General features: G+C 38.4%; 193 protein-coding genes, 2 tRNA genes, 1 other RNA gene, 3 pseudogenes, 4 riboswitches and 1 other annotated feature. Of the genes and pseudogenes, 59 read left to right on the top strand and 140 right to left on the bottom strand.

The window, feature by feature from the left end:
• Positions 1-18: 18 nt before the first annotated feature.
• Positions 19-303: a glycerol-3-phosphate acyltransferase gene (locus JOC49_RS03635; protein WP_204662433.1), complete on the bottom strand. Its 285-nt coding sequence runs from the start codon at positions 301-303 to the stop codon at positions 19-21.
• A 155-nt stretch (positions 304-458) separates the two neighbouring features.
• On the opposite strand from JOC49_RS03635, the pseudogene JOC49_RS03630 reads away from it, so the two are divergent.
• Positions 459-641, top strand: a pseudogene (locus JOC49_RS03630) (Rdx family protein); the annotation flags it as partial.
• Between the two features lie 45 nt (positions 642-686).
• On the opposite strand, the gene JOC49_RS03625 reads toward JOC49_RS03630, so the two are convergent.
• Positions 687-1202, bottom strand: coding sequence for a cob(I)yrinic acid a,c-diamide adenosyltransferase (locus JOC49_RS03625; protein WP_204662429.1), 516 nt, complete (start codon positions 1200-1202; stop codon positions 687-689).
• A gap of 246 nt (positions 1203-1448) precedes the next feature.
• On the opposite strand from JOC49_RS03625, the gene JOC49_RS03620 reads away from it, so the two are divergent.
• From JOC49_RS03620 to JOC49_RS03600, 5 genes are all read left to right on the top strand, one after another.
• Positions 1449-2303, top strand: coding sequence for an FAD binding domain-containing protein (locus JOC49_RS03620; protein ID WP_204662427.1), 855 nt, complete (start codon positions 1449-1451; stop codon positions 2301-2303).
• 1 nt (position 2304) lies between these two features.
• Positions 2305-2835: a (2Fe-2S)-binding protein gene (locus tag JOC49_RS03615; RefSeq protein ID WP_204662425.1), complete on the top strand. Its 531-nt coding sequence runs from the start codon at positions 2305-2307 to the stop codon at positions 2833-2835.
• Positions 2835-5207: a xanthine dehydrogenase family protein molybdopterin-binding subunit gene (locus JOC49_RS03610; RefSeq protein WP_204662423.1), complete on the top strand. Its 2373-nt coding sequence runs from the start codon at positions 2835-2837 to the stop codon at positions 5205-5207. Before JOC49_RS03615 ends, JOC49_RS03610 begins: the two co-directional genes overlap by 1 nt.
• A gap of 70 nt (positions 5208-5277) precedes the next feature.
• On the top strand, positions 5278-5892 hold the full coding sequence (locus JOC49_RS03605; RefSeq protein ID WP_204662421.1) for a nucleotidyltransferase family protein: 615 nt from the start codon (positions 5278-5280) through the stop codon (positions 5890-5892).
• On the top strand, positions 5892-7475 hold the full coding sequence (locus JOC49_RS03600) for an amidohydrolase (RefSeq protein ID WP_204662418.1): 1584 nt from the start codon (positions 5892-5894) through the stop codon (positions 7473-7475). Before JOC49_RS03605 ends, JOC49_RS03600 begins: the two co-directional genes overlap by 1 nt.
• 9 nt (positions 7476-7484) lie before the next feature.
• Here JOC49_RS03600 and JOC49_RS03595 read toward each other — a convergent pair whose 3' ends face one another.
• Positions 7485-8021 carry a chromate transporter gene (locus JOC49_RS03595; protein WP_204662415.1) on the bottom strand — a complete coding sequence of 179 codons (537 nt, stop codon included), beginning with the start codon at positions 8019-8021 and terminating at the stop codon, positions 7485-7487.
• Entirely contained in the window at positions 8018-8563 is a 546-nt protein-coding gene (locus JOC49_RS03590) for a chromate transporter (RefSeq protein WP_204662413.1), read from the bottom strand. The genes JOC49_RS03595 and JOC49_RS03590 overlap by 4 nt, the downstream gene beginning before the upstream one ends.
• A gap of 120 nt (positions 8564-8683) precedes the next feature.
• On the opposite strand from JOC49_RS03590, the gene JOC49_RS03585 reads away from it, so the two are divergent.
• Positions 8684-8989 carry a hypothetical protein gene (locus JOC49_RS03585; protein ID WP_204662410.1) on the top strand — a complete coding sequence of 102 codons (306 nt, stop codon included), beginning with the start codon at positions 8684-8686 and terminating at the stop codon, positions 8987-8989.
• 51 nt (positions 8990-9040) lie between these two features.
• Here the strand turns inward: JOC49_RS03585 and JOC49_RS03580 are convergent, their stop codons facing one another.
• The 4 genes from JOC49_RS03580 to JOC49_RS03565 all read right to left on the bottom strand — a co-directional run bounded on the left by JOC49_RS03580 (position 9041) and on the right by JOC49_RS03565 (position 11390).
• Positions 9041-9475, bottom strand: a complete 435-nt coding sequence (locus tag JOC49_RS03580) for a hypothetical protein (protein WP_204662407.1) — start codon at positions 9473-9475, stop codon at positions 9041-9043.
• An 84-nt stretch (positions 9476-9559) separates the two neighbouring features.
• Entirely contained in the window at positions 9560-10180 is a 621-nt protein-coding gene (locus JOC49_RS03575) for a 4Fe-4S binding protein (protein ID WP_204662404.1), read from the bottom strand.
• Positions 10177-10911 (bottom strand): permease, encoded by a 735-nt coding sequence (locus tag JOC49_RS03570; protein WP_204662402.1) that lies wholly within the window; start codon positions 10909-10911, stop codon positions 10177-10179. The genes JOC49_RS03575 and JOC49_RS03570 overlap by 4 nt, the downstream gene beginning before the upstream one ends.
• Positions 10908-11390 carry a permease gene (locus JOC49_RS03565; protein WP_204662400.1) on the bottom strand — a complete coding sequence of 161 codons (483 nt, stop codon included), beginning with the start codon at positions 11388-11390 and terminating at the stop codon, positions 10908-10910. The genes JOC49_RS03570 and JOC49_RS03565 overlap by 4 nt, the downstream gene beginning before the upstream one ends.
• Before the next feature lie 99 nt (positions 11391-11489).
• Here JOC49_RS03565 and JOC49_RS03560 point away from each other — a divergent pair, with 99 nt between their 5' ends.
• From JOC49_RS03560 to JOC49_RS03550, 3 genes are all read left to right on the top strand, one after another.
• A complete protein-coding gene (locus JOC49_RS03560; RefSeq protein ID WP_204662398.1) occupies positions 11490-12158 on the top strand; it encodes a Crp/Fnr family transcriptional regulator in 669 nt (222 codons plus the stop codon).
• Between the two features lie 19 nt (positions 12159-12177).
• Complete coding sequence (locus JOC49_RS03555) at positions 12178-13482, top strand: hemolysin family protein (protein ID WP_204662396.1); 1305 nt, start codon at positions 12178-12180, stop codon at positions 13480-13482.
• Positions 13483-13560: 78 nt separating this feature from the next.
• On the top strand, positions 13561-14910 hold the full coding sequence (locus JOC49_RS03550) for an FAD-dependent oxidoreductase (protein ID WP_204662394.1): 1350 nt from the start codon (positions 13561-13563) through the stop codon (positions 14908-14910).
• 63 nt (positions 14911-14973) lie between these two features.
• On the opposite strand, the gene JOC49_RS03545 is transcribed toward JOC49_RS03550, so the two are convergent.
• Both JOC49_RS03545 and JOC49_RS03540 read right to left on the bottom strand, forming a co-directional pair.
• Positions 14974-15477 carry a flavin reductase family protein gene (locus tag JOC49_RS03545; RefSeq protein WP_204662392.1) on the bottom strand — a complete coding sequence of 168 codons (504 nt, stop codon included), beginning with the start codon at positions 15475-15477 and terminating at the stop codon, positions 14974-14976.
• A 10-nt stretch (positions 15478-15487) separates the two neighbouring features.
• Entirely contained in the window at positions 15488-15997 is a 510-nt protein-coding gene (locus JOC49_RS03540) for a phosphatidylglycerophosphatase A family protein (protein ID WP_243423568.1), read from the bottom strand.
• Between the two features lie 66 nt (positions 15998-16063).
• On the opposite strand from JOC49_RS03540, the gene JOC49_RS03535 reads away from it, so the two are divergent.
• Positions 16064-17173, top strand: coding sequence for an HD-GYP domain-containing protein (locus JOC49_RS03535; RefSeq protein ID WP_204662389.1), 1110 nt, complete (start codon positions 16064-16066; stop codon positions 17171-17173).
• Positions 17174-17211: 38 nt separating this feature from the next.
• Here JOC49_RS03535 and JOC49_RS03530 read toward each other — a convergent pair whose 3' ends face one another.
• The 3 genes from JOC49_RS03530 to JOC49_RS03520 form a co-directional block, all read right to left on the bottom strand.
• A complete protein-coding gene (locus JOC49_RS03530) occupies positions 17212-17748 on the bottom strand; it encodes a permease (protein ID WP_204662387.1) in 537 nt (178 codons plus the stop codon).
• On the bottom strand, positions 17745-18230 hold the full coding sequence (locus JOC49_RS03525; protein WP_204662385.1) for a permease: 486 nt from the start codon (positions 18228-18230) through the stop codon (positions 17745-17747). The genes JOC49_RS03530 and JOC49_RS03525 overlap by 4 nt, the downstream gene beginning before the upstream one ends.
• A gap of 94 nt (positions 18231-18324) precedes the next feature.
• The gene (locus JOC49_RS03520; RefSeq protein WP_204662384.1) at positions 18325-20964 is read right to left on the bottom strand and encodes a translation factor GTPase family protein; all 2640 of its coding nucleotides are present in this window, start codon (positions 20962-20964) and stop codon (positions 18325-18327) included.
• Between the two features lie 92 nt (positions 20965-21056).
• Between JOC49_RS03520 and JOC49_RS03515 the strand changes: the two genes are divergently transcribed.
• Both JOC49_RS03515 and JOC49_RS03510 read left to right on the top strand, forming a co-directional pair.
• Positions 21057-21581 (top strand): ATP--cob(I)alamin adenosyltransferase, encoded by a 525-nt coding sequence (locus tag JOC49_RS03515; protein ID WP_204662382.1) that lies wholly within the window; start codon positions 21057-21059, stop codon positions 21579-21581.
• Between the two features lie 54 nt (positions 21582-21635).
• A tRNA-Leu gene (locus JOC49_RS03510) sits at positions 21636-21722 on the top strand.
• A gap of 45 nt (positions 21723-21767) precedes the next feature.
• Here JOC49_RS03510 and JOC49_RS03505 read toward each other — a convergent pair.
• From JOC49_RS03505 to JOC49_RS03485, 5 genes are all read right to left on the bottom strand, one after another.
• Positions 21768-22865, bottom strand: a complete 1098-nt coding sequence (locus JOC49_RS03505) for a DHHW family protein (RefSeq protein WP_204662380.1) — start codon at positions 22863-22865, stop codon at positions 21768-21770.
• Between the two features lie 8 nt (positions 22866-22873).
• Positions 22874-24157: an MBOAT family O-acyltransferase gene (locus JOC49_RS03500; RefSeq protein ID WP_341534648.1), complete on the bottom strand. Its 1284-nt coding sequence runs from the start codon at positions 24155-24157 to the stop codon at positions 22874-22876.
• A gap of 114 nt (positions 24158-24271) precedes the next feature.
• Positions 24272-24745, bottom strand: a complete 474-nt coding sequence (locus JOC49_RS03495) for a hypothetical protein (RefSeq protein WP_204662375.1) — start codon at positions 24743-24745, stop codon at positions 24272-24274.
• Positions 24746-24827: 82 nt separating this feature from the next.
• A complete protein-coding gene (locus JOC49_RS03490) occupies positions 24828-25826 on the bottom strand; it encodes an inorganic phosphate transporter (protein ID WP_204662373.1) in 999 nt (332 codons plus the stop codon).
• Positions 25827-25837: 11 nt separating this feature from the next.
• Entirely contained in the window at positions 25838-26491 is a 654-nt protein-coding gene (locus tag JOC49_RS03485; protein ID WP_204662370.1) for a DUF47 domain-containing protein, read from the bottom strand.
• 155 nt (positions 26492-26646) lie between these two features.
• Between JOC49_RS03485 and JOC49_RS03480 the strand changes: the two genes are divergently transcribed.
• A complete protein-coding gene (locus JOC49_RS03480) occupies positions 26647-27978 on the top strand; it encodes a YjiH family protein (protein ID WP_204662367.1) in 1332 nt (443 codons plus the stop codon).
• Here JOC49_RS03480 and JOC49_RS03475 read toward each other — a convergent pair.
• Positions 27921-29597 carry a SulP family inorganic anion transporter gene (locus tag JOC49_RS03475; RefSeq protein WP_204662455.1) on the bottom strand — a complete coding sequence of 559 codons (1677 nt, stop codon included), beginning with the start codon at positions 29595-29597 and terminating at the stop codon, positions 27921-27923. The genes JOC49_RS03480 and JOC49_RS03475 overlap by 58 nt on opposite strands.
• Before the next feature lie 152 nt (positions 29598-29749).
• Between JOC49_RS03475 and JOC49_RS03470 the strand changes: the two genes are divergently transcribed.
• The 5 genes from JOC49_RS03470 to JOC49_RS03455 are packed head-to-tail and all read left to right on the top strand — an operon-like array spanning position 29750 to position 32114.
• Complete coding sequence (locus JOC49_RS03470; protein WP_204662365.1) at positions 29750-30670, top strand: LytS/YhcK type 5TM receptor domain-containing protein; 921 nt, start codon at positions 29750-29752, stop codon at positions 30668-30670.
• Complete coding sequence (locus tag JOC49_RS13490; protein ID WP_423875175.1) at positions 30598-31005, top strand: sensor histidine kinase; 408 nt, start codon at positions 30598-30600, stop codon at positions 31003-31005. The genes JOC49_RS03470 and JOC49_RS13490 overlap by 73 nt, the downstream gene beginning before the upstream one ends.
• Positions 31002-31409 (top strand): LytR/AlgR family response regulator transcription factor, encoded by a 408-nt coding sequence (locus JOC49_RS03465; protein WP_204662363.1) that lies wholly within the window; start codon positions 31002-31004, stop codon positions 31407-31409. Before JOC49_RS13490 ends, JOC49_RS03465 begins: the two co-directional genes overlap by 4 nt.
• A gap of 22 nt (positions 31410-31431) precedes the next feature.
• Positions 31432-31641 carry a hypothetical protein gene (locus JOC49_RS03460; protein ID WP_204662361.1) on the top strand — a complete coding sequence of 70 codons (210 nt, stop codon included), beginning with the start codon at positions 31432-31434 and terminating at the stop codon, positions 31639-31641.
• Positions 31642-31646: 5 nt separating this feature from the next.
• Positions 31647-32114, top strand: a complete 468-nt coding sequence (locus JOC49_RS03455) for a methyl-accepting chemotaxis protein (protein ID WP_204662453.1) — start codon at positions 31647-31649, stop codon at positions 32112-32114.
• A 38-nt stretch (positions 32115-32152) separates the two neighbouring features.
• Here JOC49_RS03455 and JOC49_RS03450 read toward each other — a convergent pair whose 3' ends face one another.
• On the bottom strand, positions 32153-35119 hold the full coding sequence (locus JOC49_RS03450) for a ligand-binding sensor domain-containing protein (RefSeq protein WP_204662359.1): 2967 nt from the start codon (positions 35117-35119) through the stop codon (positions 32153-32155).
• A 354-nt stretch (positions 35120-35473) separates the two neighbouring features.
• Between JOC49_RS03450 and JOC49_RS03445 the strand changes: the two genes are divergently transcribed.
• Entirely contained in the window at positions 35474-35905 is a 432-nt protein-coding gene (locus tag JOC49_RS03445; protein ID WP_204662351.1) for a zinc ribbon domain-containing protein, read from the top strand.
• A gap of 50 nt (positions 35906-35955) precedes the next feature.
• Here the strand turns inward: JOC49_RS03445 and JOC49_RS03440 are convergent, their stop codons facing one another.
• The 4 genes from JOC49_RS03440 to JOC49_RS03425 all read right to left on the bottom strand — a co-directional run bounded on the left by JOC49_RS03440 (position 35956) and on the right by JOC49_RS03425 (position 39924).
• Positions 35956-36615 (bottom strand): peroxiredoxin, encoded by a 660-nt coding sequence (locus JOC49_RS03440; RefSeq protein ID WP_204662349.1) that lies wholly within the window; start codon positions 36613-36615, stop codon positions 35956-35958.
• A gap of 138 nt (positions 36616-36753) precedes the next feature.
• Positions 36754-37680 carry a radical SAM protein gene (locus tag JOC49_RS03435; protein ID WP_243423567.1) on the bottom strand — a complete coding sequence of 309 codons (927 nt, stop codon included), beginning with the start codon at positions 37678-37680 and terminating at the stop codon, positions 36754-36756.
• A gap of 1 nt (position 37681) precedes the next feature.
• On the bottom strand, positions 37682-38797 hold the full coding sequence (locus JOC49_RS03430) for an NADH-dependent flavin oxidoreductase (RefSeq protein ID WP_204662344.1): 1116 nt from the start codon (positions 38795-38797) through the stop codon (positions 37682-37684).
• Between the two features lie 23 nt (positions 38798-38820).
• Positions 38821-39924 (bottom strand): aspartate-alanine antiporter-like transporter, encoded by a 1104-nt coding sequence (locus tag JOC49_RS03425; protein WP_204662341.1) that lies wholly within the window; start codon positions 39922-39924, stop codon positions 38821-38823.
• A gap of 123 nt (positions 39925-40047) precedes the next feature.
• On the opposite strand from JOC49_RS03425, the gene JOC49_RS03420 reads away from it, so the two are divergent.
• Together JOC49_RS03420 and JOC49_RS03415 are read left to right on the top strand one after the other, a co-directional pair.
• Entirely contained in the window at positions 40048-40530 is a 483-nt protein-coding gene (locus JOC49_RS03420; protein ID WP_204662339.1) for a DUF2975 domain-containing protein, read from the top strand.
• Between the two features lie 10 nt (positions 40531-40540).
• Positions 40541-40774, top strand: coding sequence for a helix-turn-helix domain-containing protein (locus JOC49_RS03415; RefSeq protein WP_204662337.1), 234 nt, complete (start codon positions 40541-40543; stop codon positions 40772-40774).
• A gap of 34 nt (positions 40775-40808) precedes the next feature.
• On the opposite strand, the gene JOC49_RS03410 is transcribed toward JOC49_RS03415, so the two are convergent.
• Positions 40809-42038 carry a serpin family protein gene (locus JOC49_RS03410; protein ID WP_204662335.1) on the bottom strand — a complete coding sequence of 410 codons (1230 nt, stop codon included), beginning with the start codon at positions 42036-42038 and terminating at the stop codon, positions 40809-40811.
• Between the two features lie 121 nt (positions 42039-42159).
• On the opposite strand from JOC49_RS03410, the gene JOC49_RS03405 reads away from it, so the two are divergent.
• Positions 42160-43968, top strand: a complete 1809-nt coding sequence (locus JOC49_RS03405; protein WP_204662333.1) for a glycoside hydrolase family 26 protein — start codon at positions 42160-42162, stop codon at positions 43966-43968.
• 97 nt (positions 43969-44065) lie between these two features.
• Here the strand turns inward: JOC49_RS03405 and JOC49_RS03400 are convergent, their stop codons facing one another.
• Positions 44066-44368 (bottom strand): hypothetical protein, encoded by a 303-nt coding sequence (locus JOC49_RS03400; protein WP_204662331.1) that lies wholly within the window; start codon positions 44366-44368, stop codon positions 44066-44068.
• A gap of 421 nt (positions 44369-44789) precedes the next feature.
• On the opposite strand from JOC49_RS03400, the gene JOC49_RS03395 reads away from it, so the two are divergent.
• Positions 44790-45995: an MFS transporter gene (locus JOC49_RS03395; RefSeq protein ID WP_204662329.1), complete on the top strand. Its 1206-nt coding sequence runs from the start codon at positions 44790-44792 to the stop codon at positions 45993-45995.
• A gap of 112 nt (positions 45996-46107) precedes the next feature.
• On the top strand, positions 46108-46350 hold the full coding sequence (locus tag JOC49_RS03390; protein WP_204662327.1) for a hypothetical protein: 243 nt from the start codon (positions 46108-46110) through the stop codon (positions 46348-46350).
• A gap of 72 nt (positions 46351-46422) precedes the next feature.
• On the opposite strand, the gene JOC49_RS03385 is transcribed toward JOC49_RS03390, so the two are convergent.
• The 6 genes from JOC49_RS03385 to JOC49_RS13425 are packed head-to-tail and all read right to left on the bottom strand — an operon-like array spanning position 46423 to position 52730.
• Entirely contained in the window at positions 46423-46995 is a 573-nt protein-coding gene (locus JOC49_RS03385; protein WP_204662324.1) for a hypothetical protein, read from the bottom strand.
• Positions 46996-47000: 5 nt separating this feature from the next.
• Positions 47001-48083: an SGNH/GDSL hydrolase family protein gene (locus tag JOC49_RS03380; protein WP_204662321.1), complete on the bottom strand. Its 1083-nt coding sequence runs from the start codon at positions 48081-48083 to the stop codon at positions 47001-47003.
• An 8-nt stretch (positions 48084-48091) separates the two neighbouring features.
• Positions 48092-49684 carry an MBOAT family O-acyltransferase gene (locus tag JOC49_RS03375; protein ID WP_204662319.1) on the bottom strand — a complete coding sequence of 531 codons (1593 nt, stop codon included), beginning with the start codon at positions 49682-49684 and terminating at the stop codon, positions 48092-48094.
• Between the two features lie 23 nt (positions 49685-49707).
• Complete coding sequence (locus JOC49_RS03370; protein ID WP_204662316.1) at positions 49708-49938, bottom strand: acyl carrier protein; 231 nt, start codon at positions 49936-49938, stop codon at positions 49708-49710.
• 2 nt (positions 49939-49940) lie between these two features.
• Entirely contained in the window at positions 49941-51458 is a 1518-nt protein-coding gene (locus JOC49_RS03365) for an amino acid adenylation domain-containing protein (protein ID WP_204662313.1), read from the bottom strand.
• Positions 51459-51488: 30 nt separating this feature from the next.
• Positions 51489-52730 carry a transglutaminase domain-containing protein gene (locus JOC49_RS13425; RefSeq protein WP_204662311.1) on the bottom strand — a complete coding sequence of 414 codons (1242 nt, stop codon included), beginning with the start codon at positions 52728-52730 and terminating at the stop codon, positions 51489-51491.
• Between the two features lie 191 nt (positions 52731-52921).
• Here JOC49_RS13425 and JOC49_RS03355 point away from each other — a divergent pair, with 191 nt between their 5' ends.
• A complete protein-coding gene (locus tag JOC49_RS03355; protein WP_204662308.1) occupies positions 52922-53869 on the top strand; it encodes an efflux RND transporter periplasmic adaptor subunit in 948 nt (315 codons plus the stop codon).
• Positions 53870-53902: 33 nt separating this feature from the next.
• On the opposite strand, the gene JOC49_RS03350 is transcribed toward JOC49_RS03355, so the two are convergent.
• Both JOC49_RS03350 and JOC49_RS03345 read right to left on the bottom strand, forming a co-directional pair.
• The gene (locus tag JOC49_RS03350) at positions 53903-54151 is read right to left on the bottom strand and encodes a (2Fe-2S)-binding protein (RefSeq protein ID WP_204662305.1); all 249 of its coding nucleotides are present in this window, start codon (positions 54149-54151) and stop codon (positions 53903-53905) included.
• Between the two features lie 71 nt (positions 54152-54222).
• Positions 54223-55257 carry an IS1595 family transposase gene (locus JOC49_RS03345; protein WP_204662302.1) on the bottom strand — a complete coding sequence of 345 codons (1035 nt, stop codon included), beginning with the start codon at positions 55255-55257 and terminating at the stop codon, positions 54223-54225.
• Between JOC49_RS03345 and JOC49_RS03340 the strand changes: the two genes are divergently transcribed.
• From JOC49_RS03340 to JOC49_RS03325, 4 genes are read left to right on the top strand one after another with little or no spacing between them, the layout of a single operon-like run.
• A complete protein-coding gene (locus JOC49_RS03340) occupies positions 55251-56036 on the top strand; it encodes an efflux RND transporter periplasmic adaptor subunit (protein ID WP_204662299.1) in 786 nt (261 codons plus the stop codon). The genes JOC49_RS03345 and JOC49_RS03340 overlap by 7 nt on opposite strands.
• Positions 56033-56737 carry an ABC transporter ATP-binding protein gene (locus tag JOC49_RS03335; RefSeq protein ID WP_204662296.1) on the top strand — a complete coding sequence of 235 codons (705 nt, stop codon included), beginning with the start codon at positions 56033-56035 and terminating at the stop codon, positions 56735-56737. Before JOC49_RS03340 ends, JOC49_RS03335 begins: the two co-directional genes overlap by 4 nt.
• On the top strand, positions 56734-57930 hold the full coding sequence (locus tag JOC49_RS03330; RefSeq protein WP_204662294.1) for an ABC transporter permease: 1197 nt from the start codon (positions 56734-56736) through the stop codon (positions 57928-57930). The genes JOC49_RS03335 and JOC49_RS03330 overlap by 4 nt, the downstream gene beginning before the upstream one ends.
• A 19-nt stretch (positions 57931-57949) precedes the next feature.
• Entirely contained in the window at positions 57950-58102 is a 153-nt protein-coding gene (locus JOC49_RS03325; protein ID WP_204662291.1) for a hypothetical protein, read from the top strand.
• Between the two features lie 251 nt (positions 58103-58353).
• Here the strand turns inward: JOC49_RS03325 and JOC49_RS03315 are convergent, their stop codons facing one another.
• Positions 58354-59325: an aromatic acid exporter family protein gene (locus JOC49_RS03315; RefSeq protein WP_204662288.1), complete on the bottom strand. Its 972-nt coding sequence runs from the start codon at positions 59323-59325 to the stop codon at positions 58354-58356.
• A 70-nt stretch (positions 59326-59395) separates the two neighbouring features.
• On the opposite strand from JOC49_RS03315, the gene JOC49_RS03310 reads away from it, so the two are divergent.
• Positions 59396-60097, top strand: coding sequence for a DUF4097 family beta strand repeat-containing protein (locus JOC49_RS03310; RefSeq protein WP_204662285.1), 702 nt, complete (start codon positions 59396-59398; stop codon positions 60095-60097).
• Here JOC49_RS03310 and JOC49_RS03305 read toward each other — a convergent pair.
• The 3 genes from JOC49_RS03305 to JOC49_RS03295 form a co-directional block, all read right to left on the bottom strand.
• On the bottom strand, positions 60094-60927 hold the full coding sequence (locus JOC49_RS03305) for a metallophosphoesterase (RefSeq protein ID WP_204662282.1): 834 nt from the start codon (positions 60925-60927) through the stop codon (positions 60094-60096). The genes JOC49_RS03310 and JOC49_RS03305 overlap by 4 nt on opposite strands.
• 113 nt (positions 60928-61040) lie before the next feature.
• On the bottom strand, positions 61041-62774 hold the full coding sequence (locus JOC49_RS03300) for a methyl-accepting chemotaxis protein (protein ID WP_204662279.1): 1734 nt from the start codon (positions 62772-62774) through the stop codon (positions 61041-61043).
• A 12-nt stretch (positions 62775-62786) separates the two neighbouring features.
• The gene (locus JOC49_RS03295) at positions 62787-63374 is read right to left on the bottom strand and encodes a hypothetical protein (RefSeq protein ID WP_204662277.1); all 588 of its coding nucleotides are present in this window, start codon (positions 63372-63374) and stop codon (positions 62787-62789) included.
• A 115-nt stretch (positions 63375-63489) separates the two neighbouring features.
• On the opposite strand from JOC49_RS03295, the gene JOC49_RS03290 reads away from it, so the two are divergent.
• Positions 63490-64587: a DEAD/DEAH box helicase gene (locus JOC49_RS03290; RefSeq protein WP_204662275.1), complete on the top strand. Its 1098-nt coding sequence runs from the start codon at positions 63490-63492 to the stop codon at positions 64585-64587.
• A 27-nt stretch (positions 64588-64614) separates the two neighbouring features.
• Here JOC49_RS03290 and JOC49_RS03285 read toward each other — a convergent pair whose 3' ends face one another.
• Positions 64615-65010, bottom strand: a complete 396-nt coding sequence (locus JOC49_RS03285; protein ID WP_204662273.1) for a DUF2177 family protein — start codon at positions 65008-65010, stop codon at positions 64615-64617.
• Positions 65011-65398: 388 nt separating this feature from the next.
• Here JOC49_RS03285 and JOC49_RS03280 point away from each other — a divergent pair, with 388 nt between their 5' ends.
• Both JOC49_RS03280 and JOC49_RS03275 read left to right on the top strand, forming a co-directional pair.
• Complete coding sequence (locus tag JOC49_RS03280) at positions 65399-66508, top strand: hypothetical protein (protein WP_204662271.1); 1110 nt, start codon at positions 65399-65401, stop codon at positions 66506-66508.
• 31 nt (positions 66509-66539) lie between these two features.
• Complete coding sequence (locus JOC49_RS03275) at positions 66540-68549, top strand: prolyl oligopeptidase family serine peptidase (RefSeq protein ID WP_204662269.1); 2010 nt, start codon at positions 66540-66542, stop codon at positions 68547-68549.
• Between the two features lie 30 nt (positions 68550-68579).
• Here the strand turns inward: JOC49_RS03275 and JOC49_RS03270 are convergent, their stop codons facing one another.
• The 3 genes from JOC49_RS03270 to JOC49_RS03260 form a co-directional block, all read right to left on the bottom strand.
• The gene (locus JOC49_RS03270) at positions 68580-69245 is read right to left on the bottom strand and encodes a class I SAM-dependent methyltransferase (RefSeq protein ID WP_204662267.1); all 666 of its coding nucleotides are present in this window, start codon (positions 69243-69245) and stop codon (positions 68580-68582) included.
• A 74-nt stretch (positions 69246-69319) separates the two neighbouring features.
• Complete coding sequence (locus JOC49_RS03265; protein ID WP_204662264.1) at positions 69320-69796, bottom strand: hypothetical protein; 477 nt, start codon at positions 69794-69796, stop codon at positions 69320-69322.
• Positions 69762-71825 carry a ribonucleoside triphosphate reductase gene (locus tag JOC49_RS03260; protein WP_204662262.1) on the bottom strand — a complete coding sequence of 688 codons (2064 nt, stop codon included), beginning with the start codon at positions 71823-71825 and terminating at the stop codon, positions 69762-69764. The genes JOC49_RS03265 and JOC49_RS03260 overlap by 35 nt, the downstream gene beginning before the upstream one ends.
• Positions 71826-71930: 105 nt before the next feature.
• Positions 71931-72099, bottom strand: a riboswitch (cobalamin riboswitch).
• Positions 72100-72203: 104 nt separating this feature from the next.
• Between JOC49_RS03260 and ppk2 the strand changes: the two genes are divergently transcribed.
• Both ppk2 and JOC49_RS03250 read left to right on the top strand, forming a co-directional pair.
• Entirely contained in the window at positions 72204-73013 is an 810-nt protein-coding gene (gene ppk2 / locus JOC49_RS03255; protein WP_204662259.1) for a polyphosphate kinase 2, read from the top strand.
• A gap of 43 nt (positions 73014-73056) precedes the next feature.
• Positions 73057-73908, top strand: a complete 852-nt coding sequence (locus tag JOC49_RS03250; RefSeq protein ID WP_204662256.1) for a DUF4438 domain-containing protein — start codon at positions 73057-73059, stop codon at positions 73906-73908.
• 60 nt (positions 73909-73968) lie between these two features.
• Here JOC49_RS03250 and JOC49_RS03245 read toward each other — a convergent pair whose 3' ends face one another.
• The 3 genes from JOC49_RS03245 to JOC49_RS03235 form a co-directional block, all read right to left on the bottom strand.
• Entirely contained in the window at positions 73969-74721 is a 753-nt protein-coding gene (locus JOC49_RS03245) for a hypothetical protein (RefSeq protein WP_204662253.1), read from the bottom strand.
• Between the two features lie 113 nt (positions 74722-74834).
• Positions 74835-76829, bottom strand: a complete 1995-nt coding sequence (locus JOC49_RS03240) for a 5'-nucleotidase C-terminal domain-containing protein (RefSeq protein WP_204662250.1) — start codon at positions 76827-76829, stop codon at positions 74835-74837.
• A 115-nt stretch (positions 76830-76944) separates the two neighbouring features.
• On the bottom strand, positions 76945-78234 hold the full coding sequence (locus tag JOC49_RS03235; protein WP_204662247.1) for an MFS transporter: 1290 nt from the start codon (positions 78232-78234) through the stop codon (positions 76945-76947).
• Between the two features lie 123 nt (positions 78235-78357).
• Here JOC49_RS03235 and JOC49_RS03230 point away from each other — a divergent pair, with 123 nt between their 5' ends.
• The 4 genes from JOC49_RS03230 (at position 78358) to JOC49_RS03215 (ending at position 85106) form a co-directional block, all read left to right on the top strand.
• Positions 78358-80502, top strand: coding sequence for a type IA DNA topoisomerase (locus JOC49_RS03230; RefSeq protein WP_204662243.1), 2145 nt, complete (start codon positions 78358-78360; stop codon positions 80500-80502).
• A 356-nt stretch (positions 80503-80858) separates the two neighbouring features.
• Entirely contained in the window at positions 80859-81878 is a 1020-nt protein-coding gene (locus JOC49_RS03225) for a hypothetical protein (protein ID WP_204662240.1), read from the top strand.
• Positions 81865-82953 carry a radical SAM protein gene (locus tag JOC49_RS03220; protein WP_204662237.1) on the top strand — a complete coding sequence of 363 codons (1089 nt, stop codon included), beginning with the start codon at positions 81865-81867 and terminating at the stop codon, positions 82951-82953. The genes JOC49_RS03225 and JOC49_RS03220 overlap by 14 nt, the downstream gene beginning before the upstream one ends.
• The gene (locus tag JOC49_RS03215) at positions 82953-85106 is read left to right on the top strand and encodes a hypothetical protein (protein ID WP_204662234.1); all 2154 of its coding nucleotides are present in this window, start codon (positions 82953-82955) and stop codon (positions 85104-85106) included. Before JOC49_RS03220 ends, JOC49_RS03215 begins: the two co-directional genes overlap by 1 nt.
• A 57-nt stretch (positions 85107-85163) precedes the next feature.
• Here JOC49_RS03215 and JOC49_RS03210 read toward each other — a convergent pair whose 3' ends face one another.
• The 8 genes and pseudogenes from JOC49_RS03210 to JOC49_RS03180 form a co-directional block, all read right to left on the bottom strand.
• Entirely contained in the window at positions 85164-85484 is a 321-nt protein-coding gene (locus JOC49_RS03210; protein ID WP_204662231.1) for a putative heavy metal-binding protein, read from the bottom strand.
• A gap of 88 nt (positions 85485-85572) precedes the next feature.
• Positions 85573-86154: a carboxymuconolactone decarboxylase family protein gene (locus tag JOC49_RS03205; protein ID WP_204662228.1), complete on the bottom strand. Its 582-nt coding sequence runs from the start codon at positions 86152-86154 to the stop codon at positions 85573-85575.
• 22 nt (positions 86155-86176) lie between these two features.
• Entirely contained in the window at positions 86177-87103 is a 927-nt protein-coding gene (locus JOC49_RS03200) for a MerR family transcriptional regulator (protein WP_204662225.1), read from the bottom strand.
• 62 nt (positions 87104-87165) lie between these two features.
• Positions 87166-88158 carry a DUF2254 family protein gene (locus JOC49_RS03195; protein WP_204662213.1) on the bottom strand — a complete coding sequence of 331 codons (993 nt, stop codon included), beginning with the start codon at positions 88156-88158 and terminating at the stop codon, positions 87166-87168.
• Positions 88151-88441 (bottom strand): annotated as a pseudogene (locus JOC49_RS13485) (IS3 family transposase); the annotation flags it as partial. The gene JOC49_RS03195 and the pseudogene JOC49_RS13485, both read right to left, overlap by 8 nt.
• Positions 88442-88552: 111 nt before the next feature.
• Positions 88553-89436, bottom strand: a pseudogene (locus tag JOC49_RS03190) (IS3 family transposase); the annotation flags it as partial.
• Between the two features lie 40 nt (positions 89437-89476).
• Positions 89477-89986, bottom strand: coding sequence for a hypothetical protein (locus tag JOC49_RS03185; protein ID WP_204662211.1), 510 nt, complete (start codon positions 89984-89986; stop codon positions 89477-89479).
• Between the two features lie 276 nt (positions 89987-90262).
• Positions 90263-91852 (bottom strand): PucR family transcriptional regulator, encoded by a 1590-nt coding sequence (locus JOC49_RS03180; protein WP_243423576.1) that lies wholly within the window; start codon positions 91850-91852, stop codon positions 90263-90265.
• 302 nt (positions 91853-92154) lie between these two features.
• On the opposite strand from JOC49_RS03180, the gene JOC49_RS03175 reads away from it, so the two are divergent.
• Both JOC49_RS03175 and JOC49_RS03170 read left to right on the top strand, forming a co-directional pair.
• Positions 92155-94098 carry an NAD(P)/FAD-dependent oxidoreductase gene (locus JOC49_RS03175; protein WP_204662207.1) on the top strand — a complete coding sequence of 648 codons (1944 nt, stop codon included), beginning with the start codon at positions 92155-92157 and terminating at the stop codon, positions 94096-94098.
• 17 nt (positions 94099-94115) lie between these two features.
• Positions 94116-94970 (top strand): SDR family NAD(P)-dependent oxidoreductase, encoded by an 855-nt coding sequence (locus JOC49_RS03170; RefSeq protein ID WP_204662205.1) that lies wholly within the window; start codon positions 94116-94118, stop codon positions 94968-94970.
• 282 nt (positions 94971-95252) lie between these two features.
• Here the strand turns inward: JOC49_RS03170 and ltrA are convergent, their stop codons facing one another.
• The 14 genes from ltrA to hcp form a co-directional block, all read right to left on the bottom strand.
• Positions 95253-96425 (bottom strand): group II intron reverse transcriptase/maturase, encoded by a 1173-nt coding sequence (gene ltrA, locus JOC49_RS03165; RefSeq protein WP_204662202.1) that lies wholly within the window; start codon positions 96423-96425, stop codon positions 95253-95255.
• 371 nt (positions 96426-96796) lie between these two features.
• Positions 96797-98836, bottom strand: coding sequence for an alpha/beta hydrolase family protein (locus tag JOC49_RS03160; protein ID WP_204662199.1), 2040 nt, complete (start codon positions 98834-98836; stop codon positions 96797-96799).
• 66 nt (positions 98837-98902) lie between these two features.
• The gene (dhaL, locus tag JOC49_RS13200; RefSeq protein WP_243423565.1) at positions 98903-99505 is read right to left on the bottom strand and encodes a dihydroxyacetone kinase subunit DhaL; all 603 of its coding nucleotides are present in this window, start codon (positions 99503-99505) and stop codon (positions 98903-98905) included.
• A gap of 61 nt (positions 99506-99566) precedes the next feature.
• Positions 99567-100559, bottom strand: a complete 993-nt coding sequence (gene dhaK, locus JOC49_RS13195; protein ID WP_243423564.1) for a dihydroxyacetone kinase subunit DhaK — start codon at positions 100557-100559, stop codon at positions 99567-99569.
• Between the two features lies 1 nt (position 100560).
• Entirely contained in the window at positions 100561-101643 is a 1083-nt protein-coding gene (locus tag JOC49_RS03150; protein ID WP_204662196.1) for a glycerol dehydrogenase, read from the bottom strand.
• Between the two features lie 167 nt (positions 101644-101810).
• Positions 101811-102797, bottom strand: a complete 987-nt coding sequence (locus tag JOC49_RS03145) for a PocR ligand-binding domain-containing protein (protein WP_204662193.1) — start codon at positions 102795-102797, stop codon at positions 101811-101813.
• Positions 102798-102815: 18 nt separating this feature from the next.
• Positions 102816-104180, bottom strand: a complete 1365-nt coding sequence (locus JOC49_RS03140; protein ID WP_204662190.1) for a sensor histidine kinase — start codon at positions 104178-104180, stop codon at positions 102816-102818.
• Between the two features lie 167 nt (positions 104181-104347).
• Entirely contained in the window at positions 104348-105052 is a 705-nt protein-coding gene (locus JOC49_RS03135) for an EAL and HDOD domain-containing protein (protein ID WP_204662187.1), read from the bottom strand.
• Entirely contained in the window at positions 104992-105561 is a 570-nt protein-coding gene (locus JOC49_RS03130) for a YuxH family protein (RefSeq protein ID WP_204662184.1), read from the bottom strand. The genes JOC49_RS03135 and JOC49_RS03130 overlap by 61 nt, the downstream gene beginning before the upstream one ends.
• A gap of 38 nt (positions 105562-105599) precedes the next feature.
• Positions 105600-107246 (bottom strand): methyl-accepting chemotaxis protein, encoded by a 1647-nt coding sequence (locus JOC49_RS03125; RefSeq protein WP_204662182.1) that lies wholly within the window; start codon positions 107244-107246, stop codon positions 105600-105602.
• Complete coding sequence (locus JOC49_RS03120) at positions 107243-107854, bottom strand: TetR/AcrR family transcriptional regulator (protein ID WP_204662180.1); 612 nt, start codon at positions 107852-107854, stop codon at positions 107243-107245. The genes JOC49_RS03125 and JOC49_RS03120 overlap by 4 nt, the downstream gene beginning before the upstream one ends.
• On the bottom strand, positions 107844-109049 hold the full coding sequence (locus tag JOC49_RS03115) for a GGDEF domain-containing protein (protein WP_204662178.1): 1206 nt from the start codon (positions 109047-109049) through the stop codon (positions 107844-107846). Before JOC49_RS03115 ends, JOC49_RS03120 begins: the two co-directional genes overlap by 11 nt.
• Positions 109050-109157: 108 nt before the next feature.
• On the bottom strand, positions 109158-110357 hold the full coding sequence (locus JOC49_RS03110) for a diguanylate cyclase domain-containing protein (protein WP_204662176.1): 1200 nt from the start codon (positions 110355-110357) through the stop codon (positions 109158-109160).
• A 55-nt stretch (positions 110358-110412) separates the two neighbouring features.
• Positions 110413-112038 (bottom strand): hydroxylamine reductase, encoded by a 1626-nt coding sequence (hcp, locus tag JOC49_RS03105; protein ID WP_204662164.1) that lies wholly within the window; start codon positions 112036-112038, stop codon positions 110413-110415.
• A gap of 226 nt (positions 112039-112264) precedes the next feature.
• Between hcp and JOC49_RS03100 the strand changes: the two genes are divergently transcribed.
• The gene (locus tag JOC49_RS03100; RefSeq protein WP_204662162.1) at positions 112265-112834 is read left to right on the top strand and encodes a hypothetical protein; all 570 of its coding nucleotides are present in this window, start codon (positions 112265-112267) and stop codon (positions 112832-112834) included.
• Here the strand turns inward: JOC49_RS03100 and ssrA are convergent.
• The 38 genes from ssrA to JOC49_RS02910 form a co-directional block, all read right to left on the bottom strand.
• Positions 112795-113155, bottom strand: a transfer-messenger RNA (tmRNA) gene (gene ssrA / locus JOC49_RS03095). The two genes, JOC49_RS03100 and ssrA, sit on opposite strands and share 40 nt — an antisense overlap.
• Before the next feature lie 8 nt (positions 113156-113163).
• Entirely contained in the window at positions 113164-113625 is a 462-nt protein-coding gene (gene smpB / locus JOC49_RS03090; protein WP_204662159.1) for an SsrA-binding protein SmpB, read from the bottom strand.
• 92 nt (positions 113626-113717) lie between these two features.
• On the bottom strand, positions 113718-114542 hold the full coding sequence (locus JOC49_RS03085; RefSeq protein WP_204662156.1) for a Cof-type HAD-IIB family hydrolase: 825 nt from the start codon (positions 114540-114542) through the stop codon (positions 113718-113720).
• Positions 114543-114567: 25 nt separating this feature from the next.
• Complete coding sequence (gene rnr / locus JOC49_RS03080) at positions 114568-116682, bottom strand: ribonuclease R (protein WP_204662154.1); 2115 nt, start codon at positions 116680-116682, stop codon at positions 114568-114570.
• 102 nt (positions 116683-116784) lie between these two features.
• Positions 116785-118767 carry a sodium-translocating pyrophosphatase gene (locus JOC49_RS03075; RefSeq protein ID WP_204662150.1) on the bottom strand — a complete coding sequence of 661 codons (1983 nt, stop codon included), beginning with the start codon at positions 118765-118767 and terminating at the stop codon, positions 116785-116787.
• Between the two features lie 83 nt (positions 118768-118850).
• Positions 118851-119081 (bottom strand): preprotein translocase subunit SecG, encoded by a 231-nt coding sequence (gene secG / locus JOC49_RS03070; RefSeq protein ID WP_204662147.1) that lies wholly within the window; start codon positions 119079-119081, stop codon positions 118851-118853.
• A 202-nt stretch (positions 119082-119283) separates the two neighbouring features.
• The gene (gene eno, locus JOC49_RS03065) at positions 119284-120573 is read right to left on the bottom strand and encodes a phosphopyruvate hydratase (protein ID WP_204662144.1); all 1290 of its coding nucleotides are present in this window, start codon (positions 120571-120573) and stop codon (positions 119284-119286) included.
• A gap of 20 nt (positions 120574-120593) precedes the next feature.
• The gene (gene gpmI / locus JOC49_RS03060) at positions 120594-122117 is read right to left on the bottom strand and encodes a 2,3-bisphosphoglycerate-independent phosphoglycerate mutase (RefSeq protein ID WP_204662141.1); all 1524 of its coding nucleotides are present in this window, start codon (positions 122115-122117) and stop codon (positions 120594-120596) included.
• Between the two features lie 12 nt (positions 122118-122129).
• Entirely contained in the window at positions 122130-122876 is a 747-nt protein-coding gene (gene tpiA, locus JOC49_RS03055; RefSeq protein ID WP_204662138.1) for a triose-phosphate isomerase, read from the bottom strand.
• An 8-nt stretch (positions 122877-122884) separates the two neighbouring features.
• Positions 122885-124075, bottom strand: a complete 1191-nt coding sequence (locus JOC49_RS03050; protein WP_204662135.1) for a phosphoglycerate kinase — start codon at positions 124073-124075, stop codon at positions 122885-122887.
• Positions 124076-124173: 98 nt separating this feature from the next.
• The gene (gene gap, locus JOC49_RS03045; RefSeq protein WP_204662132.1) at positions 124174-125232 is read right to left on the bottom strand and encodes a type I glyceraldehyde-3-phosphate dehydrogenase; all 1059 of its coding nucleotides are present in this window, start codon (positions 125230-125232) and stop codon (positions 124174-124176) included.
• 15 nt (positions 125233-125247) lie between these two features.
• Positions 125248-126306, bottom strand: coding sequence for a sugar-binding domain-containing protein (locus JOC49_RS03040; protein WP_204662129.1), 1059 nt, complete (start codon positions 126304-126306; stop codon positions 125248-125250).
• 158 nt (positions 126307-126464) lie between these two features.
• On the bottom strand, positions 126465-127883 hold the full coding sequence (gene rpoN / locus JOC49_RS03035; protein WP_204662126.1) for an RNA polymerase factor sigma-54: 1419 nt from the start codon (positions 127881-127883) through the stop codon (positions 126465-126467).
• Between the two features lie 134 nt (positions 127884-128017).
• Positions 128018-128983, bottom strand: coding sequence for an ABC transporter permease (locus JOC49_RS03030; protein ID WP_204662123.1), 966 nt, complete (start codon positions 128981-128983; stop codon positions 128018-128020).
• Positions 128983-130158 carry an ABC transporter permease gene (locus JOC49_RS03025; protein WP_204662120.1) on the bottom strand — a complete coding sequence of 392 codons (1176 nt, stop codon included), beginning with the start codon at positions 130156-130158 and terminating at the stop codon, positions 128983-128985. The genes JOC49_RS03030 and JOC49_RS03025 overlap by 1 nt, the downstream gene beginning before the upstream one ends.
• Positions 130148-131695: an ABC transporter ATP-binding protein gene (locus JOC49_RS03020; RefSeq protein ID WP_341534647.1), complete on the bottom strand. Its 1548-nt coding sequence runs from the start codon at positions 131693-131695 to the stop codon at positions 130148-130150. The genes JOC49_RS03025 and JOC49_RS03020 overlap by 11 nt, the downstream gene beginning before the upstream one ends.
• 188 nt (positions 131696-131883) lie before the next feature.
• A complete protein-coding gene (locus JOC49_RS03015; RefSeq protein ID WP_204662117.1) occupies positions 131884-133023 on the bottom strand; it encodes a BMP family lipoprotein in 1140 nt (379 codons plus the stop codon).
• 378 nt (positions 133024-133401) lie between these two features.
• Positions 133402-133716 carry a thioredoxin family protein gene (locus JOC49_RS03010; protein ID WP_204662115.1) on the bottom strand — a complete coding sequence of 105 codons (315 nt, stop codon included), beginning with the start codon at positions 133714-133716 and terminating at the stop codon, positions 133402-133404.
• 11 nt (positions 133717-133727) lie between these two features.
• Entirely contained in the window at positions 133728-134675 is a 948-nt protein-coding gene (gene trxB / locus JOC49_RS03005; RefSeq protein WP_204662113.1) for a thioredoxin-disulfide reductase, read from the bottom strand.
• A gap of 17 nt (positions 134676-134692) precedes the next feature.
• Complete coding sequence (locus JOC49_RS03000) at positions 134693-136348, bottom strand: Na/Pi cotransporter family protein (protein WP_204662111.1); 1656 nt, start codon at positions 136346-136348, stop codon at positions 134693-134695.
• Between the two features lie 80 nt (positions 136349-136428).
• Positions 136429-136896 (bottom strand): tRNA (uridine(34)/cytosine(34)/5-carboxymethylaminomethyluridine(34)-2'-O)-methyltransferase TrmL, encoded by a 468-nt coding sequence (gene trmL / locus JOC49_RS02995; RefSeq protein WP_204662109.1) that lies wholly within the window; start codon positions 136894-136896, stop codon positions 136429-136431.
• A gap of 10 nt (positions 136897-136906) precedes the next feature.
• The gene (locus tag JOC49_RS13190; RefSeq protein WP_204662107.1) at positions 136907-137368 is read right to left on the bottom strand and encodes a chemotaxis protein CheX; all 462 of its coding nucleotides are present in this window, start codon (positions 137366-137368) and stop codon (positions 136907-136909) included.
• A gap of 114 nt (positions 137369-137482) precedes the next feature.
• The gene (gene cobC / locus JOC49_RS02985; protein ID WP_204662105.1) at positions 137483-138079 is read right to left on the bottom strand and encodes an alpha-ribazole phosphatase; all 597 of its coding nucleotides are present in this window, start codon (positions 138077-138079) and stop codon (positions 137483-137485) included.
• Positions 138076-138768 carry a DUF2225 domain-containing protein gene (locus JOC49_RS02980; RefSeq protein ID WP_204662103.1) on the bottom strand — a complete coding sequence of 231 codons (693 nt, stop codon included), beginning with the start codon at positions 138766-138768 and terminating at the stop codon, positions 138076-138078. Before JOC49_RS02980 ends, cobC begins: the two co-directional genes overlap by 4 nt.
• Before the next feature lie 9 nt (positions 138769-138777).
• The gene (locus JOC49_RS02975; RefSeq protein ID WP_204662101.1) at positions 138778-140775 is read right to left on the bottom strand and encodes a cell division FtsA domain-containing protein; all 1998 of its coding nucleotides are present in this window, start codon (positions 140773-140775) and stop codon (positions 138778-138780) included.
• Complete coding sequence (gene nth, locus JOC49_RS02970; RefSeq protein ID WP_204662098.1) at positions 140772-141419, bottom strand: endonuclease III; 648 nt, start codon at positions 141417-141419, stop codon at positions 140772-140774. Before nth ends, JOC49_RS02975 begins: the two co-directional genes overlap by 4 nt.
• A gap of 85 nt (positions 141420-141504) precedes the next feature.
• Positions 141505-142248 carry a folate family ECF transporter S component gene (locus JOC49_RS02965; RefSeq protein WP_204662095.1) on the bottom strand — a complete coding sequence of 248 codons (744 nt, stop codon included), beginning with the start codon at positions 142246-142248 and terminating at the stop codon, positions 141505-141507.
• Positions 142249-142311: 63 nt separating this feature from the next.
• Positions 142312-142405, bottom strand: a riboswitch (THF riboswitch).
• A 16-nt stretch (positions 142406-142421) separates the two neighbouring features.
• The gene (gene pepF, locus JOC49_RS02960) at positions 142422-144200 is read right to left on the bottom strand and encodes an oligoendopeptidase F (protein ID WP_204662092.1); all 1779 of its coding nucleotides are present in this window, start codon (positions 144198-144200) and stop codon (positions 142422-142424) included.
• Positions 144201-144217: 17 nt separating this feature from the next.
• Entirely contained in the window at positions 144218-144565 is a 348-nt protein-coding gene (locus JOC49_RS02955) for a PilZ domain-containing protein (RefSeq protein ID WP_204662089.1), read from the bottom strand.
• 19 nt (positions 144566-144584) lie between these two features.
• The gene (locus tag JOC49_RS02950) at positions 144585-146231 is read right to left on the bottom strand and encodes a glutamine--tRNA ligase/YqeY domain fusion protein (protein ID WP_204662086.1); all 1647 of its coding nucleotides are present in this window, start codon (positions 146229-146231) and stop codon (positions 144585-144587) included.
• Positions 146232-146250: 19 nt separating this feature from the next.
• Positions 146251-147402, bottom strand: a complete 1152-nt coding sequence (locus JOC49_RS02945) for an aminotransferase class V-fold PLP-dependent enzyme (RefSeq protein WP_204662083.1) — start codon at positions 147400-147402, stop codon at positions 146251-146253.
• Between the two features lie 78 nt (positions 147403-147480).
• On the bottom strand, positions 147481-148131 hold the full coding sequence (phoU, locus tag JOC49_RS02940; RefSeq protein ID WP_204662082.1) for a phosphate signaling complex protein PhoU: 651 nt from the start codon (positions 148129-148131) through the stop codon (positions 147481-147483).
• A gap of 21 nt (positions 148132-148152) precedes the next feature.
• The gene (pstB, locus tag JOC49_RS02935; RefSeq protein WP_204662080.1) at positions 148153-148926 is read right to left on the bottom strand and encodes a phosphate ABC transporter ATP-binding protein PstB; all 774 of its coding nucleotides are present in this window, start codon (positions 148924-148926) and stop codon (positions 148153-148155) included.
• The gene (pstA, locus tag JOC49_RS02930; protein ID WP_204662078.1) at positions 148926-149816 is read right to left on the bottom strand and encodes a phosphate ABC transporter permease PstA; all 891 of its coding nucleotides are present in this window, start codon (positions 149814-149816) and stop codon (positions 148926-148928) included. Before pstA ends, pstB begins: the two co-directional genes overlap by 1 nt.
• Positions 149816-150667 carry a phosphate ABC transporter permease subunit PstC gene (gene pstC, locus JOC49_RS02925; RefSeq protein ID WP_204662446.1) on the bottom strand — a complete coding sequence of 284 codons (852 nt, stop codon included), beginning with the start codon at positions 150665-150667 and terminating at the stop codon, positions 149816-149818. The genes pstA and pstC overlap by 1 nt, the downstream gene beginning before the upstream one ends.
• A 152-nt stretch (positions 150668-150819) precedes the next feature.
• A complete protein-coding gene (locus JOC49_RS02920) occupies positions 150820-151812 on the bottom strand; it encodes a PstS family phosphate ABC transporter substrate-binding protein (RefSeq protein WP_204662076.1) in 993 nt (330 codons plus the stop codon).
• 159 nt (positions 151813-151971) lie between these two features.
• Entirely contained in the window at positions 151972-153717 is a 1746-nt protein-coding gene (locus tag JOC49_RS02915) for a HAMP domain-containing sensor histidine kinase (RefSeq protein ID WP_204662074.1), read from the bottom strand.
• 25 nt (positions 153718-153742) lie between these two features.
• The gene (locus tag JOC49_RS02910; protein WP_204662072.1) at positions 153743-154456 is read right to left on the bottom strand and encodes a response regulator transcription factor; all 714 of its coding nucleotides are present in this window, start codon (positions 154454-154456) and stop codon (positions 153743-153745) included.
• Positions 154457-154585: 129 nt separating this feature from the next.
• Between JOC49_RS02910 and JOC49_RS02905 the strand changes: the two genes are divergently transcribed.
• Positions 154586-155953: an MATE family efflux transporter gene (locus JOC49_RS02905; protein ID WP_204662070.1), complete on the top strand. Its 1368-nt coding sequence runs from the start codon at positions 154586-154588 to the stop codon at positions 155951-155953.
• Positions 155954-155956: 3 nt separating this feature from the next.
• On the opposite strand, the gene JOC49_RS02900 is transcribed toward JOC49_RS02905, so the two are convergent.
• The gene (locus tag JOC49_RS02900) at positions 155957-156697 is read right to left on the bottom strand and encodes an acyl-[acyl-carrier-protein] thioesterase (RefSeq protein WP_204662067.1); all 741 of its coding nucleotides are present in this window, start codon (positions 156695-156697) and stop codon (positions 155957-155959) included.
• Positions 156698-156700: 3 nt separating this feature from the next.
• Positions 156701-158089, bottom strand: a complete 1389-nt coding sequence (gene pdxR / locus JOC49_RS02895; RefSeq protein WP_204662064.1) for a MocR-like pyridoxine biosynthesis transcription factor PdxR — start codon at positions 158087-158089, stop codon at positions 156701-156703.
• A 104-nt stretch (positions 158090-158193) separates the two neighbouring features.
• Here pdxR and JOC49_RS02890 point away from each other — a divergent pair, with 104 nt between their 5' ends.
• On the top strand, positions 158194-158943 hold the full coding sequence (locus JOC49_RS02890; protein ID WP_204662061.1) for an ECF transporter S component: 750 nt from the start codon (positions 158194-158196) through the stop codon (positions 158941-158943).
• 73 nt (positions 158944-159016) lie between these two features.
• On the opposite strand, the gene JOC49_RS02885 is transcribed toward JOC49_RS02890, so the two are convergent.
• The gene (locus JOC49_RS02885) at positions 159017-160201 is read right to left on the bottom strand and encodes a pyridoxal phosphate-dependent aminotransferase (protein ID WP_204662058.1); all 1185 of its coding nucleotides are present in this window, start codon (positions 160199-160201) and stop codon (positions 159017-159019) included.
• 171 nt (positions 160202-160372) lie between these two features.
• On the opposite strand from JOC49_RS02885, the gene JOC49_RS02880 reads away from it, so the two are divergent.
• Positions 160373-161104: a glycerophosphodiester phosphodiesterase gene (locus JOC49_RS02880; protein ID WP_204662056.1), complete on the top strand. Its 732-nt coding sequence runs from the start codon at positions 160373-160375 to the stop codon at positions 161102-161104.
• Here the strand turns inward: JOC49_RS02880 and JOC49_RS02875 are convergent.
• Both JOC49_RS02875 and JOC49_RS02870 read right to left on the bottom strand, forming a co-directional pair.
• Positions 161094-161615 (bottom strand): hypothetical protein, encoded by a 522-nt coding sequence (locus JOC49_RS02875; RefSeq protein ID WP_204662053.1) that lies wholly within the window; start codon positions 161613-161615, stop codon positions 161094-161096. The genes JOC49_RS02880 and JOC49_RS02875 overlap by 11 nt on opposite strands.
• A 91-nt stretch (positions 161616-161706) precedes the next feature.
• Positions 161707-162750 (bottom strand): branched-chain amino acid aminotransferase, encoded by a 1044-nt coding sequence (locus JOC49_RS02870; protein WP_279381184.1) that lies wholly within the window; start codon positions 162748-162750, stop codon positions 161707-161709.
• Positions 162751-162961: 211 nt separating this feature from the next.
• On the opposite strand from JOC49_RS02870, the gene JOC49_RS02865 reads away from it, so the two are divergent.
• Positions 162962-164041 carry an NAD(P)H-dependent flavin oxidoreductase gene (locus JOC49_RS02865; protein ID WP_204662047.1) on the top strand — a complete coding sequence of 360 codons (1080 nt, stop codon included), beginning with the start codon at positions 162962-162964 and terminating at the stop codon, positions 164039-164041.
• Here the strand turns inward: JOC49_RS02865 and JOC49_RS02860 are convergent.
• From JOC49_RS02860 to ndk, 6 genes are all read right to left on the bottom strand, one after another.
• Positions 164025-165131 carry a sugar ABC transporter substrate-binding protein gene (locus JOC49_RS02860; RefSeq protein WP_204662044.1) on the bottom strand — a complete coding sequence of 369 codons (1107 nt, stop codon included), beginning with the start codon at positions 165129-165131 and terminating at the stop codon, positions 164025-164027. The two genes, JOC49_RS02865 and JOC49_RS02860, sit on opposite strands and share 17 nt — an antisense overlap.
• Before the next feature lie 140 nt (positions 165132-165271).
• A complete protein-coding gene (locus tag JOC49_RS02855; protein ID WP_204662041.1) occupies positions 165272-165808 on the bottom strand; it encodes an NUDIX hydrolase in 537 nt (178 codons plus the stop codon).
• A gap of 63 nt (positions 165809-165871) precedes the next feature.
• Positions 165872-167053, bottom strand: coding sequence for an aminotransferase-like domain-containing protein (locus tag JOC49_RS02850; protein ID WP_204662038.1), 1182 nt, complete (start codon positions 167051-167053; stop codon positions 165872-165874).
• A gap of 96 nt (positions 167054-167149) precedes the next feature.
• A complete protein-coding gene (locus JOC49_RS02845; protein ID WP_204662035.1) occupies positions 167150-167824 on the bottom strand; it encodes a potassium channel family protein in 675 nt (224 codons plus the stop codon).
• Positions 167821-169290, bottom strand: coding sequence for a potassium transporter TrkG (locus JOC49_RS02840; protein ID WP_204662032.1), 1470 nt, complete (start codon positions 169288-169290; stop codon positions 167821-167823). Before JOC49_RS02840 ends, JOC49_RS02845 begins: the two co-directional genes overlap by 4 nt.
• The gene (gene ndk / locus JOC49_RS02835; protein WP_341534646.1) at positions 169287-169718 is read right to left on the bottom strand and encodes a nucleoside-diphosphate kinase; all 432 of its coding nucleotides are present in this window, start codon (positions 169716-169718) and stop codon (positions 169287-169289) included. The genes JOC49_RS02840 and ndk overlap by 4 nt, the downstream gene beginning before the upstream one ends.
• Positions 169719-169878: 160 nt before the next feature.
• On the opposite strand from ndk, the gene JOC49_RS02830 reads away from it, so the two are divergent.
• Positions 169879-170415: a biotin transporter BioY gene (locus JOC49_RS02830; protein ID WP_204662029.1), complete on the top strand. Its 537-nt coding sequence runs from the start codon at positions 169879-169881 to the stop codon at positions 170413-170415.
• Positions 170416-170460: 45 nt separating this feature from the next.
• Here the strand turns inward: JOC49_RS02830 and JOC49_RS02825 are convergent, their stop codons facing one another.
• The gene (locus JOC49_RS02825) at positions 170461-171327 is read right to left on the bottom strand and encodes a hypothetical protein (RefSeq protein ID WP_204662026.1); all 867 of its coding nucleotides are present in this window, start codon (positions 171325-171327) and stop codon (positions 170461-170463) included.
• Positions 171328-171469: 142 nt separating this feature from the next.
• Between JOC49_RS02825 and JOC49_RS02820 the strand changes: the two genes are divergently transcribed.
• Genes JOC49_RS02820 through JOC49_RS02810 form a run of 3 tightly spaced genes read left to right on the top strand, consistent with a single transcriptional unit; the run spans position 171470 to position 173811 of the window.
• On the top strand, positions 171470-172009 hold the full coding sequence (locus tag JOC49_RS02820) for a cob(I)yrinic acid a,c-diamide adenosyltransferase (protein ID WP_243423561.1): 540 nt from the start codon (positions 171470-171472) through the stop codon (positions 172007-172009).
• 9 nt (positions 172010-172018) lie between these two features.
• Positions 172019-172903: an ADP-ribosylglycohydrolase family protein gene (locus tag JOC49_RS02815; RefSeq protein ID WP_204662023.1), complete on the top strand. Its 885-nt coding sequence runs from the start codon at positions 172019-172021 to the stop codon at positions 172901-172903.
• Between the two features lie 23 nt (positions 172904-172926).
• A complete protein-coding gene (locus JOC49_RS02810; protein ID WP_204662438.1) occupies positions 172927-173811 on the top strand; it encodes a metallophosphoesterase family protein in 885 nt (294 codons plus the stop codon).
• On the opposite strand, the gene JOC49_RS02805 is transcribed toward JOC49_RS02810, so the two are convergent.
• On the bottom strand, positions 173808-174857 hold the full coding sequence (locus JOC49_RS02805; RefSeq protein ID WP_204662021.1) for a DUF418 domain-containing protein: 1050 nt from the start codon (positions 174855-174857) through the stop codon (positions 173808-173810). The genes JOC49_RS02810 and JOC49_RS02805 overlap by 4 nt on opposite strands.
• Before the next feature lie 34 nt (positions 174858-174891).
• Between JOC49_RS02805 and JOC49_RS02800 the strand changes: the two genes are divergently transcribed.
• Complete coding sequence (locus JOC49_RS02800) at positions 174892-175080, top strand: DUF4250 domain-containing protein (protein WP_204662018.1); 189 nt, start codon at positions 174892-174894, stop codon at positions 175078-175080.
• 61 nt (positions 175081-175141) lie between these two features.
• Here JOC49_RS02800 and JOC49_RS02795 read toward each other — a convergent pair whose 3' ends face one another.
• The 10 genes from JOC49_RS02795 to JOC49_RS02750 form a co-directional block, all read right to left on the bottom strand.
• Positions 175142-175753 carry a superoxide dismutase gene (locus JOC49_RS02795; RefSeq protein ID WP_204662015.1) on the bottom strand — a complete coding sequence of 204 codons (612 nt, stop codon included), beginning with the start codon at positions 175751-175753 and terminating at the stop codon, positions 175142-175144.
• A 121-nt stretch (positions 175754-175874) separates the two neighbouring features.
• The gene (locus tag JOC49_RS02790) at positions 175875-176396 is read right to left on the bottom strand and encodes a hypothetical protein (RefSeq protein WP_204662012.1); all 522 of its coding nucleotides are present in this window, start codon (positions 176394-176396) and stop codon (positions 175875-175877) included.
• Positions 176397-176406: 10 nt separating this feature from the next.
• Positions 176407-177264, bottom strand: a complete 858-nt coding sequence (gene zupT / locus JOC49_RS02785; RefSeq protein WP_204662009.1) for a zinc transporter ZupT — start codon at positions 177262-177264, stop codon at positions 176407-176409.
• On the bottom strand, positions 177261-178433 hold the full coding sequence (locus tag JOC49_RS02780) for a YibE/F family protein (RefSeq protein WP_204662006.1): 1173 nt from the start codon (positions 178431-178433) through the stop codon (positions 177261-177263). Before JOC49_RS02780 ends, zupT begins: the two co-directional genes overlap by 4 nt.
• 117 nt (positions 178434-178550) lie before the next feature.
• Positions 178551-179063 carry a ferritin-like domain-containing protein gene (locus tag JOC49_RS02775; protein ID WP_204662003.1) on the bottom strand — a complete coding sequence of 171 codons (513 nt, stop codon included), beginning with the start codon at positions 179061-179063 and terminating at the stop codon, positions 178551-178553.
• A gap of 101 nt (positions 179064-179164) precedes the next feature.
• Positions 179165-182191 carry an efflux RND transporter permease subunit gene (locus tag JOC49_RS02770; protein WP_204662001.1) on the bottom strand — a complete coding sequence of 1009 codons (3027 nt, stop codon included), beginning with the start codon at positions 182189-182191 and terminating at the stop codon, positions 179165-179167.
• Positions 182184-183053, bottom strand: a complete 870-nt coding sequence (locus tag JOC49_RS02765) for an efflux RND transporter periplasmic adaptor subunit (protein ID WP_204661998.1) — start codon at positions 183051-183053, stop codon at positions 182184-182186. The genes JOC49_RS02770 and JOC49_RS02765 overlap by 8 nt, the downstream gene beginning before the upstream one ends.
• Positions 183054-183184: 131 nt before the next feature.
• Positions 183185-183394, bottom strand: a complete 210-nt coding sequence (locus JOC49_RS02760) for a heavy-metal-associated domain-containing protein (protein WP_204661996.1) — start codon at positions 183392-183394, stop codon at positions 183185-183187.
• Between the two features lie 23 nt (positions 183395-183417).
• The gene (gene leuS, locus JOC49_RS02755) at positions 183418-185826 is read right to left on the bottom strand and encodes a leucine--tRNA ligase (RefSeq protein WP_204661994.1); all 2409 of its coding nucleotides are present in this window, start codon (positions 185824-185826) and stop codon (positions 183418-183420) included.
• Positions 185827-185870: 44 nt separating this feature from the next.
• Positions 185871-186069, bottom strand: a binding site (T-box leader).
• Between the two features lie 18 nt (positions 186070-186087).
• Positions 186088-186597: a YkuS family protein gene (locus JOC49_RS02750; protein WP_204661992.1), complete on the bottom strand. Its 510-nt coding sequence runs from the start codon at positions 186595-186597 to the stop codon at positions 186088-186090.
• A gap of 136 nt (positions 186598-186733) precedes the next feature.
• Between JOC49_RS02750 and JOC49_RS02745 the strand changes: the two genes are divergently transcribed.
• Together JOC49_RS02745 and JOC49_RS02740 are read left to right on the top strand one after the other, a co-directional pair.
• Entirely contained in the window at positions 186734-187339 is a 606-nt protein-coding gene (locus tag JOC49_RS02745; protein ID WP_204661991.1) for a flavin reductase family protein, read from the top strand.
• Complete coding sequence (locus tag JOC49_RS02740; RefSeq protein WP_204661989.1) at positions 187332-188804, top strand: SpoIIE family protein phosphatase; 1473 nt, start codon at positions 187332-187334, stop codon at positions 188802-188804. Before JOC49_RS02745 ends, JOC49_RS02740 begins: the two co-directional genes overlap by 8 nt.
• Here JOC49_RS02740 and JOC49_RS02735 read toward each other — a convergent pair.
• From JOC49_RS02735 to JOC49_RS02720, 4 genes are all read right to left on the bottom strand, one after another.
• Positions 188759-189910 carry a ribose-phosphate pyrophosphokinase gene (locus JOC49_RS02735; RefSeq protein WP_204661987.1) on the bottom strand — a complete coding sequence of 384 codons (1152 nt, stop codon included), beginning with the start codon at positions 189908-189910 and terminating at the stop codon, positions 188759-188761. The two genes, JOC49_RS02740 and JOC49_RS02735, sit on opposite strands and share 46 nt — an antisense overlap.
• Positions 189911-190010: 100 nt before the next feature.
• A tRNA-Val gene (locus tag JOC49_RS02730) sits at positions 190011-190086 on the bottom strand.
• Positions 190087-190139: 53 nt separating this feature from the next.
• Positions 190140-190457, bottom strand: a complete 318-nt coding sequence (locus JOC49_RS02725) for a DUF192 domain-containing protein (RefSeq protein ID WP_204661985.1) — start codon at positions 190455-190457, stop codon at positions 190140-190142.
• Positions 190458-190465: 8 nt separating this feature from the next.
• A complete protein-coding gene (locus tag JOC49_RS02720) occupies positions 190466-190687 on the bottom strand; it encodes a type II secretion system F family protein (protein WP_423875172.1) in 222 nt (73 codons plus the stop codon).
• 257 nt (positions 190688-190944) lie between these two features.
• On the opposite strand from JOC49_RS02720, the gene JOC49_RS02715 reads away from it, so the two are divergent.
• On the top strand, positions 190945-191631 hold the full coding sequence (locus tag JOC49_RS02715) for a GTP pyrophosphokinase (protein ID WP_204661979.1): 687 nt from the start codon (positions 190945-190947) through the stop codon (positions 191629-191631).
• 8 nt (positions 191632-191639) lie between these two features.
• Complete coding sequence (gene ade / locus JOC49_RS02710) at positions 191640-193364, top strand: adenine deaminase (RefSeq protein WP_204662435.1); 1725 nt, start codon at positions 191640-191642, stop codon at positions 193362-193364.
• On the opposite strand, the gene JOC49_RS02705 is transcribed toward ade, so the two are convergent.
• Positions 193361-194512 (bottom strand): glycosyltransferase, encoded by a 1152-nt coding sequence (locus JOC49_RS02705; RefSeq protein ID WP_204661978.1) that lies wholly within the window; start codon positions 194510-194512, stop codon positions 193361-193363. The genes ade and JOC49_RS02705 overlap by 4 nt on opposite strands.
• 90 nt (positions 194513-194602) lie before the next feature.
• Positions 194603-194703: riboswitch (cyclic di-GMP riboswitch) on the top strand.
• An 8-nt stretch (positions 194704-194711) separates the two neighbouring features.
• Positions 194712-194843: riboswitch (cyclic di-GMP riboswitch) on the top strand.
• A gap of 87 nt (positions 194844-194930) precedes the next feature.
• Here JOC49_RS02705 and JOC49_RS02700 point away from each other — a divergent pair.
• Positions 194931-195359, top strand: coding sequence for a YtxH domain-containing protein (locus JOC49_RS02700; protein ID WP_204661977.1), 429 nt, complete (start codon positions 194931-194933; stop codon positions 195357-195359).
• A gap of 43 nt (positions 195360-195402) precedes the next feature.
• On the opposite strand, the gene JOC49_RS02695 is transcribed toward JOC49_RS02700, so the two are convergent.
• The 7 genes from JOC49_RS02695 to JOC49_RS02665 all read right to left on the bottom strand — a co-directional run bounded on the left by JOC49_RS02695 (position 195403) and on the right by JOC49_RS02665 (position 201161).
• Positions 195403-195969, bottom strand: coding sequence for a tRNA (mnm(5)s(2)U34)-methyltransferase (locus JOC49_RS02695; protein WP_204661976.1), 567 nt, complete (start codon positions 195967-195969; stop codon positions 195403-195405).
• A gap of 9 nt (positions 195970-195978) precedes the next feature.
• Positions 195979-196122: a FeoB-associated Cys-rich membrane protein gene (locus JOC49_RS02690; protein WP_204661975.1), complete on the bottom strand. Its 144-nt coding sequence runs from the start codon at positions 196120-196122 to the stop codon at positions 195979-195981.
• A 9-nt stretch (positions 196123-196131) separates the two neighbouring features.
• On the bottom strand, positions 196132-198075 hold the full coding sequence (feoB, locus tag JOC49_RS02685) for a ferrous iron transporter B (protein WP_204661974.1): 1944 nt from the start codon (positions 198073-198075) through the stop codon (positions 196132-196134).
• An 81-nt stretch (positions 198076-198156) separates the two neighbouring features.
• Positions 198157-198375, bottom strand: a complete 219-nt coding sequence (locus tag JOC49_RS02680; RefSeq protein WP_204661973.1) for a FeoA family protein — start codon at positions 198373-198375, stop codon at positions 198157-198159.
• A gap of 93 nt (positions 198376-198468) precedes the next feature.
• Entirely contained in the window at positions 198469-199860 is a 1392-nt protein-coding gene (locus tag JOC49_RS02675; protein WP_204661970.1) for a flotillin family protein, read from the bottom strand.
• Positions 199850-200422: a hypothetical protein gene (locus JOC49_RS02670; RefSeq protein WP_204661967.1), complete on the bottom strand. Its 573-nt coding sequence runs from the start codon at positions 200420-200422 to the stop codon at positions 199850-199852. Before JOC49_RS02670 ends, JOC49_RS02675 begins: the two co-directional genes overlap by 11 nt.
• 61 nt (positions 200423-200483) lie before the next feature.
• Complete coding sequence (locus JOC49_RS02665) at positions 200484-201161, bottom strand: CPBP family intramembrane glutamic endopeptidase (protein ID WP_204661965.1); 678 nt, start codon at positions 201159-201161, stop codon at positions 200484-200486.
• A 64-nt stretch (positions 201162-201225) separates the two neighbouring features.
• Here JOC49_RS02665 and msrB point away from each other — a divergent pair, with 64 nt between their 5' ends.
• Together msrB and JOC49_RS02655 are read left to right on the top strand one after the other, a co-directional pair.
• Entirely contained in the window at positions 201226-201672 is a 447-nt protein-coding gene (gene msrB, locus JOC49_RS02660; protein ID WP_204661963.1) for a peptide-methionine (R)-S-oxide reductase MsrB, read from the top strand.
• A 235-nt stretch (positions 201673-201907) separates the two neighbouring features.
• Positions 201908-202370 (top strand): transposase (locus tag JOC49_RS02655; protein WP_204661961.1); only part of this gene is annotated, 463 nt, incomplete at its 3' end.

The raw sequence follows: 202370 nt of genomic DNA, 5'->3' as shown, positions 1-202370 counted from the left end.
GGTCAAAAACAAGCCGATTCATCCCCCACCTGCACTCTCACTCCGTGAGCAAGGTGGCTTAGAGGCGGGGGACTTCTCGGCTATTTTAGTTAAAACAATCGATAAAACACCTTTTAAAATATCAATTAGGGCAACGGCAACACCAAATTTAATCCCCAAAGATTGAGTGGCATTTGATGCCCCAGAATTTCCGTGTCCTAAAGTCCGAATGTCAACTTTTCTAAACAGTTTACCCAAAATAAAGGCAGGCTGAATACTGCCAATCAAATACCCAATCCCAATTGCCCAAAAAACATTTTCCATAATAAGCGCTCACTTTCTTAAGTCTATGGATTATTTTACCATTTATTTTATGTCAATTAAATGCTAAAATTATAATATCAATTGAAATTATGGAGGGAAGCATGAATTCAAAAATTACAATCACATATTGTGACTCGTGAGGTTTCAGAGGGAGAGCTTCTAGTTTGGAAGTTAGAATCAAAGCTACTTTTGAAAACGCTGAAGTTGAGTTGGTAAAAAGTTCAGGTGGCATTTTTACAGTTGCCTACGATGGTGCCGAGATATTTAACAACTTCAAGGAAAACGTCCGTCATCCGGATGAGCTCGACATTCTTGAAAGGCTAAAAAAAGTCTTGTAAAACACGAATCCAGATTTGGACACCCCAAATCTGGATTCGTATCTTTCAACAATCAATACCTTTGCGGGATAAAACACCCTGTTCATAATAATGCTTAACGGCTTGCATTTCGGTGACCAAATCTGCAACATCCAAAATTGACTGCGGTGCATACCGCCCAGTTAATACCACCTCAACACTAGGATGTCTTTTTTCTAAAACCGATAAAACACGACTTTCATCAATTAATTTATAGAGAAGCGCAATAAAAATTTCATCAAGTATAACCACGTCATAAGTGCCAGTTTCCAAGAGGTCTGCCACACGTTTTAGCCCCTCTTCAGCCGCGACCTTATCATCGGGTCCTGGAGGTGTTTCAATAAAGCACCCTTGTCCCAACTGTTCTATGGATAAACCTTCAAAATAATTTTCAAGGCCTGTTTCACTGTATTTCATATCTTTTACAAATTGACCGATATAAACAGTTTTTCCAGCACATAATGCGCGAACTGCAAGCCCAAATGCCGCTGTTGTTTTTCCCTTTCCATTTCCAGTGTATACGTGTATAAATCCTTTTTCCATAAGGCAATCCCCTTCCGTGCGTTTTCTAAATCTATTCTATCCAAATTATTGTGTATTGCCAAGTTATCAGAGAATTCGGAAAGATTAACAAATCAAAAACTACATTTTTGTGAACACATACCAAACAAAATGGGTATCGCATTAATAAAGATAGGTATAAACTATAATAAAAGGGTTAATCATTAAATTGAAAGTAAAATAGGTAACTTGTTGTTAAAAAGTTACAACACATTTAGGAGGTTGGTTATGCTAAGTAAATTCGATTACCAAAGGCCCAAATCCTTACAAGAAGCGTTGACATTTTTAGGGGAGTACCCAGAAACAAAGCTTCTTGCTGGCGGTACGGACCTCATGGTTGTTCTGCGTCGAAACATGCAGATTGTGGACCATGTTTTGGACATCAAGGAAATTCCTGAAACAAAAAGATTTGAGTACAAGCCGGGAGAAGGCTTGTTTATTGGTGCATCCGTCACTGTAAATCAAATTTCAGAATCTGAGCCTGTTAAAGAACGATACATGGCATTAAAACAAGCTGCTGATTCATTGGCTTCTTACCAATTGAGAAACAGAGCTACTTTGGTAGGGAACATTTGCAACGCATCACCGGGTGCGGACCTCGCTTCCCCACTTTTGGTATTTGATGCAGTTGTACACATTGCAACACCACAAGGAAATAAGGAAGTTCCAATTCAATCTTTCTTTACTGGGGTCAAACGCACTGTTTTAAATCCTGGTGAAATTGTAATTGGGGTCCAATTGGCAGACTCTGAAACAGAAGATCACAGTGTTTTTCTGAAACAAGCTAGAATTAAAGGTCATGACCTTGGTATTGCAGGTATAACACTCAGGATGACACCAAGCCATAAAGTCAGTGTTGCAATGTCTGCCGTTGCTCCAACACCAATTAGATTGGTTGATTTGGAAAAACAAATAAGCGAAAAATCACTGGATGATACGCTTCCAGAATGGTTAGAATCTGAAATCAAGAATCATATTAAACCGATTTCTGATATTCGTTCATCCGCAGATTACAGATTGCATATTTCTGGTGTTTTAGCAAAAAAAGGCATGAAAAAGTTACTTGAGATGGGAGGCAAATAATATGTGTAATCATAATGGCGACAGCTGTTTTACCTATAAAGACTCAGGACTTACTAAAATCGAACTCAATTGCGTTATCAACGGCGATAAAGTATGCGAATTGGTGGATCCTACAATGACACTGCTTAACTTTTTACACAATCAAATGAAGCTTTTTGGCGTTAAAGAAGGTTGTGGCGAAGGTGAGTGTGGTGCTTGTACAATTATGATGAATGGAAAAGCAGTAAACTCTTGTATGATCCTTGCCGTTGAGGCCGAAGGTGCTGATATTGTCACTGTAGAAGGGCTTGCTAAAGATGGTGAGTTGTCTACACTTCAAAAAGAATTTGTGGAATTTGATGCCCTACAATGTGGCTTCTGTACACCAGGCATGTTAATGTCTTCAAGAGCCTTATTAGATCAAAATCCTAATCCAACTGTTGAAGAAGTTAAAGAGGCAATCGCAGGAAACTTCTGCCGATGTACAGGCTATTTCCCAATTGTAGATGCGATTTTGTCCGCTGCCAAGAAGGAAAAGGAGGAATCCAAATAATGCGTGATCAAGAATTAAAACACATCGGAAAACCTTATAACCGTAAAGATGGCCAAGAGAAAGTCACTGGGCAAGCAGTTTATGTTCACGATATGGAACTTCCCGGCATGCTCCACGCCAAATGTGTCCATTCACCCCATGCCCATGCTAAGATCGTGTCAATTGATACATCTGAAGCAGAAAAAGTGCCTGGTGTAAAAGCAATTGTTACTGGTAAGGATGCACCTTATCGTGTAGGCCTTTACATGGTTGATAAAAATTTAATCGCAACAGACAAAGTACGCTATCAAGGTGAAATTGTTGCAGCTGTTGCAGCTGTAGATGAAACAACTGCTGAAAGAGCTGTATCTTTGATTAAAGTTGACTATGAGCCTCTACCAATTATTCACAATGTCGATGAAGCACTTGAAGGCAATATATTGGTTCATGAAGACCTTCATACCTATGAACATATGGCTGGCGTCTTTTTCCCGCAAAAGGGGACAAATATCGCCAGTTGGAACCGCACCCTAAAAGGTGATGTAAAAAAAGGATTTGAAGAAGCTGATTTTGTTTTGGAAGATGAATTCTCTGTTCCCGCTGTAGCCCATGTTCCAATGGAAACTCACGTTACGATAGCAAAAGCTGATCCCTATTCAGATAAAGTTGAAATTTGGAGTTCGGGACAATCTCCATTTGCGATTCGCCAACTTTTGGCAAAATCTCTAGGGATCAATAAGAGTGACGTTCACGTAACTGTCCCTTATATTGGTGGCGGTTTTGGCGGGAAAGCCGGAATCCATTTGGAGCCATTTGTAACCATTCTATCTAGAGCTGCAAAAGGCAGACCAGTTAAACTAAAAGCAACACGTGAAGAAGAATTCAACCTTTTGCCAACCCGTGCTGGGATGCGTACACGCGTTAAAACAGGGGTTAAGAAAGATGGCAGTATCACTGCAATGGAAATATATCACGATTGGGATAGTGGCGCTTATGCAGATTATGGTGTAAACGTTGGTAAAACAGCTGTTTATTCAGGCGCTGGTCCGTATCATGTTCCAAATATTGAACTGCATTCTAGAACCATTTACACCAACAAAGTTTTCAGTACAGCCTACCGAGGGTTTGGCCATTTGGAAACCCACTGGGGCATTGAAAGACATATGGAACGTATCGCAACAGAACTCGGTATGGATCCATTTGATTTTAGGATGAAAAACGCTCTAAAACCTGGGGACACAACAATTAGTGGTGAACTTGTATACAAAACTACTGGAAGTCCTACAGCCTGTCTAGAAGCTGTTGCTAAAGAAATTGGCTGGACAGGACGAAAAACTGAAGCTGAACGAGCTGAAGAGCTTAAAACAGGTAAAATTCGAGGAAAGGGTCTTGCCCTACTCCAAAAGGCACCTGCAATGCCAAGTTACACGTCAACTGCTGCAATTATGCAAATGAACGAAGATGGCCATGTAAAAGTAATGATCGGTGCAATTGACATGGGACAAGGGGCCAATACAGTTATGGCACAAATCGCTGCTGAAGAACTTAAAATTCCTATGGATGATGTAGAAGTAGTATGGAACGTTGATACAGATAAACACCCATATGACTGGAATACAGTTGCTTCAAAATATACTTTTATGGGCGGTAATGCCGTTCGCAAAGCGGCAAAGAACATGATTCAGCAAATGAAAGAAGTTGCTGCTCAAGTTTTAAGATGTCACCCTGATGAACTCGAACACGACAATGGTGTAATTTACCACGTACACCACACACACCGTCAGATTCCATTTAAAAAATTGGCTATGGGTTATATGTATGAAAATGGAAACGGAATTGGTGGACCAGTTATTGCCCATGGCATCTACATGGCAAGTGGTTTGACAAATCCTGATCCTGAAACAGGTCAGGGCCGCCCTGGTTTGGTATGGACATTTGGTGCACATGGTGTGGACCTTGAAGTCGATGTTGAAACAGGTGAAGTACACGTATTAAAAATTGCTTCAGCCTTTGACATCGGTAAAGTGATCAACAAAAAACTTGTTGATGGACAGGTTTTAGGTGGCGTTATTCAAGGCCTCGGTTCAGCTCTTATTGAGGGCTACAAGTTCAGCCCTGACGCCAAACTCCTCAATCCATCCTTTACAGACAATAAAATACCAACTGCAAAAGATATTCCAGATCAAATTGTACCAATTTATATTGAAGATCCAGAAACAGCACAAGTAGATGGACCTTATGGTGCAAGAGGAATTGGTGAACACCCAATGATATCTGTTCCATCTGCAATTGGAAATGCACTTTACGATGCCCTAGAAATAGATTTCTATAGATTGCCACTCAACCCTGAAAGTGTTGCCCTGGCAATTGCAAACGCATCGAAAAAACAATAATTGACACCCCCTATAAAAAATGGTACGTTTCAATAGAAACGTACCATTTTACATTTTAAAGGAGATTTAAATGTCAAATAAAAGATATGCAGCCATTATTATTGCTGCTGGTTTTGCATCACGAATGGGGTCTTTTAAACCATTACTTCCTATCGGTTCTAAAAATGCCATTGACCACGCCATCGCTGCTTTCAGCGATTTGGAAATTGATCCTATTATTGTCGTTACAGGTCACAATTCTGACACCTTAACAGATTATCTAACAAACAAACCCGTAACCTGTATTCACAACTCAAATTTTGCAAAAGGAATGTTCACATCCATACAAGCAGGAGTAGAAGCACTTCCAAAAAATATATCAGGTTTTTTTATCCACCTTGCAGACATTCCGCTTGTAAAGCAAGATACCATAACACTTCTAAAAGCGGCTTTTGAACAAAATACATGCAAAATTGTCTATCCTTCCATAAATTATAAAAAAGGCCATCCTCCACTTCTTTCAAAAAAATTAATCGACCCTATTTTAAACCATAATGGCGATGGCGGTTTAAAAAAACTACTTTCATTGTTTAATGATGATGCCATTTACGTAACTGTCGATGACCCTGGAATTCTAATGGATATGGATACCCCTGAAGCTTATAAAAACATTCAAGAATACTATAAAAAACATGGAGGATTCTAATGGCACTTTTACTTACCAATGGGAAAATTTATGTAGATCGCAACGTCTTTACAGATAGCCTTTTAATCAAAGATGACACAATAATTGCTATTGGAGATGCTGCAAAACAAGAAAAGTCTAACAGTATACTCTATGACTTAAAAGGTAAAACCGTCATCCCAGGTTTTAACGACTGTCATTTGCATTTGGCTTCTGTGGGTGAATTCTTATCTGCATGTTCTCTAACCCAAGCAAAATCCATTAAACATCTGATACAAATCGGGAAGGATTATTTAAAAACACATAAAATGACTGCTCTTTATGGTATGGGCTGGAACCAAGATTATTTTACAGATGACCACACAAGGCTCCCAAACAGATGGGATCTTGATCAAATTTCAACAGAAATTCCAATTGTTTTTGCAAGAACATGTGGCCATTTGGCCGTTGGAAATTCCAAAGCTCTAGAGATTTTAAAGGTTACCCCCGATACCCATATAGAAGGTGGTGAGGTTTTAACAGACGAAGCTGGTATGCCAAATGGTATTTTTACAGAAAATGCTGTGAAATTCATATACACAGCCATTCCACCAAAATCAGATGCTGATTGGGAGCACAATTTAACAGCCGGTATAGAGCATGCCCTTAAAAATGGCATCACTTCAGTCCAATCTTGTGACGTGCTTAGAAATGACATTGACGCTGTGTTTAAAGCTTTACACCAACTGAATTCAAAAAATTCATTAAAAATAAGATATCACCATCAATTTAATTTCCAGAACATGCACGATTTTGACCGGTATTTAAAAACTGAATTTAACAATCCCAATTATGACACAAAAAAACTTTCTAAAGGAACTCTAAAACTCTTTAAAGATGGTTCGCTCGGTGCCCGTACAGCACATTTAAATGCACCTTATGCGGATGCACCAGAAACAAATGGCACACAGGCCTTAAGCGATGAAGCCCTTAATGAGCTTTGCAAGTGCGCTGCTGAAAACGGTATTCAAGTCATTACCCACGCTATTGGGGATGGCGCCATTGACAGCGTTATTAAAGCCTATGAGAAGACCTTTGATGGTGGTCAAAACACATTAAGGCATGGAATTGTCCATTGTCAAATTACATCAAAGTCCCAACTCAAAAAAATAGCGGCCCACAAAATTCCTGTATTGGTTCAACCGATTTTTATCGATTATGATGTCCAAATTGTTAAGCAAAGAGTGGGTCCCCACCTTGCTGCCACTTCTTACGCCTTTAATACGCTAACCCAACTGGGGACACCAATTGGATTTTCAACGGATGCACCAGTTGAAGACTTAAATCCTTTTAATAATTTATATTGTGCCATCACAAGAAAACCACTTACATGTAACAAGGGACCTTTAAATCCCAATGAAGCTATGGATATCTTCGATGCCATTGATGCCTATACAGTTGGAAGTGCCTATATAGAATTCAAGGAACACTTTAAGGGCCGATTGAAACCAAACTTTCTCGCCGATCTAATTGTATTAGATCAAGATTTGTTTACCATAAGCAAAGAAGATATTCCAAAAATAAAAGTCCTTAAAACCATGATCGGTGGCCAATGGGTTTTGTGATCCACCTCATCATGCAAAATTTAAAAGCACACCTACGCCTGCAGACAATGCAACATAGGCTATGGGGTGTTTTTTATATCGCCGAATTAGATAGAAAACAAGTAAAAAGTATATGACTTTCAAACCATTAAAAGCTTCAAAATTTAAAACTGCCGTCCGAATAATATCATAAGCTGCAATGGCGATTAATGCAGTGACAGCTGGTCTGAGCCCCATGAAAACATGCGCCATCAATTGACTTTCTCGAACGCGAGCCAAATAACTTGCCACAATTGTAACAATAATAATTGAAGGCATAATCATGCCCAAGGTTGCAACAATGCCACCGGGTAAGCCTGCAATAGTAAAACCTGCATATGTTGCCATGTTAATACCAATTGGGCCCGGTGTAGACTCTGAGATGGCAATCATATCCGTTATAAAGGCTATTGGATACCAGTCTGTAGACAGAGACAGATGCCTTAAAAAAGGAATTGCGGCCATTCCGCCTCCTACAGCAAATAAACCAATTTTAAAAAATTCAAAAAAAAGTTTTAAAATAATCATTTCGAATCTCCTTTGGTAAATTTTGCTGAAAGCAGTCCTACCAATGATGCAAATGCAATAAAAACAACTGGTGAAATTGTTGTAAAAATCATCGCTAAAAAAATAATTCCAAAAATCATCAAGCCCAATCTATTTACAACTGCTTTTTTCCATAGTTTAATAACAGCATCCAAAATCAAAGCGGATACGCCAATGGATATACCAGCAAATGCATTTCTCACTATGGGTTGATCTTCAATATTTTTCAAAAAAGTGGCAATTAAAGTAATTATAATCAGACAAGGTGCTACAATTCCAAGTGCTGCAAAAACCCCACCCAAAACTCCTTTTTTCTCTTTCCCTATAAATATGGCGACATTAACAGCAATAATTCCTGGTAGTCCTTGGCTAATTGCATAGTAATCCACAATTTTTTCTTGTGATAACCACCCACGTTTTTCTACAATTTCTCGCTCCAGTATAGGGAGCATTGCATAGCCGCCACCAAAGGTCACTGCACTCATTTTAAAAAATATCCAAAAAATAGAAATATAGTTTCTCATATACCCACCCTTTTGTCTTGTTCTTTATAGTATATCACAGGAAACCACACCATCATTTGACAAATTGTTACAATAATTTTAAAATAAAGTATAAGATTACTTTTAAAAAGGAGGTCCAATATGCGCATTAAATCTAAAGATGAAGTCATTAACACGTACAAAGCCAGATATCCTGAGTTAGATTCTTATTTTGTCAATCAATTAAGCGATGAGTACGATAAATACTACACTCAAATCAAAGATTTGGAAAATCCCGAGTTGATTAAGGGTGTTTTTCACAAAGCTATGGAACGCAACGAAATGAAATACAAAGAAAATGCTTACATTAAAGGGGTCGAACGCTCTTTAAACAACCAATACATGTCCATACTTGCTGCGTATGGCCTTATTGTATTCTTTAGGGATAATATGATTGAATGGGAATAAAAAAAAGCTTTAAATTCCATAACTGGAATTTAAAGCTTTTAATTTTTGTCCTTAACGTCTACCGCCTCGTTGCATCATGCCTTGACCATTCTGCATCCCTTGTCCGCGGGCTTCGCCTTTGTTACCTTGTCCAAAATTAAGTTTTTCTCTTAAAACGTGTTGCTGTGTGCCATCACAATTTTCAAGTGCCAACAAAATTGCATCAGCATCTTCTTGAGACAACTCACCCTCTGCTACTAATTCTTCAACAACTTCAACTTTTGCAGTATAAATTGACGCTTTAAAGTCTTCATAGAATCCAGCTGCTTCAGCGAGTTCTCCAAATGTTTGACCACTTTCCAGTTTTACCGCATATGCTTCCTCAGTGGTAATTTCTGCATATCTGGCATAAATATCTGCCGATCCAAAAGGGGAAGCTGCATAGGACATACCCATTGCACCTATTGCAGTAATACCAACCAATACTAAAGATAACATTTTTTTCATAACAGTCACTCCTTTAATCGTTTTTTATTTTTGTGTTGCTATGAGACTATATTACTCCAGAAATGTGGCAAGAATATGGTCAATTTATTTTTTGTAGGCAATTGCATTTACTGGACAAACCCCTGCGCAGTTATCCGTACATTGATGGCAAATTGACGGATCTACACTTGCCTTTCGTGTATTTGTATTTACTTGAATTGCCCCAGAAGGGCATACTTTTTCACATTTATGGCATCCAATACATGCATTATAATCTACCTGTGTGGTATACACCGGGCTATGACCTGTTGCTTTTAAAAGCGCACCATATGGACACACATGATTATGAAAAACTTCTTGCTTATAGCGTAGGGTCAATCCTATGGAAATCACAATCAAGACAATCAACACAGGCATATCAAATTTTAAGATGCGCTTGGATAAAATCATAGACACACCCATCAAAACAAGAACGCCCCATGGAATCCACTTATGACTTAAAAATTTAGGAGTCCCACCCCGCTGCCACCCAAATCTTTGTGAAACCTTCTCAGCCCACTGCATTGTTGTGTTCATAGGGCAAATATATCCACAGTAAAAACGGCCATATACTTTTCCAATTAAAAGAGAAAGCACAAATATGCCCAACCACAGCACCATTTTTCCACTCATTATAATCAAAGTAAATAGACCTAAAAAAGCCAGTTGAATCCAAAATCGTTTCATCTTATTCCCCCTTGATTGTAAGCAATCGCTTGAGTTGGACATTTTTTAACTGTGGCTAAAATTATCTCATGATGCGCTGGCAACACAGTGTCAAGGATTACGATTGCTTTTTTATCGCTGATTTCATAAATGTTAGGCGCCATGTTCACACAAATGCCACAGCCAACACAAAAATCAGAATTTATACTTAATTTATCGCTTTCCAACTGAGTCCCGATTGCATCAAGTGACGACCTGCTTACAAGTCTATTCATCACAGCGCCCATAACAAATATAAAGATTACGGTTAAAACCCACCGAGCTGCCATAAAGTCAACCCCTAGAAACTTGGCTTCATTTGCCAGCATAGGGACTTTAACAACTGCCCATGAACTGATAACAATCACCACATTTGCAACAGATGCACCTTTGGATAATAGCATTTTACTTATAGGAAATGCCGCATATATTGGCCCTGCAGATATACTACCAAGAACAAGTGCAAGAATATTACCCATAAAACCCGACTTTTCGCCAAACCTTTTAATAATCATTTCTTTTGGAATCAACGCTTCAATAACAACTGTCAGTAAAAATATCACTGGAAGAACTTGAAACATTTCAACTAAATAGTACACACTATTCCCAAATGCTTGTGTCGCTTTTTCAGGCATGGTAACAAGTAAGGCTAAATAGGTTACACCCACTGCAAACATGAGTTTGTTTTTCCGAATCATTTGAAGTGGCTTCATAATATCACCTCCATTGCTGCAGCAATCACAAGTGCTGCGCCAAAACTTAGCGCATTTCGCATTAGTGTAAATTTAAGTCCAAACGCCTTTTTTTCAAGCGGAAAAGTGACAATTCCAACCATTGTAAGTGTGGTTAAAAAAGCAACTGCTGGCACAATGCTCGCACCAATATCAATAAATGATCCCACTAATGGAAACGCTACAAAAGCGGGAATCAAAGTTATACTACCTGCTAATGCTGCAATTATTACGGCCATTAGGGTATTCTCTGATCCCAATACTGATTTAATGGATTCAGGTGGGATAAACGTCAGCACAATTCCTATTAAAAAAATAATTGCGACAATTTCACCAATCATACTGCCCATCATCATTTTTGACTTCTTCATCGCGTCTACAGTTTTTTGTTTGCTTTTAACAAGAGACACTATAAAAAGCACAATTGAAACAAGCCAAAAACCTATTGTAAAAATATCCATTCATTTTTCTCCTTTCAAATTGTCTATGCCTAGTATATAATAAGCGTAAGAAAATAAGAGTTACATATGTAACTCTTTTTTTAAAAAGGAGGGTTTCTTATGACTCTAATAAACTCATCTGCTTATTATACGCTCTTAGCACCTCTTTCTAACACAGAACTACAGGAAGCAATTCGCACTAAAAAAGTTAAAGTAAAAAATTACGTGCGCAATCAAATGATTTACCTAGAGGGAGATGCCTGTAAAACTGCAGATATAATCCTTAACGGGAAAGTAGCCGTTGAGCGTATTGACGAAAATGGAAATTTATTAACCATAGCGGAATTTCTTCCCGACGATTTGCTGGGAGGCAATCTGATTTTCTCCAAAAATCCTTATTATCCAATGACAGTCACTGCAAAATCTAAAACCACACTCCTCGAAATCAATCAAAACTACTTATTTGAACTGTGTCACCAAAATCCCGAATTTTTGCGAACTTTTCTACAATATATATCAGACCATGCCCTACTCCTTGGCGATAAAATCAAGCATCACATCAATCGGTCTATTCGAGAAGGACTTATAACCTATATAGCAGGTGCAATGCGTCTTCAAAATTCCACCCAGATTAGACTGGATATGACAAAGAAAGAGCTCGCAGAGCGAATGGGGGTTCAAAGAACATCCTTATCACGGGAACTTCAAAAAATGAAACAAGAAAATCTAATTGAGTATGATTCAAAAATAATTAGAGTAAAAAACAAAGATTATTTTCTAAAACCATAACTTCTGAAAGGAGATTACAATGGCAAATAGCTCTATTCTAACACAATTGATATTAATCGTATTTTTAACAGCCGTTAATGCATTCTTTGCAGCTTCTGAAATTGCAATCGTTTCTGTTGATCCCAAAAAACTCAAACGACAATCTGAGGCGGGTGACACAAAAGCGCTACAACTTCTCGAACTCACTGAAAAACCTTCAAAATTTTTGTCAACCATTCAAGTGGGCATTACATTTGCAGGATTCTTTTCTTCTGCCTCTGCAGCAGTGGGTATTTCAGATGTTTTAGGAGATACTTTAAGCCAGCTTGGCGTTCCTTTTGCGTCTAAAATCGCCTTCATTGGTGTAACCCTCTTACTCAGTTATTTTGTTCTTATATTTGGTGAACTGGTTCCCAAAAGAATTGCGCTTCAAGACGCCAACCGTTTTGCGCGTCTAGCCGTTTCACCGATTACTTGGATTGCAAAAATTATGAATCCCTTTGTGATTCTATTATCTCTTTCAACAAATTTCATAATCCGAATTTTAGGGTTCAAGACAGATCGGGTTGAAGCAAATATAACACTTGAAGAAATCAAATCCTTACTTGAAGTTGGTGAAGAACAAGGTGTCATCGAATCTATTGAAAAAAACATGATGACCAGTATTATGACCTTTGATAATAAACTTGCAGATGATATTATGACTGCCAGACCAGATGTTTTCATGCTTGAAATTCAGACACCTTACACAAAGGCTGTAGATGGATTACTAAATCATCCATTTTCGCGCATCCCAGTCTATCAAGATAACCGTGACAACATCATTGGTATCCTTTATTTGCGCGATTTGTGCGCACACGCCCTTAAAAACAACAATGCACCCACTTCATTGGCCCACCTCATTAGAGCGCCTTACCGGGTTCCTGAGCGGATAAACATTAATGATCTTTTTATTGACATGCAAGCCAAGCGACAACACATGGCATTACTTATTGACCAGCACGGTGGCTTTTCAGGTATTGTTACGCTAGAAGATTTATTAGAGGAAATTGTTGGCCAAATAGACGACGAATTTGATTTAAATACGCCAATGATTGAAGCCATTGATAAAAACAGTTTTTTGGCTTCAGGGAAAACATCTATCAAAGAATTAAATCAAGCATTACACACAAACTTTGATGAGTTTTCAGAATCATATGACACGCTTAGTGGCTTATTGATTCATACAGTTGGTCATTTGCCAAATTCAAAAAAAATTGATGTTATAATCGATTCATATCGATACGAAGCAATTGATACAAGTGATCAGCGAATTATTAAAGTCAAGATTCATAGAAGCATTTGATTGTTGACATATGCCCACACTAGGTTATAATTATAACTGTAAATAACATATGTTATATTATAATTTAAGGAGTATTTTATGAAAAAAGTTGATGTATTGGTGATTGGCGGAAGTGCGGCAGGATTAGTGGCGGCTATGACATCCAAGTCCAACAATCCAAAAAAAGAAGTTATGGTTGTGCGTCGAGAGGAAAAGGTCATGATTCCATGTGGCATTCCATATATTTTTGGAACACTTGGAACAACAGAAGACAACATTTTGCCAGACGCAGGTTTACACGCTCTAGGTGTTGAAATTAAAATCGATACTGTTGTTCAAGTAGACACTGACAACAAGACCTGTAAAACTGAAGATGGTACGGAGATTCAGTATGAAAAATTGATTTTCGCAACAGGGTCTCAACCTATTGTACCAGGATGGCTTAAAGGAGCAGATCTTGAAAATGTTTACACCATTCCAAAAAATAAAGTCTATTTAGATGGTGTGCTAAAATCTCTAGATCAGTTTGAAAACATTATTGTTGTTGGCGCTGGTTTTATTGGCGTTGAGACATCAGATGAATTAAACAAACTCGGAAAAAATGTGACATTAATCGAAATTCAAGACAGAATTTTAGGCATGGCATTTGATGCAGATATTGCTTCAGATGCTGAAGAAAAGCTTAAAGCACGTGGTGTAAATGTACGCACAGGTATTGGTATTCAAGAAATCATTGGTAATGGTAAAGTAGACAGTGTAAAATTGTCGGATGGTTCCACTATGAAAGCTGAAGCTGTAGTCCTTTCAATGGGTTATAGACCCAATACAGAACTTGCAGAAAAAACAGGACTTGCCATGAATGAAAAGGGCTTTATAGCTGTAGATGAATATATGCGTACTTCCATTTCAGATATTTTTGCAGCAGGCGACTGTGCCAGCAAGCGAGATTTTGCAACTGGCAAATTATCAACAACTATGTTGGCGTCAACAGCATGTGCTGAAGCGCGTGTTGCTGGTTTGAATCTAGACCATTTATCCACATATAGATCATTTAAAGGCACAATTGGTATTTACAGTACAAATCTCGGGGAATCTTCATATGGTGTAGCAGGCCTCACTGAAGAAGGTGCACGCCGTGAAGGTTTCCATATTTGTACAGGTACCTTTTCAGGGATTGACAGACATCCTGGCAAACTCAATCGTGCGCACAAACAATTGGTTAAACTTATAGTTTCTAAAGACAGTGGCCGAATTCTTGGCGGAGAGGCCATTGGTGGCGACAGTGTTGGTGAACTGATTAATGTTATTGGATTCATTGTTCAAGCTGGATTCACGTTGACAGATCTTCTTGTCTCACAAATCGGAACACAACCTATGCTAACAGCATCACCAGCTGCATATCCACTTATTAAAGCAGCAGAAGTTGTTTTAAGAGAAATGAAAAAATAAATTAGAAAAACCTGTTCTTCAAAGACACAAATTGTGTCTTTCTGAAGAACAGGTTTTTTTACGTTAATCTGTATAGTAAGCATCCAATATTTCCCCATAAACCATAACGTGAAAGTCATGTTGCGGGTAGGACTTTTCATGAATATCATCTGCCAAAGTGCCTGGTTCCATTAATTGCTTATAAATTATCCGACACTCTACATGAAGATTACACTCCCCTATGATTGGCGTCTCCACAGATTTTGCAGGTTTTGCTGTAAGTCCAAGCGCTTCGAACTTATTCACATCTCTTCCAGACTCAGTCCCGCAAAATTTAAGTGCCGCTTTAAGGTCTTTCTCTACAGGAACACTCACTGTAAATGAATCAGATTTATCTATCAAGTTATATGTGTACCTCTGCAAACGTACAGGAACCATTAAAACTGGCTTGTTCCAAATATAGCCAATTGTGCCCCAGCCAATGGTCATTGTATTAAGAGTCTTGCCATTCTTAACGGTTAGAAATGCACCTTTTACCAATTGTGTTAAATAGTCTTTCGACAACTCTTGAAAAGATACTGATCGCATAAAGCCTCCTTTATATGCCACTATGAGCCAATCTGCTAGCCGCTGCCGCAGCAATTGCAGCAACCAAATCATCTAAAAATGTATTACAAACCTCACCTTTCTTTGAATCTAACTCTTTAATAATACCAATTTTCTCCTTATCTAAAAACCCAAAATTGGTAAAGCCAATTGAGCCATAAACATTTACTATAGATAAGGGTAAAATTTCATCAATCCCGTATAAGCCTTCATCTGCTTCAACAATACTTTGTAAAGGTTCAGGAAGCATCTTTTTTTCTGCCATTTCGTCTATGGCAATACCCGTCATAATCGCATGGATAATTTCACGTTTACTTAAAACAGCATCAATGTGTTCCAAGCAGATTTCTTCCGTAATGTTAGGTTGATATTCTTTTTGCAGATAGACCACAATTTTAGCAATATCAATTAATTCAACGCCTCTTCGCTGGAGCATTTCAATGGTCATTGTTTTTAATTCATCCATATTATATTTGTGATGGTATTTATTTACACTTTTCATAAATTTTCCTCCTTGAAACATCTTTTATCCTATTATATCATAAGATAAAGCATGAAAGGAGGTCCTATGCGTTTTACACCCCTTGATTATCTTAAAGAAAATTCGCTTTTAGCGCAAAATCTCACCAACATAAAAAATCAGATTCTACTTCGGAAAAACGCCAAATTAAGTTCAAAAAACGTCGAGCGCATTAGAGCCTTGGGCTTTAAATCACTTTATACAAAAACCCCTGAAGAAGAGGCTCTTTTAGAAGAAGATGTAAAAGATATTATCGATCCAATTGTCCGAAAAAAAGCAATTCATGATATTAAAAAATGTATTCAGTCGTTTGAAGATCAAATTTCCAAACAAAAAAAAGAACTCATCTATGGCAAAGCAGGACAAGAATTGGTCGAAATCATGGGGACCGTTTCCAGTACACTTGTAGACGAGATTCTTAACTCCGCTGATTTGAAAATTTCCATTATGGACCTTAAGTCCGAAAGTGATTATGACTACGAACATGCAGTCAATACAGCTGTTTTATCCATTATGACGGCTGTAAAAAAAGGGATGAATGTAATTGATATTCAAAATATAGCCAAAGCAGCCCTACTCGCAAACATAGGCTATAAAGATATTTCAAGCGATGTTTACCACCATGATGGCCCATTAACGGATTCTCAACGCTATACAATTCAAAAGCACCCTGAGTATTCTCATGCACTTTTGTCCAAAAATACAAACTTAAATGCCCATGTGAGAACTGCTATACTCCAGCATCATGAGCGTATGGACGGCTCTGGTTATCCAAACAACCTCACTTCAGATGACATCCATGACTACGCAAAAATAATTATGATTGCAGATGTATACGATGCCATGACTTCAGACCGAATACACCGAAGTGCATTTTTACACAATGAGGTCTTAGAATATATTATGGGGAATGCAGGTAGTCTTTTTGATTTTGATTATGCCAACATCTTCATAAGATGTATTGTCCCATATCCCGCAGGAACTTATGTTCAATTATCCGATCACTCAAAAGCCATTGTACTAAAAAACAATCCGTCTCATCCGCTTCGTCCTGTGATAAGACGCTTTAATGGCACCACAGTAGATATGACTGAAAAAGGCTTGATTGATTTACTGGAAAAGCGTAATCTTACAATAGAAAAAATTATATATGATTAAGCTTGCAGAATTATGTCAATATTTTCTGCAAGCTATTTTTATTCTAAAATATCGGGAAGCTTGTATTGAGATTTTTCTAAATAATGCCCTAACACTATTGCACCACCAATTATAAAAGGTAAAGATCCAAGAAGCCGTATTAGTGTAAATTTAAGACCTAGCATACTCGCTTCCATTATCGTCATAGGAATCATAAATAAGGAAGATGCTGTTATGTAAGTCAAAATCGAACTGTATTTAGCGCCCTTATGGTGTAAAGCATTGGCCAAGGGAAAAGCAACAAAGGTTCCACCTACAGTGGTAGAGGCCAATAAAATTGACCAGATAAACCGCATAGGATTGTTTGTATTCCCCAAATGTTTTTCTACTTTATCGCGCTTAGCCCATACATCAAAAAGTCCAATCAAAGCAAAAGCTGGAGGTAAAATCAAAACCATGTCTTTAGCAAATACTAGAAAATTATCCCAAATCCTAATGCCCAGGTCGTAACCTGTCACTAATGAAACAACCGAAAAAATAAGAAAGCTAATGAAAACAATAAGATTTATTGTTTTTTTATACTTTTTTAGTTTCATAACAAATGGACCTCCCTATAGAAAATTCCCATTAAAAGCGCAATTCCTGCAGCAACACCAAAGCTCATAATGTTTCTTAAAACAGTAGCTTTCTTTCCGAAATATTTTTTTTCAAGTGGATAAGTGACAACACCAACTAACATTAAAGATGTCACAAATCCAGCAACAACCATATATGAGACACCCTTTGCAATCAGTATTTTAGCCAAGGGGTAAGCTATAAACCCTGGCATCATCGTTATTGATCCAAGCAGCAAACTAGACATTAAGCCTAAAAAAATATTTTCCTGTCCCAAATACTTAATTATATAATCTTCAGATATTAGCAGTACTATAGAAATTAAAATTAAGAGTTTTAAATATTCAGGTAAGGATTTCGAAAATTTTTTCCATCCTTTTTTTAGACCTTCAACAGTCTTTTTAGAATCGACAACATAAGATATTCCAATTGCCAATCCTGCAACAGCATACAATCCAATCATACGAACCTCCATTCCTTAACCCATATACCCCGGGGTAGTATATCTACACAATACACACTCACTCCTTTCATGTCAATAAAAAAAGACCCTTATCTTAAGAGTCTTTTTTGTCCAATATCTTTGCCACACTGGGGTTAATAATCTTTTCAGTTTGCAATTGATTTTCTTTTCTGAGGGAATTTATGGTTTTATTCACCTCTTCCATATACTGATCAAGTTTTTCCTTAAGTTCTCGTGCAGATAATAGCCTGCTTCCAGCGCCTCTAATAATCATTTGTTGCAAGCCGTCTGAAGTTGCCACAGTAATTTCATAAATATTTTTATTCGTGTGTGCAAATTTTTCTATATATTGATCAGCCGTTTGAGCTTCACCGGTAAAGACAACGCGTATGTTTTTATAGTGTTCTATTTCAGCATGTCTTTTTTCAACCTTGTAGGCATCAAAAACAACCATTATTTTGACATCACCTGCAGATTGGTAATGATCCAAAAGCTCTAAAAGTTTCACCCGAGCAGCTTCGAAATTATCTTTAGCAAGCACATTCAATTCATCCCATGTAAAAATAATATTGTAACCATCAACAAGGAGATACCCTTCTTTTTTCGTGATAGATTTTTCATGCCATTGACCATCAAACACATGTCCTGTTTGATAAATTCTCTGGCTGTGTCTTTTCCGCCACATAGATTTGCGCCCTTGATTTGCACCAGTTGCACAATTTAAAATTTCATCTATTTCTTCAAGACTTAAATCCGAGTTCGTGAACTGTGACTGTGTCTCTTTGTCATTGATGCTTTCTTTTTTCTGCTTTAGCCATGGCTCTAAATGCATATGCGCCTTAACCGCATCCCACGACACCAAATACCCCGATCCTTTGGTACAAAAAACAGAACCTGTGGGATTTTCAGTGTCAAGTTCTGGATCATACCCGATCTGCTCAATTATTTCTTCCTGATTATGGCATATGCCGTAACCGGAATAGTTGAGTGTTAAGCGCCCTTTTCCTCTACTATATGCCCTAACCTCTTGATGATAATTCCTCAAAGTCGAAACGGGTGCACGCCCCTGTATGCGAACCATTCCACCTACTGAACTCACAATTTCAGACGTTCCTTTCTTAGTTTCAATGTCTGTCATTGCCTTGCCCACCATTTCTTCTGGAATTTCTAAATCTAAAGCATAAAAAGGTTCCAGCAAAATAGAATGGGCTTCCATAAGCCCTTGTCTAACTGCGCGATAAGTAGCTTCTCTAAAATCACCACCCTCAGTGTGTTTGTTGTGACCACGTCCGCTCACAAGGCGAATTTTCATATCTGTTATCTCAGATCCTGTCAAAACACCCTTATGTGGCTTTTCTTCTAAATGTGTCAATATCAAATTTTGCCAATTGCTAGGCAGATCATCTTCTTTAGCAATAGAATCAAATACAAGGCCACTACCAGGTTCACCTGGCGCCAACAGAAGATGTACTTCAGCATAATGTCTCAAAGGTTCAAAATGTCCAACACCCTCCACAGTGTTACCAATTGTCTCTTTATAAAGTATTTTCCCTGTGTCAAAGTCAACTTCTAAATCAAATTTTTCCAAGATAATCCGCTTTAGTACTTCTGTTTGAACATCTCCCATTAATTTGATTTGTATTTCCTGTAAGGCTTCATGCCAAATAATTCCCAACTCTGGAAATTCTTCTTCCAGTTGCTTTAATAATGGAAGTACCATCCTTGAGGATTCACCATTTGGAAATATAACTTGGTACTGAAGAACCGGTTCTAGTACCCCAGCGTCTGAATTTGTTTCAAACCCAACACCTTCCCCAGCGACAGCTTCATCCAAGCCGGTTACAGCACATACGGTTCCTGCCGGTACGTAAGACCGTGTTTCATATTTTACACCAGAATAAATCCGAATTTGATTAATTTTAGCCTGCCATCTGTCATGAACGAGTTCATCCTTAACCTGTAGGATATGTCCTGTTATTTTCATGTGTGCCAAGCGTTGCCCGTTTTCATCTCTTGTAATTTTAAAAATACGTCCCCCAAATGTATCAGGGTAAAGAGGTGGCAACATAAATTGATTAATTCCCTTCATAAAGAAATCTATTCCATCTAGTTTTAAAGCAGAACCCCAGAAAATTGGAAAAACAGCACGTTCTTGGATGCCTTTAGAAATATGGTTTAAATCAATTGTGCCTGTATCCAAATATTGATTTAAATACGCTTCGTTTATTAGTGCTATGTCATCAAAAAAGTCTTTTTTATCAGTGGGCATGAAGGAAACGCAATTTTCGGAAAATTTATTTTTAAGTTGAGTCACAACAAGGTCAATGGAACCACTTAGCTGATCTGTTTTGTTGATAAAGATAAATGTTGGGATATCATATGCTTCTAATAGTCGCCATAGTGTAAGCGTGTGGCCTTGTATCCCTTCTGGCGCACTCACAAGAAGGACTGCATAGTCCATTACCATGAGCGTACGTTCCATTTCTGCAGAAAAATCCACATGTCCAGGTGTATCCAGAATTGTATATTCTTGAGTATCAATTTTGAAAATTGCTTGTTTGGAAAAAATGGTGATTCCCCGTTCTTTTTCCATATCGTCTGTATCCAAGTAAGCTTTCCCATGGTCAACTCTACCAGGATTTTCAATCACACCAGCCTTATAAAGTAAAGATTCAGTTAACGTTGTTTTCCCAGCATCTACATGTGCCAATATGCCCAAGTTTATATTTGTCATGCCTACCACCTTCTATAATTCATTTTATTCTATCATGTTCTTATTTGAAACCCTATGGTAAAATAAAATAAAAAATGTCATTGGAGGTTTTTATGCAAACAATTTATCGCAGCAAACATGAAGCTTATCCTTTTTTAAGTGATCCTGCGGATGATTTACGTTGTGATTTTGAAATTATGACGGATGAACTGGCCAGTATGATTGGCTTACTTAGAAGCACAATTAAGGATGAAAAAATCCGGAAAGACCTTATTGTTATTTGCGAACTTGTCTACCACCTAAATCCATCTCTTAGGACTTTTGTCTCTGTAACTGACGATGAATATCTTTGGCTAGAAAACCTCACTGAAACTTTGCAAGATGAAGTCAAAGAAAGATTTGAAAAATTTGTATTGACTCAAGGGGGGCACACGGCTTGTCAAGCACACGTGATTAGAACGAAGTTCAAAGCATTGGTTAGGCTGCTTTACAGACACGCATTTATGGGCCATGACGTGCCAGAGCGCTTATTTGACTTTTCGAACTTATTGTCTGGGTATTTTTTCCTATTGGCATTAAAACTCAATGCTTTGGACCAGATAGAAGAAATCGAATATATTAGCAGAAACTATAAATAATCTTCAAAAAAATATTGCCAATCCAAAAAACTTGTGGTATTCTAATATAGCTGAGCCGAAGTGGTGGAATTGGCAGACGCGCCGGACTCAAAATCCGGAGAGGTAACACTCGTGCGGGTTCGACTCCCGCCTTCGGCACCAAAAAGAAACGCCTTTTGACATCTGTCAGAAGGCGTTTCTTTATTTTTACCGTAACATTATACTCTGGTTTAACACAAGCGTTGAATATAGAAACAACACATCCTGATTTTCAAATTCAATATAGTGGTCCAGCATATCAGATGAGACATACCTGAGATCAACTAAAGTAATTTTATCATAACCCGCCAAAAACAAAGGCGCAATAGAAGAACCAAATGAATCTCTAAAAAGAATTAGCGAGCATCCGGTCTCTGATTGATTCCGTTCTATCACCTGAATCGCTGCTGGCCCACCCATAAAAAAAGAATATGGATCCATATCAAGATTGGCATTTGGCGTGTAAACTGTCGTTTTTAGATCTGTATCCAGCGTATAAAGAGAGCTGTCTATAACGCATTGTGATACAAGATAATCCATAGAATCCACAAGCGTATGACCTGGAATTTGAGACCCATAGGCACCTATAAATTCTGGTCCTTTTTCCAACTCATATTTAGAGTAATCCCATTCGAATGCCATAGCTTCAGAAAATTCAGCAAGCACTGTATTAAGATGATTCTGATTCCAATGCGGGTCTGTTTGATAGTAATCATCCAAGGTCAACACATTGAACAAGTCAATATAAAGAGCTTCTTCTACCTGTGATTTCATAATAGATACCATTTGATTGTAATCCATACTTGGGTAACCGTTGTCTTCGGCCAAATAATAATTTTTATCTGGCACAATACTGAAATATACGGGCAAATCCTTTAAATAGCGGTCAATTATACCATTAATCTTCTCTGCGCCAATTTCAACTTGTTTTTCGTTCAATGGATAGGTCAATTTAGATAAATGGTGGTCAACTTGATAATAATCATCTATTTCTTGGCGATTGAAAAGCAAGGTGCCCATATGCCATTTTAAGGTCCTAAAATGTCCCCTTAAGGGAAATGTATCCGCTAGATGAATTTCTAAATCCGACATGAACGCCGTATTTAAAATGCGCTCCAAATTCAGGTCTGGAAATGCCATCAACTTTCGCCTTTCAACATAAGATATTTCAGGCGGATTTGTGAAAACTTGCATTACAGTTCCAACTAAAACGAATAACGTCGTCATCCACACAATCCCCTTGTTTTTTACCTGCTTTTGTTTCATACACACTCCTAAAACCTAAAATAGAGAAATGGGTTAAATGAACTGTCTACCAAGTAGGCTGTCACGCCCCACAATAAAATTACAAGTCCAACTGGATCTGTAAACTGTCGAATACGATCTACCCCTTTAAAATTTTGCATTGATTCCAGCGTCAACTTCGGTAACGGTGTTGCGCCAAGAACGCCAAACAAAATTAAGTTGCTATAATTCTTTAATTGAAAGAGGGTTTCAGATGTTACAAATGGCACATCAGATAATCCGAACATTGTTTTAAGATCCAGCCACAACTGGTCCATGGATAAGCTGTTGAAAATTACAAAACTTACCACAACGACACCAATCACATAAATGTGTCCAATTTTTGAAGTGGTTTTTGAGATGTTTAACCACTTTTCAACCGCCAAAATTATCCCGAAATATAGGCCCCAAATGATAAAGTTCCAATCTGCACCATGCCACAACCCAGTTAGTCCCCATACAATCAAGAGATTTCGAAGCCACTTCAAATGAGAAACGCGATTGCCTCCCAAAGGAATGTAAACGTAATCTCTAAACCACTGTCCTAAAGTCATATGCCATCTTCGCCAAAAATCCGTAATGGATTTAGCGCATAAGGGATACTTAAAATTCTCTGGAAATTCAAATCCCAACAGCCTCCCAAGACCAATCGCCATATCCGAATATCCGGAGAAATCAAAATAGATTTGCAAGGTAAACGTTACCGCATAAGCCCATGTAAAAAGAACGCTATTTGATTCTGTAGCCCTAAAGGCAACCGTAAATTCACCAAGCTGATTGGCCAACAAAACCTTTTTAGATAAGCCAATAATGAACCGCTGAATTCCAGAACTCAAAGATTCCAGGTTGATATGACGGTTAATTAACTGCGTTTCTAAAGTCGCATATCTAACAATGGGACCAGCAACCAACTGTGGAAATAAAGTTACATAAGTGGCAAATGGTAAAAATTTACGAGACGCCTTTACCGATCCACGATACACATCAATGGTATAACTCATCGTCTGAAAAGTAAAAAAACTAATGCCTATAGGTAGGGATAATTCCAGACTATTGAAGTCTCTTCCAAACAAGACATTAACTGACTCTATAAAAAAATCAGCATACTTGAAAAAAAACAGCATTGCCAGGTTAATTGTTATTGAACTGATTAGGGCAATTTTAGCACGTCCAGTTCCTCTATACCTTTCTATGTAGGCACTGTGACTATAATCAGAAACTGCAGAAAATATTAAGAGGCCGGTATAGACAGGTTCTCCATAAAAATAAAACAATAGACTACCCGTTAAAAGTACCCCGTTACGTAACGAACGGGGCACACTAAAATATAAAATCATTAAAATGGGTAGGAAGTAATTTATAAATACAAGACTTGAAAATACCATTGTTTATTCCAAAGCCTCAAAATTTGCAACAACTGCATCAACAACTTCTTCAGAACTCATAACCAAAAGTATGAGGTTTCCTCTCACAACCACTTCAATCTTTTGAGCCTCAACACAAATCCATTTTCTAGGATCTGCTTTTTCTTCAATTTCAGCTTTAAGTGCTTCCACATCAGAATCTTCAGGCACTCTTGCTAAAACAACAGAATGTGCAACAGCATTAATCATTGCATCAGCTGAAACCGCTTCGGTCCCTTCTACATAGTCTGCAAACATAAACCACGAAAAATTTTCTTCTGTTAAAGGCGTGTTCATCGTAGCAGTTTCAATACCTGCATCTTCTGTTATTTCAGTAATTATTTCATCAACACTTAAATCTGATCCAGGGTTTTCAACTGCATTCCCAGTTTCTGAGGCACATGCCATCATGCTCAATCCAATTGCCAATACAGCACTCAATGTTACTAATTTCTTCATATCTATCTCCTTCAAATTTAATTTACATAAGTAAGACGGCGGTGTTTCAAAAAAAGTTCCCCCAGATAAAATTAAAATCTCTTCACATTTGTGAAGAGATCCATAATAAAATCCAAGTAACACCAATAGATACTGTCGGCGTTAAAACCCAACCAAGTACAATTTTATAGAGCACTTGATAATTCAAGTTTCGACCACCTTTCGCAAAACCGATACCCATAATTGCGCCCACCACAGCCTGAGACTGTGAAACAGGTACTAAAGGAATTTGAGGTAGATTTAACGTACTGAGAATCCCATTAAGTCCTTCTGAAGAAAAGACAAAGAGAACCAGTGCAGAAGAAAGGACCACAATAAACGCCCCTACTGGAGAAAGTTTAAAAACTGACTTTCCAACTGTAAGCATCACGCGTTTAGAATAGGTCATAACCCCTATTGCTATGGCAACACCTCCTATAAAAAATAAGGCCTGTTGATTAAGACCAAAAGGTGCCGTTTTAACAAAAACACCCACCACATTGGCGATATTATTAGCGCCTAAAGTGTATGCACCAAAAGCACCTACCAAAACAAGTCCCATGCGCGTACGCTTATCTCTTTGGATTAAATTAAGTCTACTACGGTCAAGCTTAACTCTAAACCCCCAATAAAGTGTCGCAGAAAATAAGGCCGCTAAAAGAGGGGTTACAATCCAAGTGCCTGCAATTTTAATTAAAATATCAATATTGGTTTCATTCCCTACAAATATATTAAACCCAATAATACCGCCTACTATAGACTGTGATGTTGAGACTGGAAGACCCCGCTTTGACATAAAAGTCACAGTTCCTGCAGCTGCACCTGAAATAATGAATGCCATTTGTATGGAATGAATATTTCCTAGAGATTCCAAGGTTTTTGATGCGCCGGCCCCACTGAAAGTTGCACCTAATATAACAAAAATACTGCATAAAACAGCTGCTGTTCTAAATCGAATCATCTTCGTCCCAACAGCGGTTCCAAATATATTGGCAGCATCATTTCCGCCCAACGACCATCCCATAAAAAGTCCAGAAATTACTAAAATACCACTTAAATCCATGTTTCCTCCATTTATATGGTGCGCTTAAATTTCAAAACAGCGAGCAGATCCGCTATGCGTTCACACTCGTCAGAGAGTGACGCAATTTTATGGGCCAAGTCCCGAAGATGCATTTTGTCACAGAGTCCAAAATCCAGTATATCTAGTGCAAATATGCGCTGTTTTAAAACGTACTCCATTTGATCTACTTCTGACTCAAATGCTCTCACTGTATGAATGTAACCATCAATCTCTGTTGGATTTTCAAAAAAAGCCCTGATGCCACCTAGCAAGTGATGCACAGTTTGACTCGAAGTATCCGCTACGCGCATAAAATCAGGTTTCAGCATCTCAAGAACTTGAAATTTTTCCACATTCAAGTCCAAAAGAACTGACTTTGAAATATCACTAATTTCGTCCAACGCCGTCATCAATTCAAGGATATCCGCACTTAAGTCAGGCATTAAATTATACTTATATAAAGTCTGCACCAAAGCTCTTAAAAGACCATCCGCTTCTTTTTCAAGATTGATAATTTCGCCAAGTTTGTTCTCAAAACCTTCGTATTCATCCTCTAAAAAAGCGGAAAGGCCCTGCTGAAAAACAAGAGCAGATCCCTTTAAAGTTTCCAAATATAAATTGATTTCCTGTTCCAATTCCTTATTCCGATCTTTAAATACTTTCATATATCACACATCCTTTTTTTTATTTTAACACAAATATTTAAATTTTACATTTTGTATAAATATAGATTTTATTGCATATTAATTATTGATGCTTGTGTTTCTTTGTGGTAAACTTTCAAAAGTGTTAAAAAATCAAATTAGAGGAGACCGTTTATATGAAGTACTTTAAGCCCTTATTTTTATCCACACTTGGATTTCTTTTCTTTCTATTCCCCTTTGACATAATGGGTGAAAATCGTATTGCAATCGCACATATTCTATCCTTCATTACAAAAAATTACCTCGATGAATTTCTTATATTCACCGAGGTTATCTCTTGGATCGTATTAACCATGACACTAATATTTATTTTCTTTACTTCTCGCATCACCACCTTAAACAAAGTTTTTAAAGCAAGTCCTCTTAATGTTATCTTACGTCTAACTGGCTCTTTTCTTTATTTAATGGTGATCCATGAATGGTTTGGTGATTATAAGTGGTCTAAACTTCTAATTGACCCAAACACTGGTGGTGTTATGGCTGGTGAAGGAGGCCTATTAACAACTTTATATGTGACTTTTTTTGTAGGTTTAATGGCCATGCCGCTTCTCACACATTTTGGAGCCGTTGAATTCATTGGCAGTCTATTTGGAAAATCAATGAAAAAAATCTTTAAAGTTCCGGGATATGCAGCTGTTGATGCAATTGCTTCTTTTGTTGGTGACGGTACCATAGGCATCCTTGTTACAGACCAACAATACAAACGCGGCTATTATACACAAAAAGAAGCTTATATTATTGCAACAAACTTTTCTATAGTGGGAATCGCTTTTGCAACAGCCGTTGCTGAAGAACTTGGGATTTCCCATATATTTCCACAATTTTATGCCAGTATCGCCATCATTACCATAATTATCGCGGCCATTACGGCCAGATGCCCACTTAAAAAATTTAAAAACACATATTATCAAGGTGTTCAAACACACCTAGATCAGGATTCTATGCCCAAAAGCAGTGTCAAAAAAGCCATTGACGTAGCCGTTCAAGCAGCCTCAAAGGCATCTCTTAAAACAGCATTAAAGGCATCCTTATTAAATGTTACAAATACTTATGTTGGCTTTCTTCCCGTAATTATGACAGTTGGCACCTTAGGTCTTGTCCTTGCAGAAAACACCCCTTTATTTGAAATTTTAAGCTTCCCGTTTCAATATCTATATACATGGATGGGGTTTGCAAGCGCTTCGGTTTCAAGCATGGCACCCGCGTCTATTGCTGGTCTGGCTGACATGTATCTCCCTGCGCTTTTTATGGTTGACGTTGCATCTGAACAGGCTCGATTTTTCATTGGTACCTTGTCATTTACACAACTTGTTTTTTTGTCGGAAACGGGAATGATTTTAGTCAAAACAAGTATTGGCATCACCCTATGGGATGTCATAAAAATCTTCTTCTATAGGACCCTACTATCAATTCCGCTTTTATGGGCCTTAACACTTTTATTTGCATAGTCAACAGCTTCAACAGCACTGGTGAAAAAATGATCTTCACCAATTACGTCTATGAGACCTGCTTTTTCAAGCACTTTATAAGGCTGGTCTTGGATGCCGGATATGATGAGTTTTGTTTTTTGACGTTGGCAAATTTCTATCATACGCTTAAATCCATGGAGGGCAGTTGCATCCATTATTGGGACATGACGCATTCTAATTACCAGAATATCAGTTTTTTCACCCAATTCACCAAGTGCAGAAATAAATTTATCTGCTGCGCCAAAGAAAAATGGTCCATTAATTTCATATACTTTTATCAAGTCCACAGAATCGAAACGGTGTACTTCAACAGGAACGCCATCTTTTTCCTCCGAAGCGTCAAAATCTTCTATGTTAACTTGAGTCGCTTCACTCATACGCTTCATAAATAGAAATGCAGCGAGAACCATACCCACTTCAATTGCAACAACCAAATCAACTAGGACTGTTAAAAAGAAGGTGATCAGTAAGACCAAAACATCACTTTTCGGCGATTTTAATAATGATTTAAACTCTCGCCATTCACTCATATTATAGGCAACTACAATTAAAATTGCAGCCAGTGCAGTTAAAGGAATCATTTTAGCAAGTGGCATGAAAACCACTAAAATTAACAACAAAGCAATCGAATGAACAATCCCCGCCACAGGTGTTCGTCCTCCATTTTTAACATTAGCAACAGTTCTTGCAATGGCTCCAGTTGCGGGTATTCCCCCGAAAAGTCCGGACATGATGTTGGCGACGCCTTGACCTACAAGTTCCATATTAGATCTGTGTTTCCCACCAATCATACCATCTGAAACAACTGCGGACAGCAATGATTCGATAGAGCCAAGTATGGCGATTGTAAATGCTGCTGGCAGTAACATTTGAATATAAACTAGGTCAAATTCAGGAACAGTCAGTTTAGGTAGTGCAGAGGAAATCTCTCCAAATTTTGATCCAATAGTTGCAATGTCCAAATTTAAAATTTTAACAAGAGCTGAAGTTACAATCAAAGCAATTAAGGCGCCTGGAATTTTACGATTAACTTTCGGCCATAGTAAAATGATGCCAAGTGCCAATCCCCCAACGGCCAATGTCATTGGATCAAAGGTTCCAATGCCTTTTAAATAAACTGCCCACTTTTCTATAAACGCTGCTGGGACCTCTCCTATTTTAAGACCCAAAAAATCTTTTATTTGTGAGGAAAAAATCACCAAGGCAATCCCACTTGTAAAACCAGTTGTTATAGGATGCGGAATATATTTAATAACTGCCCCTAATTTAAGAAACCCCATTAAGACCATGATGATTCCTGCCATTATAGTGGCAATCGTAAGTCCAGCAACACCAAATTCAGCCACTATTCCATATACAATAACCATAAAGGCCCCTGTTGGACCGCCAATTTGAACGCGACTTCCACCGAGTAAAGAAACAAAAAATCCAGCTATAATTGCAGTGTATAAGCCTTTTTCAGGTGTTACCCCTGATGAAATTGCAAGTGCAATGGAAAGTGGCAATGCAATGATGGCTACAATAAGACCTGCCGTTAAATCCTTAAAAAATTGATCTTTGGAATAGGCTTTCAGTGTTGAAATAATCTTTGGTTGCATTTTAGACACAAAATTCCTTCTTTCTTTAGGTATTTCAAACATTCTCATAATACGCCCATTAAATGGATTTTGCAAGTCATAGTTCTTTTAATCTATTCACAGCACATGCTCAACGTGAAAAAATAACATATATTTATTTGGAGGCGTCACTTATGACAGATTTACTATGGGGTTTAACCACAAAAGTATCTTTAATATTTTTGGTCATTTATATCTTTTCTGGAACTAAAATGTTTTTAAGGCTGCTCCACAATCGAAAATTTACCCTTAGAGACCAAGATATAATCGCCATTGTGTTCGGATTCATGGGAATACTTGGCACTTATTCTGGAATTCCATATATGGGCGCTATTGTAAATAACCGCGTTATTGGCGTTGTTGTTGGGGGACTCATAGGCGGGCCTCTTGTGGGTGGTTTATCTGGTTTAATCGCAGGTGGACACAGATTCTTAATAGATCTTGGCGGATTTACAGCCTTGTCCTGCGGAATCTCAACCACTGTTGAGGGGATTATTGCAGGCCTGTTATCGATCTACTTTATGCGAAGCAAAAATAAAATAGCCTTTGGATTTGGTGTTGGCCTACTAACGGAAACGGTGCAAATGGTTCTCATTTTATTAATTGCAAGACCTTTTTCTGAAGCTCTCATTTTGGTTCAAACGATTGCCTTGCCAATGATTTTAACCAACTCAGCAGGTATTGCTCTTATGATTGTTATCTATCAAAATATGCTTAAAAATACCGACATGCAAGGTGCCTTTCGATCAGAACAAGCCCTCAGAATTGCTAGGGATATAGTCAAATATTTTAAAAGAGGGCTCTCCCCTGAAAGCAGTAGCGAGGTTGTGAAGATCATTAAGGATATTTCCAATGTAGACGGTGTTGCCATAACAGATAAAGATCGTATTTTAGCCTATACCGGTAAAGACATACTTGGATACGAAAGCGGGGATTTAATTCATTCAGAAGTTACAAAAAAGCGCTTCAAACAGGAACTGTCATTTCTACAATACTTGAAAAAGCACGGTTCGGCAATCGCCTTGAAATTGAATTTACCATCCCAGAAGACTTAAGTTTAAAAGTACCACCGCTGATTCTTCAGCCTTTAATTGAAAACGCAATTAAACATGGCATCTTTAAAGATAAAAAAAGTGGCAAAGTCCACCTTAACATCCACTCCTCATCTGACCACTATCATTTTAGAGTCTCCGATGATGGCGTTGGCATTGACCCTAAAATTATTGAAAGCATTTATTCAGCCGAGGATACATCACAACACATTGGCCTTCAAACAACCCATAAAAGACTTGTGGCAACTTATAAAAACAATCCTGGGCTGGATTTTAATTCTAGTCCAGGTCAAGGAACATCTGTTACTTTCAAAATACCGAAAGGAGCACACATATGACTGTTGTAATCGTCGATGATGAAAAGCTGGCCATTGAAGAACTTGTTTTCCAATTGTCACTTTGTGAAGACGTTCATATTCTCGCAACTTTTATGGATCCCGATATTGCTGAAGAATTCATTTTAAACAATCACGTGGATTTGGTGTTTTTGGACATTCAAATGCCTGGAAACAATGGTATTAAATTTGTAACCGCCCATACTGAATATGCTGTACATTCCTATGAAATCAATGCGACGGACTATCTTCTTAAACCCATTAGCAACACAAGACTTATGAAAGCACTTGACAAAGTCCATCAACGTAAAAAACAGATGCTGGCAGACCAGAACATAAAGCCCTTTTCACGACTATTATTGAGCAACTCGCGTTTAAATACGAGTTGCTTTTTTAATTTTTTGTAAAATAACATTAAGGGGGTGCGCTATGTATAAATCTCAATTGATGACAGGCTACAAGCGGTATTTTGATTTGGTGGAGGCCGTTGAAAAAAACGGATTTAAGTTTGATTTTTGCGCTAAATTCAACAGTCGAAATGCCAAGTATCTAGGCATCAAAAAATTAGAGTACTATGCTTTCAGTAATTTTGAAGAAGTTTATTACAAACATTTTGAAGATTTTAACCAAAACGCTTAAGTGACATAAACGATACTGTCGCTTTAACCAATAAAAACGTTCAAGAAAATTTGCATCAAATTTTAGAAGATTCTCATCTAATAGAAGACGCTAGTTTCTTAATCTCCGAAGTTTCAAAACGAACCAATTTATTATCTTTAAATGCTTCAATTGAGGCGGCACGGGCTGGTGAGTATGGTAAAGGGTTCTCAGTTGTCGCTGAAGAAATCAACACTTCACTTGATGATGTAAAAACCAACATCCACGAATCTCGACGTGTAAGCGAAAAAATTGACGAGAGTCGATTGGCTGTCTATCAAAAAATTAAAGTTTTGGCCGCGAAAAGTGAAGACAATCATCTGCAAACAAAAAAAGCAACAGATGCCATAGAGGCTCAAAACAGAGCAGTTCTTTCTACATCAATTGCCTCTCAAACACTAAATACACAGTCTGAAAAGCTGATGAAGCATTTAATTACACTTCAGCAATTGTAAAAAAATTGCCTGCATCCATTTACGGTGCAGGCAGTTTTTTATGATTTTATTAGAATTTGATTTTTCCCATTTCGCTTAGCTTCATATAAAGCATCATCTGCGGTGGAAATAAGCAACTCTAGACTCATTTCATAATCTGGAATTATTGTATACCCTCCTATACAGACTTTTGAGGTCATTTCATAGTTCTCGCCTTGATGCTCAATTTTAAGGTCTCCTACATTTCGTCTAATTGTATGAGCAACTGACTCTGTACCTTTTAAATCAGTATCGTACAAAACAACAGCAAATTCATCCCCACCAAATCGTGCACAAAAATCAGTGGTTCTCACTAAACTCTTTTCTATTTCATTTGCAAAAGCAATTAAATACTTATCTCCAAAAACATGGCCATATGCATCATTAATTTCTTTGAAATCATCCACATCAATCATTAGGACTGAAATAGACAAACGGCTCCGCTTAGCTATATTAAACTGTTCGCCTAAAACTGTGTTAAAATATCGCCTATTGTAGATGCCCGTCAAACCATCTTTTATGGAAACCTCTTCTAAATCTTTTACCGCAACTTCTAATTTATCATTTAAAAGGTTCAGTTCTGAATTCTTTTCTGTAATCAAATGATTTTCTCGAATTTTCACAAAACTAAAAATAATAAAAATAAGGATTAGTCCATAAACACCATATGCAAAAGTCGTTTGATGCCATGGTTTTAAAATAACAAATGACACTCGAACTGGATCTGTGTATAGGCCTTGAATTGTTTTAGCCCTAACTTCGAAAATATAGTCACCTGGGCTTAAGTTGGAATAAGAGACGTAATTCCGCTGACCACTTGTAACCCACTCTGCATCTACGCCAATCAGTCTATAATGATACTGTGTATGGGATAAATACTCATAATCAATGGCATTGAACTCAAAACTCATAAAGTTTGATTCTGAATCAAATGTATAGGTGAGATCATTGTAAATAACCAAATGGTCTGAAACAGGCTTTTGCATCACCCTAAAATCGGTTATATAAACCGGTGGCAAGGGTCTATTCAACAGCTTTGACACAGGCGGAAAGTGGGTTACGCCATGTGTTCCCACAAAGAAAAGGCTGCCATCGGAGTCTTTAAATCCATCCCCTGAAAACGTGTATCCACCAATACCATCTGAAGCAGTGAGATTCACAATATGGTCTGTATCCGGATCTAAAACCGATATTCCATTATGGGTTGCAATCCATATCAAGCCTTCATTAGATTCCTCTATGCTAATCACGGTATTGTCCGACAAGCCTTCTGATTCAGTATATGTTGTAAAGATATTTTGATCCTGTAAATATTTTGATAAACCGCCGCCCACCATACCAACCCAAATTTCACCACTCTCAGTTTCCAGAAGCGTTCGAATGGTATTATTGGGTAGACTTGTTGTGTCGCCATCTTTCTTAAGATAGGCCAACATTTCTTTTTCTTCTTTTAAATAGACATCAAGCCCATTATTGGTTCCAATCCATAAATTGCCTTTCTGATCACACACAATATCATATACAAGATTGTCCGATATGGCTAAAGGTGTACTTTTAACATGAAAATGATTGATCAACTGGTAGTCTGCATCAAATTCATATATACCATCTAAATAAGTGCCCACCCATAAATGATTGTCACGGTCTACCTCTAAGGCATAAGTAATGGTGTTTTCAGGCAATATAGGCAACCTCTCAAAACCATCAACAGCCTCACGATACTGCTCAACACCTGCACCAGAAGCGATTAGAAGACGACCTTGATACTCAATAATATCCATCACTTGATTGTTCCCCATTTTTAGGGTTGTCTCATTTTCTGCTTTGTACTTGACCATCTTATCTAATGTGTTCTCATATCGGTTTAACCCTTGATTGTAAACAGCAATCCACAATCTGTCCTGTGAATCTCGATAGATTGTATTTATTTTCCCTTCATCCAAAGAATCGGGATCAGTCATATCATGTGAAAATGCCAAATAATTTTGGCCTTGAGGATTCGCGAAGTAAGCGCCACTCCCATTAGTCCCAACCCATAAAATTCCAGTAGCATCTTCCGTTAAAGCGTATATAATTGGATGCCCTATCCCATCGTCCGTGTCAGTTGTCGTGTAATTGTGGATTTTCGGTCCACGCTTTGCAAATAATCCTCCACCCCAAGTACCGACCCATAAGGTGCCATCTTCTGTTTTTTCAACCGCATAGACACGATTGTCTAAAAACTCTGTGTGAGAAAGGCGGTTAAATGACATATCTAATTCTAGAATCCCGCCATCCCAAAGCCCAAGGGTCAACACACCAGGCTCAAATTCTCGTACCACCATCACATAAGGTGATGGATAATCTATTGCAACTGATTCTAAAGTATCCTGTTCTAAATTATAGGTGCACAAGCCTTCATAGGTCCCGACCAAAAGTCTATCCTGAGAATCCAAGAACAAACTTCTAACCACTTTTCCTTTAACTGAATATTGAACAAATGAACCACTTGCTTGATCCAATCGATTCAATCCATCCAATGTTCCAACCCAAATGCGGTCATCTTTATCTTTTGCTATGGCAACTGCAACATTATTGGAAAGATTACTCTCTTCTACTGAATAATTGGTAAAGGTGTTGGTATTTAAGTCTAGCATGGAAACACCTTGATAAGTTCCAAGCCACAAATGGTGTTTCTCTTCATCATAAAACATGGTTTGAATCAAATTATGGATTAAACCATCCGATTCAAAAGGGTTGTTTCTGTAGGCAGCGGTGTCTTTGCCGTTATACCGAAACAAGCCACCTTGAGTTGCAAACCAAATAAAGCCTTGCTTATCTTGTATAACACTTGAAACAGACAAATTCAAAAGGCCCTGATCTCTTCCTATATTTTCAAATCTCACACGGTCAAACGGCACTTCATCTGCCTCTCCAAAGGCAGAATGCGCAATGCCACTGAATAAGACTATAATTCCCAAAAGTAATACAGCTGTTTTTTTAATCATGCTGATCTCCAATCACTTTAAAGTGTTTACGACATTTATTTAATATTTTACATCATTTGTTTCATTTTAGGAAGTATTTGGTATCATTAAACCATAATATTCTCATGGACATAGGTGACATTAGCCATGAGGTTCAGCAGTCTATTACTGTTGATGCTATTTTCAACTTTATTTCCCAATAGCGTTATAAATCTTAGTCTCTAATTCTAAAATCCGACTTTTTTCTTTTTGAGGCAATTTGGTCATAAGTTGATTTCTTTGATATCGACCCTCTGCTTGCTTGTCTCTTTTCTCTTTTATAGATAGTATGCCACAGATTATTTGTGATAAAATAAACAAAAGGAGGTCTCACACATGTCAAAAAAACAAATTTCATCAGAACGCAAAACACTCTATATGGCTGGCGTAATACTAACAGGAATTGGTATGCTCCTATTCCTCTCCACCTTTTTAGTATTTCTTAACCCGAATTCTTTCTTCAACACCGGCAATCCGTTTGGTTTTATGATTCGACCTTTTGTAGGCATTCTCATGATCGCTGGTGGTAATTTTATGCGCATCCTTGCAGCGAGGGGCACTGCAGGATCTGGACTGGTCCTTGATCCTGAAAAGGCAAGAGAAGATTTACGTCCATGGACGTCAATGGCCGGCAGTATGGTACAAGATGCTTTGGATGAAACAACGCTCAACACTAAAAAGGAAAGCATTAAAATCAGATGTCAAAATTGCACGACTCTAAATGATGAAGATTCAAAATTTTGTAAATCTTGTGGAAAATCACTATAAATAAAGGCCCATATTGACATCTGATTAGATGCCAATATGGGCCTAATTTTTTAAAGTGATTTATGACATAACCACCAATCTTTACATATAATTTTACCTGCTTTTGCATCTGCCAAACGCTCTGCTTTCATAGCTTCAGTTGATGCTGGCGGAACAATTACATCTGATCCAAGCCAAGAATTATTTGGATAGTTTTCAGGCATCGCAACACCATGTTTGTCTGCAACTTGAAGGGCATTTAGAGCTCTTAGCACTTCATCCACACTTCTACCAATTTCTTGTGGGTAGTACATCATAAGTCTTAAGTTGCCTTTAGGGTCTACAATAAATACCGCTCTCACTGTATTTGTACCTTTCCCAGGATGGAGCATACCAAGTGTTGTCGCTACTTGTCCAAGTTCATCTGCAATAACTGGAAATGGAATTGTTGTATCGGTATTCTCATTAATCCAGTCTACCCATTTTATATGTGAAAACACTTGATCCACAGAAAGGCCAATTAGTTCAGCATTTAATTTTTTAAAGTCATCATTTCGCTTTGCAAATGAAATAAATTCTGTTGTACAAACCGGTGTAAAATCTCCTGGATGACTAAAAAGTACAAACCATTTGCCTTTCAAATCTTCAGGGAGTTTAAGTGTACCATGTGTTGTTTTTACTTCCATTGACGGAAAAGCATCTCCAAGTAAAGGTAGTTTTGAGTGTTCCATAATTTTGCCTCCTAATAATATGTTTTTATTTTTAAGTTGTAATGAGTACAAAATGATAATAACACTCGTGTATTTTTCTGTCAAGTGTTTTCAAAAAAAAATTACAGCCCAAATTTGATGGACTGTAATCTAAATAACTTATACTTTGATCTGATACGTATCATACCCTCTATAACTCTTTATTTTTACATCTTTAGACGCTTTAAGGTCTTTTATGACTTTGTAGGCTTCTTTACAATTTCGATGGTCCAGAAAACTTTGAATTTCGTATTGATTCATAGGATGCCTTTTAATAATACTCTTTATGGCCAATAAATCGTCTTCAATGTTGCTTGAGAACCCTTCTGATACCAGGAAATCAATAGATAGACCTCCAAGTTTTTGGCTAATTTCCTCTATTCTTTCCATTGATACCGCTACGGCAGTTTCTTCACAAGGCGGTCTAACGGGTGTGTTAATATAAAGTCTATTATACTGTATTTTTCCCAATTGTTTCTTAAAAGCTTCAAGTGCTTCGTCTGTATCGTTCATCCCTTTTACAAACATAATTTCAATCCACAACTCACCCTTAAATTGTTTAGAAAACTCACTTAAGCCCTCTAAAACACGATGATACTTCAGGTCACCATGTGGTCTATTAATTTGTTTGAACAGGGTTTCATCTGGTGCGTCAAATGAAGGAAGGACAATATCAGCTTCCATTAGGGCTTCTTTTACTGAGTCCTCATAAAGAAGTGCCCCATTTGTGATTACGGCAACAGGTTTATCTGTTCTTGACTTGATGCCTCGAATCAACTGGTCTAATCCTAAATATAGGGTTGGTTCGCCTTCTCCAACAATTGTAACCACATCAAAATGAATGTCTTTACTCAAAACGTAATCAAACTCATTTAAAATCTCTTGCACCTTAAAGAACATCTTTCGCGTATTGGTCATTGGATTGGTTCTGCCCAATTGACAATAAACGCATGCATAATTACATGTTTTTTTAGGAATGGGACTAACGCCCAGAGAAATTCCAAGTCGTCTTGAGGGCACTGGACCGTATATAAAATCAGGTTGCATTTCAATCATCTCCTTTTTTTGGAAACCACTCTGGAATACTTAAGATTTTTTCATGGAGCCCTTTGGGGATAGACTGCGCCTCATGATGATTATCCGTATAATATCTTTCGGCCATTTGTCCTTGACCCCACTTTTCAATCGTCTTTGAATCTATAATCAGTTGCCGACCTAAAGCAACCAAGTCGGCCCCTAATTCAAGGGTTTCAAATGCGTTTTCAAGGCTATATACACTGCCTACGCCTATAAATGGTTTTCTCCCCTGAATCACTGAAGCAATTTTCTTTAGAACCGGAACATCCTCAGATTGGTTTCTAATGGATGTCTGGTCGAACTGGCCTAAAGAAATATGCAAATAGTCAAGTTTTGTTTTACAAAGCGCATCAACCAATTTTTCAGTTTCATCAATTGAAATACCCGGTTCGGAATTTTCTTCTGGGGAAAAACGATAGCCAATTATAAAATCATCTGAATCAATTTCTTCACGAGCCTCTATACATGCATTAACCACAGCCATCGGAAATTTAAGCCGATTTTCTAATGAACCGCCCCATTTGTCTTGTCGCCTATTTGAATGTGGTGAAAAAAATTGCTGAATTAAGTAGGTGTTGGCCCCATGAATTTCAATTCCGTCAAATCCTGCTTTAAAAGCCCGTTTTACAATGTTTTTAAATTCTGAAAAGGTATTTTCAATCTCAGCTTGTGTCATTGCCTTTGGTGTGTTGTTAGCCTCCCGTTTTGCCGGTACATCTGAAGCACTCCTGGTTAAACCATCTGGCATATCACTTGGATTACCTTTCCGTCCTGCATGAAATACCTGAAGTATAGCTTTTGCACCACCCGACTTAATGGCTTCAGAAAGAGATTTCAATGACGGGATCATCGCGTCTGTTCCCCCATAAAATTGTCTATCAAAACCTTTCCCATAAGTTTCCATAAATGTGGTTGCCGTTATGACCATCCCAACACCGTGGCTTCTTTCCAGATAATATGTCAGTTCTGCTTCTGATATACTGCCATCCAAGTTGCCACTCCATGTGGTCATTGGTGCCATTACAAACCTGTTTCTAAGGGTCACGTGTGTATTCAATTGATAAGGTGCAAACAATTCTTTTCTCATATAAATCCTTTCTTTTTAACGTGTTAATTCAGCAAAAATTGCGTCATTAAAATCATATTAATTAGAGCAAATGGATAAGCGGCCCCATACCCTGCTGCCACTTGACTGCTTTCAAATGAATCAATTGCCGCTGCCAATCCTGGCGTGCTGGTCATACCACCACAAAGGCTTCCAATTAAAATGGGGACCGGGAGTTTTAGTAAATATTTACCCACCAAATACCCCATTATAATACTTGCCAAACCTGTTACAATTCCTATACCCAAAAGTTTTAACCCTACAGTTCCAACAGCTTCTATTGCGTGATAGCCATATTTCAACCCAACAATTGCCAAAAATCCATTGAGCCCTAAATCACGAATCACTTTTAATACCGAATCAGAAAAAATAAAGCGTTCATTTAAGCCGCCTAAAATTAGTGCACTCAATAACGTTCCACCTGTTATCCCCAGTGTAAATGAGTTCCCAGCTGGCAAAGGCACTGTTATGCCACCAATCATTAAGCCCAATAAAATTACAAAAATATAGAGTAAGATATTAAATGACGGGCTCTTCTTTTCTAGCTCGACGGAGTGATAAGCCTTACTGATGACGGAATTCATCTCAAAATCAGAACGTCTAGCAATAATTTGAACAAACAAGACGACCATTAGGACGCCTGGAACGTATGCAATTGCATACCCAAGTCCAATTGCTGCATCCAAGTTTTTCCCGCTTTGACCACCAATTTCAAGAGCTGCAGCCAATCCTGGAGAACTTGTGAGCGCACCTACATATGACCCTATGATTTCGCCTTCCATGCCCATTGAAAAATATAAAAAGATATAAGTGGTTAATGCACCTGCACCTGTTATAATAAATGCTTGTACTATGAATTTTAGACCATAGGTTCGAATGATGGGTTTTATACTTCGCGAAGCCATTAATCCCACAGCGCTTATAAAAGCAATGAGGCTCAAATCAAACAAATCATTTGAAATCGTCACTGTTTGTTGCCCGAGCATTCCCAATAAATAACTAAGGCTAAGACCAACAAATAAAACCGCCGAATTTCCCAGTTTAATGCCTTTAAATGTAATTTTTCCAAGACATATACCAATAATAATTGACAGTGCAATCAGTTCCATTTTACCCCCTTGAAATGTACTCATCTCATTTTAGCACTTTAAGCATAATTTTCAAATTCTATTTATTGATAATCGATAAATGATATGATACTATGTAACTACTAAATTGAAACGAGGTTCACTATGCAAACTAAAACGATTCTTTTTCTCAGGTTTGTCCTTCTAATCTTAGGTACACTGGTCTCTATTTTAGCAGTTTTGGGAATACCAAGTCTTGCACGTGAAATCCTTAATTATCATCCTGAATATTCCCTTCAAATATATGGTGTTCTTTTAATTCTATACAGCACCTCTGTTCCTTTTTACTACGCACTCATCCAATCAAATAAACTACTCACCTATATTCAAGACCGTATAGCCTTTTCGTCCTTATCTGTAATTGCACTTAAAAAAATAAAAATTTCGGCTTATGGGATTAGTCTTCTCTATCTTATTATGCTTCCGTTTTTCTATATATTAGGGGCTTTTGATGATGCCCCTGGAATTATCCTTGTTGGGATTGTAATGATTTTTTCGCCACTTGTTATTGGTTTTTTTGCTGCAATTTTACAATCCTTGTTAGAAGAAGCCATTAACTACAAATCCGAAAATGAGTTAACCATTTAAAGGAGGGCTTATGCCAATTATCGTTAATCTGGATGTCATGCTCGCCAAACGTAAAATGAGTGTCACTGAGCTAACTGAAAAAGTGGGCATTACCATGTCCAATCTCTCCATACTAAAAAATGGCAAAGCCAAAGCCATTCGTTTTTCAACTTTGGAAGCCATTTGCAAAGCCCTGGAGTGTCAACCAGGGGATATACTGGAATATGAAATTACCAAATCGGCAATGGGGACGGAGGAAAAATGACTTTTCCTCCGTCCCCATTGCCGATTTGGTAAGTTTAGGGTTTATACACGATTCCCATGAACATAGGAACGCCTGAAACATTTTCTTCAATTACATAAATAAAAGGTTTATTCATATGAAAGTTAATCGGTTGTTCCTCAAATTCAGCACTCGTCGCTTCAATTTCAACAACTGTTGCCGCTGCAGCTTCTGTACCTTTTTCATCATTGATGATTTTAGTATGTTGAAAAATATTCCCTATATAAACATTTTCGTCCCTCAAATCAATCATAGACTGAAACTCAGCACCATAAGGATCAAATGCTTGGACCATTCCCATTTCCTTTAAAACCTCAGTCAATGCGTTTTTTACTTCATACTCAAACTTTGGCATGGACACATTCAAATCTTCTAATTTGTATGGAACTAAGTTTAAATCAACCGCTGCTAGTGCAGATTCTACATCCGTCTTGGGCAGAATTACCCGCATGGTTAAACCATTGGTATATGGAAATTCTGCAATCTGTGCCCACTCCGTTTCTGCATAATTAAGATTTTCTCGCATGTGCATCATTTCAACATCGATTTGACGCCCATCAAACAGCGTAAACAGACTTTCTTTAGTAGCGTTTGCTTCAAAAGGGTATTCCCATTCACCCTTTAAATAAATTGTATTTATTAGAAAAGCAATGTCTCGGGCATCAATTTCACCAAGCGTATCTTTCAGCATGCCCTTTGTTTCTCTTTCAATCCACTGATTAATAGCCTCAAGTGTTGCAACATCGTTAAAATTAGCAACATGAACTTCTGCATCAAAATTTGCCTTTAACTGATCAACAAAATCAATCTTAGGCTCAATACCCTCCTTAATCCATAGGCTATTGCCAACTTCAAGAGATTCGACCTCTTCAAAAATTGATGAAAGCGTATTATAATACTGATTCACCATAGCTGAATCGGATCTGTGAAGAATATTCAGAATTTCTTCTTGCGTTACACCTGAAGCACCATTTTGTAGCATAGCAAGTGCAATGGATAAGCTTACAGGGGAAATAAGCACGTTTTCTTGTTGATCCAATAGTTTCAGCACTTCTAATCCTAGAATCCAATTTGCTGTCTTATCCGCTTTATAATGTTCAAAAAATTCTGCCTCAACTTGACTGCTATTTTTAAAAACCGATTGAGACACTACTTGTGTTTGACTCAAATTGACATCTGTCCCCTTGCATGCAGTTAAAATCAGACTCAAACTCAAAAAAATGACTATCCTTTTCTTTAATTGCATATCATGTCACCTCTCTTTAATTCTATGACGTAATTTACCTGAAAAAGTTCCAATTTGTAATTCCATTGATTCTATTGTAAACTAATTAAGATTGTAATATAAAACTCTTACGGAGGCACATATGAAAAAAATCATAGCACTATTATTAATCAGTGTTCTCGTTGGCACAAGTATGGGATCAATTGTTCATGCTGAAGAAAAAATTCCTTCAGCATTTTGGACCCTAATTAAAACTGAGGACGCATTACGTTCAGGCGATAATCTCCATGCACAAATTGAAAATTGGGAAGCAATCATCGCCCTATTTGACGATTGGTCTGATGACAACTCTCAAAAACTCGGTATTGTCACCCCACGTTATCTGTTTATTGCTGAAGCATACGAAGAATTGCTGGATTATGACAGTGCAGTTGAAACCCTTAAACGTTATATTTATTATGCTACAATTCTAGAAGAAAAAGGTGAATGGGACCAATTTGCACGATTGGGAGCAGAGGCCAAAATCATAAATCTATCTGTAGATTTAGATTTATATATGGAACGTCCTGTAAATGATACAGACCCCTATTATGGCGCCAAGGGCGAACCCACACACGGTGTTTACTTCGGTGCTACTTATGATCGAGATCCTCGCATATTGGGTTATGATCGTACAAAAATCGCATCACATTTTCCCAAAAAAGACAGTCATCACTTAATTTATTTAGAATTTGGAACTGAAATAACCGATTTTAACCACTATTTTGAACACGCAAAAGCTTCTAATACTGGTATCATGCTCGCATGGAATGCTTATGAAGTTTACGATGATATGTCAGTTCATAAAGATTATATCCAAAGAACTGCTGCCTATATTAAAAGCCTTGACCTACCTGTTTTTGTCCGGTATGCCGGTGAGTTCAATATAGCTGAAGGTTTTGAAGATGCAAAAGGCTTTGTCGAAAACTTCAAATACCTTGCAACAGAAATCAGAAAACAAGCCCCAAATGCCATCATCGTTTGGTCTCCAAATGAAATTTCAGATTCTACAAGAGATTTAATGGATTATTATCCAGGCGATGCTTATGTTGATTGGGTTGGAATGAGTTCCTATACCTTCTATTATCATGGCACAAAGACAGATTGGGGCTCATTGCAAGAGTCCATTGACAATCAATATTTTACAGGTTCTAAAGCCAATCCACTTAGTAAGGTAAGGTCTATTATAGAATTGTTTGGCGATCGAAAGCCCATCATGCTTTCAGAAAATGGGATTGCCCATTACTCAAAAATGGCTGATGAAGATTTTACAAACTGGGCGAAAGTTCAATTAAGGCGTGCTTACGACTATATTCCGCTCAAATACCCACAGGTTAAAGCTATGTTTTACTTTAATACAGACGATAATGTAACTAAGAATAACTCTTATGCACTCTATGAAAACGAAACTATAAATGAACTTTATAACTCAATTGTATCAAACAATCAATTCTTGAGCCAACATGGCGCAACATCAGAATCCATATTTGGAAAACTTGCATCTAACGTTACAATTCATTTGCCCGAACAAGAAACTTATGCTTTTAAAACTTACACGATTCTCCCCGATTCACTAGAAGCGAAAGTCATTTATACACTTAATGGAAATCAAATTGCTGAGCGTAACGAAATTCCCTATACCTATACACTAAATTCTGAAAAACTTAAAATCGGAGAAAATACCCTCACAATTGATGCCTACAATTCAGACGGTCAAAAAATAAAGTCCAAATCTTATACTTTAGAATACACTGCAGATCGTCCATCAGATTGGGCACTTGAAAGTATCTACTTGGCCAAATCAAATGGCATTTTATCAGGGACTGGAAATGGAAAAGTCAGCCCTCAAGATACAGCAACTGTTGAGCAAGCACTCATGATACTAAACCGTATTTTAGAAAGTCAGCTTTAGATGCTCGGTTAAAAACATTACAAAAAATAATATGCACCTCTTATAGTAGGCAGTCAAAATAAAAACTGTTTACTATCAAGAGGCGCATATTTTTATGTCATACGTATTGATCCACTTTCATGCCTTTCCCAATAAATCGTCTTATCTCATTTATGGCAGCAATTGTATTTTCACTTTGATTTTGCTTAGCCCGTTCGAGCCGCTCAAAGAAAAGACCTTCTACTTTTTTAGATTGAATATGGTCCCGACTTGTAGCCTCAGCAACTGCATTTTGAATCTCAGACTGTTGAGCCGCTTTTTCTTTTTCGATAATACGGTCTAAAATTGTTGTTTTAGAAGGCATATTGTGATAAGCCTTCCACATATTTGCCAAACTGGCATCCGGATTAAATTGATTCATAAAATCCCTCCAACACTCTATGCCCCATCATAAATGCTTTTAATTACATCAATATGTTTCAAGAACAAACTGACCAAATAAGGATCAAAATGACTTCCCGATGAATTCTTAATAATTTCCACCGATTCATCAAACCCAAATGACAACGCCTATAAATAAAACAACCCCAACCAATACGGCTTTAACCAATTTCCTAAGTTTCATTCTTGCCCCCGTCATTTAAAACAAAAACCAAGTGATTCGCTCTACACTTGGTCCATCTACTATTCATAACTGCCTTACTCCAAATGAAGTAGTGAAATTTAATTGATATAATTATACAATAACTATTTTAAAAATTCAAACGAATTAAAAGGGATTTTCAGAATTATAACGAATACTATTCTTATCAAAATACATTTATGAGAATGGAGATTACACCATGAAACTCGATGTAAAAAAAACATTTCTACTTGGCCTTGGATTCTTTTCGGTCTCGTTAGTTTGGCCACTTTACAACGTCTATGTTCCCATATTTCTCAGGGACTTTTTAGACAGTCAGTTCCAAATCAATGCCATCATGACACTGGATAATATTCTTGCAGTGTTTATGATTCCCGTCATTGCCACTTTAAGTGACAGCACGCAAACACGGTTTGGCAGGCGGATGCCCTATTTGATGGTTGGTATCCCTGTATCCGCACTTATGTTTATTTTGCTCCCAAATTATACTGGCTTTTGGAACCTAATACTTATTATTACAATATTAAACTTTGCAATGGCAATTTTTAGAGCACCTACTGTTGCCCTTATGCCCGACATCACGCCCCCGCCACTTAGGAGTAAGGCAAATGGTATTATAAATTTCATGGGTGGTCTTGCGTCGGTATTTGTCTTAATGGGCGGGTCTTTTTTATATAGAGCCAACAGGAACTACCCATTTTTATTTACCGCCCTACTCATGGGAATTGCACTCTTTCTACTGCTTAAATACATCAAAGAGCCTGCTATAGGTGAGATATCCAAAGAAGACCGCATCAGCTTAAAAGACTCTGTTAAATCAATTGTTGAAAACCATGACAAGTCCATTGCCTATATCTTATTTGCAATTTTCTTCTGGTTTGTTGGCTATCAGGGACTAGAGGCAACATTTAGCAATTATTGTGTTCAATTTCTTGGCCTTGATGTCTCAGATGCCTCTTTTATCTTAAGTTTCTTTGCACTTGCATTTTTGGCATCTGCCATACCTGCTGGGTTTATAGGCACAAAACTCGGCAAAAAAAGAACAATCCTAATTGGACTTATTGGAGACACAAGTGTTTTCGTCCTTTTAGCCACTATTGGAACACTCTTTCCTTTTAATAAACTCATTATGATTGCCTTGATGCTAATTGGTGGATTTTTTTGGTCACTTATTAATATAAACTCCTATCCTATGGTTGTGGAACGTACAACGGAAGAATATATTGGAACCTACACAGGACTTTACTATTTTGCCTCATCACTTGCAGCAATCTCTGGCCCTCTTATTGTTGGTGCATTTGTTGACCTAATTGGTTTTGGAAGTGCTTTTATCATTACTGCTTTAGCCTACTTTACGGCTTTCCTGTTTATAACAAGAACAAAGCATTATCAAGCAGAAGGCTAATATAGGACAAATGTCCTGCAACCTCCCAGATATTCGATTCATTTTACAAAAACTCACTTGCTTTTAAGATGTTGTATTTGTATAATGAACAAGGACTTACAGGAGGTTAACTATGGAGAAAATAAATCGTAAAAAAATATATGATTTTGCCTATGAAATCAAGACAAATTCCAATCCCAATTCCATTATTAACTATAAAGATTTGGGTGAAGATGACCTTCTAGAATTGCTTTATAAAAGTTTCGCTGGTAATGAGATGGCAACACTACTTTTAGCAGAACACGTCATTGATTATGAAACACACTCAAATGAAATTCAGTTACCCTATGAAAAACTCAGACTTCTATTTACGTAAAAACAAAAAGCGTTATTGCAAAATGGACTTATTGTCTTCACATTTTGCAATAACGCTTTTCTTTAAATTGATTTATTCACCAACAACGGCATTGTATTCAATACTAATAACTTGACCTGCATCATCTAAAACAATAGACAAAACTGTAATCTCATCCTCATATACCATCAACTTATCATTCCCTAAATCTGGTTCCCCATAGATCTCAAGCACGCGGTCACGATTTTCAAAAAGTCGAAGGCCTTCTTGTGTCTTCACGGTATCATCATATAAGACAACACTTAAGACGTATTCATCCCCATCCCGCTCATAGGTCACAACTTCATACGACCCATAACCATACATTCGATCGAGTCCTTGAAAAGCACAACTCTCCGCTTCAAAATAAGATGTCTCTTTGCCGAGTGCCTCTAAAACAGGTGCAGCGCTTTCATGCATTTGAATAACAGTACCATCAATTTCAAAAACATATGTTTCAGGGGCGAGTTCTGTCACAGACTCTGTCTCCGTTGTTTCTTCAGTTTCAGTCGCTTCCTGTGTTGTCTCCTGAATTGGGTCATTTGTAGGTGTTTCAGATTCAGAACACCCAACTAAAGCCCATGTAAAAACTAGGATTACGCCTAATATCACCGTTATTTTTTTCATAACACTTACTCCTCTTCATCCTCTTCCCGTGGATTTCCCCACGATACTAAATGGCCATAACGCTCTATTTCTGCTACTTGACTGTCAATCATCTCCTGATAAAAGGCAACTTTTTCTGACCAAACACCTTTAACTTCAAGATTGTTTCTATGGTCTTCAAGTTCAAACGCTTCAACCAATATATTTCCAAAATACCGAGACAGTTTTTCGGCCCCTGCTAAATTCATATGCAAGCCCCCATCATAGGTATCCGTTTGAAAATCAATGCCAATCTCATCAGCACGTTCCAACAAATTAACATACATTAAACCCTGTTTGTCTGCATATTCTGTTATAAAGTCATCCCATTCATCATACCAAACCGGGTAAATTGTTGGTGCTTTTATAAGCACAAGCTCTACATCGTTTTCTTTAGCAAGTGCAACCATCCCGTCTAAATACGACATGGCATTTTCTCCAAATGAATAGTCCGGCAAAGGCCTCTTTCGTGGGATTGATGTTACAGGATTTACATCAACTCTCATGTAATAACCATTATGAAACAAATCCGGTTTGTCAATAAGGTAGTTGAAATCATCCTGTGTCAATTCATTCCATCTCGTGTGGTATCTTAAAAATGGAAAAATATATTCAACAAGGGACTCCTCTTCCAACATCGAAGCCTGAATAGCCCTTATTTTTGTCATTGACAACTTCATGCCGTCAAGCGTCATCCTATTGTAGGCTTCCCGTTGGGGTTCATTGTACTTTAACGACAAGACATTAAAAACAATTACATCTGGCTTTTCATATTTTAATGTTTCTTCCATAAGATAGTAAGAATGCCAAATAAGCTGCTGTGCACTGCCTCTAATAAAACTTTTAATGCCATATTCTTTCCATAATGTTACTGGCGAAAAATTACCATAGACTTCACAATCGCCAATAAAAATCACATCATGGTTCTTGGGCTCGTCATAATAGGTTTCAATCATGCCCCCTTCAACAATTCCAGAAGCATATTTAGGCATAAATAGATTTTGCAGGAACACCAGAGAAACAAGAAGAAATATGATACCAAGACTATTCCATATATACTTTCTACGCATAATCACTCCTAAAACTGATTGTAAATAAATTGACTTGAGTCATAATTAATACCATAAGCACCAAACACAAGCAATGCCAAAATCAAGGCATAATGTACAGCATATTGGAAAACTGGCGACTTTTGAGAAAGCCAATCCCGAACGCTCCCGCGTGTTTGAATGGTACTAACCAAAACTAAAACAATCAAACAAACAAATAAAATCACATAGTCACCAAGACTAAGTCCAAAACCCATTAAGTCTCGATTCCAAAGGTCTGAAATATCGAATCTTGTAAACATCGTTCCAAACATTTTAAATGTAAGCGGCACATTTCGATAGGTATCAAACATTCGAATTGAACTCATCAACAGAATCGTTCGAATAATCTGGAATAGTTTAAAATACCATAAGTGCTGAACATTGAATTTGCCATGAAACCACTCATAAAAAGGCTTCATTTCTAAAGATAGAATTATAACAATACCATTCATCAAGCCCCAGACAATAAAATTCCAACTGGAGCCATGCCACAAACCTGTGGTAAACCACACAATTAGCGTTGCCAGATAAACTGGAATTCGCTTTCCTATTGCATCTCCAAATTTTTGCCTTGAGAACTTCGACAATTTGAGCATGGGTTTACTGACAGAAATAGGATAGAACAAATAGTCTTTAAACCAAGTTCCCATGGTAATATGCCAGCGGCGCCAGTATTCTGCTATGTTTTTTGAAAAATACGGCTGCTGGAAGTTTTCCTTTAGTTGAACGCCAAAAACTTGAGCAATACCTATAGTAATATCAATACCACCTGTAAAATCTGCATACAATTGATACGCATACAAGAGCATTCCAATAAACACAAAAACACCATCATACACTTCTGGTGCTTGCACAATAGTGGTTACAGCAACCAACAAACGATCTGCAATAACAACTTTTTTGAAATACCCCCAAAGAATTCTCTGGAAACCCCTTTTTACAGTGTTTTGATCATATGAATGTTCTTGATACAGCGTCTTAGACATATCATCATATCGACTGATAGGTCCCTGAATCAATTGGGGAAAAAACGAAACAAATAGGGCGAATTTAGGGAGATGATTTTGCGCCTCATATTTTCCCCTGTAAACATCAATGAGGTAACCCATACTTTGAAACGTATAAAAAGAGATCCCCATTGGCAAAGCAATATTCCAAAAAGACAGTTGAAAAGATTGACCTGTCGCTTCAAACATATAATTCAAGTTGGCAATTGCAAAATTTGTATATTTTGCAACTGCAAGAATACCAAAATTCAAAAGCATTGTTCCAATAAGCCACTTTTTTTGAACTGTTTTGATTTTTGCCTTGTAAGTCTTTTTTTCTTCGCTCGTTAACGTCTCTTTATTAATTTTAATGTATTTTTTTTGTTCTACAGTCAATCGCCCAATGTATTTGGCTGCATAAAAAGTTGTGACAGTTGTTGCTAAAATATAGAGCATATACTTTGGACTGGCCAAAGTATAAAACACATAACTGCCAAGCAAGAGTAAAATCCATTGAAACCGTTTTGGAATTAAATAATACAGCACAAACAGTACAGCTAGAAATCCAATAAACCCATAAGATGTAAAAAGCATATATTTCCTCTTTCAATAAAAGACTAATTATCTTCTAAAAGTTCTTCTATAAGTTCGTAAAGGGCTTTTGCGGAATTGAAACGCTCAGGTACAATCTCCTCAGCCGGAATTTGAACATCAAAAACAGAATCAATTTCTGTTATTAGGGTTATAATGTCAAAAGAATCCAAGATTTGATCGTCAATTAAAGTGGTTGTGTTTTCAAAATCAACATCCGGATGTAAGCCTTTTAAAATTTCTATCAACTCTTTCATATTTATACCTCTCCATTTTCAATTAATGATTTTAAGTAAACCCGATCAATTTTTCCATTAGCCGTAAGTGGCATCTTTGCAATTGGATGAATTCGAGTTGGCACCATATACCGAGGAAGGGCCGCTTTTAAATGCTTAAGCACTTCTTTAGACTCCGTTGTTCCATCGTAAAACAAATTGATTTTTTCAGTCTTCTTATCATAAATGCAACACGCACTGTGAATCCCTTCAATCCGGTTGGCATTCATTTCAATTTCACCGAGTTCTATTCTGTGGCCCATGTGTTTAATTTGATGGTCTTTTCTAGAAACAAAATACAGGTTACCATCTGGATCTTTACGCCCAATATCACCCGTTTTATAAATCGTTTCCAAAAAATGTGGGTTTAAAGGATTTTGAACAAATACAGTATTGGTTTTGTCAAACGCACCATAATACCCCATAGTGACAGATGTGCCCCTAATACATATTTCTCCAATTTCACCGGGTTCCGCCAACTGGTTGTCCTCAGTAATGAGCATCACATCCGTATTTTTAAACGCCTTACCAATTGGAATAATCTCATCCTCTTCAAAAAAACGATCTGCTTCATAAAAAGTAGACATTCCCGTTGCTTCAGTTGGTCCATATAAATTGATAAACCGAGCTTCCGGCAGCGTTTTTTTCCATAAATTAAACTGTTTTACTGGAAAAACTTCACTCCCAAAAGCAACTGTCTTCAAATGTTCAGGAATCACCTTATCAAAAGCCTTTAAGCTTGAAATTATTGTCAATGCCGATACCACCCAGCAAACCGTATTGATTTTATGAAGGTTCATAAACTCAATCAACTTAACTGGGAACATAAACAACTGCTTTGGAATAATATAGGCCGTTGCCGTGTGCTTAAGCGTTGGGAAAAGTTCTTTTAAACAGGCATCTAAATACAATGGCGTTTGATTCCCAAAAACTGTATCTTCACTTACATTTAGAATTTCAGACAGTTGATCGATATAATCAATAACAGAACGGTGACAGGCGACAACCCCTTTAGGAACACCTGTAGAGCCTGATGTAAATACCACATATATTGGGTCAATGTCAATGACTCTCTTTCGAACAGCTTCTATTGCGTGAAGGTTAACTTCAGTGGAAACAATGTCATCATATAAGTAAATTGTCCCCTCAAAATTCATTTGTTCCGCCACTTCAGCCGTTTTACGATCACAGATCATTGCTTTTGGCTTAACGGTTTCAATAATAAGCGACATTCGAATTGAAGGCATTTCCTCATCAATGGGCACATAATAACTTCCAGCATAAATTGTCCCATAATAAGCTGTAATTGTTTCAGGAGACCGTTTCATAAAGATTAAAACAGGCTCATTTATGTGTCTTCTGTCAATTAGAAAAGTTCCAATTGCCAAACTTCTCTGGGAAACGTCCTTAAATGTTAAATGAACAGTCCCATCAGAGTATGCCAATTTATTAGGCGCTTTTTGGACAGCGTTTTCTAAGTACTCCAGTACATTAGTTTGCATAATGCCTCCTAACTTTAGTTGTAAAAATTTCTATTCCAGCGGTTCAGTTGCAACTTCTGGCAAACCCGTTGGATCATAAACATAAAATGATGGGACTCTGTTTGCTAGAAGTTCAGTATAGGCTTCAACATCTGGCTGTGTTCTCATAAATCCACTAAATTCATAACCTCTAGAACGGACAGTCGGATCAAAATGATACCACTGGCCTTCGTATTCCACCAATAGCCAATAGTGTCGCGTCGGTGCAGGAACACGTTTAATCGGTATAAACTCATATCCCAAGCGCGAAATTAGAGCTCTAGAAACAGCATAATAATTGAAACAATCACCAGTTCCATATGCAAATCCTTGATAAGCGCCTTTGAGCCAACTTGATTTATCTGAATAGCCAACATATTTCACATTTTTGTTCGTCCAGTTGTAAGCTGCTCTCAATTTTTCAAGTTTTGACATGTCATCGGTTATAATCTTTGCCAAAACTGCATCTGCTTTTTCATCCACCATTTCTTGGGTTATGTTACCAAGCGGTTTTTGCTCGATAATAACACTTGCAGTTTCGCTTGTTTCATTGCCCGCTCGATCCACCGCAGTATATACGACTGTATAAGTTCCTATTTTCTTTAAATCAACATCAGAACTGTCAACTTCAAAATCAATGGTTTCATCATGGTTGTCTGTAACTGTGATGTCTTTTCTGTAAGCGATATTGTCACCCAAATATATACGGATATTCTTAACACCTTCAATAACAGGGGGTTCAGTGTCCTCAAAAATAGTGAGTACACTTGTCAGTTCAGTGGTATTGCCACTCGTATCTGTAAGAACAACAATTACCTCCTGTTCACCTGCTTGTTCCAAATTCGGTGCATTTTTAAACGCTGCAACAACATCCGTCAAATCGTCGGAAGCCACTAAAAAATCTTCCAAATTGACAGACCCTTCACCCAACCAAATTTCAAAATCTTTTGTTTCACCAGTTGGCGGTGTGGTATCAATAACTATTATCGAGGACTCGTATGTTCTGCGTCCCACTTTCAGACTCACAAAATTTGTTTTTAGAGTATTGGTATCAATTTCACTTAAATCCGTTTGGTATTCAGCATTTTCAACAGCTTCAACAAAAAAAACATTTGCTTCAGGTAATGGATCACCAAGTTCAACGACAACTTCTGGAATCACAGTTAATTTGGGCTCCCAAGTAATTCCAATCAATAAAATAGAGAGCAGTAAAAGCACTCCCATCAACAGCATCACTTTTTTCTTATTTTTCACACGATTTCTCCTATACATTTTAAGATATACGCCATTTTATCATAGAATCTATAAGGAATGCAATAGAACTCTACCCCTTCTCTATGGTACATAAATTTTCAATGCTGTTCACATTACATTCACAATATTTAAGTAGGATAATAAAGATAGAACAAAAGTCCTAGACCACAGTATAAAGGAGCAACCCTCAAATGAAATTCTTACAAAAAAACAAAATCTTTAAAAGCGTTCTATATGTATCCCTTGCTGGCATCCTATTATTTTTTGGAATCCCTTTCGTGCGCGATACCTTTGGACCATCGAACACGGTTGAAGAAGAACCCTATAAAATGATACCGGTTGCAGAAAGGGATATTACGGTAACACTTACAGGAGCAGGCACTTTAAATCCTGCAAATTCTTATGTTGTAACGTCTGTCGTGACCGGAGATATCATAAGTGCACCTTTTGAAGAAGGCGATTCTATCCAGAAAGATGGGCTGCTCTATGAAGTTGACAGCTCCAGTGTGGATACATCCATTGAAACTGCTAAAATCAATCTTGAAGAAGCCCAAAAAAATTATACGCGCAAATTAGAAAACTTAGAGGATCTAACTGTTAAAACTGAAATAGACGGCTCAGTGATAGAAATTGCGGTTGAAATTGGAGACACCGTACAGCCCGGTCAAGTTCTTGCCACGCAAAGAAATAGCAAGACAATGCTTTTAACAATCCCCTTTGGGAATCAAGATGTAAATGGCATAGAACTCGGTGATTCTGCCCTTGTTATTCTTTCAAATACATTTGAAGAGTTAGATGGAACTGTGGTTGAAATTAGCCCCGTTCATGAGGTTGATTCTAAAGGCAGATCAACAAAAAACATTGTCATCGAAGTAGATAATCCAGGTGGCATAACCCCCTTAAACTCTGCAACTGCAATTGTAAACACTTATGCAGGATTTGACGAAGGGCGTTTTGCCTATAAAGATGACGCTACTATAACCGCTTTAATCTCAGGTACGGTAAAAAATATAAACGCTAAAGAAGGGGATTGGCTCTCAAAAGATCAGATTATATTTGACCTTGAAAGCACTCTAATAAAAGATGACATAGAGATTGCTAAGGCTCTGTTAGATTTTAGTGTTGTTATTACTATTTAAAAATGCACCTCCGTTTAAGAAGTGCATTTTACTCTACTTAGAGTGCTTATTAAATACATATACTATATCTGAATAGCAACATTTGCCCTTTGGGTTATTTACTGCACAGTTACTATTTTTCATAGCACCAGTCATCTCTATAACTTCATTAACATCTTTTGCACCATCATTAATGGCATCTATGATATTCTGCTCATTTACATGATTGCAATAGCAAACATATTCTCCAATTATGACTTCAGATTCGTCAGTAGAGCAACAAGAACATTTAACTTCATCCATTTTCACACCTCCATAAACAGTTTTCTATAGTATAACATTATGATTGTACAATCACAATTACAGGTCATAAATTATGAGAATACTATTCCCCTCATACGATATTGATTGATACAAATGTCGGTTTTAAAAGTATTGCTGTTGACAAGCAGTTGCCTTGCTTTTGCAATTTCTTTCTCATCTATAAAAGTCTGCAACCATTTGAACCAATGTAAATAGTTTGGTAGATATTTAGTTGCTACGCCATTAAATCTATCAATCCATTTTTTGAACTTACTATGCAAACTATTGACATGTGAAATATGATAAACACCGTTCTTGTGCTTACCACTGGCTATCCTGATGTGTTCTGCTACATTACCTTTTGCAAAGGTTATATAACTTTTATGAGAATCGGTGCAAATCAATGCATTAGGGTCTAATCTACCTTTGTACAGACGCTCTAAATCAGCAGTCTTGATTCTGCCTTTATTGGTCATCTCGAAGATGATATTTCCCTCTCTATCGATAGCCGTTGCCATACATACCTGTTCGTTACTGATTCCTCTTTTCTTAATCTGCTTACCACGCTTACGAGATTTTCTTGGCATAATGAATCCACTTTTTTTATGATTGCCTTTGAAAGATTCTGGTAAAAACGTTTCATCCATTTCAACAATACCAGAAACCTCACCAACGCCCTGAAAATTACGCACAGCATCAAGAAGTCTATGTCTCATATAAAATGATGTCTTAACACTTACCTCGCAGATTTTAGCGGATTTTCGAATAGATAATCCCATCACCATACATTTGGCGTAATCAATCCATTGTTCAAGACTTACATGTGAATTTGCGAGAGGAGTCATGGTTCTATCATTAAATGTCCTTTCACAATCTTTGCATCTAAATCTTTGAACATCGTTCTTTTTCCCATGCTTTATTACATTCATACTGCCACAATGCAAACAAGCAACCCCTTTAGAAAAGCGTTGCTCTCGACTATCGTTATATAATGAACCCGTCATGGTTCTAAGTGATATGATTTCTCCAATAGTATTAAACAGTTCTTCAATTTGACTATCTGTTAATGCTTTAATGTCCCTGAAAATTGAGTGAATTGATGGCATACAAGACTCCTTTACGAATATATGTTCTTCTTAATTATAGAACAAACGTTCGCATAAGTCAAATAACAACACTAAAATCTAACAGAGCCATTGCTAAAAATAACCTTAGACGCTCTGAATTGTCTTTAGATACGCAATATGAGACACTTGAAAACTACAAGATTACATCCCCAATTTCAGGTACTGTTATAGAAAAAAATTATAAAGCTGGAGACCAATTAGATGGTGGTCGGACTCTCGCAACTATTTTTGATTTGAGTTATTTAACCATGACCCTGTATATTGATGAACTTGACATAAAAAACATTGCAGTTGGACAAACCGTTAATATCACTGCAGAGGCTGTTGAAGACAAACTATTCACTGGTATTGTCACAAAAGTAAATATAAATGGCATCACCAGCGGTGGCACAACCACATATCCAGTAACCGTCCAAATTGATGAGATAGACAACCTTTTGCCTGGTATGAATGTGGACGCGGAAATCATTATCGAGTCCAAAAATAAGGTTCGGGCAATCCCCACAGAAGCACTTCTAAGAGGCAATAGAGTCCTTGTGAAAAATACATCTGGTACATCTGATCCAAATGCACCTGAAGGCTACACGTATTTAGAGGTAGTCACTGGCGTATCAGATCTTAACTATATTGAAATAATTGAAGGGCTAAATCTTGAAGATGAAGTTGCAGTGGAAAAACGCGTTGCAAAAGATTCATTTGAATTTGGAAGACCGCCACAAGAAGGCAACCCATTTGAGGGGGAGGTCAATCAACCATGAAACCCCTCATAGAATTTGAAAACCTAAGTAAAATCTATCAAATGGGCGATACTGAAGTTCGTGCTGTAGACAACATGTCTATAAAAATTATGCCTGGTGAATTTCTCGCCATAGTTGGCCAGTCCGGTTCTGGAAAATCTACCTGCATGAATATCATCGGTTGTCTTGATGTCCCAACTTCTGGGAAATACCATTTGGATGGGCAGGATGTTAGCCTGTTAAATGATAATGAACTGGCAGAAATCCGCAATAAAATGGTTGGTTTTATTTTTCAGCAGTACAACCTACTCCCTAAACTCTCTGTTCTTGGGAATGTTGAATTGCCTTTACTTTATGGTGGCCTAAGCACACATGACCGCAGAATACGCGCCACTGAGGTGATTAAAAAAGTGGGTTTGGGCGATAAAATTGGAAATTTACCCAGTCAGTTGTCTGGGGGGCAGCAGCAACGGGTTTCCGTTGCACGCGCGCTTGCCGGCAACCCTTCTGTCCTCCTCGCTGATGAACCAACTGGGGCCTTAGATTCCAAAACTGGAAAAGAAGTATTGGATTTATTAACTAAATTACATTCTGAAGGCAACACTGTTGTTCTCATTACACATGACAACGAGATTGCTTCAAAAGCCCAACGTATTATCAGGCTTGAGGACGGACATGTTGTTTATAGTGGGCCACCCATTCAGGAGGTGACTGCCAAATGAATTTAATGCGCTCTTTTCAGATGGCTATCAGCAATATATGGGCACGCAAGATCCGCTCTCTACTCACAATGCTCGGTATCATTATAGGTGTTGTCGCTGTAATTGTAATTGTTGGACTTGGAAATGGTCTTGAAAATTATATGATTGACAGCTTTCAAAGCATGGGCACAGACCAACTGACTGTAAATGTCCTTGGACGTGGATCTACGAGAACCGTTACGGTAGATGAAATGTATAAATTAGCAGCAGATAATCCCGACTATTTTACCTTTGTTTCGCCGCAGGTAAATATGGGCGGGGCTGTAAAAATTGGCAATGAAACCTCAGATTATACGTCTGTAACTGGGACTGGTGAGGATTATCTGGTCATGAATAAAATGACCCTAGAATCAGGCCGATATTTAAGTTATGTTGATATTGACCGGCGCAACAAAGTTGCCGTTGTGGGTGCTTATATTAACAAGACGTGGTTCGGTGGCGAAGCACTTGGCCAAACCCTTCGTATCAACGGACAACTTTATGAAATTATTGGTGTTTTAGCGCCTGAAACAGATGAAATTGAGGAAGGTGGCTCAGACGATACCCTCTTTATCCCCTATACAGTAGCGGCAAAAACAATGGGCCTGAAAGACATCACCACTTATTCTTTTGGTCTTGTGGACGAGGAAACTGTAAAAATTGCCAAACAAATTATTGATGACAAATTGTTTGCTGTATTCGGAGATCAAGATGCCTATAGGATCATTAGCCTTACGGAACTGTTAAGTATTATGAGTTCCATGGTAGATATTATGATTACCATTTTAGCGGCAATTGCGGCTATTTCACTGGTCGTTGGCGGTATCGGAATCATGAACATCATGTTGGTCTCTGTTTCTGAGAGAACACGAGAAATTGGGATTCGGAAAGCACTCGGTGCAAAAAGACACCACATTCTTCAGCAATTTGTAATTGAAGCTGCGACAACCAGTGCTATTGGTGGCCTAATTGGAATTGCACTTGGCTATGGTCTTTCAAACTTGGCTTCAAAAATTATTGTGATTGCTCTAAATGAAGAAATTGCTGTCGCCGCATCCACTGAATCTGCATTAGGTGCATTTGCCATTTCAGCTTTTATCGGCATTTTATTTGGGTATTTGCCTGCACGCAAAGCAGCTCGACTCAATCCAATTGATGCGCTTAGATATGAATAGATAAAAAGAGGAGTAACCGATGAAAAAACACATTTCTGTTCTACTTACTATTGGACTTTTACTGTTAAGTTTTCCAAGTTATGCCCAGCCCATTGCTTCTGATGTCCCTTTTAACGTTGTTAAAGATACTGGGGAAGAGGCGTTGCATCCAAAGCACTTGAAGCTTTTTTAGAGTTAGAATCAACACGTCCCCTCTATGGTCGCGTCGCATTTGACAATTATAAGTGCTTACGCGTAATGGAAAAAGCAGGTTTTAGTAAAATCGATTCCAAACTGACCTATTCTAATGCACGCAAAAAAGAGATAGAAGAAATTATTCTAGAATTAACGTAATGCATGTGAAAATTTATACTGAAAAAAGGGATTGGACTTAAAATTTGATGTTTGTCAAATTTATTCCAATCCCTTTTTATTATGGCACGCCTATTTCTTTTCATGCGTTTCAATAAACCGCATTTTTACAGAAATCAAATCATCCAAAGCGTATAGATATTGGTGAAGCGCAATTCTATTCTGAAGCTGATTATATGACGTTGGCAATTCAGCTTCATAAGTAAAATGATTTTTGATTTGATCTAAAGCCTCAACTTGAGATAAACAAGAATTTAAAATTTTTGTGTTGTTGATAAATTGATCTGTAAAGCCTTTTAATAACATGACTTCAGTATGCTTCAAAAAATTCTGTTTGATAAATTTCTGCATCCGTTTAACAGTGTAATATTGGCTTATGCGCATGCTGAAGTACTCTACATAATAGTTGTTCTCCTGCAGATAATAATTGTTAAGATACTGATAAGACCGCTCTTTTGATTTCATGAGAACTTTATAAAGTTTATCAAGATCCGCTTGAACTTGGTCGGCTGTACACGCATTGACAAGACACTTGCCCATATTGTCAAAAATATTTTGAAAGAGATCTTCTACCTCCTTCTGATAGCCCTTAAGCTCAGCTTCAATATCAATAACAAAAGCATTCATAGCAAGTGCAATCATGATTCCAAGCGACATTAGGCCAAGTTCATTCAAAAGAATTGAAAAAGAAATTTCTTCTAAAGCATAAATGTGCATGACCAAAACGACGTTCAATACAATAGCGGTTTTAGAATCAAATCGATACATTAGAAAGGTAAAAGCAAAAATAAAAACTGTAAAAACTGGTAAAGAGAATCCAAAGATTGAGAACATTAGACTTGAAAGCAAAAGCGCTACAACTGCTGCCATCAAACGCTTACCAGCCAACTTTAGTGACTGCCTTTTAGACGATAGCATACTCACAATGATAATGGTTGCCACCGATGAATAGAATTCTAATTCTAAAGCGCTTGCAATAATAACACCTACCGCTACACCTATACTGATTTTTAAACTTTTAACCATAATCTCTTTTCTGTCCATGTCTTTTTCCAGTCCTTTCTTACACAACTGTGATATAATATTGAAATACAATAAAAAATGAGGTGATTAAATGTATAACATTGATATTGAATTGGCATTTTCCGATTTAGAAATTGTAACGTCGACTGTTCAAGAAATTAATGTCCATATTAAAAAGTCGAGAAATGGTGATCTGATTCCATTGCCACCTTCCATTGACATTCAAGAAGATGAAACCGGATTAATCATTAAAGAATCATTTGGTGACAACGGCTTCACCCTTAAAGAATTCGGGAAATTCCTGACTGGAGAAAACAGAAGTGTTTATCTATACATAGAAATTCCACAAGATTTTGTTATTGAGCACGCTTTAATCGTCCTAAAAACAGGTGATTTACGGCTTAATGGGATTACGTGTAATACTGTAGAAATCAAAGCCCTTGCTGGTGATGTTAAGGGAAAAGATGTTGTAATAGAAAGCATTCAGGCCACGCTCGCTGCTGGTGACATTAAACTTTTTGGCGAAATTGAAGAAATTCATTTGGATTTAAAAGCTGGCGATATTAAACTCAGTCCTTCTGTCAATGTTGAGAGCATTAATATAAATTCAGCAGTTGGCGATGTCAAACTTGAGCTTCCAAATGTATCTGATTATGCAGTCTTTTCGTCATTGTCTCTGGGAGAGCTCAAATTTAAACGATTTGAAAGTCCTGTTACATTGAATCCAGAATCTGAGAAAAAAATATTTGTAAAATCCAAAGTAGGTGATTTCAAAATATATAAGTCTTTTTAAGGGTTTAATTCAACCAAAACAATCTCGGGTCTGTTAAAAAGTCTAATTGGAATAATGCTATTTCCTAGACCTCTACTGACAATCATTTTTGCTTGTCCACTTTGATACAGGCCACTTGAATATTTTGGGAAAATGCCCTGATCAGGTGCAATAAACCCACCTACCAGCGGCAACCTAAATTGACCGCCATGTGCATGTCCCGAAAATGTCAGATTTATATTATAGTGCGCATACAATTCAAAACATTCAGGCCGATGTGACAACAAAATCTGATACACTGATGGTTCAGTCAGTGCTTTCAGATTTTTTTCCATTTTTGTATAATTTGTTCCATCCAAATAAGTCGATGTTAAGAAGTCAGGATCTGAAAGGCCAATTATTCGGATTTCTTCATCTGCTTTTTTTAGAGCAAGTGCTTTGTCGTCTAATATATGAACGCCAGCTTGACTAAGCGCACTCACAATTTCATCATAATTCCCTGACCATGCTTCATGATTTCCTGAAACATAATAGATGGGCACAAAATCAGCTATCTTTTCAACAAACTCCATGGCTAGGGCCAAATCATATTTTCTTCGATCGATCAAATCCCCTGTAATCACTACTATATCCGGCGATAAGGCATTGACCGCTTTAACCAGTCGTTCTTGTTGATTTCCAAATCCTTTGTTATGAAGGTCTGAAATCTGTACAATTCTAAAAGTGTTGAAAGCTGAAGGTATTGTTTCATCCCGAACCTCAATTTTTGTTATCTCCAAAGCATTATTTTGATACAGTATAAACCCTGTTAATGCAAATAATCCAATCAAAATATAAATTGTTTTTTTCATTTTATGCCCTCATTTGTACGTCGTATATTTATTATATCTCATGATGGTATTTCTTCAACTTGTTCGTTAACAAAGCGCATCTCAAAATTACAATCTGAGATGCGCTTTTCTAATTATATTTTAAATTTAGATATAACAACCTCGAGACCGTGAACAACCTCTACTAAGCCTTTCATTTGCTGGTCAATTTCTGTAATTCCTGCCAACTGTTGTTGAGCTGATGCCGATACTTCTTCAGTTGCGGCAGATGTTTCCTCTGTTGATGCCGAAATCCCCATAACGGAACTTAACATATCTTCCCGAATATTTGCGATACGCGTTATCTCACGATTTAAAAGTTCAATACTTTTACTGAGATTTTCAACTGAGTGAGATATATTTTCAAACTGAGCCACTGTTTGGTTCACAACTTGATTCTGATCCCCTACAACAGATGTGACTTGTTGCATTTTGTCCACCGATTGCTTTGAATATAAATCAATTTCTGAAACTATTCCTTTAATTTCCGAAACCGAATGTGCCGATTCTTCTGCAAGTTTTCGGATTTCTTCAGCTACAACTGAAAAACCTCGCCCAGCTTCTCCTGCTCTTGCCGCTTCAATTGAAGCATTTAGTGCCAACAAATTCGTTTGCTCTGCTATCGAATTAATCACATCCGTAAATGTGCTGATTTTATCATTTGACAACTTAACTTGATCAATTACTTCTGAAATCTCATGAACAACCTTAAGTGAGTTTTCTGACGAGCGTCCAAGTGCTTCCATAGAAGAAATGCCCTTTTTATTTTCATCTTCTGTTTTTGAAACCGAGTGGTTCATTACGTCTGATAACTCTGTTAACTTCTGAATGCTTCCTGATAAATTATTCATTTTATCTGAAACTTTTTCTGCACCTTCTGCCTCTTCAGAGACTGCTTCTGCTATTTCTTGAATTGTAAGAACAACTTCATTTATCGCATTTGTAGATTCATCTACTACTTTAGACAATCTCTCTGCAGTTTGTGCCACAGACTCGGTTGTACTACTTGAATTTTTTATCATACCCTTTAAATTCTCTAGCATTAAATTATAACTTTCACTTAGAGATTTTGTTTCATCTTTTGTTTTTACATGAATTTCACTTCCAGTGAGATCTCCACTGGCGACGCGCTCTAAAGCAGAATCTACGAATCGAATATTCTTTGATAAAGCACTTGCAAAAAAATACATCGCAATTGTTCCAATTATAATTGTTACTGAAATAACCAGCAACAGTATTCTAAACATTTCTGATGCTTGGGCATTAAATTCAGACTCATAAGCCCCTGCCGATACAATCCATCCCCAAATTTCATCATAACTTTGATAAGATATTTTCATCTCAGTCTCATCAGAGTTTGGCAATGTCCAGATATATTCAAAATACCCACCACCAGATTTTGCAATTTTAATCTGTTCTTGAACCAACTTGATGCCTTTTCCAGACTTGTCTTCAACATCCCAAACATCAACCCCTTCAAGAGACGGATGCATAACTTCAACACCATCTTCAGAGTAAATGACAAAATAACCTGTTCCTCCAAGATAGATTGTGTCATTTATTGGACGCGTGCCATCATCATTTTTGGGACCTAATAAAAGAGTCTTGATATTCTCTTGGGCTTCTTCAACTGATATTCCACCACTCTCTACAGCTTGTTGCTGTAACTTGATCATGTACTGAACCTGTTCCACAGCATTTTTCAGAAGAATCTCTCCACTTTCTGTAAATTCATCTTTAGCTTTATTATAGCTCAATATGCTTATAATTAGCATAGGAACTAAAAGCAATACAATACCAGCACTTAATAATTTCTTTTTAATCGTCATTTTACACTCCCTCTATATCCATTCTCCAAAAAATCTTAGCCATAAATTTGAACACATAAAAACATTAATCAAGTAAAACAATGTGATGATTACCATATACACTGGAATTTGCCATAAATCCACCATGAATGAAACTGCATATATGGCTGTTGATAAAATAAAATAATACAATGAATACGCTCTTGATTGTCCTTTAGCCGCGTTTTTAAATATTATTTTCCGTTCTTTCATACGCTTCTTTTTTAAGTGGCCTAATCCGGATTGCCAATCCTTTTCCCAGTTAAGCCCCTTAATCTGTGGTTCTATAATATGCTTGATATAAGTCCCCACTCGTGAAATTGATTTTGTAAAATTCAGTGTCATTATCAATGCAATTAGGACCATAACTAAAGAATACGCAATTAATCCAAAGGAAAAGTTATTATAAGTTTCTAGAGCTGTACTTTCAAGTCCTAATACAAAAGCCATTGCGGTTCCAATACCTGCTATTGTGAACCCCAGTGTGTTCATTCGATTTTCTTTATCGGATATGATTTCATCCCTTAATGCCTGATATTCTACCAATATAGCTTCCTGTTCCATCATATTACATTCAGACATTCTGCCCCCTCCATTCTTATTTTAAAATCACAGTTTATTATAACGAACTGGCTGCAATTGTACAACATTTCATTTCATGATATAATGCCTTGTTAAATAACAAAAAGGAGTCTTTATGACATTTTATAAACTTGGTATAAAAAACGATTTGGTTTACACTCTTGATGAACAAGGCATCGACCGCCCCACGCCAATTCAGAGGATGGCAATTCCAGAAATTCTCAAAAAAATTGATTTGCTTGCAGAAGCCCAAACCGGGACAGGCAAAACACTTGCATTTTTGTTGCCTATTATTCAACAAATTGATGTAAATACGCCAAATGTCCAAGCTTTGGTCCTTGTACCAACTCGGGAATTGGCCATACAGATTACTCAGGTTGCGCGATCTATTTCCATCTATCAAGAAATTGGCATTCTCGCCGCTTACGGTGGACAAGATGTAAAAGCTCAACTGCATAAGCTTCAAGGTCAAACGCATCTGATAATAGCCACGCCTGGACGATTACTAGATCATATCCGAAGAGAATCCATATCCCTAAATTCTATAGAGTTTATGGTTGTAGATGAAGCGGATCAAATGTTTCACATAGGGTTTAAAAAAGAAGTTGAAGCTATTTTTTCATATCTTCCCTCTAAACATCAAACCCTTTGTTTTACAGCAACAATGAGCAAAAATGTGCTTTTATTTTCAAAAAAGCACCTTGTTAATCCGCTTTCTATTCAAGCACCTAAACAAAAAATAACACTGGATGAAATTGATCATTGGGTAATAAAAACGTCTGGCAGAAAGAAATTCGATACATTTACCACCCTGCTGACAACTGAAAAACCGGGGCAATCCATTATTTTCTGTCGTAGCCGCAAGGGTACACAATCTCTATGTGATGAAATGAAAGCGTATGGTTATAGTGTGGATGCCCTTCATGGCGATTTGACTCAAGCCAAAAGAGAGTCCGTTATGACTCAATTTAAAGATGGCAAAATTCAGTATTTAGTTGCAACAGATGTAGCTGCTAGAGGCATTGATGTAACGGGTCTTACCCATGTGTTTAATTATAACTTGCCGGATGATCCTGAAAATTATGTACACCGTATTGGACGTACTGGAAGGGCTGGCGAAAAAGGAAAGGCCATTACAATTCTTACTGAAAAAGATTTTAGCCGTTTAGAAGCTATTGAATCGTTTATTCAACAAAAAATTACACGTCTGTAAAGGGCTTTAACTTTACAGACGTGTCTTTTATTTACCAAGCCCATTAATAATCAAATAACTCACTGCTGAGGTTACTGTTGCAAGCGTCGTACCCCAAATCAAGTCGATAATTGTTATGGTAATTGGCCAATTCTTCAGTGTTGCAAGATTGGTTAAGTCGTACGTTGCATACGTTATCAATCCAAATAGTGCCCCACTAACAATCACGTCTTTTATGGAATCAGCTGGTGTTATTACAAAGTAAATAAGTCCAATGATAAAAAGAATATAAAAGATAATTGCTGCCGACCAATTGACTTTTTCGGCCATAATATATCCCAAATATTTCGCGTAAAGATTCTTGGCAATCAGCCCTAGCCATATTAAATCCACCACCATAAATACAAAAAAAGTAATCCCAAAATTACGTATATGAATACCCATAACGCCTCCTTCATTTTTTCGTTTGGGGACGGAGGAAAAACGGACCCATACTTCCATTTTCCATGAAACACACCCCCATTTTAATCGATTTGTCTTTATGTTTACCCATTTAAGCACGGTAATACACACTCATTCAATTAGGGACAGGTCAGGGGTCCATTTTTCCTCCGTCCCCAAACGAAAAATTTTAACCCAATTCCAATATTCATATGTCATACTCATTTTATACTAATGAAAGCAGGTTTATTAAATGTATGAACGATACGATAAACTATTAAATGAATATCTTAATACTTGGGACCATTACACACCCTCTCCTATACCTTCAGTTTTTAAAATCAGACCCTTTTACTCAACAAAGCAAGCCATTCGCTACTTCCGCCTTAAAATGAAATTAAAACAAGTTTGCGAAATGGTCCGCAAAGATAAAAAAATTACACCTGAAACACACACACATCTTATGACGCTTGTTTCACTGTGGCTTAACATAAATGCAAAAGTCATTAATCAATCTGTTATTGGAGATTACATAAAAACAACTGAGACTTTCATCACGCGTGTTCAAACAAGATGGGAAGATATTGATGAAGAATCCATATTCCAAGCACTTCGAAATGTTTGGATTATGAATGCTATCCAAATGATGGCTGGACAACCTTTTGAACTTACTGATGCTATGTTTGCATATAGTATGCTTTATCCTTTGACAGACAATCTTATGGATACCTTAGACATAAGCATGCATGAAAAAAGAGTATTTGTAGAAAAATTAGGGCAACGATTGCGTGGTGAACAAATATATTCTAACAATAGACATGAATCTGATGTTTTTGAGATGGTTTCATTAATCGAATTTCAGTACCCACGTTTAAAATATCCAGAAATCTATGAAAGTTTGCTCCAGATTCACAAAGCACAGGTCGACAGTCTTGAACAGCAAAACAGCAGTTTATCAATGGACACTCTAAAATATTTAACTTTCAACAAGGGGGCTGCCTCCGTTGTGGCGGATGGCTATCTTGTTTTAGGGACACTTTCGAATGAACAACTAGACTTTCTAATTGGATATGGCATCGTCCTTCAACTGGCAGATGACCTACAGGATATGAAAATCGATGCTTCTGTTAATCATTCTACACTCTTTTCAACTCAAAATTCATTAACTTCAAAAACAGATACCCTCAAAAAACTGATATATTTTTCATCCTTGACATTAGAAAAAATAGTGACTCAAAATGTAAAGTTTTCCACTGATTTAAAATCACTTTTGAGTAGTAGTATGACCCTCCTAATTGGGGATGCTGTTCATGAGCAAAAAGAATTTTTTTCAAAAAATATCTTAAAATATATTGAATCCATGCAAGTTGTGAGCTTAACACAGCACGCTAACTTGAAAAAAATTGGCAAACAATATTTTCATTCAGGGACAGGTCAGGGGTCCATTTTTCCTCCGTCCCCAAAGAAGGATTTTTTAATTTTATATAGAAACAATAATTAGAGACATGAATTAAAATAAATGGAGGACAATTATGTATACTTACCCAAGTACTCGGAAAGAAGATGTTAAAGAAATTCATTTTGGTCAGCAGGTGGAAGATCCATATAGATGGATGGAAGACGACTCTGACCCTGATTTAAAAGACTGGATAAAAGCACAAAACGCCCTGACAGAATCCGTTCTTTCACAAATGCCAGGTCGGGCAAATATTAAGACCAGACTTAAAGAACTCTACAATTATGAGAAATTTGGTGGTGTTCGGCGAATTGGCGACTCTATCGTTTTTAGTATGAATTCAGGGCTTCAAAGTCAATACGTTTACTATATCCAAAAAGGCCTTCAGGGCAAACCGGAAATTCTACTTGACCCCAATACCCTATCAGATGATGGTACTGTAGCCGTTACCCTTAATGGTGCTTCTAAAGACCACCGTTACCTTGCCTGCCTTAAATCAGAATCAGGCTCTGACTGGCAGGAAATCATAATTTTAGATTTGGAAAATAAACAGCCTTTAAAAGATACCATAAAAAATGTTAAGTTCACACTTGTCTCTTGGCTTAATGATGGGTTCTATTACTCCAGCTACGAAAAACCAGAAACTGGCAAAGAACTTTCCGCCAAAAACGAAAACATGAAAATCTACTACCATAAATTAGGGACTGACCAGTCTAAAGACAAACTCATTTTTGAAGATCCTAAGCACCCATTGCGCTATAGCAGCCTTACTGTATCAAAGGACACTAAAAATCTCATACTAACGCTCTCCGAAGGCACATATGGCAACGAGATTCGAATTAAACCCGCACAAGAAACCGGACCTTTCAAAACACTATTTACAGGATTTAACTATGAATACGATTATCTAGGTGAATCGGATGAATGGCTATACTTCCTCACAGATGACAAGGCTTTTAGAAAAAAAATTATTCAAATCAATCCAAACACATTAGAGCAAAAAGATTTTATAGCAGAAGGCGCACTCAACCTGCAAAATGCATGGAAATTTGGAGATCTTTTTGTTCTGATCTATCTTGAGGATGTTGTTTCAAAAGTTATTTTAATGGATGCAAAGGGAAATCCTAAAACAGAATGGGCACTGCCTGGAATTGGAATGGTCTATGACATGAGTGCATCAGATGACTCTGAAGAAATACTTTTCACTTATGGCTCATTTGTATCACCACTTGCATTAATGGCCTTCAACAAAAAAACATATGAAATAACCCCCTTTAAAACATCGACACTCACTTATGATGTAAATGCCTTAACAACAACACAAATATTCTGCACCAGCAAAGATGGAACTCAAGTGCCCGTATTTTTAACACATAAAAAAGATATGAAACTCAACGGAAAAAACCCCACATTACTTTATGCTTATGGTGGCTTTAACATATCACTTCCACCTGCCTATAACCCTGCCAACATATATCTAATTGAACAAGGGGGAATTTATGCACAAGCCAATATTCGAGGTGGCTCAGAATACGGTGAAGGGTGGCACAGAGATGGCATGCGCCATAAAAAACAAAATGTTTTCGATGATTTCATTGCCGTTGCAGAAACACTCATTGAAAAAAAATACACCTCTAGTGCCAAACTCTCCATACAAGGTGGCTCTAATGGCGGCCTTTTAATGGGCGCTGTAGTCAACCAAAGGCCTGATCTTTTTAAAGCCGTTTTCCCTCAAGTTGGGGTAATGGATATGCTCAGATACCACAAATTTACCATTGGTTGGGGATGGGTGGTAGAATATGGAAACCCTGAAGAAGAAGCCGACTTCAAGACAGTATATGCCTATTCACCACTGCATAACATTGAAGCAAAAGACTATCCAGCCATTATGGTCATGACTGCTGACCACGATGATCGAGTCGTTCCAGCGCATTCATTTAAATACATTTCAACTTTGCAGGCAAAAAACACCAGCGATGCCCCTATGCTCATTCGAATTGACGAAAAAGCAGGACATGGCGCTGGCAAATCTATCGAAAAAATTATTGATGAACAAACGGACAAATTTACATTTATGGGCATTTAAATAAAACGCGTCAAACTGAATTCAATTGCTTCAGCTTGGCGCGTTTCTTTTATGTTTAAAGACTGTATTTTTATATGCATCACTATAAAGCACTTCAAATCCCAGTATAGATGCAATTTTCGCCATCGTTCTGGGGGTGTAAAAAGAAATATGACTCGGGTCCCTTCTATAATGCCAGTTCCAAAAAACCGAATCCTCTACAGGATGAAATTGTGTCATAATTGCCAGAATGCCATCTGCCTTCAAAGAATCCTTAAATACCTTAAAATAGTTAAGTGGGTCATCTAAGTGCTCCACCACTTCTGTAGATGTAATTAGGTCATACTGTTTGCCCACATAGACGCGCTCACTGGCAAAAAATTTATCATATACATCCATGTCAAAATCATAATCTCTTTCAAGTAGTGTTGCAAGTACAGGTTCAGGCCCGCTTCCAAAATCAAGACCCGTTTTGCCCTCTCCAATAAAATTCATAATCGTTTCTTCAATAAAAGTTTTAAAATACGCCACGTATCTTAAATCCGTCACAGAATTATTATGACTTCCATAGCGTTCGAGTTCCTGACGCTCATTTAAATAAAACTTCGAATCTAACGAAATAAACTCACAAACTGGACACACATAATAGACACTTCCCTCTTTTGGATGTGTAGAAATTCTTGTTCCACTGTTGCATATTTTACACTTAACGGACATAATAGCCTTCCCATTTTTTATTTCAATGATAAGAAATACATAATATACAAAAATGAGGTTGATTTCAAGTCTCTTTACGCTAAAAATTTTATATATTGATTCTTAGATGCCAAATAAACGCCGAATGACGTGTGAGTGTTGTCGCACACCGTTTCATCATAAAATCCAAATTTTACATAAATGGGTTTTCCAATAAATTCTGAAAAGTTTTCCAAAAATACATGTTCATCCTGGTGTGTATAAATCATCACCTCAAGACCTCTTTCTAAGGCGCCCTTCACCAGAATTCTTAAATCATCAGGCTGTTCTGTCCATTCTAATCCAGAAAAAATAACGCCTTGATTTAAACCATTTTCACAAACCCGATTTAAAATCTCACCGGCTGTGTTTACTTGTGCCATTGCATCTGTTTTCAAATGCTCATTTATACAATTAGGACACGCCCTATGACAGGCATTTGCGATGACAATTGCCCCTATAAAGGGTGCATCGTTTAATACATTGTGTACAATCCCCTTATAACGTATAGGTGTTTGCAAAGATATTTTCATAAGAGACTCCAATCTGTCTACGATCTTTGTATTCTGCTTTTTTACCATCATTAAATCGGCTTATTGGACGAATATACCCTGTTACACGCTGATATTTTTCCACCGACGCCCCACACTTGGGGCAAACATCGTAGGCACCATGAATAAACCCATGAGTTTTGCAAATACTATAGACAGGAGATAAAGACGTGTAAGGCGCTTCAAAGTTCTCAGTTACATACTTTACAATTGCCTTTGCCTTTTCTCCTGAAACGGATGTTTCCAAATAATTATGGATAACCGTCCCGCCGGTGTGGAGAGCCTGAAGTTTATGCTGATGTTCATAGAGCGAATGAATATCCGTCACTTTATGAACAGGGACATGACAGCTGTTTGTGTAATATGGAACTGAATCCCCTTGCGTTTTAATCTCTTTATAAAGCATTTTATCACGGCTAGCAAGCTTGTAAGCTGTACTTTCAGCTGGCGTAGCTTCAAGATTGAAAAGATCTCCTGTTTCTTCCTGAAAATCTTGAATTTTATGACGCATGTACATCAAAACCTCATAAGTGAGTGCGTGCCCTTCTTCAGAGAGAATATCTTTTCCAATTAAATTTTCACACATTTCATTGGCACCCACATATCCAATTGTACTAAAATGATTTTCAAGTCCACCAATATATTCCATAAACGCAGGCAATAACCCACGATCCAATTGTTCCTTTAAAAATTTTCGCTTAAGAATCAAAGAATCTTTAGCCAGTTCCATATTTCGGTCCAGAATCTCAAAAAAAGCCTCTTTATGGTCTGCTTCATAGGCATATCTTGGCAGATTTAGTGTCACGACCCCAATTGAGCCCGTTTTTTCTCCGGAACCAAATAGCCCGCCATTTCGTTTAACAAGTTCGCGTTTATCAAGTCGAAGTCTGCAGCACATGCTTCTAGCATCTTCTGGGTTCATGTCAGAGTTAATGAAATTCGCAAAATACGGAATGCCATATTTCCCAGTCATTTCCCAAAGCAAGGCGTCTGTTTCCCTGTTCCAGTCAAAAGCCTTGTGTATATTGTAGGTAGGGATAGGATAACTATGAACAGCACCGTTTGAATCCCCTTCCAACATCACTTCATAAAAGGCCTTATTAATAAGATCCATTTCTTTTTGACAGGCTTCATACGTATAAGTCATAAATTTCCCACCAACTACAGCGGGTTTTACTTTCATGTCCTCAGGCACCATGAGATCAAAAGTTAAGTTGGAAAATGCAGGTTCTGCACCACCTCTACTATTGGAGTTGATCTGAAAAATAAAACTTTGCATCACTTGCTTTACTTCTTCATAAGACAAAGCGTCTTCTTTTACAAAGGGGGCTGTTAAAGTGTCAAAGGAACTAAAGGCAACAGCACCTGCTATCTCATTTTGGAAAACGGTTGTAAGATTTGCTATCTGAGCAAGTAAACTGCTAAAATGCTTAGCAGGTTTCGAACTTGGGATATTACTAACCCCCTTTACCCCCTTGTTGATGACATCCATCAAAGAATAACCGCAACAATACACGGTTAACGACCCTAAATCATGAATGTGAAAATCTCCATTCTTATAGGCATTTGAAATGTTTGCAGGATAAACGCGGTGTAACCAGTAGTCTCTAGATTGCATTTCAGAAATATACTTGTTAAGGGCACCAAAACTATAATGGGCATTGGAATTTTCTGTCACACGCCAATCGCTTCGGTCCATATATTCATCAATCTTATTGATATAGTGATCAATGCCCAGGCGTTTTTTCGCATGTTCTTCTCTATAGAGGATGTAAGCCTTCGCCACTTCATAGTAACCGCTTTTCATGAGCGTCTCTTCCACTGCATCTTGAATTTCTTCAATATGGACAGAATAACGATTTAACTTTTGCTCAACGCCATCTACCAAGGCCTTTATATCTGACTTTGGACTGATTTTTGTTTCCACAAATGCTTTTGTCATAGCTGCAGCAATTTTATCGGCACAGTAAGCCTCAACTTGCCCTTCTCGTTTAACAACCTTTTGAATCATGTTTTGCTCCTTTCATAAACCTTGATACGTGGGCAAAAAAAAGACGCTACCCACCGGTAGCGTTCAACAAACGAAAAAATTCATTTTCATTCTTCCCACCGAAGACTGAGTGCACATCTACAGGCAGGTATCCTGACTCGTGATCATTTTACTGGCTGCCCTTCCCATTTTTCAACAGTGGTTTACAGCGGTCATCACACTTACAGTAGCGGGGGCTGTGGAAGACTTTCACTTCCTTCCCTTTTAACAAAAGACCTGTAGACACAATATAAAGTATAACTTATTTTACATCACACAACATATGGTTGTCAACAGAATATACTGCATGGTTTCACTCTTATTTGGGTATGTAGTTTAAAAAGAATCAAGGAGGTTCATATGAAACTGCCTAAAAAGGTTTATCTGAAGGAATTATCGGACCTGCAAAAAGAATTGGTCAAACTCCAAGAATGGGTCGTTCACACAGGCCTAAAAGTTGTGGTGATTTTTGAGGGTCGGGATGCCGCAGGAAAGGGCGGCGCTATCAAACGCATTACAGAAAGTCTAAACCCTAGAACTTGTCGCGTTGTTGCTCTACCAAAACCCACTGAGAAAGAAGTTTCACAGTGGTATTTCCAGCGTTATGTTGCACATCTGCCAAGTTCAGGCGAAATGGTTCTTTTTGACAGAAGTTGGTACAACCGAGCAGGTGTAGAACGCGTTATGGGGTTTTGTACAGATGATGAATACTGGGAATTTCTTAAGTCTGTTCCAGAATTTGAAGATATGCTGATTCGATCTGGCATTACACTGATTAAATACTGGTTTTCTGTTAGTGATGAGGAGCAAGAAAAAAGATTTCAAGACCGGATCAACGATGAAACTAAAAATTGGAAGTTAAGTGAAATGGATTTAGAAGCTAGATCCAGATGGGTTGAGTATTCCAAGGCTAAAGATGTTATGTTTCAATACACAGACACCAAAACTTCACCATGGTATGTTATAGAATCAGATATCAAACGAAATGCGCGAATCAACTGTATTTCACATCTCCTCTCAAAAATTCCATATGAAGACATAGAAAATAAAAAACTCATTTTGCCAGAAAGACAAGAGAATTCAGGCTATGTAAGGCCACCAATCGATTCAATGACGTATGTGCCTGATGTTGCTTCAAAACTTGCAAAGATAACCCAAAGCAAAAAATAAATCTGTTATAATATAGTAAAGTCTAAATACAAGGAGTTTCATTATGAGAACAAACAAAGATCGTGTCATCATGCACAGCGTCATGGGTAAAGTATCCCATCCAAAATTTGGGGGTTACCGCGTTGATACGGATGGAAAGCCCTATGTAATTCCCGGTACAGGTGCCATTAATTATAATGTTAAAGTTGGTGACTCTGTTTATGGCTGGGCTGGAGACCATATCGAACCTGGTGTCACCATAAAAAATGAAGATGGGCCTTCAAATCATGCCCTTAACGTTTTTGCTTGTGCAGGCAATCAAGCTAAAATTGTCACTGGAGATGCCAAAGGCGCTATTGGCTATGTCTTAGGCTCACATGGTGGTGTGGACCACGTTATGGTCCAGTTTGACCAAGATACCTTAGAACAAATGACAACAGATGATAAAATTCTAATCAAAGGATTCGGTCAAGGTTTTGAACTCTTAGACTACCCTGAAATAAAGATGATGAGTTTAGACCCAACTATTTTTGAAAAAATGGGCGTCAAAGAAATAGATGGTAAGCTAAGTGTCCCAGTTACAGCAAAAATCCCACATGGTTTAATGGGCTCTGGCGTTGGCGCACCGTATTCACAAGCTGGAGACTATGACCTGATCACATCAGATATGACTGAAATCAAGCGATTGGGATTGAATTCTCTAAGATTTGGTGATTTTGTTCTAATTGAAAACACAGATTGCTCATACGGTCTCGGTGGTTACCTTGAAGGTGCTGTTTCCATTGGAATCATTGTTCACTCTGATTGTATTAAGAACGGGCATGGACCTGGTATATCAATCTTGATGACCACAAAAAAACCTCTAATTGAAGGACGAATTGATCTAAATGCCAATTTGGCCCATTATATGAAATAAAAATCCAAAAAAGCCAAGCCCACAGGAAGAGATATCCCGTAGGCTTGGCTTTTTCTCTATTTATTGCAGTTTTACACCTTTGATTTCAGCAGGTAGGGTTCCCTTGTAATAAAGCTCACCATTCTCAACACGTAATTCTTCAATTGATATACCATTAACTTCACTTAAAAGACCATTCACAAACCGTAAAGTTTCTGACTCTACACGGTCAATAACCGATTGACTCATTACCACTTGGCCAACCTTAAGAGATGATATGTTTAGAGTCACTGAATTATTCGAATCCTTCACTAAAGTTCCCGAAGCATAGACAGGTTTATTGGCAGCAATCCCACTTATAAAATTTACGATGGTATCTGTAACGCTACCAACTGAAGCAACTGGAGAGCCCATATAATTTGTTATAAGACCAAGATCCGATTGAGAGAGTATATTTTCTTCTTCTAGAAAATCAATAATCGCATCGGTTAACTTAAAACTAATTTCACCTTCATTATTTCCATTAAACGCCACTCTAAAATCTTTTATAGGTCCTCCATTGGCATTGGCCTTGTCAATCAATGCGCTCATTTCCGAATTTGTAAAACTGACATCAACTGCATTTGTTCCACTTACAGTAAAATCCCCTTTTGCCAATGTTAAAAGATTAATTTCTTCAACTGTTTCAACTTGAATCTGAGTTTTATCCAGTGCTGTTTCAAAATCATTTTCCGTCCACACTACGTCTACTTTCTCACCTGTGCTAATCATAACATAGGCGCCCCCAGCCACAATTACAATTAAAAACAAAATGATTAACAGTACTTTTTTCATCACAATCCCCCCTTTTTAGAATACTTTATGTTAATAATACCCAAAAATCATTTGCAAGTCACTAATAATTAAAATGAGGCTGAAATCAAATTGATTTCAGCCTCATCTTCCTATCATTCAGTTACAGATTTCAAGCAGTAGTCCTCTGTATCAATTGGTTGTAAAGTTTTATCTGGTAATCCTTCAATAAATTCCTTTAGCGGCACATAATAGTTGATATATGTGTCTTCAAAATTTGCATCTGCTGAATCGCGTACCTTTTCAAATTCCAAATAATTGTCTTTGCCTAAAGCTGTAAAACTATTGGTTGAAACGGTATATTTCTTTTCTAAATCAATAGGTGCCCAAACGCTTTCATGGTCTTTGACCTCAACATTCTGAATAACTTTACCCTCTTCTTCACTTAAGAAGACATCGTATCTAAGGTTTGCCGAAGCAGGAAATGCACCTGTTGAGCCCGAATTAAGGGCATAATATGCCGATTGATTCAAGACATTTACAATTTCTTGCCCGGTCATATCCATCATCACAACTGTGTTTGAAAAAGGAAGTGTTGTGATTGCTTGATTAACAGTAAAGTCACCTTCATAGAAAGCGCTTCTAACACCACCAACATTTTGAATTGCAACATCAATTCTAGGATTTGCATTTGCAAAGGCTTTTGCAACAACATAGCCTGCATAACTTCCTGTTGGTGTTTCGCCATTTTCAAAAGGTGTTGGAATACGATCCGCGCTCATATTTGTTGAAATCTTACCAATAACAGTTTCCATAGAAGCTTGCATCTCTTCTTTATAGGGGCTGATAATAGCTTCCACAGTTTCAGAAACTTTTGCTTTTGTTAAAATTGGAGAAGACTCAATCACTTGCTCTATACTTTCCAAAGTTGTGGCGTCCACTTCAACTTGATTGCCTTCGCTATCTTTTTGTAAAAATGGACCTGCAACTGGTATAATTATATTTCCATCAATTGCTTTAACAGTACCATCCTTGGTAAATTCAACATCCATTTTTCCCAATCCATGTGCGTATTCCCATGCGGTAACAATATAAACTGGGTTGCCATCACTGCTTTCTACAACTGTTGGGTACTCACCAATGGTAGGATTTTCTTCATAATTACCATGTTCATATCCCGCAAATGGGCCTGTTTGACCGTAATAGTCCTGTGCCAACCCAGCTTCATTCAATTCAGTTTCATCGCCCAACAAGTCATGCGTATCGCCACCAATTATAATGTCTACACCAGGTACATTTTCAGCCAGCAAAAAATCATTATAATAGCCAACATGACTTAAAAGAATAATCTTATTGACACCTTGTTCTTCTAACTCTGCAACGTATTTTTGTGCCGTTTCGATTTCCTCTGTAAACATCAAATCATCAGACGCCAACGAAGAGCTTTTAGTTTTTTCAACTTTCAAAATTCCGATAATACCTATCTTTTCGCCATCAATTTCTTGAATTGTATAAGGCTTTATTCTGTCTTTTACAGCATATAAAGGACTGTTTTCGTTTGGCTGTACATTTGAAGAAATAATTGGGAATTCTGTCATTTCAATGAGTTCAGCAAGACGTCCATCCCCTTCATCAAACTCATGATTTCCAAGAGCATAAGCATCAATTCCCAAAGCATTAAAAACTTTGAAATCTACCTCACCTTTAAACAAAGAAAAATAAAGTGTTCCATTTAATTCCCCATTGTTTAAAACAATTGTATTGTCATTACGGTGTTCTTCAATAACAGTGGCAATACTGGAAAATCCACCAATATTTACCCGAGTTGGAACACCATTAAAAGTCAAATCATAGGGGGAACTTTCCAAATGGCTGTGGTGATCATTGGTGTGTAAAATTCTAACCGAGACGGTTTCATCCTCTGGTCCAGGAATTTGGAGTTCATCACCTGCATAAATCATGTGAGGGTTCTCAAGTTCATTAAACTCAGCTAAATCTTCCCACATCATGTCATAATCCTGAGCAATACGCCATAAAACGTCTCCGGGTTGGATTACATAAGTCTGTGCTTCTGCTGCCGAAAGATTAAATGGCACCAACTGTGCAACAATTACAATACCTGCCAATAAACCAATTAACTTGTTTTTCACTTTTAAGCCACCCTTTCTTTAGTAAGACTTATACTCATGCTAGCAAAAACATACTTTCACTGCTAGATGAGGTGTGTTACTTTCATGTGAATACCCAGTAAAATTATATTTACACTTATCTTACTTTCAAAATTCGATTGCCGATTATAATAAGCCCTCCAATTCCCAAAAACATAATCTGTAAAGAAAATTGATCGGCTACCCATCCTAAAATTGGTGCTAGGGTAACCACCAGTAGAGAACGTAACTGACTTTCAATAGATAAAACCGTCGCCCGTTGGTCTTTTTTCATATAATCACTTGAAAAATCTACAAAAACAGGCTTGCGGGAGTCTTTCATCACGTAGAGACTAAAAAAGACAAGTATTGTCATAATCAAATAGTCTTGATTAAGCGCAAAGGCTAATAGTACAAGTGCAACCCCCATCAGATCATACATTCTATTAAAGACACTTGATGGACTATATCTTTGAGTCAAACGGTACACATTTCTTGATGCCAGCGCGCTGAAAATGTAAAAAACACCATAAACAAGTCCTAAATAGACTGTTAATTGGTCACCCACTGAATCGCTTCCAATTTTCGTGATTCCAATGGCAGTTATTAGGCTCACCAAAACAGGCTGAATATAGTCTTTAAGGGTCTTGAAAACACCATCAAAGGTGGCTGAACTGATGACAATTTTCATCAACCCACTTTCAGAAAAAATAGTTTTAATAGCATTTAGACTTTCTTTATAAAATGATTTCACAGATGTAACCGATTCTGTCTTCTCATCAAGTGCACTTGGATAACTCAAAACCAACATGAAATCAATAAGATAAGGCAATAAACTTATTAAAAACACCCACCTTATGGACGGTAGATTCAAAACCATCAAAATTGATATAAAAGCAGATAAAGATGATCCCAGTAAGGAATACGCACGTGTTCTTCCATAAACAAATCCCTTATGTGTATACCAATTTTTGTGTTCTAAATAAGATAAAATTAGAGCTTTATGAGACCCTGACCGAAAAGCTTCCCCCAGTCCAAAAAATATCATGGCCACAATTAAAATGCTAAAATTAAGACTCCAAAAGAAAAAAACAAAAGAAATCATATAGAAAACAAAGCACATAAGCAGGACCTTTTTCTTGCCGAATTGATCTGCCATGATGCCACTTGGCACTTCAAAAATATAAGTAATCGCCTCTCTAATTGAATATAGAATCCCTATTTGAAAGAGGCTATATCCCAGTCCCATTAAAAAAAACACCAAATAGGGCTCAAAAAATCTTAAATTTTTAAAGAATCCATAGAAATTAAACTTGGTAATCTGTTTGTCTTTTTTTATGACACCATATATATCCATTTTATCACCTGCTTTTCTACTACATCGACTTAAAACCCCCAAAATCAGCATGACTAAATTTTAATTATGACACTTAATCTTCATTATACCCTTTTAAATTAGCAATCTAAACGAGATTTTAGTATAATTAACATAAATTATACACGTTTAAATACGCAATAAAAGGAGCTTACCATGTCAAAAGTAATCATCGCTGAAAAACCATCTGTAGCCAGAAATATAGCAGATGCACTTAAGATTAAAACCAGACGTGATGGCTTTTTAGAAGGGCCTGACTATATCATCACCTGGGCCTACGGACATCTTTTGGAACTCTATGATGCAAAAGATTACGATTCAGATATGGCCAGTTGGAAAATGGACAACTTTCCATTTATTCCTGATACTTTTAAATACAAGTCAAAAGAGGATGCCTTAAAGCAATTGGAAGTGATAAGAACATTAATATCACGTGCGGATGTAGATGGCATTATTTCTGCATGTGACTATGACCGAGAAGGTCAAATCATAGGCGATATAACCATTGAACATACAAATTCAGGCAAACCTGTTGAACGATTGCTCCTAAATGAATGGACCCCTGATGAAGTTTTAAATGGGATGTCCAAACTTATCTCCAATGAAAAAATGACCCCTCTTAGAGATGCAGGTGTCAGTAGGCAATGGGCGGATTGGTTAATTGGAATCAATCTTACTTCAGTTGCAACCCTTAAATACCAAAGAGGCTTCGGTAAAGCCCTTAATGTAGGGCGTGTTTTGCTGCCAACGCTTAAAATCATCTATGACAGAGACCTTGAAATTGAAAACTTCAAAAGTGATGCCTATTATCGGATGCTTGGCCAATTCAAATCAACTGAGGGGGAAACCTATGACGGCATCTATACAACAGAAGAAGGGGATAAGTTTGAAGATGTAACTGCTCTTAAAACCCTCAAAGAATCGTTCACAGGTGCAAAGGCTATCGTGTCGGATCAGGCTGTGGAGAACAAACGAGAGTACCCCCCAAGCCTATTCAATCTTTCAGGACTTCAAGGTTATGTTACCAGTAAAAATAAGGGCTGGACTTCTGATAAAGTGCTAAAAGTGGCACAAAGTCTCTATGAGAAAAAACTCATAACCTACCCCAGAACAGCAAGTTTGGCACTTGAAGACACTCTAAAAGAAAAAACTCAAAAAGTTCTGGCCATTCATCAAAAAGGTCTGCCATATGCACATGAAATTCAGTTTCACACGCAAAAAAGAGTTTTTGACAATACAAAAGTAGAAAGCCATAGTGCCATTATCCCAACTTATCTTATTGGAAAAGGGCTCTCTAACGATGAAAAAGTGGTCTATGAAGCCGTTAAGAATCGATTTATTATGCAATTTATGCCCATTGCCGAGCACGATGAAGTCACTGTGAAAACATTGGTAAAAGACTCTAAATTCATAACAAAAGGTAGGATTCAACGTATCGAAGGCTGGCGACAAGTTGAAAAAATTAAAAGCAAAGAAGTTCTTTTGCCCAATCTTGTAAAAGGAGATTCTGTAACCCCTATAGGATTCAAGATTGACAAAAAAACCACGAACCCACCCAAAAGACATACTGAAAAAACCTTGCTTCGTGTTATGGAAACCTGCGGTCGCAATTATAAACCTACCGATGATTCTACCGGCGAAATGGACAGTGAAATGATTGAATCTATCCTCAGTGGATTTAGCATTGGAACGCCTGCTACAAGAGCTGAAACCATAACCAAACTCAAACGGGTTGGTTATATAGAAGCCAAAGGAAAATCCCTCACCTGTACAGAAATGGGCCGTAAAATGGTGGAACTCTTTCCAGTTCAATCCCTATTTGATTTGGAGTACACGGGACGGCTTGAAAAATCGCTTTCCGATATAGGCAAAAATACCATCAGCAAAGATGACTTCATGAAAACCATAACAGATTTTACAAAAGACGCCGTCTACGCCATTAAAGAAGATGCTTTTCATGTCATTCAAGATTTAGAACAAAACAAAAAACAAACACGAGAATCTCTTGGTAAATGCCCTGTTTGCGGCTCTGATGTTGTTGAAGGTGAAAAGGGATTTGGATGCTCCAACTGGAAAAGTGGTTGTAAGTTTGTCGTCTGGAAAAACGACCGCTATCTTGAGGCACTCAAGGTAACGCCCAATAAAAATACAGTAAAAAAATTGCTTGAAACTGGTGAAGTATTCAGCAATCAATTTACCAATAAAAAAGGGGAAAAATTTTCAGCTTTCTTAACCTATAAAAAAAACACAAACAACGATTACTTTAGTTGGGAAATGTCTTTTTCCAGCAAAATCAAATAACCAGATAAAATTATAGTTATTTTTCATTTATCTTGTAAAAAATTTGTTTATCTTACCCCCTAATTGATTGGCCCATTTTTCCGTCCAATAGTCTTCGTAAGATTTCCCCAAGGACAAACCAGACCTGTATCTCCAGTTTGTAACAATGCTTCCACGATAAAATTGATACCTGTATATTTCATTAAATGGATTCAATTTATCTACTCCAAATATCGTCTTCCAGAAATATCTGTAACACTATCCATGTATGTCAATGGTTAATTTTATCCTTCTTTATTTTTATAACTTAATGCACATATTTTTTGTTTTTCGGGTATAAATGTCAATAACAAAAAATTCAAAAAGGTGGTGGTATCATGGGTGAAAAGGGTAGAACACCGAGAGATAGCGTCGTTGAAGAAGCGATTCTATATGAAAATGTTCCAATTTCGGACGAGAATTTTGGGGAGGATTTTGTGGTTGCAAGCGAAAACACTAGTACCGAATCTTTGCCCAAAAGAGTCCTGTTAGAAGAATTTTACGAGTACGATGATCCACTTGAGTCATTAGGAAACAGCACATCTAAGAGCCTTTATCCAGGTGGCATGAAGGGCGCACTTATTGCTTATTTAAAGCGCAATGCATTGGTCCTTACCATTTTATTAGCCTTATGGTTGATTGTTGGGGTGGACTATATGTATACCACTTATCGCATTCCTGTTATCGGGGGCATTCTCTCCTTCTTTAACCGAGAACCCCTAGGGTCATTTTTAAGGTACATTACTGCAACCAGAAGTGGTCCCATGAGTTATGCCGGTTTTATGAAGCCTACTTTTGCTGGCTATGTCGCCGCTTTCGTTGGAAAAACACTCTACATATTAACCTTAACCGGCCTATTGATTCCACTATTTACCAGTCTGTTTAAAAAGGATAAAACACTCACAATACCTTTTTCAAAAAACACAGGTCTATTTGTACGCGCCCTGACAGACATCAAGGAACAAATTAGCAACTGGAGCCTTGTCCTAATGGGATCAGGGTTTGCATTTATACTGAGTAATATAGTGACTCGAAATGGAAAAATTGACAAAAGTTTTATGCCCCTTCTTTTGGCTTTTGTTGTTTTTGCCGGATTGAGTGGCCCCTTACCAGCACTGATAGATTATATAACGCGCAAATTCTTAAGTTTGGTCCTGAAATTTGTGCCACATGGACTGGAAAACTCTTTTGAGAAAATGACCGTTTTAAAGATTGGCCTAATTTTAGGCTTTCTTGTGAGTATCCCAACTGGTCAATTTGCAGAACGGGCAAATTACACCATTGGAATTTTACTTTTAATTGTCGGTGCGGGACTTTCCCTCTTCTTTAAAAAGGAGTCGCCTCATGAGTTATCATAAACAGTATGATCCAAATGGATTTGTCTCTTATTTTAATACAGACAATGGGGATTATTACAGAAGTGGCATTCTCGATGATTTTGGAAACGACAGTGGTGTAGATCCATTTATGGCCGCATTTCCCCACTTATTAGACATTGGCATTATGGGGCACTGCCACCACGGACTCACCGGCAAATGTCGCCTTTCAGGTGTACAGTGCTATCAGATGGGCGGCTCAATCAAAGAGCCAAATATGCCACTGGACGCCTACAAATCAATTATTGATCAAAGTAAGGGAAAAGTTTACCAGGTGGCACTAGGTGGTAGAGGTGACCCGGAGATGCATGAATCTTTTGAAGAAATCTTAAGGATTACTCGAAACGCTGGCATTGTCCCGAATCTAACCACATCCGGATATGGACTTACAGAACGTCATGCGGATCTAATTGCAACTTACTGCGGGGCTGCTGCTGTAAGTTATTATAAAACCCCCTATATGACACGTGCCATTAAAATGCTATCATCACGCGGCCTGCCAACAAATCTGCATTTTGTACTCGGTGGCAATACTATTGATGAAGCGATTGAAATGCTCTCTGAAAATAAAATTCCTGAAGGCATTGACCGCGTCGTTTTCCTACTCCACAAACCTGTTGGCTATGGGGACCAGGAACGGGTTTTGAAACACGGCGATCCTCGTGTTGAAATTTTCTTTGATCTTTTAACACGCCCAGAAATTGCCGAAAGAACTGGGTTTGACAGTTGTTGCGTTCCGGGAATTGTAACATTTGCAAAAGCAGTTTCACCAGAAACCTTTGATGCGTGTGAATCCGGAAGATTTTCTGCCTATATAGGGCCCGATTCTGTTATGCGGCCTTGTAGCTTTGACCAGACAGGTAAGCACACTGTAGATTTAAAACATAAAACGCTTACGCAAGCATGGAACAGCCAAGTTTTTAACGGTTTTAGAAATCATGCCATGACAGCGTGTCCAGATTGTGACAGAAGAAGTCTCTGCATGGGCGGATGCCCAATTTGTCCGGAAATCAACTTATGTACAGATAGCCATCAAAATATGAGGGGGGAATCTTAATGAAAATACGAAAAGGTTTTGTAACCAACTCAAGTTCTACGAATTTTGGCACCATGCTTGTATCTTCTTTGGGCGCAGTGGGCATTTCATCCATAATCAACATGCTCAACATGGATTTTAAGGCTAAAAAGAAATCCTATGTACGACTTGTTGTTGAGGCGCCTAAATCCCGTTATGTATTGCCTGGAGACCCAGTACCCATTCGAGCACATGTGGTGAAAGTGGAAATTGAAGATGGGGTTATTCTTGGCGAGCCAACTGTTGTAGCCGATGCCACAATAACCTGCGTCACAGGGTGTAGTGTCGTCGAATCTTCTGGATCGGATCATTACATAACCACAAATGAAACTCTATTGGAAAAAGCTTCTGGCCAAATTCGGTTTGAAATTGCTGCACTTTACGAAGGGCAAGCTATGAAAGCAAACTTAGACTTCTCACTTGCCGCTTTTGATATCTCCCCTACAGAAGGTACTTTTGTAACCCTGTTAAAAAACGAAGAACCTCTTTCCATTAAGTGTAATGTTCCTGTTCAATTTGACTACGATTTTGATGCAAATTTAATTGAAATAGAGCGGACACTCGAAACTGACAGCAAAGTCGATTTAAACCTAATAGAAAACATCACTGAACCTGAAAAAATATTTAACAAGCATACATGCCGCGTTAAGAAGGACTACAAAATCAGGGCCAATATGAATGGGTACATCGCAGAAAAAGTCTATACTGCCTATTTCCTTAACGAAGGGATTCTCGTTCCAAAACAACTTAAAGAGCCTATTGTCATCAAATGTTACAAAGACGATGAGGCTGCAAAAAGAACCGACAAAGCTTTTGTTCTCCCAATAAAAGTAGTTACCTATGATAAAAAACTTAAAACCTTACAAACAAATGTTTCTCTAACAAATACGCTTCAATTTGAATTCCATGCAAGATCAAAGCAAGGACACCTCGACCCAGGTGTTGCGCAAAAGATTGTTGAAGATGCCGAAATCATAGCTGAGCTCCTTCCAGATGATGGGGCTGCAGACAGTAAAAAACCCTATGCACGATATAGAATTTATGCAAATGCACTTGCCGAAGCTGAACTGGATAAAATTGAGATTATGATTCGGATCATAAGCGATGGCGACAACATTGGAGAAATTCAACTTGATGGGTTACTCCTACCCCGCATAGACCTAAAAGGATTAATTCGTCAGTTTATTGAATATCCGCTTGGAACCTTGGCAGGAAAAAACATGATTCTAGGCAATATAGATACTTTTATGGAAGCGCTAGACTACTTATCCGATGTCGTTATGATAAAAAGTGGGAATCCACGGTACCATCCCGGCAAAAACATTATGTACCTTCGTGAGATTCCAGAAAGTCTAGACTCATATAAAGCCGTACAAACACTTTATCACGAATTGGTTCACGTTATCGAAGAAATGAACAGTGACACCAGCGGTACAGAAGCTTTTGATGAACGACATGCTTACTTTATGCAGTACATGAGTGATGTTGCTTTTAGCCTCGCGAAACTTGAACGTGGAACTGTTTCAGATATCCAAGCCACTATTGGAGAGGCAATTGATAAATATCATAGTATCTTCTTCAATTGGGCCAATTTAATTGTCAAAGCAAACGAAGGCGAAATTTTTAGTTGGTTTGGTTCCAGATGCTTAACACCGCACAAGCAGTTTGAAAATTACATGAATTTTCCCACTTTATGTGATACCAATTATATTTCAGACGATATGAAACAGACCATTGGAGATTTATTTGCCAAACATTATTTCCCTGGTAATATTATGGGGAGATGGAAGGAAAATGGTGGCTTATTTGATGGCACTATCTGGCGTATTTCTTGGAATAATGGCTTCCTTAATAAATTGACACCTGAAGTCAAAGGGTATACCTTTAAAGAAACATCAAGGCGATGGATTGGTGGCAGTGAAATGAAACTGGAAGTTAATTATTTTGTCATTCGTGAAAGTGATAAAGATGAAGATGATCTGACCGCTGTATTTGATGGTGGATCATTTCAACCAGACCAACCCAACTATCCAGACATCAAAACGCTTAAATTAACTTGGAAAGCCAACCGTACGCTTAGTGAGTGTATTTTGGGGGACCATCGCGATAAAGAATTAACTTTAAGTAGAATTTAAACAAAAGTCACACACGAAAAAGGAGCCCCTAAGAGGCTCCTTTTATAGTGTTCGTCTCTACTCTAAAACAACTGCTGTACCAGACGCAGTAACCATGAGCATGTTATTCGCTTGCCCAAGTACTTCATAATCAATATCAATTCCCACAACAGCATTGGCACCCATACGCTGTGCTCTTTCTCTGAGTTCTTTGAGAGCAGACTCTCTGGCATCTACCAATTCACCTTCATAGGACCCAGAACGTCCACCAAAGAAGTTGGTAAGCCCTGCTGCAAAATCCTTAATAAAGTCTACACCATTAATCACTTCTCCAAAAACGATGCCCTTATATTCAACAATCGTTCTGCCATCTACCGTTGGTGTTGTTGTTAAAATCATACCTTTTCCTCCATTCATTTGATATGAATTATCCTACCATATAGAGGTTAAAATTGAATTAAAGAAGGCTTTAATTTTTCTTTTTCAATCAAATCACATCAATCCGCAGCATAGATGCAACTATAGCGTGAATGCCAGCAAAAGGAATCATAAGAGGCGGTATAATTGCCCCCATCAACTCATACGAGACTGAACTTCGTTCGTCTGGTTTACCTTTCAATCGGCTGGTAATACCACTCCATGGTATGCCAAGTGCATTGCCCATCATTATAATCCGAATCGCTCCGAGAATCCCTAAAGCCTTAGAGGTCCCATACATGTCAAGAATTCGATCCCACGTTTCTTTCGAGGGGTTCCCTCGACTGTCTGCATAATGCTGAGCAAACATAATTGCCTGAATTTCATCACTCGGAACATCATCCAAAACGCCTTTCAGCATGTTCTGAATTTCTGCGTCTCCCATGCCAACTTCGAGTGCCATCTTTGTATGGGCGTATGAACAAATTGCACACCCATTAACCTCTGTGACTGCAATCATTATGCGTTCCACAAACTGGTTTGTTATTACGCCTTTTCGTTTAGACTTGGACAAATAAGGCGCAGTCCTTATCCCTTTATAGAGAATTTTATAGATCTCACCCAAAGTGTACAATTTTCTTCCAAAATACATGCTGTCATCCTCATTTCAGTTTTTAAACATACTGGTTTCTCCCCTTACGCTTGGCTTCAAGCAGGGCCTTTAAACTTTGATCTTTCATTAAAGCTGCGTGAAGTGGTTTCCCACTTTTGTAAATACCACAGGATATAGTGATTTCTCTTGAGCAACCTACTTGCTTAAAGTCATAGGCTCTAACTGCATCAAAAATCTCTTCAATTGTTTCAATAACACTTGAATGGTCGGCATTCTTTAGGAAAACGCTGCATTCATCGCCGCCTAAACGTGCCATTAATACCCCATCTCCTAAATTTTCAAAAGCACTTTTCATGCCACCTATAATCTGTGAAAATACACGCTGAATAACCGCATCGCCTACTTCATACCCATCTAAATCATTGACATGCATAAAGTTATCAATGTCAAATGTTAGAAAATGATATTGATCACCATGGTCATTTTCAAAAATCTCTTCAATTTTCTCCATAAAAGCATCTCGGTTCATCAATTTCCTAAAATCCACATAACCAGCCGCTTTTTTTTGAACGTTTTTTTCCATCGTAATACTCCCTTCTAATTCCATTAATTGGTCTATTGAAGGAAAAACACATGGGGATTGACTGTCTAAGTATATAATGGCGCGTTTCAACAAAAGTAAATTGGACTTTATTTCATCAGATTCGCGATTGAGTACCACTTCCCTATCTTTTAGAAGTTCAATAAACGACGCAATCTCCAGTGGTTTAGATAAAATTTCTTTAATTGCGCCCAAAGTGAAGCCTAAATCTTTAAGGAACTGAATCCTTCTTAAATCCACTACTTGTTCCTCGCTATAATACCGATAACCATTTTCTGCGTTCAAATCAATTGGCGTAAACAAATCCAGTTTGTCATAATGCCTTAGCATTCTTTTCGATACCCCAGACCGTTCAGAGAACTCACCAATTAAATACGTCTTTTTCACACTTATTTCCCCCATTTGTTTTCTTTCATATAACGATTATAAAGGCTGACACTGTGTTAAGGTCAAGCATTTAGCTTGTTAACATCTTCATTTAATAATTGCCTAAATTCTCGGGTAATTTTTTTGTATTCCAAAACATCGTACCGGTCGCGTGGTAACTTATTATACACTATTTCTGCATATTCTTTAATAACTTCAAGATTAGTCACGGAAGCCTTACCAGCTATAATTTTTAAAGATTTAAAAATACCCATGACAACTCTCGCATCTGTTTGACCATATAGCACAATTTGATGAAAGGCATCAAAAAGAATAATTTCAAAATCATAGGCTTCATAGACCACAAAACCACTCGTATTTTCATCACGTAAAACAATATATCCTTTGTCTACATTTGCCAGTTCTCTCAATAAAACCCCTATAATTTTAGAACAATGGATGGCCGTATAAGGATCATTGATGCCTGGTGACAAAGCTCTCAAAGCAATTTCAAGTTTCAGTTGTTGAGGCGCCTCCGAAAATACAGTAATCATGCGAGATTCCGTCGAAACAAATTGACCAACTACCTTATTTATGCGAATAATCAGACCGTGTAATTGTGCAATTTTCTGAAGTCTTATAGTGTCTATTTCTTGAATATAGCCATCATCATCATTGGTAATTATACTTTTGGTCTTACCTTCAATAATCTTTTCAAGAGGTCTATCTGAAATTATATTGGCTTGGTGAACTTGATTACAATAAGTACCAATCTTACCTTGTGCTTCTTTTTGAAGCCTTAAAATCAACCCGTTCGCTTGTATATACGTCGACACATTGTGAATAAAAACCAAAAAGTAAATAAGACCCACAATTACATAAACAACTGCAACGCTTGCTGCTATAACCAAATTACCACTTTGATTGATATTGAGAAAAAGCAATGACGTAATGGCATAAATAAAGCCACTTAAGAAAATTCCAAACGATTTCATTGTTGTTTCATTGTTAAGAAAATTCTCAACAACTCTCGGTGTAAACTGAGATGAATGGATTGTCAACATTAAATCAGACAATTTTCTTAAGGGTATTTCTTTTAAATTCTACAGGCGTCAGGTAGCCTAGTGTTGAGTGAATTCTTATGTTGTTATACCAATTCACATAATCTGCTAGTTCGATGCTAAGTTCATCTAGCGACTTGAATATATACCGATTTGAAAACTCTGTTTTAAATACTTTGAAAGTGGCTTCAGCAACCGCATTGTCGTATGGACACCCCTTTTGACTCAGAGATCTTTTAATATCAAATGTTTCAATCAACCCTTCAATTACATTGTTTTTAAACTCGCTACCACGATCTGAATTATCCTGAATTCAGGATAATTCAGACTATGCCGATGTTTCTGCAAAGAAACTTTTATATCAAGCCATTTGAAAAAACTTCGGTATAGTATTTTCTTCGGCATAGTCTGTATGGAATATAGAAATATCGTTCAATTTTGCGTTTATCCGGGAGAAAGCTTGATAAACGAGTATTGCATCCTTCTTTGGACCAGCACTATAACCAATAATTTCTCGGTTAAATAAGTCAATTAATATGCAAACATAATTCCATTTTCCTGCAACCCTGACATAAGTCAGATCACTTACAACAACTTCTAATTGCTCTCTATTTGTGAAGTCTCGTTTGACTTCGTTAGCAGTTAAATCTTCATTTGAAGGTTTTTTATGAGGCTTGTATTGCGCAATTGTATATGTTGAAACGAGACCATTTTCACGCATAATTCGTCCGATTTTTCGTCTTGAAACGACTTTGCCTTCGTCATTGAGTTTTTTCTTGATCTTACGGGTACCATAATTGTTTCTGCTTTCTTTGAATATTCGTATGATATCTTGAGCTAAAGATTCATCTTCTACTTTGGCTTTTACTTCATAATAATACGTACTTCGAGATATGTTAAGGACGGCACACATTGCTGATATCGAGTATTTGTCTGCGTTTGCTTTGATGACTTCTACTTTCGTCCTAGTATCAGTAGAAACCGGAAGATACCGGCGCCGTAGGCGGTTTACGTAGTAAACTTATGAGCTGCTTGCTTTAAAATGTCATTTTCCATTTTCAGATGTTCATTTTCTTTGCGAAGCTTGATTAATTCGTTTTCAGCATCACTCCTGTTATCTTTCTCTTTGAAAGAACCCGATTGCTGATGTTGCGTTATCCATCGATCTAACGAAGAGGGAGTAAGCTCATATTCTTTGAGAATCACAGATTTGGACTTACCATTAAGATATAACTGTACCATTTGATTTTTGAATTCATCTGTGAACTTTCTTCTTGGTCTTTTACTTGACATTTATGGCCTCCTTAAGGTTATTAGTTTATTCTAATTCACCTTAAGAAATCTGTCCAGTTAAGTATAACCTATCCACAATACCCTCAGCTCTCATAAGTGGCTGATTAAATATGTAGAAAAGTAAAAAAGCTGCTATGGTTATGCCCATGAGTAAAGTAAAGTTTCTGTCTTTAGATGCATATTTTCTTGCAGCATCTATTCGGTCCATCCAGTCAAAATTAAGAACCGTTTCCTCCAGAATTTTATGGAACACGATTAATTGAATGATGATATGAATAAGAGGATAATACCTCAGTTGTGCAAAGCTGATCATCTCACTATGGTTAAGCAGATAGAGAACTCCTCCTGTTACTGACACTGCAGCCAGTCTTATTGTAAGAAGCCTGAGCTTTGAAAAATCACCAAAAAGTGATTTTTTGTCATTGTTACCCAGACCTGCCACGATAATAACCCATCCTGCAAGGGTCATCAGAAGCGCCACTAACCCGCTTACGCCGGCAAAACTAACGAACATGGCGCCCCAAAACATTTTCTTATATCCTTCTGTCATTTCGTTTCCCCCTAATCAGCTATCTAAATGATGCTTTTCTAATTGATCCAATGAAAAGCAGAAATCACACCCTACATAATATAAACAATTAGAGGGTGTGATCTGTTACACAAGGTATTAAATAAATTTGCTGAATCTGTGAAGAATATTATGTGATGATCAGAAGAACATCAATTTGCCTGTCATAAGCTTCGAGGAAAAAGCTCTTTTTGTCATGATTCACATTCATTTAAACGGTTTTGTTTTCATCCCCTGCTTCTTTCTATATAGCAATGCCTAAACTGCTACCCTGCAGTACTTCTCCACTTTAAATCCGTAGCTGAGCCTGAAAATATCTTCATTACTCGACAGATCCAGTCCAGTCAACTCAATGATCTTATTGATTCTGTAGGAAAGACTGTTTCTGTGTATGGACAGCGCTTCTGCCGTTTTGACCATTTGAGACTGGTGGTCCACTAAAACCTGAAGGGTTTTATAGAGTTCTCCATTATGGATCTGATCGTATTTTCTAAGAATATTCAAGGCAGGATGAACATACTGTAGAAGATCTTTCTCGTTAAGATTGCTGAGCATAATGTAGAAACTGTAATCAGAGAAATACATTATCTCTTTTTCAATCTGAAGTCTTTTTGAGATCTTATAAAGCTGAGCGCTTTGCCCATAAGCATCCTTTAACGCCATAATATCCGTGCACGGACTGCTCATGCCCATGTGGATGACACCTTGCTGGAAAAGACCAAGAAGTCTTCTCTCTTCCTCCGAAGTAAGCCTTCCATCTTGAGAAAGCCTGCAGATGACAAGTAGATTCCCTTGTTCTTCCAGACAGAAGGCACCAGGGAGAATATTCTTAATCTGCTCCTTCAAGAATGTTGTGGCTTGAATACTGTTTAAGTATTCATTTGTCTTCATCATCAAGCAGCTCATCTTTTCAGGAAGTTCAATCTGATTGATTTTGAACCTGATCTTAATGAGTTCTTCATCTCCCCCATGGATCAGTTCATGAATCAGATTTTCTTCCTGAGATCCAAATACCCCCTTATGCTCTTTTGTCCGAAGAAGAACCTCACACACTGAGCTGCCCACCATTGGAAGATACTCTTCAATTAAGGCATTCTCGATTTCTCTTTTCTTCAGCATAATGACGTAGCCGACAAGTCGGTCCTTGTGAAAAATTTTACTGCATGACTTTACATAGGCAGAAAAACTGCAGTTCACCTCATAGACATCGGAGTTATGAGGGAAAGGTCTGATCTGGTCTATCTTGTGTACTTCTTTGATAAACTCATAGGAGCAGTAACCCCTCCTGATATTCGCTTTCCATATGTCATCATCAATATCTTCCATGGAGGATACGTCAAGAATTTTAAACCCGGCATCAATAATAATGACTGGATTTTCAAGTGTCTTTTCCGAAACCTTTAGTATGCTCTTAAGATCAGCCCCTCTCATGGCAAGAGCCATAAGCTCAGTCACCTGATAACTGGTCTTAAGTTTTTTCTGCATAATATTATTCACTGCATGAAGCGCTTTCAAAGTGTGCTCTTCTCGTATCAGGGCATAGTTTGATATCATGCCGTTCTCCAGTGAATACGCCAAATGTCTGCTAACGGATTCATCCTCAAAATCTCTCTCTTTTATTCCGATAATGGCAGACAGGCCAGCCCCTTTCTCAGGGCTGTCCGCTTCGGCTTTAATCCATGATATGATCTCCTCTATATTTCCAATATAGAGCTTTTTCCTGATATTTTGAGCTCCATTCTCAAAAAGACAAATCTCACTGATTTCATCCTCTAATGTAATTTCTGATCTTAAAATCTCCAGTCTGTTTTCCTGCTTAAGTACCCTTAAGACGCTTCTGAAATCCATCACTTTCCCCTCTTTCCATTATACAGATTCTTATATTGACACCACTTGGGCAAGACGCACAAATACTCCTCTGATATTCATGCACTCCTCATCTATCGCCTTCTGAATTCATATGTTATTATTATAACAGACTCTTCATGAATTGTCATAAATCTACACATCGCTTCAATGCCTGAACTTTTGAATCCTGAGTAAAAACTGAAAAATATATGCTGAGTACAATGATTTTTCAAGTCTTTAAAATCAGGGTTTTGTTCAAAATGCCAAAATATATTTTATGAATATCTTAAGAGGAGATTGTTATGAAATACGAAAAGTTATTTGAAAGAGGTAGAATCGGAAAACTTAACCTGAATAACCGTGTGGTTATGCCTGCCATGGGCGTTAACCTTGCCAATTCCCAAGGAGAAGCTACAGATGTGATTACCAGGTACTACGAAGAAAGAGCCAAAGGTGGAGTTGGTCTGATCATCACGGAGATTGCTCGTATTGATGATGAATATGGTGTCGGTACACCGAATCAGCTTTCAGTCACTGAAGGGCGTCATATTCCCCATTTGGAGAGAATGATTGAAACCATTCAGAAGCATGGCACAAAAGTGTTTATTCAGCTTCATCACCCCGGCAGAGAAACCAAAAGCAGTCTCATAGGCGGAAAACAGATTGTTGCGCCTTCTGCCATCATGTGCAAGGTGACTCAGGAAATGCCGCGTGCCCTGACCACCGAAGAGTGTGAGGGCCTTGTGAAGAGCTTCATCAAAGGTGCAGTCATCTCCAAAACTGCCGGTGCAGACGGAGTAGAGATTCATGCCGCTCATGGTTACCTTCTTAATCAGTTTATCTCCCCTTACACCAACGTCAGGACAGATAAATATGGTGGAAGTTTCCAGAACAGATTAAGAATTCTTTCAGAGATCATAACTGGAATCAAATACATGTGTGGAGCGGACTTTCCTGTTTCAGTAAGGATCAGCGCTGATGAATTCGTTGAGGGCGGCTTAAAGCTTCCTGAGTCGGTCAAGATCGCCAGAACCTTAGAGAGCCTGGGCATAGATGCAATCAATGTCAGCAGTGGAACCTACGAAAGTGCCACCACCATCATTGAGCCTGGATCCTATCCACAGGGATGGAAAAAGCATTTGGCTACAGAGATCCGCAAAAATGTTAAGATCCCTGTCATCGCAGTAAACAATATTAAAGACCCTCAAACTGCTGAGCAGCTTTTAAATGATGGTGTCTGCGACTTTGTTGGAGTGGCTCGTGGTCATCTGGCTGACCCCAACTGGGTAAATAAAGCAAGAGACGGAAAAAGCGATCAGATCAGAAAATGTATCGGCTGCCTAAACTGTTTTGCCGAGCTCAATCAGGGAAGACACATGAAGTGTACGGTTAATGCCAGAGTAGGGCGGGAAATCGAATTTTCAGACCCTAATATAGATGGAGAAGGAAAGACTGTTGTGGTAATCGGTGGTGGACCTGCCGGGATGCAGGCTGCCTTACTTCTTGATCAGAGAAAGTACAGAACCATCCTCATTGATGAGAGAGAGAAACTTGGCGGAACGCTCAATGTAGCTGACAAGGCCCCCATCAAGGAGAAAGTGGCTGACATGAATAACGGAATGATCCGTGAGATTGAAGAGAGCGGCGTTGATGTGAGAATGAATACGAAGGCTACTGTAGAAATGGTGAAGGAACTGAATCCTGATGGCATTTTCGTTGCAGTAGGTGCCACGCCTGCCATTCCACCTATCCCAGGAATTCAAGGGAAAAATGTCATGCTTGCAGAAGATGTACTCACCGGGAAGTCCGTGGCCACAGGCAGAGTTGCCGTAATCGGTTCAGGACTTACAGGTCTTGAGACCGCAGAGCTTCTTGCTGACAAGGGTCATCCCATTACCCTTGTGGAGATGCAGAAAAACATCGGCCCTGGCATTAACCGCACCATTTTAGTGGACTTGATGATGAGATTCCAGAAACATGAACCTGTAATTATTCCCAATCATCGCCTGATGGGGATATCAGAAAACGGCATCACCATTATGAATCAGATGAACAATCAGGTTATGCAGATAGAGGCGGATACCGTCGTTCTTGCCCTAGGAGTAGCACCAAGGCGCTCTATGGTGAATGAGTTCTTGGACGCATTCGAGAATATCCGGGTCATCGGCGATGCAGAGAAAGCTGGGCGTATTCAGGAAGCCATTAAAGAAGGATACAGCCAGGCCTTTGCTTTCACCACTAAGTAAGAAGGGGGATTTTTACCATGAAAGATTTTAAAAATAAGGTTGCCGTTATTACCGGAGCAGGTAATGGATTCGGATTTGAAATTGCCAAAGAATGTGCAAGCCGGGAAATGAAACTGGTTCTTGCTGACATTGATGAAGAAAGTTTAACCGCTGCTGTGTCCTATTTTAAACATAAGGGTGCTGAGGTTACCGGTGTCCACTGTGACGTCACCCTCGACAGTGAAATCGGGAAAATGGTGGATACCGCTATGAACACCTATGGAAGCATTGATTTTCTTGTCAATAATGCTGGTATCGCCATCTCAGGTCCCGTATGGGAGCTCCCTCTTCAAGACTGGGACTGGATTGTGGGTGCAAATCTCATGAGTCAGATTTACGCCATGAAACGGGTTATCCCCATCATGCTTAAGCAGGGTTCTGAGTGTCATATCCTGAATGTGGCATCCATTGCAGGACTGATCACAACAAACGGCATGCCCGCTTATCACACTACAAAGCATGCAAGTGTGGCGCTAAGTGAGAGTACAAGCTTTGATCTTCAAGCCATAAATGCCAATATCCAGATGTCCGTATTTTGTCCCGGATTTGTTCAGACAGACCTTCATCATCATGAGAACCATCGTCCTGAAAGATTCTCGGACAAGAGCGATCCATACTACAGTTCTCCTCAATATGCGGCAGGACTTAAGAGAGCCGAGTTTGTCATCACAACAGGAATGCCCATTGACAGCATAGGCATGAGTGTGATGAACGGCATCGAAGAAAATCAGTTCTACATCCTGACTCACCCGATCTATAACACCCTGGTAGGTAGACGAGTGAAGGACATCCTTGAGGGAAGAGGTCCTGATCTTAAGGTGCTAAGGGGCTAGTCTCTTCAGTTTATGCTTCAAACTGACCAGGCTTCTGGCCAATGAGACTAAATATTCTTCTAAACTCCATGTTTTTCAGTATATCCAAAAAAACCCATTTATTCTAAAAGGCGGCGTCTCCAGATGGAGTCGGCGCCTTTTCATTTGGCTCTGTATGAAAGTAGTGTTGAATAAAGGTAGAGTAGGTCGGAGGAATTTCTTCCTCCTTCCCCTCATCAAACCGTGCATGCGGTTTTCCCGCACACGGCTTTCCGATGTTCTTCTTCCATGCGCATCATAACGTCAGGCCGCGAGTTTCTTCAGTCCGGCGGAGTCCAGCAAGTGCACGATTTTACGGTACCCGCCAAGCCTCCTCTTTTTCTGATGTTTCATGTTATACCAGAGGATGAGACGTTTCGTGACGTACCAGTCGAGGGTATTTAGTGCCTTCTCCGCATGTTTCAGGCCGTAGTAGTTCCTGAGTCCCACAATCTTGGGGTTCAGGATTCTGACGACCTCCTGCACTTCGAGGAGCAGGCTGCTCCTTGACTGGAACACCTCTTTGATCTTTTCCCTCATCGCTTTCTTCGCTTTCTTCGACGGCACCAGTGCCGTCGTCGTGTAGCGTCTGCCTTTTCTGGTCTCCATCTGGCTTCGCCTATGATGGAAGCCCAGGAAGTCGAACCCGTCCTTGCCGTCATACATGTTCACGAACCTCGTCTTCTCCAGGTTGAGCTGGAGGCCAAGCTTCGCCATCACATACGCCACCGCCTTATAGGCGTGGCCGATATCCTTCTTTGTCTTTGCGATGATGACGAAGTCATCGGCAAAGCGGACCAGGGTACCGAGGTGGCTGTAGTTCTTCTCCCAGTAGCAGTCCAGCACGTTGAGGTAGATGTTGGAGAGGAGCGGGCTGATGGAAGCGCCCTGTGCGGAGCCCGTTTCGGTCTCTATCACGTGGCCATCCTCCATCACACCTGCCTTCAGCCATAGCCGGACGAGCTTCGTCATCCTCCTGTCGCATATCCTTTTCTCCACCAGCTTCATGAGCTTCTCGTGGTCGATGTTGTCGAAGTATCCTTTGATATCCGCGTCCAGCACCCACCAGCCTTTGTTGTTGCATTTCTTTCTGATGACCTCCAGCGCCTGATGCTGGTTCCTTTTGGGCCTAAACCCGAAGGAACAATCCCTGAAGTCCGCTTCGAAGATGGGTTCCATGACGATTTTCGCCGCGGTCTGGACCACCTTGTCCTTTACGGTAGGCAGCCCGAGAGGGCTCTTCTTGCCATCCTTCTTTGGGATATAGGTGCGCTTCACAGGCCTGGGCCTGTAGTCGCCCCCTTCAAGCGCTTCACTTATCTCCAGGAGGAACACTTCCACGCCGGCGTCTTCAATCTCACCGATGGTCATCTCGTCTACACCTCCGACTCCCTTGTTCTTCCTGACAATGTCCCAGGCTTTCCATAGGACATCCATCCTGTGGACCTTGTCATAGAGGGCATGGAACCTTCGCTGCCTGATGCTTGGAACACATCGACTTTGTGGATACAATGAAAAGCAAAAGGTCCCTGATATACGATATGAGATTATGAAACAAACTCACATCATATATCAGGGACCCTTTCATACTTATATTTCATCATACTACTTTGATCCCGTCCATAAATCACTTCCAAAAACGCCCGAAGACATAATACATGAGTCCCACCACCATGAGCCATATGTGTGCAACGAACGATTCCGCAGACACTTCTAGGTGCGACTATGTCGCACTTAGATGGAGAAGTGGCGAGGACTAAGTGAGGCACATATAAGGCTCATGGTGGTGGGACGGCATGAATCATGTCCTAAACAAGTTTACTATATACCACTGTATTGGCAACTGAGATCAGGGTCATCAGCATGGTGTTGAAGAATACGCTGGTGTAGATGTTGCCTGTTTTCTCGGTTAACTTTTTCGTGAACAGGGCTGCGATGAGGAGCACTGGCACCATGCCTATGAGGATGATGCTGGCGAGTGATAGTGTTGGGTCTATGCCTGTTCCTGTGGCGAAGAGCATGCCGTATTGAAGCGCTAGGAACAGGATTAAGCCTCCGACATTCATGAGGACTGCGATGGATTTACCGAACTTGAGGCCAAGTGTCGTTTTGTGTATGGCGATGCCATTGACCAGATAGAATAAGAAGAAGATCGGCATATAACCCAGTGCAGAGATCATGTGTTTCGCGTTAAAGGTCTTCACGGCAAAAGTCCAGAAGCGGAAGTCCGTCTTAAAGAGCGCATCTACGACAAACAGGATGACGATGCCTGAAACGAGGAGAATCACGGCTAAACAGAAGCCTTTAAGGATGTCCATCGGTTTTTTCGTCAGGCCGTACATGTCAAGTGTTACCGTTTGATCCTTAGACGACGTGATAAAATGAATCACTGCCATGAAGAGGACTGCGAATACGGCTGATGAAACCGCCCAGAAACCGAATTGATTTATGGTTGGTGCGTTAAAATAACTGCTAGATTTGAAAAACTCAGCGGATTGGTTCATTAAAACGCGACCGAAAATCGCGAAGATGAGTGCCAAAGCCGAGATGATTGTGTTGGATTTTGTTTTAAACTGACCGATTACAAAGCTCGAGATCAGTGCCACTGCGCTGAGGACGATGAACACTTCTGCGCCTCTTTGTAACCAGAGGAGTTTTTCAGGAATTTTACCCATGAGCGTCGGATAGAAATACGCTGGGAAGCCTGCGCTGATGATGACAATCAAGGTTAAAAAAGCTGGGTGCATTTTGCGTACTGTCGATGTGGCATTTTGTTGTTCTGTCTGAAGCCATTTTACCTTTTGAACGAGGATGGCTGCCAATGGAACAAATAGCATGAAGAATCCGATCATGGCTACGAGTTCAAACAACTCTTTAAAGAACCACGTTTGACTGTCAGCGTCGACGTTGGTTTGATTTTCTGAAAGTTTTCCTTCAAATGCTTTTTGGTAGAAATCGATTTGATTTCCTGTGGTTTCTTTAGAAAAATGGTTCCATGGATGTGTTTCATTTGGGGTATAGATGACTCTTAAACCGCCATTTTCTAAGCTATAGAACTCACCAGGGACAGGATTTTCAGGATTGCCAAGAAATGCTAAGCCTTCGGCTTGCTTTAAATAATCCTTTTGAACGACTGTTTTTGATTCAGCTGCCGCTGCCATGTCGAAGAAGAATTCGTCGTAGTGCGCTGCGATTTTACCTGAAATTCTTGGTCCAATCGCTGCGCCGGCCACATCGCCCGTTACCTCGAGGTAACTTGTCCAAAGGAAGTCTGCGCCTACGGTTAAGCCAGCGTGAATTTTTCGGATTCCCGTTTGAGCGAAGCCTTGCTCATCCATGACCATGGCCATGGTGGTTGAAAATCCGCCCATGGAGTGACCACTGACTGCGATGAGACCATTGCCTGCTTCATCTTTTTTCACGTAATCTTGGTCATAGATGTACTGAACCGCATCGTTTAGAGCTGTGGGCCAGAATGAGAAGAATGCAGCTGCATTTTCTGTGTCGAGTTTCGTCATGGAATGTCCATGGTCATACATGTCCAGTGCCAGGACGACAAAGCCTCTTTTAGACATCTCTATCGCAGGTGCGTCTTGCATTTCTGCCGAGTTGAGATACCCGTGTGTGGTGACGATGGTCGGTCTAGGGTCGTCTGCGCTTGCACCATCAGGCATATATAATAGCCCCGATAACGTACCTTTTTCGGTTTCAAATGAAATACGCGTTACATCAACTTGGTAAAATGAGGTGTTAAAAACATTTGCAAAAAAACTGCCCACTAAGATTAAGATCAATGCCAGTGCCAATCCTTTTGACGGATTTTGGAAAAACGCCATGGTCTTCTTCATTTCACTATTTCCCTCCTCTTTCTATTTCAAAAAATACACTGCTGTATTTTTTCGAATCTTACTGAGTTAATCTAAGACTTGACCGGATATCGCTGTAAATATAATGGATAGAGCCATTGCGCCAGCGTCGGGGAATTCTAAGCTACGTTCTCCAACATAGCTGGCACGACCTCTAGAAGCGATCATTTTTTTAGTGGCTTCAGCACCTTCGGTGGCGGCCATCGCACCCGTTTGTAAGAACATTTTAAACGAGTTTTCATCAGATTTATGTGCATTTAGCGCATCCACACAAGGCAATAGGGCATCGAGGAGCGTCTTATCGCCTCTGTTGGCTTTACCGCGTTTTTGAATCAGCTCCGCTGCACTTTCAAGCATAGATGCGAACTCAGCCTTTGTGAGACTCTGTAAACCCGTGGTGGCCTTACTTGCCCCTTTGAAACCCGCGCCCCAAATCGGGCCTGAAGCCCCACCACAGTTTTCTGAAATGACCATGCTACAGTCCGCTAAAAATTCGCCGATACTTTCGCGATTTAAGGTCTCCCACTGCGCCATAAGCACTTTAAAGCCTTTTGCGATGGACATCCCGAAATCGCCATCCCCTGCCACAGCATCTAGCTCACAAAACGGCACTTCGTTTTCGATGATCACCTCTGCCATATGATTGAGCATTTGGAAGAGCTCAGCTTTTGATAAAGTTGACATATTGCCTCCTCAAGATTTTTATAATGTTCTATTTATGATATGCGATGGTATCTGCAGGCGCATCGTAGAGCGCTTTGAGTTCATCTGTGAGTTTGAGTACCGTGAGCGATAGTCCTGCCATATCGATGGCCGTCATATAGTTGCCCACCAGCGTGTCGTACACGTGGATGTTTTTAGAACTGAGTATGGCACGAACATCGTGATTAAACACATACAGTTCTTGAAGTGGCGTGCCTCCTAGTCCATTGACCATGACCACGATTTCATCTTCATCCGTCAGGCCAAGTTCCCCGATCAGCAAGTCTAACATTTCAACTGCCAGTGCATGTGACGTCATGCTTTTTCTTCTTTCGATGCCAGGTTCACCGTGGATGCCGACACCAAACTCGATTTCATCTGAACCAAGGTCAAATGTAGGTGTGCCTTTCGCTGGTACGGTACACGACGTCAATGCAACCCCGATACTCTTCACCTGTTCGATGGTCTTTTGAGCGAGAAGCTGAACGTTTTCCAGCGAGTCTCCTCTTTCCGCTGCTGCGCCTGCGATTTTCTCCACGAGCACGGTGCCTGCCACGCCCCGTCTGCCGATGGTGTAGAGGCTGTCTTTTACGGCGACGTCGTCATTGACGTACACAGAAAGGACTTTTAAATCATCTTCTTCTGCCATTTCAGCGGCTGTGTCGAAGTTCATGCAATCGCCTGAATAGTTTTTTACGATGAGCAGACATCCCGCTTCACCTGTCACCTGTTTGATCGCGTGATACACTTGTACCGATGAGGGTGACGCAAACACATCTCCTGCCACGGCTGCATCGAGCATCCCCGTGCCCACATAACCGGCATGTGCAGGCTCGTGACCGCTGCCACCCCCTGAGATCAATGCGACTTTTTTGGGGTTGATCGTTTTGCGTTTAAAAATTTTATATTTTTCTTCGAACTCGATTTTATCGGGATGGGCTAGAGCCATGCCTTTGCCCATCTGGATGACGATGTCATCTGTTTGATTGATGATTTTTTTCATGTTAGGCCCCCAAACGATTGGCTGCGTAGATGGCTGCATAAACATCTTCAGCTGTGACTTTAAATGGCATGTTGTGAATCGTTTCACCTTCCGCACACGCCAGTTCAGCCACTGCCATGACTTTTTCATCCGTCACCTCTTTGACGCCAAGCGCTTCAAGTGTGGTCGGTAAACCCACCGATTTACAGTAGACTAAAACTTCGTCGAGTTCTGCTTTTGGGGCATTTTCTAATACCAGATGCACCAATACGCCGAAGGCTACCTTTTCTCCGTGGAAACAATGGTGTGTTTCTTCCAGGGCAGTCAATCCGTTATGCACTGCATGTGCCGCTGCAAGACCACTGCTTTCAAATCCCATACCGCTGAGAAGGATATTGGCTTCGATGATGTTTTCAAGTGCTTGTGTCACGACATTGGCTTCACAGGCCGCTTTGGCTTTTAAAGAGTCTTCCAGTAGTGTTTCATAGCATAGTTTGGCGGCGGCGATGGCCAGTTTCGTGCTCTTGCCTCCAGGAATGTTATCTGCAAAAGATCTCGCGCAAGCTCTGGCTTCAAAATATGTGGATAGAGCATCGCCCATGCCTGCCACTAAAAAACGAACAGGTGCTTTTGCGATGACGTCTGTATCCACCAACACGAGGTTTGGATTCGTTTTAAAGAACATATAAGATTCGAACGCGCCTTCTTCTGTATAAATGACTGCTAAACTGCTGCATGGTGCATCTGTGGAGGCGATGGTGGGCACGACGATGACGGGTAAATGATCGTAATGGGCGATGGCTTTCGCTGTATCTAAAGACTTTCCGCCACCCAGACCGATGATGACATCACAGCCGTTTGCTTTAGAAAGGGTTCTCAATCTTTCGATTTCTACATTTGAGCATTCGCCTCTAAAGGACGTTAGCACGAATTCAAGGGGAAAATTTTGTTGCGCTTCATCCAGAGCCTTTTGAACATAAGATAAATCTGCACTGGAAGAAACCAAAAGTGCTTTTTTACCGTATTCGCTGACGATTTTAGTCAGTTCCTTAATTGCACCTTTACTTTGAACATATTTTGACGGTGAAATGAGTATTTTTTTCATAATGCCATCTCCTTTTAATCATAATGTGTTGCGACTTAACCTGATTATATAGAAGTGGGACATAAAATACATCAGAGGAAATGGCACGATTTTGATACATAACTGTTCTAAAATACTAATTTTATGTTTTGGAAATAAAAAAAATCAGCATAAAATGCTGATTTTTATCATGAACGATTTGAACTTTTTTGTTCGAGTTGAGTCTTTTCAATGTACAGACGTTTGTACATAGCGGGTGTGATGCCTAGCATTTTTTTGAATAGTCTGATAAAGTAGCTGGCATGATCAAAACCGAGTTCATCTGAAATCTGATTGATGTTTTTACTGGTGTTTTTAAGCATGATTTCGGATTTGTCGATTCTGAGTTTGTTCTGATACATGGTAAAACTTAAGCCAAAGGCTTTATGGAACGACTTCGAAAAATAGCTCTCGCTGATGTTACATAAAGTGGCCATATCTTTGAGGTAAATCTTCTGATGGCAATTTTGATGGAGATATTCGATTGCGGGTTTGAGGAAGATGTACTGTGTGGGAATCTCTGTTCGGATCACCATTTTAGGGTTAACCATCGGCTGATATACAGGAGACTTAAGCGGCTCAGAACCGGGATGGTCTTCTGATTTTTTAAGAAGTGTCGCTCTGTCTACGATGACTTTGCTAATCCCAAACAACAGGTTTCCGATGGCTTCTATTTTTTCAAAGCTCAGCACGGGCATCGCTTGATAATCTGCCATGAGTTCTGCGTTGGCTTTACATTCTTCGGCATCGTGGTTCGCATTTAAAATCCACTCGAGTTTGCTGCTGCCTGATATCCGAACCTGTCCGGCCATTATTGCCCCCAGATATTGATCCTCTGCGATGATGGGCACCGCCAAATCCACAATCCCCATATGACACATATAAATATACGGCTTTTGAAGTCTAGCGGCTTCAAGTCCGCCTCTCGAGTCGCACTTTTGACATAAATCTTTATAATAGGGGGCTTTCCTTACTTTTTCACAAAAAGCTCGACATAAACTGTGTGTGGTCACAGGGATGCCTTTATAATCCACGGTTAAAATCGCTAAATCTGTGGATACAGACAAGTTATCTTGTAGTGTTTGAAACTGGTTCATCTCTAGAATTTCTACCAGACTTAAATGCGCTCTGATCATGTACTCCTCCCATAGACATTACGTTATAACTTGAAATTTGATTTCGAAAACTGCTCCATTTTCGTTATAAGCTCTAATCGACCCTTTTAGACTCAGAATCGCGGATTTTACGATCGCAAGGCCTAATCCGAAATTACCATTTTTGCCTTTATAAAATCGATCGAAGATGTGTGGTAAATCCTGAACGGGAATACCATCGCCATCGTCTTTGATTTTGATCATTACCATGTGATTTTCTTTACTGATGGCTATGTCCACATTTGAATGGGCATATTTGATGCCATTGGATATGATGTTAATCATGGCTTGAGATAATAAAGCATCATTCGCCTTTATCATTATAACATCTGGCGGAAGCATCACGTTGATTTTTTTCTGTTCTCTCAAAGCGTAACCTTCGATTTTCTGTACCACTTCTTTCATGACATCAGAGAGGTTGAGGACATAAAATTCAGATTCATCGGTGTTATTTTCGATTCTCGAAAGTGTCAGAAGTTCATCCACCAATTGGTTCAGTCGTTTGCTTTCTTCACAGATGATGTCTGCGGTCTTCGTCGTATCCGAAAATATGCCTTTCGAAATGCCTTCCGCATATCCCTGTATGCTCATAAGCGGTGTTCTAATCTCGTGCGAAGCATTTTGTAAAAATAGTTTCTGGGCTTTATCAAGATCTGTCAAGCGTTTAGACATGTCGTTCATACTCTGTGTCAGCTCATGAAGCTCAATACTGCTGTCGTCCGATGGCAACTTTAAAAACACGCCCTTTCCGATTTCTTTCGCTTGTAAAGACAACTCAACGAGGGGTTTCGATATACTTTTCGATAGCTTAAGAGAAACCATACCACTGATGATAAAGGCGATGGCGACGATCACGGTTAAAACGACATTCATGGTTCTCATAACAGGGGATAAAGCATGACTGTCTATGAGAAAAATCAGTTTGTTTGACACGCCTTTGGCCTTAGACACCTTAAGCGCTGATAGCTCACGATATGACATGTAGTACTTTCGTCCCTCACTTCTAAAGGACGTGATGGTATCCGATGCGCTGTCCTCAGCATTTTGAATCGCGTCTTCTAAGAGCTGTAGTTTCATCCCATTTTCTTCATCATTTTGAGGAAACCGAACCTTGTCTTTAGCGTCGACGATGATGAATTCAGCCGAGGTTGAAAGACTGGAAATTTTAAGTGTTTTGCGGATCAACTGTACTTTTTCTAGGATAGACTCTTGGGTTAGATCCGTGGCTGTGAGTTGCTGTTTGATTAAAAGTTCCACAGACGTCATCGTATCTTGTAGTTCTTTTTTTGCGATGCTCTGAGAATACATTCTAAAAATGAGATTAAAAGCAATAAAGATCATCAATATATCTCTAGTGCCGGGCATACGAATGGCGGAAACTACGAAATTTGATATTGAGTTTATGCAAACTAAATGCCTAGAGTCGCTCCGTTGTTTTGAAGTCAAATCACATACATATGGGGAGTCGAACCCTAAGAGAATGAAGCATAAAGGAACAACGCAAGCATGCAACACCTCACTCGAATGAAAGATTAGCTTGTTATTTGTAATACTGTTTCTTCTGCCCACTTTAAAGCGCTAAGATAAAAACGACCAATTTCCTTAATCGGAAGTTTCAACCAATTGCCCAGTAAATCCACCTCATTCCAGTTTGCCATTTCTATAGCCTGAACGATTCTTAGAATCAATGAAAGTTCTCCCTCATTCCTAACCAGAGCTGAAATGATTTCTGAAGCCAATGGTATCCCCTTTAAGGCTTCTTCCATACTTACATCCTGAAGAACATCAATCATACTGAGTAAACCCATAAGTGTGGCTTCTTGGCAGTGTTTTTGCCCCTGGCTATGGATTGCTAAAATTTCAGAAAACTTTGAACGCGTCAACGACATGATCATCAACTCTTTAGGTTTATTGCCACCCAGGTCTTGAATCAGTAAGACATGTATCCACCGTTCAAGTTCTTTCAAGCCCATAAAAGTCATGGCCCGCTTTATTGATGCAATTTCATCTTCTTTAGCACGCTTTCCTATAATGCGCAAAAAACGATATGTCAAACTTGCATCTTGCTGAATAATTTCAGCAATCTTGGTATATGAGGGTTCCTCTTGTTTCAACTCATTTAAAATTCTAATATACTGCGTTTTTAATGCCGACTTGTTATCATTTTTATGCCCAATTATTTTAGGCTTGCTAAAAAAATAACCTTGAAAAAGATGAAACCCCATGGCCTTAGCCATAATGAATTCTGATTCTGTCTCAACTTTCTCAGTAATAGAATTTTGCCAGATGATAATAATCGTGATATTAATGGCCTAATTTCGTCTAGCTTAACCAAGGATAAATCTACCTTCACAATATGGGCACAATTAGCAAGTTCAGCCGTGTGTTTATCATCTACTACATCGTCTAATGCAATCTTGAATCCGGCATTTGAAAGTCCAGTCAATCTTGAAAGAAACTGTTCGTCAATCACTGTGCTCTCTAATATTTCAATGACAACTTTAGATTTGTCTATCAAATCGATTAATCCACATGCTAAAATCTTCTCATCAAAGTTGATAAAGGCAACTTTTTTCCCGACTATGTTTTCAATTCCAGACTCATATAGACTTTCTATGACGCTTGCAGTAGCCTGTAAACTTTCAATATCATTAAAGAAAGTTGAATCCCTTGAATCACGATATAAAAGCTCATACCCATATACTTCTAAATCAGACTTTAATATCGGTTGCCGCGCAATATACATGTCAGCTCCTATCTAATCATAAATTTTAATGCCTGTTACTATATACGAAATTTACCTACAATTTGGGTAAGTTTTCCTGCCATTTCATTTATTAAACCAATATTTGCAGAAACTTCCTCAAAAGATGCCGTCTGCTCTTCAACTGCTGAAGCAACATCTTGTGTATTACCTGAATTTTGTTCTGCAATACCCTGAATTTCCTTGGTAGATGTGGTGATTTCCGTAAAATCCTCATTCACTTTAGATGATATATTTAAAATATCTTGAGACTTCCCTAAAGTTAAGGCCGTTCTGTCCAAAATTTTCTTGAGTTCCTTCTTTAAGGTCCCCATGGACGCTTCTTGTACTTTTGTTTTCTCAACAAGTCCGTCCATAGATTCTTTTACAGCTATGGTTTTATAACTAATACTTGAAACGATGCCACTAATTTTCTTGGCAGATTCAGCGGTCTCTTCAGCAAGTTTTCTAATCTCTTCAGCAACCACAGCAAATCCTCTACCCGCTTCTCCTGCTCTAGCCGCCTCAATAGAAGCATTTAATGCTAATAAATTGGTTTGAGAAGATATACTTTGTATCAGTTCCACAATTGCTTTAATTTCCACTGAGGATTGATTTAAATCTTCAACTGAATTCGATGCTTCGTTAATAGATGACACAAACTCAATCAATTCATTGGATTGAATGTCCACTTGCTCATTACCTACAACTACTGATTCTTGAGACATTTCAGAAGAACGAAGTGTTTGTTTTGCCCGTTGTGCCACATCTTCTATGTCATTCTTAAGTTTTTTAACCAGTTCATTTAGGCCATCCAACTTATGATTTTGAGTAACAGAACCTTCCGCCACATCCATTGAAGAAACTGCAATCATTTCTGTGGACTTGGTGAGTTCTTCTGTGGTATTTGATATTGCACTCATGTTTGAAGATAATACAGTGGAGATTTTTGAAATATCAATGACAATTTTATGAATATCATCCAAAAATTGATTAAAGTGTCCAGTCATTTCAGCAATTTCATCTTTACCTTTAACTTCAATACGCTTGGTCAAATCACCATTTCCTTCAGAGAGAGCTTTAAGTTCTACAATCAAGTTGTTGATCGGTTTTCGAATGCCCTTGTTTAAAAACAAGAATGAAATGACGCCAAAAACAAGTGCCACGAAACTTAAGATACCATTGGTCACTTTTGCAGAAGTCACTTTTGAGCTTGAATAAGCGGAGTATCCTGTTACCATTTCATTAATAGCCGTAACATAAGGGGCAATAGTCTCATTAATCACTTTAAGCGACTCTATATCGCCCGAATCTTTAACATTCACAAAAGCTGGTTTATACACCGTTTGCCATTCATTTATTATGGATTTTAACTGAACACTTGTCTTGTCATGAGACAAAGCCGATAATCCTTTGCTTGGATTTCCTAGAGTTATATCCTGTAGAATTTCATCAAACATAAAGATTGTATTTTCAAGTTCAGTAGCCTTTTGAATATCAGCATTGGCTGAAATAATATTTGAAAGCTGCGCCATTCTATAACCTGTGGCGCGTAATTTGCCCGCTTCATTAACAAAATTCGCGTCACTTTCCATGGTCTGATAAGTAAAGTAATTAATAGCGACAATTACAAAAGATAAAATAATCAGTGTTCCAAAAGTTAATAACAATTTATGCTTAATTTTCATAATTCAAAATCCCCTTTTCCCAATTTTATTCTGCTTTGATAAAACAACTGCCATGTTTCTATTAACTCTTGTTCATCGGGACGCCAGTTAGAGAAAATGATGTTGAAGGTACACGAATCTACAAAATTAATCAAACTTCGATATGCAGTTTGCTCATCGACCTTACAACTCCCGGTTTCGATACATACTCGAATAGCATCTCTTAACAAGTCTTCCTTTTGATCATTTGTTTTATGAAAATGTTTTTCCATATCTTCTGATAATTCAGCTGGCCAAAACAAGCGATATCTAAGATAAAACTTAGTTTCATCAATGTGATTCATAGTGTACCAAACAGCGAATTTAACAAACCCCAATATTTGGTTCATTGGATCGGCGCCCCAGTGCTTCATCGATTCTTTTAACAATTCTTGATAGTCCTCTAGATAGGATTCAGATATTGCATAAAACAATCCTTTTTTTGAGCCAAAATAGTGATATATACTTGGTGCTTCAACACCTGCAGCTCTAGACAACATTCGTATGGTCGTTGCGTCATAACCTCTGTCTAAAAACAGCCTAAAAGCCATCGATTTGATCATTTCCGATTTACTATCCTTATTTTCCATCGTTCTCCTCTTCTTCAAAAAACTCTTTAAACAAAGCGACTCTGTTTCTTCCTGATTCTTTTATTCTATACAGCGTCTGATCGCTTTTATCAATAAATTTTTCCAGCGTGTCATTTTCTGTTGGAATGCCCGAATAGATTCCGACGCTTATGGTAAAGCTTTGTTTTGAATTTCGTTCTATGTTGATTTCTTTTGCATTTTCATAAATGCGTTTCCCAACAATCATCGCGTGTTCTTCGCTGGTTTCATTCAGTAATACAAGAAACTCTTCGCCCCCATATCTACAGCACAAGTCAGTAGGACGAATGCTCTCCTGAAGAATTTTAGCAAGCTGTTTAAGCGCTTCATCGCCTGCCAAATGACCAAATTGATCGTTTATACGCTTAAAAAAATCAATATCAATAAACAAAACACTCATAGGCTTTTCAGCAATCCTATGTCGCTCAAAATATCCATAAGCCTTGTCCATAAAAAATCGTCGATTCGGTATATGTGTCAAATAATCTAGACTTGCTAGCGCTTTTGTTTTCTGATCAGCTTTTTCATACATAATCAATAAAAAACCTGCACCGCTGATAAACAATAATAAAATCAGTGTAATAAATGTAGCGCTTTGAGCGAGGGATTGAGAAAACAATGATATATCAGCTGAAAAAAGTGCTTGTGAACCTCTGTAAAATAAGAAGATCAAGAATACCAGCATGTATAAACCAACATATTTTTTAAATGGCAAGTCATCTTTGCAAAAAATATAAAAGAAAGTTGGAATAGCAAGTAAAGAAAAAATTGCATAGGAAGATACAACTACTCTTAAGTTTGCCTCGCCCCATCCTAAATCAACCAAGATGATTAGCATACTGAAGATTATAAACAATATTGCTTGAATCCTCTGCCATTTCTTAGTCATTTTATTAACCACAGTCAACATAACCAAAGATTCAATGAAAAAGCTTAGATATAGAATAATGTTTCCAAAATAAATTGAGAACAAATCCGAAACATTTCCTCTGTAAAACAACAACAACCAGCCAAAAAACTGAAGGAATTTTGCAATGCCAAAAAATCGAATTGGATTTTTCTCATCAATACCACTATGGAATTTTAAATAGCCAAAAATCAAAATCGCCAGCGCGAGATCTCCCCACACCAAAACACCCGTAAGGGTTTTTAAATCCAGTACAAAAATTGATAACATACTTTTCTCCATGGTTAGTCATTCGGTTATTAACATTATATAATATTTACCCTGACTTTTCTGTAACTAACGTTACAAAAATAAAAAGCCCATTAAGGACTTTTAAATTTACTTTATGACATTAATTTTTACAGCCTCTTTTAGGTATTTCTTTTCAACATACATCTTGTCGTCGGCTCTTTTGATCAAATCATCAATTCTCGACCTGTTTACATGCTCATATTCGACAATGCCATGACTGACGCTTATTAGAAATGGTTTATCCTCCGTCACATTTATTTCTTCATAGCGTGTATTGATTCTCTCCCAAATGGTCTCAGCAATTTGAGAATTGATATTGCTAAAAACAATCAAGAATTCATCGCCACCCATTCGAATAACGTAGTCGTCTTCTCGGATTTCATTTTTAATGACATCAATTGCACTAACAATCAATTCATCTCCATAATTGTGACCCAAAATATCGTTTACCATTTTAAGGCCGTTAATGTCAATAAAGCATAAGCTAAAATGAAGCTTGCGTCGATTGTCCTGGCCCACTAATTTACTAAGTTTTGCCAAACCCGATTTACGTGTATACACTTTTGTAAGTTGATCGAAAATGAGTTCATTAAAGTATAGAGACATTTCTTTAAATTCACTGATGTCAATGTTCTTAAGCTTATCAGATACTTCATCGTCAATAAGCGATAAGGCTTTCAACTCTTTAATCAGTGTCATCATTGGCTTTCTCACATGTTTGTTTGTCGAATGAAATGAATATAGGGTTACACTAACAATGAGGAGAACCAAAGCGGCATTCATATAGATTGCAACAACGACCTTTTGCTGTGCATCATCCGATATCAAATTTACAAAGTGATTCACATCTTCTACAAACAAATCAATTTCTGAATTAATTTGATCACAGATTTCTGTATTTGAATCTTCTGTTATTATAGACATATATTTTGACCTAAATGACGTTTCCCACATTTTACTGATATAAATAAGCTTTGCTTTTATTTCTTCATCTTTAAGCAAATTGGAATCAGAGAGCATCAGTTCATTGAAGCTGCTTTCGAAATTGGACAATTTACTTTTCAGATCAGACTTCAATGCCACCTTTTGTACTTCGTCCGTTTCTTGGCTGATTCTATTCGCTAAGAGCCCCATATTGTAACTGTACGCTCTCATTCTCCCCGATTGATTAATTAATGCTGCATCATTCTCCATCCGAGTATAAGAAAAAATATTAATCAATACAATCATTAATGCCAATATCACAAGAATTCCATGCGTAATCAGCAATTGGTGTTTTACTTTCACAAATCCTCCTACCGTAAAAGACGCAGCCTATTTTTAGGCTGCTTCAATCCTTCATTTACATAAAAAGTTTAATGTCTTCCTCAACTGTTCCAATTCCAGCTATTCCAAAATTCTCAACTAATACATTTGCAACATTTGGTGATAAGAAGCCTGGTAAAGTCGGTCCTAAATGGATATTCTTAACGCCTAGATACAGCAACGCAAGAAGTACAATAACGGCCTTTTGTTCATACCACGCGATGTTGAATGCGATTGGCAATTCATTGATGTCATCAAGAGCAAATACCTCTTTAAGTTTAAGTGCAATGAGTGCCAATGAATACGAGTCATTACATTGACCTGCATCTAGTACTCTAGGAATGCCACCAATGTCACCAAGTGGTAGTTTGTTGTATCTGTATTTCGCACATCCAGCTGTCAAAATAACCGTATCTTTTGGTAATTTTTCAGCAAATTCAGTATAATATTCTCTTGATTTCATGCGTCCATCACAGCCTGCCATGACAAAGAATTTCTTGATAGCGCCAGATTTAACCGCATCAACCACTTTATCAGCCAGTGCGAATACTTGTTCATGTGCAAATCCACCTACAATCGAACCTGTTTCAATTTCAGTAGGCGAAGGCAAACCCTTTGCAAGTTCAATAACTGAAGAAAAATCTTTATTTCCATTTTCATCTGCACTGATATGGTTGCAACCTGGGAATCCTGCAGCACCTGTTGTGAAGATGCGATTTCTGATTTCTTCTGTTCTTGGTGGTACGATACAGTTCGTCGTGAACAAAATAGGTCCATTAAATGGCCCGAATTCATCCACTTGACGCCACCATGAGCCACCATAATTGCCCACTAAATTATCATATTTTTTAAACAGTGGGTAATAGTGTGCTGGCAACATCTCACTGTGTGTGTAGATATCAACACCTGTTCCTTTAGTCTGCTCGAGCAATTGCTCAAGGTCTGTTAAATCATGACCTGAAATTAAGATTGCAGGATTTTTCTGAACGCCAATATTTACATTTGTAATTTCTGGATTGCCATATTTGGATGTGTTTGCACCATCTAATAATGCCATTGCTGCAACGCCAAACTCACCAGTTTTTAATGTCAATGCAACCAAGTCGTTCACAGATAGCGAATCGTCAAGCGTTGCGCATAAAGCTTCATAGATAAATTTGTTAATCTCGTGATTTTCTTTGCCGATGTTTAAAGCGTGATGCGTATAAGCAGCCATACCTTTTAACCCGTAAATAACAAGTTCTCTTAAAGATCTCACATCTTCATTTTCAGTGGCTAAAATGCCAACTACAGAAGCTTTTTCAAGCATTGCATCACGATCTGACACAGTAAAAGTTGCTGCATCGCTTAAATGTAAGCCATTTGTTTTTGCCTTCAAACCATCTCTGATTTGGATATTCTTTTGGATTTGTTTTTCTATTGCGTTTTCATCAAAGTTTGCATTTGTAATGGTTATAAATAAACTTTTTAATACTTGATGATTTGCTTCATTCAAATTTTCTACTTGTAATGCGCCTTTAATGACAATTTCTGAGATTCCCTTGCAACTGTAAATCAATAAATCTTGTAGTTTAGCGACTTCCTCGTTTTTACCGCAAACACCTTTTATCGTACAGCCAGTGTTCTTTGCAGTTTCTTGACATTGATAACAGAACATACTCATAAACATACCTCCATATAGAATGATTTGAACATCAAATTAATTGTACTATTATGAGATTGTTTTAACAACTTATTTTTGAGTAAAGCTGAACATAAAAAAAACAAAAGCTTTAAATTACATTTTGTATATACAAATTCGTAGATTGTTTGAAATGAAATACGGGTACAAGAATAATTGCGAATGTAAAGAAATCAATAAAACATATCTGGACCAATATGTCCTTTCTATGATCATCAAATCAGTACTAAATACCACGAACGCCACCAGTATTACAGAAGCTTATAACGAGTTCATCACCGATTCAAAGTCTGACACCAGCAAAGACATCCTGAACTATGAACAACAACTCAATGCCGCAAAAAAAGAAGCAAATAACCTGCTTTCCTTTATCATGGCAGGCAATCACTCCCAACTGGTAGTTGATAAACTTAAGGAAACAGAAAAGACCATCGCCAACATCGAAAACATCATAAGCGACTTGAAAAACATCAAAATCGATACCAAGTTGACGGATGAAGATCTAACGAAGGCCTTTAACAAGTTCAAGCAGAAAATCATCACCTCTCAAAAGAAAGAGGAAGAACTAGAACTCAAAGCCATCATTGAAGCATTTGTTGAAAAAGTCACTGTCACAAACGAAGACGTCAGCATCGAATACAAACTCGACGAAATTGTGGGCAAAAACGTGGCTGACAGCTACGCTTACTACATTTCAAAAAAGACAAATGCACGTCCTTTTTTGGACGTGCATAAGAATGGTGGAGATGGCGGGAATCGAACCCGCGTCCAAAAATAAATCACTTTCACTTTCTCCGAGCGCAGTCACTAATTAAATTTCACCTAGAAGCGCGTCCAGTGACCCACATGTTCCTAGGCTATTTCTATCATACTCAGACCAAAGGATTAGAAACGCATCCCAAGATGAGGCCCCAGCAAGGGTTTGTCAGGCTCCAGGCGGCTGAGACAAGGCCTAGAGGTGACGCAGCATTACGCTGCTAAAGCAAATTCGTTATTTGCGTTTATATTTATTGATCCAGTTCTTTTACGTGTACCCCAGATCAAGAAACACGGCTCGCTTATGAAAGGTCATCATCCCTGTCGAAACCAGTACATCCCCGCGTTGTATTAGCGGTTGTACTCTTTTAACACTTTTTGAATGCGTCGATTGGCATCTTTTTTTGCCAAAGTTTCCCGCTTGTCATAGAGCTTCTTCCCTTTGGCTATGGCAAGTTCTACCTTTATGAGCCCTCTCCCATTCAGATAAACTCGAAGTGGTACAAGTGTGTAGCCATCACGCGTTATAAGTGCATGAATCTTATGAATTTCGCGTTTGTGGAGCAAAAGCTTTCGTGTGCGCACTGGATCTTGGTTAAAACGGTTTCCAAAATCATAAGGGGTCACATTCATGCCCAAAATAAAGATTTCACCATTTTTAACTTCTGCATAAGCTTCCTTTATGCTCACTTTTCCATTTCTAATGGATTTTACTTCTGTTCCAAAGAGCTCAATTCCAGCCTCATAAGTATCCTCAATGAAGTAGTCATGTCTGGCTTTTTTATTTTGAGCCAATAATTTGATTTCAGCCATACAGTTCTCCTTCCATAAAGATTATAATCGACTGCAATTATCATTTTAACACATACACTGTCTCACTTCAACGCATGTCATCTGAATTTAATCTAAAGTTGCGATTCGTTTACAAACCGTTCCAGGGCGTATACCAAACCATCTGATTCATTGTCTTTTGTAACAAAATCGGCTACAGCTTTAAGTGCTTCAGTTGCATTCCCCATAGCAACCCCAACACCAGCGTACTTAACCATATCCATATCATTCTCATTGTCACCAAGTGCGATTACGTTTTCTACTGGAATATTATAGTGGTTACGAATCGCTTCAATCCCTGTGGCTTTGGAAACCCCTTCTGCCATAACATCAAAAGACGTTGTAAGGGATTTGCACGTCTGAACACCCGAAATCAAATTGATTTCCTGCATAACCTTCTGAAAAATTTCTGGATGCTCACTATAAAGTCCAATCTTATAAATAGGTACCTTGTCTACAAACCCTGACAAATCCGATTCAAAGACGACGTTAAATTTAAAAGCCTCAGGCAATTCCGCCATTCCATCTGCATACCCCTTGGCAAGATGCTCTCTACGTTCTGCGTAGATGGTTTCGATATCATAGAAATGAAAGTAAACATCATATTTTTTACAAATTTTTACGACAGCATGGGCAGTTTCTTTGGGAAGTTCAATTGCCTGTAACAGTTCACCCGTTTTCAAATGTTTGACCACTGCACCATTACATGAAATCAAGTAACCATTATAATCCAAAGTCTGTGTAATGATTTTTCCTGCCCCATGCATTCTACCCGTTGCAATGGCAAATATGTGCCCATCTTCTATTGCTTTAAAAATTGTGTTTTTTGTATGATCTGAAATACTTTTGTCATTTCTTAGCAAAGTACCATCTATATCACTTACTATTAACTTTCGCATTCTATTAAGTCTCCATATCCTATAGTTATTCAAGTTCAAAATCAATCTGTCTTAAACTTGGATCTGCACCCGTTACAACAACCTCAACCTCTTGTCCAAGTTCATACGTTTTTCGAGTTCGCTCACCCACTAAAACCATTTTAGACTCATCATATACATAGTAATCATCATCCATGGTTTCCAACCGAACAAGTCCCTCCACTGTATTTTCCAGTTCTACAAACATTCCAAAAGATGTAATGGTTGAAATTACACCAGCAAACCGTTCACCAATAAATTGAACCATATACTCTGCCATTTTCATATCGTCTACTTCACGCTCAGCAAGTTCCGCATTTCTTTCTCGATCAGAACTTTGGATTGAAACCTCATCCACAATCTTCTTTAGGTTTTTAAGACGCGTATCTGTCATTTGACCATTTATGACTTCTTTAATAATCCTGTGAATTTGAAGGTCTGGGTACCGTCTGATTGGCGACGTAAAATGACAATAGTATTTCGCTGCCAATCCAAAATGTCCATCATTGTTTGGTGAATACTTCGCTTGTTTCAAAGACCTAAGCGTCAGCTTGCTAATAACGTGCGCTTCCTTTTTGCCTTCTACCTCTTCCAAAAGCGCTTGAACAGCTTTTGGATGAATGTCATCTGCTGATCCTTTAATCTTGTATCCAAAATGGTGGAGAAATTTATTCAAGGTTTCGATCTTTTCTGGTTTAGGGTCTTCATGAATTCGGTAAACAAAAGGCATCTCAAGCCAGAAAAAGTGCTCCGCAACAGTTTCATTGGCCACAAGCATAAAGGATTCAATCAATTTATGGCCAACACGTCTTTCAGCTTCCCCTACAAAAATTGGTTTGCCCGCGCCATCTAGCATAATTTTGGTTTCTGCAAAATCAAAATCAATCGCACCCCGTGATTCTCTTTTTTGAAAGAGTAAATCAGCAAGTGCCTTCATTGAAAACAAATCCTCATATAAATAGCCATACCGATCTTTCAAAGCATGGTCTTCTAAACCTTCAAGTATATCGGAAACATCTTCATAATTCATCCGTTCCACTGTTTTTATGACACCTTCAACAATACGGTGTGAAACCACATCCCCATTTCTGTCAATTTCCATAACACATGATAAAACCAAACGATTGACACCAGGGTTCAAACTACATATGCCATTTGAAAGCCTTTCCGGTAGCATTGGAATTACCCTATTAAGTAGGTAAACACTCGTTGCACGTTTTAAGGCTTCTTTATCAAGCTGTGAGTTTTCTTTAACATATTGAGTCACATCCGCAATGTGAACACCCAGTTCATAGTTGCCCGAGGGCAATGTTTGAATATGAATCGCATCATCCAAGTCCTTTGCATCTTTGCCATCTATGGTAATGACATTCAAGTCTCTAAAATCTTCACGCCTTTCAATTTCAGATGCTGCAACTTCTTGTGCAATTGCTTCTGCTTCAGCTAGAACCTTATGATTGAAAATTTCAGGTAGGTTAAATGTGCGTATAACTGCCAGTATATCAACACCAGGATCTCCAGATTGACCAAGAATTTCAATAATTTTTCCTTCTGGATTTCTTCTATCTTCAGGATAACGTATAATTTCTACGACAACTTTATCTTTTTGCTTTGCGCCAAGCGTGTTGTTCTTAGATACAAAAATATCTTTGCGAATTTTAGTGTCATCGGGAATTACAAATCCGAAATTTTTGCTTTCATCGTATGTGCCCACAATCTTTGTGTTGGCACGTGTGACGATTTTTATTACTTCACCCTCACTTTTTTGATTTGGACCGCCCACTTTCGTTAATTTTACCATAACCTTGTCACCATTCATTGCGCCACCAAGCGAATTGGACGGAATAAAAACATCCAACATCTCAACATTTTCAACGATAACAAAGCCAAAACCACGTGTGGTCACCTGAATCTTACCCACGTAAATTTTAAAGAACTCTGGAAGTGCATATTTGCCCTTCTTAGTCCGAATAACCTTACCTTCATCTTCCAACTTTTCCATTTCAGCAATAAACGTCGATCGATCAATTGGGTCTATATTAAGCGCATTCATAAGATCCATTTCAATATAAGGTCGCTCACTATTGGCTTCCAAAAATTCAAGTACTTGCTCTTTTATCATATGCCCCCTCCTAAAATTTAAGTCTCTTTATATTATACCATTCTCAATCAAAAAAACACACTTCCCCTAAAGGAAGTGTGTTGAGGTCATAAATTAAATAGTTTATAACAAAGAGCCAAACGTTACGAAAAGTGGTGCAAATACCAACGATACAATTGTCATCAATTTAATTAAAATATTAATAGATGGGCCTGACGTATCTTTAAAAGGATCACCTACGGTATCGCCAACAACACTGGCCTTATGCGCTTCAGATCCTTTTCCGCCGAAGTTTCCTTCTTCAACATATTTTTTAGCATTATCCCAAGCACCACCTGAATTCGCCATGAAAATCGCAAGGAGAACGCCTGTTACAAGTGCGCCTGCCAACATGCCACCAAGTGCTTCACCGCCCAATATAAGACCAACTGCAATTGGTACAAGTACAGCCATCAAACCAGGTACCAGCATTTCTCTTAAAGCCGCTCCTGTACTGATATCAACACATCTTGCATAATCTGGCGTTGTTTTCCCTTCCATGATTCCGTCCATGGTTTTAAACTGTCTTCTAACTTCTTCAATCATCTGATAAGCTGCTTTACCAACAGATTCCATGGTGAGTGCTGAGAAAATAAATGGCAACATACCACCAATAAACAAACCAACAACAACTTTTGGATTTAGAACATTAATAGTTTCTAGCCCAATTGCTTGTGAATAGGATGCAAATAATGAAAGTGCTGTCAGTGCAGCAGAGCCAATTGCAAACCCTTTTCCAATTGCAGCAGTTGTATTCCCAACTGCGTCGAGCTTATCTGTGATTTTACGAACTTCTTTTGGAAGTTCACTCATTTCAGCAATACCACCTGCATTATCTGCAATAGGACCATAAGCGTCAACTGCTACTGTGATACCCGCTGTTGAAAGCATGCCAACTGCTGCAAGCGCTATTCCATATAATCCTGCAAATTCAAATGCAATCAATGTTGCAGCTGAAATAAAGAGAATTGGCCAAAGTGTTGAAATCATTCCTACAGCAATACCTGAAATAATTGTTGTCGCTGGGCCCGTTAAAGATTGTTCAGCTATTTTTTTAACATGTTTATATTCACCAGACGTGTAAATCTCCGTTACAACACCAATTAAAATACCTGTTAAAAGTCCCGCTGCAATGGCATAAAACATATCCAATGTGTCAAAAAATTGTTGACTTAATATAAACGCTGCAACAACAACGATTAAGCCACTTACGTATGTTGATTTTTTCAAAGCTTTATGCGGATCTGACTTTTCATCACTTCTAACAAAGAACGTCCCAATAATAGAAGCCAGTATGCCAATTGCGGCTAAAACCAATGGGAAAAATGCCCCATTAACACCGAAAGACAAGACACCTAGTGTGATAGCGGCTATAATTGAGCCAACATAGGATTCAAAAAGGTCAGCACCCATGCCCGCTACGTCACCAACGTTGTCGCCAACATTGTCTGCAATAACAGCAGGGTTTCTTGGATCGTCTTCAGGAATTCCAGCTTCAACCTTACCAACTAGGTCTGCGCCAACATCTGCAGCCTTGGTATAAATACCGCCACCAACACGGGCAAAAAGCGCAATTGAAGAGGCACCTAAGCCAAAACCAGTAATAATTTGTGGGTCTTCAAAAACCATGTAAAGTACACTAACTCCGAAAAGTCCGAGGCCAACCACAGACATGCCCATTACAGCACCACCTGAAAAAGCCACACCAAGCGCACGGTTCATGCCACTCTCCATAGCAGCAAATGCTGTACGAACATTGGCTTTTGTAGCCACTTGCATGCCAATAAAGCCTGCCAAAGCTGAAAACACTGCGCCAATAACAAATGAAATTGCTGTTTCAACACTTTGTAGACCAACTGAAATGGCAATTGCCAAAATAATTGAAAAAATAATTAATACTTTGTATTCTCTTCTTAAAAACGCCATAGCCCCTTCGTGAATATAAGAAGCGATTTCGTTCATTCTTGGGTGATTTACAGAAATCGTATTGATTTTCATAAATACCAAGTAAGCGGCAAAAACAAGTGCAATAACACCAGCGCCTGCCGACAGCAACGAATAGTTCATCAGTCTATTCCTCCCTACAATATTTTGATCTTTCTAAGCAAATCTGTATACAAAAAATATACAATAATTAGCTAAATCGCTAATTATTGTATATAAGCCATCAACAGCGCTGACAACATAAACACGACTGCCGATACTTTGGTGATTTTGTCAAACTTTGCATCATAATCTCTAGCTTTATTTTTTCCCCAGAGTTGTTCTGCGCCACCGCCGATTGCACCTGACAATCCGGCTGATTTACCTGATTGAAGTAAAATACTGGCAATAAGTACAAGTGATGATAAGATTAACAGTACAGTAAATAGCACTTCCATTTTCACACCTCCGTTTCCCTTGTTTAACATAGGTATTTTACCACAGTACCCTTCAAATTACAATTGATTCATTATTTTTTGTCAAAAAAGCACAGACCTGGTGGTTGCTGTTCCACCAGGTCCACACTTCTCGTTGTCAAGATATGCTTATATTTGATCAGCATGAGTAAACTCATAGACTGAAAACCACTTAACCTAAATGTTATCTTAAATTGTAGAATGCTGACATACCAGCATAAATTGCATTTTCTCCAAGTTGCTCTTCAATTCTCAAAAGTTGATTGTATTTCTCAACTCGGTCTGTTCTTGCAGGTGCACCAGTCTTGATTTGGCCAGCATTTACGGCAACTGCCATATCTGCAATTGTAGAATCTGCTGTTTCACCAGATCTGTGTGAACTGATTGTTGTAAAACCAGCACGTTTCGCCATTTCAATTGCATCTAACGTTTCAGTAATTGTCCCAATTTGGTTGAGTTTAATCAATATAGAATTTGCAGACTTTTCTTGAATTCCTTTTGAAAGTCTTACAGTATTGGTTACAAACAAGTCATCTCCAACAATTTGGATTTTATTGCCAAGTTTCTCAACCATGTGTTTCCATGCAGCCCAATCTTCTTCAGCAAGGCCATCTTCAATTGAAATAATTGGGTACTTTTCAACAAGGTCTGCATAATATGCAACCAATTCTTCAGGTGAAAATTCTCTACCCTCACTTGCCAAAGTATATTTTCCAGTTTTCTCATCAAACAGTTCATTTGCTGCAACATCAAGTGCAAGTTTAATTTGCTCGCCTGGTTTATACCCTGCTTTTTCAATAGCTTCCATAATAACTTTAAGCGCGTCTTCATTTGTAGGAAGATTTGGCGCAAAGCCACCTTCATCACCTACACCAGTCGCCAAACCTTTTGCTTTAAGGACAGACTTCAATGTGTGGTAAATCTCAGCACCCCATCTTAAAGCTTCTTTAAATGATGTCGCACCAACTGGCATAACCATAAATTCTTGAATGTCTACATTATTATCTGCATGTGCGCCACCGTTCATGATGTTCATCATTGGAACCGGTAGAGTTTTTCCGTTTGTGCCACCAATGTATTCATAAAGAGAAAGTCCTAAAGAATCTGCTGCCGCTTTTGCAACTGCAATTGAAACACCTAAAATTGCATTGGCGCCAAATTTTCCTTTATTTGGTGTGCCATCAAGTTCGATCATCAATTTATCAATACCCACTTGATCAAAAACATCCCAACCTTCAAGTTCTGGTGCAATCAACTCATTGATGTTATCAACAGCTTTTTCAACACCTTTTCCCATGTAACGGCCTTTGTCACCATCTCTTAATTCAACAGCTTCAAAAGCACCTGTTGAGGCGCCTGAAGGAACTGCTGCTCTTCCCATTGCCCCATCTTCAAGATAAACTTCAACTTCTACTGTAGGGTTCCCTCTAGAATCCAATATTTCTCTTGCATAAATATCTGTAATAATTGACATGCTCATTACCTCCATAAAGGTTATTTTATTAAGGATTTTCCCGTCATCTCTACAGGAATATCCAAGTTCATTAATTCAAGCACAGTTGGTGCAAGGTCACTTAGTCTACCATCTTGTCTTAACTTGACATCGCCTGCACCACCAAGGATAAGTGGCACTTTATTGATTGAATGGGCTGTAAATGGTGCCCCATCTTCTGTAAGCATTTGCTCTGCGTTACCGTGATCTGCCGTAATCAGGAACGCTCCACCTTTTTCTTCCAGCTTTGCAACCACTTTGCCCAAACAGACATCAACTGTCTCAACTGCCTTAACAGCAGCTTCAATAACGCCTGTATGCCCAACCATGTCTGGGTTGGCATAATTTACAATTACAAAATCATAATAGTCGCGATCCAATTCACTTAACAATCGATCGGTTAATTCATATGCAGACATTTCAGGTTTCAAATCATAAGTCGCTACTTTAGGGGAGTTAATTAAAACCCTGTCTTCACCTGCATTTGGCGCTTCAACGCCACCATTAAAGAAGAAAGTTACATGTGCATACTTCTCAGTTTCAGCGATGCGGAGTTGTGTCTTCCCTAACCCCGACAAGTAAGTGCCCATTGTGTTCTCAATGGTCTGCTGTGCATACGCAATTTCAATATTTTCAATGGTTTTATCATACTGAGTAAACCCGACATACTTTGTTTTAAAATAAGGTCGCTTAAAGCCATCAAATGTCTCATCTACTATTGCCCGCGTAATTTCACGTGCACGATCAGGTCTAAAGTTAAAGAAAACAATTGCATCATTTTCCGAAACAGTGGCTACTGGTTTGCCGTCTTCCATAATCACTGTTGGAATTATAAATTCATCAGTCACATTCTGCTCATAAGAGGTTTGCATCACTTCAACTGCCGATGTCGATGTGTTTCCAATCCCTTCCACTAGCATTCTGTATGATTTTTCAATACGTTCCCATCTTTTGTCCCGATCCATGGAATAATAGCGTCCTGATACAGAGGCGATTTTTCCAAAGTTTATAGATGCCATAAAGGACTCTAAGTCTTTAATATAATCCACACCCGATGTTGGCGAAGTATCTCTACCATCCATAAAAGCATGAACATAGATTTCATCTAGTCCTTGGTCTTTTGCCATTTGTATAAGGGCTTTCAAATGATCAATATGGCTGTGAACGCCGCCATCCGAAAGCAATCCCCATGTATGAAGCTTAGTCCCATTTATCTTGGCATGTTGCATGGCTTCAACCAAAACAGGGTTGGTAAAAAAGTCGCCATCTGCAATTGATTTTGTAATTCGAGTCAATTCCTGATAGATAATCCGACCTGCACCGATATTCAAATGCCCAACTTCTGAATTGCCCATTTGACCCTCTGGCAATCCAACATCCATGCCACTGGCAGCAAGTAAGGTGTTTGGGTATTTTTCAATCAACTGGTCAAAAATTGGGGTATTAGCCATTGCAACTGCATTACCAGTCTGTGCATTATTTTGTCCCCAACCATCGAGGATCATAATAGCAGTTGGTTTTTTCATTGAGTCAACTCCTTAAAAGTTTACAAGTTGAACGAAACTATCTGCTTCAAGGCTTGCACCACCCACTAGGGCGCCATCTATATCTGTCTCGTTCATGATTTCTTCAACATTGGCAGGTTTTACGCTACCACCATATTGAATCCGAATTTCTTCTGAAACTTCTGTGCTATACAAAGCAGCAAGTACTTCTCTAATATAGGCAATCACATCGTTTGCATCTTTACTGCTAGATGTCTTTCCAGTTCCAATTGCCCATATTGGCTCATAAGCAACCACAACTTTTGAAGCATCTGCTAGACTAATATTTTCAAAAGCTTTAACAATTTGTGTTTTGCAAACTGTTTTGGTCTCACCTGCTTCACGCTGTTCTAAACTTTCGCCACAGCATACCACAGGCGTCAACCCTTTTGATAAGGCTTTTCGAGTTTTTAGATTAACGGTTTCATCTGTTTCTGCAAAATATTGTCTTCTTTCAGAGTGACCAATAATCACATGCGTAACGCCGATATCCAGTAGCATGTCCGCACTCACTTCTCCTGTAAATGCACCATGATCTTCATAGTGCATATTTTGAGCACCAATTTTAATATTCGTACCCTTAGCAGCTTCCACAAGACTTGGAAGTAATGTAAATGGTGCACATACAAGAACTTCTACGTCTGTTCCTGAAACTTCAGGCTTAATTGCATCCATAAACGCAAGACCTTCCGCTACAGTTTTATGCATTTTCCAGTTCCCAGCTATAATTGGTTTTCTCATCATGCCTCCTACTTATCATCAAGTGCATCAATTCCTGGTAGCACAAGGCCTTCCAAAAATTCAAGCGACGCACCGCCACCTGTTGAAATATGTGTCATACGGTCTCCAAATCCAAGAATGTTTACAGCTGCCGCACTATCGCCACCACCAATTACAGAGGTCGCACTTGATTCTGCAAGCGCTTTTGCAACCGCAATCGTACCCTGAGCGAATTTTTCAAATTCAAAGACGCCCATTGGGCCATTCCAGACAACTGTTTTGGATTCAGCCACTGCATCCGCATACAACTTAGCAGTTTTAGGGCCAATATCAAGTCCCATGAAATCCGCTTTAATCGTTTGATCATCTGTCACAACCGGTTCTGCATCTTTGCTAAACTCAGCTGCCGTAATATGATCTACAGGAAGCAATAATTTTACACCTTTCGCCTTGGCGCTATTAAGCATTTCTTTAGCATAATCAAGCTTGTCTTCTTCTACCAAAGATTTGCCCACCGCGTAACCTTGTGCTTTAAGGAATGTGTATGCCATTCCACCACCGATTACTAACGTGTCGACTTTATTTAGTAAATTTTCAATTACTTTAATTTTGTCCGATACTTTTGCCCCACCTAAAATTGCACAAAATGGTCTTTCAGGTCGGTCCACTGCTTCACCCAAAAACTTGAGTTCTTTTTGAATTAAATAACCACATACAGCTTCTTCAACGTACTCTGTGACACCCACTGTGGATGAATGCGCACGATGTGCCGTTCCAAAAGCATCATTAACAAATATGTCTGCAAGCGACGCCAATTCTTTTGAAAGCGCCTCGCCATTTTTAGTTTCTTCTTTTCTAAATCTTGTATTTTCAAGAAGCATGACTTGCCCATTTTCAAGGGTATTGACTGCCTCTCTAGTTTTTTCACCAACGACTTCCTCTTCAGAATTAAAAACAACTTCTTGGCTCAATAGTTCTGAAAGTCGCTTTGCAACAGGCGCCAATGAAAATTCAGGTGTAAATGCCTTTGGCTTTCCAAGGTGAGAACATAAAATAACTTTCGCCCCTTTGTCAACCAAATAATTTATGGTTGGCATCGCTCCAAGAATTCTGTTTTCATCCGTAATTTTGCCATCTTGGATTGGTACATTGAAGTCACATCTTACCAAGACTTTTTTGCCTGCAACAGAAACATCTTCTATGGTTTTCTTATTGAACATTTTTAAAGCCTCCGCTTCATTTAATAAGTAAACCCTGGCTTATCATAACCAGGGTTTGGCTGTAGACTAAGTCTACAGCCTACCGTTATCAGTTATCTCTACTTGCTTGCCATGAATTTCATTAGGTCTACAACTCTGTTTGAGTAGCCCCACTCATTGTCATACCAAGAAACGATTTTAAAGAATCTCTTTTCTCCTGGAAGATTGTTTTGAAGGGTTGCAAGTGAGTCATAGATTGAAGATCTGTCATCGTGAATAAAGTCTGAAGACACAAGTTCCTCATTTGAATAGCCTAAGATATCTTTAAGGTAAGTTTCAGATGCTTTTTTAAGAAGGCCATCAATTTCTTCAATTGAAGTGTCTCTTGATGCCGTAAAAGTAAGGTCTACCACTGATACTGTGGCTGTAGGAACTCTAAATGACATACCAGTCATTTTACCAAGTGTTTCTGGAAGTACTTGACCTACTGCTTTAGCAGCACCTGTTGAAGAAGGAATAATATTAATTGCCGCAGCTCTTCCGCCTCTCCAGTCTTTCTTTGAGGGACCATCCACTGTTTTTTGTGTTGCAGTATAAGAGTGAATTGTTGTCATAAGACCAGTTTCAATTCCAATACCCTCTTTAAGAAGCACATGCACAACTGGTGCTAAACAGTTTGTTGTACAAGATGCGTTTGATACGATATTGTGTAATGCAGGGTCATATTCATTTTCATTAACACCCATTACAAGTGTTTTTACATCACCTTTGCCCGGTGCAGAAATAATAACTTTTTTTGCGCCCGCTTCAATATGACCTTTAGCAGCTTCAGAATTTGTAAACAGTCCTGTTGCTTCAATTACATATTCTACGCCAAGTTCTTTCCATGGTAATTCAGAAGGGTTACGTGTCGCCATGATGCACTTTGTTTCGTGACCATTAACAACAAGAATATCATTGTCTTCTGCATCAGCAGAGCTTTTTTTAGTTGAAATTTCACCTTTGAATTTACCTTGTGTTGAATCATACTTTAATTGGTAAGCAAAATAATCTGCATCTGTTGACATATCTACTACCGCAACAACATCAAACTGTGTACCAATTAAGCCTTGCTCAGCCATTGCATTAAATACCAATCTACCAATTCTACCAAAACCATTAATTGCAACTTTTACCATCTTTACTTCCTCCTTTTAAATCAAATAAGATTGAATTTTCTTTGCAGTTGCTTCATCAGTGACCAAGACAAGATTCGGATTCAATTTACTAATTGAAATAATCGCTTTTGCCTTATCTTCACCTGCTGCAACCGCAATCACATGCTTTAAAGATTTGAATTTATTTAAATCAATACCTATGGTACTGATTTCGTGCACAATTTCGCCTTCTTGATTAAAATAATACCCAAATGATTCTGCAACTGCACCTTTATTTAAAATATAATCAATTTCTTCTTGCTCTAAAAACCGTCTATCTGCCATCACTTCTGCAATTCCTATTCCAAAGAGCAAAATATCTATATGATCAATGGTTCCTAAAATGCGTTTGATATTGGGTTCGTTTTTTAATTCGTCAATGGTGCTTTTTGAAAGGTTATCTTGTGTATATAACAGTTGATACTTAGCTTCAAGTTTGCCAGCCAGTTTTTCTGCCAAGGTATTGGCTTGATACTCACTTTTGTTTCCCAAACCACCTCTAGCCGGGACAACCATAATCTCATGATTGTGAAAATCCACCCAGTCATCTTTATACCCATTTACAACTCTTTCTATCGAAGAACCACCCGTTAGTCCAATAATACTTTTGGGTTTTATGAGACGACTCAAATATTTAGCCGCTTCTGTTCCAATTTCTGTTAGTGTCTGATGTTCATCTGAAGCACCTGTTGACCCTACAATAACTTTTCGTATTCCCATTGCTTCAGCAAGTTGCTTCTCAAAATCTTCGATCCCACTCATTTTATAGAATATATCTTCCAATAAGCTCAAAACACGAATTCCACGCTCTGTAATTCGCATACCATCCGTATGGTAATCCACCAAGCCGGACTCTTTTAAGATATCAGATTCTCTTCTAACAACGCGTTCTGTTAGTCCCATATTGTTGGACAACAAGCGTCTGCCCACAGGTTGGTTAAACTTAATTGCGTTCAACAAATTATATCTTAAAGGCAACAACTCTTCTGTTTCAGGAAATGCATATCTTAAAAGAGTTGCCAGTTGATCGTGATCTATATATCTGTCTTCTCCCACAATTCCACTTCCTTCCGGGATAAATTTCAACTCGTGTTTCTATTCGGCGTCCCACTACCCTAATTATAACACCCTCTTAAAATAAATCAAGAGGGTGTTCTGTTTTTTTGGACTTTTTTTAACCCGATATTTCGCGCTTTGTCCCATCCGAAATTTGCTTAAAACCGTTTCCGTTTTGAAGAGGGCAAAACATCCATTTCATCTCGATATTTGGCTACAGTACGTCTTGAAATATGAATCCCTGTTGCAATAAGTGCATCTGCCAGTGCCTGATCACTCAGTGGCTTTTTAGGATCTTCTCTATCAATCATTTCTTTCATAACTGATTTTACACTTTCAGATGAAACACCTTCTCCACTGGCGCCTTTGACCCCACTTTGGAAAAAATATTTAATCTCAAAAAGGCCATTTGGACACTGGATGTATTTACCGTTCACAGCACGACTTACCGTCGATTCATGGACTTCAATCTCATCAGCTATATCCTTTAGGTTTAGTGGTTTTAAATACAGCAGTCCTTTTTCAAAAAATTCATACTGATAGTCAATAATCGCCTTACAAACCCTATAAATGGTATTCCGTCTCTGCTCAATACTCTTTATAATGCGAAGTGCAGCTTGTAAATTTTTTGATAAATATTCGGTTGTCATAGTATCCCTTGTCATTTGAGACAACATTTTTTTATAAAACGCGTTAATCTGAAGCCTCGGTGTTGCAACTTCATTAACCATCACAATGTAGTCCCCTTTTGACTTTTCCACATATACATCTGGGACTATATACCGAACATCACGCAAAGAACTAAAGCTGCGTCCTGGTTTCGGTTCTAAGGTTTTGATGTAGTCATACGCTTCTTGAATATTCTCAATTGTTTCACCCAGTATTTTGGCAATCTGAGCAAATCTTTTTTCCCCGAGTGCATTTAAATGTTCTTTTACAAGTGTGGTTTCAAGTCCATCATCATATCCCTGCTGTTCTAATTGAATCAAGAGACATTCTTCAATAGATCTTGCAAAAACACCTGGAGGATCTAGAGTTTGCAACATTACAATTAAGTTTTCCACCTTGTCATCGGGTATGTCAAAAAGTACAACCGCTTCATCATTGGTCATTTTTAAATAGCCATTATCATCGACATTCTCGATGATATAGGCACAAACTTCCATGTCCAAATCTGATAGATTCATGAGTTTTAATTGTGTTAGCAGATAGTCTCTAAGCGATTCCTCATCCGCAACAAAATTATCGTAATTCACTTCATTGTCTGGATTATATGACAAAGTCCCCATTGGTCTTGCATCTTCAAAATAGTTTACCATGTCTTCCCAGTCAATTTCTTTTGAATCACCCTTGTCCAAATCGTATTCAAACTCAGATTCTGATTCAACTTCCTTCTCAGAACTCGCTTTCTCTTCCGCATCAGATTGAATGCGTTCCAAAATTGGATTGTTCAGAAGTTCTTCATTGACAAATTCATTCAGTTCCATGGCATTATATTGAAGAATTTCAATTGCCTGTTTCAACTCAGGCGTCATAACCAATTTTTGTGTTTGTATTAGGTTTAAATTAAAATTCATTTTCATTTATTTATCATCTCATCCCAACTTCTATTCATAAAACTTAATGCCATTATACCAAATTACAGGTTAAAATAACAGACAAATAAAGGCAGGAACGCGTGCGCTCCTGCCTAGTTTAATACTATAGAATTTTAACGTTGTGATTTGTCGTAAGGAATTCCTTCCGCTTTTGGTGCTCTGGATTTTTTAGATGTAAAAGCCAAAACTACCATAGTTGCAACATAAGGCAACATCTTATAGTAAGTTTGATCAATTCCAAGATTATCTAGGAAAGGAATTAAGGATACGGAATAAGCAAGTGTTCTTAAAAACGCAAAGAACAAAGCGGCAAATAAAATCCGAATCGGCTTCCATTGACCAAAAATCATAACAGCGAGTGCTAAGAAACCAAAACCGGCAACGCCAGTATGTCCATTAACATTTCCATCCATTACCCCTACTGCGTAGAAGAAACCACCAATGCCACCAAGAAGTCCCGAAAGAGACACACCTGCATATCGCATAACATAGACGTTGATTCCTACAGAATCAGCGGCCTGTGGATGCTCACCGCATGCTCTTAATCTCAAGCCAAACTTGGTTTTATAAAAGATAATTACCGCAGCTACTAAGAATAAAAGTCCAATCAAGACCGTTAAATAGGTCTTTTGAAAAAACATTTCACCTATGATCGGAATATCACCCAAAACGGGCATTTTTCGGATATAAAAACTTTTACTGGTTGTGATGCCATCACTGTTGAAATACATTTTTGAAAAAAGTAATATTGCCGCTGGAATCAGCATGTTAAGCGAAGTACCCGTAATGGTTTGATCTGCTTTCATCGTTACAGCAGCAAAAGATAACATTAGGGAATATATAATTCCAGAAACTGCAGCAACAATCATGCCCAGCAAAAGAATGGTTTGAGGCCCCATACTAGAGTCTTGTACCAAATAAACAAACAAAGCACCAAAGAAGGCTCCAAAAAGCATGATACCTTCTAAAGCGATGTTGATAACACCACTTCGCTCACTGAACATACCGCCCAGTGCTACAAGCAAAAGCGGAATTGCAACAGGAAGCATGTTTTGTATAAGATAATATATCGTATCCATTATTCAGCCTCCTTCTTTATTTCTTCGGAAGCATCCGGTTCAATCACCGGCACCTCAACTTCTTTATGTGTTATATATTTACGAATAAATCTTCCAAGAGCCGCATTCATAATCATTGCAAATGCGGAGAAATAGATAATTACTGCAATAACAACATCTATAATTTCAGGTTTGTAACCCACAAGATTTGCCAATGATCCACCTCTTTGAATATGAGATATAAAGAAGGAGGAGAAGATGATTCCAATCGGATGTGAATTACCAAGAAGTGCTACGGCAATACCATTAAAGCCATTTGCTGCAATAATATTAACTGGCTCATAAGTCATACTACTTCCTGCAATACCCGATGGCGAAAGGATTAAGAAGGCACCACCTAGACCAGCAAGGCCTCCAGCGATAATCATTGTCAAAACAATATTTCTTTTCCCTTTCATGCCGGCATAATCTGCTGCATGCTTGTTAAAGCCTGTGGCTTTAAGTTCGTATCCAAATGTCGTTTTTTCAAGCACAATGTAAAGAACAATCCCAAGTATAACTGCAAAAATAATACCAAAATTAACATTGGACCCCTCTACACCAAGTGACGGAATTTGAGCACTTAAAGGCACATAATTTGTTCTGGACATTGTGGAGATATACATTGTGGAATTGCTTCTTATCCACATATCAACAAAATACATCCCTATATAGTTAAACATAATTGATGTAATAACTTCATTGACATTTAAAAGGGCTTTAAAAATTCCTGGAATGAATCCCCAAATCATACCACCAAGCATACCGGCTAGTATGGCAACGATCCAGTGTATGCCTGTAGGCAAATCCCACATAAAGCCAACGTAAAGCGCAAAGAACATTCCCATTGTGTACTGACCAGAGGCACCAATATTAAAAAGGCCCATTCGGAAAGCAAATCCAACTGCAAGTCCAGTCATCAAAATAGGTGTCGCGAAGTAAAGCACATTGCCAAAGCGGCTTAAGCCACCTGTTAAAATATAATTGAAACCTTTAAATGCACTGCCAGGATTGGCAAAAAGCATAATGACAAAACCAAAAATCAAGCCCAATGCTATTGCGAGCAATGCTGAACTAAAAGCTGAAAAGCCACTTCCTTTAGTAATATTTTTTATGCTATATTTATTTTTTTGAGATACACGTTTTTTATCCTGCATTGTCTATCTCCTTTTTTGTATTTCTTTTTGCACCGGACATATATAGCCCCAGTTCTTGTACCGTACTCTTTTTAGGATCAAGTTCTCCAACGATTTCTCCTTCATACATAACAAGAATTCTATCACTGACATTCATAACTTCATCCAGTTCAAGAGACACCAGTAAAACACCTTTTCCCGCATCTCTACGTGCAACCAACTGTTTGTGAATGTACTCTATAGCACCCACGTCAAGGCCACGTGTTGGTTGAACAGCAATCAAAAGATCATGGTCTTTATCGATTTCTCGTGAAATTATAGCCTTTTGCTGATTACCACCAGACATACTTCTTACTGTCGTAATTGGCCCTTGTCCACTTCTAACATCGTATTGATCTATTAGTTTTTCAGAGTACTCACGTACTGCATCAAACTTAATAAACCCATTCTTTTGAAACTCTGGTTGCCAATACCGCTGCAAGACCATATTTTGTTCAAGTGAATATTCAAGCACCAAGCCATGTTTGTGACGGTCTTCAGGTATATGACTTAGACCTGCAACGGAACGCTCTCGTACAGAAGCATTTGTAATATCCTTACCTGATAAAGTAATGCTGCCACCTATCATTTTTTCAAGCCCTGTAAGTGCGTAGACAAATTCAGATTGTCCATTGCCTTCAATACCAGCTAAACAAACGATTTCGCCAGCTCTAACGTCCAGTGAAACGTTTTTTACTGCATTATTTTTGTGATGCTTGGATGGGACAGTCATATTCTTTACTGAAAGTACCACATCTTTAGGCTTTGCATCTTCTTTGTCCACTTTGAAGTTAACATCACGCCCAACCATCATTTTAGAAAGTTCTTCTTTATTGGATTCCTTAACATTTACAGTGCCAATGTACTTTCCTTTTCTTAAAACCGTACACCTATCGGCAGCTTCCATGATTTCATTCAACTTATGTGTAATAAATAAAATTGACTTACCTTCGTTTGCAAATTCTCGCATGATCTTAAGGAGTTCTGTAATCTCCTGCGGTGTTAAAACGGCAGTTGGTTCATCAAAAATAAGAATTTCATTATCTCTATAAAGCATTTTGAGGATTTCAACTCTCTGTTGCATGCCTACCGAAATATCTTCTATTACTGCATCCGGATTGATTTTGAGGCCATAGCGTTCACTAAGCTCTACTACTTTTTCACGTGCTTCCTGTTTTTGTAAAAATCCCATCTTATTTGGTTCCACACCCAATATAATGTTTTCCAAAACTGTAAAAATCTCGACGAGTTTAAAGTGCTGATGCACCATTCCAATCCCTAAGGCATTGGCATCATTTGGATTGTTGACTTTCACAACTTCTCCATTTTTACGAATTTCTCCCTTTTCAGGCTGATACAAACCAAATAAAACGCTCATTAGCGTAGACTTTCCTGCACCATTCTCGCCCAACAGTGCATGAACTTCACCTTTTTTCAGATTCAAAGTAATGTTATCGTTTGCTTTGATTCCCGGAAATTCTTTGGTTATGTTCAGCATCTCAATAATATAATTTTCCACTTTTACCTCTTCCAATAAAATAAATTGTCATAAAAGTTTCGCCTTATTTCGTTTATACGTCAAAATAACACGTTCAAACACCTATTTTCAGGAAAAAAAAATGGAGGAAGACTTTGCCTCCCCCATTAATTGTTATTTTTAGTACATAAGGCTAAGGCCACTATGTCAAGTAATGGTAAATAGACTTACTATCTCGTAGTCACTTCAACTTTTACCAAGTTAAGCGCAGATACAAGTTCTTCTGCAGTTGCAGCGCCACTAGGATCTGCAACTTCGATTGAACGAAGAAGAGAAACATTACCGCTTGCAAGCTTATTGAATACAGCATCATAAGCAGCTTTGTCAAATGATTCAAATCTATCGAATGCATCTGCAGACGCATCGCCAATTACTTCAGTAGGAAGACCTACACCATCGTTGGCTGCGTTAAAGTAAGTTGTTGTTCCACCATATGTTGCCCAGCTGTCTGTGTTGTAAATTGCATCAAGTACACTTACAACAGATGCAGCAAGACCTTTTGTTGCAGAAGTAATAACTGTTTCACTATCATATCTTTGGTCAACGTCAACGCCGATTACTTTAGTATCAGCCTCTGAAGCTGCAGACATAACACTTTTACCAACAGCACCACCACAAGCAAAGATAACTTCTGTTCCTTCTTGGAACATAGTTCTTGCAGTTGCTTTGTTTGTATCATTTTCTTCAAAGTTTCCTGTATAGTGGTAAGTTACTTGAACTTCACCATCACCAAGACCCAATTCAACAGCAGCCGCCTCAGCACCTTGAAGGTAACCGTAACCAAAAGCTTGAACTGCAGGTACAGCCATACCACCCATGAATCCAAGATTTCTCATGCCATCCATAACAGCAGCATAACCAGCAAGATAGCCTGATTGCTCTTCTGAGTACATGATGCTTGCAACGTTTTCTTTTGTTTCAAATACAGAATAGTCTGCAGTGTGTGGTGATCCATCCAAAAGAATGAATTTTACTTCTGGGTATTTTGTTTGAGCTTCGTAAATTGGCACCTCAAAAAGGAAACCAGGTGTAACGATAACTTTAGCGCCACCCTCTACAGCCAAATCAATTGCTGCAAGATAGCCAGAGTCTGATGCTTCTTCAGGTTTGATGTACGTGTGTGAGATTTCGTTCTCAGTTGCAAAAGCAATAACGCCTTCCCACGCGCCTTGATTAAATGACTTGTCATCAATGTTACCCTTATCTGTGATCAATGCGATTTCATATCCATCATCGCCACTTTGAGCACAACCAGCCAGTCCCATACTAACCATCATAATTGCTAGTACGATCAATAATACTCTTTTCATGATACAACCTCCACTATTAAATTCATTTGACTTCCGTCTTCAATCATAATTATATCGTTTAAAACTTTAAATTACAATAACAATCTCACAAAGATGCCCTGTTTTCAACCATTTATACCATTTATTGTAAAATCGATTGCTCTTTACTTTGTAGTTTTTCACTTATAACCCCCAAACCAAATGCGCTATAAGTGGAAATTTGTAACTTTACACACGTAAAAACCGGAACAAACCCTAAATTTTGCCAATAAAACGGCATTTTATATGTTTGATTTTCACAAATAACCCGGCTTATGGATTCTTTAAAATCTATTTAAACCAAACATTTGTGAAAACTTTACAAACTATTTACATGAAAATCCAATAAAAAGCCAGATTTTACAATTCTTTATCAAGCAATGCCTTAATACCTGCTCGATTCGCTGTGTCTTTGGTACACTCACCCACTCGATTTCCGTCTTTATAAAGAACAACAGTTGGAAGTCCAAGTACGCGCTGACTCAAAGCCAAACGTCTTTCCTTGCTTGTGTTGAGTTTCCCAAACTTAACATCGGGATACTCTGTCGCTAAAGACTCAAAATCAGGCATTAAAGCTTTGCAAGGTTCGCACCCTTCACCCCAAAAGTCTACCATAACCATCCCTTTTACATTTAAAACTTCACTTTCAAAATTTTCCTTTGTAAGTTCTAACATGGTCTTGCCTCCTATTCCTCAAAATGCGCATCGATATATTTTTCGGCCTGAACTGCTGAAATTGCACCATCTGATACCGCCGTAACAACTTGGCGTAAGGATTTTGAACGAATGTCACCCGCTGCAAATACACCTGGGATTTTTGTTTTCATAGTATCATCCGTCACAATATACCCTTGACCATCAAGATCTAGTTTTTCTTTAATCAATGTATTTTCAGGAAGGTACCCTATAAAAACAAATACCCCCATAATACCATCGTCTTCATCTGCCATAAGTGTTGTTTGCGCACCTGTTTTTTTGTTTTCCAGCACAACACCTTGAACAATGCCATCCCCAATAAATTCTTTTGGGACAGTATCATATATAAATTCCATCTTCGGATTTTTCATTGCTTTTTCCACAATTGATTTAGCGGCTCTGAACTCATCTCGTCGATGTACCAGTGTGACTTTTCTAGCAAACTTTGTAATAAACATACCTTCTTCTAAAGCTGTGTCCCCACCACCAAAAACAACAACTTCTAAATCTGTGAAAAATTCAGCATCACATGTGGCACAATATGAAACGCCTTTTCCGGTTAATTTATCTTCATTTGGTATGCCTAACTTTCTAGGAGAAGCACCCATTGCTAAAATAACTGCTTTAGCTTCTATAATCCCTTTATCCGTATGAATTTTTTTGATTTTTTCATCAAGTTCAAGTTGGGTTACTGTTGCTTTTAACCGTTCAGCACCAAAAGCTTCACATTGCTCAACCATTCTCGCTACAAGTGAAGGTCCTGTTGCATTTTCTATAGACCCTGGATAATTTGCCACTTCTTCAGTTGACGATATTTGACCACCTGTTTTGTCACGCTCAAGAATTAGAGTTGACATTTTTGCCCTTGAAGCGTAAAGTCCCGCTGACAATCCGGCTGGACCGGCACCAACAACAACAACATCGTACTGCTTGTTCATAATATTCCCTCCTAGTGTCAATTATTCTTAACATCAAGTACCGCTAATGCTATATTTGAAGCATGATCTGAAACACGTTCCAGATTGCTTAACAAATCTAAAAATACAATACCTGCACTGGTCTCACATCTGCCATCGTTCAAACGCTGGATATGTTTCTTCCGAAGTGTTTTTTCCATCTCGTCAATAACACCCTCAATTTCTACAACTTTTTGAGCTTTATGTCGGTCGCCCTCTTTCATTGCATCCATTGCCAATGTATAGGATTGGACAACTTTTTCAACCATTTCTTCCATCTCAACAACAGCTTTTTCAGAAAAGTGGACATTGTTTTCAATCTTAAATTCTGCAAGTTCTGCTACATTTTCAGCATGGTCGCCAACACGTTCAATGTCATTAATGGTACTAAAGAGCCCATCAATCATCTGACGGTCTTCAAAATCGATAGATGTATTGGACAGCTTAATCAAATATTCACTGATTTCATGTTCAAGTGCGTTAATTGTCTTTTCAAGTTTAAGCGTCTTCTCAATGGCTTTTGGGTTGTTGTTCTGTACGGCATCAACACTGCTCTCCAAAGACATTTTGGTTAAATTCCCCATATGGAGCACTTCTTTAACAACTTGACCCATTGCAATTGCCGGGGTTTCTATCATACGATCGTCCAAATATTTTTTGCCAAACATCGCTTCTTCTCGCTCCATTTCAGTAACTGGCAACATTTTTTGAACCGCTTTGACAATCAAACCTGCAAACGGAAGTAAAATAAGTGTGTTAATAACATTGAAGAAGGTATGGGCATTCGCCAATTGACGCGCAGGATCATCACTGATAGAAGTAACGATGTTCATCGTCAACTTGCTAAAGAAAATTATAAATACAATTGTTCCCACCACGTTAAATAACAAATGCATCAAGGCTGCTCTTTTGGCTGTCCGATTTGCACTTACAGATGAGATCAACGCAGTTGTAGTCGTTCCAACATTGGTACCTAAGAGCACTGGAAAAGCAGCTTCAATTGGAAGTGCACCCGCCAGAGCAAGGGCAACCAGAATTCCTGTTGATGCAGAGGAACTCTGTACAAGGGTGGTTAAAATCAAACCAACAAGGAATCCTTCAATTGTTCCAAGAACCGTTCCTGACCCAATATCTGCTACAATATTTGTAAAGGCTTGCATTTCTTTAATAGGCGAAAGTGCCTCTTTCATAATATCCATTCCTAAGAAAAGCATACCAAATCCCAATATGATTTCTCCAAGAATAATCTGCTTATTCTTTTTACCAAAAATTTTGATACCACTACCAATTGCAATTGCAATTGGCGCCAGAGCCGTCAAATTAATGGAAACCAATTGTGCTGTAACCGTGGTTCCGATGTTAGCACCCATGATAATTCCAATCGCTTGAGTCAAATTCATGATTCCAGCATTGACAAAGCCAACAACCATTACTGTTGTTGCAGACGAACTTTGAACTGCTACAGTAACAATTGCACCAACCAGTACACCTTTAAAGATATTGCCAGACAGTTTTTCAATAATTTTTTCCAGCTTGTTTCCGGCAGATTTTTCAATACCGTCACTCATGACACTCATCCCATAAAGGAAAAGTCCCAAGCCCCCAAGTAATGGTATAATCATACCCAACAAGTCTTTAAATGCTAAGCCATCCATATGATACTCCTTAATTTTAAATTTGAATCTATCCATAAAAAAGCACTACACGCAAGATAGAATGTAGTGTTCTTATGTCATCATTTCAGCCCCTTAAATCCTCTTTGTCTAAGCGCTTCATAGAGAATAACAGCCACTGAATTTGAGAGATTGAGACTCCTTAGGTCCTCATGCTGCATCATTGGAATCTTAAAACGTCTTTCCCAATATGCCTCATGAATTTCAGGAGGCAGTCCTGATGTTTCCCTTCCAAATATTATAAAAGCTTCCTCTTCAAATTCAATTTCATCATAGTATTGAGTCGTTTTAGTTGTCGCAAAATATAAAGGCTTTTCGCCATATTTTTGTAAAAACGCATCCATGGACGCATGTACCTCAAGGTCCAAATGTGACCAATAGTCAAGTCCAGCACGTTTTAAATGCTTATCATCAATTGAAAATCCAAGTGGTTTAATCAAATGTAACTTTGTCCCTGTAATGGCACATGTTCTCGCAATGTTTCCTGTATTAGGCGGAATTTCCGGTTGATAGAGTACAATGTGTATCATATTTTCTCCATTATTTCTTAATGCCTATGTCAAACTCTATTTCACCCATTGGCGAAACTAAAGGCACGCAAATTGTTTCAATTCCAGAAGAACTGATTTGTATCGATTGTCCTTTAACCAATGAAGGGGGTGTAATGTCAATTTTAACACCCAGGTTAAACAATAGAGTTGCAGAGTTTCCCATAATCATATTGCCGAGTTCTGACAATGCACTTTTTGCCATTTCATCAATTTCATCTACAGGCATGCCCATCATCATGCCGGATGCAATGGTTTTTGCAATTTCTTCCGACAAACTGAAAACGGCTTGCCCTTTTATATCCCCCGTAATGCCTAAAATAATAACGATTTCACTGGTTGGGTAAGGGTTATTTCTAATAGAGGGTCTTCCTACTGTAAATTTATCGGTCACGAAGTTATTTAAAACCTCAGTTGATGCTTTTATAAACGCGTTGACATATTCGGCTTTCACACCATCGCCTCCTATTCTGTAATGTTGCCTCTCACAATTACTATATCACATATTGTCATTCAGTTATATACGATTATCTTTATATGATAACCAAAAAAAATCAATTTAATCACTCTATTGATTTATGGCTTTAATTACAGGATAACCCATCACATATTCTACTTTGTTCACACCACAATTGTCAACGCCAAAACGCCAATAACCAGATGGATCTCCATAACACAAATAACTAAGAAGGGCTTGAATAACACCGCCATGAGCTACAATTGCTATTTTAGCATCTGAATCCACATCGTAATCCTTAACAATCTCATTAAAAGCACGAGACGTACGCGCGTACATTTCAAGAAGACTTTCCCCTTCTGGAACTTGAAACCGTTCAAAATCTTGAAACCACTGATTTACTCTATGAGGGTCAGAACCTTTAATTTCTTCAAAACTTTTCCCTTCCCAAACACCAAAATTCATTTCTTTAAGCGCCTCCATCACTTGAGGCGATAGGTTATGATGCTTAGAAATCGCCTGTGCAGTCTTCAAAGCCCGTATTAAAGGAGATGCATAAATGGCATCTAATTTTATAGATTTCATTTTTTCAGCGACACTTTCCACTTGCTTTATTCCCGTTTCATCCAAGTCAACATCCCAAACACCTGCAAACTTTTTTTCGGCGTTTGCCACAGTTTGGCCATGACGAATCAAATAAATTATCATTCTGCACCCCGCTTTGAAAGACTATGTTCTTCTGCTGCCAAAGCCCATTGATCTTTAGCATATTGCTTTAAAAGTCTGTTTTTATAGATAAACTCATGCCTTACAGTCATGTCAAACCACCGTATGGCTTCTTTATAATTTTTTAATTGACGGTTTAATTCACCAATTAAATAAATGATTTCAATTTCTTTTTCAGGCATTTCATCATTTCTTTCCACCTCATAGGCACTAATAAACTCCTGAAGTGCTTGCGTAATGTACTTTATCTCTTCATCAGAATTTTGGATCTCCCGATTAAACCATGCAAGTCTAAGATAGAGTTTCCCCAAAACACTGTTTTTTTCACCTACAACTTTATAGGTCACAAGTGCTATTTTATGCACTTGAATCGCTGATGCCACAGTTCTTTCGCCGGTAAAATCCTGTTGTACCCAGTTCGAAGCAACCACTTCTTTTAATTTGTCTTTTTCACTGGCCTTTAAGGGCGCTTTAAAATCTTTTTCGAATTTAGCAAAACCACACTTAGGACAACAAACGACACCATAATGTGTTGGATTTTCACCATAAAATGTTGCATGAAAATCTTTCCCTCTGCTTTTTGTTCGAATTGCTGATGTTTTTACTTGCTTCGATGTAAACTTATTTCCACAAACCGGGCACGTATAGGTCCGGTCAAATAATCCAGACATTTATCTCTCCTATTTTTTCCAATTAATTTCAATTCGATCTCCTGGGTTTAATACATCTGTGTATAAAGCGCGCTCACCGTTTAACCTCAGATTCAAAATGCCTTGTGGTTTGGTCAAATCAAAATCTATATAATTAAACACATCCACAAAAACAGGTTGTATTTTTCCAATCGGTATCTCTACAGGTTTTTCATTGACAAAGACTGTCATTTCTGCAGATGAATCACCATCTGGCGTTTCCACTGGTGTCTCCACAGCTTTTTTTTCAATGGGTTTAAAATAATACTTTTCACCCCATCTTATTGAATCCTGTTTTCTTAAAGGTGTATCTCCATTTAATATATGGAAATACATCAGATCAATTTCCATTAATTCTGCTAAATCATTAACTGTTTTGATCCCCTTTGTTTCAATTACATCGCCGGGCATCACTTTATAAATGCCTTCTCTTGCCACACCATTTACCTCAACAGCATGTATACATTTGATTTTTTGGCCATTTATTGAAATTGACGCTTCGTAATTTACGAGTTCTTTCAGTTCAAGTGATCGTATGGACCCTTTTGTTGCTGGTATCACCACAATTTGATCCTTGTGGCTTATTTTTTCATCCAAAGCTGAAAGGCCACCATTAAGCAATATTTTCGCAGGATCTCCGTAATCCCCTTTAAGTTCCTTTATCTCTCCATTCAAGGTAATCTGCATAGCGTCACCACGTTCAGAAATTAAATTTCTCGCACTGATTCCTGCAAGCAACAGAGCATCCGCTACTTTAAGCGGTTTTGTATTTAACAATCGTATAGAGGTTTCATTGACATTAACCCTTATAAAATCATGATCTCTCTCTTCAAATGCTGTAACACCAATCCCAATAGGCGTCATAAACTCAGGGCCCTTTAAGACCTCTGATTCAAAAACTATTTCTGGGAGTTGATCAACTGCTTTAATTGCAACACGTTCCATAGGTAGTCCTAATGACTCCGCCAAATCTTCTGTAAAAAACGGGATTTGAGATCCGCCACCTATGCAAAAAACAGCACTTGGTGCTTTTTGATTCAGTTCCAATAAATTTTGAGCCACTTGTGTTGCTATAAACCGAACAACTTCCCGTATATCTCGCATGACTTGTTCAGTTGTTATTTCATGTTTAAGCCCAAGTATATCCATATACTCGTGACGCTCTTTTTGATTGAGTTCCACCTTTAATTTTTCAGCCCGATTAAAATCCAAAAGGTAGGTTTGGGCAATCTTTTCTGTAATTTCATCACCTGCAAGAGATACCATTCCATATGAAACAACTGTGCCTTCCTTGGAGATTGCAATATCCGAAGTCCCCGCACCCACATCAACCAGTGCCAAATTAAGGAGTCGTAAATTTTTAGGGATGGCCACATTCATGGCTGCAATTGGTTCCAAAGTAAGGTTCATCACTTCAAGTCCAGCTTTATGAACAACTGAATACAGACTGTCCACAACAATATGGGGCAAAAAAGTTGCAATTATTTCCACACCAAGTTCCCCACCACGATGCCCCAGCGGGTTTAAGATCATAGCATCATCCAAGAAATAGTTAACAACACTGTAACCAACACAATAGTACTGTGACTGTTTTCCAGTTTTCTTAGAAAGTTGGCTTTGTGCCAGCTGAATTGCTTGCATTTCAACACTCTCTACAAGAGCCTTATCTATTTCAACAGTTACATCTATCCCAGCATCCGACCTAGCCCGTTCTGTTTTTAGAGCCCGTCCTGCTGCAGCAATGGCAGCCCGTTCAATTTTATAGCCATTTCGAGACTCAAGCTCTGAAACAACTGTCATAACCACATCCGTCACCTTCTGTATGTCGTGAATTTGACCATCAAACATAGCCCGTTCTGGATGTTCTAAAACTTCGAAATCCACAACCACATAGTCTTTGCCGATTTTTTTTGACAAAACACCAACAACGCTACGCGTTCCAATATCAAGTGCGAACATTATATTTTTAGGCATGGATTCCAATTTCATTTTCGTTCTCCTTTGTGACGCTTTTTATAATAATCGCAATAAGGGCTAATCTTGCAGGTTTCACAATTTGGTGTTCTCGCCTTGCAAACCCTTCTTCCATGCAAAATTAACTGATGGTGAAGCTTTGTCCACCGATTCCGATCAATGGCTTTTTCAAGTTGTTTTTCGGTTTCGACTACATTTTTCGCACGCACAAGTCCAATCCTATTAGAAACTCGAAAGACATGCGTGTCAACTGCAATGGCAGGCACACCAAAAGCATTGCTGATTACAACATTCGCAGTTTTTTGACCGACCCCTGGGAGTGCCTTTAAATCTTCATGTTTTTCTGGTACAAGACCATTCCATTTGACAACCAAATTTTCAGCTGTCAAATGTAGATTTCTTGCTTTCGTTTTATAAAGCCCACAAGGTCTTATGATCGTTTCCAATTCATCAATGGGTAATGCCCTTAATTTTTCTGGATTTGGTGCCACGTCGAAAAGCACTTTCGTTACCTTATTTACACGGACATCTGTGCATTGTGCACTTAAAATAACCGCTACAAGAAGTTCATACGGTGTGCTATAATCCAATTCAGCTCTTGCATCAGGATAGAGTTCATCTAAAATTTCCAAGAGAATTGGTATGTTTTTTTTATTCATAATTTACCTCTCGTAAACATTATAACCCATTATATCATACTAAAAAATAAAAATAGGTGCGAAAATGCACCTATTTAAAGATCGCTTAATTTGTGTATTTAATAACTTTACTCAATGAATAAATAATCCAAGAATAAGCCGGAATCGTCACAACAGATGCAACAATTCTTCCGGGTAAAAGCAGAATGAATCCTTTATCCAAGAGCATTGAAAGCCATAACGTATTCAAAAATAATGCGTTGATCACATAAGTGATACTTACAGCAAAAGCAATTTTATCAAATGCAATTTGACTTGATTTGTTTTTAAATTTTGTTGAAATCACAAATGGCAAAACAATAAATAGTGCCGTTACAAGTGCCATCAGTACCAACATCAAGATGGTTTGTGAATTTCCAAAATCAAGACCTTCACCTCTAAATACAATCCATGCAATTAATGTGGCAAAAATCACCATCATCACAGCATTTATATAATTAAAGTTCACCTTCATGTTTTGGATTTTTATTTTCTTAAATAAAACACCTGAAAGCACACCATAGAGTGCGGCAGTTACTGTGAATCCAGGATGAAACATCGACCCCATAGGGTTAATCAAAAATCCCGTCAGATCCGATACAACACCAACAATTCCACCTGCTAAAGGTCCTAACATCATGCCAGCTATAATCAGCGGCACCGTCCCAAACCCAATTCTTAAGGCTGGCAATCCCCCAAGGGGAATCATATAAGAAAAAAAACGGGTTAGTACAATACTTGCTGCTGCAAGCAGTGCAGCCTTAACAATTACTGTTGTGCTCAACTTGCGTGTGGTTCTTTTTGTCTCCATTATTAGCTCTCCTTTCATGCAATACCCTACTATTACATTACTACTCAAAGAGCATAATAATGCAACAGCGGACGCAGTAAAACACCGCAGACATAAGTCTTTCGTTTAGGGACAACTTCCCATTCCCTAACACTTAACGCGTTTTACCTACTCTGTTACGTAGCGCTTTAATTTTAAAGCATTTGATCCAGTTCGTCAACAACCTTCTTGAAGACATTTAGAGCACCTTTTACAGGTGCATCGGTTTCCATATCTGCGCCTGCTTTTCTCAAAATATTAATTGGGTAATCGCTAGATCCAGACGATAAAAATTCCAAATATCGGTCTACAGCAGGTTGACCTTCTGTGAGCATCTTATCTGCAAGCGCAATTGCCGCAGAAAACCCAGTTGCGTACTGGTACACATAAAAATTATAATACATATGGGGAATTCTTGCCCATTCGTATTTAATCGCATCATCCACAACAACATCAGGTCCAAAATATTTCCGATTTAGGTCCAGATAATGATTACACAAATAATCCGCAGTTAAAGCCCCACCATTTTCTACATGGGCATGAATATCACGTTCAAACTCTGCAAACATTGTCTGCCTAAAAATTGTGCCTCTAAACTGTTCCAAATAGTGGTTGAGAATATACTTTTTCTTATTTTCATCTGTCAAAGTCTTCATCAAGTAATCATTTAAGAGCGCTTCGTTTGTTGTGGATGCCACTTCTGCAACAAAAATCGAATAATTGCCATAAACATAAGGCTGTGTGCCACGGGTTAAATACGAATGCATTGAGTGTCCTAATTCATGTGCCAACGTAAACATGCTGTCCACATTTTCCTTGTGATTTAAAAGCACATAAGGTTTGGAATCATATGTTCCCCAAGAGTATGCACCTGAACGTTTTCCCTCTGTTTCAAAAACATCTATCCATCGACTTGAAAAGGCTGATTTAATCGTATTTTGATAAGATTTTCCAAGGGGTGCAATGGCTTCTGTTACCATTCCTTTCGCTTCTTCAAAAGTCACGGGAAACTCTACATTCGATACAATCGGGGTATAAACATCATAGAGGTGCAAGTCTGTCACACCCAAAACCCGTTTGCGCAATTTCATGTACTTATAAAACGTCTCTAAATTGTCATTGACTGCTTGGATTAATTGATCCGGTACAGAAGTTGGAACATTGTTCTGAAAAAGAGCAGCTTCTCTAGCAGAGGTATGTTTACGCATACGGCTATAGAAAATGTTTTTCTTAACTTCACTTTGCATTAATGTTGCAATGGTATTGATGTGGGTTTCATATGTTTTATAGTATTTGTTAAACGCATCTTCTCTAAGGACTCGGTCTTTGCTCATCATCAAAGAAATGTAAGATCCATTTGTTAATTTATGAACTTTTCCCTCTGAATCAATTGCATCTTCAAACGTCATATCTGCATTCAAAAGCATGCCATAAACATTAGATGGAACGCTTCCCATTTCCTCGGTTTGTGCCAGTATGGATTCGATCTCTTCTGATAAAGTATGCGGTTTATTTCTGAAAAGATCTTCAAAAGCTTTTCTATAAATAGACAATGGCGGATACGCAAGAAAGGCCTCAACTTCTGAATAAGGCGCACCCAGTATTTCAGGGTTGAAAAACGACATCATTTCTCCAATTTCAGCCATTAATGATTCAACTCTCGCAGCCATTCCCTGATAGATTGGATCCCTTGTATCTTCATCATGTCTCAATCTGGCGTAAGTCACAAGATTGGTCATTTTTCGCGTCAACTTTTCCTTCGCTTGAATCGCTTCATGCAAAACCTCTGCACTTTCAAGCAATCTGCCTTTGTAAACTCTGAATTGTTCCGCATCCGCTTTGACACTTATAAATTCAGCTTCCCAATTGGCATCCGTTTCAAAAAGATCCGATAAATCCCACTTGTACTGTTCTGCTACATCTGCTCTTTTCATGCTTCCTCCTCGATAGGTTAATTAGAATATTTGTGGCTGCCACTTTCTAGATCTGATAAATACGTCACCAGTTCATCTGGCATATATATCAATTTTAATCCACAGCTAAAAACATTGCCTGTTGCACGACACCAAACGACTTTGCCAATCACAACATAATTCTCATCTTCAAAATCCAAATTCATACTCAATGTGGTATCAGGACTTAATGCCGTATTGCACTTAATACCCAAACCGCCTACTGAAACGTCTCTTAATGTAATCTCCAGAGGGGTCTGAATCTCAACCACCTGGTTGGATGCGTGAAAATTATAAGTTTCAATTTGACCCAGTTGTTCAAATCGTTTATTGCGCCTATTATCCATAACGCGCCCCCCTATCTGCTTATTTTTTATATGAGCTCTTTAAAGAGACTATACGATTAAACACATACGTATCAGGTGCTGATAATTTAGAATCAACCACAAAATACCCGTGTCTTAAAAACTGATAGTGTGTTGTTTCTGTATCGCTCTTAAAAGCAGGCTCAAGTTTACAATTTTCCAAAATCACTTTTGATTCAGGATTAAAAACCCGTTCTTCTGCGTCATCTTCAACTTCTAAAATTAAATTTTCATAAAGTCTTACTGTTGCATCAACCGCATGATCCGCACTAACCCAATGAATTGTGCCCTTCACTTTTCGGCCTGAAAACCCAGAACCACTTTTTGTTTCCGGATCATAAGTACATCTAAGCTCAATAACATTTCCATTTGTATCTGTTCGAACGTCAACGCATTTAATAAAATACGCTTTTCTAAGCCTAACTTCATTGCCAATAAAAAGCCTGTGGAATCCCTTTGGTGGATTCATCTCAAAGTCTGATCGCTCCACATATATCTCATGGCTAAATGGCACAAGACGCGTTCCCGCATTTTCAGCGTCTGTGTTGTTGTCATCTTCAAGCCACTCCACTTGATTCTCAGGATAATTCTCAATGACAACTTTCAAAGGTTCCAAAACAGCCATTCTTCGAGGTGCCTTCGGCTTTAGGTCTTCACGCACACAATGGTCTAAAAGGTCACGGTCTACAACACTATTGCTTTTAGAAACACCGATACGCTCAGCAAAATCTTGAATCGCTTCTGGCGTAATCCCACGACGGCGCATACCTGAAATCGTATCCAGTCTCGGATCATCCCACCCTTCTACAACACCATCATCCACCAGTTTTTTGAGATAACGCTTTCCTAGAACCGAATCTTTAATATAAAGTTTTGCAAATTCGATTTGTTGCGGTCTTTTAACAGCGTAATCATTTAGATTCATTAAAACCCAGTCATAAAGAGGTCTATGATTTTCAAATTCCAAAGAACACAGAGAATGTGTAACACCTTCAAGGGCGTCTTCAATTGGATGGGCATAGTCATACATTGGATAGATACACCATTCATCCCCTGTATTGTGGTGCGTTGCATGGGCAATTCTATAAATCACAGGATCTCGCATATTGATGTTAGGGCTGCCCATGTCAATTTTTGCCCTTAAAACACGTGTCCCATCCGGAAACTCACCCTGTTTCATGCGCTTAAATAAATCTAAATTTTCTTCAATTGTCCGATTTCTATAGGGACTTTCCTCACCAGAAGTCGTAAGTGTTCCGCGGGTTTGTCGGATTTCATCTGCAGTTTGATCGTCAACATACGCAAGGCCCTTTTCAATTAATTCAAGGGCATATCGATACATATCGGCAAAATAATCAGATGCATAAAATAAACCATCCCAATGACAGCCAAGCCACTTAATATCTTCCTTTATGGCATGGACATATTCCACATCTTCCTTAATCGGATTTGTGTCATCAAACCTCAAATTGAACCTTCCGCCATACTTTTGAGCCGTTAAATAGTTGATTAAAATTGCTTTCGCATGACCAACATGTAAATACCCGTTTGGTTCAGGCGGAAATCTAGTTTGTACAGTGTCTACCTTGCCAGATGCCAAATCGGCATCGATTATATTGTGAATAAAATTCGTCGATTCTGCTTTCATGCAGTCCTCCTTAATTAACTTAATCTTTCAGAATTTTTTTTACAGACGCGATTGTATATTCCAGATCGGTTTGGCTTGTGAAATATGAGAGCCCAAATCGAATCGATCCTTTAGGGTAGGTGCCATAAGTCTGATGGGCAAAAGGTGCACAATGTAGACCACCTCTTGTTGAAATGCCATAGTTTTTATTGAGTTCGTGGACAAAAAAAGAAGGGTCTATATCTGGTACTGAAATGGCCAAAAGTCCCATTCGCATACTGGGGTTTTTGTAGCCGATTGGGCGAATCCCAATTTCAGTTTCTAGTCCTTTTTGAAAATAGGTCATGAGTTCCAATTCATGCTGCCTAATTTCTTTTATCCCAATATGTTGTATGAATTCAAGGGAAGCTTTTAATCCCAATATTCCAATGGTATTTTGAGTTCCTGATTCAAATTTATCAGGCAACCATTCTGGCTGTTCCAAACTATCAGATAAACTTCCTGTCCCACCATAGATAAAAGGTTTCACCTTCCCAGCCATGCTTGGGTCAATTAAAACGCCTCCAATTCCAGATGGACCCAGAAGCGACTTGTGACCAGTAAACGCTAAAAAAGAAGCATTTAAAGTTCTGTAATCAACCTCAATTCCACCTGCAGTTTGAGCCGTATCAATGAAAAAAGGAACCTCATAAGCCTTGCACAACTCACCCATACGTATGGTGTCCAAAAGATCTCCTGTTACATTGGATGCCATGGTCGAAATCATAAGTTTAGGTTTATTGTGAAGTGCTTGCGTAAGCAGTTCAAAGTCCAGACCTTCACCTGGAATAAAAGGAATGGTCTCGTAACTTATACCTCTGGTCTGCCTAAGATATTCAAGTGGTCGCACAACTGCGTTGTGCTCTAAACTTGTTATAACAACATGATCTCCAACTTCTAAAAAACCATTTAAAACAAGATTTACAGATTCGGTTATATTTTTTGTGAAAACTACATGATCAACCGCATGAAAGCCAAAAAAATCTGCAATCAAAAGCCTCGTTTGATAGACTTCTCTCTCCAGATTTAATGCGTCATCCGATTGACTGCGGTGCAAACTGCCTCCATATTGGGTTATAGCCCTCACCAAAGCTTCTTCAAGCCCTTTGGGTTTGGGATAGGAGGTTGCGCCATTGTCGAGATAAACTTTCATATACAAACTCCATTTACTTGCATTATACCCAATTATAACACAACATAAAAAAAAGCGCAGAATTTTCTGCACTTCGAATTAATCTGCGGCGTAATGTTCTCCTTCAACTGTGAAAATCACCCATTCAGCAATATTGGTTGCATGATCAGCCATGCGTTCAAGGTACTTTCCAATCATGAGAAAATCCATACATTGTTTAATTTCATCTGGTTTTTCCCGCATAACAAGTTCAAGATCATCAAAAATCGTTTTAAAATAAGCATCCACCACATCATCATTTTTACAAATGTATTTGGCTTTTGAAACGTCTTGATCTATATAACAGTCAATGGTCATTTTTATCATTTTACGAACTTCTTCTGCCATTTTAGGAATATCAATTAAAGGTTTCACGTATACTTTTTCTGCCAGATTTATTGTCAGCTTTGATATATCCTGACAATGGTCAGCTATACGCTCCAAATCCGTCACTATTTTTACAATTGAAAAAAGAGACCTAAGGTCACTTGCAACAGGTTGTTGCGTGGCAATAGCAGTAATACAACGATTTTCAATATCCAGCTCCATGGCATCAAATCGGTCGTCGCCTTTGATAATTTTCCTTGCCAATTCTTCATCTTGATGAATCAAGGCTTCTATGGTTTCCTCAATAGCCTTTTCCACCAAAGTTCCCATTCTAATTATTTCCACATTAATGGAATTTAAGTTGTTTTCCAGTCCAATTCTCATAAAATATATCTCCTTTGCACATCAACCGAAACGCCCGGTAATGTAATCTTCTGTACGTTTGTCCCTAGGGTTTGAAAACAGTACCTCAGTGCGATCAAATTCAATAAGCTCTCCCATCAAAAAGAAAGCCGTCTTGTCTGAAATCCGTCCCGCCTGTTGCATAGAGTGTGTCACAATGGCAATCGTGTATTCTTCCTTGAGCGTATCAATCAGTTCTTCAATTTTCGCAGTGGCGATTGGGTCCAAGGCTGACGTTGGCTCATCCATGAGAATCACATCTGGTTGGACTGCAAGGGCTCTTGCAATACAAAGCCTTTGCTGCTGTCCACCTGAAAGACCGTAGGCATTGTCATTAAGCCTGTCTTTTACTTCATCCCATAAAGCCGCACTTTTAAGGCTTGTTTCTGCAATTTCCATTAATAGCGCTTTGTCCTTTATGCCATGTATTTTGGGGCCATAAACCACATTTTCAAAAATAGATTTTGGAAAAGGATTCGGTTTTTGAAAAACCATACCCACTTTTGTTCTCAATTCTTCAACCCGAACCGTTTTATCAAAAATATTATCGCCATGGTACAAAATTTCACCAGATGTCCGAACAATTGGAATGTTTTCTATCATCCGATTCAGGGTTTTTATAAAAGTGGATTTACCACAACCAGAGGGCCCGATAATTGCCGTCACCTCATTTTTCCCTATTTTCAAGTTGATGTCCTTAAGTGCCTGATCGTCTCCATACCAAAGATTCAGGCCCTTAACTTCATAAACTGTTTCCGATTTATGTTGTTGATTCATTAAAAGCTCCTTTGAAATTTATTTCGAATAACAATTGCCACTGAGTTGAGTATAAATAAAACCCCAAGTAAAACAATTATCGTGGCGGCTGCTAAATTGGCATATTCGGCCGTTAATACAGTGTCTAAAGTCCAATAATAAATTTGGATTGGAAGGGCTGTAAAGTCGTCCATTGGTGACGATGGAATTTTCAAAATTAGTGTTGGAATGCCAAGAACGACTAGTGGTGCCGTCTCACCAATCGCTCGTGACATAGCAAGTATCGACCCTGTCAAAATTCCGGGAAGTGCAACCGGAAGAACAACTTTGCGTATGGTTGTCCACTTTCCTGCCCCCATACCATAGGACGCTTCTCTTAAAAAGCCTGGTACAGCCTTAAGTGCTTCTTGACTCGACACCACCACTATAGGCAAAACCAACAAAGAGAGTGTCAAGCCCCCCGCTAAAATGCTGGACCCTAAGTTAAGCGCTCTTCCAAAAACCGCCAAACCAAGCAAACCAAAAATTACTGAAGGCACGCTGGCCAGATTCGAAATATTTATTTGTATAAAACGCTGAAGTTTTCCCTTCTTCGCGTATTCTTCAAGATAAATTGCAGTGGAGACACCCAAGATCAAAGTTACGGGTATAACCACAAGCATAAGGCCTACAGATCCAATAATCGCCCCTTTAATACCGGCCTTTTCTGGAAAAATAGACAAATTGTTGGTTAAAAAATCAAAATTCAACCAGCCGATGCTATCCGAAACAATTCTATAGATCAAAACGCCCAGAACCACCAGTGCAAAAACAGTAGAAAGAGAAAATAAGTATTTGGAAGCACTGCTGAGCCAGATACGTCTGTTTGTGTGTTTCGGGTTAATTTTTATATCAATAGGATGTGAGTTCATTAGTATTCCTCCCTAAATTTGCGAGAAACATATTGTGCTACTAAATTCATGAGCATTGTAAATAAAAACAGTAAAAGACCAACAGCGTATAAACTGTAATATCCCGTTGTTCCACTTGCAGCGTCACCACTTGTAAATTCAACAATGTAGCCTGTCATCGTCTGCATGGACTGGGTCAAATCAAATGTGAAATTCTTTGAACTTCCACTTGCAATGGCTACAATCATAGTTTCACCAATTGCCCTAGAAATTGCCAAGACAAACGATGCTAGAATTCCAGAAATTGCAGCTGGAATGACAACTTTCAATGTCACTTCAAGTTTTGTGGACCCAAGACCATAGGCACCTTCTCGCATTGCCTTAGGTACAGAGCTCATGGCATCCTCAGATAGAGATGCGACCATTGGAATAATCATAATTCCCATAACAATCCCTGGGCTAATCACATTTTTAGCACCAAGATTTGGAATTAAAGTCATCAAAATTGGGGTTACAAAGGAATACGCGAAAAATCCATACACAATTGTTGGAATTCCAGCGAGCACTTCCATGATTGGCTTTACAACCCGTCTGATTTTTTCAGACGCAAATTCACTTAGAAAAATGGCTGCTGTTAGTCCCACTGGTATAGCCACAGCCATGGCAATTAAAGACGTAAAAAGTGTCCCGTTAATTAAAGGTAAAATCCCAAACTCAGGATTTTTTGCATTCAATGGGGCCAGCCTTGTACTAAAGAAATCTTTTATTGGCACATCGCTGAAAAAATGGATGCTATCTGTTACCAAAATCAAAACAATGCCTGCAGTTGTAAAAATAGATATACTGGCCAACATCAAAAAGACAACCGGCATTAATCGATCTGCCCGGTGGCCTCTTTGCTTTATGTTATTTTGAATGACATTTCTAATTTGTAAGCTCTTTTCATTTTCCAAAATTGTCACCTCTTGAAATGGAGAACAGCATCAAAGATGAGAGCCTTGCTCTCATCTTTGATGACTTCATCCTATTGTAAAGCATCGAGTTGCTTGCTGTAAGCTTCGTATTCAGCAGCTGGCAATGGCGCAAATCCATTTTCACCCGCCAATCGTGCTGCACCTTCTGGCGATACAACATATTTTGCAAAATCCAAAACTTGTGGTTTCTCTTTCGCATAGTTTACATTTAAGTACGTAAATACTGGTCTTGTAAAACCTGCATATGGAAGGTCTTCACCAATTGTCTCTAGTGTCGGTTCAACCGGACCATTTCCAAAGTCAATTTTCACTGCATCAATTTTATCTTGATTGCTTACATAGTAACCAAATCCAAAGAATGCAATGGCATTTTTGTCTTTTGATACAAGGTCAACCAATGTGGAATACTCTTGCTGAAGGTTTGCTGTTGCAACCATATCTTGTTTGTCTAAAATCACTTCATAGAAAAACTCATATGTCCCGTGATTTTCATTTGGCCCAAAGAACTTAATTTCTTCACTTGGCCATTCTGGTCTAATGTCTGACCAAAGAACCTTGTCATCATCTCTATACTGCTTAGACAAATACATGTTTACAACTTCTTCTTTTGTCATTTCTTTCGCCCATGTGTTGTCTTTGTTGATTACCATTGTCAAACCATCAAGGGCCAACTTAAATTCATATACATCTTCTCCGAAAACAAGTCCATTTTCTTTTAGCCCTTCAATTTCAGAATCTTTAATTTTTCTAGAAGCATCTGAAAAATCAAGCTCACCTGGAATGAATTTCTTGAAACCTGCAGAAGATCCTGCACGACCAACTTGTACTGAAACACTGTTTTCCTCATTGACCATATATTCTTCAGCGATATGCGCCATAAGTGGATATACTGTTCCAGAGCCATCTACGATTACAGTACCTTCAAGTTCCGTTACATCTGCTGCTTCTGTTGCTTCTGCAGTTCCTGTAGCCTCATCACTCCCACATGCTGCAAGGGATAAAATCATAACACCCATTAAAATGAAAACCAATATCTTCTTCATGAATAACTCCTCCATAACGCTTTAATTTTGTAGTGTTCGTTAAGCACAAATACAATTTAACACGTCTATGTTAGGGAAAAATATGCCTTATGTTAAATGCATGTAAAGATAGAAAAAAACCGCTGATTCTTTTTAAAACCAGCGGTTAAGAGTCTGCTATTATTCGTTTCCTGGTAAGTAGATTTCAAATTCGGTGCCTTTTCCAGGTGTGCTATTTACCAGTATCTTTCCTTTATATAAAAGCACTATATGTTTTACGATAGACAAGCCTAAACCAGTGCCGCCTTGCACCCTACTTCTGCCCTTATCCACCCTATAAAATCGCTCAAAAAGCCTTTCTTTATGGGTATCATCAAATCCTATTCCCGTATCAGAAACCACCATTTTTATAAAAGGTGCATCTTTTGTTATGCTGAGTAAAACGCCTCCTGATTCAGTGTATTTAATGGCATTGTCCACAAGATTAATGACCATTTGTTTGATTCTATCTCGATTTGCCGAAACAAAAGCTTCATTACACATTTCGAGTTTTAAATACAGTCCTTTCTCCGATGCTTTCATTTCAAGCATCGTTATAACTTCTTCTGCTACAGTACATAAATCAACTGTCACTTTACTAAGATCCTGATCCATACTCTCTATTTCCGATAAGAGCAAAATATCATTAATGAGTCGATACAACCGTTCAGATTCAATGTCAATGATGTCCAAAAATCTAAGAGCATTGTCATGATCGTCAATTGCACCGTTTTTAAGTGTGTCTACAAAACCTTTAATAGAGGTTAAAGGTGTCTTAAGCTCATGAGAGACATTGGATACAAAATCACTTCTCACTTTTTCGAGTTTTCTTATCTGTGTAACATCTTGAAAAACAACAATACTTCCAATTGTCTTGCCTTCATTTGTGTTAATTGGATTCACATAAATTCTCAAAATCTTATCAATATGTGTGTAATTGAGTTCCTTCGTTTGTGAAATGCCATGGTTAATTGCCATTTCAATCATTTTAGAAACTTCTTCATTCCTGACTATTTTATACATAGATTCGTTTTCAGCCACATAATCTTCTGGCAACTCTAATATATCAAAGGAAATTTTATTGATCATAAGAATTTTACGATTGTGGTCAATGGCAATAATGCCATTAATCATACTGTTTAAAATGGACTCAAGTTCAATATTTCGACGTGTTAATTCGCGTATAGACAAATCCAAATTAAAGCTCATTGTATTAAAAGCATCTGTTAAAGTCCCTATTTGGTCTGTAGATGTTGTGTATATTTTTCGACCATATTCACCCTCAGCAATTCGATTTGCAGCGTCAGTTAACTCATAAATAGGTTTAGTAAGTTTTCGCACAAGCCAAACAGCCATGACAAAAGCAACGAGTGATACAAGGCCAACCAGTATAAATGCCAAATTCATAATCTGTGTGTTAAATGCTTTGAGTTCATAAAGTGGCCTGGAAAGTCTCAAAATATACGTGTCGCCATCAATTTCAATAGGGGTTGCAGCGTAGAGATGGTCTGTTTGTATGGTGTCACTATACCTAAGTGCAAGTGCAGTCTCTTGCGTTTGCAGTGCTTTTTCAATTTCTTCTCGATTAATGTGATTCATCATTACAGTCGGGTCTTCTTCCGTATCGGCCAAGACTAGACCTTCAAGGTCTACAATGGTCACCCGAACACCAATGGATTCCTTAATCTCTACAGCAAATGCACCAAAATCTTCTTTCTCAAGCGCACGATCTACGCCAAGTGCCTTTACCAACTTAACTTCATTTGTCAAATTATGTTCAAATTGTAGAATCATTGCGTCTCGAAGCGCGTCACGTACGATAAATGTAAACGAAATACCTAAAATTGCAATGAGCACCGCATAGGATGCAATTATCTTTTTTCTCATTGAATAACCTCTCTTAAATCCGTCTCTACTGAGCCTTAAATTTATATCCAATCCCTCTCACCGTTATAATTTTTTCTGGATTTTTATCATCTGTTTCAATTTTTTTCCGCAATTGCCTAATATGGACATCCACCGTTCGCGTTTCTCCCATGTAGTCATAGCCCCAAATGCTCTCTAAAAGTTCATCTCGCGTAAAAACACGCTCTGGGGATTGCATCATCTTCTCTAAAAGTTCAAATTCTTTAAGGGTTAAAAACACTTCTTCACCCTGTTTAAAAATTTGATGGGTCTTGGCATTAAGCTCCAATTCACCACGTTTTAAGGCAGAAGATTCTTCTAGGTCAGATTCATTTGATAAATTCCGGGCATTTGACCTTCGAATAACTGCCTTTAGTCTTGAAATCAGTTCCCGGGTCCTAAAAGGTTTCCCAATGTAATCATCAGCGCCCATTTCCAAACCCAAAACCGCATCAATCTCTTCATTTTTTGCTGTAAGCATTATAATTGGTATATTGGATTGACTGGATTTGCGAACACGCCTTAAAACGTCTATGCCATCTATGCCAGGCAACATTAAATCTAGTATAATAGCATCAGGGGATTCAGATGTTACTTTTTCAAGTGCAATTTCACCCGTTTCAGCTTCAACCACCTCAAAGCCATTGGCTTCAAGATTGTAGCGCAACAATTCCAGTATGTGAATTTCATCATCAACAATTAAAATTCTCTGTTTAGACATAATATTCTCCTTTTCCCTCTTTGACACCATTCTAATAATTTTTACTTTTATTAACAAGTTAAATTTAAGTTCATTCTATGTTAAGTTTCGTGTATAATAGATTAGCATCACGAAATAATTGGAGGTTTTATGGTTTCCTTAAGTTATAAAAAGAACAAAACTTTCTATAAATTGTTGTTTACAATTATGCTCCCTATTGCCTTTCAAAACTTAATTTCTTCATCTTTGAATCTCGTGGATAATGTTATGATTGGTCAATTGGGCGAAACGCACATCGCCGCAGTGGGTCTTGCAAATCAAGTCTATTTTTTGTTAAATCTGATTCTTTTTGGGGCAAACAGCGGTGCCAGCATTTTCATCGCTCAATATTGGGGAAAAAAAGACATAGAAAACATCAAAAAAGGTGTCGGTATAGGCTTGTCTTTTGGACTGGTCATTGCAACTCTATTTTTTGCAGCCTCTTTTTTCTTCCCAAAATTAATTCTAGGGTTTCTGTCAAAAGATTTTGAAGTTGTGACATTAGGGAGCAGTTACCTAAAAATCGTCAGTCTCAGTTACTTGTTTACAGCACTGTCCTTTTCATTTGGGTTTTCATCCAGAAGTATTGGCAAACCAAAATTACCTATGATTGCAAGCATTATCTCACTTTTAGTGAATACTGTGCTAAATTATATTTTGATATTTGGCTACATTGGCTTTCCAGCTTTAGGCGTGGTTGGTGCCGCTATTGCAACACTCATTGCACGTACCATTGAATTGATTATTATTGTTGTACACGTTTACCGAAACACACCTGAAATTGCCGTAAAATTAAGTGACATTAAAGCAATCACAAAGGACGAAATCATAAAAATCGGGAGAAAGGCTCTTCCAGTCATATTCAATGAAACCTTTTGGGCACTTGGCATGACAACTTATGCTTTGGTCTATGCGCGTATTGGCACAAATGCAGCTGCTTCTGTTATGATTTCAAATACTGTAAACTCTCTGTTTATGGTTATAAGTTTCGGTCTCGGGAATGCTGCGGCAGTTATGCTGGGCAATACTTTGGGCGCTGATGAAATTGAGACCGCTATTGATTACAACTCAAAGTTTATGACACTAAGTTTACTTGGCGGTGCAGTTGTAGGACTTTTGATCTTTCTCTTATCGCCACCCATTGTCTATAGGCTTTATAACCTCACACCAGAAGCTTACGAAATTACCATGTACACCATGCGGATTATGGCACTCTTCATGCCGTTTAAATTCTACAATACAATTTTAGTCATAGGAACCTTAAGAAGTGGCGGAGATACCTTCTTTTCAATGGTTCTTGAAATCGGTTGCGTCTGGCTGATTGGTGTGCCTCTTGCCTTTATTGGCGCTTTTGTTTGGAACCTCCCAGTTTACTGGGTTGTTGCACTGGTTTCTCTTGAAGAAATTGCAAAATTGATTTTGGGCATCCCACGTGTGGTCTCAAAAAAATGGGCCAAAAACATAGTTTCAGCCCATTAGCCTTCATGCCTTGGCTTTAAACGCCAATTCAACACAAATTTCGCCTAATTCATTTTTTATGGTAGTGACCATATGATCTTGGCTAGGGTCTTTAAAGACCGTTGCCACTACTGTTTCATGTGCCATAACTTCTTTTCTATACACAACTGTTACTTCCTTTAGCGTCTCCAAGCCTTGAGCCTTGAGAGACGCTTTTTTATAAGCATCTACTGCCCACCGCACATAAACGACATTGTTCACATGCCTGTTTATGTCCACGTCAGAGTCATAACTTGTAAATGATTGCGAAAACACTTCCGTTAAGCCTGTTGTTGAAATGGGCTCTCTTTTGGGTTTTATTGTAGAATTTTCAACACCAAATAATTTTGAAAACGACTCCGGAATTGTCTTACTCCGTCTGTTTTCAATATCTAGATAAGCCCATTTGCTCACTGCACGTCCAAGTAAAATGCTTTTTTCAGAAAAGAATTCATAGGTCCGATAGGCGATGAATTTTCTAAAATAAATAGGCTCTGTAACAACCTCAATTGCCTCAACTGCTTTAAGTGAATTTTCAAAAGAAACTTGCCATTCCACAATCACCCACAAGCCTGTATTTCTTACATCAGAAGGCCTGATAACTGAATTGAAATGCCGCGTCGATATATCTTGTAGTGCATTCATAACACTTGTTAATCTAATCTCACCTTCTTGATTGTAATCATAAGTTCGCATGGTGTAATGTTCACTATATTTATGTCCCATAAGTCACTCCTTTAACGCATCCTTTGTCAACTCTACGATTTTTAATACGACAGATTCTATTGCTTCATCCGAGACGCCACTATATGAAAAAACAAGAATTCGATTGTCCTTAAACTCCTCAACACCCTCTAATAAAATTTCTTCTTTACGGGCGTTTTCAACAACCTTTTGAAGGTCTACATCTGGATCAAAAGCCAAAACAACATGAATTCCAGATTCTTTGCCTACCAACTTAAAATGCGGTGGTGATGCCTTTTCAAAAGCTTCCACTAGCAGTTGATTTTTGCGACCATATATTTTTTTGATGCGTCTTAAATGCCTTTCAAAAGCACCTTCTGACATAAATTCAGCAAGGGCTAACTGTTCAATTTTTGAAACTGACTGTGAATAACGTGTTTTAATCTGTTGAAAATTAGGCATCAGTTTTTCAGGCAAAATTAGGAAACTAATTCTTAAGGCCGGAATCAAAAGTTTCGAAAAAGAACCTGCATAAACGACACTTTCACCATTGCTAATCCCTTGAAGTGCTGGAACCGGGAATCCTTCATATCTCAAGATGCTGTCGTAATCATCTTCAATGATATAAGCATCCTTTCTACTTGCCCATTCCAAAAGTTGCATGCGCTTTTTTATAGGCATAACACTTCCAGTGGGATACTGATGAGATGGCGATACATACACCAACTTCACATCACTTGATTCAAGAGCAGTAACGTCAAGACCATCTGTTTCAACTGGAATTTTAACAGTCTCATACCCGTGATCTTCGAAGATATACATGCCTTTTGAAAAACCTGGGTACTCAAACCCGATACGCTTAGTGCGTGTCCTTAGTGAAGCTGCTAAAAGACTTAATAAAACCTGAATCCCTGCACCTACAATGATTTGATCAGGCTGACATCTGACACCACGAGACTGAAGCATGAATTTTGCAATCTCATAACGAAGCACATATTCACCCTGTACATCACCAGCGCTAAGCAAATTGCCTGTCTGGTATTCCAGCACATGATTGACTGCCCGTTTCCATTCAGCAAAATTAAAAACACCCTCTTCCACACACTCTTGCCCACCACAAACTTCAACTGCTTTAGGGGGGGGAATTGTATGTCCTTCTTCAGCAATGTGCATAAACCCTTCAATGTTGAAATCCACAATGAAATAGCCGCTTTTGGGCCTACTTTCCACAAACCCTTCCAGCATAAGTTGATTGTAAGCATTCTCAACAGTTGCTTTGCTAATCCCTAGAGATTTACACACTGTCCGTACAGATGGCAACTTATCTCCCTTTGAAAAAGTACCTTCTAGGATATCTTTCTTCACCCGTTCATAAAGTTGCATATACTTAGGTTTTGATGAAAGTTCATCAAAAGACATCAAGTAACCAATCATTTATAATCCTTTCTGACCCTACTAACTAACATACAATTGCACCTATAAACAATGTCAATTGTACCTTATACTGAATTTGAAAACAAGATGAAAGGATGTCTAAGATGAAAAATAATTTAAAAGTTCTAACTTACACCGCGTTAATGACAGCATTTGTCTTCTTAACCACTTCCATAATTAAAATTCCAATTCCCTTCACCAACGGCTACATACATGCAGGTGATACAACGATATTTTTATCTGGAATTTTACTTGGCCCTTTTTACGGTGCAATTGCAGCAGGCGTTGGCTCTGCACTGGCAGATTTTCTTGGTGGTTACGCCCACTGGATTCTACCAACCCTAATCATCAAAAGTGCAATGGGATTCATAATTGGCTATTTTTCCAGTGATTTCCGAAATCAGAAACACGTACTTTGGGGCACAATTGGGATCTGGATTGCTTCTGTTCTTGGTTTTATCTACACAATTCGTCAGACAAGCATTGATGCAATTGTATCACAAGTTGAAGAAGCTTCTACAGTGGAAGTCGCGCTTAAGCTAATTGGCAGTCTAAACTGGCAACTTCTTTCTGTTGCCATTGGTCTTCCGCTCTTGTCGCTGATTCTATTTAAGCTCAAAGACAAATATGGTGTTTCCTTTAATCAACTTGTTGGCATGATTGTTGCTGGTATTTGGATGGTACTAGGGTATTATGTTGCTGCAGGGATAATTTACGGAAACTTTATGGTGCCAATTTTTAGCATTCCATGGAACATTGTTCAATTTGGTGTCGGCGCAATTCTGGCTTTTCTAATTCATTCTGGCCTAGAAAAGGCACATATATCTTACGCAACAATCCACTCAAAATTTTAACAAAATTTAGGTTTTATCTTATCATTCAAAAAATCCCTGAACGCACATATAATATGTGAATTCAGGGATTTGTTTATTTTTTAAATGCCTCTGCAAGTTGCGTCAAAGCAGGAAGAGATCTCTCTATCATATCCATATCAACACAATAAGACATCCTAAAATACCCAGGATATCCAAACCCGCTACCAGGTACCAATAACAAATTGTATTTTTTTGCTTCCATAACAAATGCAACATCATCTTCTATCATGGCCTTTGGGAACAAGTAAAATGCACCGTTTGGTTTTACCATTTCAAACCCGATCTTTTCCATATGCCCAATTAGCAGATCGCGTCGCTTCTGATATTCCATAATATCAACAGTTTCATCTATACTGTCCGCCGTAACCTTTTGCCAGAGAGCAGGTGCATTGACAAAACCAAGTGTTCTATTTGCAAATGCCAACCCATTCATCAAAAGTTCCGCATTTTCGATTTTACTATTAACTGCAATGTATCCAATTCTTTCGCCCGCAAGTCCAAGTGACTTTGAATACGAATTTACAATCATAGAATTTTTAAAAATATTATGAATGTTAGGCACTTTATGACCTTCATAAACCAAAGCCTTATAGGGTTCATCCGATATGACATAAATGGCATGTCCAAATTCTTTTTCCTTTTGAGCCACCACCTCTGCCATACTTTTTAAGAGGGCTTCAGAATAAATAACACCAGTTGGATTGTTGGGTGAATTTATAATGATTGCACGTGTCTTTTCAGTAATACTGGCTGCTAATGTTTCTAAATTGGGTTCAAAAGTATCTGGATTTGATTTTACAATAACTGGCACACCATTATGATTTTTAATATAAAATATATACTCAGCAAAATATGGCGCGATAATGATGACTTCTTGACCTGAATCCAATATGGTCCTAAGCGCGGCATTGATACCACCTGCTGCGCCTACTGTCATCATAACATGTTTGTGGGTGAGTGGCACCTTGATGTCTTTGTTAATGGAATCTGCTACTTTTTGTCGTACTTCTACAAATCCAGCATTATCCATATAGCGGTGTGCACCAGGTTCGTCCGCATTAACCACTGCTTTAAGTTTCTCAATTACAGATTTTGGGGGTTCAAAATATGGATTTCCCAAACTGTAGTCAAATACATTTTCATCGCCAAACATCTCGCGCATTTTAGCACCTTCTACAAACATTTTGCGGATCCAGGATGAATTTTTAAGATTTTCTTGTATTTCTTTTGAAATCATATGACGCCTCCTGATTCTGTTATTTTCTTCACTTACATTATAGCACGAAAAAGAAGGTGTGCATTTTTTTTAGAAGAATTAAAAAAAATTAACAAATCTATATTAAAGGACTTTCCTTAGTTTTATAGAATGATTAATTTAAATATAAAGCATCATTATAGGAGGTTTATCATGACTCAAATATTTGGACACCGGGGCGCTTCAGGGTATTATCCGGAAAATACGCTAATATCATTTGAAAAAGCACTTGAAATGGGTGTTGATGGGTTGGAACTAGATGTTCATTTTACACAAGATGGTGAACTTGTTGTCTTTCATGATTTTGAACTTCATCGCCTTACAGGGGAAAAGGGATTTATCTTTCAAAAGACACTTGCAGAAATCAAAACTCTTAAAGTTCATGCCAAAAACCGCACGGCTTCTATTCCAACACTACAAGAAGTTTTAAGTCTAATCCAGGTTTTTGAGAAAGCAAGTGGCAAAAAAATTATGCTAAATGTGGAATTTAAAGCAGGTAGCGTACACTACCCGGGAATTGAAGAAAAGACTTATGCCCTCTGTTTGACTTATCTTCCCAATCAACAACTTATTTTTTCTTCATTTGACCATTATGCCCTTAAAACACTAAAATCAGCTCATCCTGAAGCACAAATAGGCGTTTTATCTACTGCCGCCCTCATTGATCCATGGAAATATGTCAACACACTTCATGGTGATTTTTATCATCCACACTTTATGACTTTAAATGAAAAAGAGCTTTCCAAGTTGAAAGCTCATGACACAAAAATAAACACATATACTGTTAATTCAACAGATACAGCAAAAAAATTAATACTTGCTGGTGTTGACGGTATTATCACAGATTATCCAGATAAACTGATTGCTTTAAAATCTAAACTTTAGCATCCATCAAGTCACCCTTATCAACTTGACTGCTATATGCGCTGGTGGCTTTAGCCCCCGTAGTGGTTCGGGTAACACCACCCGAGGCATAGTGTTTGCCACACTCTGGACAAACACTGCTAAAAATCTGAACACTTTGAGATATAACTTCCCTATTCTCAGACTGGGCCCTTGCACGTTCATTGGTCACGTGTTCCTGCTCATGAGATGACACCATTGCGAACGAAGCTTCCGGAGATATATGTGCAGGCGACTTAAAGGAAACCCCGGGGTCATTGGAGCCATCAACGTAAGTTCTCGAAGCACATGTGGCACATTCAATCAGCCCCATCTGCTTTAATGCTTTTTCACCATACCGATCTTTTAAAAAATCCAATCGATTATCCTGAGGCATTACATAATCCTTGGCCACTGGATTTGCTTGAGTATCGCTATTTTTGGCAGAATTTTGAGATTTATTTATTGGCAACCCATATGTGCCTTGAATCGTATTAGGATTTATACGCATCATAGACATCACTCCTAGGAATTTTATACCCAAAGTTGTTTTAAAAAAACAAAGAACGCCGGTGCTGGTTTATATCCGCACTGGCGTTCTAATCTTACTTCACTTTGTAGATCCACCCTTCAGGACCTTCAATTTCCCCAAATTGAATGCCCACAAGTGTATCATACAATTTTTTAGTTACAGGACCAACTTCAGTTTCACTATGGAAGACATGAAGCTTTCCATCAACCTCAATTCCGCCGATTGGTGTAATCACCGCAGCAGTACCACATGCGCCGGTCTCCACAAACTCATCAAGTTTTTCAACCAAACAATCACGTTCTTCAACAGTCATTCCTAAATATTTTTCAGCTAAAACCATCAAAGAGTACTTGGTAATACTTGGCAAAATTGATGGCGATGCCGGTGTTACAAACTTATTGTCTTTGGTTATCCCAAAGAAATTCGCTGCACCAACCTCTTCAATTTTAGTGTGTGTTGCTGGATCAAGGTAAATACAATCTGCAAAGCCTCGTTTAACCGCTTCTTCATGAGGCAGAAGGCTACCTGCATAATTGCCACCCACTTTTGCCGCACCAGTACCATGAGGTGCTGCACGATCCATATCGGCAATCGTGAAGTTTACTGGTGCCATTCCACCCTTAAAATAAGGCCCTACAGGCACACAGAATACGCCGAACAAATACTCAGGAGCTGGTTTGACACCAATGTTATGACCAACGCCTATAACGTATGGGCGCAAATACAATGTCGCTCCAGATCCATATGGTGGAACAAAATGTTCATTGGCTTTCACAACCTGCATGCAGGCATCAATAAATTTGTCCACAGGTATTTCTGGCATGAGAACACGTCTGCAACTGCGTTGCATTCTTTTGGCATTTTCATCTGGTCTAAATAGCTGTATTTCTCCGTTTGGCGTTCTATAAGCCTTTAAGCCTTCGAAACACTGCTGACCATAATGTAGTGCAGTAGAGGACTCACTAATGGAAATCATGTTGTCTTCCACAAGCTTACCCGCATCCCATTTTCCATCTTTCCACATGGAAATATACCTGAGGTCTGTTTTTGTGTAGCTAAATCCCAATTTGCTCCAATCGATTGAAACATTTTTACTCATCTTCCAAGCTCCTTTCATTTTTAAACTGATCTTGGAAAAAGGTTACCCAAATGTATTATATATCATACATGATACTTTTGTCACCATCTGTTCTGCGCTTTTAAGATTGATTTTGTGAAATTATTAAACCTTTATAAACGATTTATAGCATCTCTAGAACAACTCTTGATATCGCAAAAAACACCCTATATCATAGAAAATGAATGAATTTTATACAAGAGGAGGCAAAATGAAACTGCCAGAACTTAAAATAGGAGATGTTACTTTTAAAAAACCACTCTTTCTAGGCGCCATGGGCGTTGGTGTCAGTCGATCATCACTTGCATCAGCCGTAACAAATTGTGGTGGCCTTGGTGTGATCTCCGGTGTCAATCTTGGATTCTTAGAACCTGATTTTAAAACAGCACCACTTGAAGCAAACTTAAGAGCGCTAAAAAAAGAAATCCAAAAAGCAAAGGCGATCACTAAAGATGGCTTAATTGGCATTAATTTCATGGTTGCCATGAGTCATTATGCAGAACATGTTAAAACAGCAGTTGCAGAAGGGATAGATTTTATTATTTCAGGTGCAGGGCTCCCAACAGAACTCCCTGGACTCGTGAAAAATTCTTATACCAAACTGGTTCCAATCGTTTCATCCGTAAAAGCGGCTTCACTCATCATACGGTTCTGGGATCGTAACCACCAAACCACACCTGATGCCATAGTTATCGAAGGCATTGAAGCAGGCGGTCATCTTGGATTCAAATACAAAGATCTTGAAAATAATGCGTTTGACGCTAAAGAAACCATTCAGACCATTAAAACAATTCTTCTACCCTATGAAGAAAAGTACAATAAGAAAATACCCGTTATCTTTGCAGGTGGGATATATGACGCAAGGGATATAAAAACAGTCTTCTCATATGGGGCCGATGGTGTTCAGATGGCCACACGCTTTGTTGCCTCAGAGGAATGCGATGCCCATCTTGGGTTTAAAAAGATATATTTGAATGCATCAAAATCCGATGTCAAAATCATTCAAAGTCCTGTAGGTTTACCAGGGCGAGCCTTACAAACGCCTTTACTGAGCAGATTGAACGCAGAAGCCAGAATTAAGCCTCAAAAATGTCTCGGCTGTCTCCAAACATGTGACTCTGCCACGACACCCTTTTGTATCTCTGATGCGCTCATTGCTGCAGTCAATGGTGATTATGAAAATGGCTTGTTTTTTGCAGGGGCCAACGTTTATAAAGTAGATCGGATTACCACAGTACAAGAAATTTTCAATGACCTGTGGGCTGACTTTGAAACTACTCAAGTCCCGTAAATTCGGAAGCCTCATAGTAACCTGAATCAATCAAAGCTGACTTTACGTTCCCTTGATTTACAACGATTACTTCAGTTTGCTTTGCAGCAACATCTTTCACACCATTGTTATAAGAACCTGTTGTTGATGGAGATTGTCCATCCAACACGGCAAGTGCCATTCCAATTGAATCTGTAACTAAAGAGCGGACATCTTTAAATACTGTCATTGATTGAATGCCATCGATGATGTATTGAATAGAAGCTTTTTCTGCATCTTGTCCTGTAATGACATAACTGCTTACATCGCTATCAGAAGCAAATGTATCTGCAATTGAACGGGCTGTTCCATCATTTGGTGCCAAAATAAATACATCGCCCTTGTCTGCAGCACCTACTGCTGTCAAATGAGACTCTGCTTTATTCTTCGCTTCATTGAAATCCCAGTTTGTTGTAACTTGATTTAGAATTTTACCCATTTCTTCACGTGTCAGTACAGCTTTTTCTTGAAGTGCAATGGCTTCTTCTGAATTCTTAATTACAAACGTGCCGTCTGCAATTTTAGGTTGAAGCACATTCCAAGCACCTTCAAAGAATAAGAAAGCATTGTTATCAGAAGCAGCACCTGCATAAAGATAAAGTGGATTCTCTGTTCCTGAAGCTTGATCTACAAGATATTGACCTTGTGCTTCACCAACAGCAACTGAGTCAAATGTTACGTAATAGTCAACTGCATCTGTTCCAGTAATTAATCTGTCATAAGAAATTACTGTAACACCTTCTTTTTTAGCGGCTTCAGCTGCTGCAGCTGCTGCATCACCATCATGTGGACAAATAATTAAAACTTCGATTCCTTTTGTAAGAAGTGACTCTACATTTTGAAGTTCTGTTGCCGATGAACCTTGACTGAATAAGATTTCTACTGAATAATCTGTTCCTTCAAGAGCTTCTTTAAATCGAGTCTCATCTTGAACCCATCTTGGCTCATCCCGTGTTGGAAGTACAATACCAATTTCAGGACCTGCACTGTCACCATTTTCAGATGAACAGCCTACAAAAGCCACAAGAATCATAACCATTGTCATTAAGAGTGCACTCCATTTCTTGTTCATAAATATAATCCCCTTTCAGATTTAACAACTCAATTTAAGTTTTAGTCTATATAAAATGAACATAAAAACCAGAATTAATAATAACTTAATCCATATTTGTCAATTTTATCGCAGCTTCTTCCAAAGTACAGTTTAATCATCTACTGTTTAGAATTTGAAAAATCCATCTTTCTAGTTTTTTGAATCATACGGGCAATATGTGCCTCTTTTCGCGTCTTAAAAATATCCTCAATTGCAAACCATTGAAGGGCATCTGACTCCGAATTGCCAATCAATTTCGCATCCATATCCGCTGTAAACCGGTACCGAATATCATAGTGGAAGTGCATTCGGCCTTCTACTTCCTCTGGTATTTCATGAATATCCACATCAAAAATAGCCTCGGATGCAATTTCGATTGATTCTAGTCCCGTTTCTTCCTTCGCTTCTCTAAGGGCACACTCAAGAGGTGTCTCTTCTGATTCTACATGTCCCCCTGGTTGAAGCCACTTATCCAATTTCACATGGTGCATCAAAAGGACATGTGTGCCTTCAGGGTTTAATATCCAAGCAGAGCCAGTCAAATGACCATTTGGAATTTTAATCTTGGAAAGTTGGAGAATGGTTTTTTTAAAACGACCTTCAAGTGCATCATATGTGCGATATGCTTTTAGTGCTGTTACAAATTCTGGTTTCATAATAAGCCTCCATTAAATAAACCCGACTTTGCATCATCTACAAAATCGGGTCCTCGTGTTGAATCAAATTTCCTTGCTCAAAATTTTACCTAATCTTTCAATACCTTCCACAATTTTAGGTTCAGGCATATTTGAGAAATTAAGCCGCATGTAATTTTCTTTGCCACCATTTGGGAAAAAAGAGCCTCCTGGTACAAAAGCCACTTTATTCGACACTGCCAATTTCATCAATTCTCGTGCGTCCACATGTTCAGGCAACTCCACCCAGGCGAATAACCCGCCTTTCGAAATTTCATATTTTGCATTTTGGGGAAAATGTTTCTTCATCTCTGAGAACATCAAATCTCTTCGTTTATGATACACATTAATTATAGCACGGATATGTGCATCAAAATCATAATTCTCTAAAAAAGCATTCAAAACTCTTTGACTCATAGAGCTCGCCTGTAAATCTGCGCCCTGCTTTACCGTAATATATTTATTTAGAAGCAGCGGCGATGCACACACCCAGCCAATACGTAAGCCAGGTGAAAAAGTTTTCGAAAAAGTTCCCAGATAAACAACTCGACCTTCAGTGTCAAATGCTTTTACCGGTGGAATCGCCTCGCCCTCATATCGTAGCTCTCCATATGGGTTATCTTCAATAATGATGAGATTGTATTGGTTTGCAAGTTCAACCAATTCTTTTCTTCTAGACTCTGACCAGGTTCTCCCAGATGGGTTTTGAAAGTCAGGAATCACATAAATGTATTTGGCTTTTGGATGTTGATCAATTGCTTCCTTAAGCGCGTCCATCACCATGCCTTCAGAATCTGTTTCAACTTCTTTAAATTCACACTCGTAAGCCCTAAAAGCATTGATAGCACCTAGATAACTCGGACTTTCGCACAAAACATAATCCCCTGGATTAATAAAAATTTTACCTGTAAAATCCAAACCTTGTTGAGAGCCATTTGTAATTAGCAGGTCTTCTTTTGATACACGAACACCTGACGCTTGCATACGTTTGGCTATTTTTTCTCTTAGAGGATCGTATCCTTCAGTTGTGCTGTACTGCATTGCTTCACGTCCCATTTCGTCCATAACTTTAATAGACATCGCCTTGTAAGCTTCAACTGGAAACATTTCAGGTGCAGGCAATCCACCTGCAAAGGATATTATTTCCGGACGTTGTGTTAATTTCAATATTTCTCTAATTTCGGATGCCTTTAATTTTTTGACTCGGTCTGAAAAAAGATGCTCCATGATTCGCCCCCTGTTTCGTTAATTGTATGATTTTCCATCAATACCGTACCATGTTCCAAAGGCTTGTTCAATCCTGTTAATCAATGTATACTGTATTCATCTTTTTTGCGAGAAAAACTGATAGGCGCGTTCTACTGAAGCACTTGATCCCACCAAAAACAAACTGTTATTGGCTTCGATTTTTTGATGGCCTCTTGGTACTGTAAGCACTTCATTTTCAGGATCATATATTCCAGCAATAATACAATCTTCCGGGAAACGGATATCTTTTCCGATAGTGGCAATGCTTTTGCCTGTATGAATGCTGTCTTTTGGCAATTCGATAATTGAAATTTCAGCCTTCCCATCACCAAATGATGCAACGCGCCTAATTTCTGGGCGTTCAATATCCAAAATAAATTTATTGACCATCATGCTAACACTTGATGCTATATTGGTTGCACCTGCAAGTTCAAAGGCGGTTTGATACTCAGGATCATTCATTCTTACAAATATATTGGGTACATTGAAGCCTCTACCCATAAGTGCAATTGCCAAATTATCAGAGTCAAAATCTGCAACAGCAACCAGATAATCAGCACTTTCAATTCCGGCTGCTTTTAGGTTTCTAATATCTTTTGGATCTCCATGAATGGCATTGGCTGAATACTTAGTCACGATCTCTTCACAGTTTTTCCGGTCTGTATCCACAACTGTAACGTCGTATTTATGTGACAACTCAGCCACCATATACCTGCCAATAATTTGTCCGCCTGCAATTACCACTTTCATAATCTACCTCCATTTATTTTATAGGTCTGTCCACTTAGCAAGAGTAAAAGTGGCACGATTTCAATTCGGCCCAAAATCATAAGGCCAAGCAAAACTATTTTTCCGCCCCCGCTAATTTCCTGTATTTCTAGCGGACTTAAAGTTGTTATACCACTGTTACCCAAAGCACCAATGGCTAGCACACCTATTTGACCAATATCTAGAGATGTTGTCACCACAAGCAAACTTATGCCAATTAGACCTGTTATAATCCAAAGCATCACGAGGGTCATAATTCTGTTTATAAAGGCGTCATTTAGAGCACGTCTCCCATAACGAACCACCAAAACCATTTGCTTTGGACTCACTATTTTCTTGATCTCAACACCGATATTCTTTACGACTAGAACCAAACGGTCTATCTTAATACCACCACTTAGCCCCCCTATGGCACCACCCACGAGGCCCATAAGTGTTAACACCATTAACATCGCAGGTGTAAAATACTCTAAATTCATGTCCCTTAGTCCAAACCCACTTCCAGAAACCACTGAAACAGCATGGAACAAATGCTTGAAAAAACCAGTTCCCATTTTGAGAGGGTCCAATACAAACAGCAAAACTGCACCTGCTAAAATCCATTTTAGGTAATACCCCAACGAAGTTGTTCCGGAAGATCGACTAAAATCTCTCATTAGGTATTTTGTGTAAACAATATAACTTACACCTGAAAGTCCCATAAAAACCAAGGTCGTATACATAACCCAATTTTCACTGACCCCATTTAAACTTGCCCAATGGGTCCCTGAGCTGTAGAAACCGCCACCTGAAATTGTGCTAACACTATGCATAAATGCTTGTAATAGGGATGCGCCAGAAAGGATTAAAACACCCGTTTGAATCCCTATAAGTCCTATCAAAATAGCTGCAAATCCAAGGATCACTTTATAGACATTTGGCAAATGTTTCGGAAGTCTCAACTTGTTCCAAAGTCCAATTTCACCTTTCCAAAAACGATCCTCATTAATGTAAATAACCCGAATAAAATACACCAAGACAAATATGGCACCAATAATCTGAAGTTGATTGCGCCAAAATTCCAGCGCATTTGGATATAGTTCAAAGTTATACCACGTGCTTAGGCCAGTAGTTGTTAAGCCACTTGCTGATTCCAACAATGCATCAATCCACGGCATGGCCCCTATCTGTACAAATGGAATGGCCCCTAGAACTGTCATGACGCTTATAACAGACAATGCTGTTAAATACCCCAAAGGGTTTACAGCTGACATGTGTTGCTTTTTGCCAACACTTAAAAACACAAGCCCAATTCCAAGCGTCCATCCTATTGTTCCTAAAAATCCATTGGTAACAGTTGACTGTGCTTCTGTTACGATGGCATACAGGAGCATAAAGCACATAAAAAGACCAAATAGCAATAATGCCACGCCTGTATTCCGACTCCATTTCTCAATCATTGTTTTCATGCATTTACCTCTTCGCCACTTGACTCGGGTCCAAACCAAATTTCAATTTCTCGCTTTGCACTTACCGGACCATCTGACCCATGTACGAGATTTTCTGTCAAATCAAAAGCATATTGACCTCGAATGCTTCCATTTTCAGCTTCCAGATAATGCGTTGCACCATTAATATATCTCACCGTTTCTATGGCTTTTTCCCCTGCTAAAACCATAAACACAGCTTCTCCGGATTGCATAAACGTTAAAAGTTTGTCATAAAACGCCTTGCCTTCATGTTCACTGTAATGTCGTTTTAACAGGTTCATTTGCGGAATTCCAAATTTCATCTTTATAATTTTAAGTCCCTTAGACTCATATGCCGTTAAAATTGCCCCTACAAGACCGCGTTTAACTGCATCTGGTTTTATAATAACCAAAGTTTTTTCCAACACTTCCGCCCCCTTCTTCATTATTTATCATAACATATATATCCTATAGTCTATCAAATAATCATATTTTTTGTTTGTAAACCATCTCATTTTAACGGTTGACAACAAGTCTGCTCGGACTTATACTTTTAAGTGTCATATTCACACCAAAACAGGAGGTCCTATGAAACTCATCCATATGATTTATATTGGTCTTTTTGCAGCCTTACTTAGCATTTTGTCTTTACTACCACCTATTCCTTTACCCTTCTCGCCTGTTCCAATTACATTTCAAGTTCTTGGCATCTTTATTGTGTCTGGCTTATTAACACCTAAAATAAGCACTATGACAGTTCTAGTCTATCTCTTACTTGGTGGAATTGGGATTCCTGTTTTTGCGGGAGGAACTGCAGGTGTTGGGGTTTTACTCGGTCCCACTGGTGGGTATTTGCTTGGATTTATCCCTGCAACTTTTCTGTCGAGTTCTGTTTTGAGACATTATAAAACCCCTAAAACCCAGCACTACATTTTTGCCTTTTCTCTTGGACTTATTGGTATCTATTTGCCGGGAACACTTCAACTATCTGCTGTAACAGGTTTGTCGCTAGACAAAGCCCTTACAGTGGGGTCACTTCCTTATATTCCTCTGGATTTTATCAAAATAATTATGGCGACATGGATTACAAAATCTTTAGCCCGTCATCTCAAAACAAATACGTAAAAAAGCTGTTGCCTATACTCTAACACAGGCAACAGCTTTTTAGGTTTATTCATAGTTGAAAATAATTTTTTCCCGCACTTCAATATCTTTAAGAACTTCTGAATAAGGCTGATCGAATTCACTGTACTTCCCGATCAGCGCATTTAACAAGTAATGGGTCTCCATAATTTCCATTCCTTGAAGCATACTTCTTACTGCTGTCATAAGAAAACAATCCATTTTTGGCGAATCTTTCATTAACTTGTGATAGATGTAGTCCGAAATTTCCAGATTATCCAAATCTAACAGTGTTAAATAGAACTTCAAATCTTTATTGTCATACTCTGTGTTAATGATTTTTCTAACCCGGTCCATACCAAACTCATGTCGCGCTTTTAGCATTGCCAGTAGGTCATATTTAAGGGCTCTATATGTGTAGTCTCGGCCTTTGTATTTAATAGAAATCTCGTTTTCAGAATTGATATCCAAGTGATCAATTTCGGAAAGAATCCTGCTAAAGTTGTTTCTAAGGAAGTCATCTCCCAAAAGAATCATCAAGAAGCTAATAATTGAATCTCGATCCACACCATGCTGAATCATTAATGTTCCAGCACCAAGAATAATACACTTTGCATAGTAAATATCACTATTTTCAAAATTTGCACAGTAAAATTCTACAATATCTGAAAGCACATCAGCAGACATTCCAGACGTTAAAAGCGAAATAAAGAGTTGAAAGGTTAAATCCATATTGTAGTATTCACTCTTTTGTATTGCTTTCAAGTCAAAATCTTTGGCAACAACACTTGCAGAACTTACAAGTTTTATATAGTTGATTAACCTAAATTTATCTGTAATGGGCAAAGTTTTAATTCGATTTAGGTCAAAATAGGTTTCGAGATAATCTGTTATCGTTTCAAATTTGTGTATCATAAGTTCCTCCCTGATAAAAGTTTGATATTTTGATTATACCACTTATTAAATAACTTTCATAATCTCTTTTTCCATTTTTAAGATGATTTTACTGAATTTTCGGGTAACTATGTCGTATATATAGAAAGTTTAGGAGGTACTTATGTTGAAAATATATACAAAAACAGGTGATAAAGGTTCCACTAGCTTATATGATGGCACTCGCGTGCCCAAAGATTCCATTCGCGTTGAAAGCTATGGCACCATAGACGAACTCAACTCTTCATTAGGTTTATCCCGCAATTACTGCCAAGATTCTGAAATAAAAGAGATTTTATTTAAAATCCAGCGATCTCTTTTTAATGTTGCTGGTGAATTGGCCACACAAGACTCTGAGGCTTTTCCAGAAAGAGTTTCTGAGACAGATACCCAGTGGCTAGAATGGATCATTGACCATTATCTAGATCAAATGAATCGGGATGAAGTTTTTCAATTTATAATTCCTGGGAGCAATCTTTTTAGTGCTTCCATGCATGTATCACGCACAGTTTGTAGACGTGCTGAAAGGCGCATACTCACCTTAGCTGAAGAAGCCCCAATTAGAAGTGAGCTTATAAAATATGTAAATCGTTTATCTGATGCTATTTATACCATGGCTCGATTTTCTGAAACGGAACTTCACAAAGTTGATTTCAAAAAGTAAGGGGGCACTATGGAACGCTTAAAAGGAATGCTTTACGGTTCATTTATAGGCGATGCATTTGCTTTGGGATCACACTGGATTTACGACACCGAAAAACTCAAAATCGAAGTCGATAATCTATCCGATTTCACAGAACCCATCCACAGTGTATTTCACAGTGGCAAGAAAAAAGGGGCATTTACCCATTATGGGGATCAAAGTTTGCTTTTATTAAAAAGCATCGCCAGCAACAAAGGTTTTGATATTCAAATATTTAAAACACATTGGCTCACATTTGCATCAAAATATGATGGCTATCTAGATCATGCCACCAAGGCGTCACTTCAGGCACTGGATCCTCTAAACAATTTTGGGTCCTCTTCAGATGAACTTGGAGGCGTTTCTAGAATGGCGCCATTACTTTTCTATCATATGGATGACTTAAACCTAAACAAGTTTGTATCTGAACAAACCCAATTGACGCATAACGACCTCGGACTTGTTGAAATTGGATTTTTTATCAAGGATTGGATTCTCGACCTCATTATTGGGAAACCCTTAATGTCGTCTTTTGAAGCTGAGTGTATCAATCATCCCAAAATTATGCCCTACTGGGATATGATAAAACACCGGTTTAACGAAGATACTGTAGACGTTATCAAAGATATAGGACAAAGCTGTTCCTGTCAATTTGCCTTTCCATCGGCACTTTATCTTATTATCAAATATAAAGATAATTTTTTAAAGGCCATGCAAGAAAACATTCTTTCAGGGGGCGATTCAGCAGGCAGAGGTATGCTAATTGGAATGGTTCTCGGCGCATCACTTGGAATTCACCAAATTCCTCAAAATCTGCTTGACCACTTAATTGACAGATCAACTATTGAAAATTTCGCCATGCATAAACAAATATAATTGAGGTGATTTTAGTGTTTACAATGCAACGGTTATCTGGCGCTTATGCCCGCGCACGTCGCTTACCAATCGATTCGGAATCAAAAATTATTTTTTTCAGTGACGTTCATAGAGGCGATAACAGTCTGTCTGACGAATTTGCCCACAATCAAAATGTGTATTATCACGCCCTTCAGTATTATTTCAAAAATGGATTCACCTATATTGAAGTGGGTGATGGGGACGAACTTTGGGAACACAGCAAGTTCGAAGTTATTCGATACGCGCATAGCGATGTCTTTATGCTCTTACGCGCATTTTATCAAGACAACCGTTGCCACATGATTTATGGCAACCATAATGTCGCTTTTGCAAAGCAACATCATATTGAAAATATGCTTTTTTCTTTTTATGATGAATATGAGTCATTCTTCAATGAACTCTTCCCAGATATAGAAGTTCCCGAAGCCATTATTTTAGAAGACCAAGAAACAAACGGCGAAATTTTTGTTGTTCATGGGCATCAAGGCGATTTTATAAACGATCAAATTTGGCCTGTGATGAAATTTTTAAGCCGCTATTTTTGGCGTTTTTTTCATGTCGTTGGCTTCAGAAATCCTGCAAGTCCTGCAAAAAATGTCCATAAACGTCATAAAATTGAACGCAATTTTTCAAAATACATCCAAATGAATAAAAAAATGTTGATTGTGGGCCACACACACCGCCCTAAATATCCAAAAGAAAATGAACTGCCTTACTTCAATACTGGATGTTGCATACATCCTAGAAATATTACCGGTATTGAAATTACAAATCATAAAATTTCCCTTATTGAATGGCGTATTTCTCCAAATGACTCCGGTGTCCTTCAAATAAAAAGACGCGTGATTCGAGGTCCGCGTCCTATAAGTGATTTTATGTTTTTTTAAGCGTATAGCCTGCGCCATAGTCTTTCCATTGGACCAGTTTTAAATTTGTGAATCCACCACGTACTGAAAACCACTTGTCCATAAAAGAAAATTACAGCTGCAGGAAAATAGAATTTTGGTGACACCTCACCAAACCAACCACCACCATAGCCATAAAAAAATAGCGTCCAGAAAATAGTTTGCGTTAAATAGTTTGTCAAAGCCATTTTCCCAGCATTTTCAATCCATCTTATACCTTTTGTTTGAGAAAATCTAATAAGCGTTGTCAGGTAAAAAAAGCTCCCTACATAGGTTGAAAGTTCTTGGAGCAGTGCTTCTATCACGGGTCTGTTTGCTGTGTTAAATATAAAAATCCCGAATATTAGAATCCCGAATAACCCGCCACTCATATAATTCCATTTGACAATTAGGGGTCTCTGGCTTTCGATCGTCTCAAAAAAACCATGCCTTCCAACTAAGACACCTAAATAAAAAAGCAATAAAATCTTTGGCAGTGTAAAAAACAAATTTACAAAAACAATAGGTATCTCATGGGTCAATCTGTAGAGGATTACTTGCCCATAAGTTCCCGTGGATAAAACAACTTCCCCTTGATGGATTTGTTCAACAAACACACTGGACTCTGGGACATCCACAGCAAAAAAACCATACATCATAAGGGATAAAATAAAAAGACCTATGACGCGACGCTTTAATTTTTTATCTGAATAGTGATGGCTTTTAATTAAGATAAAACCTGTTATTGCATACAAATGCAAAATATCCCCATACCAAACCAATACCAGATGTAGAATGCCAAAAATCAAAAGAACCCACAGTCTTCTCTTAAAAGCAAAATTGCCTTTTGAAAAAAAATGAAACCCCAAACCAAATAGAAATGCAAAAATAGTATAGAATTTGCCCTGTGCAAAAAGTTCAATTGCAAAAGGCGTTCTACTATTTCCATATAATGTGGCATCAATCATTGTAAGATTCACCAACAACACACCAAATAGTGCAAAACCTCTTATGATATCTATTTCATGAATCCTATTTTTTTGCACCATAATCCCCTGCTTTCCAATCCAAAAGGAGGTCAAAATGACTTTTGAATTCCCAAAAGATCCAAATATTTTGTTGAGCATAATCAACATGAAGCTTCGCGATGCATACGATTCACTTGAAATCCTATGCGAAGACATGGACATTGATTACGATTTGCTCCAAATGACACTTCAAGATGCAGGTTATGAATACATTGCATCTGTCAATCAATTTCATCAAAAATAATTATAGCAAAGAGAAAGGGGTGGCGCAATGCCACCCCTTAACTTAATACAAATAACCTATTCTATTCCAAATCTAAAACTCTTTCTTCTACAACCGCCCAGTTGATACATTTAAAAAATGCATCAATATAATCTGCACGTCTATTCTGATAGTTTAAATAGTAGGCGTGTTCCCATACATCAATTCCCAGTAGTGGCTCAACAGACTCTACTAAAGGTGTGTCTTGATTTGGTGTGCTGATAATTTTTAGTCTTTTATCCTCTTTTGAGTGTACAAGCCAAGCCCATCCACTTCCAAATCGTTTTAAAGCGGCCTCCTTAAAAGCATCTTTAAAGCCTTCCATACTGTCAAAAGCTTCCTCTATAAGTTTCTTCATAGAATCACTTGCTTCAACACTTTCAGGCGTTAGTGATGCCCAAAATAAGGAATGATTGTAGTGTCCACCACCATTGTTTCTAACGGCAGTTTTAATGTCTTCAGGAAGGTCATCTAGATTTTTCAACAGTTTTTCAAGTGACCAATCTTTTAGATGATCATACTTCGAAACCGCAGCATTTAAATTGTTTACATAACCACCATGATGTTTTTCATAGTGAATTTCCATTGTTTTTGCATCAATATGGGGTTCCAAAGCATCATAGGCATAATTGAGTTTCGGTAATTCAAGTTTCATAAATAAATCCTCCATCTAATATATTGCATCCAATAGGATTGTTTGCTATTAAATAGATATCCATTCAAACTACTGATAATCATTTTCAATTGCATCGTAATACAATTGTAACATTCCATGCCTAAATGCTTTTCCGGACCCGTTTACCAATTAAGACACCATAGTGGCCACCAATCAACCCTAAGACAAAGGCAATACCCATTAAAAGAAACACATATGGCCAGGTAATTTGGTCATAAAATGCGCCTCCAATAAAGTATTTTGAAACTTGGAGCGCTATTCCAGCAACAAATGCAGAATAAATCGAAGCTACTATTTGGGTTTTTAATAAAAAACGGTCTGGAATCAAATTCGAAACCACTTGTGTTGCCAGTCCCGTTGAAAAAATAGCCAAGCCCATATACGGGCTAATAAGGGTCATAATCATTGCAAATACTGAATTTACAACTAAAACAATATTCTTTAATCTAAAAAAAGTAATCACGATTGCCATAACCAGAGACAAGTAAGGCGCCATTGCCGAATATTTTACGCCTGGCAAAGGGACCTGAGAACTCACAATATAGATTGCATAGCCCCCAACAATAATTGCAGCAACCGCCATGGCAATTTGCGTCAAAATAGATGTACTTCTATGTTTCATAAAACACCTACTATGCAAATAGGATTAGACTGGCAGCCATAACAACCATTCCGCCAATCATACCATAAATAGCAACGTGGTGCTCTCCATATTTTTCTGCAGTGGGTAGGAGTTCATCCAAAGAAATATACACCATAATTCCCGCAACACCTGCAAACAAGATGCCAAAGACTAAATCATTGAAAAACTGCATCAAAATAAAATAACCAACGATTGCACCAAGGGGTTCAGACAAGCCGGAAAGGAAGGAAAGCTTAAACGCCTTTAGTTTGTCTCCTGTGGCAAAATAAATAGGCACAGAAACAGCAATTCCTTCTGGAATGTTGTGAATTGCAATTGCCACAGCAATGCTAATGCCCATTGCAGGATCTTGAAGTGCACCTACAAAAGTTGCCAACCCTTCGGGAAAGTTATGAATCGCTATCGCCAGTGCTGAAAACAAGCCCATACGCATAAGAGCATGATTTTCAGACCTTTCTTTTGCTGTCACACCATAGCCTTCACTTTCTTCGAGTTCCTTTAAATCACTAATTTTTGAAAGGTCATGCATTTCATGTGGGTTTTCATAACTTGGAACAAATTTATCAATAAGTGCTATCAGTGCAATCCCGCCAAAAAAAGACACTGTTGTAAGTAGAAATCCCTGTTTGGCCCCTAAAATTGCTTCCAAAGACTCTCTTGCCTTAACAAAAATTTCAACCAAGGAAACATAAATCATGACACCTGCTGAAAACCCAAGGGCTGCAGATAAAAACTTCTTATTTGTTTGTTTGGTATAAAACGCAAGCGCACTTCCGATACCAGTTGATAAGCCTGCAAATATTGTTAATCCAAATGCAAATACTATTTCTTGTGTTGATGGATTCATTTTTGAATCACCTCTCTTTTATGAATTTTATAAAGCATACTGCTGGCGAGCGCTGTCAAAGGAATCGTAAACAAAATCCCAAAACTGCCTGCAAGTGCCTGTAAAATTTCGACGACAACAAACTCACGATTTACAAGCGCTTCAAGTGAAGGGCTATAAACCGTCAAGATTAAAATAATGGATAGAGAACTACCAATATAAGCTAAAATCAAGGTGTTGGACATTGTACCCATGATGTCTCGTCCTATCGTCATACCTGATTTAAAAAGACTAGAAGGTGTTACGTCATGTACTTGATCTTGGAGCTCATATAGTGATGCCGAAATAGACATCGCAACATCCATAACTGCACCCATTGCACCAATCAAGATGGCCCCAAAAATAATGCCTTTTAAGTTGATTGGATTCTCTGGATTCATAAGCATTAAATACATGGATTCATCATCTATCAACCCTGTTAAATGCAGAGTATTTCCCATGATAAGCACAAGAATAGCAGCCACTGAAATGCCACCCAAACATCCAATAATTGCAGAAGTTGTTTTAATATTGGCACCACTCACCACAACCAGTGTCATTAGTGTCATATAAATCATAAGCAAAAAAGTGAGCCCATAAATATTGACGCCTGCCAAAATTCCTGGAATATACACATTGAAAATTGCCAAAACCGTCAAAACAAGGGTTACAAGTGTTTTAACCCCCTTTAATCTACCAAATACAATCAGGAGAACAGCAAACATACCACCCAGCAAAATGAGTTGATTGGTCCTAACATACTCTTCAAACACCCAATCCGTGTTGAAATCAGAGTTGTGAAAATTCACAAGCGTAATGCGATCTCCAACTTCAACCTTCTTTACCTCCCCAAAATTTTGAACATCTAGAGTCTGAATGGCTACTACTTCAGTCCCTTCTAATGGGCCACCCGTCACATTTACTCTAAATGCAATCTCTTGATAAGGTGTGTTGCTGTATTCATTTTCCGCATCATAGACGCCAATAATTTCTGTGACAATTCCTTTTAAACTTTGGCTCTCCAACGTTTCGGTCTCGCCTTGTTTTTGAGGACTGAGTGCGTCTACCCACATACCGCCAAGCCAAATAAATAGAACAGATACTATAATTGTTACAGGGACAACCCACTTGTATTCTCTTTTAAAATTCATTCTGTCTTCCTCCGCTGTTATTATGGATGCTTTCCCTTTTATTATATCAAAATTGAAACCTATTTAAACAAAAAGGTGTGCGCATTTATGCACACACCTAAACCTTAAGAAAAATTTTTACATTCTAAACTTCTTGATGTCTTCTCTCAATCGATTAATATCCGCTAGGAAGTCTTCAATATCATGTTCATGTTCCAATTCATCATTTAGAATCTGAACTGCCATTTGATACGTTGAGTGATCCTTGCCATATGTGAAGTCTGCTATCTCTTCATATCTCTGGATCGCGCAACGCTCACCCTCAAGATTTTGTTTCAAGATTTCTTCAATGTAAGGATCTGTTGGTTCTTCATAAGCACATCTGGCAAATTTTGTCCAATCAGCTGGGTTCAATACAGGTGTGCCACCAAGTTGAATAATTCGATCAACAACCAACTCAGCATGGGCAAGTTCTTCTGTTGCATGCAACAATAATTCAGGTTCCACTTCACTACGCATTGGCCCTTCAATCATGCGTGCACCAATCCAATATTGGTAGTAAGCCAACCACTCTTCAGCCAAGGCTTCATTTAACATCTGAATCAATTTTTCTACTTCTAATTTTGAAATTTCAACTGCTTTTTTTCCCATTTGTAATAGCCTCCTTATACTAAACTAATTTGTTCAAACTATAACATAGTATACCCATTCAACTGTTATTTTAACATTATATTTCGACTTTTTCAAATAATTCATTGTCGATTTTCAAGTGTATAATAAATAAGGGGAACCACAATCAAGGTCAATAATGAGGATGTCATTAGCCCGCCCATCAGCGCCATTGCCATAGGTGTGAAAAAAGAACTTCCAGACAGGGCTAATGGTACAAGACCAATAATGGTCGTCGTTGTGCTAAGCATAATCGGTCTAAATCTCTTTTCCACAGAATCTATACACGCATCGTATAACGTCGCACCAGTGCGCCTATCTCGGTTGATGTATTCAATCAATAAAATCGCATTGTTAACCACAATTCCAATTAAACTGGCCACCCCAAGTCCAACGGTAAACGTAACATTCATATCAAACACCAATAAAATCACCACAGATCCTACAATGGAAAGCGGAACTGTTGATAGAATAATCACAGGTTGTACAAGTGAATTAAATTGAATCAATAGAATGACATAAATGATAACGACTGCAAAAATTGCCGCATCGAGGAGTCCTGAGATATACTTCTCAATCGTTTCTTGATCCCCACCAAAGTCAATGGATACACCACTAAGATCCATTTTATCCAATAACTCTATCTGTATTTTTTTCTGCAAATCAACACTGGAATATCCAGGGCGCACATCACAACTTACTGAAACAGATGGCAAACGGTTAAACCTCTTAATCATACTAAATTCAGGATCCAAACTTACATTTGCAAATTGTTTAAGAGGCACTTTCTGATTTGTAAAACTCGATTTTATGTCCAGATTCAAAACATCTGAAATGGTCTCCACATCATTTTGAACGACAACATCATACGTGTTGCCCTCTTTTTGAAATACTGTTGCCACCATCCCGTTGAGCGCAAGGTTCGTCTGATACTGGATGTCATATTTGGTAAGCCCAAAATTCATTGCAATATCATCTTCAACATTTATTTTATACTGGTATCCCAGTTGTGGCTGATCATTTACAATATTTATAGTTGCATCACTGGCCAGCAAGTATTCATAGATAGCCTTTGAAACGCGATCCACATCTTCGCGATAAGCACCCGAAACTTTAAGATCCACTGCAGGTCCTGGCTGGTTGATTTCAATCAAATAAACGGTTCCATAGCCACCACTCACTTCATTATCCAACTTAGATTGAAGATAAAAAGCAAATGCCTCTCGATCTTCAAAGCGATTGCTCTTTGATAAATCTATATCAAATAACAACTGGGCATAATCATCTGAAGGCGGTTTAACACCAACCGTTAAATAAAACTTTGGAAATCCACCCCCAATTGAAGTGTTAACGGTTCCCACTTCTGGTTCCGCGTCCAATATTTCTTTTAAGGATTGCGCCAAAGCCTCTGTATAGTGTTGATCTCCACTCTTTTCAGAGTATAAATCGATATAAAGCAAATCCTTATCGGCATATGGAAAAAGATCTACGGTAAGGTGAAGGACACCATATGCCGTTCCAGCCAGAATCATAATAATGCTTACAAAAGCTACAAATCTACGCTGAATAGCCCCTTTTAGAACGGCTTCAAATATATGACGTAATCTATTTTGGGGTTTGCGTTTTTCCACTGGTCTCGCTCTAAAGAATAAACTCCCCAGTGCAGGTGTCACAAACATTGCCACAAGATATGAGGCGATGAGGGAAATAATAACAACCTGTGGCAATGATTTTGCAAATTCTCCAGCTTCTCCAGGAAGTGTCATTAAAGGGGCAAATGCTGCAATTGTTGTAAGTGTGGAGGTCAGTACCGGTATAGACGATTCAATCGTTCCAGAATAAGCTGCATCCTGTATGGCCATGCCGTCATTTAACTTAACTTGAATTGCATCGCTAATAACAATAGAATTATCCACAAGAATTCCAAGTGAAATAATAAGGGCCGCTATTGACATTTGTTGAATATCAATTCCCAAAAGATACATTGCACCCATGGTAATGGCTACCGAAAGGGGAATTGTGGCCGAAACAACTGCTGCGTTCCGAATTCCCATCCCAATAAGCACCACAAACACTACAAATCCTACCCCTTGCAAGAGATTCACCATAAATGTTTTGACGGACTGGTCCACTTCTTGTGGTTGATACAGCACTTCATGAATATTTAATTCTTCTGGAAAGGTTTTATTCAAGCGATCAATCGTCTCCCGAACTTCGTTGCCAACGAGTATCACATTTTCATTCTCTTTAAAGTAGGCTGTAATGAGAACGGCGTTTTCATCTTCATGCTTAAACCTATGAAAAGACGGGTTATAGCCAAACTCAATCGTTGCAATATCCTTTAATCGAACCAAACCTCCGGTTTCTTCAGAGCCGTACACAATCATATTCCCAATATCCTGTATGGATTCAAAACCTTTAGGGGATTTTACACCAATTTTACCACTCTCTGTTTGAATATCGCCTGAAGGTATAGACACATTTTGAGCCATAATCAAATCCATGATGTCCTTGTTAGATAACGGCAATTCACTTAACATGGCTGAATTCAAAGTAACTTGAATCTCTTTTTGAGGTCCTCCTTCAATTTCAACTTTTTGAATGCCAGAAACCTGCTGAAGAGATTCTTTGTAATGCGTTGCCATGGATTCCAGTTGCTCATAGGTGTAGCCTTCTCCTGACAAACTCATAATAATACCAGCAGATGTCGTGAGCTCCGTATCAATTTGATAAGGCATCACATTAGCAGGTAGATCGGCTTGAATACCCTCTAAAAGGACACGCATGCGCTCCCATTGCTCTTTATAGTCCACCTCATAGTTTAAAGTAATCAGAACTATAGACACATTTGGATTTGAATAAGATGTAATGTATTCAATACCATCCAAAGTTGCCACTTCATTTTCTATTTTTTTAGTCACCAATTCTTCAACTTCAGAAGCAGTCGCACCAGGATATACTGTTATAATCTGTGCAACAGGGCTTGACGTGTCTGGATTTTCCTGTTTGGGCACAAAATAATAAGCGTATACGCCATAGGCGAGTATGAATAAGGACAACAAAATTGTCACTTTCCTCTCACGAAGCGCCATATGAATCCACTTATTCATTTTCAGCCTCCTTGAATGTAACCTCCTGTCCTTCACGTACAAAAGCGTTTCCAACCACAACAACGCGGTCTCCCACTTCTAGACCATCTACACGCACAAAAGCATCATTAAGTTCATGAAGGACTAAGTTGCGCCGTTCTATCCTGTTCTGATCATTTACAATATATACATAATCCTGTCCATCATTTTGAACATTTAATATGGGAAGCCAGATTCCGCTAACTGTATCTAAGTAAATTTTAACCTCACAAATTTCCCCAATTAAAAAGTTCTTAAGACTAAAAATTTCCACACTTGCTTGATAAGTTCTTGAGCTGGCATCTGGCAGTCGATCTATACCCAAGAGTTCACCTCTGTATACTGCATCACCTGCTAGTATTTCAACTCTGAAGACATTGCTATCATCTACGCGCGAAACATCGGCCTGCGTCATTCCAAATGAGGCGATTTGACCCTCACTTCCAATAATTGCAAAAACAGAATTTGCCTGACCCCAATTGCCCTCACTTACCCCCAATTGAACCACATACCCATCATCTGGCGCTAGCAAATCCACTTGAGTTTGACCTATGGGATCTTCAAAAATACCGATCACCTGACCCATTTCAACAAAATCACCTGGTTTCACGTAGGCAGACCTCACACGTCCATCAGAAGGAAGTATGACTGGTGTCATTTGCTCAGATGTGATATTGCCAATGTAGCGAATCACTTCATCAAATGACGCCATTTCAACAGAACTAACTTCAACATTTCGAATTTTTTCCCCCGAAACGGGCGTCACTTTTTCCGTACACCCCACAAGCATCGTCAAACTCAAAACAAGAACGCTTAAAATTAAATGTTTCCCTTTCGTTTTCATATCTATTCACTCCTAATTTGCATTAAATGTCTTATGTCTCTTTTATCCCCTTTTTCCATAAAATCAAACTTAAAAACGCATCTACAACTCAAAGAATCATAGATGCGTTTCATGTGCTTTAAATAAAAGCTCTATTTGATTTCAATAACATCATAACCTGCATCGTCTATAACTTCAATCAATTGCTGATTGGATAAAGATGAATCACTCTCTACAACGGCCTTGCCTTCTGCAAGAATTACTTCAGCAGAGTGTACACCCGCCACGTTATTCAGCGCATTTTCTACCCTCATTTTACAATGGTTACAGGACATACCCTCAATCATAATTTCACGTTTCATAACGCCTCCTCACTCAGTCATAACTAGCCTTTAACGACAATATTATATATTTTACCTGGCACATAAATCTCTTTAACAACTGTTTTTCCTTCAGTAAATTGTTGAATCTTTTCATCCTTAAATGCCAAGTCATGGGCCATTTCTTTGGTGCCATCAACGGAAATCGTTATTGTACCACGTACTTTTCCATTAATTTGAACTGCCATTTCCACAACAGTGTCAACGACTTTTTCAGAATCAAAAATAGGCCAACTTTGATCCGTTACCATACCACTGTACCCAACACTTTGCCACATTTCTTCTGTAATATGTGGGGCTACTGGATTGAGCAAAATCAAAAACGTCTCTAGGTCTTTTTTTGTAATCTGTGATTGCTTTTTAAAGTCATTCAAAAGACTCATCATCGCCGCTATTGCAGTGTTGAACTTAAGAGATTCAAAATCTTCAGATACTTTTTTTATGGTTTTATGGATTGTCGTTTCCAGCGTTTTTGAATACTGGTTGTCTTCAGAGAGATCTTCCATCAAAGACCAAGTTCTGTCTAAAAACCTTCGGCACCCTTTTACACTATTTTCCGACCATGGAACACTTTTCTCAAAATCACCAATAAACATTTCATACAGACGAAGCGTGTCTGCACCAAAAGCTTCAATGATCTCGTCTGGATTTACAACATTTCCTCTGGATTTGGACATCTTCTCGTTGTTTTCTCCCATAATCATGCCATGAGATGTCCGTTTCAAATAAGGTTCTTTGGTATTAACCACACCAATATCAAAGAGGAATTTATGCCAGAATCTAGAGTATAAAAGATGAAGTGTTGTATGTTCCATACCACCATTGTACCAGTCAACAGGCATCCAGTAATTGAGCGCATCCATATCAGCAAACGCCTTGTCATTATGCGGGTCACAATATCTCAGAAAATACCAACTTGACCCAGCCCATTGTGGCATTGTGTCTGTCTCTCGGTGGGCTTTCCCGCCACATTTTGGACAAGTTGTATCAATCCAATCTGTCATTACAGCTAAAGGTGATTCCCCATTATCTGTTGGTTCATAGCTTTCTACTTCTGGAAGTGTCAATGGCAGTTCACTTTCCGGAACCGGTACCCATCCACACGTCTCACAGTGTACCAAAGGTATAGGTTCGCCCCAATACCGTTGACGTGAAAACACCCAATCTCTTAATTTAAAATTAATTTTACGAACCCCAATTTTATTGGATTCAATATAGTCTGCTATTTTTTCCTTTGCCTCTTGAACACGCATACCATTAATCAAAGGCGAATTTACAAGAACACCATCCTCTATATCATCATATGCAGCTTCTGATACATTGCCACCTGCTACAACTTCCACTATCGGTAAATTGAACGCTCTGGCGAATTCCCAGTCTCTAGAATCATGACCCGGAACTGCCATAATTGCACCAGTTCCATAGGACATCAAAACATAATCTGAAATCCAAATTGGGATCTGCTTTTCCGTTAAAGGGTTGATTGCTGAAACACCTTTAATTTCAACACCTGTTTTGTCCTTGTTTATTTCTGTTCTTTCAAAATCTGATTTCAACCTAGCTTCCTCGCGGTATGCCATCAAATCATCAAAATTTGAAATCTGATCTTTATACGTATCCAACATTGGGTGCTCAGGACTAACAACCATATAAGTTGCCCCATAGAGCGTATCTGGCCTGGTTGTAAATACTCTAAGTTTCTCCCCCACTGTTGTGGCAAAATCTATTTCCATTCCTGTAGATCGACCAATCCAATTGATTTGTTGTGTTTTAACACGTTCAATGTAGTCAAGATCACTTAAGTCATCAATTAATCGATCTGCATACGCTGTGATTTTTAGCATCCACTGAGACTTCGCACGTTTCACAACCGCACTGCCGCACCGTTCACATACACCGCCTACAACTTCCTCATTGGCAAGGCCAACCTTGCAAGATGTACACCAGTTTATGTCCATTTCTTTTTTATAAGCAAGACCTTTTTCAAATAATTTAATAAAAATCCACTGTGTCCATTTATAATAATTGGGGTCTGTTGTGTTGATTTCACGAGACCAGTCAAAAGACATACCCAAACTTTTCAATTGTTCTTTGAATCTTTTAATGTTTTCTTCTGTAACACTTGCTGGATGAACCTTATTCTTGATTGCATAATTTTCAGTTGGAAGTCCAAAAGCATCCCAACCCATTGTGTACAGAACATTATAGCCTTCTAATCGTCTTTTTCGAGCGACGATATCAAGCGCTGTATAAGGTCTTGGATGCCCCACATGCAACCCTTGACCAGATGGATACGGAAACTCTACCAGCGGATAATACTTAGGCTTGGTATAGTCATTGAGTGCTTTAAATGACGCCTTTTCATCCCATATATCCTGCCACTTTTTTTCTATTTCCATGTGACGATACTCCATGTTAATCCTCCTCCAATTTTTTTGCAAAAAAATAAGGGTCCTTCGTTAGAGACGAAGAACCCGCGATACCACTCTAATTGATTGCCTTTCATGCAATCCCCTCAAAGCTTTTAACGGGGCTAACCGGCCAAGTTGGACTTGACAGCTCATGGACGAGTTCAGTTATGCCTTCCACTGTTTTTCACCACCCAACAGTTCTCTAAGCGAAAGCTTTACCCTACTACTTCCAATCGTAGCGTTTACATTTATTCAATTATTATATTATAGAACAGTATATTTTTCAACATATTTCATCAATTGTTCTTGTGAAAGTTGTGTTGCATCTAAAACAACAACTTCCCGATCACCAGAGCCATAAAACGAAACAGGTTCAATTTCTTCATATGCGCCATCACCACTTCTGATAATGGACACACGCACCTTCCTTATGGCATCATCCACAGTCACAACATCATAGCCTAAAGCTTCTAATTTCTCCTGTGTCCGGCTCATCCCCTTTTGCACAGCAACTACTTTTGGATTTTCACTGTACTTTTTAACATATTTCAAGATTTCTTCATCGGATAACTTTGATGCATTTAACAAAATCATGGCCTTTTCACCTGTTCCATAAAATGTTACAGGATCAATTTCTTCATAAGCTTCATCCACATCATTTATGACAGTAATGCCAATGCCCTTGCCGCCATCCCCGTATCGAACGGTCTGATATCCTTTTTCTGTCAACAGCGTTTCTATATTTTCCAAACCTCTTTGAATTGCAATTTTCATAATGTCTCCCCCTTCCATCTTTATTATGTTATACCCAACTTTTATAAAAGATTATCTTATAATCAGTTTTTTCTATAGATGTTTTTTTTCTATTGAAAACACCTATGTGTTATAATGAACAAAAAAAGGAGATCTTATGGGAAAAATAGTCTGGAAACCTGGGACCATGGTCTACCCACTCCCTGCTGTTCTTGTGAGCTGCGGGACCATGGAAGCGCCAAACTTAATTACAATTGCATGGACTGGAACCCTATGTACCAATCCTACAATCGTTTATATTTCTGTACGTCCCGAACGGCTGTCTTATGATTTGATAAAAAAAACAGGTAATTTTGCCATCAATCTCACAACAACAGATATGGTACGTGCAACGGATTACTGTGGCGTAAAATCAGGTAGAGACGTTGACAAATTCAAGGAAACTGGACTAACCCCTATTCAAGGCCAATGTTTGGATATCCCTATAATCAAGGAATCACCACTTGCTTTGGAATGTGAACTGATGGAAATTAAACCACTGGGATCCCATGATCTTTTTATAGCAAAGGTTATTGGCGTTACTGTTGAAGACAGTTTCCTCGATGAAAGCGGTAAATTTAGATTAGACCAGGCAGGATTAATTGCTTACAGCCACGGTGCCTACTATGAACTCGGAGAAAAGCTTGGCACTTTTGGGTATTCCATTATGAAGAAAAAAACACGCATTCGAAAACAAAAAAAGTCAGGAGGCCGACGTGTTTAAAAGACCTATTATTTACTTAGACCTTTACACCAGTGCTGAAGATTATGCAAGTTTATTGGACCTTATAGAGGGTTATACCTCAAGATGTGAACCGATTACAAGAATTCTTAAAGACTGGACATTACCCAAAGGATTTTATGACACGTTAATTGTAGACTACGTACATTTGCTTGATCTCAAACAACCGCTTTCAACGCTTTACAAAGTTTATGCGCAAGTTATTGTAATCAATGTCCCAGATGATCCCTCGGTACTTGAAAACTTGTATGAATCCGGCATCCAGTTGTGGGTAAAAGACAGTGCCTCAAAATACGATATGAAGATTCTATTCGATCAGAGTTTAAACACAAAATTGCTTCAGGATGAAAATAAGGCCCTGTATCGTATCATTGACAATGCTCAAAATTCAATTGTCATAACAGACAAAAAAGGAAACATTGAATTTGCCAATCCATATTTTGAAAAAACTACCGGCTACACAACGGAAGAGTTTATTTCAAAGTCTCCCAACGTTATTAAAAGTGGCTTTCATGAGGACCCCTTTTACAAGGACTTATGGGAAACCATAAGCACAGGCAAAGTTTGGGAAGGTATTTTTGTCAACAAAGATAAATATGACAACCGATTCTATGAAGAATCCACCATTACACCGCTCAGGAATGCCCATGGCGAGATAATGAATTTCGTTAAGATTGGTAAAAACATTACCAGAGAACGCCTTCTCCTGGATGAGTTGTCAAAAGAAGTCAAACTCGCAAAAACCGCCATTCAAGGATTGTTTCCAGATGCTTATACAGATGATTTCGTTGATTTCGATTATAATTTAATGCATTACAACGAACTGGGTGGGGATTTTATTTTCTTTGACAAAAACAATTTGGGTAAGTATCATTTTGTTTTGATTGACGTAATGGGGCATGGTTTATCTTCGTCAATGATTGCCATTACCATGTCACAAATATTCAAAGACTATATTAAATTTAAAACACTTGAAGAAAGTGTTGATGCTGTTAACGACCACCTGTGTACTTTAAATGAGGAAGATCCTGAACGCAGCAAATATATGACTGGTATTTTCATGGAAGTGGACCCCAGCCAAGATAGCCTTAAACTAATCAATGCGGGCCACATGGATGCGATATTACTGAAAAAAAACGGGGCATCGGATCCAAAACCATCCAACAATCTCATTATGGGGGTTATGCCTCAAAAACACACTGCTTATACCTTGAAACTTTCAACTTACACACGCTTTCTTTGTTTTACGGACGGTCTATATGAAAGTTCAAACATTGAATACGAAGACGCGCTCGCTCAAATTCAAACTGCCTTTGAGGAGCGTGCCACAGATCGGTTTTTTTCAGTTCTCTATCAAAACTTTAACATAGATAAAACACTTAAAGATGACGTCACAGTGTGTCAAATGGTTTTCAAAGATTTTCCAGCAAGTCTGAGCAAGTCCTGAATGCCTTTGGTTGCATCCATTAAATCACTAATAGACACATCATAATTTAACCGATTAATAATCCTGGAGATATAGAAGGACATATCCACTTCTTTTAACCAGGGTTCTTTTTTTACATCTTCAGGAATATAGGACAGGTTCGTTGTGTATAATTTATGGAAAAGCCCCTGTTCATAATACGCTTTAAACTTTTCTACCCCCTCAGTAAAAAGTGCAAATGTCGTAGCGACATATACTTTCCCTGCCTGTCTCTTTTTGAGTTCCTGCATAATATCAAACACAGATTCCCCTGATGCAATCATGTCGTCAACAATCAGGATATGACTCTCTGAAACATCCCGCCCAATGTATTCATGCTGTACAATGGGATTTTTGCCTTTGACGACCTTACTATGGTCCCGTCTTTTATAAAACAACCCTATATCATATCCAAGAACACTTGAATAGTATATGGCCCGATCCATTGCCCCTGTATCTGGGCTAATAATCAGCATGTCCTCGTGAACCGCTCTTTCAGTATCTAGAAAACTCTTAACAATATCAAAAGTCGGATAAAGATTTTCAAATGAAATCAATGGGATTGCATTTTGTATGGTAGGGTCATGGGCATCAAATGTTAAAATATCATCGACCCCAAGTTTTTCGAGTTCTTGAAGTGCCATGGCGCAATCTAGGGATTCCCGGCCCTTTCTACTATGTTGTCTGGATGCATACAAAAGTGGCATTAAAATAGTAATGCGCCTTGCTTTACCAGCCATGGCAGAAAGGACGCGTTTTAAATCTTGTATGTGATCATCTGGACTTTTTCTATTTTCATGACCATAAAGCATATAGGTCATGCTGTAATTGCCAATATCCGTTAAGATGTAGATGTCTTTTCCACGCACTGTTTCTTCAATAAAAATCTTTCCTTCACCATTGGAAAATCGTATCTCTTTTTTTTGAATTCGATAAGTTTCTGGAACAACAGTTTCAGCCTTTGCTAAATTTTTACGCATTTGTATTAAATACTGATCCACTTTTTCACCCAATTCAGCACAATTGTCCATCACAATAAGCCCTAACTCTCCAAAAGGATCATGTTTTAAATAATCTTCTCTTTGCATAAGTAATCCCCCTATGTACATTCTATTACTATTATTACACAAAACTTTAAAACTTCAATCAAAAAGCCCAGATACACTAAGATGCATCCGGGCCTTTTCATGGTGCGAGATAAGGGACTCGAACCCCTGACTTTTTCCACGTCAAGGAAACACTCTACCATCTGAGTTAATCTCGCGCATTAACTGCTTTTTAATTATGCCACAATTTATACGTGTAATCAATTCTTTTTTATATCTCAAATCTTACAATTTCACCTTCAACAATCCGCTTAAATAAACCTGCTCCACCTTCAGCAACGCGCATTGATTCTTTAACTGCAGGCAGAACTCTCCCAGCTTTTACATGTTCAAATTTAGCCAAAACTCGAAAATTAATGTCCAAGTACAGGACATCAATTTCAAACTTCATATTGAAAGTATGCACTTGATTGCACGGCTCTATCAACAACACTTCCCGACGATTTGGCTTACTTACAAACATATAGCCTTTTAGCCTTTTTATAAATGTATTTGCCCGAACGATCGTGTCAACTTTAATAATTTGCATCCCATCACCTAAAATCCTGTCATAATCTGAATTAAAGCGGGCCCCAAAATCACCACAAATATAGCAGGGAAAATAAAGATAACCAGTGGAAACAGCATTTTAATAGGCGCTTTCATTGCTTTTTCACGAGCAGCTTGTTTTCTTTTTTCCCTTAATTGGTCCCCTTCGATTCTTAAAACTTTTCCAAGACTTACACCCAGTTCATCCGCTTGAATTAAAGCAGACATCAGCGTGCTAATTTCATGTATGCCACACCTGCCTCAACGCTAACTGTGATCAAATCCAACGCATAGGGCAGTTCTCTAACCATCTCCACATTTCGGCTGTCAATAGATTTTTGAGAGGTCAATTGGATCAGGCATAGTTCCTCCTTTTATCTAACAAATACTTTTATAGAATAAATATACCACTTTTTTTTAGTCCTATTCATAAATAAACTTAGGCTAAATGGGTATAGATATTTGAAAGACTGAAAAGGAGAAAGTTAATGGTGGATAATTACTTGAATGAAGAAACTTTAGAGTGGCGAGAATTGCTTATGATTCATAAATTTGCAGTTGATGAAATGCGTACAAGACTGAATAACTTAGATGAAGAATTTCAAACCATGCACGATTACAACCCCATTGAACATATTAGCTACCGCGTTAAAAACCCAGACCGAATCCGAGAGAAACTAGAACGTATTGGTTTTGACCCAACTGTTGAAAATGCTAAAGAACACCTATTCGATGTTGCTGGTATTCGAATTATTTGCGCTTTTACAGCCGATATTTTCGATGTTTTTAAAATGATTGAAGCACAGTCAGATTTAAAAATACTCCAAGTAAAAGATTATATAGCAGCGCCAAAAGAAAATGGTTATAAAAGCCTACACGTCCATGTTCAAATCCCAGTTTATTTAAGCAAAGGTGTCATTGAAACACGTGTGGAAATTCAACTCAGAACAATTGCAATGGATTTTTGGGCCAGTGTAGAACACAAACTCTATTATAAATACAAGGGAAAATCACCAACCACCATACAAGCAGAATTGAAAGAATGTGCAGATTTGATTTCCGAACTTGATAACCGGATGTATACACTCAAAAAATTGATTCTATGTTTAGAGAACAATTCTGAAGAAGTGTGTCTTAACGACTTATATGTCGATGAATATTTCAAGGAGGCCTGATTATGTCCATGCAAAAAATGCACCTTAGGGCAAAACTTGCAAGAGGAGACGCGCCTACTGCACTGGTTTTAAAAAATGCAAAAGTCATAAACGTATTTAACGGAAAGATTACGCAAGATGACATTGCCATTGATGGCGGAAAAATTATAGGCATCGGAAATTATACTGGTGAAAGGGAAATCGATTTAGAAGGAAAATTTGTAGCACCTGGATTGATTGATGCACACATGCATATGGAGTCTACTTTAGTGGCCCCAGATCAAATGGCCCGAATTATTGTCCCCCGGGGAACAACCACTGTCATTGCTGACCCCCACGAAATAGCAAACGTTGCCGGTCTAGCAGGCATTAGATATATGATTGAAGCCAGCGAAAAAACAGCTTTAAATGGTTTTTTTATGATGCCATCGTGCGTTCCTGCAACCCCATTTGAAAATTCAGGCGCTGTGTTAACACGCGATTCATTGGCAGAACTAATTGACCATAAAATGGTTCTTGGTCTTGGTGAAGTGATGAACTATGTGGGTGTTATCAATGGCGATCAAGATATGATTGAAAAAATGGAGTTAGCCAACCATATGATCATCGATGGTCACGGTCCTGAGATTTCCGGAAAATCTTTAAACGCTTATGTCATCAATGGCATTCGAACCGAACACGAGTGTACCACAGTAGCAGAAATGGAGGAACGTATCGGTCTAGGGATGTACATAGCCATTCGGGAAGGATCTGCCGCAAGAAATTTGGACACTTTGATTCAAGGCGTTAATACACATACAAAGCACCTTTGTATGTTTTGCACCGATGACAAACATCCAGAGGACATTCTCCGCGAAGGCCATATTGATTACAATGTCAGACGCGCAATTGAACTTGGTATGGACCCCATTACAGCACTTCAACTCGCTACAATTAACCCTGCAAGATGCTATAATCTAAGAGACATAGGGGCAATTGCACCTGGCTATGACGCTGATCTCATTATTTTAGATGATTTAAACAGCTTCAACATTGTCCAAGTTTATAAAAAAGGCTCTCTTGTGGCGGACCACAAAAAAGCCTTGTTTGATTCTCAAAAAGTAGATCCATCCAGTGTTATGAACACTGTTAAAATCAAATCTGTTACCCCTGAACAATTTAGAATTAAGCTGAATTCAGATTTGGTCAATGTCATCCACATGACACCAGAATCCATTGTCACCAACCGAGCCGTAAGGCGCGTTTACTTAGATTTAGACGGCTATTTTACACCTAATAAATTATTAGATGTTGTCAAGATAGCCGTAATTGAACGCCACGGAAACACACACAACATTGGGCTGGGTCTGATTGAAAACTTTAACCTTAAAAATGGCGCTATTGCCACTACAATCGCCCATGATTCGCACAATATTATCGTTATAGGTGATTCAGACAGTGACATGGCTGTTGCGGTGAACGAACTTATTCGGGTACAAGGTGGCATTACCATCGCACAAAACGGCGCTATAAAAGCAACTCTTGAGCTTCCAATCGCCGGGTTAATGTCCACTGACTCTATGGAAAACGTTTCTGAAAAATTATCAGAATTGAGGAAAATTGCCTATGAGTCTTTACAAATATCAAACAAAGTCGATCCATTTATGACTTTAAGTTTCATGGCGCTTCCCGTTATTCCCGAACTGAAAATCACAGATCAAGGATACTTTGATGTCACAAGCTTTGACTGGATTGGTATCGAAGTTGAAGGTTAATCAATTAAACTTTCATAGCGTGAATATGCTTTCTTCACAGCATCATGCCACGAAAAATAAACTGTATCTGCTGCATGTTCACCAATTCTTTTAAGTTGAAGGCGGTCCTCCGATAACGCCTTCAATTTTTTTGCAATTGCTTCAACGGATTCCTCTACAACAACCCCTGCGTAATCTGGTTCAATGCCTTCAGCAGCACAGCTGCCCTCAACCAACAAACTTGGACAAGCACAAGCCGCAGCTTCGCGTACAACAATCCCATTTGTATCATATGTGGATGGGAACATAAAAAGATCTGCTCGACTATAATAATCACGAAGGGCCTCACGGCTTAAAACTGGACCTGCAAACACGCAACTTGCATCTAGTCCTTGTTCCCTTACATAGGCTTCAATGTCGTGTCGATCTGCGCCATCACCCACAAAAATCATTTTAAAGTCTGTTTCAAGATCTTTTGCCATTTTAAGTGCATCCACAATCAATTTAATATTTTTGTACCACATCATGCGTCCAACAAATAAAAAAACAAGTTGATCTTCTGAAAGTCCAAACTGGTTATTTAGGGCCGCTATTCTATTTTTATCAGACTTACCCTTTTTAAAATCTGTGCCATTTGGCATGATCTCATAAGAACCTGTATATCCTATAGATTTTAAATTTTCACCTGCACCTTCAGATACAACCCACACTTCATTGCTGGCATTGATATTTGCCAAAATAAATTTTATGGATGCCTTACGCATTGTTTTTGTTGCAATGCGTTTTTGTATGTCTATATCAAATTTAGTGTGGTATGTAAAAACAATAGGTGTTTTGGTGTATTTTCTAACAACTCGAGCCAATACCATGGACACAAAAGGGCTATGAACGTGTATGATGTCGAACTTTTTTTTCCGAAGCGCCACTATCAATTTGGGATTAAAAGGATACCCCACACGGTAGCCAATACGATTGCCTATGTATGCACTGGCATAACGTACCACTTGAAACGGATACACATCTTTCACATTTGGATACTTTGGTGTCGCTACAATGGCATTTCCAAAATTTTCATGGATTTCTTTTGCGTAATTGAAAACTGTATTTGCAACACCATCTATTGTTGGTGGAAATGAATCATTAAAAAGACCCACTGTTAATTTTTTCATATAATCCCCCGTTCTTATCTACATTTGATTTTAACAGATGCCACTTAATACTCAAGTAAAAATTTGATTAAAATTATAAATATGGGGTACTAATAAAATAAGCAAAGCAAAGAAAACTTTGCGGCGCAAAGCTATAGGGTCTAAACAAACAGTTCGTCGATTAATTGTTTGCAAGACAGCCAGCTACCAAAAAACTTTTCGGTATTAAAAGCAAATCCTGGGAAACCACGAGGCGCAAAACTAGAAGGGCCTAACTTGAAACTCCGTCGCGCTTTCAGAGGCGTATGCTTTAATAAGCGGATACGATTCAATATGGCAGCCAGTTACCGAGAAAAGTTTTTTTGTGCCATAAATTCGTTAATTCATCAAATCATTGGGTATGTATTCTTTAGAAAAATATATAATAAGGGAGATGTTTATGTTGCTGAATCCATTTAAACAAAAAAGAGAAGAAGAAATGAAACAAATGAAGGCAGATGCTGCGAAGAAAGCCGGCTTTGCATTTGTTGTGGGAAGTGCAATTGGTACAGTTGCTGCCCTTTTCACTGCACCAAAATCTGGCAAAGAGCTCCGCAAAGACGTAAAAGACACCGCAGTAGCCGGTGCCGATAAAGTAAAAGAAGGCGCTGAAGTGCTGGCTGTCAAAACCGCTGAAGCTTTAGAAGAAACAGTAGAATTTGGGAAAAATGTAAAGACGAAATTCCATAACATCAATAAAAAAGAACCTGTAGACAAGGTTAAAGATAAAATTGATGCGGTGGAAGACAGTGCTAAAGATGCAGTAGAAGATGCTGCAGATGTGGCAGAAGATGCCGCTGAAGCTGTTGACGAAAAGATTAATGGATAAAAAGAAAAGTCATTTGTATGTCGATCCATACAAATGACTTTTTTTATTTTTTGCGCTCTATCCAATAAACATAGGGGGCACTCTTCGGTTGATTTGCAAATTGATACTTCGTAACGTGATATGTCCTGGTATCCAGTGTCTCAAAATAGGGGTCAAGGACTGCCTGTTCTTTTTTACCAGATTCATGACCACTATAAATGCTCACTGACATGATTCCACCAACTTTTAGAAGTTGAAGGCCTTGCCGTATGCTCATAAGTGTCGAATCAGGCGCTGTGGATACAGTTTTATTTACACCAGGCATATAACCCAAATTATAGACTATAAAATCAATGGAATCCTTATCAAACATTTCAAGTAAACAGTCATGAGACATGTGAAACAACTTATAATTCCTGTAGCCTAAATGACGCAATTTATCACGTGTCATTACAATTGCATCTTCTTGGACATCAAATCCGAACAACTGACCTGTCTTACCAATGGCCTGAAGGATGCGCTGAGCATCATACCCATTTCCAAGAGTGGCATCAATTGCAACCATTCCTTCGTGCAAAACTTGATTTAGCATCATGCTATTAAAATCAGTTAAGTTTCGAATAACAGACATAAGCCACCTCTAAAATTTAATTTGACAAGTTGACTTCTTGTCCGAACATCCGCTACAACCTGCACATTTCCCTTTTTTAAGGTCTGAAAACGCTCTTTTCCCAGCCAATAAAATAATACCCGCAAATATCAATCCAATAACCAAAGTACCCATTTTTACCTCCTAATCCTCTAGACCAAGTGTGGTTCTTTTACGGTCCGCTTTCTTAATTAAAATAAATAACCCGATTGAAAGTCCAGCTAATAAAACCATCCCCGGTACAAAACCTGTAATTGGTGCGCCGTATATAATTAAGGAGCCTATTTGTGCAATCAAAGTTGCCACTGCAAATCCAACTGCAAACTGAAAACCAAGTCCCTTGAAAAGCCATTTTTTCGAGCCCATTTCACTGTTCATCGCACCTATTGCAGCAAAGCATGGTGGTGTAAATAGATTGAATGCCAAGTACGCATAGGCTGTAACCGGTGTGAAGAATTCAGTTAGTACACCTCCAGGCATGTGCAAGGCATCTTCAGACGCTGCAAGCAGTAGAATTGCAAACGTAGATACGACATTTTCCTTGGCAACAAACCCTGTTATCGCTGCAGCCCCAAGTTGCCAGCCCACAAAACCCATTGGAATAAGCAATGGCCCAATCCAGGTCCCAATAGAGGCCAATATGCTCATGCTTTGATCTTCAACTGGTATAAGAGACCAAGAATAAGCCTGCATAAACCAAACCAAAGTATTCATGACCAAAATAATCGTTGTTGCTTTGTAAACGAATCCTTTTGCTTTATCAAGCATTTGAATGAAAGCATGTTTTAGACTTGGTAGTTTATATTCTGGGAGTTCAAGAATAAAACTCGATTCTGCTTCCCAAACAAAAATACGTTTTAATATAAGGCCACTTATAATAATGACACCAATCGCCAAAATATAGACACTCGGTCCTACCCAACTTGAACCTGGGAAAAAGACGGCTGAAAACAAAGCAATTATAGGCAGCTTTGCGCCACAGGGTACAAATGGGGTTAAGATTACTGTCATTCTTTTTTCGTTCATGTCCTCAATTGTCCGCGTCGCCATAACGCCCGGTATAGAACATCCTGATCCCACTATCATTGGAATAATAGATTTTCCTGAGAGTCCTATTTTTTTGAAATAACGGTCCATAATAACTGCAACTCGAGACATATAACCACTGTCTTCCATTAGCGCCAGCAAAAAAAACAATACCATGATTAGTGGTAAAAACCCAACAACAGCGCCAACACCACCAAGAGCACCTTCAACAATTAAATCTTTAAGGATTGGATTTACATTTATGCTGTCCAGAAAATTTGTTACAACCGTAGGAATAACTTCACCAAATAGGGTGTCGTTAAAATAACCCGACAAGAAGCCTCCCGGCCCTTCAATTGCCAGAGAATAAACAGCCCACATCACCAAAAAGAATATTGGAAGTCCCCAAATTTTATGTGCCACTATACGGTCTACCTTATCCGAAAACCGAACAGTGGTTGCATCTCTTTTTTGAACAAAAGTATGTTTCGCAATTTCTTTGACAATTTTTTGTCTATCCGTATCAGAAGTTTCAACGGTCGTCAGCTGATACGTCAATTTGTTGATTTTACATGCTTCAGCAGCTATTTCAATAAGATTTTTCAATCCCTTTTCCGTAACCGCAACAGTTTGTACAACCGGAACACCCAGCTGACTGGATAACTTTTCAACTGAAATTTCTTCACCGCGTTTGTCTATAACATCCCCTTTGTTTAAAGCAACTACAACAGGGATGCCAATTTCTAAAAGCTGTGTTGTAAAGAATAAACTTCTTTCTAAATTAGCGCCATCAACAATATTAATGATCACATCCGGCGAAGCTTCTACCACAAAATCTCGGGTAATGGCCTCTTCACTGGTAAACGGTGCAATGGAATATGCACCCGGGAGATCAACAACTTTTATGATCTCATGATTTAGTTCATACTTTTTTTTGAGTCTTGCTTCTTTTTTTTCTACTGTTACGCCTGCCCAATTGCCTACATATTCTGTTTTGCCAGTAATGGCATTGAATAAAGTGGTTTTTCCAGAATTGGGATTTCCGGCTAATGCAATCTTCATTTCGACCCCCTAAAGTCTGTTAATGATAATCATTTTCACATAAAAGGCTGAAAAAAAGCCGTTTTCACGGCTAATGCTTCTTTAGTGTTCTGCTAATATGATGTTTTTAGCCATGGCCTCGTCTATGGCATAACGGCTATCTTTAATGTTGACGACATAGTTCCCGGCCAAGATTGAAATCAACGTGATTTCTTCCCCTTCATAACAGCCAAGGCTAAAAAGGAATTTCTTTATCTTTTCTTTTCCTTCAATTCTAGCAACATTTCCCTTATATCCGATTCCTGCTTTTGACAAAACCATAAGCTCACCTTCCTCATATCATTTATGCCTTTTATTGATAAAGATTATCATAATCGACAGAGGGCGTCAATAGTTTTGAATACAATTTAACAATTAATTTTCATTCTCAACTGTAAGATCGGTTTCTTCTTGAGCTTTCCCCAAGTAGCTTGGAATATTAAGTCCCGCCATACCAAAAAGTTCATTAAGTGGTGGTACAGATTTCATCATACCTGAAACGAATTTTGCTGTGTTGGTTGTGCCATCTTCGCCTCCAAGATTATCCCAAACAGTGACTTTATCAATCTTGATGTTTTTAATGGCCTCAACTTGTTTTTCAATGAGTTCTGGTAATTTGTCTACAATCATGAGTTTCATTGCTGCATCTGCATCTCCAGCTGCTTCTACAAGTGCTTTAAAACCTTCAGCCTGTTTCATAAGCATCTCATTAATGCCGCGTGCCTCTGCTTCCAGTTTCATGTAAATCGCATCTGCATCCCCTTTAGCTTGTCTTCTAATGCGTTCAGCTTCTGCTTCTGCCGCAATCTCAATACGTTGTTTGTCAATTTGTGCCTGAACCAGTTGATCGGCTTCAGCTGTGGCTTTTTCAAGTTCAGCTCTTGCAACTTCAGCTTCGCGTTCTGCAACATAAGATTCTTCAAGCGCCTTTGCCTGTTGAATTTTTTCTGCTGCAATGGCTCGCTTGTTGGCTATTGCCTCCATTTCACGTCGAGTTGCATCAGATTCCGCCACTTTAATTTTGGACTGGTTCTCCCCTTCAACTGCAATGGCATTTGCATCTGCAACCTGTACCCTTTGGTCCATTACCGCTTGCGCTTCACCAATTGAACCATCTCTTGTTTTTTGTGCCACAGAAATTTTAGCATCATTTACCGCTTTCGATGCAGCTTCTTTACCCAATGCATCAATATAACCGGACTCATCGCTAATATCCGTCACGTTAACGTTGATAAGTCTTAGACCTATCTTCTTAAGTTCAGACTCCACATTATGTGACACTTCCTCTAGGAACTTATCCCGGTCTGTGTTAATTTCTTCAATATCCATGGTTGCAACAACCAATCTAAGTTGACCAAATATAATATCCTTTGCCAATTCCTGAATCTCAGCTAATTTAAGCCCCAAGAGTCTTTCGGCAGCATTTTGCATCACATCAGGCTCTGTACTAATTCCAACAGTAAACCGTGATGGCACGTCAATTCGAATATTTTGTTTAGACAGTGCATTTTGGAGATTCACTTCAATCGAAATTGGCGTTAAATCCAAATATTCATACGCCTGAATAACTGGCCAAACCAGTGTTGCACCACCATGAATACACTTAGCGCTCTTGATTCCAGTTGCATCTGAACCTACTAAACCATACTTGACCAAAATCTTATCAGACGGACATTTTTTGTAACGCGACAGAAGCGCCACAAGCAATCCAAAGACGAAAATAACCGCCAATGATATGAAAATAAGACCAAAAAAATTACCTTCCATTGTTTTCCCCCTTATGATTTGTTTTTGCTACAATTAACTTCGAAGGTGGTAGTACACCTACAACTTCTACCTCAGTCCCTGTTGACAGAACAGAAACTTCATCTGTAACAGCTTCAAGTTCTCTTAACCCGCCTTGAAGATTAAGTAACACTTTCCCACTTCTTTTTCGTTCCCCAGCAATTGGAATGTAAACTTCACCGACAAGACCAATCGCAAGCTTCAAGTCCATGTTCCCACTGCGCTGCATCTTTGCAATTAAAAAGAACATTCCCATTGAAATCATCACAAACAAAATGCCAACTGCCACTGAGACAATTACAGTTAAAATGATTCCAAATCCGCTGGCATTCATCCACAAACCACTCCAACCAAAAAAAGTGAAAAATGCTACCAGATTACGAACTGAAAAAATGGTAAAATGACTGCCACCTTCTATCTCAACATCACCATCGCCATCATAATCTACATCAATTTCACCACTGGCACCTAAAAAAGTCATAATGGTTTGAATCACTAAAATAATGGATGCCGGAACTGCTACATACAAATAAAACTGTTCCAATAAGTCCACCTCCTTGTAACTAATAGTATCATTAAAGATTGGATCAGGTATTAAAAATCGCTTAAATAACTATTAATTGAAACGCTATAAGCATAAGTGCAATATCGGCAATTGCATGTGCAACCCATGAGTAAATAATTGTTCCACTGGTCCTGTCCAAAAAAGCAAATCCCAATCCACTCATAAATAATCCCACCAATGCCAAAAATGTAATTTGGTCATTAAACCAGGTCTGAAAAATACCAATATGATATAAGGCGAATAATAGGGCAGAAAAAACATATGCCATTTGCTTATATCCTTTTTCATAAAGTTTTAAAAAAACATAGCCTCTAAAAAAAAATTCTTCAATAAAAGAATTTAAGACGATTACATAGACACCAACACTTAAAGCAATTGGAAGTGTCACTGAGTTCTGCGCCTCAATGGTTTTTACAATATACGCCGAGTCAATTAAAGGGAGCAAACTCCAATAAGTCCCTATAATTGTAAAAAAGAAAATCATACCCATGCCTATGCTAATGATCAAGTCCCTTTTTCTAATTTTATATTTTTTGAGTTGAATCAGACGACCCATACCTTCTGCAGCAAGCAATTTATAGTATAGAAACGGAGCCCCCGCAAAGACAGCCCATTTAATGATATTTTTGACCCAATAGACTGGATCTATAACTTGATTTACAATATACAGGATTAAAATTGTTAAAATGGAAGACAAACTAATAAATTTTCTTTCCATAATTTCCTCCGCAGTGGGTATAAGACTTGACACATATATACCCAAACACAAAAGGAGAACACGTATGAATCAAAAATATGAAAAACCATCCCTTGAGACTTTAAAAGAAAAATTAGAGCCATTTCAATTTGAAGTCACTCAAAAAAATGGAACCGAGCCCCCTTTCAAAAACAAATACTGGAATTTCTTTGAAGATGGCCTCTATGTGGATGTTGTTACAGGCGAGCCACTCTTTTCTTCAAAAGACAAATTTGAATCTTCTTGTGGATGGCCAAGTTTTACCAAACCTATACAAAAAGAGCGGGTCCGGTATGTGGAAGATTTTTCCTTTGGCATGCACAGAATCGAAGTGAAAAGTCAGTCTGGCAACTCGCATTTGGGACATGTTTTTAATGACGGTCCAGAAATTCACGGTGGAATGCGTTATTGCATCAACTCTGCCGCTCTAAAATTCATTCCAAAATCTTCTATGCCTGAACAGGGTTACGCCGAATTCTTAAAATTTGTTTAAAGCTTTTCTCTTTCCAATACCGCATATTTCATGATAAAGTAAAAAAAATCTAAATAATACGTGCAATCTACTCATATAACCCTTTAAGCAAGTATTTATAATCGTTAAGCCAAAACCATTCTTTCACCCAATGGGTGAAAGAAAATTGCAGCAAATTAACATCTATTTGTATGTTTTTTGTCTTGTTTGATGGGTAAAAATGTAACAAATAGAGGTGTTGTGAAGGAGATGGCTTATGATAAATAAAATCGAGTTTAAGGCTAAAAATCTTACCTCAAATGCAGGACTTTTTCTGATGCTAGAGAACACTAAAAATAACGGCATTTTTGAGATGATTGAAAATGACCTCACTTTTGAAAGCGCTTCTGTAAACAAGATTAAAATGAATCATGTTAAAACCATGCTCTCTGGTCATTTTATAGGCATAGATAAGCTCGAACGTTTAAAACTTTTAAAGAATGATCCCCTTGTTCGTGAATTCGATATTTCTGTTAAAGAGCCTGAAACCGTGTCGCGTTTTTTAGGCAACTTCAGCTTCAAAACGACGCAAATGTTCAGAGAAATCAACTTCAAAGTCTTTAAAAAGCTGCTTTTTAAAAGTGAATTGACATCCATCACTATTGATATCGATAGCAGTGTCATTAATGTAGAAGGCCACCAAGAAGGCGCTACTAAAGGTTACAATCCTAAAAAGCTGG

Source organism: Fusibacter tunisiensis, from assembly GCF_016908355.1.
GTDB lineage: Bacteria > Bacillota > Clostridia > Peptostreptococcales > Acidaminobacteraceae > Fusibacter_D > Fusibacter_D tunisiensis.
This window is presented reverse-complemented; position numbering and strand designations above follow the sequence as displayed.

Coding starts and splice junctions, on each gene's coding strand:
- JOC49_RS03635 (WP_204662433.1), bottom strand. CDS start 303: ATGGAAAATGTTTTTTGGGCAATTGGGATTGGGTATTTGATTGGCAGT.
- JOC49_RS03625 (WP_204662429.1), bottom strand. CDS start 1,202: ATGGAAAAAGGATTTATACACGTATACACTGGAAATGGAAAGGGAAAA.
- JOC49_RS03620 (WP_204662427.1), top strand. CDS start 1,449: ATGCTAAGTAAATTCGATTACCAAAGGCCCAAATCCTTACAAGAAGCG.
- JOC49_RS03615 (WP_204662425.1), top strand. CDS start 2,305: ATGTGTAATCATAATGGCGACAGCTGTTTTACCTATAAAGACTCAGGA.
- JOC49_RS03610 (WP_204662423.1), top strand. CDS start 2,835: ATGCGTGATCAAGAATTAAAACACATCGGAAAACCTTATAACCGTAAA.
- JOC49_RS03605 (WP_204662421.1), top strand. CDS start 5,278: ATGTCAAATAAAAGATATGCAGCCATTATTATTGCTGCTGGTTTTGCA.
- JOC49_RS03600 (WP_204662418.1), top strand. CDS start 5,892: ATGGCACTTTTACTTACCAATGGGAAAATTTATGTAGATCGCAACGTC.
- JOC49_RS03595 (WP_204662415.1), bottom strand. CDS start 8,021: ATGATTATTTTAAAACTTTTTTTTGAATTTTTTAAAATTGGTTTATTT.
- JOC49_RS03590 (WP_204662413.1), bottom strand. CDS start 8,563: ATGAGAAACTATATTTCTATTTTTTGGATATTTTTTAAAATGAGTGCA.
- JOC49_RS03585 (WP_204662410.1), top strand. CDS start 8,684: ATGCGCATTAAATCTAAAGATGAAGTCATTAACACGTACAAAGCCAGA.
- JOC49_RS03580 (WP_204662407.1), bottom strand. CDS start 9,475: ATGAAAAAAATGTTATCTTTAGTATTGGTTGGTATTACTGCAATAGGT.
- JOC49_RS03575 (WP_204662404.1), bottom strand. CDS start 10,180: ATGAAACGATTTTGGATTCAACTGGCTTTTTTAGGTCTATTTACTTTG.
- JOC49_RS03570 (WP_204662402.1), bottom strand. CDS start 10,911: ATGAAGCCACTTCAAATGATTCGGAAAAACAAACTCATGTTTGCAGTG.
- JOC49_RS03565 (WP_204662400.1), bottom strand. CDS start 11,390: ATGGATATTTTTACAATAGGTTTTTGGCTTGTTTCAATTGTGCTTTTT.
- JOC49_RS03560 (WP_204662398.1), top strand. CDS start 11,490: ATGACTCTAATAAACTCATCTGCTTATTATACGCTCTTAGCACCTCTT.
- JOC49_RS03555 (WP_204662396.1), top strand. CDS start 12,178: ATGGCAAATAGCTCTATTCTAACACAATTGATATTAATCGTATTTTTA.
- JOC49_RS03550 (WP_204662394.1), top strand. CDS start 13,561: ATGAAAAAAGTTGATGTATTGGTGATTGGCGGAAGTGCGGCAGGATTA.
- JOC49_RS03545 (WP_204662392.1), bottom strand. CDS start 15,477: ATGCGATCAGTATCTTTTCAAGAGTTGTCGAAAGACTATTTAACACAA.
- JOC49_RS03540 (WP_243423568.1), bottom strand. CDS start 15,997: ATGAAAAGTGTAAATAAATACCATCACAAATATAATATGGATGAATTA.
- JOC49_RS03535 (WP_204662389.1), top strand. CDS start 16,064: ATGCGTTTTACACCCCTTGATTATCTTAAAGAAAATTCGCTTTTAGCG.
- JOC49_RS03530 (WP_204662387.1), bottom strand. CDS start 17,748: ATGAAACTAAAAAAGTATAAAAAAACAATAAATCTTATTGTTTTCATT.
- JOC49_RS03525 (WP_204662385.1), bottom strand. CDS start 18,230: ATGATTGGATTGTATGCTGTTGCAGGATTGGCAATTGGAATATCTTAT.
- JOC49_RS03520 (WP_204662384.1), bottom strand. CDS start 20,964: ATGACAAATATAAACTTGGGCATATTGGCACATGTAGATGCTGGGAAA.
- JOC49_RS03515 (WP_204662382.1), top strand. CDS start 21,057: ATGCAAACAATTTATCGCAGCAAACATGAAGCTTATCCTTTTTTAAGT.
- JOC49_RS03505 (WP_204662380.1), bottom strand. CDS start 22,865: ATGAAACAAAAGCAGGTAAAAAACAAGGGGATTGTGTGGATGACGACG.
- JOC49_RS03495 (WP_204662375.1), bottom strand. CDS start 24,745: ATGAAGAAATTAGTAACATTGAGTGCTGTATTGGCAATTGGATTGAGC.
- JOC49_RS03490 (WP_204662373.1), bottom strand. CDS start 25,826: ATGGATTTAAGTGGTATTTTAGTAATTTCTGGACTTTTTATGGGATGG.
- JOC49_RS03485 (WP_204662370.1), bottom strand. CDS start 26,491: ATGAAAGTATTTAAAGATCGGAATAAGGAATTGGAACAGGAAATCAAT.
- JOC49_RS03480 (WP_204662367.1), top strand. CDS start 26,647: ATGAAGTACTTTAAGCCCTTATTTTTATCCACACTTGGATTTCTTTTC.
- JOC49_RS03475 (WP_204662455.1), bottom strand. CDS start 29,597: ATGCAACCAAAGATTATTTCAACACTGAAAGCCTATTCCAAAGATCAA.
- JOC49_RS03470 (WP_204662365.1), top strand. CDS start 29,750: ATGACAGATTTACTATGGGGTTTAACCACAAAAGTATCTTTAATATTT.
- JOC49_RS03465 (WP_204662363.1), top strand. CDS start 31,002: ATGACTGTTGTAATCGTCGATGATGAAAAGCTGGCCATTGAAGAACTT.
- JOC49_RS03460 (WP_204662361.1), top strand. CDS start 31,432: ATGTATAAATCTCAATTGATGACAGGCTACAAGCGGTATTTTGATTTG.
- JOC49_RS03450 (WP_204662359.1), bottom strand. CDS start 35,119: ATGATTAAAAAAACAGCTGTATTACTTTTGGGAATTATAGTCTTATTC.
- JOC49_RS03445 (WP_204662351.1), top strand. CDS start 35,474: ATGTCAAAAAAACAAATTTCATCAGAACGCAAAACACTCTATATGGCT.
- JOC49_RS03440 (WP_204662349.1), bottom strand. CDS start 36,615: ATGGAACACTCAAAACTACCTTTACTTGGAGATGCTTTTCCGTCAATG.
- JOC49_RS03435 (WP_243423567.1), bottom strand. CDS start 37,680: ATGCAACCTGATTTTATATACGGTCCAGTGCCCTCAAGACGACTTGGA.
- JOC49_RS03430 (WP_204662344.1), bottom strand. CDS start 38,797: ATGAGAAAAGAATTGTTTGCACCTTATCAATTGAATACACACGTGACC.
- JOC49_RS03425 (WP_204662341.1), bottom strand. CDS start 39,924: ATGGAACTGATTGCACTGTCAATTATTATTGGTATATGTCTTGGAAAA.
- JOC49_RS03420 (WP_204662339.1), top strand. CDS start 40,048: ATGCAAACTAAAACGATTCTTTTTCTCAGGTTTGTCCTTCTAATCTTA.
- JOC49_RS03415 (WP_204662337.1), top strand. CDS start 40,541: ATGCCAATTATCGTTAATCTGGATGTCATGCTCGCCAAACGTAAAATG.
- JOC49_RS03410 (WP_204662335.1), bottom strand. CDS start 42,038: ATGCAATTAAAGAAAAGGATAGTCATTTTTTTGAGTTTGAGTCTGATT.
- JOC49_RS03405 (WP_204662333.1), top strand. CDS start 42,160: ATGAAAAAAATCATAGCACTATTATTAATCAGTGTTCTCGTTGGCACA.
- JOC49_RS03400 (WP_204662331.1), bottom strand. CDS start 44,368: ATGAATCAATTTAATCCGGATGCCAGTTTGGCAAATATGTGGAAGGCT.
- JOC49_RS03395 (WP_204662329.1), top strand. CDS start 44,790: ATGAAACTCGATGTAAAAAAAACATTTCTACTTGGCCTTGGATTCTTT.
- JOC49_RS03390 (WP_204662327.1), top strand. CDS start 46,108: ATGGAGAAAATAAATCGTAAAAAAATATATGATTTTGCCTATGAAATC.
- JOC49_RS03385 (WP_204662324.1), bottom strand. CDS start 46,995: ATGAAAAAAATAACGGTGATATTAGGCGTAATCCTAGTTTTTACATGG.
- JOC49_RS03380 (WP_204662321.1), bottom strand. CDS start 48,083: ATGCGTAGAAAGTATATATGGAATAGTCTTGGTATCATATTTCTTCTT.
- JOC49_RS03375 (WP_204662319.1), bottom strand. CDS start 49,684: ATGCTTTTTACATCTTATGGGTTTATTGGATTTCTAGCTGTACTGTTT.
- JOC49_RS03370 (WP_204662316.1), bottom strand. CDS start 49,938: ATGAAAGAGTTGATAGAAATTTTAAAAGGCTTACATCCGGATGTTGAT.
- JOC49_RS03365 (WP_204662313.1), bottom strand. CDS start 51,458: ATGCAAACTAATGTACTGGAGTACTTAGAAAACGCTGTCCAAAAAGCG.
- JOC49_RS03355 (WP_204662308.1), top strand. CDS start 52,922: ATGAAATTCTTACAAAAAAACAAAATCTTTAAAAGCGTTCTATATGTA.
- JOC49_RS03350 (WP_204662305.1), bottom strand. CDS start 54,151: ATGGATGAAGTTAAATGTTCTTGTTGCTCTACTGACGAATCTGAAGTC.
- JOC49_RS03340 (WP_204662299.1), top strand. CDS start 55,251: ATGGCATACAAGACTCCTTTACGAATATATGTTCTTCTTAATTATAGA.
- JOC49_RS03345 (WP_204662302.1), bottom strand. CDS start 55,257: ATGCCATCAATTCACTCAATTTTCAGGGACATTAAAGCATTAACAGAT.
- JOC49_RS03335 (WP_204662296.1), top strand. CDS start 56,033: ATGAAACCCCTCATAGAATTTGAAAACCTAAGTAAAATCTATCAAATG.
- JOC49_RS03330 (WP_204662294.1), top strand. CDS start 56,734: ATGAATTTAATGCGCTCTTTTCAGATGGCTATCAGCAATATATGGGCA.
- JOC49_RS03325 (WP_204662291.1), top strand. CDS start 57,950: ATGAAAAAACACATTTCTGTTCTACTTACTATTGGACTTTTACTGTTA.
- JOC49_RS03315 (WP_204662288.1), bottom strand. CDS start 59,325: ATGGACAGAAAAGAGATTATGGTTAAAAGTTTAAAAATCAGTATAGGT.
- JOC49_RS03310 (WP_204662285.1), top strand. CDS start 59,396: ATGTATAACATTGATATTGAATTGGCATTTTCCGATTTAGAAATTGTA.
- JOC49_RS03305 (WP_204662282.1), bottom strand. CDS start 60,927: ATGAAAAAAACAATTTATATTTTGATTGGATTATTTGCATTAACAGGG.
- JOC49_RS03300 (WP_204662279.1), bottom strand. CDS start 62,774: ATGACGATTAAAAAGAAATTATTAAGTGCTGGTATTGTATTGCTTTTA.
- JOC49_RS03295 (WP_204662277.1), bottom strand. CDS start 63,374: ATGTCTGAATGTAATATGATGGAACAGGAAGCTATATTGGTAGAATAT.
- JOC49_RS03290 (WP_204662275.1), top strand. CDS start 63,490: ATGACATTTTATAAACTTGGTATAAAAAACGATTTGGTTTACACTCTT.
- JOC49_RS03285 (WP_204662273.1), bottom strand. CDS start 65,010: ATGGGTATTCATATACGTAATTTTGGGATTACTTTTTTTGTATTTATG.
- JOC49_RS03280 (WP_204662271.1), top strand. CDS start 65,399: ATGAAATTAAAACAAGTTTGCGAAATGGTCCGCAAAGATAAAAAAATT.
- JOC49_RS03275 (WP_204662269.1), top strand. CDS start 66,540: ATGTATACTTACCCAAGTACTCGGAAAGAAGATGTTAAAGAAATTCAT.
- JOC49_RS03270 (WP_204662267.1), bottom strand. CDS start 69,245: ATGTCCGTTAAGTGTAAAATATGCAACAGTGGAACAAGAATTTCTACA.
- JOC49_RS03265 (WP_204662264.1), bottom strand. CDS start 69,796: ATGAAAATATCTTTGCAAACACCTATACGTTATAAGGGGATTGTACAC.
- JOC49_RS03260 (WP_204662262.1), bottom strand. CDS start 71,825: ATGATTCAAAAGGTTGTTAAACGAGAAGGGCAAGTTGAGGCTTACTGT.
- ppk2 (WP_204662259.1), top strand. CDS start 72,204: ATGAAACTGCCTAAAAAGGTTTATCTGAAGGAATTATCGGACCTGCAA.
- JOC49_RS03250 (WP_204662256.1), top strand. CDS start 73,057: ATGAGAACAAACAAAGATCGTGTCATCATGCACAGCGTCATGGGTAAA.
- JOC49_RS03245 (WP_204662253.1), bottom strand. CDS start 74,721: ATGAAAAAAGTACTGTTAATCATTTTGTTTTTAATTGTAATTGTGGCT.
- JOC49_RS03235 (WP_204662247.1), bottom strand. CDS start 78,234: ATGCTGATTTTGGGGGTTTTAAGTCGATGTAGTAGAAAAGCAGGTGAT.
- JOC49_RS03230 (WP_204662243.1), top strand. CDS start 78,358: ATGTCAAAAGTAATCATCGCTGAAAAACCATCTGTAGCCAGAAATATA.
- JOC49_RS03225 (WP_204662240.1), top strand. CDS start 80,859: ATGGGTGAAAAGGGTAGAACACCGAGAGATAGCGTCGTTGAAGAAGCG.
- JOC49_RS03220 (WP_204662237.1), top strand. CDS start 81,865: ATGAGTTATCATAAACAGTATGATCCAAATGGATTTGTCTCTTATTTT.
- JOC49_RS03215 (WP_204662234.1), top strand. CDS start 82,953: ATGAAAATACGAAAAGGTTTTGTAACCAACTCAAGTTCTACGAATTTT.
- JOC49_RS03210 (WP_204662231.1), bottom strand. CDS start 85,484: ATGATTTTAACAACAACACCAACGGTAGATGGCAGAACGATTGTTGAA.
- JOC49_RS03205 (WP_204662228.1), bottom strand. CDS start 86,154: ATGTATTTTGGAAGAAAATTGTACACTTTGGGTGAGATCTATAAAATT.
- JOC49_RS03185 (WP_204662211.1), bottom strand. CDS start 89,986: ATGACAGAAGGATATAAGAAAATGTTTTGGGGCGCCATGTTCGTTAGT.
- JOC49_RS03180 (WP_243423576.1), bottom strand. CDS start 91,852: ATGGATTTCAGAAGCGTCTTAAGGGTACTTAAGCAGGAAAACAGACTG.
- JOC49_RS03175 (WP_204662207.1), top strand. CDS start 92,155: ATGAAATACGAAAAGTTATTTGAAAGAGGTAGAATCGGAAAACTTAAC.
- JOC49_RS03170 (WP_204662205.1), top strand. CDS start 94,116: ATGAAAGATTTTAAAAATAAGGTTGCCGTTATTACCGGAGCAGGTAAT.
- ltrA (WP_204662202.1), bottom strand. CDS start 96,425: ATGGATGTCCTATGGAAAGCCTGGGACATTGTCAGGAAGAACAAGGGA.
- JOC49_RS03160 (WP_204662199.1), bottom strand. CDS start 98,836: ATGAAGAAGACCATGGCGTTTTTCCAAAATCCGTCAAAAGGATTGGCA.
- dhaL (WP_243423565.1), bottom strand. CDS start 99,505: ATGCTCAATCATATGGCAGAGGTGATCATCGAAAACGAAGTGCCGTTT.
- dhaK (WP_243423564.1), bottom strand. CDS start 100,559: ATGAAAAAAATCATCAATCAAACAGATGACATCGTCATCCAGATGGGC.
- JOC49_RS03150 (WP_204662196.1), bottom strand. CDS start 101,643: ATGAAAAAAATACTCATTTCACCGTCAAAATATGTTCAAAGTAAAGGT.
- JOC49_RS03145 (WP_204662193.1), bottom strand. CDS start 102,797: ATGATCAGAGCGCATTTAAGTCTGGTAGAAATTCTAGAGATGAACCAG.
- JOC49_RS03140 (WP_204662190.1), bottom strand. CDS start 104,180: ATGCCCGGCACTAGAGATATATTGATGATCTTTATTGCTTTTAATCTC.
- JOC49_RS03135 (WP_204662187.1), bottom strand. CDS start 105,052: ATGGCTAAGGCCATGGGGTTTCATCTTTTTCAAGGTTATTTTTTTAGC.
- JOC49_RS03130 (WP_204662184.1), bottom strand. CDS start 105,561: ATGTATATTGCGCGGCAACCGATATTAAAGTCTGATTTAGAAGTATAT.
- JOC49_RS03125 (WP_204662182.1), bottom strand. CDS start 107,246: ATGAAAATTAAGCATAAATTGTTATTAACTTTTGGAACACTGATTATT.
- JOC49_RS03120 (WP_204662180.1), bottom strand. CDS start 107,854: ATGGAAAATAAGGATAGTAAATCGGAAATGATCAAATCGATGGCTTTT.
- JOC49_RS03115 (WP_204662178.1), bottom strand. CDS start 109,049: ATGTTATCAATTTTTGTACTGGATTTAAAAACCCTTACGGGTGTTTTG.
- hcp (WP_204662164.1), bottom strand. CDS start 112,038: ATGAGTATGTTCTGTTATCAATGTCAAGAAACTGCAAAGAACACTGGC.
- JOC49_RS03100 (WP_204662162.1), top strand. CDS start 112,265: ATGATCATCAAATCAGTACTAAATACCACGAACGCCACCAGTATTACA.
- smpB (WP_204662159.1), bottom strand. CDS start 113,625: ATGGCTGAAATCAAATTATTGGCTCAAAATAAAAAAGCCAGACATGAC.
- JOC49_RS03085 (WP_204662156.1), bottom strand. CDS start 114,542: ATGCGAAAGTTAATAGTAAGTGATATAGATGGTACTTTGCTAAGAAAT.
- rnr (WP_204662154.1), bottom strand. CDS start 116,682: ATGATAAAAGAGCAAGTACTTGAATTTTTGGAAGCCAATAGTGAGCGA.
- JOC49_RS03075 (WP_204662150.1), bottom strand. CDS start 118,767: ATGAACTATTCGTTGCTGTCGGCAGGCGCTGGTGTTATTGCACTTGTT.
- secG (WP_204662147.1), bottom strand. CDS start 119,081: ATGGAAGTGCTATTTACTGTACTGTTAATCTTATCATCACTTGTACTT.
- eno (WP_204662144.1), bottom strand. CDS start 120,573: ATGTCAATTATTACAGATATTTATGCAAGAGAAATATTGGATTCTAGA.
- gpmI (WP_204662141.1), bottom strand. CDS start 122,117: ATGAAAAAACCAACTGCTATTATGATCCTCGATGGTTGGGGACAAAAT.
- tpiA (WP_204662138.1), bottom strand. CDS start 122,876: ATGAGAAAACCAATTATAGCTGGGAACTGGAAAATGCATAAAACTGTA.
- JOC49_RS03050 (WP_204662135.1), bottom strand. CDS start 124,075: ATGTTCAATAAGAAAACCATAGAAGATGTTTCTGTTGCAGGCAAAAAA.
- gap (WP_204662132.1), bottom strand. CDS start 125,232: ATGGTAAAAGTTGCAATTAATGGTTTTGGTAGAATTGGTAGATTGGTA.
- rpoN (WP_204662126.1), bottom strand. CDS start 127,883: ATGAATTTTAATTTAAACCTAATACAAACACAAAAATTGGTTATGACG.
- JOC49_RS03030 (WP_204662123.1), bottom strand. CDS start 128,983: ATGGATACGATATATTATCTTATACAAAACATGCTTCCTGTTGCAATT.
- JOC49_RS03025 (WP_204662120.1), bottom strand. CDS start 130,158: ATGCAGGATAAAAAACGTGTATCTCAAAAAAATAAATATAGCATAAAA.
- JOC49_RS03015 (WP_204662117.1), bottom strand. CDS start 133,023: ATGAAAAGAGTATTATTGATCGTACTAGCAATTATGATGGTTAGTATG.
- JOC49_RS03010 (WP_204662115.1), bottom strand. CDS start 133,716: ATGTTAGAACTTACAAAGGAAAATTTTGAAAGTGAAGTTTTAAATGTA.
- trxB (WP_204662113.1), bottom strand. CDS start 134,675: ATGAACAAGCAGTACGATGTTGTTGTTGTTGGTGCCGGTCCAGCCGGA.
- JOC49_RS03000 (WP_204662111.1), bottom strand. CDS start 136,348: ATGGATGGCTTAGCATTTAAAGACTTGTTGGGTATGATTATACCATTA.
- trmL (WP_204662109.1), bottom strand. CDS start 136,896: ATGATACACATTGTACTCTATCAACCGGAAATTCCGCCTAATACAGGA.
- cobC (WP_204662105.1), bottom strand. CDS start 138,079: ATGATAATTTATTTGATTCGTCATGGCCAAACTGTGGCAAACGCCGAA.
- JOC49_RS02980 (WP_204662103.1), bottom strand. CDS start 138,768: ATGTCTGGATTATTTGACCGGACCTATACGTGCCCGGTTTGTGGAAAT.
- JOC49_RS02975 (WP_204662101.1), bottom strand. CDS start 140,775: ATGAAATTGGAATCCATGCCTAAAAATATAATGTTCGCACTTGATATT.
- nth (WP_204662098.1), bottom strand. CDS start 141,419: ATGAATAAAAAAAACATACCAATTCTCTTGGAAATTTTAGATGAACTC.
- JOC49_RS02965 (WP_204662095.1), bottom strand. CDS start 142,248: ATGGAGACAAAAAGAACCACACGCAAGTTGAGCACAACAGTAATTGTT.
- pepF (WP_204662092.1), bottom strand. CDS start 144,200: ATGAAAAGAGCAGATGTAGCAGAACAGTACAAGTGGGATTTATCGGAT.
- JOC49_RS02955 (WP_204662089.1), bottom strand. CDS start 144,565: ATGGATAATAGGCGCAATAAACGATTTGAACAACTGGGTCAAATTGAA.
- JOC49_RS02950 (WP_204662086.1), bottom strand. CDS start 146,231: ATGAAAGCAGAATCGACGAATTTTATTCACAATATAATCGATGCCGAT.
- JOC49_RS02945 (WP_204662083.1), bottom strand. CDS start 147,402: ATGAAAGTTTATCTCGACAATGGCGCAACCTCCTATCCCAAACCCAAA.
- phoU (WP_204662082.1), bottom strand. CDS start 148,131: ATGAGAATTGGACTGGAAAACAACTTAAATTCCATTAATGTGGAAATA.
- pstB (WP_204662080.1), bottom strand. CDS start 148,926: ATGAATCAACAACATAAATCGGAAACAGTTTATGAAGTTAAGGGCCTG.
- pstA (WP_204662078.1), bottom strand. CDS start 149,816: ATGAACTCACATCCTATTGATATAAAAATTAACCCGAAACACACAAAC.
- pstC (WP_204662446.1), bottom strand. CDS start 150,667: ATGCCGGTTGTCTTTTTGATGTTGGCCAGTATATCTATTTTTACAACT.
- JOC49_RS02920 (WP_204662076.1), bottom strand. CDS start 151,812: ATGAAGAAGATATTGGTTTTCATTTTAATGGGTGTTATGATTTTATCC.
- JOC49_RS02915 (WP_204662074.1), bottom strand. CDS start 153,717: ATGAGAAAAAAGATAATTGCATCCTATGCGGTGCTCATTGCAATTTTA.
- JOC49_RS02910 (WP_204662072.1), bottom strand. CDS start 154,456: ATGTCTAAACAGAGAATTTTAATTGTTGATGATGAAATTCACATACTG.
- JOC49_RS02905 (WP_204662070.1), top strand. CDS start 154,586: ATGGTTTCCTTAAGTTATAAAAAGAACAAAACTTTCTATAAATTGTTG.
- JOC49_RS02900 (WP_204662067.1), bottom strand. CDS start 156,697: ATGGGACATAAATATAGTGAACATTACACCATGCGAACTTATGATTAC.
- pdxR (WP_204662064.1), bottom strand. CDS start 158,089: ATGATTGGTTACTTGATGTCTTTTGATGAACTTTCATCAAAACCTAAG.
- JOC49_RS02890 (WP_204662061.1), top strand. CDS start 158,194: ATGAAAAATAATTTAAAAGTTCTAACTTACACCGCGTTAATGACAGCA.
- JOC49_RS02885 (WP_204662058.1), bottom strand. CDS start 160,201: ATGATTTCAAAAGAAATACAAGAAAATCTTAAAAATTCATCCTGGATC.
- JOC49_RS02880 (WP_204662056.1), top strand. CDS start 160,373: ATGACTCAAATATTTGGACACCGGGGCGCTTCAGGGTATTATCCGGAA.
- JOC49_RS02875 (WP_204662053.1), bottom strand. CDS start 161,615: ATGATGCGTATAAATCCTAATACGATTCAAGGCACATATGGGTTGCCA.
- JOC49_RS02870 (WP_279381184.1), bottom strand. CDS start 162,750: ATGAAAGGAGCTTGGAAGATGAGTAAAAATGTTTCAATCGATTGGAGC.
- JOC49_RS02865 (WP_204662047.1), top strand. CDS start 162,962: ATGAAACTGCCAGAACTTAAAATAGGAGATGTTACTTTTAAAAAACCA.
- JOC49_RS02860 (WP_204662044.1), bottom strand. CDS start 165,131: ATGAACAAGAAATGGAGTGCACTCTTAATGACAATGGTTATGATTCTT.
- JOC49_RS02855 (WP_204662041.1), bottom strand. CDS start 165,808: ATGAAACCAGAATTTGTAACAGCACTAAAAGCATATCGCACATATGAT.
- JOC49_RS02850 (WP_204662038.1), bottom strand. CDS start 167,053: ATGGAGCATCTTTTTTCAGACCGAGTCAAAAAATTAAAGGCATCCGAA.
- JOC49_RS02845 (WP_204662035.1), bottom strand. CDS start 167,824: ATGAAAGTGGTAATTGCAGGCGGACAAATTATTGGCAGGTATATGGTG.
- JOC49_RS02840 (WP_204662032.1), bottom strand. CDS start 169,290: ATGAAAACAATGATTGAGAAATGGAGTCGGAATACAGGCGTGGCATTA.
- JOC49_RS02830 (WP_204662029.1), top strand. CDS start 169,879: ATGAAACTCATCCATATGATTTATATTGGTCTTTTTGCAGCCTTACTT.
- JOC49_RS02825 (WP_204662026.1), bottom strand. CDS start 171,327: ATGATACACAAATTTGAAACGATAACAGATTATCTCGAAACCTATTTT.
- JOC49_RS02820 (WP_243423561.1), top strand. CDS start 171,470: ATGTTGAAAATATATACAAAAACAGGTGATAAAGGTTCCACTAGCTTA.
- JOC49_RS02815 (WP_204662023.1), top strand. CDS start 172,019: ATGGAACGCTTAAAAGGAATGCTTTACGGTTCATTTATAGGCGATGCA.
- JOC49_RS02810 (WP_204662438.1), top strand. CDS start 172,927: ATGCAACGGTTATCTGGCGCTTATGCCCGCGCACGTCGCTTACCAATC.
- JOC49_RS02805 (WP_204662021.1), bottom strand. CDS start 174,857: ATGGTGCAAAAAAATAGGATTCATGAAATAGATATCATAAGAGGTTTT.
- JOC49_RS02800 (WP_204662018.1), top strand. CDS start 174,892: ATGACTTTTGAATTCCCAAAAGATCCAAATATTTTGTTGAGCATAATC.
- JOC49_RS02795 (WP_204662015.1), bottom strand. CDS start 175,753: ATGAAACTTGAATTACCGAAACTCAATTATGCCTATGATGCTTTGGAA.
- JOC49_RS02790 (WP_204662012.1), bottom strand. CDS start 176,396: ATGAAACATAGAAGTACATCTATTTTGACGCAAATTGCCATGGCGGTT.
- zupT (WP_204662009.1), bottom strand. CDS start 177,264: ATGAATCCATCAACACAAGAAATAGTATTTGCATTTGGATTAACAATA.
- JOC49_RS02780 (WP_204662006.1), bottom strand. CDS start 178,433: ATGAATTTTAAAAGAGAATACAAGTGGGTTGTCCCTGTAACAATTATA.
- JOC49_RS02775 (WP_204662003.1), bottom strand. CDS start 179,063: ATGGGAAAAAAAGCAGTTGAAATTTCAAAATTAGAAGTAGAAAAATTG.
- JOC49_RS02770 (WP_204662001.1), bottom strand. CDS start 182,191: ATGAATAAGTGGATTCATATGGCGCTTCGTGAGAGGAAAGTGACAATT.
- JOC49_RS02765 (WP_204661998.1), bottom strand. CDS start 183,053: ATGAAAACGAAAGGGAAACATTTAATTTTAAGCGTTCTTGTTTTGAGT.
- JOC49_RS02760 (WP_204661996.1), bottom strand. CDS start 183,394: ATGAAACGTGAAATTATGATTGAGGGTATGTCCTGTAACCATTGTAAA.
- leuS (WP_204661994.1), bottom strand. CDS start 185,826: ATGGAGTATCGTCACATGGAAATAGAAAAAAAGTGGCAGGATATATGG.
- JOC49_RS02750 (WP_204661992.1), bottom strand. CDS start 186,597: ATGAAAATTGCAATTCAAAGAGGTTTGGAAAATATAGAAACGCTGTTG.
- JOC49_RS02745 (WP_204661991.1), top strand. CDS start 186,734: ATGGGAAAAATAGTCTGGAAACCTGGGACCATGGTCTACCCACTCCCT.
- JOC49_RS02735 (WP_204661987.1), bottom strand. CDS start 189,910: ATGCAAAGAGAAGATTATTTAAAACATGATCCTTTTGGAGAGTTAGGG.
- JOC49_RS02725 (WP_204661985.1), bottom strand. CDS start 190,457: ATGCAAATTATTAAAGTTGACACGATCGTTCGGGCAAATACATTTATA.
- JOC49_RS02715 (WP_204661979.1), top strand. CDS start 190,945: ATGGTGGATAATTACTTGAATGAAGAAACTTTAGAGTGGCGAGAATTG.
- ade (WP_204662435.1), top strand. CDS start 191,640: ATGCAAAAAATGCACCTTAGGGCAAAACTTGCAAGAGGAGACGCGCCT.
- JOC49_RS02705 (WP_204661978.1), bottom strand. CDS start 194,512: ATGAAAAAATTAACAGTGGGTCTTTTTAATGATTCATTTCCACCAACA.
- JOC49_RS02700 (WP_204661977.1), top strand. CDS start 194,931: ATGTTGCTGAATCCATTTAAACAAAAAAGAGAAGAAGAAATGAAACAA.
- JOC49_RS02695 (WP_204661976.1), bottom strand. CDS start 195,969: ATGTCTGTTATTCGAAACTTAACTGATTTTAATAGCATGATGCTAAAT.
- JOC49_RS02690 (WP_204661975.1), bottom strand. CDS start 196,122: ATGGGTACTTTGGTTATTGGATTGATATTTGCGGGTATTATTTTATTG.
- feoB (WP_204661974.1), bottom strand. CDS start 198,075: ATGAAGATTGCATTAGCCGGAAATCCCAATTCTGGAAAAACCACTTTA.
- JOC49_RS02680 (WP_204661973.1), bottom strand. CDS start 198,375: ATGGTTTTGTCAAAAGCAGGAATCGGATATAAGGGAAATGTTGCTAGA.
- JOC49_RS02675 (WP_204661970.1), bottom strand. CDS start 199,860: ATGGAAGGTAATTTTTTTGGTCTTATTTTCATATCATTGGCGGTTATT.
- JOC49_RS02665 (WP_204661965.1), bottom strand. CDS start 201,161: ATGGAAAGAAAATTTATTAGTTTGTCTTCCATTTTAACAATTTTAATC.
- msrB (WP_204661963.1), top strand. CDS start 201,226: ATGAATCAAAAATATGAAAAACCATCCCTTGAGACTTTAAAAGAAAAA.